The organism is Herbidospora sp. RD11066, from assembly GCF_054661255.1.
Genome location: NZ_BAAGDO010000005.1, coordinates 345,949 through 552,616, shown reverse-complemented (window position 1 = coordinate 552,616; position 206,668 = coordinate 345,949). Strand labels below are relative to the sequence as shown.

Genomic DNA, 206,668 nt, shown 5'->3' with positions numbered 1-206,668 from the left:
TCCGTCATCAAATGACGGGGTTGTGCATCATGCACTGGCTTTTAGCACACTGTTGAGTTCTCAAGAAACGGACTTGCAGTTTTCGTTCTTTTAAGCTTTTGTCTTGCTGTTGTGCCTTTATCTTTTCAGCGGTTCCGGTTAGTGTCAAATCCAGCGACTTGACTTCCGGGCCCGAACTGAAGAGAAATTCGGCTGCTCCTGTTTCAGAGCAACCCCTCGAGCTTACCAGCGATCCGTGTTGATGGCGAACCAGCCGCACGAACCGGGAGTTCAAGGGGATGACGCAACCCATGCCGGATCCGCCGTGAGGCGAGTGGATGGGGTTTGCCGGACCAGGCCGACACGAGAAGACTAACAGTTCCCCCGACCACTCACGTCACAAACGGCTGCCGTGGCCTGACAACCAACCTGGTCACTCGCGCATCTAAGTAGCACCGGTTCGAGAGCGGCCGCATGACCTCGGTGAAGGCAAGCCGATGTCAAGCCGACCGCAATCCCGCCGGGATACGAATGAGATGCGGTGGTCACCGGCGCCAACCCGGCGCCTGGACCCCCGCCGTGGAGGTGGCCATCATGACGCAGCGGTCGGAGTTCGATGACATCCGCGCCCACATCACGGCCGAGGCCGGGCATGCCGGCGATCTTCTCCGGATCGCCAGGGAGTTGCTCGACGACCTGGAGCAGGCACGCATGCGAGAGGCGTCCCTGCGCAACTACTACCTCGCCCTTCTGACGGCGAGTCGCGCCACGGTGGCAGCCGCCGCCGCGGGCGACGCCGAACCGCTCACCTTCCTCGAGCACGAGCTGGCCAAGAACGGCCAGCTGCCCGTGGGCGAGGAGGCCGCCCGGGTCCTGGCCGACGCCAAGACCGCCCAGGCGCTGGTGGCCGCGCTCGACCAGCCGGTCCGCGAGCCCCGCCGCATGGGTCCGGCGAGCAGCAGACTGCGCCGATGTGTGAGCGTGCACCGCAGCCTGCCGCACTGACCACAGCCGTAGAAGCTCGAAGCCACCGCGGCGATACGCGGAGGGCGACCGCACCGGGGGCTGCCACCCCCGCGGCCGCCCTCCGCCGATGGCCCGCACCCCACCCACACCCGGGGTACGGCCGGCCCGGTTCCGATCCCCATCGGAGCCGGGCCACCAAAGCACCACCGAGGGGGAACGCGGGGCCCGATTCCGGGGGGTCGGAGTCGGGCCCCGATCCATTCGAGGCTCGACCCCCATGGGCGGAACCCGGCATCGTCACCGCCGAGACACCAGCCCATGTCTGTGGACGAGATCTCGACGCTCCCCCGGCACAGAGCGACCGCGCGCCCACGCTCACAGCGCGCCGCCCCTCCGGGATGAGACGCGCGACAACGCTGACAGCCGATCGGCCGTCTTGCGGCGCGACGACCACTTATCACCGACGGGATCATCCACAATCCCGAAGCCGCAGGTTCGAGTGGTCTCGCTGCCGATGAGCGTCAACGCATTCCGTGGTAAGCGGCCCCGCTCTACCTGCGCCTGCGCGGAACGGCGGCGGGCGGCGAGGTCCGCCGCCCTCGACGAGACCCTGTCGGGCCAGGCCGATCTGGAGATGTTCAGCCGCCTGCCCCACCTGCGCGCCGCCAAGGCCCGCGCGGTAGAGCGCCCCGGCCCATGCGCGACAACCCCGCATCTGAACGAGGCGGAGCCCTACGCGAACCGCGGCCTTCCAGGTAGAAATTCGGTCGTGTCCCCCGAGTTCGCCCTGGCAGAGAGGCGCCAGCCCGGCAGCACGAGCGAGTTGTGCAGAGGACGCTTCTTCAGATCAGTTGCGGCGGCCGAGATCTTCCACGCAGTGGACAGGACGCTCATCTCAGAAAGCCAAGCCCGATCTGCAGAAAACCGTAATTTCCCGATTTGATCAGCTAGGGCAAATTCGGCGTAGATCCCATACCGGAAATTCCGCGGCAGGACACCGTGGTCACGTACAGGAGAAAACAAAGTGGCCCGGTTCCTGATCAGGAACCGGGCCACTTTCTTTGTAGCGGGGGCAGGATTTGAACCTACGACCTCTGGGTTATGAGCCCAGCGAGCTACCGAGCTGCTCCACCCCGCGTCGGTATGCAGGAACACTATCCATGAATGCCGAGTGACGCAAATCAAAAAGCCGGAGACGGATTTCACCTGCCCGCATGACCACCAAAAAACGAAGAGGCCCGGTTCCAGAATCTGGAACCGGGCCTCTTCACTTCAGTAGCGGGGACAGGATTTGAACCTGCGACCTCTGGGTTATGAGCCCAGCGAGCTACCGAGCTGCTCCACCCCGCGTCGGTGTGTCTAAAGACTATCCGGTGCGGGGTGGCACAGCAAATCGGAGCTCAGATCAGGGCGTTTGCGGTGGTGTCGACGGGGTCGGCGTCGGTGTGGGCGGCGCCGATCCGGTCGGGCTCGGACTCGGGGACGGGCTAGGTGACGCGGACGCCGCCGTGGCCACCCCCTGAGCCTTGGCCAGGTCGTCGAGCGCGGCCTTCAGGGCTGCCTGGGCGGTGCCGTAGGCGTTCCAGTCGGGCGGGCTGGCCGACAGGGCCGCCTGGGCGTCTTCGTAGGCCTTCTGCGCCTTGTCGAGGGCCGTGTTGACCGAGGCCTGCTGGGCCGGGGTCTCCGGCTGCGCCGGTTGCTCCGGTTGGGCGGGCTGTTCGGGCTGAGTCGGTTGCGTCGGAGACGCCTCGCCGAAGACCTGTTTCAGGGCGTCGTCGAGAGTGTTGCCGAAGCCGACCTTCTGGCCGTACAACACCAGGACCTTCTGGAGTGTCGGGAAGCGGCCGGAGGTCTCTTCCCTCGGCTGCACGTAGACGGGCTCGACGTAGAGCAGGCCGCCGCCGAACGGGAGGGTCAGGAGGTTGCCGTAGAGGACCTCCGTCGCGCCGCCGGTGCCGCGCAGGAGGTTGAGCTCCTGGGAGACCGTCGGGTTCGTCAGGAACGTGTTCTGTGCCTGTGGCGGGCCCTGGATCGTCGTGGTGCTGGGTAGCTGGAGGATCTGGAGCGTCGCGTTCTTGGAGTCGGCCGTCGCGTCGACCGCCATGAACGCGGCCATGTTCTGCCGGCCGTTCGGGACGAACGTGGTCGTCAGCGAGAACTTCTCCTCGGTGGCGCCCGGCATCTTCATGGTCACGTAGTAGGGCGGCTGCTTGCTCTTCTTCGTGGCCGGGTCTTCGGGGACCTTCCAGAAGTCCTGGCCGCCGAAGAAGGCGTCGGCGTCGGTGACGTGGTATTCGGTGAGGATCTCGCGCTGGGCCTTGAACAGGTCGGCCGGGTAGCGCAGGTGGTTGCGCAGGTCCTCGGAGATCTCGGAGGCGGGCTTGATGATGCCGCCGAAGGCCTTCTCCCAGGTCTTGAGCACGGGGTCGGTGTCGTCCCACGCGTAGAGGGTGACCGTGCCGTCGTAGGCGTCGACCGTGGCCTTCACCGAGTTGCGGATGTAGTTGATGTTGTCGCGCGGCACCTGCGGCACCCCGGGCTGGAGCGAGGAGGTCACGTCGGTCGTGAGCTCTTCGAGGCTGCGCGGCTCGGAGTAGGGGTAGGCGTCGGACGTGGTGTACGCGTCGACGATCCACTTGATCCGGCCGTCGACGATGGCCGGATAGGGGTCGCGGTCGAGCGTGAGGAACGGCGCCACGGCCTGGATGCGCTCGATCGGCTTGCGGATGTACATGATCCGCGATTCCTCGTTGATGCTGGAGTTCAGCAGCAGGTTGGTCTCGCCGTATTTGAGGGCGTAGAGGAACCGGGTGAACAGGCCGCCGATCGGCACGCCGCCTGTGCCGTTGTAGGTGTTGTTCTTCTGGCCGTTGGTGCCCTGCTCGGGGTAGTCGAGCTCGTCGGCGCGGGCGCCTTCGGGGGCTCCGACGATCGAGTATTCGGGCGAGTTCTCGCCGAAGTAGACCCGGGGCTCGTATTTGCCCAGCGTCTGGGTCGGCGGGATGTCCTTCTCGTTGAAGTTGGGCACGCCGCTGCCGTCGACCGCGTTACCCGGGGCGGCGACGAAGCCGAACCCGTGGGTGTAGACGAGGTGGTCGTTGATCCAGTTGCGCTGGTTGAGCGGCAGGCCCATCTCGCGGACCGCGACGACCGTGTCCTGGATCTTGCCCGTGGTCGGGTTCTTGTAGCGGTCGATGTCGAGCTGCTCGGGGAACTGGTAGTAGCCCCGGATCTGCTGCCGCTGCTGGTAGGTCGGGCTGAGCACGCTCGGGTCGAGCAGCCGCAGCGCCGGGATCTGGGACGACTCGGCCTGCAGCACCTCGGGCTTGGCCTCGGTCGCGGCGCCGTATTGGGAGACCTTCGCGGTGTCGACCCCGTAGGCGGCTCTGGTCGCCTTGATGTTGCGATCGATGTAGTCGCGCTCCTTGGCCTGCTGGTTCGGCCTGACCTGGAACTGCTCGACGAGCGCCGGGTAGACGCCGCCGATCAGGACCGCCGACAGGACGAGCAGGCCGAGGGCCACACCGGGCAGCATGCCGCCGGGACGGAACACACCGGCGAAGAACAGCCCGGCGCAGATCAGGGCGACGAACGCCAGGATCGTCTTGGCCGGGAGGACGGCGTTGACGTCGGTGAACGACGCGCCGAAGACCTTGCCCCGATCGGAGAAGACCAGCCCGTAGGTGTCGAGCCAGTAGGCCAGCGCCTTCAGCAGCACGAACACGCCCAGCAGCACCGACAGGTGGATCCGCGCGCCGCGTGCGGCGTGGACCCCGCCGGGGGTCTGGATGCGGAAGCCGCCGTAGAGGTAGTGGACGAGCGCCGCCGCGATCACCGACAGGACGACCGCGATGAAGAGGAAGTTCAGCACCATCCGCAGGAACGGATAGGTGAAGACGAAGAACGAGAGGTCGATGCCGAACTCGGCGTCGACCCTGCCGAACGGCGTGGCGTTCTGGAACTGCAGCCACGTCTTCCACTGGCCCGAGGTGGACGACCCCGCGAACAGCGCGAGGATCGCCATGCCGATGAGGAAGATGACCTTGCGGTGCGGGTCGACGGCCAGGCGGTAGCGGTCGGCGCCCTGGGCGTTGCCGAACATGCCGGGGCCGAACATCGGTCTCACGCGGAAAGCCAGCGCCATGTTGCCGCCGACGATGCCGACCATCAATGCGGCGCCGACGACGAACAGCAGGATCTGGGTGATCAGCATGGTCGAGAAGACCGAGCTGAAGGCGACCGAGTCATACCAGAGATAGTCGGTATAGAACCCGGCGAAGATGTAAAGGACGATCACGATCGCGACGACCGCGATTCCCACGGGAATGAGCAGGCGGGGCCGACGGGGCACGCGCATCGCCCGACCGGCTCCGGGGCTCCGGAAGCTCAACGCCAAACCCCTTTGGTCAAAAGCACAAACGGTCTGTGCCTGGCAACCTACACCGCGTTCGGCAGTGCTGCGCTTCCGGAAACCCCTCGGAAAAGTGTTCAGGAAGTGCAGGCGGGGACGAATCCGGACCCGGTGCGAATCGCGTCGATCGCCTTGATGGCGCCGTTGAGCGTGTCCACCTTGACCAGGCGCAATCCCTCGGGCACGGCCGCGACGGCGGCGGAGCAGTTCGCCGAGGGCGTCAGGAAGATGGTCGCCCCGGCCTCACGCGCGCCGACCATCTTCTGCTCGATGCCGCCGATGGGGCCGACGTTGCCCTCGCCGTCCATCGTGCCGGTGCCGGCGATGGCCTTGCCGCCGGTGAGCGGGCCGGGGGTGAGCTTGTCGTAGATGCCCAGGGAGAACATCAGGCCCGCGCTCGGGCCGCCGACGTCGCCGACGCTGATGTTGACGGTGAAGGGGAACTTGTACGACATCCCCATGCGCACCCCGACGATCGCCTTGCCGTCGGTGCCCTTGACGGTCTTGATCGTGACGTCCTGCTTGGTGCCCTTGCGGTCGACGCCGAACGTGACGTCGTCGCCGGGGGCGTGCTTGCGGACCGAGGCGGCGACCGTCTCCATGTCGGTGGCGGGGGTGCCGTCGACGGCGGTGATCACGTCTCCGGCCAGGAGCTTGCCCTCGGCGGGGGTGCCCTTGTCGGTGCTCGCCACCTCGACCACGTTCTGATAGGCGATCTTGAGTTCCCGCAGGGCGGCGGCGGTGGAGGTCTCCTGGGAGGTCGCCATCTCGGCGGTGTTCTCCTCTTCGACCTCTTCGACGGTCTGTTCCTTCGGGAAGATCGTCTCTTCGGGGACGACGGCGATCGTGCTGTCGACCCAGCCGCGCAGCGCGGTCAGCAGGCCGATGCGGTTGCCGGGGCCGCCCTGGTAGGCGACGGTGACCATGCTGAGCATGCCGCTCGTCGGGAAGGTCTCGTGGCCGGCGACGGTGATCACCGGCTTGCCCTTCACGTCGCCGATCGTGTTCTCGGTCGGGCCCGGGGACAGCACGACGTAGGGGACGGGGAGCATCGCGCCGCCCACAGCCAGCACGAGTGTGAGGAAACCCGCCACGAGCAGGGTGAGGGCACGTCGGGACATGCCAGAACTCTAAAGGCTCCGCGATAAGGCGCGGCTAACAGGCGCCGACCCACTCGGCCGAGCCGTCGGCGAAACGCTGGTTCTTCCAGATGGGGACCTCGTGCTTGAGGTCGTCGATCAGCCGCCGGGACGCCTCGAACGCCTCGGCGCGGTGGGGACAGGCCACCGCGACGATCACCGCGATGTCGCCGAGCTCCAGGTCGCCGACCCGGTGGACGGCCGCCAGGGCGGTCACCGGGAAGTCGGCGGCCACCTTCTCGGCCACCCGCCGCAGTTCGTCGAGCGCGGAGGGGTGGGCCGAGTAGGACAGCCCGCTGACGTCTCTGCCGCCGTCGAGGTCACGGACGGTGCCGACGAACAGCGTCGTGCCCCCCGCCGCGTGGTCGCCGACGGCCGTGAAGACCTCGTCGACCGAGAGCGGGGTGTCGCGAATGGCCAGAAGGCGGATGACGTCCACCACGGCAGTCTAAATCTTCTTCTTCCGGCGGGCCGCTCGGACGATCGCCGCCGTGCCGATGACGGCGACGGTCGCGCCGGCGGCGGTGATGGTGGCGTCTTTGCTGCTCAGGCGGCGGCCGACGACGGCGTGTTTGCCCTCGCGGTAGGTCATCAGCTCGCGGAGGGCCGCCTCGTTCGTCCACACCGGTTTCCAGCCCGCCGACCGCAAGGTCGTGCAGTCGACGACCCAGGGGTAGACGACGTAGTGGAGGTCGGTGGCCGGGGCCGGGGTGATGCCGAGGCGGTGGAGGCGCTGGGCGGTGGAGAAGGTCAGGCCCGCGGGGAGTTCGAAGCGGCGGACGCCGGAGACCTCCTCGACCTGCTCCATTTCGAGCCAGCCCTCGGAGCCGACCGCGACCACGCCGTTGACGTGGCCGAGCGCGGCCATCTCGAGGGCGGAGACGAGGTCGTCGATGTGGCAGAACTGCCAGCGGGGCAGGCAGCCCTTGACGACCAGCAGGCGCGGCGCCTCGAAGTGGCGGGTGACCACGGTGTCGACCTCGGGGCCGACCAGGGCGGCCGGGCGGAGCACGACGACCTCGAGACCGGGGTGGGCCCGCAGCGAGCGGCGGACCAGCGACTCGATCTCGAGGTGGTCGCCGACCACGCCGGTGTCGGATTCGGCCGCCACGGGGGCGTCTTCGGGGAGCGGGACGGGGTTGTCGGCGTCGGCGCCGTACACCATCGCGCTGGTCACCAGGACGACGCGGCGCACGCGCGCGGCGGCCGAGGCGGTGAGGACGGTCTGGGCGGCCCGCAGGTTGTAGGCCCGGCGTTCGGTCGGGTCGGCGTCGAGGCGGAAGTCACCGGCCAGGTGGACGAGCACGTCGACGTCGGAGATCCGGTTCGCCAAGAGCGGATCGCGGATGTCGAGCACCCGCCAGGTCACGTCGGTGACGTCGCCGCGTTGCTCGTCGATCGCCACCACACGGCGGAAATCCGCAGACGAGGCGACCTTCGACAGGAACGCCCTGCCTACTCCCGAGGCCGCGCCGGTGACGGCGACGACGGGCGGACGATGGCGTTTCGAGACTGGCACGCGGTCCTCACTTTGCGCTGACACGCCCCACGACGGATAACGTGGCGGATGTGGACTCCTCCATCCTGCACGAGGTGGCGCGGTGACTGACCTGCCAGGTCGCGAAAACGATCCTAACGAGAACCCGTTCGCCATGTTCGGCAACCCCGAGCAGATGGCACAGGCGATGCGCCAGTTCGCCGACATGCTCTCGGCTCCACAGGGCTCCGGCCCGGTGAACTGGGAGATGGCGAAGAACATCGCCCGCCATGCCGTGGTCGCCGACGGCGGTGACCCCAGTGTGATGGAGGGGGAGAAACGCCAGATCGTCGACGCGCTGAACCTGGCCGACCTGTGGCTCAACGAAGCCACGTCGTTGCCGAGCGGCGTGTCGAACCCGCAGGCGTGGAGCCGGTCGGAGTGGATCGAGAAGACCGCCCCGATCTGGGGTCAGCTGTGCGATCCGGTGGCCGCCAAGATGGTCGAGACGATGGGCGGCAGCCTCGGCGCCGCCGGTCTCCCCGCCGAGGCCCAGGCCATGGCGGGCCCGCTGATGGGGATGCTGAAGCAGATGGGCGGCATGATGGTCGGCCAGCAGATCGGCCAGGCCCTCGGCACCCTCGCCCGTGAGGTGATCGGCACCAGCGACATCGGCCTGCCGCTCTCCGACACCGCCGCGCTGTTGCCCGGCGGGGTCGCGGCGTTCAGCCAGGGGCTCGAACTGCCCGCCGAGGAGATCCGGCTCTACCTGGCCCTCCGTGAGGCGGCCCACCACCGGCTGTTCCAGCACGTGCCGTGGCTGAAGTCACACCTGCTCGGAGCGATCGAGGAATACGCGCGCGGCATCACGGTCGACGTGTCGGCGCTCCAGGAGAAGCTCCAGGGGCTCGACATCAACGACCCGTCGCGGCTCCAGGAGATCCTTTCGGGCGGCGACCTGCTCAAGCCCGCCGAGACCGAGCGTCAGAAGGTCGCGCTGAACCGGCTGGAGACCACGCTCGCGCTGGTCGAGGGCTGGGTCGCCACGGTGGTCGACGCCGCCGCGGCGGGCAAGCTGCCCTCGGCCGGGGCGCTGGGCGAGACGGTCCGCCGCCGCCGTGCCTCCGGCGGTCCCGCCGAGCTCACGTTCTCCACGCTGGTCGGTCTCGAACTGCGGCCCCGGCGGCTGCGCGAGGCGGCTGCGCTGTGGAAGTCGGTCGGCGACGCGCGCGGCATCGACGAGCGCGACGCGCTGTGGGGCCACCCCGACCTCATGCCGACCCCGGCCGACCTCGACAACCCCGAGGGGTTCGTCACCGGCGGCGAAGACTTCGACCTCGGCCTGATCAAGTTCCTCGAAGAAGAAAACAACGACGAAGACAAGTGACCCTCCGCGACGAAGCCGCGGCGCTGCTCGCGGCCTGGACCGGCCCGACCCCGCGCGAAGAGGAGCTCCGCCACGAGTTCCTGCGTCATCTGGCCGAACACGAGAACGGGATGTGGCGGGCCTGCGTACCGGCGCATCTGACCGCCACGACGGCGGTGCTGTCGCACGACGGCGCGAAGGTGCTGCTCACGCACCATCCGAAGGCGAAGATGTGGCTCCCGATGGGAGGCCACTGCGAGCCCGGCGACCAGACCCTGCCCGACGCCGCGCTGCGTGAGGCCTTCGAGGAGTCGGGGATCGACGGCCTGACCCTGCTTCCGGGGCCGCTGGCGCTCGACCGGCACGAGGTGTGGTGTCATCCGCCGCAGTGCTGGCACCTCGACGTCGAGTTCGGCGCGGTCGCGCCGCCCGGGGCCGAGTTCGTGATCAGCGACGAGTCGCTCGCGCTCGACTGGTTCCCGGTCGACGACATCCCCGAGCCGACCGACATGGCCACCCGCCGGCTCGCTCGCCGGGCGCGCACCATGCTTGCGCACAACCTTCACAATTGACTTACACGTCCTCGGCGAACCGCTGGCTAGGGTTTTCGGCGTGGACACACAGGTGGGGGTCGAGGTCGGCGGGGAGATCCGTTCTCCGGAGCGGTCGCGCGGGCGCAAGCGGCGGGTCTTCGCGTGGCTGCTGGCCTCGGCGAGCGTCGTCTGGGCCCTGTTCCGGCTGACCGGGACCGAGATCACCGGGCCCGGGACCCTCCTTTCCACGGGCACGCCCTACGCGCTGCTCGGCACGGTCGTCGCGGTGCTCGTCGCCGTGTTGTGCCGGGCCCGGTGGGCCGCCGTCGCGGCGCTGGTCTCGGTGGTCGCGCTGTCCTCCGTCGTGCTGCCGAGGGCGCTGCCCTCGGCGCAGCCCGCCGCCGACGGGCCGTCGCTGCGGGTGCTGTCGATCAACATGCGCTTCGGGCACGCCGACATCGCTTCTGTGATGGCTCTCGTACGGTCTGCGCGCCCTGATGTGATCTCGGTGCAGGAGCTCAGCCCCGAGGCGGTCGAGGGACTGGCGGGGGCGGGGCTGGGCGCGCTGATGCCGTACACCCATCTGGAACCCCACTTCAGCGCGGCGGGGTCGGGGATCTACTCACGGTTTCCGGTGACCCCTCTGCCGCCGTTCGCGCCCGGCGACGGGCACCGGATGCCCTACGTGAAGATCGCGGTTCCCGGTGGCCCGCCGGTCGAGCTGGTCGACGTGCACACGGTGGCGCCGCTCAGGCGGGACATCACCCTGTGGCGCGACGGGATGCGGTCACTCCCCCTGCCCTCGGAGGGAACGATCCGGATCCTGGCCGGCGACTACAACGCGACCTTCGACCACGCCGAGTTCCGGGCGCTGGTCGGGCACGGGTGGGTCGACGTGGCCGACGCCACCGGGAAGGGCCTGATCACGACCTGGCCCGCCGGGCGCAGGCTGCCGCCGATCATCACCATCGACCACGTGCTGGTCGACCCCAGGGTGGCGGTCGACCACGCGAGCATTCACGACGTGACGAACACCGACCACCGGGCGCTCTTCACCGTGCTGCGGCTGCCTTCTAGCCTTTGAGCGGCTGGTTGAAGCGCAGCATGTTGCCCGAAGGGTCGCGGAAGGCGCAGTCGCGCACGCCGTAGAACTGGTCGAGCGGCTCCTGGAGGACTTCGGCGCCCGCCGAGGCGATCTTCTCGAAGGTGGCGTCGACGTCGTCGGTGCCGAAGATCAGGCCGCGCAGCAGGCCCTTGGCCAGGAGCTCCGACATGGTCTCCTTGTCTTCGGCCGAGGCGTTGGGGTCGGCCAGCGGCGGCTCCAGGACGATCTCCACCTCGGGCTGCGACGGCGGGCTGACGGTCACCCAGCGCATGCCCTCGTAGGCGACGTCGTTGCGGACCTCCAGACCGAGCACGTCGCGGTAGAAGGCGAGCGCGGTGTCGTGGTCGTCGACGGCGATGAAGCACTGCTGCAGTTTGATGTCCATGCATCTCACGCTACGGGGCGGCCGGAGGGGTTGGCTTCTCCGTTCCTGACCGGTCTGGTGTGGATCTTCGCGATGCACGAGGGAATGGCCGCGGCGTCGTCGTGGGAGCGGGCGCGGTAGGCGCTGGGGCTCTCTCCGACCAGTTCGGTGAAGCGGGTGCTGAAGGAGCCGAGCGACGTACACCCGACCGCGAAGCAGACGTCGGTCACGCTCATCTCCCCGACGCGCAGCAGCGCCTTGGCGCGCTCGATCCGGCGGGTCATCAGATAGCTGTACGGGGTCTCGCCGTAGGCCGCCCGGAAGCTGCGGGAGAAGTGGCCGGGCGACATGAGCGCGGCCTTGGCCAGCGCGGGGACGTCGAGGGGGCTGGCGTAGTCGCGGTCCATCATGTCGCGGACCTTGCGCAGCCGGACGAGGTCGTCGCGGTTCACGCCATCACCAGGGCCCGGGTGGAATCCCAGCCTTCCAGCCCCGGATCGAGGCGGCCGAGGTCGTCGGGGGTCCGCAGCCGGTGCCAGCCGGGCCCGGTGGCGACCTTGCGGGGGCCGGGCGCCTGGGCGCGCAGGGCCTTGACGACCTCGGGGTGGTCGACGTCGAGGGTCGCCCACGCGGGGAACGGCAGGTGCGCGGCCACCGCGACCGCTCCCCCGTTGGCCGAGGGGCAGACGGCGATGTCGGCGCGGCCGAGCTCGCGGAACAGCTTGCCGATCAGCAGCGGCGGCAGGTCGGGGGCGTCGGCGCAGACCACCACGGCCTGATCGGCCTTCGGCAGCGCCGCGAACGCCTGGCCGGCGGAGTCGACGGAGATCACCGGCGTGCCCGGCCAGGCGATCTCGTCCAAGTCTGGGACTCCAACCGATATGATCACTGGGGTCACCAGGTCGAGCCCGGCGACCATCTCGTACGTGTCCTCGGCCACCGCACGCAGGAATTCGGCACGATCGACCCCCGGCGGCGCGGCGTCGCCGGTCGACGGGGTCACCAGAACGGCCACCAGCCGGTCGGTCAACACTCCTCCGGGGTGCCGCTGGCGGCCATGGAGAAACCCTCCAGGAAACCGCGGGCGCGCTCGGCCTTGGGGTAACGTTCGACCAGCGCCCAGAACCGGGGGCCGTGACTCGGCACCAGCAGGTGCACCAGCTCATGCATGATCACGTAGTCTACGACCCACGCGGGCATCCCCCGCAGTCTCACCGACAGCCGGATCGTGCCATGATCTGGAGTGCACGACCCCCATCGGTGGAGCTGGTTCTCGACCCAGCGGACACTCGATGGCGTGGCCCTGCCGTCGAGATATCGGGCCGACAGTTCCCGTGCGCGATCGAGCAGATCGTCGTCACTGGGTCTTTTACGCTGCTCCTTCGCCGCCAGGCGTTCGAGCATGCGGCGTACCCACTGCTCCTCGTCGGTCGTGCTCAGACCGGCAGGCAGCAGCACGATGGTTTTGTCTCCATCGCGGTACGCGGAAACGGTTCGCCGCCGACGTGCGCTCCGACGAACCTCGACTGTCTCGGGGGGCACATATGCACGGTACTCGACACGCGCGGAATTCCACAGGGGGTCAACCCACGTTCCCGCTGGTCAATCAACGTTTCCCGCACGTTAAACCGGCCCACTGACCTCAGTGGTCATCCACAGGATCGCTGGTGAGGGCGTCCGGGAAGGCCGATAGGCGGCAGGATTCCGGGTTGTCCGGCAACGAATGGATATGGGCGGACACGCAAAAGTAAAACCTGAGCGGTCGGCGTGTCGGAACGGGGCGGGTCGGCGCGGACGGGTGGGGTGGGCGCGCAGATCGCCGGGTTCAGCAGTGGCTGCCGGGGGCGTCCGGATCTTCGAGTCGGCGTTCGCATGCAGGTGAGGCGTCTTCAGGCTCTGAGGCCAGATGCCGTTGCGTCTGGCGGGATGGCCATCTGCTCTCGCCCTGACACCCCAATAGGCCCACCGGCCCTCACGCGGGCACGCTCACCAAGGCACTGGGGCGATCACGGAGACGAGACCGGCAACGGCTGAAATTACACCCATACATCACAGGCGCTCGACCCTTGCCAGGACCAAGCTCGCAGACGGCAGAAGCCAAGCTGCCGGTCGCCCTGGCGCGTCGCCACGTCACAGATGCGTCGATGGATCGCGCCGCCCAGGCACCCACCGCCAGAAGTCGTCGTGAGAGCTCCGGCTCGCACCAGCACTCCGATTCGTGCCCACTGTCCGGCTCGCACCAGCAGTTCCGACTCGTGCCAGAGATCGACATGTGATGGAGCTCCGGCTCGGGCGAATTCCGGTGGTTATCCACAGCCCTGCGGATGAAGATCTGCGGGCGGGCTGTGACGTGCGGATTCGTCCGTCCACGGTTCGGGGAGCGGGTGGTTCGGCTTGGCAGGGCACGGAGGTTATCCACAGGCGGGCGGAAAGTGTCTCGGGGGCGGGGCCGGGTGTGGCAGTTTCCCGGCCATGACACAACTGCTGGGTATGGCCAGCCGGCCGCGAGTGAAGCCCGCCGTCGGGGTGGCGACGCGTGATGAGGAGACGCTCCAGTTCGGGCTGCATCCCGTGCGGGCGGTGCTGCTGACCGGGCTCGACGAGCGGGGGCGGCGCTTCGTGGCGTTCCTCGACGGCACGAGGACTCTGGCGCAGGCCATCGACGAGTCCGGGATCGACGAGGCGATCGCCACGCGGATCATCGACCTGCTCGCCGGGCGCGGGCTGCTCGACGACGTCTCCGGCCCGGCGCCGCTGACCTCGCTCAGCCGGGAGGAGCGCGACCGGTTCAGGCCCGACCTGGAGGCGCTGTCGCTTCCTCCCACTGTGTACGAACTCACCGAGACCGCCTCCGGTCAGAAGTCCCCTCCTCCGGCCCTGGACGGCGGCCTGAAGGCCTTTACAGGCAGACAAAGGTCTTATGTCCGGATTTACGGTGCCGGGCGGATAGGCGCCCGTGTGGCCGCGCTGCTGGCCGCGGCCGGAGTCGGGCGGATCTGCGTGCTCGATCCCGAGTGCGCGCGACCGGAGGACGTCGTCCCGGGCGGGCTCGGCTGGGAACACGTGGGCAAACCGCGTGAAGACGGCGCGGTGGCGGTGGCCAAGGCGGTCGCGCCGAGTGTCACGGCGTGGGAGGGCCGCACCGCCGCCGGGCTCATGGACGGCGCCGCCGCCCCCGACATGGTCGTGCTGGCGCCCATAGGGGCGGCCGATCCGATGCTGGCCCACGACCTCACCGCGCTGGGAATCCCCCACCTGCTCGCGACCTGCGCCGAGGGATGCGGTTCGGTGGGGCCGCTGGTGGTGCCGGGGCAGTCGCCGTGCCTGGGGTGCATCGAACTGACCCGACGGGACCGTGATCCGGGCTGGCCGTCGGTGCGGGCCGCCATCCGGGGGCAGTCGGGATGCGACACCATCACGTCGGGTCTGGTCGCCGGTCAGGCGGCCGGGCAGGTGCTCGCTTTCCTCGACGGGCGCGGCGTAGACGCGATCGGAACGGCGGAAATCCTGCCGGATTTACAGTGGCGGCGGCGGGTGTGGCCGCGTCATCCCCGATGCCGTTGTAGTCGAAACGACCAGGCTGGGCTAACAATGGTCGCGTGAGTGACCTTCCGCGCAACGCCGTGACGCGCTCGGCGAAGCTGGCGGCCCTGCCCCTGGGGTTCGCCGGGCGCACTGCTCTCGGCCTGGGGAAACGGATCGGCGGGAAGTCCGCGGAAATCGTCGCCCAGGAGATCCAGGAGCGTACTGCGGCGCAGATTTTCAAGATTCTCGGTGAGCTCAAGGGCGGGGCGATGAAGCTCGGCCAGGCGCTGTCGATCTTCGAGGCGGCCCTGCCGAGCGAGATCGCCGGGCCTTACCGGGCCACTTTGACCAAACTCCAGGACGCCGCGCCACCGCTGCCCGCCTCGACCGTGCACCGCGTGCTGGCCGAGGAACTGGGCGCCGACTGGCGGGAGAACTTCCTGTCCTTCGACGACCGTCCCGCGGCGGCCGCCTCGATCGGTCAGGTCCACCGCGCGGTCTGGCACGACGGCCGCGAGGTCGCCGTGAAGATCCAATACCCGGGTGCGGGCAAGGCGCTGATCTCCGACTTCAACCAGCTCGCCCGGCTGGGGAAGATGTTCGGAGCGCTGCTGCCGGGGCTCGACATCAAGGCGGTGCTGGCCGAGCTGAAAGACCGGATCGTCGAGGAGCTCGACTACTTTTTGGAGGCCGAAGCGCAACACGCGTTCGCGGTCGCCTTCAAAGACGACCCCGACTTCCGCGTCCCCGATGTGATCGCGGCCAACGAACACGTCCTGGTGACCGAGTGGATCGACGGGACCCCCCTGTCCAAGGTGATCACCGACGGCGAAACCGCGGAACGCGATCGGGCCGGCCTGCTGCTGACCCGTTTCCTGTTCAGCTCCCCCGCCCGGGTGGGCATGCTGCACGCCGACCCGCACCCCGGCAACTTCCGGATGCTGCCCGACGGCCGGCTCGGCGTGCTCGACTTCGGCGCGGTCAACCGCCTGCCCGAGGGCTACCCGCCGGTGTTCGGCCGGCTGGTCCGGCTGTTCAACCAGGGCGACATGGAGACCGTCGTCGAGGGCCTGCGCGAAGAGGGCTTCATCCGCCCGCACATCGAGGTCGACATCGAGGCGCTCCGGTCCTTCCTGGCGCCTTACGTGGAACCGACCCAGGTCGAAGAGTTCACCTTCAGCCGAGAATGGCTCCAGGCCCAGGCCGCCAGCGCGACCGACCTCCGCTCGACCAACGTGGTCCGGCAGCTCAACCTGCCCGCGACCTACGTGCTGATCCACCGGGTCCACGCTGCGGGCGTGGGCGTCCTGTGCCAGCTGGGCACCACGGCCCGCTTCCGCGACGAGGTCCTCGACTGGGTCCCCGGCTTCGCCAACGAGAACGGAGAGCCCGCTCCCACCGCCTGAAAACACCCCAGCCCCAATCGACCGGCGAAGGCGCACAGCTACGACTTCGGCCAATAGGCGATGCCGCCACTCAGCCGAGCGCCGATACGAACCATGTTCCTGGCACTGCAGCCCAACGGGGCGGCCCTGCACCCGGCGCATGCTCGGCTCAACCTGGAATCCGCTGGGCCGACCATGGTCATGTCACCTGTGGCCCGACGCGGCGAACCGCACCCGACACTCCTGCGTTGATCAGCAAAGAAATTCGCCAGCGCTGAGACCTGACACGCGACACACATTCCGCAGGCACGCGCGGCCCAATGGGGAACCCGCCAAGGGCCCAAGCCAAATGGCGTGATGCCCACCCATGGCCCAGTCGAGAACGTGTCGCGGGCCGAACCCAACCGGGCGACGATCGCCTCGGCCCGCACACGTGGCCCACCGGAACCTGCAGACCTAGCGCGGGGCCGACGCAGCACACCTCCGCCGCGCGTGCATGACCCCGCCGAGAACCCGTCAGGGCTTGCAAACCAGTTCAGCAACACCCCACCGCACACGCCCGGATCAGCTCAACGTGCCAACCCAGGCCATGGTCATGTCGGTCGTGCCCCAGTGAGGCGGCGCCCCTGTCGACGAGTACAGCGACACTCGAAGATCACCCCGGCCGGTCCGTTTGTGATCATCTTCCGCTCGCCCCGGCCTGGCCACCGGCAGCGCCGAAGATGAGGCGCCCTGCGGATCGTTCGGATCTTTAGGCTCCGCGGGTCAGGTCGCAGGTTCTTGGGGTGTGCGGCGGGCGAGGAGATATGCCTGGGGAAAACCTCGTTTCAGGTCCTCGACCGGGGCGATGACCAGTCTCGCGATCTCGGTGAGGCCCGCATCCAGGAGCAGGGCAGCGATACGGTCCGGTGAATACCGGTAAGCCGGAGTGACCGAGTGGTCGAAGAGTTCGGCCAGCTCTGTGGAGTCGTAGGCCTGGAAGCCGAGCAGTACATGTCCCCCGGGCTCCAGTACCCGGTGGAACTCGGCAAAGGTTTCGGGGAGGCGTTCCGGGCGGGTGTGGATGATCGAGTAGTTCGCCACCACGCCGGACAACGTCCCGTCCGGAACCGGGAGGGCGTTCATGGTGCCGGTCTCGAAGTGCAGGGCCGGGTGTAAGGCCTGGGCCAGGGCGATCATCTCGGGAGACAGGTCGAGGCCGAAAGCGTCCACCCCCAACATCTGCAGGTGGGCGGTCACGTGGCCGGGGCCGCAGCCCACGTCCGCTACTCGGCCGCCACTCGGGATCAACTCGGCGAAGAGCGGGATCATCGCGTGGCTGAGCGGGGTCGAGTGGTAGCGATCGGGGATGTCTCTCGCGTAATTCGAAGCGGCGGCGTTGTAGGCCGTGCGGGTGGTGAGGTCGTCCGGCTCGTTCATGGCCGGTCATGTTATGCAGAAAGGCCCGGGTGTGTAGTGGTACACCCGGGCCTTTTTCTACAAGTGGCTGTTAGAGCCTCGCCAGGGCCGCCTGGAGGGCGGCGGTGGCGCGAGCGGCGCGTTCGCGGGCCTTGTTCGCGCTGGCCACGCGGCTGGCGAGGCGGTGCTCCGCGGCTTCCCGCTGGAGCCCTCGTATTCGCTCATCTACCAGTTCCTGGAAAAGATGTGGCGCGGAGGTCGTGTGGAAGGTCATCGGACTTCTCTTTTCTTTGGATATGAGTCGGGTTGTTGTCGTCAGAGCGGGAGCGGAGTCTTCCGCGGCCGGCCACGGGGCCGCTTCCGCGGGACGACAGTGCCTCGCAGGATCAGCTCGCCGCCCCAGACACCCCAGGGCTCCTCACGCTCGAGGGCCCGGGCCAGGCAGGTCTCCCTGATGGGGCAGCCGCCGCAGAGCGCCTTCGCGAACTCGACGTCTTCGGGAGACTCGGCGAACCAGAGGTCGGGGTCGGTACGACAGGGGATCTCGGCTTCGATCAGGTCCATGACCGGGGCCGCCATCTGCGTCACCTCTTTGTGAATCGGGTTGGTCGTTTTGTCCTTTGCAGTGGGGATTCGGGGCCGGAGAAACAAGAAGGCCGCGGATCCTGTGTGGGGATCCGCGGCCTGGAGGCTGATTGACCGGTCAGGTTGTGACTGGTCGACTCCAGGCAGGACGCGGACGCCCCACTCCACCGTTGCGGGCGGTGTGGACGGTCTGCTCATTGCGCATGTGCCGGACTAGCTGGCTCGGCGCGGAAGCGCGCTTGGCGTGCTTGACGCCATCGGTGCCGTCGACGCGGAGTTTGGCCTGCGGGCCATACGAGGCGGCTTCGGCGGCAGGGCGTGCGGCGGCGAGCCACGGCGTGGCGATCGCGAATGTGATGTTCAGCACTGGGCTCACCTCCTGGGTGGTTCTCTTCGTCGTTCTCATCTGGGGGTCGGACAGTACTGTCCGACTCGCATGTGCATGACCCTAAACGGCGAGGCGCCGAGTGGGCAACATATTTTCCACCTGCGATGACAGAGAAATTTTCCGGGTTCAGCCAACCCGGATGAGGCACTCCTGGACGACCGACACGGCCAGTTCTCCGGAGGCGGTGAACATCTGCCCCTGGGCGAGGCCGCGGGCGCCGCCGGACCACGGGGATTCCTGGGCGTACAGGATCCAGTCGTCGGCGCGGAACCTGCGGTGGAACCACATGGCGTGGTCGAGGGAGGCGCCGGAGATGTTCGACGGGCCCCAGGCCAGACCGTGGGCGAGCAGGACCGTGTCGACCAGGGTGTAGTCGCTGGCGTAGGCCGCGAGCACGACGTGGAGCAGGGGGTCGTCCGGCAGGTCGGCGTCGTACCGGAACCAGACCTGGTTCTCCGGGCCGATCAGGCTCGGGTCGCGGTTGGCCTCCCACGTGAGCGGGGTGATGTAACGCGCGTCGAGCGGGCGGGGGCGCGACAGCCAGGCCGACCAGGCGGGGTCGTCGCCGATGAGGTTGCGCAGCCGGTTCTGCAGCGGGGCCAGGGTCTCGGGGGCGGGGACCTCCGGCATGACGGCGGCCTGGTGGTGGACGCCGTCCTCTTCGATGTGGAAGGAGGCCGACATGGTGAAGATGACCTTGCCGTGCTGGACGGCCACGACCCGGCGGGTGCTGAACGAGCGGCCGTCGCGGACCCGGTCGACCGTGTAGACGATCGGGATCGCCGGGTCACCCGGGCGGATGAAGTAGGCGTGCAGCGAGTGGACCTGGCGGTCGGAGCCGACCGTGCGGGCCGCGGCCATGAGGGCCTGGGCGGCGACCTGGCCGCCGAAGACCCGCTGGATGCGCTCCTCGGGACTGCGGCCGCGGAAGATGTCGAGTTCGATCTGCTCCAGGTCGAGCAGGTCGAGCAACTCCTTGAGGGCGGAGTTCACGATGCCTCCATGCGGCGTCGGACGAGGGAGAGTACGGCATGACCGTATCGCTCCAGTTTGACGCGGCCGATCCCGGCTATCGCGAGCAGGGCCTCCTCGGTGACGGGAGCGCGTTCGGCGATGGCCTGAAGGGTGACGTCGGTGAAGACGACGTAGCTGGGGACCTTGGCCTCTTTGGCCGCCTCGGCCCGCCACGCCTTCAGTTCCTCCAGCAGCGCCTCGTTGTATTCGGCGGGGCAGGTCGCGCAGCGGCCGAGTTTCTGCTCGGGGCCGGTGGCCAGCCTGCGGGCGCAGACCCGGCAGGTGGCGGGGGCGGCGACGGCCCGGCGGACGGGCTGCGGTGAGAACGGCGGCGGCGCGGCCGACGGGGTGCCGGCGAGGGCCTCCACGAAACGCGACGGACGGCGCGACCTGCGGCCCCCGGGCGAGCGGGCCAGCGCCCACGACAGGTTGAGGTGGACGCGCGCGCGCGTGATCCCCACATAGAGAAGGCGGCGCTCCTCCTCGATCTGGTCGGGAGTCTCGGCGTACACGATCGGGAGCATGCCCTCGGTGAGGCCGATCAGGAAGACGGCGTCCCATTCGAGGCCCTTGGCGGCGTGGAGCGAGGCCAGGGTGACGCCCTCGACCGGCGGGGCGTGCTGTTCGGCGGCGCGGCGTTCCAGGTCGGCGACGAAGGCGGGCAGGTCGCCGCCCCGGGCGGCCAGGTCTTCGGCGAGTTCGGCGATGGCGTTGAGGGACTCCCACTTCGCGCGGGCGGTGCCGCCGCCGGGGCGCTCGGGGGTCAGGCCGATGCCGGCCAGGATCGTGTGGACGGCCGGCGCCAGCGGCTCCTCGTCGTTGGCCGAACGCGCGGCGCCACGGAGAAGGACGACGGCCTGGCGGACCTCGGGGCGCTCGAAGAAGCGTTCGGCGCCGCGCAGCAGATAGGGGACGCCCGCCTGGGTGAAGGCCTGTTCGTAGGCCTCCGACTGGGCGTTCACCCGGAACAGGACGGCGATCTCCCTGGTCGGGACGCCGTCGGCCATCAGCTTCTTGACGCGCAGCGCCACGCCGAGCGCCTCGGCGGCCTCGTCGTCGTATTCGGTGAAGGCCGGTTCGGGGCCCTGGTCGCGCTGGGCGACCAGTTCGAGGCGGTGGGCGCTGCGGGCCATCACCCGGTTGGCCAGCGTGACCACTTCAGGGGTCGAGCGGTAGTCGCGGACGAGCTTGATGACCGCCGCGCCCGGATGTTCGACGCCGAAGCTCGTGAGGAAGTGGGGGCTGGCGCCGGTGAAGCTGTAGATCGTCTGGTTGGGGTCGCCGACCACGCAGACGTCGTCGCGGCCACCGAGCCAGGTGTCGAGCAGGAGCTTCTGGAGCGGGTTGACGTCCTGGTATTCGTCGACCACGAAGTAGCGGTATTGGGAGCGGATCTGGTTGGCGACCTCGCGGTGCTCGGTCATCACCGCAGCGGTGAGTTCGAGGATGGTCTCGAAGTCGACCAGGTGGCGGGCGCGGCGGAGCTTCTCGTACTGGTCGAAGACGCGGGCGAGCTCCTCGGCCGGGATCGGCGGGGTGCGGCGGGCCTTGAGGGCGGCGGCCGGATAGTCGTCGGGGCCGTGCTGGGTGACCTTGGCCCACTCGATCTCGCTGGCGACGTCGCGGAGCTCGGCACGTTCGGGGTTGCGGCGCAGCATGCGGGCCGCCTCGATCAGCAGCGGCAGCTTCGACTCGATCACCTGGGGCGGGTCGCCGCCGATGACGCGCGGCCAGAAGTAGGTGAGCTGGCGCAGCGCGGCGGCATGGAAGGTGCGCGCCTGGACGCCGGGCGCGCCGAGCTCGCGCAGCCGGTGGCGGAGCTCTCCGGCGGCGCGGGTGGTGAACGTCACGGCGAGCACGCTGCCCGCTTCGGCGATACCGGTTTGCACCGCATGGGCGATTCTGTGGGTGATGGCCCGGGTCTTGCCGGTACCTGCTCCGGCCAGCACGCACACCGGGCCGCGGAGCGTTTCGGCCACCGCGCGCTGCTCGGGATCGAGGCCCGAAAGGACGTCCAAATGAGGCTCCCAACGTGCGCGGCGGGGTGATCTGCTGGCATCATCCTTGCAGCACCCGACCAAGAACATCTCAACAGCCGGGCTGCCCATGGCAAAGAGGGAGCGTTCCCGGCGGACACGACGGGGCGCGCGCGGGGAGGTTTCAGACCGTTGAAGAAAGCGGCCGTCGCCGGTGCGCTCGCAGTCGCCGCCGTCGTCCTCAGCTCTCCGGTGCACGCCCACGCGAAGACCGGCAGCCCGCAGCCGTCCGCCACGGTCTCACCGACCCCCGAGCCGACGCCGACCGTCTCGTCCACGCCGCCGCCGGTGCGGGAGCGCAAGACGACGGTCCGCTACGGCAGGCACGTCAAGCAGCGCATGGACGTCTACTGGCGCGCCAACGACCAGCTCGTGCGGCCGGTGGTGTTCATGATCCACGGTGGCTGGTGGTCGGGTGGCGACAAGGCCTACATGAAGGCCATCACCCGCAGCTATTTCGAGCTCGGCTACGTCGTGGTCAACGTCAACTACCGGCTGTCCGGCGACGCGCGGTGGCCGGCCCAGCGCGACGATGCCCTTGAGGCGATCGCCACCACCCGCCGCATGGCCGGTGAGTTCGGCCTCGACGCCAACCGCTACGCCGTGATCGGCTTCTCGGCCGGTGGCCACATCGCCGCCGCCGTCGGCACCTACGGCGACGGCCAGCCCGGGTTACGCGCGGTCGTCGGCGTCTCTCCGGTGATCTCCCCGCTGACCGCCTTCTCCGACGGCGGCGCCGACGCCACCCACGAGCAGCGCAAGCTGCGTCAGGCGGCCGTCGCACTGGCCGGGGGCTGTGGCCCCAACAAGTGTCCCCGGATCTGGTCGAGCATGGAGATCCCGTTCCACGCCTCTCCCGGCGACGCGCCGATGCTCAGCGTCCACTCGGCCAGGGAGTTCGTGCCGCCCTACCAGAGCGAGCTGCTGCGCGAGTCGCTGGCGACCTACGGCGTGAACATGACGGTCCGCAGCTACCCCGGGACCTACCACAGCTCGCCTCTCTTCCGGGAGCCGGGCGTGGCCGAGACCATCCAGTCGTGGGTCATCGGACATCTGGCGTACTGAGTGGGAAGATGAGCACCATCCGTCGTGTTGGCAATGACTGCCGACAGAAAGGGACGAAAATGGCGCTCACGGTATACACCACCACGTGGTGTGGCCCATGCAAGCGGCTCAAGAGCCAGCTCACCCGCGAGGGGATCGCCTACCAGGAGGTCGACGTCGAGGCCGACCCGCAGGCGGCGTCGTTCGTGGAGAGCGTCAACAAGGGCAACCGCGTCGTCCCGACGGTCGTGTTCCCCGACGGCAGCGCGGCGACCAACCCTTCGGTGATCGAGGTCAAGCGTCGCCTGGAGACGATGGGCCAGTCGATATAATCGCTGGTGAGCGGTGGTGGGGCCCACCGCCCGCCCGATCTTCGGGCGGAGAACCGCAGACCCGCTGCCAACGGTCCCTACCCGCAGATGAACGCTGCCGGTAGGAGGCCCAGATGCATGAGCCGGTCGACCCCGACGTCGATCTCCACGTGCCCGCTCAGCGCGGCGAGGTGTCCTGGTCGACGATCGGGGTGATCTCGGCCGGTGGGGTCGCGGGGTCTCTGGTCCGGTACGGGCTGGGGGTGCTCTTCCCGAGCGCCCCCGGTTTCCCGTGGACGACCCTCGCGATCAACGTCACCGGATGTCTGCTCATCGGTGTGCTCATGGTGGTGATCACCGAGATCTGGGCGGCACCTCCGTTGGTACGTCCCCTTCTGGGGGTGGGCGTTCTGGGGGGATTCACCACGTTCTCCACGTACATCGTGGACATCGGCCTACTGGTGGCGGGCGATGCACCCCGCGCGGCCCTGGTCTACCTGGTGGCCACGCCGCTGCTGGCGCTGGCCGCCGTGTGGGCGGGCGCGGCGGCGACCCGACGGCTGGGGAGGCGGACATGACACCCGCGTTGCGGCTGACCATCTTCGTCGGCGAGACCGACACCAGTCATCACAAGCCGCTCTACCACGAGATCGTGCACCGGGCGCATGCCGCCGGGCTGGCCGGGGCGAGCGTGTTCCGGGGCATCGAGGGCTACGGCGCGTCCAACCACATCCACACGACGCGCATCCTGTCGCTGTCGGAGGACCTGCCGGTGTCGATCGTGATCGTCGACGACGCCGAGCGGATCCGGGCGTTCCTGCCACAGCTCGACGGGCTGATCGGCGAGGGTCTGGTCATGGTGGACGAGGTCGAGGTCCACCGCTACGGGGGAAAGCCGCTGTGACCGGTCTCCTGCCCGCCCTGCTCGTGGCGGTGGGGGCGGCGGTCGGCGCCCCACTGCGCTACCTGACCGACCGCCTGATCCAGTCACACCACGACAGCGTCTTCCCGTGGGGGACGTTCGGGGTCAACCTGTCCGGCTCGGCGCTGCTGGGCTTCCTGGTCGCCCTGCCCGCCGACCGTGCGGTGATGGCCCTGGCGGGGGTGGGCTTCTGCGGCGCCCTCACGACCTATTCGACCTTCAGCTACGAGACGCTGCGACTCGTCCAGGACGGGGCCCGGCTCGCGGCGGTGGCCAACGTGGTGGCGAGCATCGCGGGCGGCCTGGGCGCGGGGGTGTGCGGCATGCTCCTGGCCCGCGCCATCGCAGGCTGAGCCCATATACCGAAATTTCGGGCGGCGACTGCCGCCCGACCTTCGCCACGCACATGGGGTGCCACGGGCCGCTTGGAGGTACCACGAAATTTCGGGGGATGCTGCCCAGCAGGGTGAACTTGCGTGCTCGACCGACGGCGTCGTCACAGGCCCGTCGGCCCAGGAGATGCTCCTTGCCCGCGCCATTAAGCCGGGGAGCCATAGGCCGAAATTTCGGGCGGCGGCAGCCGCCCGAACGACGACGTGAGCGCAGGTGCCGATGACCGGTTGGAGGTATCCCGAAATTTCGGGTGGCTGGTGCCCGGCGGCGTCGTCCGGGTCAGCGGCCCCAGGAGCCCTCGTCGTCGATGGCTGAGCCGTACCAGGTTTCGATCAAGCGGCGGGCGATGGAGACCGGGGGTGGCAACCGGAGGTCGCCGGTGGCGATGGCCAGGCGCATTTCCTCTCGGCTGTACCAGCGGGCCTCGGCGATCTCCTTCGGGTCCAGGGTCAGTTTGCTGTCCAGGGCGCGGGCGAAGAAGCCCAGCATGAGGCTGCGAGGGAAGGGCCAGGGCTGGCTGCCCAGGTAGCGGGGGTCCGCAACACGTACACCCACCTCTTCGAAGACCTCTCGGGCCAGAGCTGCCTCCAGGGATTCGCCTGGCTCGACGAAGCCTGCCAATACCGACATGCGGCCCTCGGGCCACTGGGGGCCTCGGGCCAGGAGGATGCGGTCGTCCGGGTCGCGGATGAGCATGATGACGGCGGGGTCGACGCGGGGGAAGTGCTGGCTGCCGTCATTCGGGCAGATGCGCACGTGGCCGCCCTGGGTCACCGTCGTCTCGGTGCCGCACTGGGGGCAGAAGCGGTGGGTGGAGTGCCAGGACTCCAGGGCGACGGCGTAGACGAACAGGCCCGCGTCGCGGTCGCCGAGGAGGGAGCCCGCCTCGCGGAGGCCGGCCGAGTCGGCGTCGTCGGGCAGTTTCGCGGTGACGGAGAAGTAGGCCACGCCGTCGGCGACGCCCAGCAGGTGGCGCTGGCCCTCGGGGGACTCGTCGGGAGAGAACAGGACGAGTTCGGCCTCGTCGCCGCTGCGCTTGATCAGCGTCTGGCCCTCGTTGATCACCATGACCCGGGTGGACGGATCACCCCATGTCCGGTCGAGCCAGCCGGGGTCGTTGCGGAGCTGGGCGGATCGGTCGATGGTGCCACGGCTGAGCAGCAGGGGACCCAGGAGTCCCTCGGTGATGTCCACAGGGATATCCTTGCGTATTGCCGCACGCAGACGGCTGTTCCCCACTACAGTTCTAGAGGTTAGGTAAGCCTTACCTCAGGGGATGCACTTGCGGCTGTACCTCACTTCGCTCAACCCCACCGACTCGGTCACGCGGGGCTTCCTGCCCGCCGCGAAGGCCCTCGGGTGGGAGATCACCGTCCTGACCGACCATCCAGAGTCGTATGCCGGGTACGAGACGATCCACGCCGACGTACGCGACCCGAAGACCGTCATCGACGTGATCGCGCGCCACCACGCGCCGGATGTGATCTTCTCCAACTCCGACCACCTCCAGGTCGAGACCGCCCTGGCCGCCGACTACTTCGGCCTGCCGGGCAAGGACTGGCGGGCCTGCCTGACCGCCAAGAACAAGGCGCTGACCCGGCGCGCGCTCGGCGATGTGCGCTCGGCCCGGCTGGTGCCGGGCGAACCGCTGCCCGAGGTGACCTTTCCCGTCGTGGTCAAACCGCGTGAGGGGGTGGCGAGTGAGGACGTCGTGCTGGTCAGGGAGGATCTCCGCGCGGCCGCCGACGACATCTGGAGCCGCCGCCCGGGGGCGGTGCTGGTGGCCGAGGAGTATCTCGACGGGCCGCTGATGACCCTCGAAACGCTGGGCGACGGCACCTCGACCACGATCCTCGGCGGGTTCCGCACCACGCTGGGGCCGCTGCCCCACTTCGTGGAGGAACGCCTCGACTGGGCACCCGACCTTCCCGGCGCCGACCTCGTGAAAGCGCAACTCGACGCCCTGGGCATCGGATTCGGCGCCTGTCACACCGAATACGTCCTCACCGAGGAGGGGCCGCGGATCGTCGAGGTCAACTACCGGGTCATCGGCGACAACTGCGACCTGCTGATGGCCGACCATCTCGACGTGCCGCTGTTCGAGTGGATCCTGCGGGTGCACGCCGGTGAGCGCGTGCCGCGGGTGCCGCACGCCTCGGGGCACGCCGCCACGATCAGCGTGCTGGCCACCCGGTCGGGCACGATCATGAAGGCGCCCACGGAGCTGACCGGCTCCTACGAGGACGTGCGGCTCTGGCATCTGCCGCTCAAGGAGGCCGGGCAGCCGGTCGCGGTGACCCACACCAACCGCGACTACCTGGCCCTGCTGCGGGCGATCGGGCCCGACCGCGACGCCGTCGACACGGCCGCGAAGGCCTTCCTCGACGCCCACCCGTGGGTGGTCGCGTGACGAACGCCACGGCGGTGCGGGTGAGCCGGGATACCTACCTGGCGACGCGGGTGCTCAACGCCCTGATCAGGGAGGACGTCGGCGGGCTCGCCGGGCGGCTGAGCTGGGACAAGGCGGGGGCCTACGTTCCGCTGTCGAGGTCGCGGCGGGTGCGGCTGGCGCCGGGGTTCCCCTCGGGCGGCCTCGAAGGGCTGTTCCAGGACTTCACGGTGGCGCCGGGCGAGACGCTGCGGCTGCGCGAGGTGCTGGCGACGCTGGCCAAGATCGCCGATCCGGCCGACGCCGATGGGGTGGCGGCCTTCCGCGAGGAGTGCCGTCAGACGCTCACCGGTCTGGAGCTGCTCGACCGGCACCGCGCCTCGGTGGAGGACAGGCTGCCCGAACTGGGGCCGATCGGCTACGAGGTGCTGGCCGCGTTCACCGACCATCCGGTCTATCCGACCGCGCGCTGCCGCCACGGGCTGACCGAGGAGGAACTGCTCGCCTACGCGCCCGAGTTCGCGCCGCGTTTCACGCTGCGCTGGGCGGCGGTGCCGGGCGCCGGTCCGGTGCCCGAGTTCTTCCCGTCGTTCGCGGCCGTCGGGCTGCCGCCCGGCCTGGCCGCGACCCACCGCCTGTTCCCGGTGCATCCTCTGTCGTTGCCGCAGGTCAGCGCCGTGGTCGCGCCGCTCGATTTCCTTCCGGTACGACCCACGCTGTCGATGCGCACGGTCGAGGTGTCGCCGCGTACCCACCTGAAGATGCCTCTCGCCACGGCGACGCTCGGGGCGCGGAACCGGCGGTCGATCAAGCCGGGTGTCCTCGACGACGGCGCCCGCGCCGAGCGGCTGCTGGCCGAGGTGCTCGACCGGCATCCGGGCATGCGGGTCTGCCTGGCCGGGGAGCAGGAGTTCGCCCATTCGGGCAACGAGTTCCTGGCCTGGATGGCCCGGCGGCTGCCCGAGGGCGAGATCGTCTCGGTGGCCGCGCTCACCGTCCCCGGCGTGCTCGGCGCGCTGGCCGACCGGCACTACCGGGGCGACGTCGAGGCCCTCCTCGCCGACTACCTCCGGGCGCTGATGACCTGGAACGTCACGCTCTTCGTCCGCTACGGCATCGCGCTCGAAGCGCACCAGCAGAACCTCGCGCTGGTCTTCGGCGACGGGCCGATGCGCATTCTGATCAAGGACAACGACGGGCTGCTGGCCTCCCCCGACCACCTGGCCGCCGCCGGGGTCGGGATCCCCTCCTTCGCCGACGAGCGCATGCTCACCGGCGACCCCCACGCGCTGGCCGACGTCTTCGTGACGATCACCCTGCACCTGGCCGCCGCCGCCGTGACGCTCCGGCCAGGCCTGGTCAGGGCCGCCCTCGCCGAGGCCCTCGACGGGCACGGCGACCATCCGATGGCCCGGCTGCTGCGCAACCGCACGCTGGAGGCGGCCCGGCTCGTTGGCAAGAGCATGGTCACCGCCGGGAGCCTGGTCTCCAAGGCCCGGTCGGGGGCGAAGGACATCAACAAGTTCTATGGGACCAGCGGGCCCAACTATCTGCGAAAGGGGTCCTCTGGCCCATGTACATAGACGTCGCGGAGCGCGCCACCGTCGCGGCCCTTCTCCGGTGCTGCATCCGCGAGTTGCCCGGCCAGGCGTTTCCGGCGGGGCCGTACACGATGGTGCGGGTCGGTGGGGTGTGGCTGCGGGCGCTGACCAGTGGCGGTGCCGCCGTCCGGGTCGAGCGGCCGCAGCGGCTGACCGGGTCGGTCTGGGAGGAGCTCAGGTCGGACGACCTGGTCGGGCTGGTCGCGCGGGAGTTCCCCGGGGTCAACGGCGAGTTCGCGGCGCAGGTGACGGGCAGCCGGGAGGTCATCGAGCGGCTGCTGACGGCGCGCGCGCACGCGAAGCCGCCCACCGACGACTGGATGGCCTCGGAGCAGGAGCTCGTGTTCGGCCATCCGTTCCATCCGGCGCCCAAGGCCCGTGAGGCGGCCAAGGGCGACTGGATCGACTACGCGCCCGAGGCGCACGCCCGGTTCCCTTTGCGGTTACTGGCCGTGCGCGAGGATCTGGTCGTCGAGGAAGGCGACGTGAGCGCCCTCGACGCGATCCCGGCCGAGGTGCCGGCGGGCTACCGGCTGCTGCCGGTGCATCCGTGGCAGTTCGAACTGGTCCAGCCGCCGCTGGGCGACGGGAGGCTGCTCGACCTGGGGTGGGCGGAGCACGACGTGCTGCCGACGTCGTCGGTGCGGACCGTCTACGACCCGCTGCTCGACAAGTGCCTGAAGTTCTCCCTGGACGTGCGGATCACGAACTGCGTGCGGAAGAACGCCTGGTACGAGCTGTCCGGGGCGGTCGAACTGTCGAAGCGGCTGGCGCCGGTGTTCGCCGCCCTCCGCGAGCGTTTTCCCGGCACCCGCTGGCTGCCCGAGCCCGGCTACCGCACGGTCGACCTGGGGAAAGAGCTGCTCGAAGGGCTCGGGGTGCTGGTGCGGTGCAGCCCGCACGGGCGCTGCGGGCCCGGTGTCACGCCGGTGCTGGCGGGGGCGCTGGCGCTGCGCGACATCGGGGGCGACGATCCCGTGTCGTGGTGGCGGGCCTATGTCGAGGTCGTCGCGCTGCCGGTACTGGAGGCGTACCTGCGGCACGGGGTGGTCTTGGAGCCGCATCTGCAGAACGTGCTCGTCGGGCTCGACGCCGATGACCGGCCGGTGCAGGCGGTGTTCCGGGACCTCGAAGGGACCAAGCTGGTCGGGCACGACCTGGCCGGGGTTCCCGAAGAGGTGGCGGCGGCGATGACGTACACGGCGGAAAAAGGGTGGGATCGGGTGGTCTACTGCCTGGTCGTGAACCATCTGGCCGAGATCGCGGCCTCCCTGAATGCGCCGCTCGACACGCTGTGGGGCGTGGCCGCCGAGGAGATCTCCGCCTACGGCGACTCGATCGGGTGGCCGGAGCCCCTCAGGCGGTTGATGTCGGGGGTGCCGCTGCCGGCGAAGGCCAATCTGACCGTGCGGTGGGCGCGGCGGGCCGACCGGGCGGCGACCTACGTTCCGGTGGCGAACCCGCTGGTGACCGCGTGATCGCGGAGATCGCCGGGCGGCTGGGCGACGTTCCCGCCTATGTGTACGACCTCGCCGCGCTCGACGCCCACGCCGCCCGCGTCAGGGCGGCCATGCGCGAGATCGAGGTCTACTACGCCGTCAAGGCCAACCCCGATCCGGCGATCCTGCGGACCCTGGAGCCCTACGTCGACGGGTTCGAGGTGTCGTCGGGGGGCGAGTTCGACCACGTGTCGGCGCTGTTCCCGGGGAAGCGGCTGGCGTTCGGCGGCCCGGGGAAGACCGTTTCCGACCTGGCGAGGAAGCCCTACCGGTTCCACGTCGAGAGCCCTCGGGAGCTCGACCTGCTGGAAGGCGACGTGCTGCTCCGGCTGAACCTTCAGGCCGAGGTCGAGGGCGCGGCGCTGGCGATGAGCGGGCCGTTCGGGATGGACCCGGCGATGGTGGCGGAGTGCCGGAACAGGTCCGGAAATTTCCGGATCAGGGGTGTTCACGCCCACCTCGCCAGCGGCCTCCACGCCCCCGCCCTCGTCGACCTGGCCCGCACGATCCTCGACCACGCCCATGACGGCGAAGAGGTGTGCGTCGGCGGCGGGATGGCGGTCGACTACACCGATCCCGCGAACGTCTTCGATTGGACGACCTACGGCGAAGGTCTACGCGGCCTCGGCCACAACGTTGTGAGGATCGAGCCCGGCCGGGCCATGACCGCCTACTGCGGCTGGTATCTGACGAAGGTCCTCGACGTGAAACGCGTCCACGGCGAGCTGTTCGCCATCCTGACCGGCGGCACCCACCATCTCCGCACGCCGGTCACCAAGGGCCACGACCAGCCCTTCGTCGTGTTCGGCGAGGGTGGCGACGAGGAGGAGATCACCCTCGTCGGCCAGCTCTGCACCCCGAAGGACGTCTTCGCCCGCCGGGTCAGAGCCGCGCTGAAGCCGGGTGACGTCGTCGCCTTCGCGATGGCGGGAGCGTACGCGTACAACATCTCCCACCACGACTTCCTGATGCACCCGAAGCCCGAGTTCCACTACGTCTCGGGGATGCCGTAGATCAGCGCCGTCAGGTCGTCGAGCTCCATGAGGTCGACCGGCCGGACGGTGCGGTTCTCGAGCACGTAGTGGAAGGCCGCGCCGACCCGGGTCAGCGGCACCTCGGCCAGCTTCGACCAGGCCAGCCGGTAGGCGGCGAGCTGGATGGCCTGGATCCGGGCGGCGGCCGAGTTGCGGGGCCGGGTGCCGGTCTTCCAGTCGACGACCACGTAGCCGCCGTCGTCGCGGGGGAAGACGGCGTCCATCCGCCCCCGCACGAGCCGGTCGGCGATGACGGTCTCGAACGGGACCTCCAGGTCGACGGGGGTGCGGTCGGCCCATTCGCTCTCCTCGAACCGCTCCTGGAGTTCGCGGAGCTGGTTGTCGGCCTCGTTGACCTCGTCGGCGGCGCCGGGGAGGTCGAGTTCGTCGATGAGCCGCTGCTGACCCCACCGGGTTTCCAGCCAGCGGTGGAACGAGGTGCCCCGCCGGGCCAGCGGCGCGGGTTTGTGCGGCAGCGGGCGGCGGATCTCGCGGGCGTAGGCCGCCGGGTCCTTGGCCAGCGAGACCAGGGAGGACACCGACAGGCGCAGCGGCAGTTCGACGAGGTTGCCCTCGCGCCGCCGGTCGCGTTCGCGCAGCAGCAGGGTGGTGTCGCGGGCCCACGACTGCATGCGGTCCTGCTCCCACTGGCGCACCTCGCCGACGCCCTCGTCGTCGAGCCCCTCCATGACCTCCCGGATGAACCGCGCGCCCTCGGCGACCCCGTCGCGGACGACCGGGCTCGGCCACTTCGCCTCGGCGGGCTCGGCCAGCAGGGGGTTCTCCACGGCGTCGTCGTCGGTCCAGACGGCGACGGTGGTCGCGTGGTCGCGTACCTCCAGCAGGAACCGTGAGGGCTCCAGCGGCCGGGAGGCGGTCCCCCACCGGTAGCCCGAGGCGATCAGCAGGTAGTGGGCCCTGGTCACCGCGACGTAGGCGAGACGGCGTTCCTCGCGCAGGTCGCGGGCCCGGCAGGCCTCGTCGAAGTCGGCCAGTTCCTCTTTGCCGAGCCCTTCGAGGGCGGGCAGGTCGCGGGCGTCGCCGCGCAGCGCGTAGGGGAGCTTGCGTGGGTTGTCGGTCCAGCGGGAGTTGGTGACCGGGGTGGCCGGGAAGATGCTCCCCCGCGCCAACCCTCCGGCCGCCGTGGTCACCTCGGAGAGGCCCGGCACGATCACGATCGGCCATTCGAGGCCCTTGGAGGCGTGCACGGTCATCAGCTTGACGCTGTTGGTCTCGCCGACCCGGCCGCCTTCGAGGCCGAACTCCTCGGTCTCGGCGGCCTTCAGGTAGGCGAGGAACGCCCCGAGCGTCGGGTCTTCGGCGTCTCCGGCGAACCGAGAGGCGGCGTCGAGGAAGGCGTCGAGGTCGGCGCGGGCGGCCAGCGGGCTGCCGCCCCGGGCGGCCACCTCGACGTCGAGACCGGTGCGGCGCTCGACCTCGGAGATCAGGTCGGGCAGCGGCAGCCCGGCGTGGGCGCGCAGCAGCCGCAGCTCCTCGGCCAGCCTGGGCAGGCGTTCGCGGGCGAGCGGGGAGAACGGGTCGAGCCATTCGGGCCGGTCGGGCAGTTCGTCGAGGGCGTCGATGATGCTGCCGCGCTCCGACTCCAGGTCGGCGACCACCTGGTCGAGCGGGTCGCTGGGCCGGCCGCCGCGCTGGTCGCGCTCGCGGTTGAGCTCCCGCGACAGGTCGCCGAGCTGTTTCAGGTCGGCGGGGCCGATGCGCCAGCGGGGCCCGGCCAGCAGTCTGATCAGGGCGTCGCCGGCGGTGGGGTCGTACATGACCCGGAGAGTGCAGACGATGTCGGCCACCTCGGGCACGGTGAGGAGCCCGCCGAGCCCGACCACCTCGACCGGGATGCCGCGCGCCTCCAGCGCCCGGCGGAGCGTGGGGAACTGCGAGCGCTTCCTGGCCAGGATCGCGATGTCGCCGGGCTGCACGGCGGGCCCCTGTTTGGGCTTGCCGCGCTCGCCCTCGCCCCACGGAAGCCCGTCGGGCGCGAATTCAACCCCGAGATTCTTCTGTACGCCTTCCGCGATCCACTCGGCCTCGTCCTCGGCGGTCGCGTGGTAGGCCGCCACCACCCGGCCCCGGTCGGCCCGGTTCTCCCCCGCCGTCAGCACGGGCACCTCGGCGGTCTCCCGCCGCAGGTCGGTCTGGACCCGGGCGGCGACGTCGAGCACCCGTTCGCCGTTGCGGAAGCTGATCGACAGCTGCCGGACCGGCGCCGGTTCGCCCTGGGCGGTCGGGAAGTCGTGCGGGAAGCGGGACAGGTTGCCCGCCGAGGCGCCGCGCCAGCCGTAGATCGACTGGCACGGGTCGCCGACGGCGGTGACGGGATGCCCGCCCCGGAACAGCGACCGCAGCAGGACGAGCTGGGCGTGGCTGGTGTCCTGGTATTCGTCGAGCAGCACGACCGTGAACCGGGCCCGCTCGACCTCGCCGACTTCTTCGTGCCGGGAGGCGATGCGGGCGGCCAGCGCCATCTGGTCGCCGTAGTCGATCACCTCACGGGCCCTTTTCAGGCGTTGGTACGCCTCCACGAGCGGCAGCAGCTGCTCGCGCATGCCCTGGATGTGCACCGGCTTGCGCTGCGCCTGGGTGACCCGGCCCGGCAGCATCGCCAGCCGCTCGGACCAGCGTTTGCCGTAGTCGCGGACCTCCTGGGCGGTGGCCAGGTGTTCGGCCATCTCCCCCGCGAGGTCGAGCACGGCGGCGGTGACGCTCGGGGGGCCGAGGTCGACCTGGTCCATCGGGCCGTCGTACTGGCCGACGACGCGGGCCGCCATCTGCCAGGCGACGGCCGGGGTGACCAGGCGCATCGTCGGTTCCATCGCCTCGCGCAGCGCGTTGTCGGTGACCAGGCGCGCGGCGTAGGCATGGTAGGTCGAAATGGTCGGCTCTATGGTGAGATCTACCGCGATCTCGGTCTTCTCGGCCAGCGTGGTGAGCCGCTTGTGCACGCGCTCGGCCAGTTCGGCCGCCGCCTTGCGGGTGAAGGTGAGGCCGAGGATCTGCTCGGGTTTGGCGAAGCCGTTGGCGACCAGCCAGACGACCCGCCCGGCCATGGTCTCGGACTTGCCCGACCCGGCCCCGGCGATGACGACCATCGGCTCGCGGTCGGCGGAGATCACGGTGGCCTGCTCGTGAGTGGGCGGTGGCACCCCCAGCGTCGCCGCCAGGTCGAACGGGGTCAGCACACCTGGCCCCCGCCGTCGTTCACCGGGCAGGACAGCCGGGCCGCGCACGTGCGGCAGCCGTCGTTGACCTTGGCCACGAACAGGTTGGCCGACATCCCGGCCGCGACCGTGGTGACCAGGTCCTGCGCCCATTCGGGGTGCGGGTCGTCGGCGAGCGGGATCTGCGACTGCTCCCTGGCCAGCGGGCCGGTCCCGGCCGCCTTGCCGACCTGGAGCAGCGCGGCGCCGCCGGGCTCGGTCATGCCGTGGCGCTCGAACGCGCCCAGCACGGTCGCGAGCTGGTAGACGCCGAGCTGCGGGTGGCGGTCGAGCTCGTCGTCGCGCGGTTTGGCGGTGCCGGTCTTGATGTCGATGATGACCGCGCGGCCCTCGCCGTCGCGCTCGACCCGGTCGACCCGGCCCTTGATGACGACCCCGTCGGAGACCACCTGGGTGAACGACTCTTCGAAGCCGACCAGCTCGCGCGGGTTCTCGCGGTGCCAGGTGAGGAAGCGGTCGACCATCTTCTCGGCGACGTGACGCTGCTTGCGGTTGAACCAGACGCCGCCGAAGTCGAGGTCGTCCCACACGTCGTCGAGCCGTTTGGCCAGTTCGTCGGTGGAGTGCTCCTCGGCGGCCAGGACGGCGATGGCGTGGATGACGTTGCCGAAGACCTGGGGGACGCTCTCGCCCCCCGTACCGACGGCCGTTTCGAGGATCCACCGCAGGCCGCACTTGGTGAACTTCTCCACCGCCGACGGCGAGATCTGCACGACCCCGTCGGGCCAGCCGAGGGGGCGGTCGTCGGAGATCTCGGTGAGGGCGTACCAGGTCTTGGGGTCGGCGCCGGGCACGCCCTCGTCGGCGAGCCGGGCGAGGTGGCGGGCGGCGGCGCGGCGCATCGGCTCGGGCCGGTTGACGTCGCAGACGGCGGCGCGCAGGTCGGCCACGAGGGCGGGCATGCTCAGCCAGCGGGCGCGGTCGTCGACGGTGGCGTTCTCCAGGCCGCCGGGAACCAGCTCGTTGAGGAACCGCGACGGGCGTTCGTCGGCGTCCTCGCCGCCGACGGCCGTCACGACGAGCCTGCTGCGGGGGCGGGTGGAGGCGACGTAGAACAGGCGGCGCTCCTCGGCCAGCATCTTCGAGCCGAGGGCGTACCTCTCGGCGTCGGTGCCGCCGACCTCGACCCCGTCGGCGAGTTCGACCAGCGATTCGACGCCGAGCAGCGAGCCGCGCACGCGCAGGTCGGGCCAGACGCCCTCCTGCACCCCGGCGGCGACCACGACGTCCCATTCGAGGCCCTTGGAGCGGTGGGCGGTGAGGATCCTGACCGTCTCGCCCTCGGGCGCCTGGGCGGCCAGCGAGTCGGCCGGGATCTCCTGGGCCATCAGGTCGTCGACGAACACCTCGACCCCGGCCTGCGGCAGCCGGTCGACGAACTTGGCGACGTAGTCGAACAGGTTCACCACGGCGTCGAGGTCGCGGTCGGCCTGGCCGCCCCGGGCGCCTCCGTTGAGGCTGGCCTGGGTCCAGCGGTCGGACAGGCGGCTGGCCTTCCAGACCTCCCACAGGGCGTCTTCCGCCGTCATCTTCTTCGCCACGCACTCGCGGGCGGTGGCGAGCAGGTCGGCCAGGCGCTGCGCGGGCGCGGCGACGTGGGGTTCGAGCAGGGTCAGCTCCTCGGCCGCCTGCACGGCCGCGACCAGCAGGTCGTCGCTCGACCGGGGCGGGACGACCCCGGCCTCGTGCTCGGAGATGCGCAGCCCGCGCCGCAGCCGCCGGACGCCGATCATGTCGGTGCCGCCGAGCGGGCTGATCAGCAGCTCCTCGGCGGTGGCGACGTCGAGTGAGCCGGGCTGGGCGGCGGCCTTCAGCAGCAGGATGAACGGCCGGACCCCGGGTTCGGTGATCAGCGGGCCCGCGTCACCGGTGACGACCACGGGCACGCCCGCCGTGTGGAGGGCCCGGCGCAGCATCGGGACCTGCCGGGTCGCGCTGCGCACCAGCACCGCCATGCGCTGCCACGGCACGCCGTCGAGCAGGTGGGCCCGGCGCAGCGTGTCGGCGACCACGGCGGCCTCCTGGGCGACGCTGTCGGCGATCACGACGCGCACCTCGCCCGCCTCGATGCCGTCGATCGCGTGGATGTCGCGGTGCCGGGCCTCGCGCTGGCTGGGCGGCAGCTTGGCGGCGACCCGGCGGGAGGCGGCCAGCAGTTCCTCGCCCATGCGGCGGCAGGTGCGCAGGGCGACGACCGGCGCGGGGCGGTCGTCCGTGGTCCGGAAGCGTTCGGGGAAGTCGAGGATGTTCTTCACCTCGGCGCCCCGGAAGCCGTAGATGGCCTGGTCGGGGTCGCCGACCACGATCAGGTCGCGGCCGTCTCCGGCCAGGCCGCGCAGCAGCGCCTCCTGGGCCGGGTCGGTGTCCTGGTATTCGTCGACGAACACGACGTCGTAGGCGGATCGCTCGCGATCTCTGACCGGGCCGTCGGCCAGCAGCGCGGCGGCCTCGCGGATCAGTTCGGCGTAGTCGAGCGTCCAGACCGGGTCGAGGTCGAAGCGTTCCTGGTAGCGGTCGGCGAAGCGGCCCACGGCGACCCAGTCGGACCGGCCGTGGGCGTGGCCGAGCTCGACGAGATCGGGGCCGCTGATGCCGCGTTCGCGGGCGCGGGCCAGGAAGTCGCGGACCTCCTCGGCGAAGCCGCGGGTCTTGAGCCACTCGCGCATCGCCTCGGGCCAGCGCTGGGCGCCGTCTTCGAGCTCGCCGTGCAGCAGGCGGCGCACTTCGAGGAGCTGCTCGGGGCCGGTGAGCAGCCGGGGCGGCTGCTGCCCGGCGTCGAGGGCCTCACGGCGCAGCAGGGCGAAGGCGTAGCTGTGGAAGGTCAGCGCGAGCGGGGTGCGGGTGGTGCGGCGCAGCCGGGCGGTCACCCGGTCGCGCAGGTCTCCGGCGGCCCGGCGGCTGAACGTCAGCACGAGGATGCGCTCGGGATCGACCCCGCGCGTCTCGACCCGGTCGACGACGCTCTCGACGATCGTGGTCGTCTTCCCGGCGCCCGGCCCGGCCAGCACGAGCATCGGCCCGCTCTCGTGCGCCACGACAGCCCGCTGATGCTCGTCGAGCACGGGACCGGGCCCGCGCCCCACACCCCCACGCCGCACCAGCCGATAGTTCATAACCCGTCATTTCATCACGTCACGGCCACGTGATGCGCGTCGAACGGTGGTAGTCGACCCCCCATCGGTCCCAGACGGTCGCGATCGGGGCCAGGCGGGCCGCGAACGCCTCGAACGAGCGCTCACTCTGCGGGGTCCACGCGACCTCGGCGATGGCCGGGAGGCGGGGGAAGGTGAGGTGCTCGACGTCGTCCATGGTGACGACGGTCTCGGTCCACAGGGCCATCTCGACGCCCTCGACCCTGTCCTCGCCGACGCCCTCGATCAAGGTGGCCGGGTCCCAGTCGTAGGCGTCGTCGATCTCGGTGGTGCCGGCCCAGGTCTGGCCGATCCGCGTCGAGTCGTCGTATTTCATGTCGAGGTAGACCTTGCTGGCCGGGGACATGATGACCTTCGCGCCCTGGGCGACGGCGCGTTCGACGTCTTCCGGGCCGCCGTTGGTCTGCCAGTACTGCACCAGCGAACCCGGCGGCAGCGCGGTCTTCCCGGCCTCCTGCCAGGCGACGACCTTCCGCCCGTTGGCGGTCACCGCATGGGCGGCCTGCTCGACGATCTGGGCGTATTCGGCGTCGCTGAGCTTCTCGACCTCGTCGCCGCCGATGTGCACGTAGGAGCCCGTGGTGCGCGTGGCCACCTCGGTGAGGACCTTGGTCAGGAACCGCTCCGTCTCGGGCTTCCCCGGGCACAGGGCCGAGAACCCGACCTTGATCCCCGTGTACGGTTCGGGCGCCACCCCGTCGCAGTTGAGCTCCGGGGCGGAGGCCAGGGCGGCGTTGGTGTGGCCGGGCACGTCGATCTCGGGCACGACCGTGACGAACTTCGCCCGCGCGTGGTCGACGATCTCCAGGAACTGCTCGACCGTGTAGAACCCGCCGGGCCCGCCGCCCACCTCGGTCGAGGCGCCGATCCCGGTCAGCTCGGGGCGGCCGGGGATCGCGATGCGCCAGCCCTGGTCGTCGGTGAGGTGCAGGTGCAGCACGTTGAGCTTGTAGGCGGCCATCAGGTCGACGAAGCGCTTGACGTCCTCGACCGGCCGGAAGTGCCGGGCCACGTCCAGCATCGCGCCGCGCCAGGGGAAGCGGGGACGGTCGGAGATCCGCACCCCCGGGACGGTCCGGTCGCGGGCGAGCTGGCGGAAGGTCTGCACGCCCCGGAACAGCCCCTCGGCGGTCGCGGCGCTGATGCGGGCGCCGTTCTCGTCGGTGGTCAGCTCGTAGCCCTCGGTCCCGGCCTGGGGCGCGTCGAGGGCGAGCCTGATCCTGCCGTTCGCGCCGAGCCCGAGTTCCAGCCCGGTGTCGGCCAGGATCCCGCTCACGACGAAGCCGCCGATCGTGGCGTCCGGCGCGGTCACGACGTCGCCCGCCGCGAGGGTGAAGCCCTCGGCCAGCCGGGTCACCGAGGCGGGATAGGGCACCAGGGAGAGCTGCGGTTCCGCCGGGGTCTCCGAGCTACACGACGTCACCAGCATCACCAGTCCCAACAGAAGCCGCCGCCACACGGTCCTCATTGGACCACGCGACGGCGGCAACTGGAAAGTTTCTTTAACGTTATCCGGTGAAGACGTGGTCGACCAGGCGGGCCGCGGCCTTTCCGGAGTCGTGCGGGGCGTACGTACGGGCGAAGGCCTGGTAGCGGTCGGCGAGCCGGACCGACACCGAGTCGATCGTGCGCAGCACCTCGACCACCTCGGCCGAGCTGGCCAGGCGCGGTCCGGGCCGCTGGGCCTCCAGGTCGAGGTAGAGCCCCCGGCTGTTCCGGTACTTGTCGAGGTCGGGCGTGAACAGCACGACCGGCTTGCCGGTGGCGACGAAGTCGAAGGCGCACGACGAGTAGTCGGTCACCAGGACGTCGGCCACGACCAGCAGGTCGGCCATGTCGGGATAGGTGGTCACGTCGATCGCGAAGCCGTCGAGCGACTGGACGTGCGGGAACGCCTGCATCATGTGCCCGCGGACCAGCACGACGTGGTCGTCGCCCAGCGCCCGCTGCGCGTCGGCCAGGTCGAGCTTGACGGCCGCGTTGCGCCGGTCCCAGTCACGGAAGGTCGGGGCGTACAGGACGACCCGCTTGCCCTCCGGGATGCCCAGCCTGCGGCGGATGGCCGGGGCCAGCGCGTCGCGGTGGAACAGCACGTCGTTGCGCGGGTTGCCGCATTCGAGGATCTCGCCCTCGTAGCCGAACGCCTTGCGCATGACGCCCGACGCCCACGGCGACTGCGAGATCAGCAGGTCCCACTGCCGGACCTCGGTGGTCTGGCGGGCGTAGACCGGCGGACGCGGCTCGCGCCGCATGTGGGGCAGGTCGCGGCCGACGTGCTTGACCGGGGTGCCGTGCCAGGTCTGGACGTAGACCTGGTCGTCGCGGGCCCGGAACCACTGCGGCAGGAACTGGTTGGCCACGATGTAGCGGGCGCGGGCCAGGGCCTCGTAGTGCTCCCGGCTGCCCTCCCGCACGACCGTCGGCACGATGCCGTCGCCCAGGCCCAGCTCGGCGGAGCCGGGCGGCACGAAGGCGCCGTCGCGGACCACCCAGATGTGCTCGCCCTCGTCGCCCCGGCGCAGCCGCTCCTCGTAGATGGCGCGCGGGTTGTCGGAGTAGGAGCGGCCGTCGAAGGAGGCGTAGACCGTGGCCTCGCGGATCGGCTTGGCCTTCTCGGCGGGGTAGAGCGTGCGGCTGAGCGACCAGACACCGGCCGCGCTGCGCTCGTCGCCGGGCCGCTCCTCGGCCGCCACCAGGACGGGCACGTCGTAGCGGGTGGCCACGAACCGGTAGACCCGGCCGCCGACCGTGCGCTGCTCCTCGTCGATGGTGTCGAGGGCGGCGTGGTCGACCCGCACGGGGACCATCGCGGGGCCGTACTTGCCGGGAGGGGCGACCGACATCGTCCACGTGCCCTCGGACAGCGGGGTCGTGTCGGCGAAGCGGGGCATCGCGCCGGGCGCGAACGCGACCTCGAAGGCGGTGCCCTCGCGGCGCAGCGGCACCCGGTAGGTCAGCCCACCCCGGTGCCGCAGCACCAGGTCGCGCTCACCGGCCTCGGCCGGGTAGTCGCCCTTGAACGTCAGGGCGCCGTCGTGCCAGGCCATGCTCTTGATGATCGGCAGCACCTTGTGGCCGGAGACGACCACCCGGTCACGCCTGTCACCCTGGACGGTGATCTCGCGGTCGCCCAGCAGCAGCCGGGTCTCCGGAGTGCCCTCCAGCATGACCGAGGCCGCCGGGTCGCCCTTCGGCTCGACCCACAGCCGCCGCGCGTCGGCGGTCAGCAGGGTCTGCACGCCCAGCGAGAGCGAGAAGACGCTGCCGCCCTCAGCCGGGGTGAACTCGGCCGGCATGCGGTGGCCGCCGACGCGGGCCTTGCCCTTGTTGACGGGACGCCCCGGCAGGAAGCCGGTCAGCTCGATCTCGTCGCCCTTGAGCGTGACGCCGGTCAGCTCGGCCCTGGTGGGCTGGAGCACGACCTGGAGCGCCTTGTCGGACGTCCAGACCGGCCGCACCCACCAGCGCTCGCGGGTCCTGCGACCGGCGGGCCGCTCGACCCGGCCGATCGACGGGCCGCGCAGCACGCCCTTGGCGCGGGCGGCACGCGACCAGATCACGATCTCGGCCCGCCAGGTGGTGGTGTCCTGGACGGTGTGGCGGCGCTTGATCATCCGCTTGGCGCCGCGGACCATGGCCCGCACCCCGGCCCGCCAGCGCAGCGAGAAGGGGTTGAGCTCGGCCTGGAAACCGGCCCAGTCGTAGTTGCAGCCCGGCTCGCGGGCGTCGTGGGTGGCCTCGGGACGGTAGACCCGAGTCGTCTTGAGGGTGACCGGCGGCAGCCAGCGCGGCCCCCGGAGCACCACGGTCGCGCGGTTGAACCGCCGGGACCGGACCGACAGGCCGGCGAGGTAGGCGTGGCCGCTGATGCGCAGCTTGCCGCCCTCCCAGGTGATGTCGTCGATCTGGGTGACCGGCACCATGTCGGCCGGACGCAGGCGCAGCAGCGACTGGTCGTCGACCTCGACGGGGAGGTCGGCGTACCAGCGCAGGCCCTTGCGGACGCGGCGGGACGGTTCGGCCGCGGCGGCGGCCAGCTTGGCCAGCGCGTCGCCGTCGGCGAGGGTCTTGGCGTCGGCGTTCTCGACCAGGTGGAAGGCCACCCGGCGGCCGACCGGCAGCTCACGCTTGACCTTCGGGTCGATCGTGGCCAGGTAGGGGCGCAGCACCTCGATGGCCTGGGCCCGGCGGGCGGGGCCGCGCTTGGCGGCGGCGTCGAGCCGGGCGCCGAGGCATCCGGCCAGCACCTCGGCGTCGAGCCGGGCACGCTCTGCGCTGCTCAGACCCTCCGCGCGGACGAGCTCCACCAGGGCGTCGAGTGGCTCGCCCCGGTCATAGAGCTCCTGGACAGCCCGCAGTCGATCGGCGACGGAATCGCCCTGGCGAGCGGGTGTCATAAGGGGGCACCACCCTTCGGATGACCGGTGTTTCAGAAATGGTAATGCCGGTTAAAGGGGGATTCCGTCCCATCGTGCCTCACGCATCAATGCGCGTTCCCCTTTCACCGGTGTTCCTTCCACACGCCACCTGCGGAGACATTCGGCCTCCAGACCCGGTGGCGGGCTCCCATCCGTGCGGATCACGCGCCACCATGAGACGGCTCCGCCCCATGTGGCCATCACCCGCCCCACCTGCCGGGGCCCGCCTTCACCGAGATACTCGGCCACGTCGCCGTACGACATGACCCTCCCGGGCGGGATCCGGTCGACCAGGTCGAGGACCCGGTCGGCGAAAGGTGGCGGGTGCTCGTTCACTGACTCCAGCTCGCCGGACCGGCGTAGAGGAGGTCCTCCACTTTGCCGAATTCGACGTCGCCCTGTTCCAGAATTCCGTCGCGGACGCCGTAGACCTCGCCGTCCTCACCGACCAGTCGCGCGCCCAGCAGCTCGGCGACGCGCGCCAGGTGCGCGAGGTGCCAGTCGGACTCGGGCGAGCCGTACAGCCGGCCCGACCAGACCGCGACCTGGTGACCTTCGTCGCCGTGCCGCGCGACGACCTCTCCCGCCTCGGCCGATCCCCGCACCTCGACGTCGGAGTGGCCCGACAGCGCGCGGACGAGTTCGGCGTAGGCGAGCGGTGATTCACGCTCGACGCGCAGCTCGTAACCCATGGTGCGCGACGATAGCGAACCTTTGCCCCTTGTTGTTATGAGAAAGGGCAAGTTTCCCCCTAAGTCGTCATCTCCTTCTGCGGGCCAGCAGCGCCGCGAGAAGACCGAAGGCGGCCAGGCTCAGCACGGCGCCCGCGCCGTACACCCAGAGCCTCAGGGGGTCGGGGCCGGGCGGCTGCGGACCGGCCGACTTCGGCCCGCCGCCGAAGTAGACGTCGTCGCCGACCGGGGTCGCCTGCTGATATTTGGCCAGCTCACCGGCCCGGGTGAGGGCTCCGGCGGCGTTCACCACGCCGAAGCCGACCTTGTCGTCGTAGCCGTTCTTCGGGTGGGGACCGGCCGAGTCGGACATCGACCGGGCGACCAGTTCAGCGGGCAGCCGGGGGTATTTGGACCGGATCAACGCGGCCACCCCGCCCACCAGGGCGCTCGCCGCCTGGGTGCCGTCGACCGCCGTGGCGTCGGAGCCGGGGGCCGAGACCAGCACGGAGAGGTTGTCGGAACTCGCGGGGGAACGCGCCCCCACGGCATCGACGGAGGCCACCCCGATCACGCCGGGGAACCCGGCGGGGAACTGCCAGTAGGAGGTCCCGGCGGCCGTGGACGAGGGCCACCGGCCGACGTCGCCCGCGCCGGAGACGATCACGACGTCGCGCTGGAGGGCGTAGGCGACGGCGTCGCGCTCGACCCGGCCGACGCCGAAGATCCCCATCGGCACCACGATGACCTGGGCGCCGTGGTTGACGGCGTAGCGCACCCCCCGGGCGATCGGGCTGTCGATCGGCGAGCCGGGGGCGGCCTCGGGCTCGATCAGGTCGCCGCCGAGGGGCGGCGAGGTGATCGGCACCGACAGCAGTCTCGCCTCGGGCGCGGTGCCCTGGCGGCCACCGCCGGTGCCGTCGCCCGCGACCAGCCCGGCCAGGACCGTCGAGGAGGCGTTGGTCGGAATCTCGTCGCCCTCGAAGAACCGGCCCGTCATGTCGGGCGCCTGAACGACCCGGCCCTTGAGCTCGGCCGGTTCGCCCACGCGGTCGTGGAGCAGCGCGACGGTGACGCCGGAACCCCTGGTCTGGGCCCACGCGGCGTCGATGTTCAGGTCGTCGAGCGGTGCCGGTGCGGCGGCGACGGCCAGAAGTGCGGCCACCGCGAGAGCCGTGGGCCTCAGCACTCGGTCCCCTGGGTGCAGCGCGGGACTTCGGGCTCCTCGCCCAGCGACCGGGCGACCCGGCCGCCGAGGGCCTGCGCGGTCGGCCACAGCTCGCTGTGCAACAGCTCCTCCTGCGGGATCGCGTCACGGGTTCGCCCGTCGGTGTACCCGGCGGTGTAGAAGACGATGTACGGCCCCACCCCGACCCAGCCCGACCGCTGCCGCTGCGCCGCCCCGAACAGATCGGTGACGGTGCCCGGGAAGGCCACGGGGCGCACCCCGACCCGGTCGTCGACCGGCAGCTTGGCGGCGGCGGAGGTGCGGGCGGCCTCGTCGGCCATCACCGCCACGCCGACGGTGATCGCGAAGGCGCCCGACTGGTCGACGTAGGTGGCCCGGAGCAGCGATTGGCACGACACCTCGCGGAAGACCGAGGCGACCGACCGGTCGACCCCCGCCCAGCACGGGATCTCGGGCGCGATGCCCACCCGGCGGGCGAACAGCTGCGAGCGGGCCAGGCCGACGTATTCGAGCTCGTCGGGGAAGACCATGGACGCCGGCCAGTCGTGCCAGCGGCGGGCGACGTCCTCTTTCACGTAGTCGGCGCGCTCCTGGCCGGTCAGCGGGCGGGAGCGGGTCTCCTGGACCACGCCGATGCCGCCGACGACCGCGTTGATGGCCGCCACGAGCACGGCGGCCGTCAGCAGGCTGGTGACGATCCCCCGGCGGCGGACGCCCTTCTCGAGCTCCCGCCGCTCCTTGGCGGCGTTGACCGCCGCCGCACGCCCGCGCGTGGCCGGCCATGAGCGCACCCGGGTCCGCTGGGCCCGCGGCTGCTGTGGCGACATTCCTCAATGTTACGCCGAAGACTCCATACGCCAACGATTCGGTAGAGGTCTCCTACGTGGCGATTTCTGGTGAAGCCTCCCGGCGGCGCGCCCTGCGGGCCACCACGACGATCACGGCCACCGCGCCACCTGCCCCGATGAGCCCGGCGACCCCGGCGCCGCCGTAGAGGGCGATCATCCGGCGGTCGCGCTTGACCATCGCGATCGGCTGGGGGGAGGCGGCGGAGAAGGGGCGGTCGGGGTCGTGGGCCTTCTTCCCCGAGGCGGTCGGCCTATACCCGGCGAGCCGGGCGGCGGCGGTCAGGGCGCGGCCGGCGTTCACGACGCCGAAGCCGGTGCCGGTGTTGTAGCCGGTGCCCTTGGGGGCGACGGCGGAGCCGGAGAGTGCCTGGGCCACCAGAGCGGGGGACAGTTTCGGATATTTCGCTTTTATCAAAGCGGCCACACCCGACACCAGAGCCGTCGCCTGGGAGGTGCCCCGGCCGACCCAGTATTCGTCGCCCGGACCGGCCCCGAGGATGTCGACGCCGGGCGCGGCCAGCATCACCGAGGCGTTGCGGGTGGAGAAGAAGGCCCGCCGCATCGTGCCGGTCACCGCCGCGACCGAGATCACCCCGGGCAGCGAGGCCGGGTAGGAGTAGTGGCCGCCGGTGTCCTCGGCGCCGTCGTTCCCGGCCGCCGCGACCAGGACCACGTTATTGGCGATCGCGTACGCCACCGCGGCCCGGTCGGCCTCCGTCGCGGCGCCCTTCGAGATCGACAGGTTGATCACGTCGGCGCCCTCTTCGACGGCGTGGCGGATGCCCTGGGCCATCACGCTCTCGTAGCGCTCGTCGGTGTTGAACCTCTTGAAGCCCGGCTCGTCGTCCTCCAGGATCACCCGGACCGAGAGGATCTTCGCCTCGGGCGCGACGCCGATCACGCCGTCCTTCCCGCCGGGGCCGTGGCCGTGCCCGGCGATCAGGGAGGCCATGTAGGTGCCGTGGAGTCGCTGGGGTTCCACCCCCGAGGGGTTGGCGCCCTGGGTGAAGTCGCGGCCCACCCGGACCGCCCCTTCGAGGTCGCGGTGGCCGGGGTCGACCCCCGAGTCGAGCACGGCCACCAGGACGCCCGCGCCCTTGGTGACCCGCCAGGCCTGGTTGATGCCGATCGTGCCGAGCGTGCCGGTCTGACCGACCCGGACGTCGTCGGCGGCGGCCGTGCCGAGAAAGGGACCGGCCAGCAGCGCCACCACGAGGAGGGCCCGTCTCAGCACAGGAAACCCTCCGATTCGCAGCTCGTGCGCCGGGGGGCGACCAGGGAACGGGCGATCTGCTCCGACAGTTCGTCGGTGAAGGTGAACATCGAGGTCATCGGGCGGCCCAGGGCCTTGGCGGGGCGGCCGTCGACCTGCCCGGCGGTGACCATCACGAGGTAGGGCCCGGCCCGGTGGTAGGTGCCGTACTGACGGCCGGCGGCGGTGAAGCGCTCGGTGGCCGTCTTGGGGAAGGTCAGCGGGCGCAGCCCCGGCGAGGGGCGGTGTTCGGGGGGTAGCGCGGTGGTGGCGGCCATCACGGCGGTGGCGTCCCGGAACGCGCCAACGCCGATGGTGACCACGACGCCCTGGACGGCGTCGAGGTAGGTGGCCCTGATGATCCCCCGGCATCCGGCCGCCTGGACCGAGGCCCGGAGCGCCTCGTCGACGGCGGTGGCGCAGTCGGTGCCCGAGCCGATGCCGACCCGCCCGGCGACCTCACGGCCGCCCTGCTCGGAGGTGTAGCCGAGCCGCTCGGGGAAGATCTTCCCGGCCGGCCAGGTGCGCCAGCGGCGGGCGAGCTCCTCGGCCGCCGCGGCGCGGTGTTCCTGCTTGCTGGGGCCCCGGGTCAGCTCGGTCATGGCCGAACTGACCCCCACCCCCGCGACGACGGCGCAGCTCACCGTGAGCGCCGACGCCGCGACGAGCACCGGCCAACTGCGTCTTTCCGTCACGGACCGACTTTAACCGGCGCACACCGGCGCCAAGGGCGCGTATCAGTAAGTCGGCTGAGACGGGTCTACCGTCTTGACCCAGCTCAGAACACCGCCACCGACGTGGACGGCGTCGGCGAACCCGGCGTTCTTCAGCACCGCGAGCACCTCGGCCGAGCGCGCGCCCGACTTGCAGTGAAGAACGATCTTCTTGTCCTGGGGCATGCGCTCCAGGGCCGACCCGTTGAGGAACTCGCCCTTCGGGATCAGCGTGGCGCCGGGGATGCTGACGATGTCGTACTCGTTGGGCTCGCGCACGTCGACGACGAAGATGTTCTCGCCGTCGTCCTGCCACTTCTTGAGCTCGACGGCGGTGATCGTCGACCCCTGGGCGGCCTGCTGGGCCTCGTCGGAGACGGCGCCGCAGAACGCCTCGTAGTCTTCGAGCAGCGCGGTGACCGTGGGGTTCTTGCCGCACAGCACGCACTCGGGGTCCTTGCGGACCTTGACGTCGCGGTATTTCATCTCGAGGGCGTCGTAGATCATCAGACGGCCCACGAGCGGGTCGCCGATGCCGGTCAGCAGCTTGATGGCCTCGTTGACCTGGATCGAGCCGATCGAGGCGCAGAGCACACCGAGCACGCCACCCTCGGCGCACGACGGAACCATGCCGGGGGGCGGGGGCTCCGGGTAGAGGCAGCGGTAGCAGGGGCCGTGCTCGGCCCAGAAGACGCTGGCCTGGCCGTCGAAGCGGTAGATCGAGCCCCACACGTAGGGCTTGCCGAGCAGCACCGCCGCGTCGTTGACCATGTAGCGGGTGGCGAAGTTGTCGGTGCCGTCGACGATGAGGTCGTAGCCCGAGAAGATGTCCATCACGTTGTCGGTGGTGAGGGCCACGTTGTGGATCACCACGTTGACGAGGGGGTTGATCTCCCGCACCGTCGCGGCGGCCGACTCGGCCTTCAGCCGGCCGACGTCGCTCTGGCCGTGGATGATCTGACGCTGCAGGTTCGACTCGTCGACGACGTCGAAGTCGATCACGCCGAGCGTGCCCACACCGGCGGCGGCAAGGTACATCAGGGCCGGGGAACCGAGGCCGCCGGCGCCCACACACAGGACCTTGGCGTTCTTCAGCCGCTTCTGGCCGGTCATCCCCACGTCGGGGATGATCAGGTGGCGCGAGTAGCGGCGCACCTCGTCGACGGTGAGCTCGGGGGCCGGCTCGACCAGCGGTGGCAACGACACAGTTCCACTCCCGTTTCAGGGCAAAAGGGGTCTGGCTCGTGCCCCCGGAGGGGCACGCTCCACATCACAACCTAACCGGCGCCTCCGCGCATTCCCGAATCAGCGTCCGCGCCTCGCGGGCGACGATCGCGGGCGACTCCATCTGGGCCACGTGCCCCGCCCAGGGCAGCGTCACGATGCGGACGTTGCGGAAGGCGCGCGAGGCGCGCCGGGCCATGCGCGCGTCGACGATGCGGTCGCGGCGCCCGTGGATGACCAGGGTGGGGGCCTCGACCCGGGCCGCCTCACGCCAGAGGTCGGGCCGGAAGTACTCGCGCACGATGCCCCGGGCCGAGCCGATCATGGCCGACGCCGAGTAGGGGAGGTCGTCGCGGCGGCGCAGCTCCTCGACGGCGGCGGCCAGCCGGTCGGGGTGGACGCAGTCGGACTCGCCGTAACACATCGCCATGGTCGCCTGGATGCGCTTCTCGGGCGGCACGGCCGCCGACATCCGCCCGACCACGAACTCGGCCAGGCCCGGCACCGCCGACAGCGCCACCCGGGCCGGGCCCACGCGGGGCAGCAGGTCGGGCATCGCCGGGGAGACGAGGGTCAGCGACTTCACCAGGTCGGGCCGCGAGGCGGCCACGCGCACGGACACGGCCCCGCCCAGCGAGTTGCCGAACAGGTGCACCGGGCCGCCGACCCACTCGATGAAGCGGATCATCGAGCGCGCGTGCGCGGAGACCGAGTAGTCGCGATCTGAGGGTTCGGGCGACCACCCCGCTCCCGGTAGATCGGGCGCGTAGGTGCGGACCTCGTCTTTCAGCAGGTCGGACAGGTCGGTCCAGTTGGTGCTCGACCCGGCGAGCCCGTGGATCATCACGGCCTTCTCGGACGGCCCCGAGGGCGTGGGCCGGTAGTTGAGCCGCAGATCTCCGAGATCGGCTCGATGGCTGGGCCAGTCAGGTACAGGGCCCGAAAACCCCGCAGAAATCGGGTTTGTCACGTCTCGTCCTCCCGCCGTTTACGGACAATCCACCCCATCGTACTCCATGACTACGCTAAGTGACCGTAAAAGCGCGATACTGCCCGTTTTGTCACGCAGAGTGAGGACATAACACGATCAGGCACCAGCCAATCACAAGGAGTAATTGATGCAGCTCAAGAAGCTCGCCAGCACCCTGGCTACCGCCGCCCTCGTCGGTGGCGGCGCCGTCATCGCCCTCGCGGCTCCCGCCGCCGCCAGTGACGGGTGGGGCTACGGAGGCGGCTACGGCGGCTACGAGTGGGCCGGCGACGACGTGCGCGGCCACCACGGCCACCGTCACCACCACCACAACCACACCTGCGTCTTCAAGGTGCGGCACGGCAGCCACCACGCGGACCCCAAGCTCCACCACGGCGTCTTCCCGGCGGGCCGCTTCCGTCACTACGTCAAGGTCCACCACCACCCGTCGCACCGCAGCCGCATCGTCGGTTACCTGCACGCCGGCGGCTACACCATCGGTAAGTGCCACCCGGTTCGCCACGGCCACCACGGCTGGGGCGGCGGCGACTGGGGCGGCGAAGGCGGCGACTGGGGCGGCGAGGGCGGCTGGGGCCACGGCGGTGGCCACCACTTCCACAAGGTCAAGTCGCACTTCAAGCGTCACCGCTGGAGCCCGCGTACCGGCTTCACCGAGGGCTGGCACCTCCAGCGTCAGTGGCGCTGGCACCGCAACTAGTTCGACCTGATCACAGAATGACCTGAGTGGTCTTCTGAGATCTCTGTAACGATCGTGCCGCGATGACCCAAGGTCATCGCGGCACGTTTCGTTTGGTCACACAGGGTTATCACCCAGTGCATCACGATGATTACTAGGAGTGATGATGATAACCCGTCTGACCGGTATCGCCGTTGCGGCCGCCCTCGCCTCCGGCACCCTCGTGACCGCCGCCGCGGCGCCCGCGGACGCGTCGGTCTGTTCCTACCAGCTCATCCGGGGCGCGAAGGACATGTTCAACGCCGCCGCCCCCGTGCACCAGCTCCCGAACCTCAAGAGCAAGATCGTTGACGACCTCTACAACCTCGGCGACTTCATCAGCGGAGGCTGCGAGATCTACGGCGACGGCAAGTGGCGCCGGGTCGTGGGGGTGGGCAACGGCCGGGTGGGCTACACCCCGTCGATGTACCTGAAGAGGGGCAACAAGTTCCGCCTCGACCTCTACAGCGACGGATACTAAGCCGTCTTACGGGTCTTCTTCTTGGGCTCCGCCTTCTTCTTCTGGGCGCCCTCGCGTTCGCGCTTGGCGGCGTCGACGCTGGCCCGCAGGGCGGCCATGAGGTCGACGGCGGGGCCCGCCTCGGGCTGCCCCTCGACCTGGACGACCTCGCGGCCGGCCACCTTGGCGTCGATGACCTCCTGGAGCGCCTCGCGGTAGGCGTCCTTGTACTCGCCCGGGTCGAAGTCGCCCACCATCGTCTCGATCAGCGACTCGGCCATCTTGAGCTCCTGCGGGCGCAGGTCGATGTCCTCGTCGAGGAAGGCGAAGTCGGCGGTACGCACCTCGTCGGGCCACAGCATCGTCTCCAGGACGAAGATCCCGTCGCGGACCCGGAGCGTGGCCAGGGACTCGCGCTGGCGCAGCGCGACCTTCACGATCGCGACCTGGCCCGACTTCTCGAGCGCGTCGCGCAGCAGCACGTAGGGTTTCGCGCCCTGGGCGTCGGGCTCCAGGAAGTAGGACTTGGCGAAGTAGATGGGGTCGATCTGCTCCACGGGGGTGAACTGGAGCACGTCGATGCGGCGCGAGCTCGACAGCGGCAGGTCGGCGAAGTCGTCGTCGGTCAGCACGACCATGTCGCCGGTGGGCAGTTCGTAGCCCTTGGCGATGTCGGCGTAGGCGACCTCTTCGCCGTCGATCGTGCACACGCGCTTGTAGCGGATGCGCCCGCCGTCTTCACGGTGCACCTGGTGGAAGGAGACGTCCTTCTGCTCGGTCGCCGAGTAGAGCTTGACCGGGATCGTCACCAGCCCGAACGAGATGGCGCCCTTCCAGATGCTGCGCATAGCCACATTCTCGTCTCTGTGTTCGAATCACGCCAAGCCGGGATTCAAGGGACTTACCTAAGGGGGACATACCCTCTGTGGCACTGCCATATCCGGTCGAACCCATGCTCGCCGTCCCCGGCGCACTGCCGTCGGACGGCTCCCGGTACATGCTCGAAGTCAAGTGGGACGGCATCCGGGTCGTCGCCCACCTGGAGGGCGAGCCGCGGCTGTTCGGCCGCAAGGGCGTCGAGGTGACCCGGCGCTATCCCGAGGCCGTGCTGAAGGTGCCGCGCGACGTCGTGCTCGACGGCGAGGTCGTCGCGTTCGACCACGAGGGGAAGCCGTCGTTCGAGCTGATCCAGCGCCGCATGAACGTCGGCGACCCGGGCGCCCACGGGCTGCTGGGGGTGGTGCCGGTGACGTACATGCCCTTCGATCTTCTCGCCCTGGACGGCGCCGCGCTGCTCGACCGGCCCTACCACGAGCGGCGCGAGTTGCTCGAATCGCTGGGGATCTCGCTGGGGATCACGGTGGCGCCCACCTTCCCGTGCCATCCCGACGTGCTGGCCGCGACCCGCGAGCAGGGGCTCGAAGGCGTGGTGGCCAAGCACGTCGACTCGCGCTACCGGCCCGGCACCCGCTCGCCCTGGTGGATCAAGGTGAAGAACCTGGTCGAGCGGGAGGTCGTGATCGGCGGGTGGCGTCCGGGCAAGGGCCGGCGCTCCGGCGGCGTCGGGTCGCTGCTCATGGGCGCCTTCGGCCCTGGCGGGTTCGTCTTCCTCGGTCATGTCGGTACGGGGTTCAGCGACGCCGCCCTGGACGAACTGCTGGCCCTGCTCGTGCCGCTGGAGGTCCCGCGCAGCGCGTACACGAGGGAACTGCCCAGGGAGATCGCCAGAGACGCGCGCTGGGTGCGCCCGGAGCTCGTCGGCGAGGTCACCTACGCCAACCAGACCACCGAGGGCCGCCTGCGCGCGCCCGCCTGGCGCGGCCTGCGCCCGGACAAGATCCCGGCGGAGGTACGGCTGTGACGAAGGTCCCCGTGCGGGTCGAAGGCCGTGACCTGGTGCTGAGCAACCTCGACAAGGTCCTGTTCCCCGAGGCCGGCTTCACCAAGGCCGAGGTGATCGACTACTACACCCGGGTCGCGCCCTACCTGCTCCCCCATCTCAAGGGCCGCCCGCTGACCGTGAAGCGCTACCCCAACGGCGTCGGCGGCGCCTTCTTCTTCGAGAAGAACGCGCCGCGCCACACCCCTTCGTGGATCCGCCGGGTACGCCTGCCCGTCCCCGGCAGCACGAAGGACCGCGAGACCATCGACTTCGCGATCGTCGACGACCTGCCGACGCTGATCTACTACGCCAACCTGGCGGCGCTGGAACTCCACGTGCCCATGTGGCGGGTCTCGCCCGGCGGCGACCCGCTGCCGCCCGACCTGCTCGTCTTCGACCTCGATCCCGGCGCCCCGGCCACGATCGTCGAGTGCTGCGAGGTGGCCCTGCTGCTGCGCGAGGCGCTCGCCGGGGAGGGACTGGAGTGCTTCGCGAAGACCAGCGGCAACAAGGGCATGCAACTCCACGTGCCGTGGACCTCCTCCGAGAGCACGTCGGCGTTCGCGAAGGAGATCGCCGAACGGCTCGCCCGGAAACACGATTTCGTCACCGCCGTGATGGCTAGAAGGGAGCGCCCCGGGAAGGTGTTCATCGACTGGAGCCAGAACAATCCGGCCAAGACCACCGTCGCCGTCTACTCGGTGCGGGCCAACGCGGAGCCGACCGTCTCGACTCCCCTGACCTGGACCGAGGTGGCCGCCTGCGACGACCCCGGCCGGCTGCGATTCACCACGTCAGAGGTACTGGCGCGGGTCGGGGCACACGGGGACCTGTTCCCGTAGTGTGGGCCGGAGGAGGGACGCCGATGTCCGAGAACGAAGCGAGCGAGGCCCCTGAGGCCGACGTCGCCGAGCAGAACCGGGCCGTCGCCGAGGAACCCGAAGAAGACGCCTGGCCGGAGGATCTGCCGCTGGAGGCCGACCCGGCGGATGCCGCCGACCAGAAACGGACATATGACGACGACGAGGACGACTATCGCTGACCTGGTGACCCAGCCGTAGGATGGGGGCCGCCGAAACCCGCGCGCAAGGAGTGGCTGTGACCGCAACCCCGGATGCCAAACCCCGGGGCACCCGGCTGCCCCGGCTCGCCCGCCGCCGCCAGTTGCTGAGCGCCGCGCAGGAGGTCTTCGTCGAGAACGGCTACCACGCGGCCGCGATGGACGAGATCGCCGAGCGGGCCGGAGTCAGCAAGCCGGTGCTCTACCAGCACTTCCCGGGCAAGCTCGAGCTCTATCTCGCGCTGCTCGACGTCCACGTCGACGACATGGTGGCGCGCTGCAACGAGGCCCTGGCCTCCACGAGCGACAACAAGCAGCGGGTGCAGGCCGCCATCGGCGCCTTCTTCGACTTCGTCTCCAGCCAGGGCGAGGCCTTCCGTCTGGTCTTCGAGAGCGACCTGCGCAACGTCGCGGCCGTGCGCGAGCGCATGGAACGATCGCTGCGCCAGAGCGCCGACGCGATCGCCGAGGTGATCCAGGAGGACACCGGCTGCTCCAGCGAAGACGCCCACCTGCTCGGCGTCGGGCTCGTCGGCATGGCCGAGGTGAGCGCCCGCTACTGGCTGACCAGCGGCGGCGCGATCCCCAAGGACGCCGCGGCCGGGCTCATCGCCCGTCTCGCCTGGCGCGGCATCGGCGGTTTCCCCCGCACGACGTGATCACCTGCCGGTTACGCCGGTCGCGATCAGGCTCTGCCGGGCCGATTTCCGGGGTCACGATGGAGACCTCTCGAAAGGGGCCCAGATGGAAATCAAGATCGGCGTGCAGTCGGTGCACCGTGAACTCGTCGTCGAGACCGACCTCACCGTCGAGGAGATCGAAGAGGAAGTCCGCAACGCGCTGGCCGCCGACCGTGGCGTCTTCTCGATCAGCGACGTCAAGGGGAACCGGGTGATCGTGCCCGTCGCGGCGCTCGGCTTCATCGAGATCGGCGAGGGAGCGAGCCGCTCCGTCGGCTTCGGTGGCACCCTCTGAAAGGCCTTCGGGCGCCGCTGTGAAAGGCGGCGCCCACTGGCTTCTCTTTACTGCGGACCGAGCGTGCACCCGGGCGGACGTCTGCGTGGGACATGTGCGTCGTCCCTGCGTCTGCTGATGGTCGGGCATCCTGAGCTCGCCCTGCGCATCACTGCGCGGGAGGCCCATCGATTCGGTCCACATCTTGTCAAGGAACTGCCGTAGCGGCGCGAGGCCCTCATAACTCGCACGGTACAACCCCTTGGCGCCTTCACGCCTCTCGATCATCACTCTGGGGTGCCCGATTCAGCCTCCGGGAGTCAGCCCCAGCGCCGACATGCGCTTGCCGTGCTCCTCTGTGAGCTGGGCGAACATCCGCCCGATGGCGGCCAGGTCGTCGCCGTCGACCAGCAGCTCGGCCAGTTCCGGCCGGGCCGTCGCCACCCGATGGGCCTGGCTCAGCGCCTCGCCGACCAGCCGCCGCGCCCACAGGGCCAGCCGGCCGCCCAGGCGCGGGTCCTCCTCCATGGCCTTCCTGACCCGCTCGACGACCAGCTCGGAGCGGGCCTCGTCGACCAGCGCCTGGTCGACGAGTTTCTGGGTCTCCTCGTCGACCCGCCGCGCGGCCACCCGGTAGAAGTCGCCCGCCAGGCCGGTGCCGACGTAGGCCTTGACCAGCGCCTCGTACCAGTCGCCCGGCTGGGTCTGCTCGTGCCAGGCGTCGAGGGCGTCGACGAAGGGGGCCATCGCCACTTCCGGGTCGGTGCCCAGCTCGCCGATCCGGTCGCGGACCAGACGGAAATGGCCGTATTCGGTGGCCGCCACATCGCCCAGCGCGGCCCTGTCGGTCAGCGAGGGGGCCAGCAGGGAGGCGTCCTGCGCCATCCGGAGGAACGCGGTGAGCTCGGCGTAGGCGAGCACACCGAGAAGGTCGACGACACCGGGGCGGGTAATGGTCATAGGCAGCAGCGTAGAGGCCGTGTCTCATGAAGAAACATGTGAAACACGCCGCAAATCGGTTAGCAGCTGTGGTATCGAGTAGACTGCTCTGTGAGAAGTGCGACCGCACTGTGTTGATCCGGGGTATTGATCCCCCGGTAACCCCCAGAGAGCTTGGCTGCGAGCGGTCGCGTACGACGTCGAAGGCGCCTTTCGTAAGGACCCGGCACGCGAGCCCGTTTGGTCACGAAGCCGCCTTCGCCACACGACTGAGGCAGGCGACGATTACGACGTTCCGAGACCTGGGTGTCATCCCAGAGATCGCCGATGCCCTGGAGACCGAGGGCATCGTCTCACCCTTCCCTATTCAGGAGATGGCTCTCCCCCTCGCGCTGTCCGGCCAAGATGTCATCGGCCAGGCCCGCACCGGAACCGGAAAGACCTACGCCTTCGGCGTTGCGATGCTCCAGTCCGTCGGGAAGCCACGCAAGAACCGCAAGAAGCCCCGGGGGCTCGTCATCGTCCCCACCCGTGAGCTGGCCCTCCAGGTGACCGAGGACCTCGTCCTCGCCGCCGGGAAGCTCGGCTCCCGCATCCTGACCGTCTACGGCGGGCGCGCCTACGAGCCCCAGGTCGAGGCGCTCAAGAGTGGGGTCGACGTCATCGTCGGCACCCCCGGCCGGATGCTCGACCTGATCAAGCAGAAGCACCTCGACCTCAGCCAGATCACCATGATGGTGCTCGACGAGGCCGACCGCATGCTCGATCTGGGCTTCCTGCCCGACATCGAACGCATCATCAAGCTGGTTCCGCAGGAGCGGCAGACCATGCTGTTCTCGGCGACCATGCCGGGCGAGATCGTGGCGCTCTCGCGGCGCTACCTGACCCGCCCGATCCATGTACGCGCCGAGACCACCGAGGCGGAGAACGAAGCCCCCTCGAACACCACGCAGTTCGTCTACCGCACCCACCGGATGGACAAGATCGAGATCGTGGCCCGCCTGCTCCAGGCCGAGGGCCGCGGCCTCACGATGGTCTTCTGCGAGACCAAGCGGGCCTGCGACATGGTCCACGAGCAGCTCAAGGATCGCGGCTTCGCCGCCGCGGCCGTCCACGGCGACCTCGGTCAGGGCCAGCGCGAGCAGGCGTTGCGGGCCTTCCGCAACGGCAAGATCGACGTCCTGGTCGCCACCGACGTGGCCGCCCGCGGCATCGACATCGACGACGTCACCCACGTCGTCAACTACGACCTGCCGCAGGACGAGAAGACCTACGTCCACCGCATCGGCCGCACCGGCCGGGCCGGTCGCACCGGCGTCGCGGTGACGTTCGTCGAATGGACCGAGATGACCCGCTGGAAGGTCATCAACAACGCCCTGGGCCTCGGGAACCCCGAGCCGGCCGAGTCCTACTCCAGCTCGCCCCACGTGTTCGAGGAACTGCACATCCCCGCGGGCACCAAGGGCGTGCTGCCGCGCGCCAACCGCTCGCGGGTCGGCCTCGACGCCGAGGAGATCGAAGACCTCGGCGAGACCGGCCGCACGCGCAGCCGTCGCGACAAAGACCGCGACAAAGACCGGGACAGGGGCCCCGACCGGGACCGCGACAGGGAGAGGGAGGAGCGCAAGGAGCGCCCCGCCCGCAACCGCCGCCGCACCCGCGCGGGCCGCACGTCCGACGAACCCACCGAGGTCGCCGAGACGACGTTCGACGCAGCAGTGTCCGACTCACTGTCCGACGCACTGCCCGAACCCGTCCAGGCCGTCATTGAGGAGCCCATCGTGCCGTTCGAGGGAGACATCCTCGACCCGATCCACGATGAGATCCACACAGCTGAGGAGGAGGTGGAGATCTCTCCCATGGAGACCACCCGAACAGCCGAACCCGAGAAGATCATCCCGGCCAGCCCGTTCGCGATCATCTTCCGCTCGCCCGACCTGGCCACCGACGACGACGTGCCCGCGCCCTCGGCCGCGACCGAGCGCAAGGCCCAGCGTCGTGGCGGCCCGCACACCGGCTCCGGCGGCAACCGCCCGCGCCCGCGCCGCAACTAGCGCCGATACCGCAGGGCTCCGCTCATCTGCGGCGCCCTGCGGGTTTCAGTATCGTGGCTTCACGTGAGTACGCCGAGATTCCTGGATCTGCCGCCCGGGGTGAGCCCCAAGCGGATCGAAACCCCTGAAGGGGTGTTCGCCGTTCTGGAGGCGCTGCCCGGCAGCGGCCTGCCCGACAGGTGGCCGGCGGTGCTGGTGCCCGGCTACACGGGGAGCAAGGAAGACTTCCTCTCGGTCCTGCAGACCCTGGCCCAGGCCGGGCGGCGCGTCATCGCCGTCGACCTGCGGGGGCAGTACGAGACTCCGGGTCCCGACGACCCCGCCGCCTACACGTGCGCCGCTCTGGGCCGTGACGTCGACGCCCTGGTCAACGTGGTGGGGGGCGGCGAGCCCGTCCACCTGCTCGGCCACTCGTTCGGTGGCCTGGTCACCCGTGAGACCGTGCTCGACGGCACGGCCAAGCTGGCGTCCTACACGCTCATGAGCACCGGCCCGGCCGGCATGGTGGGCCCGCGCGAGGTGTCCGGCCGCCGCATGCTGGCGAAGATGCCGGAGCTCGGCCTTGAGGCGATGTGGTCGGAGAAGATGGAGCCCGACGCCGTGCGCGCCGGGGTTCCCGAGGAGATCGTGGCGTTCCTGCGCCGCCGCCTGTTCGCCAACTCGCTGGTCGGCCTGGAGTGCATGGGCCGGGCGGTCCTCGACGCCGCCGACCGCGTCGACGAACTGGCCGAGACGGGCCTGTCGACGTTGGTCCTCTACGGCGAACACGACGACGGCTGGCCGCCGCACCTCCAGTCGGAGATGGCCGACCGGCTCGACTGCGAGTGCGTGGTGGTTCCCGGGGCCGTCCACTCACCGGCGGTCGAAGCCCCGGAGACGACGGCGGCGGCGCTGACCCGCTTCTGGAACACCGCCGAGAGCACGATGCTGGCGCGTTAGATGGCCGCCAGGCCGTCCCACGGGTCTTTGTCGGGGGCGGCCGCCTGGCCTTCGGGGCAGTGGCGGCGGAAGTCGCACCAGGAGCACAGGACGCCCGGAGACGGCGCGAAGGTCTCGTCTTTCGCCTCACCCGCGCGGTAGGCCTCGTCGGCCTCCTGGGCCTCGGCCGCGATCTGGTCGGCCCTCGACAGGTGGCGGCCCAGTGACTCGTCGGTGTGCTCCCACTCGACGACCTCGCCGGTCGGTAAATGGTGGAGCTCGACCTTGTGGCAGGGGCGCCGCAGCACCCGGCTCGCCGCCACGGCGTAGATCGCCAAAGCCAGGGAGCCGCGCGCGTCGTCGCTGGTCAGCGGGCGGCGGCCGGTCTTGTAGTCGACCACGACGAGTTCGTCGCCGCGCCGGTCGAGCCGGTCGATGCGCCCCGACACCGCCATGACGGACGTGCGGGTCGCGACGGTGCGTTCGACGCCCACGGGCTCGTCGGAGGGGTCGAGGGTGGCGACGTAGCCGGAGACCATCTCGCGGGCCCGGTCACGCCACTTCAGCGACTGTTCGGCGTCGCGGAAGCCCTCGGTGATCCATCCGTTGGAGACCAGGATCGCGGCCGACAACGGCGTGCGCCGCTGGTAGGGCTCGCGCCACCACGCCGCCAGGGCGTTGTGGACGGACGCTCCGACGCTGTTGTGGCCCCAGGGCGGCCCCTTCTGGGGCGCGGGGCGGTCGAGGTAGGTGAACCGGTAGCGGCGGCGGCAGTCGAGCCAGGAGTTGAGCCGCGACGGCGTGCAGGAAAAGAGCCGTCGCGGCATGCCTTCCAGGGGGAGCTGCTCCACCGCGCTCAGTCGTCGTCGACGTTGAGGCGGATGCCCGACGCGCGGGTGCCGTCGGTCAGCGGGCCTTCCTGCGGCTGGTCTTCGGGGTCGGCGGTCAGCGAACCGGAGAGCCACCGGTCGAACAGGGGCTCGAGGTCGCCGATCGTGGACTCCTCGCCGTGGGCGGGCAGCACCCGGGTCTCGGCGGGGAGGGTGAAGAGCCGCTCGCCGATCGAGGTGAGCTGGTCGGCCAGGGCCGGGTAGTCGCCACCGAGCTTGCCCGGGCCGTCGGCCAGCAGGGTCTTGCCGGTGAACACCACGCCCAGCGACTCGGCCAGCAGCGACACGCCGCCGGTGGTCACACCCGGGGTGGTCATGACCTCGAGCTCGGTGTCGGCGACGGCGAACAGGCCCTCGTCTTCCATCTCGATGTCGGGCCAGGTGTCTTCCCAGGTCTGGCGCCACAGGCGCTTGTCCTTGGGGCTCAGGGCGATCACGGCCTCGTCGCGGGCGGCCACCTCGATGGCACCGCCGACGTGGTCGGGCAGACCGTGGGTGCAGATGACGGCGAGGACCTGCCGCTCGCCCACCTTCTCCAGGATCTTCTCCGCGTCGCGCGCGGGGTCGATGACGATGACCTCGTCGTCGTCACCCACGATCCAGGTGTTGTTCTCAACCTTGTGCTCGACGTCGTCGATCTCGACGACCCCCGAGGTCACCACTCGCTCGATACGCGCTGTCACGGACAACACCCTAGCCCGTCTCCGCCGCGCCTTCCCCCGTCAGACGGGGAGAGAACGCCCCGAAGGGCACGTCCCATTCGAGATCGCGAAGATCCGCCAGGGCGAGTTGCATCAGCGTGATCAGATTCCCGGCCTCCGCAGGCCACGCGATGGCCCACAACCAGCGGCCGGCCGCCTCGCCGACGTACACCGCCCGATCCGCCGGTACGTCCGCCCGCACCACCCACAGGGGGATCGAATGGCCGTTGGCGTCGATCTTGGTGATGGGCGTCCGGGCGACGATGTCACCGGGGTCGGGCCCCGGGAGACCGGCGTAGGCCGACCCCAGCCCCACTCCCGGCTCCTCGCAGACGATCAGCAGATCGGCGGGCCCCGAGCTGAGCGAGGGCCCGGAGACCGCGACGACGCTCGCCCGGTCACCCGCCTCGGCGAACCCGGTGACGAGCCACCCGGCGGGAAGCGGCCACGGCAGCCAGACGGGCACGGTCGAGCCCCTGATGAGTTCGACCCCCGCCGGACCCGGCTGATGAGAGCGGTGCGGCGGCACCTCGCCGTGGACGACGCACCACCAGGCGGTGGGCACGGCACCGGGTTCGGTCAGCTTGCCGAAGCACCGAGGGCAGGTGGGCACGGCTGTCACAGTTACTCACCGTGCTCCGCCGACCGGGACCCGTCAAGGTCTCCCGGGGCTTTTAGCCGTAATCTTGGCGTTATGCGATGTGTTGGGGCCATCATCCACGACACCGAAGGTCGCCTCCTGCTCATCCAGCGTGGCCATCCGCCGTCGGAGGGCCTGTGGTCCCTGCCCGGCGGCCGCGTCGAGGAGGGCGAGACCGACGACGCCGCCCTCCGCCGCGAGATCCGCGAGGAGACCGGCCTGGAGATCGAGGTCGGCGCCCTGGCCGGCACGGTGGTGATCGGCCTCTACGAGATCTTCGACTACCACTCCCACGTGACCGGAGGCGAGCTCGTCCCGGGAGACGATGCCGCCGCGGCCCTGTGGGCCACTACTGATGATCTTGTACGCCTCCCGCTGACGAAAGGCCTCCTCGACTTCCTGAACGGCCTTCCCTGACACCTACGCGTCCCCCGACGACAGCGTGCTGCGCCAGATGGTGATGTTGTCGGTCGAGCTCGTCGTCGAGCGGCCCACCGCGATCACCCGCTGACCCGAGATCGTCACCGCCTCCAGCCACTGGGCGCCCGGCCCGCCGAGCCCGTCTTCGACCAGCCCGTGGCGGACCCAGACCAGCCCGTCGTCGGACGCCCACACCGAGCTGTCGACCTCGCTGCCGGTTCCGTGGGCGCCCACCGCGACGATGCCGAGCTCGCTCGCCGTCAGGTCGAGCACCACGGCCGGCGCCTCGGCGGGCAGCCAGGCGAACTCCCAGCTGTCGCCGCCGTCGCCGCTCACGGCCGAGAACGGGCGGGTCCCGTCGTCGGTCAGCGCGGTCCCGGTCGCGATCAGCTTGCCGTCGCGGGCCACGAGGTGCCGCAGACCGGCCGACTGGGCGTCGTCGGGCAGGACCCGGTTCTTGGCCTCCCACTTGAGGCCGTCGCCGGAGACCCAGACGACCCCGTTCTCCCGCTCGGCCCGTCCGGACCCGCCGATGGCCACGAAGCCGTCGTCGGTGGCGGCCACGTCGTGGATGCGCACCTCGGCCGCCCCGGCGGGCAGTTCGCCGACGCGCGAGAACTTCTTCAGGTCGTCGGTGAACCACAGAGCGGGGCCGATGCCGGTGCCGGTCTGGTCTTCACCGGCCAGCACGTAGCCCTTCGCCCCGGCCGCGACCGTCTGCGGCGCCAGCGAGAAGTGGCCCTCGGGGACCGACATCTCGGGCCCCTGCCGCCAGCCCTTGCCGTCGGAGGACACCACGAGCAGCGGCTTGGTCACCAGGAGGTCGGCCATCGTGCTGCCCACGGCGAGCCAGCCCTTGGGGCCGTAGGCGACGTCGGAGAGCGCCTGCCGCCCCGACCCGCCGAGCCACTGGGAGTTGATCGCCCGCCAGTTGGCGCCGTTGTTGCCGCTGGTCCAGATGCCGGCGTCGCCGTTGGCCGAGCCGACCGCGACGAACGCGCCCCCGGCCGCCAGCACCCCGGAGGTGTTGCGCGCCAGCCGGTTGAGCCCCGGCACGCTCTCCAGCGGCACCGCCCGGGCGGCCTTGCCCTTCTCTGCCGTCATCAGCACGGGGAGGTTCTCGACGTCACCGGCGCCGCGTTTGTCGCCACCGGCGACCAGGCGTCCGCTGTCGGTGATGGTCAGCCCGCGCAGCGTGCCGGGGATGGCGCCGAGGTCGGCCCGCTTACGCCAGTCGCGGCCGTCGTCGCTGGTGAAGAGGGCGTACTCCTCCCAGGCCGACTCCACCACTGCGGCCAGGCCGGCGCCCGAGGCGGCCAGGCCGCGCACGCCGCTTCCGGCGGGGCTGAGCGGGCCGATGGTGCCGCAGGCCGTCCAGTTCTGGCCTTCGGGCGAGCAGTGCACCTGCACGCCCGGACCGGGGAACCGCTGGCCGGTCGGCACCAGCACGAAGCCGTCGGCCGAGGCCGCCAGGGCGCCCGTCTCCGGCCTGATGTCGGGCAGGGCCGTGGCGGTGCGCAGCCAGGTCTTGCCGCCGTCGTCCGACCGCAGGATCACGGTGGCCGTACCGGAGCCGGGTTCGGCCAGGGCCACGACCTTGTCGCCCTTGGCCACGACCGCCTTGACCGTACGGATCATGTCGGGGGTGCCGATCCTGGGCGTCTCCACACGGGCCCACGCCTGGCCGTCGGCGGAGGTCCAGGCGACCGCGCCCGCGGTGCCGTCGGCCTGCATGGTGCTGCCGACGGCGACGAAGCCGGTGGCGGTGCGGGCCAGGTCGGTCACCCGGTCGGACTCCAGGAACATCCCGAGCCGGGCCGGGTCGACCGCGGCCCACGACCGGCCGTCGGCGGAGGTCCACATGCCCCGGCCCTCGGGCCCTGCGGGGTCGGTGCTGACCGCCAGCCACTTGCCGCCGCTGCCGACCACCCGTCCGGGTGAACCGGGCGCGGCCTCGTATCCGGGAGGTCCGTTGACCTCGCCGAGCGTCCAGTCCTTGCCGTCGTTGGCCGAGACGACGAACAGGGGGCGGGCGATGGCGCTGGTGGTGTCGGTGCCGACCGCCACGATCGTCGATCCCGACGACGCGACCGAGGTCAGCACCTGCCGTGATCCGTTGCCGGGCCGGCCGGGCGCCTGGAAGGCCGAGTCGCCCGACTGCCCGTCGCCGACGGCGAGCCGGATGCCGGAGGTGGCGGGGGCGGTCGCCCATCGCACCACGAACAGCCCGAACGCCGCCGCCGTGATGACGGCCACGATCACCAGCAGCGGTAACCCGATCTTCGGCCGCCGCCGCTGGGTGCGCACCCCGCGCCGCCCGTGCCTGCCGCCGCGCGGCGGCCCCAGCGTGGCCAGCACGTCGGGCCGCAGCGGCCGGCCGCCGGGCGGCTTCCCGATCCGCTCGGGCGGCGCCTTCCGCACCACGGGCCTCGCCTGGACGTCACCCTCCCGCCGCCCCGGCCCGAACTCGGGCTCCGAGACGAACTCGGGCTCGGCCGGTATGGCGGGCCGCACCCTGATCCCGTGGTCACGCGCCGGTCCGGAGGCGACCAGCCGGTCGTCGGGATGGGATCGCCGCGTCTCCCGCTCGTCGTCACCGGGCGGCTGCGGCGTGGAGTAGGGCCGATGGTGCCGAGGCGGAAAGTCGGACGGCCGCCCCTGCCGGAGCCCCGGATCGGGCGGGTAGATCCCCTCGGGCGTCGCCTCGTCGCCCCGGATCGCCGGGTCGAGCGGGTAGACCGGCTCGACCCCGGGCGGCAACCCGCCCTCGCGCGCGACCCCGACCCCGCCGAGCCCCGCCAGCCCGCTCAACCGGCCGGTATCGGCTCCCCGCGAACCGCCGCGGTCACCCAGGGGGTCGGCCGGGTCGATCTCGTCGTCGTCCCGCGACCGCTCGGCACCCGCGGCCGCACCCGTGGCCCACGAACCACCCCGGGCACCCAGCGGATCGGACCACTCGGCGTCGTCTGACGTGGTCTCCGGGGGCACGGGTAACGGGGAGCTCGCCAGGGGCCAGACGACCTGGTCGTCCGGCTCTCCCGGCCTCGGGCCGATCGGGGCGTGGCGGCGCTCGCCCAGGGCCTCGAACGGTAACGACCCGATCGCCCGCCTGGGCAGGGTGGCGTCGAGGTTGCCGGCGTCGGGCTCGGGCCCGTCGGGGCCGGACGCGCCGTCGTAGGGTCGCCGGCCTCGTACCGGAGGATCTTCTGCGGTCGGAGCGGCGAAGGGGGGCAGAGCCCAGGGCGAGGTGCGGGGTGAGGTGCGCGGGCGGGGACTCTCCTCGGGGGTCGTGGCAGGGCCCGGTGGCGAGTGATGGAGCTTCGGCGGGACTTCCGGCTGCTCCTCGTCTTCGGGGGGCACGGCCACTTACCTCCTCCTATCGACCGTTCCACAAGTGTCTGGGAGGGACGCAATCCCTCTGATACCCCTCCCCCAACCCACGATCACCTCCTCTCTAGTGAGATTTATCCGACCTCCGCTGAAATTCCCGACTTACGAGTCAAAACCACGACACCAACCCCAAAAACGCCAAATTGCACGATCGTTCCCACAAGGGTCTGCCAGGGCAGGGAACCCTGCTCCAGCGCCGCGCCGAGCCCCCCGGCCACCGCCGCGATCCCGAACGCCCCCACGTTGTTCACCGCGTGGAGAGCGATGGCCGCCTCAAGGCCGCCGGTGCGGACCGACACCCACCCCATGAGGACGCCGAACCCGAACGTATAGGCGATTCCCCAGTCGGTGTAGCCGTGGAAGGCTGCGAACACGGCCGACGAGATGATGATCCCCCACCACGGATTACGCAAATATGCACCGAAGGCCTGAACCACCCAGCCCCGGAACGCGTACTCCTCTGCAGCCGCTTGTATGGGCACGAGGAGAAGGATCACCAGCAACGGCACGAGCAGATTCGACCAGCCCGCCCAGCCGTAACCAGGAGATTCCCCCGTAGCCACGAAGGTCAGGCTCTGGGCGGCCTCCCCCAGCACCACCGCGAGGACCGCCAATGGAACGCATCGGAAGAGCCACCGCCAGCGCAGCCGTCCCGCGACCGACGACAGGGTTCCGGGCGGGCGCCGCTGCGTCAGCCAGGCCGCCCCCATCACGATGGGGATCAGGATCGCGATCGCCACGAGCTGGAAGCCGAGGTCGAGCACGGGATCGGCGAACAGCACCCGGCCGGCCGAAGGCGCCGTCTGCAGGCCCGCGACCACGGCCACCATCATCCCGACCAGACCCAGCACCGCCGACAACGCGACGTAGACGGCCACGATCAGCAGGGTGCCGAGCAGGGGCCGCCACCACCGGTGCACGGAAGTGTGCGCGAGCCGGTCGTACCGCGAACCCGGAGGCGGCGGGACGATCCACGACGAGAGCGATGGCTGCTGGATCACGCCCCCATTCTTAGCCCAGACGAGTGCGCATTAGTCCACAGACAAACGCGGCCCGCCGCGTTTCACTCTGGGGCAGGAAACAATCCCAGGAGATACGGAACATGAGCCGGCTAGGACCCATATACACATTGGCCGTCGGGGCGGTGATGACCGCCGGACTGACGGTGGCCAGCGCGACGGCCTCCCCCGCCATCGAGACGACCGCCGCCATCCCCGCGGCCGCCCCGCAGCCCGGCGTCGAGGAGCCCCCCGCCGCCACCGACGAAGCCACCCCCGACGCCACTCAGGAACCCGAAGAGGTGGCCGCCCCCGAAGACCAGGACACCACCCCGAAGAAGATCGACTACGCCGGTGTCGTCGACCAGAACGGCGGCCTGATCGCCATCTCGATCCGCAACGGCAAGGTGGTCGGCTACTTCTGCGACGGCCAGATCGAGGCCTGGCTCAAGGGCACCGCCGAAGACAACACCGTCACCCTCGAAGGCAAGGACACCCTGGTCACCGCGGCGCTGCGCGGCGGCAAGGCGCAGGGCCGGATCGAGTTCAAGGACAAGTCGTGGCGCTTCTCGGCCAACACCGTGAAGAAGCCCTCGGGCCTCTACCGGGCCACCGCCCAGGTGCGCGGCGCCCGCGTCGTCGGCGGCTGGATCAAGCTCCCCAACGGCCAGTCGGTCGGCCGTCTCATGATCGGTGAAGGCGCCGGTGAGGCCGCCCCGGCCTTCGACGGCGGCCCCCAGACCTGGTACGGCATTCCGCTCACCCCCGAAGACCCCGACACCTTCATCGACAAGTTCCTCTCCTGACGAACGTCCGCCCCAGCCTGACCTTCTTGAGAGCTTGAGAGCCTGAGATGTCCCACACCCAAGTCGCTCCACAGAGCCGCGGCGCCGTCGCCGCCCTCGTCATCCCCGTCCTCGCCGGTGGCCTCGTCGCCGCCGCCCTCGGGGTGTACGGAGAACTTCACCCCCCGACAGGTTTCGCCGTCGGCATCGCCGGGTTCTCCGGCCCGCTGGCGATGAAGGTCTGGCTGACCACGGTCGCCGCCGTGCTGGCGATCGTCCAGGTGTTCACGGCGTTCGCCATCTGGGGCAAGATCCCCGTGCAGGGTTCGTGGCCCGGCCCGGTGCACCGATGGTCGGGGCGCCTTGCCTTCCTGGCCACCGTCCCGGTCGCCTTCCACTGCCTCTACTCCGTGGGCGCGCGCTACGACGACCCGCGCGTCATGTTCCACTCGATCTTCGGCTGCATCTTCTACGGCGTGTTCGTCACCAAGATGCTCTCGCTGCCCAAGCGCGGCCTGCCCGGCTGGAGCCTGCCGATCCTCGGCGGCCTCCTCTTCACCCTGCTCATCGGCCTCTGGCTGACCTCGTCGTTCTGGTTCTTCACGACCATCGGCATCCAGTTCTAGGAAGCGCCGTCCTCAGGGCCGCTCGAACCGTTTCGTCCGGGCGAGCCCTGCGGCCCGGCCCTTGGCCGAGATCACCAGGGCCATCTTCCTGGACGCCTCGTCGATCATCTCGTCGCCGAGCATGACCGCGCCGCGCCGCTCGACCGTCGTGTAGTAGTCGTACGCGTCGAGGATGAGCTCGGCGTGGTCGTAGTCGTCCTGCGCCGGGGAGAACACCTCGTTCCCGGCGTCGACCTGCCCCGGGTGCAGCACCCACTTCCCGTCGAAGCCCAGCGCCGCCGCGCGCGCCGCGACCCGGCGGAAGCCCTCGACGTCCTTGATCTGCAGGTACGGCCCGTCGATGGCCTGGAGCCCGTGGGCCCTGGCCGCCATGAGGATGCGCATCAGGATGTAGTGGTAGGCGTCGCCCTCGGCGTAGCCGGGCGGCTGCTCCCCCACCACGAGCGTGCGCATCCCGATCGACGCCATGAAGTCGGCCGGCCCGAACACCAGCGTCTCGACACGCGGTGAGGCCCCGGCGATCTCGTCGACGTTCACCAGCCCCCGGGCGCTCTCGATCTGCGCCTCAATGCCGATGGCCCCGACCGGCAGCCCCGCGGCCTTCTCGACCTGGGTCAGCAGCAGATCGAGCCACCGCACGTGGGAGGCGTCTTCGACCTTGGGCAGCATCAGGCAGTGCAGCCGGTCACCGGCCCCCTCGACCACCTCGATGACGTCGCGATACGTCCACGCCGTCGAAAGGTCGTTGACCCGCACGACGACCGTCTTGGCACCCCATTCCCCATCGCGAAGAGCCGCGACGATGTTCCCCCGGGCCCCCTCTTTGGCCAGCGGGGCCACCGAGTCTTCCAGGTCGAGGAACACCTCGTCGGCGGGCAGCCCCTGGGCCTTCTCCAGAAAACGCGGGTTGCTCCCGGGTACCGCCAGACACGTACGTCGCGCGCGCATGGGCCCAACCCTACAAAGCCGGGCGGGAGACGTTGTATCCGGTCTCATAAGGAAGTTACGGGTGATCTATGCGACTAATAGGGAGGTAATTCCGCTTCCTCCCATAGGAGCCACAAGATGTCCCGAGCCGTCGCCGCGAACCGCCCCGCGGTCCTCTCCGACCTCATCCCCGGCACGATCGTTCGTGACGTCGTCCTCGTCATCGCCGCCGCCGCGCTCACCGGCGCCGCCGCCCAGGTGGCGTTCCCGGTGCCCGGCAGCCCCGTGCCGGTGACCCTCCAGACCTTCGCCGTGCTGCTGTCGGGCGCCACGCTCGGCCTGTGGCGGGCCGCCGCCGGCATGGCCCTCTACCTGCTCGCGGGCCTGGCGGGCGTGCCGTGGTTCACCGCCGCCGGTGACGCCACGCTCGGCTACGTCGTCGGCTTCTTCCTGGCCGCCGCCGTCGTGGGCGCGCTGGCCGGGCGGGGCGGGGACCGAACGGTCGGCAGAGCCGTCGTCACGATGCTCGTCGGCACCGTCCTGATCTACCTCGTCGGCGTGCCGTGGCTGGCCGTGGCCGCCGACATGAGCCTGGCGACCGCGATCGAGAAGGGCGTCGTGCCGTTCCTGATCGGCGACGGGATCAAGGTCCTGCTGGCCGCCGGACTCCTTCCCGCGGCGTGGAAAATCGCCTCCTGACAGGAAGTTTGACCTGTGTGAAACTGGCCGTCATGAGCCCCGCGTTGATCGAAGACGCCGCGAAGCGGTCGAGCGTGCTCTGGGTGGTGCTGCCCCAAGGCACCCGCCTGGCCTGGCACGTCTGGCATGACGACGCCATCTACCTCGTGGTCGGGGGCGGGGAGCAGCAGCTCCCCGGCCTCACCGCCCAACACGAGATCGAGGTCGTTCTCCGCAGCAAGGACAACGGCGCCCAGCTCGTCCGCTTCCCCGCGGCGGTCGAGGTCGTCGACCAGAGGGAGAGCCCCGACATCGTGGCCGCCCTCGCCAAAGAACGGCTGAACGCCACCGACGCGGCCGGCCTCCCGGCCCGCTGGGCCAAGAGGTCGGCGGTGGTCAGGCTCAGGCCGACGGGTTGAGCACCGGCTCGCGCACGGCGGGCGCCTCCTCCGGGGCCCGCCGCGCCGTGGCCGTCTGGGCCAGCAGCGCCCCGAGCAGCACGACCGCACCACCGATGATCTGGAAGGCGCCCAGCGCCTCACCCAGCAGCACCCACGCGATCAGCGCGCCGGTGATGACCTCCAGCGAGGCCACCGTCGCCCCCACCGCCGCCGACAACCGCCGCACCGCGGTCACTCCCGCGATGTACGCCACCACCGTCGCCACCAGGATCAGCCACCCGGCCGCCCCCGCGACGGGGAGCGTGTTGCCCGCCACGGTCGCCATGTCGCCGAAGACCGTCCAGTCGATCGACCACGGCTGCGCGAACGGCACCAGCACGACCGCCGCCCCGAGCATCCCCCAGGCCACCAGGCCGAGCGGGTCGACGTTCAGGTTGTCGCTCATCAGGAAATATCCGGCGCAGCACGCCGCCGCCGCCAGCGCCAGCACCAGGCCGATGGCGTCGAGCCGCAGCCCGTCCCAGACCTCGACCACGACCGCCAGCCCGGCCACCGCGATCACCGCGCCGATGTAGGCCGCGCGCGGCAGCCTGATCCGGCGGACGAACCGCACCCACAGCACCACCAGGACCGGCGAGGTGTACTCGATCAGCAGCGTCACGCCGACGGGCAGCCGCTGGATGGCCAGGAAGTACAGCGCCTGCACCCCGGCGACGGCGACCAGGGCGTACACCCCGAAGAAGAGCCACTGCGAGCGGGGGATGCGCAGCGCGGCGGGCCGCAGCAGCGCGAGCGCGGCCAGGAGCAGCAGCCCGGCGCCCGCCATCCGCACCCACACCGACTCCAGAGGCGCGAGACCCGCCGCGTTCAGATATTTCGCCATCGGCCCGGAGAATCCGAAGCAGACGGCGGACACGGCCGCGATTCCAAGGCTGACTGACCGGATCATGACTCTTCCCTGTAACTACCGTTGACCTACTTTGATCCTGTCATATCCGAATAGTGCGGGTCATCCCCATAACCTGCGAGCGTGGAGCGGATCTTCGTGGCCCGGCTGGCCGGGCTCGCGGTGTTCGATCCCGCCGGTGACAAGATCGGCCGGATCAGGGACGTGGTCGTCGCGCTGCGCGGCCCGCTCCCTCCGCGTGTCCACGGATACGTCGTGGAGGTCCAGCCCCGCCGCCGGGTGTTCCTCCCGGTCACCCGGGTGATCTCGGTGGAGGCCGGGGCCGTCATCTTCACCGGCCGCCTCAACCTGCGCCGCTTCGAGCAGCGCGAGTCCGAGACCCTGGCCATCGGCGAGCTGCTCGACCTGGAGATCACCGTCGACGGTGAGCCCGGCACCGTCCTCGACCTGGCCATGGAGCAGCCCAACCCGCCCGACTGGCTGATCACCAAGGTCGCCTTCCGGCGCGGTACCCGCCGCAGGGGCGAGACCACCGTCGTCGACTGGGGTCAGGTCAGCGGCTTCGAGGTCGCGCAGAAGGACCAGGGCGCCCTCAGCCTGCTGGCCGCCTTCGACGCCATGCGCCCCGCCGACCTCGCGGGAGTTCTCCAGGAACTCCCCGGCAAACGCATGGCCGAGGTCGCGGCGGCCCTCGACGACGACCGCCTGGCCGACGTGCTGGAGGAGCTCCCCGAACGCGACCAGGTCGAGATCCTGGGCGACCTCGACGCCGAACGCGCCGCCGACGTGCTGGAGCACATGGGCCCCGACGACGCCGCCGACCTGCTCCAGGAGCTCCCGCCCGACCAGGCCGAGGCGCTGCTGGCCCTGATGATCCCCGAAGAGGCCGACCCGGTCCGCCGCCTGCTCGGCTACGCCGAGGACACCGCCGGCGGCATGATGACCACCGAGCCCGTCATCCTGCCCCCCAACTCCACCGTCGCCGAGGCGCTCGCCCGGCTGCGCAACCGCGAGCAGCCGCCCTCGATCGCCGCCCAGGTCTTCGTGGCCCGCCCGCCCACCGAGACCCCCACCGGCCGCTTCCTGGGCCTGGCGCACATCCAGCGGCTGCTCCGCGAACCCAGCTTCGCCCTGCTCGGCTCACTCGTCGACGCCAGCGTCGACCCGATCAGGCCCGAGTTCTCCCTCCCCGAGGTGGCCTCCTACCTGGCCACCTACAACCTGGTGGCGGCCCCGGTGATCGACGAGGACGGCCGCCTGATCGGCGCGGTGACCGTCGACGACGTGCTCGACCACCTGCTGCCCGAAGACTGGCGGGAGCGACATGACTGAAGGCCGTCTCGATCAGCCACGCGAACTGCGCCGGCAACTGCCCATCAGGTACGACGCCGAGGCGTTCGGCAAGTGGTCGGAGAAGTTCGCCCGGTTCCTGGGCACCGCGAGCTTCCTGGTCTACATGACCGCGTTCGTGATCCTCTGGATCGGCTGGAACACGCTGACCCCGATGAAATTCGACCCCTATCCGTTCATCTTCCTCACCCTGATGCTGTCGCTCCAGGCGTCGTACGCCGCCCCCCTGATCCTGCTCGCGCAGAACCGGCAGGACGACCGCGACCGGGTTCAGGGCGAGCAGGACCGACACGCGGCGGAGCAGAACCGGGCCGAACTCGAATATCTGACCCGGGAGATCGCCTCGCTGCGCATCGCCCTGGGTGAGGTCGCCACGCGCGACTTCATCAAGGCCGAGGCCGAATGGCTAGTCGACCAGCTTGACGGCAAGAGCGGCACACTGCCCTAGCTCGTCGGACGACAGCCGCTCGACGAACTCGGCCCGCACCCCCCGCAGGTAGGTCGGGGTGGCCTCCTCCAGCAGGGCCTCGCCCTTGTCGGTCAGCACCGCGTAGAGGCCGCGCGCGTCGCTCGGGCAGGCCTGCCGTTCGACCAGCCCGTCGCGTTGCAGCCGGTCGATCAGCCGGGTCAGCCCGCTGCGCGACAGCAGCACCCGGTCGGCGAGATCGTTCATCCGCAGCCGCCGGTAGGGCGCCTCGGACAGTTGGAGCAGCACGTCGTAGGAGGCCATCGCCAGATCGTGGGATTCCAGGAGGTCGGATTCGATGCTCCGGGTGATCCGCATCTGGGCGCGCTGCATCGTGCGCCAGACCTCGATTTGTTCCGCCGACAGGACAGGCGGACTTGTCGGACTCACGCGCGTCATCCTAGAGGTCCGGCCTCGATTCGTAGGAGTGGTCGCCAGTTCGTAGCATGACTACATGGCACCGACCCCAGAAGTGGTGACGGCGGCCCTGGCGACGGTCAACGACCCTGAGATCCGCCGGCCGATCACCGAGCTCGACATGGTCAAGAGCATCGACATCGCCCCCGACGGGCTGGTGCGCGTAGGCGTCTTCCTGACGGTTTCCGGCTGTCCGATGAAAGACACGATCACCCGCGACATCACGGCGGCCGTCTCCAAGATCGAGGGCGTCACGCGCGTCTCCGTCGAGATGGACGTCATGAGCGCCGAGCAGCGTAAAACCCTGCAGACCAAGCTGCGGGGCAACCGCGGCCCCGAGAAGGAGATCCCGTTCGCCCAGCCCGGCTCGCTGACCCGCGTCTTCGCGGTCGCCAGCGGCAAGGGCGGCGTCGGCAAGTCGTCGGTGACGGTCAACTTGGCCGCCTCGATGGCCGCCAGCGGCCTCAAGGTCGGCGTGGTCGACGCCGACATCTACGGCCACAGCGTGCCGCGCATGCTCGGCGTGTCCGAGCGGCCGACCAAGGTCGAAGACATGATCATGCCGCCGGTGGCCCATGACATCAAGGTCATCTCGGTCGGCATGTTCAAGCCCGAGGGCAACAGCGCCGTGGTGTGGCGCGGCCCGATGCTCGACCGCGCGCTCCACCAGTTCCTCGCCGACGTCTTCTGGGGCGACCTCGACGTCCTGCTGATGGACCTGCCGCCGGGCACCGGCGACATCGCGATCTCGGTCGCCCAGCGCATGCCGTCGGCCGAGATCCTCGTGGTGACCACCCCGCAGCAGGCCGCCGCCGAGGTGGCCGAGCGCGCCGGGTCGATCGCCGTCCAGACCCACCAGCAGATCGCCGGCGTGATCGAGAACATGTCGTGGCTGCCCTGCCCCCACTGCGACGAGCGCATCTCGGTGTTCGGCGAGGGCGGCGGCCAGACCGTCGCCGACGCCCTCACCCGCACTCTGGGCTCCCGCGTCCCGCTGCTCGGCCAGATCCCGATCGACACCCGCCTCCGCGAGGGCGGCGACGAGGGCAAGCCCCTCGTCCTCACCGACCCCGACGCCCCGGCCGCGGCCGAACTGCGCCGCATCGCGGCGGGCCTGAGCAAGAAGAAGGGCGGCCTCAGGGGCATGAAGCTCGACATCAGCCCGGCCGCCCGCTAGAAGAACTTCTTCTTCCGTTACGGCTCCGCCTACCACGGCACCGCCCGCCGCCCCCGGCCCGCGCCGCACCCTGACGCCGACCGGCCGCGCCCGCCTCGCATCCAACGGCCAAAGCAAAGGGCCCGCTCAGAAGAGCGGGCCCTTTGTCATGGCTCACGTGTCGTGGCTCAGGTGGCCTCGTTGTCGTAGGGCGGGATCTCGCCCGCCGACAGCTCCACCGTCATCGGCGGGGGCGGCGGCTCGGCCGCCGTGGCCGTCTCCTCCGGAGTGGAGTTCCAGTCCTTCTCGACGTCGTCGAGCAGGTGCTTGCGCACGAAGTTCTTGGGGTTTAGATCGGTCGGGTCGAAGTTCTTGAACTCCGGCCCGAGGTTGGTCTCAAGGTCGGCGCGCGCGTTGTTGGCCATCTGCCGGAGCTGCCGCAGCGTCCGGCCCGCCTGTGAGGCGACACCGGGCAGCTTCTCCGGTCCGAAGACCAGCAGCGCGATCACTACCAGCGCCAGGATCTCCGCCCAGCCGAGTCCGAACACCGTAGATCTCCCTTGCCCTGCCCGAACCGTCGTGAATCAGACGTTGGCCATCACACTACTGCCCGGACAGGCGTGCTACGAGGGTTGGGCCGAGGGAGCCGGTGCCGCCCCGATCACGACATCGACCGTGCGCTCGGCGCCCGCCCGCGTGTAAGTGAACGGAACACGATCACCCGGTGTCTTGCTGCGGATCGTGACGATCAGCTCGCGGCTGTCGCTGATCGGCTGCCCGTCGACCTCGAGGATCACGTCTCCGGCCCGGAGCCCGGCCTTGTCGGCGGGCCCCTGCGGGGTGATCGGCGGAACCCCCCGGTCGGGCGCGTCGGCGATGCGGACACCCTGACCCTGGTAGTTCTGGTCGATCGTGATCCCGATGCGGGAGGTGCGCGCCGAGCCGGTGGAGATGAGCTCTTCGGCGATCCGGCGGACCTGGTTGACCGGGATGGCGAAGCCGAGGCCGATGCTGCCCGACTGCTGCCCGCCGAGCTGCTGCCCGGCCCCTATGGTGGCGATCGCGGAGTTGACCCCGATCACCTCGCCCTTCCCGTTGACCAGCGGGCCGCCCGAGTTGCCGGGGTTGATGGCCGCGTCGGTCTGGATGGCGTTGATCAGCGCCGAGTCGCGCCCGCTCTCGCCCCCGGCCTCGACGGGCCGGTTGAGCGAGCTGACGATGCCGGTCGTGACCGTGCCCGACAGGCCCAGCGGCGAGCCGATCGCGATGACCGGGTCGCCGACCACCATCGAGTCGGAGTTGCCCAGCGTCGCCTCGGGCGAGCCGAACGTCTCGTCGGGCTTCACCACGGCGATGTCGGAGTTGGGGTCGCGCCCCACGATCTGCGCGGTGGTCGACTCGCGGTTGGCGAACCGGATGCGGATCGCCCCGCCGCCTCGCGCCGCCGCGGCCACGACGTGGTTGTTGGTGACGATGTAACCGCCCCGGATGAGGAACCCGGAGCCGGTGCCCGCCTGCCCGCTGCCCTGCACCTCGAGCGAGACCACGCTCGGCAGCACCTTGGCGGCCACCCCGGCGATCGACTCGGGCGCCCGCCCGGTCGGCGCGGCGGCCGGGGTCGGGATGGCGTAGCCAGGGTCGAGCCCCGCGCTCGGGCGGGTCAGCAGATAGGTGCCGCACGACGCCGCGCCACCGGCCACCAGCGCGATGACCAGGCCGAGCGCGGCGAGAGTGCCGGTGCGGGGACCGGTGCGCCGCTCCCGCCGGGGCAGGAACTCGGTCGGCCCCATGGGCGGCGGCGCCCACCCCTCGCCCATGCCGAAGGCGGCGGGCGGCGGGGGTGGCGGCGGCGGGAAATAGGTCTGGGTGGGTTCACCACCGGGAAGTGGGGGCGGCGGGTGGGCCGCGCCCGGCTGCTGAGGCCGGCGGGGGGCGAACTCCTCATCGCCCCACTCGCCCGCCGGATAGAACTCAGGCCGCCCGTACGCGTCGTCGTCACGCGTGTCGTCGGTCATCGGTGCAGTCACTCCCAGCGGTTGTGGCGGGGCCGCCACCCAGTCTCATGAGAAAGGCACACGACCCGTGTCAAGCCAGATCGTATGCCGTCTCACTGCCCAGACGTGGGTCCGGTTAGTCGCGTCAAGGAACAAGCTTGGGCGAGGGACCCGGTGCGGGGGAGCCCGGCAGCCTGCTGTGAGGTGACGCGGTGACCTGCGGGGGGAACATCATCTCGGGCGCGGGGGCGGGGCGAGGCTCGCCGTTGACCAGGAAGAGCGAGCCGAGGGCGACCGCCGCCGAAGCCACTCCGACCGCGACGTAACCGGCCGCGCGGCGCCGGGGGCTACGGCCGGGGCCGGTCGCACCAAAAGGACGGCGGGCCGGACGGGTGTCGGCGGGGGCGATGCTGAAGGGGCCCGGTAGCTCGCGGGGCAGCTGGCGCGGTAGCGGGCGGGCCGGGGGGCCCATCTCCCCCATTCGCAGCAGCGACATCGTCAGGTCGGCCGGCATCGCGGGCGGGTCGAGGGAACGAAGGCGGCTTTTCAGCGCGCGCATCCCGTCGACCTCGTCGCGGCAGTCGGCGCAGAACGTCAGATGGGCGAGGGCTCGCTCGCGCTCGTTGTGCGCGAGCTCGCCGTCGATCAGCGCGGAAACGCGCTCACCAAGATGCGTCATGCTCCCTCCCGGGTGAAAGATGAAGGGGGAAGCTGGTCACCGCGCGGCGCACGGTGATCGAGCGCGTCGCGCAGTTGCGCGCGGGCCCGGTGGATGCGGCTGCGGACGGTGCCGAGCTTGACGCCCAGCGTCGCCGCGATCTCCTCATAGGAGAGGCCCTCGATGTCGCAGAGCACCACGGCGGCCCGGAACTCCGGGGCCAGCGCGTCGAGCGCGGCCTGGATGTCGGCGTCGAGGTGGTTGTCGTCGTAGGCCCGCTCGGGGGACGGCTCCCGGCCGTGCATGCGCTCGGCGGCGTCGTCGGCCAGCCCCTCGAACCGGATGCGCTGCTTGCGGCGCGCACCGTCGAGGAAGAGGTTGGTCGTGATGCGGTGCAACCAGCCCTCGAACGTGCCCGGCTGGTAGCTGGACAGCGACCGGAACACCCGGACGAAGACCTCTTGAGTCAGGTCTTCGGCGTCGTGGATGTTACCGGTGAGCCGGTAGGCGAGCCGGTAGACCCGTGCCGAGTGGTTTCTGACGACCTCCTCCCAGGTGGGAGGTGTCCAGGGGGACGCCTCAGCACCCGCCTGGTGGTCGTTGTCGTCCACCGGCAATCCTCTCTCCAGCACCGTTGCTACAGCCATAGTGCCTGGTTTCGCCCCTTCCTGCGTACCAGCGGCGAACGGCTAGAACAAAGACCGTTCAAAGCTGCAACGTCCCCGTTGCGGCGTGAGTTCCCGATCGGGGCGTACTCCCCTACGCTTGCCAACCATGAACACGGCGAGCCTGGCCCATGCGGAGGACTTCGTCCCGGAGGACGACGTCCTGCGCACCGCGCGGCAGCGTGGCGAGGAGGTGGGCGCCACGCCCATCCTGTCCGGCGGGGGCGCCGCGCTGTGTTTCCTGGCCACCGCGGTCAACGCGCGGTCGGTCGTCGAGATCGGCACCGGTTGTGGTGTCTCGGGCCTGTGGCTGCTGCGGGGAATGCGCTCTGACGGCACTCTGACCAGCGTCGACGTCGAGCCGGAGCACCAGCGGCTGGCCCGGCAGGCGTTCGCCGAGGCGGGTTACGCCAGCGGGCGCACCCGGCTGATCGTGGGGCGGGCGCTCGATGTGCTGCCGCGCCTCGCCGACGGCGGCTACGACCTCGTCTTCTGCGACGCCGCCAAGCAGGAATACGGCGACTACCTGTCCGAGGCGCTGCGGCTGCTGCGTCCCGGCGGGATCGTGGCCTTCGACAACGCCCTGTGGCACGACCGGGTGGCCGACCCCACGCAGCGCGACCCCGAGTCGGTCGCGGTCCGCGAAGTCGGCCGTCTCGTCAAGGGCGACGAGCGGCTGCGCCCGCTGATGCTCCCGCTGGGCGACGGCCTGCTCGCCGCCGTCAAGCTGACGAACTGAGCCAGTCGAGCAGCAGCCTGACCCCGAAGCCGGTGCCGCCCTTCTCGTTGCGGGCCGGTCCGGCGATGTCGAGATGGGCCCAGCGGCGCTCGCCGCTGAACTCCCGCAGGAACAGGGCCGCCTGCACCGAACCCGCCCCACCTCCGCCCTTGGCGTCGACGTTGGCGAGGTCGGCCACGTCGGAGTCGAGCGCCGCGCGCGAGTCGGCCAGCAGCGGCATGCGCCAGAGCCGCTCGCCGGTGCGGGCCGAGGACGCCAGCAGGCTCGCGGCCAGGGCGTCGTCGGTGGCGAACAGGGCGCCGAACCCGCTGCCCAGCGCGACCTTGGCGGCGCCGGTCAGCGTGGCGATGTCGATCATCACGTCGGGGTCGAGGTGGCGGTCGGCGTAGGCCATCGCGTCGGCCATCACCAGGCGGCCCTCGGCGTCGGTGTTCAGCACCTCGACGGTCCGGCCGCCGTATTGGGTGATGACGTCGCTGGGGCGCTGGGCGTTGCCGCCGAAGGAGTTCTCGGCGCAGGCGATCAGGCCGGTGACCCTGACCGGCACCTCGAAGGCCTTCAGCGCCGAGATGACGGCGATCACGGCGGCACCGCCGGCCATGTCGGTCTTCATGTCCTTCATCGACGCCGACGGCTTCAGCGACAGGCCGCCGCTGTCGAACGTGATGCCCTTGCCGACCAGCACGACGTGGCGGGTGGCGCCCTCGGGGGCGTAGGTCATCGTGATCAGGCAGGGCGGGTTGACCGAACCCTGGCCGACGGCGCGGATGCCGCCGAAGCCGATCAGCTCGGTGTCGACGGTGACCTCGACGCCCTCACCGGCCAGCGCGACCGCCCGCTCGGCCAGCCAGGCCGGTGACTTGATCGACGCGGGGGTGTTGGTCAGGTCGCGGGCGTCGCTGGTCGCCTTCGCCAGGGCCTCGCCCCGGGAGACCGCCGCGGAGTCGGCGCCGGAGACGACGATCTCGTGGACCGGGGTGGTTTTCGGTTCGCCCAGTTTGTAGCTGTAGGTGCCCAGGAGTGCTCCTGCGACCAGCTCGGCCACGTCGCCCTCGGGCGGGGCGACGATGGTCAGGCGGTCTCGGCCCTGGACGCGGCCGGCCAGCGCGGCGCCCGCTTTGCGGAGGTCGGCCGGAGACGGGCCGGTGCCGTACAGAAGGACCCGGCGGACGCCCTCGGCGGCGGCGACGGGTATTTCGACGATCTCGCCGGGCTCGCCCTTGGCCTCGTAGTGCGCGAGCAGGGCCGGGGCGGAAACCGGCAGCTCGACATCGGGGGCCAGGTCAGGGCCGAACGGGACGGCGAGGAACTCGGCGTCGCCGTCCACATCGGCCACGGTGGTCACGGTGGTCACTATGGGCACGGTCTCTCCACGTCGGGGTATGGGCTCGCGTTGGGTGTCTGCCCCAAAAGATTCGGCCCCGGCGCGGAAGTCCGCGGCGGGGCCGACGTCGCTCGATATCCGGCTGTAGTCAGCCGACCACGTTCTTCAGCGCGTCACCGAGGGCGCTGGCCTCATCCGCCGATAGCTCGACGACAAGCCGGCCGCCACCTTCGAGCGGGACTCGCATGACTATGCCCCGGCCTTCCTTGGTGACTTCCAGCGGACCGTCACCAGTCCGCGGCTTCATCGCCGCCATGCGTGTATCCCTTCCCGCGTTGTCGGCCGTCCAATGAAGGGTGGCCGGCGCATTCACGTCTTCTGTGATGTCCTATTATCCCGCCTCCGGGTTCAAAAAGGTAACGGGAGAGGACTCGGTTGAGGATCAAAGCGGTTCGCCTATGGATTGTCGGAGATGGTTCCTGACTCCACACTGGGTGGGGTGAACGCCCGAGCCGCGCTTTTCGACCTCTACGGGGACCATCTGCGCAGCCGCGGGGGGCGGGCGTCGGTGGCCGCCCTGGTGCGGCTGCTGGCGCCTCTGGAGATCGCCCCGCCCGCGGTCAGGACCGCGATCTCGCGGATGGTCAGGCAGGGCTGGCTCGACCCGGTCAGGCTGCCGCAGGGCGCCGGTTACGCCGCCACCCCGAAATGCGTGCGGCGTCTCGACGAGGCGGCCGCCAGAGTCTACCGGGGCGGCACCATCACCTGGCCGGGCCGCTGGCACCTGCTGGTGATCGAACCCGTCCGCGACCGCACCCGGCGCGAGCGCCTGCGGGCCCACCTGTCCTTCCTCGGGTACGCCCCTCTCTCGGAGACCACCTGGATCGGGCCCCGGGCCTCGGCCGAACTCGACCAGCTCGACCTGAAGGCCGACCGCTTCGAGGCCGTTCTGGACGGGGATCCGGCCGACCTGCTGGCCAGGGCCTGGGATCTCGACGCCATCGGGCGGGCCTACGACGAGTGGCTCGCGGGGGCCCGGCCGCTGATCGACGGGTTGTCCGGCGACGCCCCCGACGACCGGGTCTTCGCGGTGAGGTCGCGGTTCGTGCACACGTGGCGCAACTTCCTGTTCCGCGATCCGGGGCTCCCTGCGGCGCTGCTGCCCCCGGGCTGGCCGGGCGACAAGGCGCGGGCCTATTTCGAGCAGGAGGCGTCGCGGCTGATGCCGAGGGCGGCGGCCTTCGTGGAGCGCACCCTCACGACGTCCTAGCCACGCAACCTTCGATGTGGTCGTCGACCAGGCCGATCGCCTGCATGAGGGCGTAGGCGGTGGTGGGGCCGACGAACCGGAAGCCCTTCTTCTTGAGCTCCTTGGCCAGCGCCTTCGAGGCGTCGGTCGAGCTCGGGATCTCGGCCATCGACTGACGGACGGGCGCGCCGGGCTCGGCGTACTTCCAGACCAGGGCGTCGAGCCCTTCGGGGAGCTCCAGGGCGGCGCGGGCGTTGGCCATCGCGGCGTCGATCTTGGCGCGGTTGCGGACGATCCCGGCGTCGGCCATCAGGCGCTCGGCGTCCTTCTCGGTGTAGGCCGCCACCTTCTCGATCACGAAGCCGTCGAAGGCCTTCCGGAAGTTCTCCCGCTTGCGCAGGATCGTGATCCACGACAGGCCCGACTGGAAGGCCTCAAGGGTGACGCGCTCAAAGATCTTGTCGTCGCCGTGGACCGGGCGGCCCCACTCGTGGTCGTGGTAGTCGAGGTAGAGCGGGTCGCTGGTGGCCCAGGCGCAGCGGATGATCTCTACCATGCTTCTTCCGAGTCGAGCGACTTGGCCTGGAGGCGGCCCGCCATCAGCTCGGCCACCTTCTGTTCGAGGACCGCGATGCGGGTGTCGCGGTCGCGGATCGCGGTCGCGGCCCGCTGGAGGGTCTCGTCGACGGAACCGGTGTGGTAGCCGACCAGGCCGACCGGGAACTGCACGGTCACCAGATCGACGGCGGTCACCTGGGCGGCGTCGGGGAGTTCCAGGGGCGGCACGTCGGGCGGGAACTCCGCCATCGCCCCGCCCTGGCCCATGGAGACCCAGACCACGCAGCCCACGACCGCGAGAGCGGCGAGAACGAGTACGACCAGCACATACGAATCGTGCCACATGTCGCAGGCGTGAGAGCATCGATGGTATGCCAGTAGAGATCATCCGGCTTCCCGCCGACCTCGACGAGGCCATCGCCGTGGCCGCCGTGCTGACCTGGCGTGGGGTGTCCGGCTTCGAACCCGCCGACCCGGCGCAGGCCGAGGCGATCGCCCAGGCGGTCGCGATGACCGAGGCGATCGCCGGGCGCAGGCCACCGGCCCTGGCCCGGCGGGGGCTCGCCTAAGCCTCGTCGGTCCCGGGGGTGATCCGGGGAGTCGGCTGTTCCAGCAGGTCGAAGGCTTCTTCGACGGTCGTGGCCCACGCGATGCCGTCGAAGACGTCGGGGCGGGTGAAGCCCTGGTCGTACATGGTGGAGACCAGGTCTTTCAGGGGGGCGTAGAGGCCCCACGGGTCGAGCAGGACCAGAGGTCTCCGGTGGATGCCGAGGACGCGGGCGGTCCAGATCTCGAAGAGTTCCTCCATCGTGCCGATGCCGCCGGGCAGGACCAGGAAGGCGTCGGAGCGGGCGTCCATGACGCTCTTGCGCTCGCGCATGCCGGTCGTGACGATCAGCTCGGTCGAGTCGGTGTCGGCGATCTCGATGTCCACCAGGACCTGGGGGATCACCCCGATCGTCTGGGCACCGCCGGCGCGAGCGGCGCGGGCGACCTCGCCCATGCACGACACGATGGCGCCGCCGCTGACCAGGTGGTGACCCCGTCTCGCGAGCTCGGTGCCGGCGTCGGCGGCGAGCCGGAAGTACTTCGGGTCGATCTTCTGGGAGGAGGCGCAGAAAACGCAGACGTACATTATTGGGCGTCTCCCACGAGGCTCGACTCCTCCTCGCGGCGGCGGTCGGCCTCCACGATGATCTGCACGGCCTCGTCGACGTCGTCGGTGAGGCGGATCAGGTCGACGTCCTGGGGCGAGATCTTGCCCTCGCCGAGCAGCGAGGTCTTGATCCAGTCAATCATGGGGCTCCAGAACGAGGTGCCCATGAGGATCACCGGGAACGAGGTGACCTTCCGGGTCTGCACGAGCGTCAGCGCCTCGAACAGCTCGTCGAGGGTGCCGAAGCCGCCCGGGAGGGTGACGAAGCCGCAGGAGTACTTGACGAACATCGTCTTGCGGACGAAGAAGTAGCGGAACTCCACGCCCAGGTTGACGTATTCGTTCATCGACTGTTCGTGCGGCAGCTCGATGCCGAGGCCCACGGAGATGCCCCCGGCCTCCACCGCGCCCTTGTTGGCGGCCTCCATGCAACCGGGGCCGCCACCGGTGATGACGCCGTAACCGGCGTCGGCGAGCGCGCCCCCGAGGCGGACGCCGAGCTCGTAGTCGGGCGAGTCGGGCTTGGTGCGGGCCGAGCCGAAGACGGTGACCGACGGCGGCAGCTCTGCCAGGGAGCCGAAGCCCTCGACGAACTCGGCCTGGATGCGCAGCACCCGCCACGGGTCCATGTGGAGCCAGTCGGCGGGTCCGCGCCGGTCGAGCAGGCGCTGGTCGTGGGTGGAGTCGGGGACCATCTCGCCCCGGAGCAGCTGCGGCCCCTGGCGACGTTCGCGGCGAATCGTGTTCATGGGACGCCACGCTAGCCCCTCAGGATGGCCGCCGAAAAAATCTTGAGAATCCACACGGAACCGTGGAACCGGATTTCGCTCGGCGCCCGTCTAACAGTCGAGGGTGCTGCTCGGGACGGAAAGTGGCTTTCCCCGCCAAATGGCCGGCGAGGAAAGCCACTTTCTTCTTTCTCCAGGCAGAACGCCTAGGTCAACCACGTGGTCATGACCCGCTCCGCCTCGACGATCTTGTCGAGTTCGACGTATTCATCGACTTTGTGAGCCATCGCGGGATCGCCCGGCCCATAGTTCACCGCCGGAACTCCGAGTGCCGAGAAACGCGCCACATCGGTCCATGCCACCTTCGCCCGGGGCTCTCCGCCGACCGCTCGCGCGAAGGCCGCCGCCACCGGGTTCTCCAGACCCGGCCGGGCTCCCGGAGCCGAGTCCTTGATCGTCACCTCGAAGCCGTCGAAGACCTCGCGGATGTGGTTCTGGGCCTGCTCCTCGGTGAGGTCGGGGGCGAAGCGGTAGTTCACCGTCACCACGCACTCGTCGGGGATCACGTTGCCCGCGTGGCCGCCGCGGATCAGCACCGCGTTGAGGCCCTCGTGGTATTCGAGGCCGTCGACCACGGGCCGCCGGGGCTCATAGTCGGCCAGGCGCTGCATGATCGTGGCGGCGCCGTGGATGGCGTTGACGCCGAGCCAGCTTCTGGCGCTGTGGGCGCGGACGCCCGTCGAGAGGATCTCGGCGCGGATGGTGCCCTGGCAGCCGCCCTCGATCTCGCCGTCGGTGGGCTCCATCAGGACCGCGAAGTCGCCGCGCACCCAGTCGGGGTGTTCGCGCACCAGCACGCCGAGGCCGTTGCGGGCGGCCTCGACCTCTTCCAGGTCGTAGAAGACCAGGGTCAGGTCGCGGTTGGGCGTGTCGAGCAGGGCCAGTTTGAGCTGGACGGCCACGCCGGCCTTCATGTCGGTCCCGCCGCAGCCGATGAGGCGGTTGCCCTCGACCCGGCTCGGCACGTTGCCCGCGATCGGCACGGTGTCGAGGTGACCGGCCACCACGACCCGCTCGGCGCGGCCGAGGAAGGTGCGCGCCACGATGTTGTTGCCGTGGCGGTCGACGGTCAGATGGGGCAGCCGCCGCAGCGCCTCCTCGATCTCGTCGGCCAGAGCCTTCTCTTCGCCGCTTTCCGATGCGATGTCCACCAGCTCGGCGGTCAGCGCCTTCACGTCCTGATCAAGTCGCATGTCGGCCGAGCCTATTGCAGGCCTGCGAGAAGGTAGGTTCTTGGGCTGTGAGCCGGCGCCCCTCCAGAACAGCACTGACCATCGTGGCCATCGTGGTCGTGCTGGCGGGGGCGATATTCTTCGCCGGTTACCAGATCATGAAGGCGGCCGAGCCGTTCGCGCTGGGCGAGGGGTGCACGATCACCGTCCCGTCGGGCACGCTCGACCTCGATCTGGAGCAGTCGCAGATCGCCTCGACCATCGCCGCCGTCGCGGCCCGGCGCAAGCTGCCCAAGCAGGCGCTGGAGATCGCCTACATCACGGCGATCCAGGAATCGAAGATGACCAACATCTCCTTCGGCGACCGCGACTCGGTCGGCATCTTCCAGCAGCGGCCCTCGCAGGGCTGGGGCACCGTCAAGCAGATCATGGATCCGGTGTACGCCACCCGCCGCTTCTTCGCCGCCCTGGAGAAGGTCGACGGCTACCTCGACATGAGCCTCCACGACGCCGCCCAGGCGGTGCAGCGCTCGGCCGACGGCGGCGCCTACGCCGACCACCGGCACAACGCCGAGATCCTGGCCACCGCCTTCCGCGGCGACCAGCCCCGCGCGGTGCACTGCTGGTATCCGCCGAAGGAGTCGCCGCCCCCGCCGCAGCAGGCCGCCGCGACCAAGGAGTTCACCCGGGCCAGGGGCGCGTCCAAGGAAGACTGGCTGAAGGCGACCTGGTACGTCACCCACGCCCCGGTCTACGGCCTGCGCGAGGTCGTCCAGGAGGGCTACCGGTGGACGGCCGCCGACGGCCACGACGGCTGGAAGCCGGTCGCGGAGGGCTAGGCCTTGCGGTCGACCTCGATCGAGCCGGGTGTGAGCGGCGAGGCGTAGGAGGCGACCCACTGGCCGCCCTGCACCCGCTGGAACGCCAGCAGGCGGCCGTCGTTGGCGCGGTAGTCGGCGAAATCGAGCAGGCCGCGCTCGGGCAGGCCGGTCATGCCCTCGGCCCGGTAGGCGACCGTGCCGCGTTCGCCGGGGAAGAACTCGACGCCTTCCATGATCAGCATGCTCTTGGCCGGGACCATGCCCTGGGCCCTGACCGGCGTCCACAGCATGACCTCAAGGCCCTCGGGCCGCTCCTGGACCGAGAGCCAGTGGACCCGGCGGCTGCCGTCGTCGAGCAGGTGCTCGGTCCACTCATCGCCCTGCCGCATCAGATGGAGGGCGCCGATGGCCTTGAACCGGGTGCCCTCGACGGTGGCGGTGTCACCCACCTGGAGGGTCCGCGGGTCGAAGAACTCAGGCTCCAGGAATTCGTCGAAGAACTCGGAATCGACGTCGGCGCGGCCCCGGCCACGCCGATCCCGGCGCGCGGCGACCAGCACGACGACCACCGCTGCGAGGCACAGACCGAGCACCACCGCTGTCGTCATGGCGCGCGATCCTATCAACACAAACGCGGCATATCAGCCCGTATGAGGCTGGCTCACCTATGCGTTTGTGAGGCGTGCGACCGCTGCGGCGATTCGTTCGTCTGTGGCGGTGACGGCTACACGGATGTGGCTCTCACCGGAGGTGCCGTAGAAGCTGCCGGGGGCCACGAGGACGCCCAGCTTGGCCAGCCGGGCGACCTGGTCCCAGCAGCCGGTGCCGTCGGTGGCCCACAGGTAGAGGCCGGCCTCCGAGTGCTCGACGCGCCAGCCCGCCGACTCCAGCGCGGCCCGCAGGGCGGTGCGCCGGGCGGAGTAGCGGGCGCGCTGCTCGTCGGCGTGGGCGTCGTCGCCGAGGGCGGCCGTCATCGCGGCCTGCACCGGCTCGGGCACGATCATGCCGGCGTGCTTGCGCACCTCGAGCAGGCGCTTCACCAGCGCCGGGTCGCCCGCGACGAACGCGGCGCGGTAACCGGCCAGGTTGGAGCGCTTGGAGAGGGAGTGGACGGCCAGCAGGCCCTCGTGGGAGCCGCCGCTGACGTCGGGGTGGAGGATCGAGACCGGCCGCTTCTCCCAGCCGAGCTCGATGTAGCACTCGTCGGAGGCGACGATCGCGCCGCGTTCCCGCGCCCAGGCGACGACCTTGGCGAGGTGTTCGGCGGGCAGCACCCGGCCGGTGGGGTTGCTCGGCGAGTTGACCCAGACGAGCGGAACCCGCTCCGGGCCGAGCGAGAGCAGCCCGTCGGTCGGGAAGGGCTGCGCCCCGGCCAGCCGCGCGCCGACGTCGTAGGTCGGGTAGGCGAGCTCGGGGAAGATCACCTTGTCGCCGGGGCCCACGCCGAGCAGGGTCGGCAGCCAGGCGACCAGTTCCTTGGAGCCGATCGTCGGCAGCACCGCGGCGGGGTCGACCGTCACGCCGTGGCGGCGGGCCAGCCAGCCCGCCGCGGCCTCACGCAACCGGGCCGTGCCGTAGGTCAGGGGATATCCCGGACTGTCGGCGGCGCCGATGAGCGCCCTGCGCACGACTTCGGGGACCGGGTCGACGGGGGTGCCGACCGACAGGTCGGCGATCCCGTCGGGATGCGCCTCGGCGGTGCTCTTGTAAGAGGCCAGGCTGTCCCACGGGAAGTCGGGCAGGGCGATCACGAGAAAGGGCTCCAGTGGTGAGCGTTGTTTAGTGGTCTTCGGCCTGAGGAGGCAGTGCGGCCACTACGGGGTGGTCTGCGTTGATCTTCCCAACCTTCGAGGCGCCGCCGGGCGACCCCAGGTCCTGGAAGAAGTCAACATTGGCCTTGTAGAAGTCCTTCCACTGCTCGGGCAGGTCGTCTTCGTAGAAGATCGCCTCCACCGGGCAGACCGGCTCGCACGCCCCACAGTCGACGCACTCGTCGGGGTGGATGTAGAGCATGCGCTCGCCCTCGTAGATGCAGTCGACAGGGCACTCTTCGATGCACGCCTTGTCCAGGACATCCACGCAAGGCTGCGCGATGACGTAGGTCACCTCTAGCTCCTTCTTTCCGGCACGACATGGGCCGCAGGTTGCTCCGTCCTAGTATTGCGGTGACTGTCAGGTGGCCGGAACAGGGAGGGGCCAATGTCATGGCCTTCCAGCTCAAGGTGACCATCACCCCGGCCGACGTCGGGCGCCGGGTCTCCGTCAGGCGGGCGCTCCCCGAGGGGTTCCGCGACGTCGTCGGGGTCCTTGAGACGTGGGAGAACGGCATGCTCTCGGTACGGAAGAGGGACGGCACCGTGGTCGAGTTCCCCGAAAAGGTCATGGCCGCGGCAAAGGTCGTCCCCGGCTGAGGCGCGCCGTCTCGACGCGGCGGGACATGGCGCCAAGCATTCGAATCGTGACCAGACTCGTGACCACTCCCGCGCTGGCGGCCCTCCTGGCCCTGGCGGCCTGTTCGTCCCAGGGCGGCGAGACCAAGGCCCTGCCGCCGGTCAACGTGAAGGGCGCCAGCCTCCAGGCGGGCTTCGGCACCATGGACCGGCTGGTCGAGGCGGCCCAGAAGGAAGGGAAGCTCACGGTCGTCGGGCTGCCCCGCGAATGGGTCAACCACGGCGAGCTGATGGACGTCTTCGCCGACAAGTACGGCATCGCGATCGAGTCGCTCAACCCGGCGGCCAACAGCCAGCAGCAGATCGACGCCGTCGCCTCGGCCCAGAAGCCCGACGTCTTCGACCTCAGCGTCGACGTGGCGCTGGCCAACGCCGCCACGTTCGCCCCCTACCAGGTGACCGGCTGGACCGACGTCCCCGACGAGGTCAAGGCGACCAACGGTGCCTGGTACGCCGGATACGGCGGCTACATGTCGATCGGCTACGACCCGCGCAAGATGAAGGCGCCGGTTTCGTACACGGAACTGCTCAAGCCCGAGGGCCGCGCGGCCGGCACCACGGTCGCGCTCGCGGGCGACCCGCTGAAGAACGCGAACGCCTTCAACGGCGTGATGGCGGCCTCCATGAAGGGCGACCAGTTCGACGCCCGCAGGGGCGTGAAGGCCTTCGCCGACCTGAAGAAGGCCGGGGCGGTCGCGGCCGCGCCCGAGCAGGCGGCGGCGGTGCTCGACTGGGACTACCTGAACACGGCCCGCTCGGCCGCCAACGCGGCGAACTGGCAGGTGACCATCCCGGCGGGCTCGATCCTCGCCTCGCCCACCGTGCAGGCGATCAGCGCGAGCGCGCCCCACCCGGCGGCGGCCCGGCTGTGGACCGAGTTCCTGTTCTCGGACGAGGGCCAGAACATCCTGCTCAGGGGCTACGCGCGCCCCTCGCGGATGGAGGCCATGCAGATGAAGAGCACCCTCGACAACGAGGCGGCCGGGAAGCTGCCCAAGGTCGACGGGACGCCGGTCTTCCTGAACATCCCGCAGCAGGACGCCGCGAAGCTGTATCTCAAGCAACACTGGTCTCAGCAAATGAGCTGAAAAACACTGATTCCACGGCTGGCGTACAGTATGCGGACAACCGTGGAAGTGAGCCATCTTGCGATACGACACACCGACGCTCATGAGGTGGAACGCTCGCGCCTACGACAGCTCATTCGGCTATGTCTCGGCGAAGGGCGCTCCCCTCGTGGAGCTGCTCGACCCGCAACCGGGCGAGCGCGTGCTCGACCTCGGCTGCGGCACCGGCGTGCTCAGCGGTGAGATCGCGGTGCGCGGGGCGTACGTGCTGGGGATCGACGGGTCGCACGCGATGATCGAGGCGGCCATCGCGCAGTTCCCCCGGCTCGACTTCGCCGTCGGCGACGGCCACGACTTCAGCGTGTCCCAGCCGTTCGACGCGGTGTTCTCCAACGCGGCCCTCCACTGGATGCACCGCGACCCCGACGCGGTCATCGACAACGTCCGCTCGGCCCTGCGGCCCGGCGGGCGGTTCGTGGCCGAGCTCGGCGGCGCCGGCAACTGCGCCGCGCTGACCTCCGCCATGCTGACGGCGTGGCGTGAACACGGTCTGCGCGAGCCCGAACTGCCCTGGTACTTCCCCAGTCCGGCCGAGTACGCCGTCCGATTGGAACGCGCCGGTTTCACCCTGCGCATCCTGGAGCACTTCGACCGGCCGACCCCGCTCGACGAGTGCCCCAACGGCGCCGCCGACTGGGTGCGGATGTTCGCCGGGTCGCTGCTCGACGGCCTGTCCCCGGCCACGGTCGAGTCGCTGCTGCGCAGGGTGAACGAGCTCGCCGCGCCCGCTCTGCGGCACGACTCGGGCTGGATGGCCGACTACGTGAGACTCCGTTTCGCCGCCGTGCGCCGCTGAAGGGTGACACCATCGTTTGTGGCTGTTCGTCACGGATGAAACTCCCGCCACGGCAGGGGATTTGCCAGACTATGGTCTGGTCTTACGGAAGTGATGGGGATAGCGATGAACTTCTGCCTGAGTGACCTCGTGCCACCACTGCGCTGGAGTGACGCTGCCGCCATCCTGGCCGGTCGGGCGGGTCTGCCCGACGCCTGGTGGCGGTCCCTGCCGATGAGCCGGGTGCTGGCCGCGTTAGGGCCCGAACCCCTCGCCGAACTCCTCACCGACCTGACGCTCGACCAGTGGCCCGCGGCGTCGGTGGGCGACGTCCTTCCGGCCCTCCACGTGCTCGACGCCGACGACGCCGACGACCCCCAGGTGGGGATCGCGCTCGACCGGGCCGGGTCGTGGGCCGGGCTGCTCGCGCTGACCGGACGCGAGCTGACCGAGCAGCCCTTCGTGAAGGCCCGGCCGCTGATCACCGCGCTCTATTCGGCGGTGCTGACGAAGCTGGCGGGCGAGACCCCCAGACCGCCCTCCAAGGCCGCCGAGCCCGAGGAGCCCTACGAGACCAAGGCCGCGCTCAAGGCTCCCATCAACGGCAAGGCCGCGCCGAAGCCGAAGCCGCCGCCGTGGGCACCGTTCGAGACCAAGGCCGCCGTCGCCGAGGAGCCTCCCGCCGAGGACCCCGCGCCGGCTCCCGCGCCGGCTCCCGTCGTGCCGCAGCCGCGCCTGAACGCGGAGGACGGCGAGATCGACTTCCCCGAGGTGATCGACCGGGTCTTCGCCTCGCTCGACGACCAGAGCTGGATGGTCGCGCAGAACCGGGTCTTCACCGACTCCCCCACCTCGCCCGAGTCGCTCTCGAAGCTGCTCGGCGTGTCCGCGAGCCTCATCGAGGTGCGGGAGAACGCGCTGCGCTCCCGGCTCAAGGAGTGGGTGGCCTCACCGGCCGCCGCCCGCTACCGCGCCTACCTGCTCGACCTGACCGACCTCCTGGGTGTCGCCGCGCCGAAGTCGCGGCTGGTCAACGCCGCCGAGTGGCACACCAGGGAACTGCCCTCGCTCGACGTGCTGGCCTGGCAGTTCGTGCTGGCCACGCTGCCGGGTTACCAGATCTCCGGCGACTGGATCGTCCAGGGCGACCTGGCCGAACTGCACGACCGCACCCGCGGCCTGATCGTGAACGCCGAACGTCCGCCCACCGTCTCGCGGGCCCTCGAACTCGTCTCCACGCTCGGCATCCACCCCGAGGTCGCCAAGGAGTGGCTGGAGAACGTACCCCAGTTGCGCATACAGAGCCCCAACGGCGGTCCACCACCCGTACAGTTGCCCCTGTCGCCGGTCTCGCCTCCGGCGGGGCCCTCGCCCCTGCCGGTCGACGTGGCCCAGACGCAGCGCTGCTTCCGTCAGCCCGACGGACGCTGGTGGCTGCGGATCGACGTCGACCCCGGCCACCTGGCCGGGACCGCCGTCGCGCTGCCCGAGGGATTCGCCCTGTATCTGGGGTTGTCTCCGGGTGGTGAAAGGACGGTGCGCAGCGCCGCCGGAGACGTCACGATGACCTGGCGGGAGTCCCCCGCCATCGACTCGCTCGGCCGTATCCTCACCGAGGTCGCGGCCAAGGAGGGCAGCCACATCTTTCTCACCCTCTCGGACGAGGGCATGCTCAGAGTCCGCCATCTCCCCGCCGCACCCGCCGGCGGCGACACCATCGCCCGGGCGCTGCGCCTGGTCGGTTACACGGCCCCCGGTGGATCAGCCGACCAGGCCGATCGTGTGATCGCGACCCGGATCGGCCTCACCGGGCCGACCACGCCCGACGAGTTGCGGGCCCGCCTCCGAGAACGTGGGGACAGAGACCTGCTGTCCCTGCTGGGATAGGCCCCCCATGCCCCGCCTCGCCGTCTCCCTGGACTTCACGCAGGATCTCGCCGCACTGGCCCGGCCGGTGCGCCGGGACGCCGTGGTGTCCGTCAGGCGGTTCCTGCACAACTCGCCCGCCGGGCCGGTGCCCGAACGCGTCCGCAACGCGCGCGACCCACGGGTGACGACGTTACGACTGGCCGACCGGCACCGGGCGGTGGCCGTGCGCCAGCGTGACGTCTACTGGCTCGTCACCGTTCTCCCCGACGCCGAGGCCTACACCTACGCGCAGCGGCACCGCTTCACCGTGAACTCCGCGATCGGCGTGATCGAGGTCTGGGACGCCGAGTCGCTGGCCCGCGTCGAGCCCGCCCTCCGCCGGTCGTCGGCGGGGTCGGAGAAGCGCCTCTACGGCCACATCTGCGAGACCGACCTCATCGACATCGGCATCGACCAGGAACTCCTGCTGCCGATGGTCCGGATGATGGCCACCGACGCCCACCTCGCCGCCGTCGAACCGCTGCTGCCGGAGAGCCAGTACGCCCCCCTCGCAGCGCTGGCCCGGGGCGGATCGCTGACCGACGCCTGGCGCGAACTCGACGGCTGCCGGGTGACCACGGTCGAGAACGTCGACGTCGACGACCTGGAGGGCGCGCTGCTGCGCTCCCCCGGCAAGGCCGCCTTCGCCGCCGACCGGGTGGAGCTCGACCGGGTGCTGACCAAGCCCCACTGGTGCACCTTCCTCTATCCGCCGCAGCACACCTACGCCAACTGGCCGGTCTACGACCGCCCCGTGCTGGTCACCGGAGGCGCGGGCACCGGCAAGACGGTGATCTCGCTGCACCGGGCCGCCTATCTGGCCAAGGAGAACACCGGGCCGATCCTGCTGGCCACCTTCTCGCAGGTGCTGGCCAACGAGCTGTCGGCCAAGCTCGACCTGATCATCGACGACGAGATCGTGCGCAAGCGCGTCGAGGTGACCAACGTCGACCGGCTGGCCCACCGGATCGTCTCGGCGGCGGAGGGCAAGGCCCCCACGCTGGTCGGCGACGTGACCAAGCTGTGGGAGGAGGCGGCGGGCAGCCGCTTCGGCGCGGCGTTCCTGCTGCGCGAGTGGGAGCAGGTGATCCTCTCCCAGAACCTGCGCACCTTGGACGAGTACCTCATGGCCGAACGCCCCGGGCGCGGAGCACAGCTCTCCCGGGACATCCGCACCAACGTCTGGCGGGCGGTCGAGCACGTCGAGGGCCGTCTCCGGGAGCAGGGCCGCCGGACCCTCCTCCAGCTGGCCTCCGAGGGCGCCGAGTTACTGGGGCGCACGACCGACGTGCTCGAGAGCGACGCGCCGAGGCGGGAGCCGTACAAACACGTGGTGATCGACGAGGCGCAGGACCTGCACCCGGCGCAGTGGCGCCTGCTGAGGGCGGCGGTGCCGCCCGGACCGAACGACATGTTCATCGTGGGCGACCCGCACCAGCGGATGTTCGACACCCGCGCGGCCCTCGCGGGCATGGGCATCCCGGTCCGCCGGTTCCACCTCAAGATCTCCTACCGCCTGCCCCACGAGATCCTCTCCTTCGGTGTACGGCTGCGCGGCGGCGGCCCGGTCGACGGTCTGGTCGAGGGCGCGGCCGAGATGTACGGCTACCGCTCCACCGTCCACGGCCCGCGCCCCCTCGTGCGCGAGTACGTCTCCCAGGACGCCGAGATCGGTGGTCTGGTGGCCCACGTGAGCGACTGGCTGGCCGACGGCGTGGCCCCCGAGGAGATCGCGGTCTCCGCCCGGACGGTCGAGATCGTGCGCGCGGCCAGAGCCGCCCTGCGTGACGCGGGCATTGAAGTGAAAGTCACGATGCTGCACGGTATGAAGGGGCTGGAGTTCCGGCGGGTGGCCGTGATAGGTGTCGCAGAGGGGATCATCCCGGCGCCCGACGCGCTCACTCCCGCCACCGAAGATCCGACGGCGCGAGCGCACGACCTGCAGCGAGAACGGGGGTTGCTCTATGTCGCGTGCACGCGGGCGAACGAACTGCTCTACGTGTCCTACTCAGGTCGGGCCAGTCCCTTCCTTCCCGCCTGATCCCCTAATCTGAACTGCGGATAACTTCCCCTTGCCGGTTGGACCTGCATGAATTTGAGCCTGAGCGACATCGTGCCCCCCCTGCGCTGGACCGCGCCCAGCCAGGTGGAGCCGATCGCCAGCGATCCCGGCCTCCCGAACTCGTGGTGGCAGGCGCTCCCGATCGACCGCGCCTGCGCCACGGTCGGGCCGGCCCAGATCGCGGCCAAACTGGCCGATCTCACGTCCGCCTGCTGGGGGCATCTGATCCTCGGCGACATCATGCCGCTGCTGCGCTTCACCGCACCGGCCGAGAGCCAGCGCACTCCGGGCAGCCGCGACAGCGTCCGGCTGCTGTTCGCCGGGGTGCTCGACCGGCTCATGGACACCGAGCCGCTCAACCCGCTGGCGAGTGTGCCGCCCGCCGTCCCCGAGCGGCCGCTGCCCGAGATCATCGACGAACTGTTCCAGCGGCTCGACGACCGCCAGCGCGCGATCGCCCGCGACCGGCTCTACGCCGAACACCGCGCCACCCTCGACGAACTGGCCCAGCGCTTCTCGGTCACCCGCGAGCGCATCCGGCAGATCGAGCGCGACCTGCGCGACCACGTCGACAACTGGCTGCGCGGCCAGGAGGCCACCCCGCTGACCGCCCACCTGACCTGGCTGCGCACCCGCCTGGGCTCGGCCGTCCCGGCCGACGACCTGGCGGCGGCGGTGCCGTGGCACCGCACCGAGCTGGGCACGCTGGGCATCCCGGCCTGGCGGTTCGTCCGCACGTTACTGACCGGCTACGACCAGGTCGACGGCTGGCTGGTGGCGGGTGGCGCCGACGAACTGCGGGAGAAGACGCGGCAGCTGTTCACCGACGGGCCGGTGCCGCTGGCCGAGGCGGTCGGCATGGTGGCGCAGCTCGGAGTGCGGGAGGACGTCGGCGAGCGGTGGCTCGGGGCGGTGCCGCAGCTGCGGCTGCTCGAAGGTCACGTCGTGCCGTGGCCGCGCAGCGTGAACGACAAGGCCGAGGCCGTGCTGGCGGTGGCGGGTACCCCGCTCACCCCCGAGGAGATCCAGAGCCGCATCGGCGAGGACTACAGCCTGGTCGGCATCCGCAACCAGCTCACCGCCGACGAGCGCTTCCTCCGGCTCGACCGCAACAAATACGGCCTGGCCCGCTGGGGCGGCGAGGAATACCTCGGCATCCGCGAGATGATCGCCCGCGAGATCGTGAAGGCCGGTGGCGAGGCGTCGGTCAACACGATCGTGGCTTCTCTTACTTCCCGCTACGAGGTGAGCGAGAGCTCGGTGCGCGCCTACGCCGGCGGCCCGGGGTTCGAGCGCACCCAGCGGGGCTGGATCAGGGTGGCGGGCGCCGAGCCGGCCGACTACCAGCCGCGCCGCGACGTGTCGAACACCCGCCGCTGCTTCCGCAGCCGCGACGGCCGCTGGTGGCACCGGGTCGACGTCAACGCCGAGCACCTGCGCGGCTCGGGCTCCCCGCTGCCGACCGGTTTCGCGGCCCACCTCGGCATGGCGCCCGGCGGCCAGCTCACCGCGTCGACCCCGCAGGGCGAGGTGGTGATCTCGTGGCACAACCAGCCGACGATGGGCTCGATCCGCCCGATCCTGGCCGAGTACAACGCCGGTGAGGGCGACCACGTCTTCCTCACCGTCTCCGACGGCGGCGAGCTGCTGACCCGGTTCCTGCCGCAGGGCGCGGCCGGGCTGCCGCCGCTCAACAAGGCGCTCCACCTGATCGGCTACACCGCGCCGGTCGCCTCCGAGGCCGAGGGCCTGCGGCTGATCGGCGCCCGCATCGGGCTGCCCGACGGCGCCGGTAAGGACGATGTGCTCGGAAGGCTGAGAGAACGCGGAGATCGCGACATACTTCTCTATCTGTAAAGAAGGTTTGTGGGACGATTCTCTCTCCGCACGGGGAAGGATCATCCATGTACGCCGCTTTGTTACTGGTCGCCGCCACGACCATAACCGGAGCCGACGTCAGCAACTGGACCGGCGACGTCGACTGGACCGATGTGAAGGGCAAGGGCGCGGAGTTCGTATTCGTGCACGCCACCGAAGGTCCGAACTACAAGAGCCCCCGCTTCGGCACCCAGTTCTCCGGTGCCCAGACCGAGGGGTTATACCGGGGGGCCTACCACTTCGCCCAGCCGCACGAATCGGGCGGCAAGGAGCAGGCCGACTTCTTCGTCCGCAACGGCGGCAACTGGACCGCCGACGGGCGCACCCTGCCCGGAGTGTTGGACGTCGAGGACAACCCGTACAACAACCGCAACGGATTGAACAGCTGCTACGGCCTCGACCAGGCCGAGATGGTCACGTGGATCGGCGACTGGCTGAACCGCTACAAGGCGTGGACCAAACGCGACGCCATCATTTACACCACCACCTCCTGGTGGAAGACCTGCACCGGCGACACGAAGAAGTTCGCCAAGAACCCGCTCTGGATCGCCCGCTGGGGCAGCGACCCGGGCGAACTGCCGGCGGCGTGGAAGAAGTGGACGTTCTGGCAGAAGGCCGAGACGGCCAACCACGCCGGAGGCTCCGACGCGTTCAACGGCACGCTGTCGCAGCTCCACGCGCTGGCCGACCCGCCGGTCAGGATCCTGATCTCGGGGGGTGCCAAGAGCCGGTCGCAGTACGTATTGAAGATCACCAACACCGGCGCCAAGCCGGCCACGAAGATCAACATTTCGGGTAAGACCTTCGGCAACAACGCCTTCACCTATGCGCCGAAGTCGTGCCAGCGGACCAAGACCACGGTCAAGTGCGCGATCAACAGCCTGGCCCCCGGCAAGAGCGCCACGCTGAAGTTCTCCACGAAGCCGAAGGGCAACAAGCCCGTCGGCATCAACTTCCTGGTCGGTTCGATCAAGGTGACGCTCAAGTAACCTCGGAAGCATGTTGCGGCTCTATGACACCCGTCACCGGCTCGTGGAGCCGCTTCTTCCGTCCGGTTCGCGCTCGCTCCGCATGTACACCCGCGGCCCCGACCTGCGCACCCACCTGCTCACCGACCTGATCCGGCGCGTGCTGGAACGGTCGAGTGTGCGGGTGGCGGCCCAGCAGAGCCCGGCCGACGACGAGTCGTCGCTCCGCGCCGACACCCTGGCCCTCAACATGAGGCCGGTCGACCACCAGCCCCTTCCGGCCAGGCCAATCGACCTGCTGGTCGGGTCGTCGTCCGACGAGGTCGAGGCGACCCACCGGGCCGACTGCGGCCGGTTCGCCTTCGACGGGAAGCTCGGAGACGTGGTCTCCGCGGGCCTCGACCCGTTGTCGGTCCGCCTGGCGCTCATGGAGCACCACTACCGCACCGACCTGACCCTGACCTGGGACGCCCTACGCGCCGCCGACCAGACGATCCGCCACTGGCGCGGCCAGGTGGCCGAGTGGGCCGAATCCCTCAGCGCCCCCATCGCCAAGACCTACCAAGACGCGCTGACCGAGGCCTTCGAAGACGACCTCGACACCCCCCGCGCCCTGAAACTCTTCCGCGACCTGGCGGAAGACCCCGGCGTCTCACCAGGTGCCAGGTTCGAGACCGCCATGCACGCCGACCACATCCTCGCCCTCGACCTCGCGATCGACATCGGCAAGCCCCGCTAGCGGGCGCGGTGACGGCGGCGCCACCATGGGGGGATGCGGGGGTAGCCGCCGTCGTCGAGGTTGGCCATGCGTTCGAAGAGGTTGTAGGTGCCGACGTTGCCGCAGACCAGGACCGAGATCAGGACCGACAGCACGTAGATCGGCAGCATCGGCAGGCCGATCAGGGCGGCGTACTGGCTGGCGTGGCGGCTTTCGTGCAGGAGCAGGGGGCCCTGGAGGAAGCCGTCGGGATACTTGGTCACCACGACGTTGCCCACGGTGAACGCCCGCGCTATCGGGAAGTTGTAGCGGTAGCCGTGGGCGTAGACGAGGCCGAATTCGCCTCTGCGGGTGGTCGCGCCGCCTATTCGGGCGATCAGGAGGCCCAGCGGGGTCGACAGGTTGATCCAGTTGATGACGCGCCGGAAGCGGAAGTAGGGCCGCATCAGCACATCATGCGCTCACTGGGCCAGAAACGCGTAGTGACCCTGGTGGTAGATCAGGGGCGTGGCGTCTCTCGGGGTGGCGACCGTCTCGACTCCGCCGACGACGATCGAGTGGTCGCCCGCGTCGTGGACGGCCACCGTGCGCAGCTCCAGGGTGGCGATGGCGCGGTCGAGGAGGGCGACGCCCAGGGCGCCCCGATGGTGGGGGAAGCCGGTGAGCTGGCCGTCGAGGGGGCGGCCGCGTTTGGCCAGGTAGCGGGAGACCTCTTCGTCGTCGTCGCCCAGAACCGAGACGCCCCACACCCCGGCCGTCACGACGGCGTCGTGGAAGCGGGCGATCTTCTCGGCGCAGAACAGGGCCAGGAGCGGGTCGAGGGACACCGACGCGAAGGAGTTGACCGTCATCGCGTGGTCGGCGCCGGTCGGGTCGACGGTCGTCACGATGACGATCCCGGTCGCGAAACGCCCGGCCACCTTCCGGTAGAGATCCCTGTCAGCCAGCACGCTCGCTACCGTATACGGACGTTCTCCCTGAGCAGCCAGGACCCTCCCGAAGACGGGACGAGCGCGACGGCGAGGGCGACGGCCACCAGACCGCCGTAGAGATAGATGTATCCGCCCAGGGTCGCCGCGATGGCCAGATCGCCCTCGGGACGGGGACCGGCCAGGATCATCGACGGGATCACCCAGCCGACGGCCACCAGCCCGGCCGCCAGGCGCGTGAGCATCAGGCGGCCCATGGAATAGGGCACCGCGAAGACGACCAGGACGGCCAGGACTCCCCCGATGGGGAGGCTCTCGAACAGGTACCACTCGTGTTCGAAGGCGCCGACCACGCCCAGGACCAGGCCCAACATGAAAAGGACGCCGTAGGCGGCGCCGGTGACGGCCGACTCGGCGCCACCGGGACCCTGGTCGGGCTCGGCGGTCTCGGGAGCGGCGTTCACCATCATGGGGCGAGGCTAGCCGATGCCCGCGAACAGGTCGTCTTCATGGCCCGGCGCGGTGGGTCCCGCCTTGAGCACGAAGTGTTCCACTCCCCTGGCCTCCTGGCCGACGCCGTTCGACAGGGCGAAGCGGGGGGCGTCGACGGTGACCTGGGTGGCGTGGGCGCGCAGCGCGGTCAGCTTCGCGTCGAGATAGGGCCGTGCGTCGATCGAGGTGGTCACCGACTCGCGGCCGTAGCCGAGGGCGTCGACGTCCTCGGGCTGGAAGATCTCCATGCGGGCGGCGGCTTCGAGCATCTCGGAGCGGAGCTGGGCGGTCTGGTAGAACTTCGCGACGCCATCGGCCTGCTCGAAGGCCCGCCACGCCACGCGGTGGGCCTGGATGTGGTCGGGATGACCGTAGAGGCCGTTGTCGTCGTAGGTGACGATGACCTGGGGGCGTACCGAATCAATGATCTTCAGCAGCCGCTCGGCGGCCTCCTCGACGGAGGCCCGCCAGAAGCTGCGGGGGTCCTGGTTCGAGGGGGCGCCCATCATGCCGCTGTCGCGGTAGCCCAGGAAGCGGTGGTCGTCGACGCCGAGCGCCCGGCAGGCCGCCGCCAGCTCCCTTTCCCTGTACGCGCCCAGCTCCTCGGGGCCGAGGTGGGCGAGCGTGGAGGGGATGATCTCGCCCTCCTCACCGCGGGTGCAGGTCACCAGAGTCACTTGGACGCCCTCGGCGGCGTAGCGGGCCATCGTGGCGCCGGTGCCGATCGTCTCGTCGTCGGGATGGGCGTGCACGAGGAGGAGGCGTCGGTCGGGCATGCTGGCACTATAAGGGGCTATGACTGAGAGCTTCCCTCGCCTGCATGCCCGGACCCGCCGGTTCACGCTCGGCGTGCCGCGCGGCTTCACCCTCACCCCATCGGGCGAGACGGTGATCTTCCAGCGCACCAAGTCCGGCACCGACCCCGTGACCTGCCTGTGGGAACTCGACGTCGCCTCGGGCGAGGAGCGGCTGCTCGTCGACCCGTTGATCCTGGGCGCGGCCGAGGAGGAGCTCCCGCCGGAGGAGCGGGCCCGGCGTGAGCGTGCCCGTGAGTCGGCCGGTGGCGTGGTCGCCTACTCCTACGCCGGTGGCCGCATCGTCTTCAACCTCTCCGGTTCCCTGTACGTGTGGGAGTCCGGCGAGATCCGCTGGCTGAAGACCCCCGGTGGGGTGATCGACCCGCGCCTGTCCCCCGACGGCGGCAAGGTCGCCTACGTGAGCGGCGGGCGGCTGCGGGTGCAGGACCTGGAGACCGGTTCCGACTTCGAGGTGGCCGGGGAAGACGGCGCGACCTGGGGCCTGGCCGAGTTCATCGCGTCCGAGGAGCTCGACCGGATGCGCGGCTACTGGTGGTCGCCCGACGCCTCCGCGCTGCTGGTCGCCCGGGTCGACGAGTCGCCGGTGCAGATCTGGCACATCGCCGACCCGGCCAACCCCGGCAGCGACCCGGTGTCGATCTCCTATCCGGCGGCCGGCACCCCCAACGCGCGGGTCAACCTCTACATCGTGGGCCTCGACGGCATCCGCACCGAGGTGCCGTTCGAGCACGAATACCTGGTCACCGCGTCGTGGGGCGCCTTCGGGCCGGTCATCGTGACGCTCGCGCGCGACCAGAGGTCGCTGCGGCTGCTCGCGGTCGACGCCTCCACGGGCGGCACCACGCTGGTCCGCGAGGAGACCGACGAGAAGTGGGTGGAGGCGGCGCAGGGCGTCCCGGCGCACCTCGCCGACGGCTCGGTCGTCTGGGTCGCCGACGCCGAGGGCGGGCGCCGCCTGTTCGTGGGCGCCGACCCGGTGACGCCGCCGTCGTTGCAGGTGCGCAGCGTCGTCGACGTCGACGAGAACGTGGTGCTGTTCACCGCCAGCGGGGGCGACCCGGCGCAGGTGCAGTTGTGGGCGTACGGCCAGGGGACCCTCAGCCCCCTCTCGACCGACGCGGGCGTGTTCACCGGGCGGCGCAGCGGCGGCGTGACCGTCGTGGTGGCGCAGTCGCTCGCCCACGAGGGCGTGTCGGCACGGGTGATCAGGCTCGACGGCAGTTCGGTGCCGATCGCGAGCGTGGCCGAGCGGCCCGGTCTCGACCTGCGCGTCTCCCTGTCGCGGTCGGGCCCCCGTGAGCTCTCCACGGCGGTTCTGCTGCCGTCGTGGCACGTCGAGGGGTCGGGCAGGCTGCCGGTCCTCATGGACCCCTACGGCGGCCCGCACGCCCAGCGGGTGCTCCACTCGCACCGGATGTTCCTGGAGTCGCAGTGGTGGGCCGAGCAGGGCTTCGCCGTGATCGTCTCCGACGGGCGCGGCACGCCCGGACGCGGCCCGGCCTTCGAGCGCGAGGTCTACCACGACTTCACGATCACGCTCGACGACCAGGTCGACGTGCTCCAGTCGATGCCCCACCCCGACCTCGACCTGACCAGGGTCGCGATCCGGGGCTGGTCGTTCGGCGGCTACCTGGCGGCCCTGGCCGTGCTCCGGCGGCCCGACGTGTTCCACGCCGCCATCGCGGGCGCGCCGGTCACCGACTGGCGGCTCTACGACACGGCGTACACCGAGCGGTATCTGGGCCACCCGTCGGAGGGCCACTACGAGCACTCCTCGCTCCTGGCCGACGCCGAGAAGCTGACCCGCCCGCTCATGCTGATCCACGGCCTGGCCGACGACAACGTGGTGGCAGCCCACACGCTGCGGTTGTCGTCGGCGCTGCTGGCCGCCGGGCGGCCGCACACCGTGCTGCCGCTGTCGGGCGTCACCCACATGACCCCGCAGGAGGTCGTGGCCGAGAACCTCCTGCTGCTCCAGGTCGAGTTCCTGAAGAACGCCCTCGGCTAACGCCGCCAGCTCTCCCACAGGGCGGCGTAGGGGCCACCGGCCTCGACCAGTTCCTCGTGGGAGCCGAGTTCGCTGATCCGGCCGTCTTCGACGACGGCCACCCGGTCGGCGTCGTGGGCCGTGTAGAGACGGTGCGCGATGGCGATCACGGTGCGCCCGTCGAGGACGGCCGCCAGCGACCGCTCCAGGTGACGGGCCTGGCGGGGGTCGATCAGCGAGGTGGCCTCGTCGAGCACCAGCGTATGAGGGTCGGCCAGGACCAGCCGGGCCAGCGCGAGCTGCTGCGCCTGCGCGGGCGAGACGGTCACGCCGCCCGAGCCCACTTCGGCGTCCAGGCCCAGCCGTTCGGCCCACTCCCAGGCGTCGACCGCCTCCAGGGCCTGCCGCACGGCGTCGTCATCGGCCTCGGGACGGCCGATGAGGACGTTGTCGCGCAGCGTCCCCTTGAACACGTGGTGCTCCTGGGTGACCAGGGCGACCTGGCCGCGCAGCTCGCCGAGCGGCAGCTCGACCAGCGGCGCCCCGCCCACGGTGACCTCGCCGGTTCGCGGGCCGTGGATGCCCGCGAGCAGCCGCCCGAGCGTCGACTTGCCGGCTCCCGACGGCCCGACCATGGCCAGGCGTTCGCCCGGCCGGACGTCCAGGTCGATGCCGTGCAGAACGTCGTGCCCTTCTCTGTACGCGTAGCGCACGTCGTCGGCCTTCAGTTCGTCACCGGACGGCGTCACCCCCGATGGGCTGCGGTCGTCGGGCACGTTGGCGACGCCCAGCAGGCGGGCCATCGAGGCGCTGCCGACCTGGAGTTCGTCGATCCACGACAGCAGCCGGTCGAGCGGGTCGACGAGCTGCTGGATGTAGAGCGTGCCCGTGGTGACCTGGGCGATCGTCACCCAGTCTTGAAGGTAGAACAGGCCGCCGATGAACAGCGTGGCGACGACCGGGATGACGTAGCCCATCTCGACCGACGGGAACCAGACCGTGCGCAGGCTCAGCGAGTAGCGCTCGGCGGCGTAGGACCCCCGGATGTCCTCATCGGTGCGGTCGCGCCGCCGGTCGGCCAGGCCCAGCGCCTCGACCGTGCGGGCGCCCTCGACGGTCTGCGACAGTCCCTCGGTGAGGGTGGCGTAGGCGGCGCCCTCGCGCAGGTAGGCGGGGCCCGACCGCTTCAGGTACCACCGGGTGGAGATGAGGATCAGCGGCGCCGCCAGCAGCGACGGCAGCGCCATGATCGGGCCCACCACGACCAGCGCGCCGATCACGAACGCGCAGCTGACCAGCGCGATCAGGATCTCCGGCACGGCCTGCCGGACGGTCCGCGACAGCGCGTCGACGTCGCGGGAGGTCCGGGTGATCAGATCGCCCGAACCGGCCCGCTCGACCGTGGACAGCGGCAGCCCGAGCACCCGGTCGACGAAGTCTTCGCGCAGTTCCGCGAGCACCTTCTCGCCCAGCCGCGACGACGCGAAGACCGCGAACCGGGTGAGGACCGCCTGGGCGACCACGAAGGCGCCGATGGTCAGCGCGATCACCTCGACGTTGACGTCTTTGACGCCGTCGGCGACATCCTGCACCAGGCCGCCCAGCAGGGCGGGGCCGGCGAGGCCGGTGAGCGCGGCCAGGGCGTGCAGGCCCAGCGCGATCGACAGTTCCTTCGGATATCTGATCATCAGGCGCCGCGCGTAGGCGCGGACCTGCGCCTTGTCGGCGACGGGCAGAATCTGGCGGCTCATTTGTCCTCCCCCCTGGTGACGGTGGAACGGTAGGCGGTGCTGGTGGTGACCAGTTCGCGGTGGGTGCCCTCGGCGGCGGTCGTGCCGTTTTCGACGTAGAAGACGTGGTCGGCCCGGTCGAGCACGAGCGGGCTCGTGGTGACGACCAGGGTGGCCCGCCCGGCGCGGGCCTTGGCGAGGCGTTCGGCGATGCGGGCCTCGGTGTGGGCGTCGACCGCGCTGGTCGGCTCGACCAGGATGAGGATCTCCGGGTCGGCGGTCAGCGCGCGGGCCAGCCGCAGGCGCTGCTGCTGGCCGCCGGAGAACTCGCGCCCGGCCTCGGCCACGTGGGTGTCCAGGCCCTCGGGCAGCGCCTCGACGATGTCCTCGGCGCAGGCGGCGTACACCGCGGCGTCGACGTCGCCGTGGCCCTTGACGTCGAGTTCGGCGCGGAGCGTCCCGGCGAAGAGGGCGGCGGCGTTGTCGGCGACCAGGATGTGGCCCCTGACCGCCTCCAGCGGCAGGTCGAGCAGCGGGGTGGCGCCGAGGGTCACCCGGCCGCCGGAGTAGCCGCCCAGGCGGTCGGCGATCGTGATCGCCTCCTCGGGGGTGCCCGCCGCCAGCGCGGTGACCACGCCTTCGCGGACGACCACGCCCGACTCCTCGTCGCGCAGGTCGCCGTGGCGCAGCTGGGTCGTGCCGCCGGTGATCTCGGGCTCCAGCGACAGGATGCGGACGACCCGCTTGGACGCCACGACGCCCTTGGTCAGCTTGTCGGCCGCCTCGGTCAGCGTGCGCAGCGGGGCGATGAGGAAGACGGCGTATCCGTAGAAGGAGAGCAGTTCGCCCGCGGACAGCTCGCCCGCGAGGGCGAACCGGGCGCCGAGCCAGGTCACCGCCGCGATGAGCAGGCCGGGCAGCAGGGTCTGGGCGCCTTCGAGCAGCGACTCGACCCCCGCGACGCGGACGCCGGCCGCGCGGGTGCGCTGCGACTCCTCGCGGTAGCGGTCGGCGAAGACCTGCTCGCCGCCGATGCCGCGCAGCACCCGCAGGCCCGAGACGATGTCGCCGGCGCGGGTGGCCAGGTCGCCCTGGAGGTCGCGCTGGGCGTGCTGGCGGTGGTGCAGCGGCTTGAGCAGCGGAGTGATCGCCAGCGCCATCAGCGGCACCCCGACCAGCACGAGCAGGCCGAGCGGCACCGAGGTCGACAGCATGATGACGGTCACCACGACGATGGCGACGACCGCGCCGACGCCGCGCAGGATGATGTCCATCGCGTTGCCGATGTGGGCGATGTCGGAGTTGCCGACGCTCACCACCTCACCGGTCGACAGGCGCTTGGGCAGAGTCGCGCCGAGGCGGGTGGCCTGACGGCTGGTGAGCTGGACGGTCCGGTAGGCGGCCGAGAGCCAGGTGTAGACGGCGCAGCGGTGCCGCAGCACACCGGCCACGGCCTGCACGACGCCCAAGGCGAACAGCACCGCCGACCACCGGGCGAGGTCGCCGGTGTCGCGGGCGATCGCCGCGTTGAGGCCGTGGCCGAGGGCGGCCGGGATGAGGGCCTGGGCCACCCACCAGGCGAGGGCGTAGGTGATGCCGAGCCAGAGGGGCAGGCCCTGTTCGCGAGCCATCCACCAGAGGTATCTGCCGGGCCCGCGCGTGTCTGCTTCGCCGGGATCGCCGGCCGGGAGAGCGCGCATCCTCCCAGCCTGGCTGGCCAACTGAACGGCCGTCCAGCCATTTACGTCAACAAAGGTTGACACCTCGGGCGCGTCAACCTACATTGACATCATGAACGAGACAGCGCAGCTCGCCTCGGATGCGAGCAGCCGTGATCCCTCGGTGGGTCTGCGCGCCGTGAGGGCGCTGCGGATCCTCGTCGACCGCCTGGAGGCCCTCCAGGTGGAGAACGCGCGTGACCAGGGCTGGTCGTGGCAGGACATCGCGGTCCACCTCGACGTCACCAGACAGGCCGTCCACAAGAAGTACGCGGGCGGGCGCGGCCTGCTCAGACGGGGAGACTGACGATGTTCGAACGCTTCACCGACGACGCCCGCCGGGTCGTGGCCGCCGCCCAGGCGGAGGCCCGACGCCTCAACCATCCCCGCATCGGCACCGAGCACCTGCTGCTCGGCATGCTCCAGGACCCGGCGTCCCTGGCCGCCCGGGTGCTCACAGGTCTCGACCACGGAGGCGCCGAGACCCGCCTGCGCGACATCCTCAACCAGCCCGGCGGCCGGGCACCCGACCTCGACGCCGACCTCCTCAGCACCATCGGCATCGACCTCGACGCCATCAGGGAGAAGGTCGAGGAGGCGTTCGGTCCCGGCGCCCTCGACCGCGAACCGGTCCGCGACCACCGGGGCCACCTGCGCAGCGGGCGGCACATCCCGTTCGGGCCGCGCGCGAAGAAGACGCTGGAGCTGTCGCTGCGGGAGGCGATCGCGCTCAAGCACAAGTCCATCTCGGACGGGCACATCCTGCTCGGCGTGATCCGCGACGGCGGCGGCCTGGCCATGCAGATCATGACCGAGGCCGGTCTCCCGATGACGCGGGTCCGTGAGGATCTCGTACGGGAACTGGGCACCCCGGCCAACGGCCGCCGCTGACATGACGATGCCCTGCCTGGGCCGGCCATTTGGCCCAGGCAGGGCATCGAACCCTACTGTCCCTACCCAGACTTGCGGGAGGCTCTCAGGTAGTCCGCGTTCATCCGGGCGATCGTGTCGAGCGGGATGCCCTTCGGGCAGACCGCCGTGCACTCGCCCGTGTTGGTGCAGCCGCCGAAGCCCTCCTCGTCCATCTGCTCGACCATCGCGCGGGCGCGGGAGCCGCGCTCGGGCTGGCCCTGCGGGAGCAGGCCCAGGTGGGTGATCTTGGCGGCGGTGAACAGCGACGCCGAGCCGTTGGGGCAGGCCGCCACGCAGGCGCCGCAGCCGATGCAGGTCGCGGCGTCGAACGCGTCGTCGGCGTCGGCCTTCGGGACCGGGGTCGCGTGGGCGTCGGGCGCCGAACCGGCCGGGACGGAGATGAAGCCGCCCGCCTGGATGATGCGGTCGAACGCCGAACGGTCGACGACCAGGTCCTTCACGACCGGGAACGGGCGGGCCCGCCACGGCTCGATGACGATGGTGTCGCCGTCGTTGTAGTGGCGCATGTGCAGCTGGCACGTGGTCGTGTTCTTCTGCGGGCCGTGCGCGACGCCGTCGATCATCATCGAGCACATGCCGCAGATGCCCTCGCGGCAGTCGTGGTCGAACGCGACCGGGTCGTCGCCCGCCAGGATGAGCCGCTCGTTGAGCACGTCGAGCATCTCCAGGAACGACATGTCCGGGGAGACGTCCTCGATCGCGTAGCGGACCAATTTGCCCTCGTCGTCGGGGCCGCTCTGCCGCCAGACCTTCAGGGTGAGGTTCACTTGTAGCTCCGCTGGGTCATCTTCACGTACTCGTATGCGAGGTCCTCCATGTGGAGGACCGGGCCGTCGGGCGTCGACTCCCAGGCCGCCACGTAGGCGAACTTCTCGTCGTCGCGCAGGGCCTCGCCGTCGGCGTCCTGCGACTCGGCGCGGAAGTGGCCGCCGCACGACTCGGTGCGGTGCAGGGCGTCGAGGCACATGAGCTCGGCCAGGTCGAAGAAGTCGGCCACCCGGCCGGCCCGTTCGAGAGCCTGGTTGAGCTCCTCGTTGACGCCGCTGACCTTCACGTCGCGCCAGAACTCGGCGCGCAGTTCGGGGATCCGCTCCAGCGCCTTGCGCAGGCCCTCTTCCGTACGCTCCATGCCGCAGTAGTCCCACATGAGCTTGCCGAGCTCGCGGTGGAAGGAGTCGGCGGTACGGGTGCCGTTCACCGACAGCAGCTTCTCGATGCGGTTCTTCACCGCGGTCTCCGCGTCCGCGACGGCCTGCGAGTCGGGGGCGTCGAACGTGTGCGCGTCGGCCAGGTAGTCGCCGATGGTCGTCGGCAGCACGAAGTAGCCGTCGGCCAGGCCCTGCATCAGCGCACTCGCACCAAGGCGGTTCGCGCCGTGGTCGGAGAAGTTGGCCTCGCCGATCACGAACAGGCCGGGGATGGACGACTGGAGGTCGTAGTCGACCCACAGCCCGCCCATCGTGTAGTGGACGGCCGGGTAGATGCGCATCGGCTGGGTGTACGGGTCCTCACCGGTGATGCGCTCGTACATCTCGAAGAGGTTGCCGTACTTCTTCTCCACCGCGTCGCGGCCGAGGCGGCCGATCGCGTCGGCGAAGTCGAGGTAGACGCCCAGGCCGCCGGGGCCGACGCCGCGGCCCTCGTCGCAGACGTTCTTGGCGGCGCGGGAGGCGATGTCACGCGGCACCAGGTTGCCGAACGCCGGGTAGATGCGCTCCAGGTAGTAGTCGCGCTCGTCCTCGGGGATCTCCGCCACGGGACGCTGGTCGCCCTTGTTCAGAGGCACCCACACGCGGCCGTCGTTGCGCAGCGACTCGGACATCAGGGTCAGCTTCGACTGGTAGTCGCCGGAGACCGGGATGCAGGTCGGGTGGATCTGGGTGTAGCACGGGTTGGCGAACATGGCCCCCTTCTGGTGGGCCCGCCAGATCGCCGTGGTGTTGCAGCCCTTGGCGTTGGTCGACAGGAAGAACACGTTGCCGTAGCCGCCGGTGGCCAGCACGACCGCGTCGGCCAGGTGGGTCTCGACCTCGCCGGTGACCATGTCGCGCACCACGACGCCGCGCGCCCGGCCGTCGGAGATGATCAGTTCGAGCATCTCGTGGCGGGTGTGCATCTCGACCGTCCCGGCCGCGATCTGGCGCTCCAGCGCCGAGTAGGCGCCGAGGAGGAGCTGCTGGCCCGTCTGGCCGCGCGCGTAGAAGGTGCGCGAGACCTGGGCGCCGCCGAAGGAGCGGGTGTCGAGCAGGCCGCCGTACTCGCGGGCGAAGGGCACGCCCTGGGCCACCGCCTGGTCGATGATGTTCACCGAGACCTGGGCGAGGCGGTAGACGTTCGACTCGCGGGCGCGGAAGTCGCCGCCCTTCACGGTGTCGTAGAACAGCCGGTAGATCGAGTCGCCGTCGCCCCGGTAGTTCTTGGCCGCGTTGATGCCGCCCTGCGCGGCGATCGAGTGGGCCCGGCGGGGCGAGTCCTGGTAGCAGAACGACTTGACCTTGTAGCCGAGCTCGCCGAGGGTCGCGGCGGCCGAGCCGCCCGCGAGGCCGGTGCCGACCACGATGACGTTGATCTTGCGCTTGTTGGCCGGGTTGACCAGCCGCGCCGAGAACTTGCGCTTCTCCCAGCGCTCCTCGATGGGGCCCTCGGGCGCCTTGGTGTCCTTGATCGGGTCACCGAGCGTGTAGTCCATCACTTCACCACTCCGAACGTGATCGCCAGCGGGACGACCAGGAAGCCGAGCGTCAGCAGCGCGCTGAGCAGGGCGGCCGAGGCCCTCAGCACCGGGTAGCGCCGGGCCACGCCGAGGGTCTGCAGCGCGCTCCACAGGCCGTGCCGCAGGTGCAGGCCCACCATGACCACCGAGATCACGTAGAACACCGTGATGTACCAGCGGGCCGGCTCGAACCCGGCGACCATCCGCGCGAACGGGGTGGCGTCGTGGCCCTCGGGGTTGGTCACGCCGAAGGTCATGTCGAGCAGGTGGTAGATCACGAAGAAGAAGATGATCACGCCGCCCCAACGCATGGTCCGGGTGGCGTAGCCGTTGGCGCGCGACTTGACGCGGGCGGCGTACTTGACCGGACGGGCGTTGGCGGCGCGGCGGGCCAGCACGATCGCCGAGTACATGTGGGCCGCGATCGCGATGACCAGGCCCACTTCGAGCAGGGTCAGCACGCCCCGGTGCGGCAGCAGCGGATAGCCGACCTCGCGCAGCCAGGCGGCGTAGCCGTTGAACGACTCGGCGCCAGCGAAGATCTTCAGGTTCCCCGCCATGTGGGCGACCAGGAAGAACACCAGCACCGCGCCCGACACGGCCATGACGGCCTTGAGGGAGTTCGAGGAGACCCGGCGGCGTCGCCGGGGAGGAACCGGGGTGACCGGTTCGGTGGCCCTGCCCCGGTCGATAATCGCAGTCACGTTTCAAAACGCTAGGTACCGGCACTTTCGTCGTCCAAGTCATCGGGGTTCTGGTTTCGATAGCCGGTGGCTATGTGCTCTGGCCTGGCGCGCGACCCCTTCCGGCCAGGGTGATCGCGTGCGACGAAAGTCACAGCCGTAAGGTGATGAACTGTGCAGTTGCAGCAGCTCGCCTACTTCGTGGCGGTGGCGGAGTCACGTCACTTCACCCACGCGGCCGAGCGGATGCGGGTGGCCCAGCCGTCGCTGAGCAAGCAGATCAAGACCCTGGAGACCGACCTCGGCGCGCCCCTGTTCAGCCGGGCGCGCGGCAACGTCACGCTCACCCCCGCGGGAGAGGCGCTGCTGCCGCTGGCCCGGCGCATGCTGGCCGACGCCGAGACCGCCCGGCGCGAGGTCGCCGAACTCGCGGGGCTGCGGCGCGGCCGGGTGAGGCTCGGCGCCACGCCGTCGCTGTGCGCGGGGCTGCTGGCCGACGCGCTGGCCCGCTTCCACCACGACTATCCGGGCGTGGAGATCCAGGTCGAGGAGGGCGGCTCGCGTGACCTCGTGCGGGCGCTGGCCCGGGGGCAGCTCGACCTGTCGCTGATCATCCTGCCGCTGCAGAGCGACGACCCTTCGCTGGTCACCGAGGAGATCCTGCGCGAGCACCTGGTCGTGGCCGCGCCCGCCCACCTGACCTCCGGCCGCCGCCCCCACATGCGCATCGACGAACTGCGGCGCCGTCCGCTGGTGATGTTCCGGCGCGGGTACGACCTGCGCGAGGCCACCCTGAACGCGTGCCGCCAGGCCGGGTTCGAGCCCAGGTTCGCCGTCGAGGGCGGCGAGATGGACGCGGTGCTGCGGTTCGTCGAGGCCGGGCTCGGGGTCGCCGTGGTGCCCTCGATGGTGCTCGACGGACGGCCCGGCCTGGTGGGGGCGCCCCTGCTGCCCGGCCTGCGCAGAACCGTCGCGCTGGCCCACCGGAAAGACGTCGAGCCGACCCGTGCGGCCCAGGCGTTCCGGGCCGTACTGCTCGGTTTTCTCGACGACGCGACCCGCGAGGGCACGCTCCCAGAAGGCGTCGAAGCGCTCCCCCAGCACTAGGTGCCTGTCGCTACTATTTGGGGTGCCCTCCTCTGGAAAGAGGCCTTCGTGCCCGCTCTCTCACATGGTCTGCCCGACCTCGTCACGCTCCTCCTGATCGAGGACGACGCCGAGGACGCCTTCCTTGTCGAGGAGTTCCTGGCCGACTCGCAGAAGCCGCCGAAGATCATCTGGGCCCGCACCCTCGCCGAGGGCCGCGACCGCTTCACCGCCGAGGTGACCTGCGTCCTGGTCGACCTGTCGCTGCCCGACGCGATGGGCCTCGACGCCGTGCGGCAGGTGACCGCCATGGCCCCCGACACGGCCGTGATCGTGCTGACCGGCCTCAACGACGTGCAGATCGCCGTCGACGCGGTCGCCGCCGGCGCCGAAGACTACCTGGTCAAGCAGCAGGTCGACGGCGACATGCTGGCGCGGGCGATCCGCTACGCCATCGAGCGCAAGCGCGGCGACATCGCCGAACGCGAACTGGTCGAGCAGCGCCTGCTCCGCAAGGAGGCCGCCCGGCTCGAACACGGGCTGCTGCCGACCCCGGTCCTCCACACCGACGCGCTGCTCCACCAGTCGACCTACCTGCCCGGCCGCCAGGAGGGCCTGCTGGCCGGCGACTTCTGGGACACCCTCCAGACCGCCGACGGCGCGGTCCACGTGCTGGTCGGCGACGTCTGCGGGCACGGCCCCGACGAGGCCGCGCTCGGCGCCGCGCTGCGCATCGCCTGGCGGACCCTCACCCTGGCCGGGCTCGACGGCAACAGCGTCCTGCGGACGATGGACTCGGTGCTCCGGCTGGAGCGCGCCTCCCCCGAGATCTTCACCACGCTCGTCACCGCGACGATCGCCCCCGGCCTCGACTCGGCCCGGCTCTACGTGGTCGGGCATCCGCCACCCCTGGTTATCCTCGGTGACGACGTCGACGTGGTCACGGAGATCCCGTCGGGGCCGCCGATCGGGATCTTCCCCGAGATGGAGTGGACCCCCGTCGACATCACGCTCGACGGGCCCTGGACGCTTCTCCTCTTCACCGACGGGCTGATCGAGGCCACCGTGGGCGACGGCCGCGACCTGCTGGGCACCGAAGGGCTCATCCGCCTGGTGCGCGAGCAGGGCGGCGTCCACCTCGACCAGTTGATCGAGCAGGTCAAGACCATGCACGCCGACGCGCTGACCGACGATCTCGCCGCGGTCGCGCTCTCCCGGAGGTGATATGAGCAGGACCATCCGTCCGCTCGCCCCGCCCAACCCGCCACGCGGACTGGGCCGCCTCCCGGCGGGCCGCTGGTTCCTGCTGGTCGGCGCGATTCTGACGCTGCTGTTCGCGGGGTCGATCGCGTACACGCTGAAGACCATGAACGACACCCGCGAGGCCAGGGCCACCCTGGTCGAGGTGATCGACCCGCTGGTCCTCCACACGCTGGAGCTGTCGACCTCGGTCTCCAACGAGGAGGCGGCGATCCGCGGCTACGGCCGCACCAACCAGCAGACCTTCCTGACGACCTACGAGAGCGCGGTTCGCGACTCGGCGACCGCTCAGAGCAAGCTCGTGGCCCTGCTGCCCCGGGTGCCGGAGATGCGGGCCGACTCCGACAGCCTGTTCACGGCGGTCCAGAGCTGGCGCACGGCCTACGCCGACGAGACGCTCCGGCTGATCCCCTCGCGCGGCAAGGACACCGCCGCCTCCCTGGCCGAGGTCAACAACAACGCGTTCGGCGCGGTGCGCACCGCGGTGGCCGTCCAGCAGGCGCACCTGACCCTCCTCCACGGCGACGCCACCACCCGCCTCGACCGGGGCTGGGACACCTTCTACGGCGCGCTGGGCACCCTCGCCATCGTGCTGCTGATCTCCGCGATCGCCTTCACCCTCCTGGTCAGGTACGTCGTGCTCCGGCCCGTCGCCGCCCTCCAGGCCCAGGTCCGCCAGGTCGCGGCGGGCAACTTCGACGCCGAACTCCAGGTGACCCGCCCGGCCGAGATGGCCGAGCTGTCCGCCCACGTCGACACCATGCGCCGCCGGGTGGTCAGCGAGTGGCGGGCCACCCAGCAGGCCGAGCAGGCGCTCGCCGACCAGGCCGCCGAGCTGAAGCGCTCGAACAGCGAGCTCGAACAGTTCGCGTACGTCGCCAGCCACGACCTCCAGGAACCCCTGCGCAAGGTCGCCAGCTTCACCCAGATGCTGGAGCAGCGCTACGGCGACCAGCTCGACGACCGGGCCAAGCAGTACATCAAGTTCGCCGTCGACGGCGCCAAGCGCATGCAGCTGCTGATCAACGACCTGCTCGACTTCAGCCGGGTCGGCCGGGTCACCGGCGACCGCGAGCCGACGTCCACCGGCGACGCCCTGCGGGCCGCGCTCGACAACCTGGGCGCCCGCATCGAGGACACCGGCGCGACGGTCACCTACGCCGACCTGCCGGTGGTCAACGGCAACAAGCTGCAGCTCACCCAGCTCTTCCAGAACCTGATCGGCAACGCGATCAAGTTCCGGTCGGACGACGCCCCCGAGATCTCCATCACCGCCGAACGCAAAGACGGCATGTGGGAGTTCGCCTGCTCCGATAACGGCATCGGCGTCGACGCGAAGTACGCCGACCGCATCTTCCTGATTTTCCAGCGCCTGCACCCCCGGGACGTCTATCCCGGCACCGGCATCGGGCTGGCGCTGTGCCGCAAGATCGTCGAATATCACGGTGGCCGTATCTGGCTCGAGGACAACCCCGACCACAAGGGCACCACGTTCCGATGGACCCTGGAGGCCACCGATGAATGAACTGCGCTGGATCGACGTGCTGCTGGTCGAAGACGACCCGGGTGACGTGCTGCTCACGCAGGAGGCCTTCGAGCTGAACAAGGTCCGCAACAAGCTGCACATCGTCAACGACGGTGAGCAGGCGCTGCGGTTCCTGCGCCGTGAGGGCGACTACGGCGGCTCCCCCCGCCCCGACCTGATCCTGCTCGACCTCAACCTGCCGCGTAAGGACGGCCGCGAGGTGCTGGAGGAGATCAAGGCCGACCCCGAACTGCGCTCGATCCCGGTCGTGGTGCTCACCACCTCGGAGGCCGAGGAGGACATCGTGCGGAGCTACAAGCTGCACGCGAACGCGTACGTCTCCAAGCCCGTGGATTTCGACCAGTTCATTCGGGTAGTGAGGCAGATCGATGATTTCTTCGTGACTGTCGTGAAGCTCCCTGGAAATTCCCACCGGGGGTCATGATCAGGAGACGTGACAGGAATCACAGGCGAGAAGTCAGTGACCCTCCTCACACGTATCTATGACATGGTCGTAACGTAGCCCCCACCAATACGGCGTGGCGTCGCGGCGGTTCGGCGCGAGCCGCCCAACACGGCGTCACGCGGTCAGTTCCGGTGGAAGGTCTCCGATGACCCAGCAGACGGCCGAGAGCCCGGCCAGAAAACAACGCGCTCAGCTCAAGGTGCGTACTCTCCGCACCGACCGATGGTGGCTCGCCCCGGCGCTCACGTTCGCCGGGTTGACGTTCTTTCTCGTGTACGGCTTCTGGGCGATCTTCGATGGAAGCTACTTCGTCGATCCCTATATCGCGCCCTTCTCGTCGCCCTGTCTGGCGACCTCCTGTCCCGAAGGCGCGCGCCTGTTCGGCTTCGCCCCGTTCGGCGACTGGTACGGCCTGCCGCCGGGCCTGCTTATTCTGGGACTGCCGGCCGGTTTCCGGCTGACCTGCTACTACTACAGGAAGTCCTACTACCGGTCGTTCTGGCTGAGCCCGCCCGCGTGCGCCGTGGCCGAGCCCCACAAGAAGTACACCGGTGAGACCCGGCTCCCGCTGATCATCCAGAACGTGCACCGCTACTTCTTCTACGGTGCGATCGTGATCGGCGCCGTCCTGACCTACGACGCCGTCCTGGCTCTGATCCACAAGCCGGCGGGCCTGGGCACCTGGATCCTGTTGATCAACGCGGCGCTGATCGTCGCCTACACGCTCTCGTGCCACTCGTGCCGCCACATCACCGCGGGCCGCCTGAACCACTTCAGCAAGCACCCCGTGCGCTACCGGGCGTGGACGTTCGTCTCCAAGCTCAACGCCAAGCACCAGCCGCTGGCCTGGGCCTCGATGTTCTCGGTGATGATCGCCGACTTCTACGTCCGCCTGGTGGCCAAGGGCGTCATCACCTTCCCGTTCGCGTAAGGACTGTTCACCGTGGAACGTCACGAATACGACGTCGTCGTCATCGGAGCCGGCGGAGCCGGGCTCCGGGCGGCGATCGAGGCACGTCAGCAGGGCAAGCGCACCGCGATCATCTGCAAGTCGCTGTTCGGCAAGGCCCACACGGTCATGGCCGAGGGCGGCGCGGCGGCGGCGATGGGCAACGTCAACTCCGACGACAACTGGATGGTCCACTTCCGCGACACCATGCGCGGCGGCAAGTTCCTGAACAACTGGCGGATGGCCGAGCTGCACGCGAAGGAGGCTCCCGACCGGGTCTGGGAGCTGGAGGCGTGGGGTGCGCTGTTCGACCGTACAAAAGATGGAAAGATCAGCCAGCGCAACTTCGGCGGGCACGAATACCCGCGCCTGGCGCACGTCGGCGACCGCACCGGCCTGGAGATGATCCGCACCCTCCAGCAGCGCGTGGTGGCCCTCCAGCAGGAGGACTTCGAGGTCCACGGCGACTACGAGGCCTACATCAAGGTCTTCGCCGAGTGCACCGTGACGCGCCTGCTCAAGGACGGCGACGCGATCTCCGGCGCCTTCGCCTACTGGCGTGAGACCGGCAAGTTCATGGTCTTCGACGCCCCGGCCGTGGTGCTGGCCACCGGCGGCATCGGCAAGTCGTTCGTGGTCACGTCGAACTCGTGGGAGTACACCGGCGACGGCCACGCGCTGGCGCTGCTCGCGGGCGCGAAGCTGATCAACATGGAGTTCATCCAGTTCCACCCGACGGGCATGGTCTGGCCGCCGTCGGTGCGGGGCATCCTGGTGACCGAGTCGGTGCGAGGCGACGGTGGCGTGCTCACCAACTCCGAGGGCCGCCGGTTCATGTTCGACTACATCCCGGACGTCTTCAAGGACAAATACGCCACCACCGAGGAGGAGGGCGACCGCTGGTACACCGACCAGGCCAACAACCGCCGCCCTCCGGAGCTGCTGCCGCGTGACGAGGTCGCCCGCGCGATCAACGCCGAGGTGAAGGCCGGGCGTGGCTCACCCCAGGGCGGTGTCTTCCTGGACGTCTCCAGCCGCCTGCCCGCCGCCGAGATCGTCAAGCGGCTGCCGTCGATGCACCACCAGTTCAAGGAACTGGCCGACGTCGACATCACCGCCGAGCCGATGCAGGTCGGCCCCACGTGCCACTACGTCATGGGCGGCGTCGAGGTCGACGCCGACTCGGGCGCGGCCTCGGTGCCGGGCCTGTTCGCGGCCGGCGAGGTGTCGGGCGGCATGCACGGCTCCAACCGCCTGGGCGGCAACTCCCTGTCCGACCTGCTGGTCTTCGGCCGCCGGGCGGGCGCGGGCGCGGCGGCCTACGTCGACTCGCTCGGGGCGAAGCGTCCGCAGGTCAGCGGCGTCGAGGAGGCCTTGGCCGAGGCCGAGGCCCCGCTGAAGCGCCAGGGCGGCGAGAACCCCTACGAGGTCCACCACGAGCTCCAGCGCACGATGAACGAGCTGGTCGGCATCATCCGCAAGGAGAACGAGGTCGCCGAGGCCCTGGAGGCCGTCGAGAAGCTCAAGGAGCGGGCGACCAACACGACCGCCCCCGGCGGCAAGATCTACAACCCGGGCTGGCACCTCGCCATCGACCTGCGCAACATGCTGCTGGTCAGCGAGTGCGTCGCCAAGGCCGCGCTGCTGCGGCAGGAGAGCCGGGGCGGCCACACCCGCGACGACTACCCGGTGATGGACCCCGGCTGGCGCCGCAAGCTGCTGGTCTGCTCGGCCAAGCCCGACGGCTCCGAGGTCGAGGTCGTCGAGCAGGCCCAGATCTCCATGCGCGGCGACCTGATCACCCTGTTCGACCGGGGCGAGCTCTCGAAATACCTCACCGAGGAAGAACTCGCGGAGTACGACGCCGCGGCCAAGGAGTTGTCATGAGTTACAAGGGCAAGTTCCGCGTCTGGCGCGGAGAGGGCGGAGAAGGCCGCCTGGAGGACTTCCAGGTCGAGGTCAACGAGGGTGAGGTCGTCCTCGACGTCATCCACCGGCTCCAGGCCACCCAGGCACCCGACCTGGCCGTCCGCTGGAACTGCAAGGCCGGCAAGTGCGGCTCGTGCTCCATGGAGATCAACGGCAAGCCGCGCCTGGGCTGCATGACCCGCATGTCGACCTTCACCGAGGACGAGACCATCACGGTCACCCCGATGCGCACCTTCCCGGTCATCAAAGACCTGGTCACGGACGTGTCGTTCAACTACCAGAAGGCCCGCGAGATCCCGTCGTTCACGCCTCCGGCGGACGTGAAGCCGGGCGAATACCGCATGCAGCAGATCGATGTGGAGCGCTCGCAGGAGTTCCGCAAGTGCATCGAGTGCTTCATGTGCAACAACGTGTGCCACGTGATCCGCGACCACGAGGAGAACAAGACCCACTTCGCGGGTCCGCGTTTCCTCATGCGGATCGCCGAGCTCGACATGCACCCCTACGACGTGGAGGACCGCAAGGACTCCGCGCAGGAGGAGCACGGCCTGGGCTACTGCAACATCACCAAGTGTTGTACGGAGGTGTGCCCCGAGCACATCAAGATCACCGACAACGCGCTGATCCCGATGAAGGAGCGCGTGGTCGACCGCAAGTACGACCCGCTGGTCTGGCTGGGCAACAAGATCTTCCGCCGTTAAGCCCGTACGTGAGGAGAGCCGGTCTGGCCCTACAGACCGGCTCTTCGGCGTATACGGGACCTGTAGCGGCATGACCGAACCTCTTCCTCATGAGCACCTCCAAGAAGTTGTTGTCCGTCCTGACGTTCACGGCGACCCTTCTCACCTGCCTCGTCACCGTCTCGCCCCCCGCGCGCGCCTCGACGGTCGGTGGCCCGATCACCCGGAGCGAGGTACTGCAGCGCGCGCAGAACTGGGTGGACCGCGGGATCAAGTACAACCTGACCCGGTCGGCCGCCAGCCTGACCACCGACCCCGACGGCAGCCACAAGTACGGCCCCGACTGCTCCGGGTACGTCTCGATGGTCTGGCACCTCAGCCCCGGCCAGTACGGAGGGCTCAACACCTCCGGCTTCGCCGCCTGGAGCGGCAAGACCTATCTGAGCGGCCTCAGCCAGCTCCGCCCCGGCGACGCCCTGCTGAAGGACGGCCACATCGAGCTCTTCGTCCGCTGGAAGAACAGCGCCGACCGCACCCAGGGCGCCTACGTCTACTCGCTGAACGGCACCGGCAACCAGGACGCCAACGGCTGGGAGAACGACTGGGCCAAGGGCCCGACCGTCAACTCGCACGGCCAGACGGGCTTCAACAGCTGGAGTGAGATGCAGGGCTACGACCCCATCCGCTACGACAACATCGTCGAGGACGGCGCCGGGGGCGGCGGCAGCACCGGCAGCGTCACCGGCGACAACCTGGCCGACCTGCTCGGCCAGAACGCCGCGGGCGAACTCCTCCTGTACGCCAACGAGGGCGTGGTCAACGGCGGGCAGTCCTTCAAGTACCCGCCCACCAAGATCGGTCACGGCTGGAACAACCACGCCCGCGTCATGATCGGCAAGGTCAACGCCGACAACCATCCCGACCTGATCGGCGTGAACCCGGCCGGAGACATGTACCTCTACACCCACAAGGGCACCCTCAACGGCGAGAACACCTACAACGGCCCCGTCCAGATCGGCCACGGCTGGAGCGGGATGACCGAGATCCTGCTGGGCGACGTCACCGGTGACGGCAGGGCCGACCTGCTCGGCCAGAACTCCGCAGGCGAGATGCTCCTGTACGCCAACGAGGGCATCGTCGACGGCGTGCAGTCCTTCGCCCACCCGCCCACGGACATCGGCCACGGCTGGAACAACATGGACCGCGTCCTGCTCGGCGACGTCACCGGTGACGGCAAGGCCGACCTGCTCGGGGAGAACCCCGCCGGCGAACTCCTCCTGTACAGCAACCGGGGCATGGTCGACGACGTCCTGTCCTTCACCTACCCGCCGACCAAGATCGGCCATGGCTGGAACAACCACGCCCGGGTCATGATCGGCAGGGTCAACGCCGACGCCCACCCCGACCTGGTCGGCGTGAACCCGGCCGGGGACATGTACCTCTACACCCACAAGGGCACCGTGAACGGCGAGAGCACCTTCAACGGTCCCGTCCAGATCGGGCACGGCTGGAGCGGCATGAGCAAGATCCTGCTCGGATAGCCCGTACCGAAGAAAAGGCCGGCCTGGAGAACCAGGCCGGCCGTTTTCATGGATCTACCAGGGGGAGGGTGCCGGAGGCGCCACGACCGGCGGGCGGTCGTCGCAGGTGATGGTGTTGGGGAGCTGCCACGAGCCGGCCCACGGGCCGGTGGTGCCGCCGCCGTCGTTGCCGCCGAGGTCGGTCACCGAGAACTCCGAGCCCGTGGGCGGGAAGCCGAACGAGCCGCAGTTGTTGATGCCGACCGCGCCGACGTTGCGGGCGTCGACGTTCTCGAACGAGGCGCCGCCCTTGACGCGGGCGCTCAGGACCGAGGTGCCGGTGCCGTCGATGCGGACGTTCTTGAACTTCACGCCGGTGATCGAGTAGAGGTCCTTCACGCCCCACTCGCTCACCATCATGATCGCGTTGTAGGTGCTGTCGAGGTAGTGGTCGCCGGTGACCTGGATGTCGTTCTCGATCGAGCGGTCGAGGGCGTACAGCCAGATCGCGCCGAGGCCGATGCGCCAGTTCAGGTCGAACGTGCCGGCCCGGACGGTGGTGTTGTTGGTGAACTTCAGCGTGCCGGTGAAGGGCTCGGCGCCGAAGCGGGAACCGGCGTGCAGGCCGGAGCCCTCGCGCAGCGGGTCGGCCACCAGGTTGTTGGAGACCACGTTGTCCTTGCCGCCGTAGATCGCGATGCCGTTGGCCAGCGTCGGGGTCTGGACGGTGTTGCGGTCGAACACGTTGTTGACGTTGGCGTTCTTCTCCGACCACATGGCCAGGCCGTCGTCACCCGTGTTGCGGATGAAGTTGTTGGCCACCACCGAGTTGGTCACGCCGCCGTGGAAGTTCAGGGCGTCGGCGATCTGGTCGACGATGATGTTGTCGGTCACCTTGATGTTGTTCATCGGGCCGTCGAACCACAGGCCGACCTTGGTGTGGCGGATGTACAGGCCCTTGATCGTCGAGTCGCTCATCGCGCCGCCGATGCCGTTGACCTGGTCGAGGTCGATGCGCTCGCGCACGTCACCCTCGATCGTGAACCCCGACAGGTGGACGTTGCGGCTGCCGCCGTCCTGGGCGTACTTGCCGTAGAAGCCGACGCCGGTGTGCACCGAGCCGTCGGGGAGGGGGGCCGGGAGGGCGACCTCCTTGCCCTTGATGATCGTGTACCAGGATCCGGCGCCCTCGATCGTCACGTCGTCGACGATGATGTGCTTGTTGACCTGGTAGGTGCCCGGCGGGATGTAGACCTTCAGGTTGCTCCGCTTGGCGAAGGCGATGGCCTTCTCGATGGCCGGGGCCGAGTCCTTGCGACCGGTCGGGTCGGCGCCGAACAGCAGCACGTTGGCGGCCACCAGGCGCACGTAGGGCGCGCCGACGACCTCGGAGTCGAGCAGGTCGACGACCGTCCAGGCGGCGTTGGTGTTCGCGGGCGCGGTCAGCCGGACCTTGTCACCGGCCTTGTACGTCTTGCCGAGCAGGAGCCGCTGCTCGTCGTAGAAGTGCATCGGCCGGAACGGCTTGGTGATCTCCGGCGCGGGGGTCGTCGCGGCCGGGACGCACTGGCACTCGGTGATCCACCAGTCGTCGTGGAGCAGCCCGGCGTTCGGGTCGTTGGTGAACGGATACTGGTTGTACAGCCACGCGAACTGGCTGGTCAGCGTGATGGTCTTCTTGTTGCCCCCGTTGACGGTCAGGTTCAGCGGAGCGGTGATGCCGCCGCCGTTCGGGGCGTCGGGGATGCTGTAGCGCACGGTGACGGCGTTGGCGGCCTTCGGCAGGGTGAACTCCACCCACTGCCCGGGGGTCAGCTTGACCGCCTTGCGGCCCGAGGCCTCCGACGGCAGCGTGTACGGATTGCGGTCGGGGCCGATCACGACGCCGTTGGTGGCCGCGTTCTCCGCCTCCTGCTCGACGAACGGGACGTTGGCGCCGCGGCCCGCCACTAACGCGGGGTCGAGTGCCGCCCGCGTCACCGCTGTCGGAGTCGCCGTCTGATGCGCGGCGGCCGGGCCGGCCACCACCAGGCTCAAGCCCACGGCCGTGGCTGTAACCACCGCCAACGCCACTCTTCGTGACATCTCGTGCTCGTTTCTGTCGGGGGGTGAACACCTGAGGGTGAGGTGACAGTAGGTCGCCCGTGCCCCGTTCCACAAGAGGCCTGCGAAATAGTTTCGTAACGCTCTCGCTTTCTTGCGCGCTTTGCCACCGCGTGTTGCAGCCCGACGTCTGGTGCACACAAAAAAACAGCCCTCCCGGTCAGGAGGGCTGTTGCGAGTTTCGGTCAGCGCTTCTCGTCGTCGTCCGGCGGGTGGTTGGAGCTCTCCAGGACGTAACCCTTGGCGTACGTCGGCGACGGGGGCGCGGGCTGCGGCGGCGCCTGGGGCGGCGGCTGCTGGTAGACGTAGGGCTGCGTGTAGTCCTGCGGCGGCGCGGCCGGGGTCGGGAACGGCATCGGATAGGGCACCGGCACGTAGTTGACGACCTGCTGCGGAGGCTGCTGCGGCGGGTAGGGCTGCGCGTACGGCTGGCCGGGGTAGGGCTGCCCCGGGTAGGGCTGACCGGGATACGGCTGACCGGGGAACGGCTGGCCCGGATAGGGCTGGGCGTACTGCTGGCCGTAGGGCTGCATCGGGTAACCCGGGTAGGGCATCATCGCCATGTTCGGCGGCGGCATCTGCGGGCCTGCCTTACGGACGGCCGCGGCGTGCGCCAGGCGGCGCAGACGGCCCTCGAAGATCAGCCAGGCGAGCAGCGCCAGCAGCACCAGCACGGCGGCCGGAACGGCCAGCTTGCGGCTGAGCGTGACCTCGTCGAAGTAGGGGGTCGCGTTGCGGATCTCCACCTGGGCCGTCTCGGGCACCGGCTGGTTCATGCCCGTGGAGGGCTGGGTGCCGGTGGTCGGCTCGGCCGGGGCCAGGCTGACGCCCGGGTCTTCGGCCGGGGGTGTCTCGACCGTCTGGGCGGGCGGGTTCACCGGCTGCTCGGCCGGCGGGTTCACGGGAGGCGGCTCGACGTCGTTGGTGGGCACCACGGCGTCCTGCGTCGGAGCCGGGGCCTCCTGCGTGGGCTGCTTGGTCGGCTTGGCCGTCGGCGTCGGGGTGACCGTCTGGGTGACGGTGACCACCGCCTCGGACGGGGTCGGCGACGGCGTGATGGTCGTCGTCGTGGTCACCGTGTCACAGACCTGGCCCTGGTCACAGGGGTCGACCGGGTTGGCGGCGCTCGCGGCGGCCGCCACCATCACGGCCACGCCGAGCGAACCCACCACCGCGGCGATCACCGCCGCGGCTCTCCTTGGTGCTCGACCGACCACCGGGTTCCTCCGCCGCTTTTGCCTGACTAGGTACGTCAAGCAAATACTAGTCCGGCAAAGTAACGGCAAACCTCACTTTGGTTGCGGGTCGGAAACGACCTTGCGGCGGCCGAAGCGCATCTGCAGCGCCAGCACGGCGATCAGTGCCGCGATCGCGGCCACCACGCCGGGCCACCCCTTGACGAGCTCCAGACCCGAGTCCTCCTGCGCGATCGCCTGCGTGTTGTTCAGCGACCGGGTCAGCGGCGGGCCGCTCGGCGTGGGCGCCGCCATCGGCATCAGCAGCTCCGGCGGCGTCCCGCCCTCGACCATTCCGGGCGGCAGCGGCTGGCCCGGCGGAAGCTGCGGCAGCGGCGGAAGATTCGACAACGCTCCTGACAACTGCTCCGGCGCCAGCTCCACCTGCGCGGGCGCGGGCGCCACGTTCGGTGCCGGCCGAGGAACCTCCGCCGGTACGCCCTGGGCCATCGGCATCGGACCGACTCCCGGGCCACCGGCGTCCCCGATCGCCATCTGACCAGGGGGAACCTGGGGCCCCTGGTCGGGCTGAGGCGCCAGGGGAAGCGGCTGCTGCCCGCCGGGCCCACCGTCGACGAGCGGCCCCTGACCCGGGTTGACCAGCATGTTTGCCGACACCTCCGGCATCCCCTGCGGTCCCTGCATCGGTCCCTGCATCGGTCCGTTCATCGGTCCGTTCATCGGTCCGTTCATCGGCCCCTGCATCCCCTGCACCGGGAACTCAGGCATGGCCTGCGGGCCGGTCATGGGCTCGACCCGCTCGTACCCACGGGACCGGCCCCGCCCCTCGGCCTCTCGGGTGCGCGGGCGAGCGGGCGGCGCGGCCTCGTGGCCCCGCGCCTCGACCGGGCCTTCGACGAACCGGACCGGCGCCTGGGCGTGCTGCTCGACCTCGCGAACCGGACGCACCTTCTTGGGCGGCCGAACACGGCTCTCGGTCGCCCGCGTCGGCGCCAGGGCCTGGCCCACGATCTCCTGGACCGGGAACTGCGCCTGGCTCTCCACCGCGTACATCGGCTCCAGGGCCTGGCCCACCATCTCCTGGACGCCGTCGGCGATGGGCAGCCCGGGTTCCGTGTCGGTCACCCCGGCGCTCTCCTCGGCGAACCGGCCGGCCAGGGCGCGGGCCTCCGCCTCGGCGACCGAGGCCGTCTCGGCCGACTGGGTCACGCCGTCGGTGAGTTCGCCCGTCGCGCTCAGGCGGGCGCAGACGACGGCCACGCGGCGGGCCAGTTCGGCCATGTCGAGGTTGAGGCGCATCGACGCCGGAGGCTCCACGAACAGCCCGGGACCGACCAGTGTCTGCTCCGCCTGGGCGACGCCCGTCTGCACGGGGCAGCGCCAGCCCTGGGCGTACACCCCCTCGGGAACCGAGCACGCAGCGTGACCGCAGGTCTCCGCCAGGCGGAACCGCCAGACGTCGCCCGTGCGCATCCAGCGGCCGGGATCCTCGACGGCCCAGGCCGGTGTGGCCGACAGCGCCAGGATTCCGGCCCCGACCAGAGATACCACTCGTCCAGTGACCACCAGAATCCTCCCGTGATTACGCTCAGTAAGCGTTATCTCACGAAGAGGGGGGACTCAACCCTCCTTGAGCAGATCTTGGACCTCCCGGACGATGGGGAGATCGGCCGGCAGCCACGGCACCGACTCGAACTCGAACGGCTCCAGCCACCGCAGCGCGAGGTGCTCCCGCGCCTCCGGCGTGCGGCCGCAGGTGATCGTCGACAGCCAGATCCGGAGCACGTATCCGTTGCTGAGCGGCCAGTCACCGCCCACCTTCGTGCCCGGGACGACCGTGACCCCGAGCTCCTCATCGCACTCGCGCACCAGCGCGTCGAGGTCACTTTCTCCCGGGTCGACCTTTCCGCCGGGAAACTCCCATCCGCCCCGCAGTTCCGGCGGTTCCGCCCGCTGCGCGCTCAGCAGACGGCCGTCCGCGATGATCGCGGCCCCTACGACGACCTGTGTCATGCCTGTCTACGTTAGGGCCAGACGCTTCAGCTGCTCCAGCACATCGGGATTCTGCAACGGCCGGGTGAAGCCGACGATGGCCCCCCGGTCGCGGTAGGTGGTGACCTTGATGGGGCCGCAGAGGGTGCAGCGCGCCTCGACCATCTTGCCCGGCGACACGATCATCCCCACGTGGCCGGGGTTGTCCGCCGAGGTCCCGGGCCCGGAGTTGAAGAACACCAGATCCCCGGCCTGCTCCTCGCCCGCGTCGATGCGCACCCCGAAAGGCCACTGGCCGAAGGTGGTGCGGGGGATGTTCAGACCCGCGTTCCGGTACGCCATGTAGATGATTCCGGAGCAGTCATAACCCGCCGGCCCGGTGCCGCCCCAGATGTACGGCTTGCCGCGCTGCGCGAGGGCGTAGGAAAGGATCTTGTCGACCACCGCGTTCGGCGCGTCGTAGGCCACGTCGCAGGCCGGGTCGGCCTCCGGCGGCACCTCGACGTCGCCCGATTCGGCGTACTTCCTGGCGATCTCCAGCACCTGGTCGACGTACCAGGTGGCCCGGTTGTAGACGAACAGCGCCTTGCGCAGGTCGTCGGGGGCGCCGTTGCGCTTGAGCATCTTGGCGGCGCCGAGGATCGCGTCGGCCGGGTTGTAGACGTCGGCCACGCCGTCGTCGTCTCCGTCGGAGGCGTAGCCGTTGAACTCCGACGGGATCGGGATCTGCGCCTTGCCGCCCCACGTGCTGATGAGGAACTGCATCGGCCCGGCGGCGCCCGCGTAGTTGGTGCCGCTCTGCACGCCGGGCAGTTGCGACCGGCCGTGGTCGGTCTCGCGCTTGCCGACGGCGGCGAGCACGTTCCACTGCACGCCGATCGCCTCGCCGTGCTTCTTGTAGAGCTCCAGCATCTCCGGCGGGATGTCTTCTTGCGCGGTCTCGGACAGGTCGGAGGTGTCGACGGCGGCCTCACAGGCGGCCGCGGCGCCCCCCGTCATGATGTTGGGCAGCGGCGTCATCAGCACCACCGCCCCGAACATGACCAGGGGCACCAGCACGGCCAGCAGCCCGGCCAGCCATTTCCAGTTCGCGAGCCGGGTCGTGGTCACGGCGTGACGTCACCGTCCTGACCGCTCCCGGCCAGTTGCAGGTCGTAGACGCGCCAGTCGGCGCCGACCTGGACGACGGTGACGGCGTAGTCCTCGACGAGGTCCCTGGCCCCGCTGAGCGCGGTCACCTGCTGGGTGCCCTCGACGACCACGACGACCGACTCGGCCGAGATGTCGCGGATCGACTTCAGCCGCGCCCCTCCCTTGGACACGACCTGGTCGGCCGTGTCGTGCTCGACGGCGGCCGGAGAGGTGACCGTACGGGTGAGGTCCTCCCCGAACTCGGTCGTCGTGTACGCCTTCAGCCGGTCGGCCCGGCCCACCGCGTCGTCGTGGGTGTAGGTGCCGTATTCGACGGTGAACCGGCGCGCCAGATCGGCCGCCGCGCCCAGTTGCTCACGCGACAGCGGCAGGTAGGAGTAGACGTCGAAGTCGGCCGACGGCGTCGTCGCCACCTGACTCGGCACGGCCACCGGCGGAGCGGTGACCGTGCGCGTGCCCGCCGACCCGGTCGGGGCGGCCGTCCCGACCTCGCCGCTGCCGTCGCCCAGGGTCGTTAAATAGATCCCGAGCGCGGCCAGTACGACGACGGCGGCGATGAACAGGCCCTTCCTGCGGCCGTCGTTCATGATCAGTCCTTGTCACGCGGCCGCAGCCAGAACGGCGCACCGCCGTCTCCACCGCCGCCATTGCCACCACCGCCGCCACCCCGGCCGCTGTCCGACCGGCCCGGCAGCCAGAGCGGCGGCGCGTCGGACCGGGAGGAGCGCTCGGCCGGACGGGGCGCTTCGGCCCGGGGCGCCCGCGTCGGCTCGGGACGGGGCCGCGGCTGCGGCGCCGACCGTCGCGACGACGAACCACCCGACGACCGTCCGCCGCCTCCGAAGAACCCGCCACCGAGGATGCCGCCACCGCCTCCGGAGGAGCTCCCCCGGGACGCCGAGGGCCGCGAGGCCCAGCCACCGGAGCGACCGCTGAACCAGCCGCCTCCGCCCCCGCCTCCCGACGAGGATCGCGCGGCCACGGGGGCCGGCGCGCTCGGCCGGGTCGTGGCGGGCGGACGGCTCAGGTTGAGCGGCGGCGCGGCGCCCGTACGGGGCGCCGGGACACCGGTCTTGCGGCGTGCGGCCTGCTCGGGGTTCTCCAGCGGAGCGGGTTGCCCGTTCGCCCGGACCCCCACGCGTTCCTCTCCGCGGACCTTGCCCTGCGCGACCCCGGCGGCCGTGGTCGCCGCCGCGCCCGCCCCACCGGTCGACCCGGCGACGGCTGCGTTGAGCAGCGGCTCGGCCTTGCGCAGCCCCCAGCGGCCCACCCGGGCCGCGGCGACCGGCGGCAGCGCCCCGGCGGCCCGCTGCAGCGTCGGCGCCGTGGTGGCGTCGCCGAGCATGCGGGTGGCCAGGGTGGAACCGCTCATCGAGGAGAACAGATGCTGGAACGGCCTGCGGTAGAAGAACACCGCCAGCGTGAGCAGCGCCATGAACATGATCTGCATCCCCCACGGGAGGGGCGTCGAGATGATGAGGGCGTAGCCGTACACCAGGACACCGAGAACCAATGCCAGCACGGCCTGCCGCAAGAGCGTGCCGACGAGCATCTCCACCCAGCGCATCGCGATGATCCGCCCGGTGCCCGGATGGACGCCGATCAACAGGAAGATCGGCCCCATGATCAGCAACAAGAGGAAGCCGACCTTCAGCACCAGCAGCGACACCGCCACCAGGAAGATCAGCAATCCGGCGACCATGGCGGCGATGAACGCCCCGATGGCCACGCCGAGGCGGCTGGTCCAGTCTTTGCCCTGGAGCAGGTAGAACGCCGGGCTGGTGCGCAGCGGGTTGGCGATCTCCTCTTCGTAGCGACGCTGGTGGGCGTCGGTGCCGGCCGACTGCTGGGCCTGCTGCTCGGCGGCGTCGAGCGCCTGGACGTCAAGCAGCTTGGCGCCGTAGGCCGCCACGATCGGCGAGGCCGGGTCGGCGGTGCCGAAGTTGCCCATCAGCCAGGGCTTGCAGACGAGGGTCGACCAGAGCGCGTCGGCGTTCTGCGTCACGCCCGGCGTGCCCGGCTGGCCGTAACCGCCGCCGGTGACCGGAGGCGTGGCGCCCGGGGTCGTCCCTCTGGCTCCCGTCGCGGCACCCGCCGCGGCGCCCAGCGAACTGGCCGGTGGCGGCAGGCAGGACGCGCCGCCGGCACCGGGCAGGCCGGAGAACGCCGAGTTGACGATCTCGGTGGTCTTGTCGGTGACGACCTTGCCGACGCCGGTCAGATCCTGGGGACGGCTGAAGAACCAGGTCGCGACCGTGACCGCGAGGACCATCCAGACGACCGCCTCGGTGGTCGTGGTCGCGCGTTTGCGCAGCAGGCCGTACCAGGCCAGCCAGATGGCCGCGATGATCACGATCGGCCGTAGGAACGGCCAGTACATCGCGTCGGCCAGGTTGGTCACGATGTCGTCGACGACGTTCTTGATGGGCAGCAGCGGACCCTCGGTCGCGGCCGCCTCATAGGTCGTGATGGTGAGCCGGTCGACCGCCTTGGCCCACGAGAAGATCGCGTTGGCCCAGGCGTTGCCGATGACGGCGGCGACGTCGGAGCAGCCGAGCTCGTAGGTGTGAAAGAACTGGCCCGACATGCCGTAGTTCTCATAGTTGGTCTTCAGCGCCTGGGCGGGCGCCTCGACCTCCGCGCCGAGACCGATCCCGACGCCGGTTCCGCCACGAGTGACGCCTTCGTCGGGTGGTGGGGGTTTGACGAGTCCGTCGACGCCTGAGCCCACCACCTCCGGCGACAGCGTCGAGGACATGTCACAGATTCCGTCGGCGTTGGCCACCGACGACCCGACGATGACCGGCGACGCCAAGAAAAACGTGACGAACACCAGCAGAAGCAGGGCGACCCTGCGTTTCACGAGCGCACCTCCCGCACGACCCCCGAACGGCCCGAACCCACCTTGTCCTGCTCGACCTCATCCGGCTTGGCGTGCGTCGGATTGGTATCGAGCCAGCGCAGCAGCTCCTCGGAGATCAGGTCGACGCCGATCCGGCCCGCCCGTCCGTCGAGGTCGCGGAAGACGCACTCGCCGTTGCGCAGCGAGCGCAGCACGCCCTTGTGTTCCTCGTTCGGATCGACTCCCAGGAGCTCCAGTACGTGCTCCACCTCGACCCTCTCGGTCGAGCGGAAGGCGAACACCGAGGAAAGGCAGTTGGTGACCTGCTCGTTCAGCAGGTCACCCGCGTTCTGGGACACCAGCACGAGTGCGGTGTTACGCGAACGTCCCATGCGGGACACCTCGGGCACCAGCTTGGCGCCCTCGGGCGTGGACGTGATGGCCCACGCCTCGTCGAGGAAGATCGCTTTGGGGGTGCGTCTGTCGAGCCCGTTCATCAGTCTCCGGGCGAACTGGGAGACCAGGTAGAGCAGGGCGACGGAGAGCCGCTGCTCGTACGAGTAGTCGTCGCGCCCCGTCGCCACATCGGGCAGCGTGAGGCCGCCGAGGGTGAACACGGTGGTCCATCCCTCGGTGTCGATCTGGTCGCCGCCGGAGGCGTCGAAACAGAGCCGGGCAAGGTGCATTTCGGACATCGACCGCAGCACGGCGCCCAGGTTCTTCGACGCGGCGTCCTCCGACTGGTCGAGATGGTCGATGACCTTCCCGAGCGAGGGGTCGGGTTCGTTGGCGACGGCCGCGACGGCCTGCACCATGGCCGACTCGCGCTCCTCCGACATGCGCGGCAGCAGCAGCCGCAGCGTCTCGGTGGCCATCGTCTTCTTCGCGGCCAGGTCGTCGCCGAACGAGAACGGGTCGAGCAGCCCGGGAGCGGCCGACCCGAGCGGGATCGTCCGCGCCTGGCGGCCGCGCCGCCGCAGCAGCTGCACCATCGACTCGGCGTCGCCCTTGGGGTCGATGACCGCGATGGTGACCCCGCGCAGCGCCATCTGGTAGATCAGCAGCAGCGCCAGCGTGGTCTTGCCGCCGCCGGGCTCGCCGGTGATCGCGATGGCCGTCGGCCGGTTCTTGGTCGCCGCCACCAGCGGGTCGAAGTGGACGATCGAGCGGGCCCGCCCGAGCGTCTCGCCGATGTACGGCCCCAGCCACCCCGCCTCGTCGGAACGATCCCCCAGGTCGACCGTGGCGGTCGCCATGCCACCCGCGATCGTGCGGAGGGGCTGCCGCTGGGCGTAGGCGTTGACGCGGACCTTCTCGCCCGGCAGCGCCTCGCAGAACAGCGAGAACTGGTCGCCGGTGGAGTTGACGACGTCGATGCCCATGTCGCGGTAGTGCTCGATGACCGCCTCGACCCGCTGGACGCACATCTCCTCGGTCGGCGCGCTCACGCTCATGCGGTGCCAGCCGTAGACGAACGGCAGGCGTTCCTTGGTGATGCCGTGTTCGAGCATCCGGGCGGCGTCGATCTGCTCGGCCAGCGCCAGCGGCGCCTCGGCCCCGGCCTCGCGGATGTGGATGTCCATGTCGCGTGCGTGGGCCAGTTTGCGTGCGACGTCGCGAGAGGCGCGTACGGGAGAGATGAGCCGCATCCGGGAGGAGATCTCGACCGGGAACGGGAGCTGGTCGCTGAAGTGCATCCACGGCTCGCCGTCGGGGAAGGCCATCAGGTCGGGGAACCGGGCGAACGACAGATGGGCGACATACGAGTCGCCCGCCGGCTGCTCGATCCGCAGCAGCGACCGCCCGTTGTGGATCTGGCCTTCGACCAGGGCCTCGATCTCGCCCCGCCCCCACTTGCGCCGCTTGGACGCCGACGGCGGCGGGTCGCCCAGCGAGCCGGTCGCCGAGTGCTGGAACAGCCAGGCGATCTCGGTGCTGGTGGCGTGGCGGGCGTACAGCGACCCGGAGGCCAGCGCCCGGCCGAGCCGCTCGGCGGCCTCGGTCCAGCGGGTGACCTCTTTCTCCGGTACGTGGTCGTCGTCGAGCCCCAGGTTCTTCTCGGTCTTCTGGTAGAAGCCGAAGAGCTGCGCGAGCACCCCCTCGCCGAGCTGGGCGCCGCGCGGCCCGAGGCGCACCCCGAGGTAGACCTCCTTCGACCAGAAGTCCTTCGCCCAGACGTGCCGGTACATCTCCTCGAGGTAGTCGCGCCAGCCGGGACCCTCGTCGGAGGTGGCGTTGAGGGCCATCGCCCACTCGGCCGCCGGGTAGGTGCGGTGGGCCACCCGCAGGTGCACCTCGGCGTCGCTCATCCGGATCGCGGCCAGCGCGATCGTGATGTTGTTGGCGAGCGACTCGCGCTCTTCGGGGGTGAGGAACTCGTAGCTGACCGTCGGCAGGCGGAAGTAGGCCCAGGCTGCGGAGTCGGTGAGGAGAATGCGGTCGTCGAAGTATCGGACCGCCAGGCGACTGCGCGCCCGCGACGCCCTAGCCAACGAAGCTCTCCCCTCTCGCCGTGGTCAATCCGCTCGCGACAACCCCGGCAAGGGCAACGTACGCCCTGCGGCCGCCGCTGCGAAGGTCATTGAGGTCGACTTGTCCGGGTTCGGCCAGCTCGTCTTCCCACGGGACCCTCACGATCGCCCTGCATCTTCCGCGCGCGACCGTCTCGGCCCGTTCGACATCGGCCATGCTCCTTCTCGACACACCGTTGATGACGACGACGGCCCGGCGCCGCAGATCGGCGCAGCCGTGGCCGTCGAGCCAGTCGTAGGTCATGGCGACCGAGTCGGGTGCGTCGGCGCTGGCCGGCGCGACCAGCACGAGCTGGTCGGCGTAGGACAGCAGCCGCGCGGCGAGCGCCGCGGCCGGGTCCATGAGAATGATCCGGTACTGCTGGTCAAGCAGCCGCATGGCCCGTGCGATGCGCTGGTCGGAGAACCATCCGCGATCGCCGATCCGCTGCTCGGCGCCCGGGTCGACGTCGGCGGCGAGCACGTCGAGCCCCGAGTCGGTCTTGGTCGTGTAGGCGCGCACCCGGGTGCCGACGCTGTCGACGGCCGTCAGGAACGAACTGAGCGTCTCGGTGGTCTCGGGGCTGATCCGCCCGGTGAGCCCGTCGCCCCCGGAGTTGGCGTCGACGGCGACGACGCCGTCTTCCCGCAGCCGCGCGAGCGAGTGGCCCAGCAGCAGCGTGGTCGTCGTCTGCCCCGCCCCGCCCGTGCAACCGAGCACGACGATGCGGCGGCTGCCGTTGATGGCCGTGCGGGCCCGGTCTTCGTCGTTGTCCCCGTCGGACCCCGCGACGACCTGCGACACCCGCCGCCACGTGGCCTCGGAGCCGCGCTCGGTGGGAATGAACGGCGCCGGCGGCTGCCCCTTCCGCAACCGCTCCTTCTGCCAGTCACCCGAGGGCGCCGGAGCCTCGGGCTCGACAGCCGAATCGGCCGAGGCCGCCAGTCTCCGCAGCCTCCGCAGTGCGTCGGGCCGTATCGGCGGCGACGACACCTCCTCGGCGGCGGGCGGTTCCTGAGCCGGAGCGGGCACCTGCGGCTCGGCCGCGACCTCACTCACCGCCTCGACGGGAGCGGCCTCGGCGACCGGCTCCACCCGCGCGGGCGGCACCGCGGGCTTCCCGGGAGCGGCATGCCTACCCCCACGAGCCTCGGATTTGGCCTCCCCGGCCACCCCGGCGGAGTGCCGAGCCGGCCGCCCCGACTCCACGGGGTTCTCCTCCTGTACGAACTGAGCAGCGACCTGCTCGCCCGCGCCCTGCCCCACGGCTTCGACCGGCTGCACCGGCCCCCCGGAAGGCTCCTCCGCGCGCGCGGCCTCGACGGGCCGCTGCCCGTTCTCCCGCACAGGGCGCGACGGCACATCGGCGGCTTCGGCATGCGACCTGTGCTCGGCAGCCGGACGCACCGGCACATCGGGTGTCCGCGTCACCGGGTGAGCAGGGATGCCGGGAGCCTCGGGCCGCGGTGCGTTCTCCGGCGCCGGGCGGCCGAACTCGGCGGGAACCTGGGGAACGGGACGTGCGGGCGTCTCGGAGGCCCGGCGCCCGCGCGCGGCCTCCGCCGCCGCGCGCGAAGAGACACTCGGCCCCCGGAACTGCGTCACGCTCTCGGCCGCCGGACGCGCCGGAACCTCGGGCGTCCGGGGCTCCGGTCTGCTCTCCATGGTCGAGCGCGCGGGCTCTTCGGGAGTCGGGCTTTCCGCGTCCGGCCGGGCCTTCGGCTTGTCCGAGGGGTGGGCGAGGAAGGCGGGACGCAGCGGGTTGGCCGCGAACGGGCGCGACGGGTCCTTCGCCGGGGCGGCGGGGTCGGCCACCGGGCGGACCAGCCGGGGCGGCTGGCCGAACGACGCCGGGCGGCGGCGCGGGTCGGGGGCGTCGCCGGGGAAGGTGGTCTGCTTGTCGTCCGGGTGGCCGATCAGGCGGCGCGCGGGTTCCTGGGACGCCTGGGCGGTGGCCGTGGCGGTCTGCGGGGGCTTCACCCGTACGGGGATCTCTTCGACCAGCGGCGTGGCGGCGGCAGCGGCGGCGGCCACCGCGGGGCGGACCGTGGCGCGCTGGGGTTCGGGGGCGAGCTTGGGCTTCTTGACGCGGGCGGTGACGGTGCTCGCCCGCCAGACCTTGGCCTGGAAGTCGATCACGTCGGGCTCGCCCGAGGGCGCGAGGCGGCACCAGGTCTTGGGCTCGGAGAGGTAGCGGGCCTGCGACTGCATGAGCTCGGTCAGCCGCTTGTTCTCGATGACCGGACGCGTCGACAGCCACGTCACGATTCCGGGAGGAACCAGATAGATCACGTGCCAGGGCGCGTCGAAGGGCAGACCGACCATTTGGAGGAGGACCCACCAGAAGGCGGAGACGCCGACGAAGACACCGATCCAGACGATGGGCAGCGGCATGGGCAGCCGCAGGTCGTAGAGCTTGTAAAGCCGCTTCTCAATTCGCCAGATATTGGTGTATGTAGGCAGGTCCACCCGAATCCTCCTCTCCGCAACGTGCCAAAGGTCACTGGATGCCGAGTGCCCCCGCGATGGCCTTCGCCGTCACCTCGATGATGTTCGGCACATAGAAGATCACACCGATCGCGATCGCCAGGATGATGAACTGGACGAACCGCGTGATCTCTCTGGTGAAGAGGAAGAACAGCGCCACGACCGACACGATCACCAGGAACAGCGGCGCGAAGAACCGCCGCAGGAACTCGGCCAGTCCTTCGGTGTTGAGCCCCGTGCCCGTCCCCGGTGCGGGGGACGGGGCCAGTGCGGTCACGGTCTCGACAATCGTTTGGAGAATCAATTCTCGCCCTCCCGGGGGTGTGGATCAGCGACGTCGTGGTCGTTCATGCGCTACCCCACGGACCGGCTCGCGCCCTGGACCTGCCGGACGAGCCACTTGTCGCCCTGCTTCTCCATGCTGAGCTGGTAGGCCTGCTCCAGCAGCGCGGGCTGCGCGGCGGGATCGGCCGGGTCGGCCGTCGGCACCGCTGCGGCGTCGCCCGCCGTGATGGACCAGGTGACCGTCACGGTGATCTCGCGCCCGGTCTCGCCGCCGAGCGGTGCCACCACCGTGTTGAGCTGGGCCAGCGTGAACTGCCCGCCGAGACCCGGGATCGTCGCGCCGTCGGCCGCGTAGAGCTTCAGCTCGGCGGCGTTGCCGGAGGCGTAGGCCCGGAAGAACCCTTCGAGCGTCTGACGCAGCTGGTCTTCGAGACCCGCGTCGCGGTCGGGGGCGGCGATGGCCGGCAGCCCGGCGGCACCCCCGGACGGCAGCAGCGCGGGCAGCCCGGACACGACGAACCGGCCGTCGGCCTGGTAGATCGGCACCGACAGCAGCCAGCGGCGCGCGCCCGACTGGAAACTGACCGTCACCCGCGCGTTGTTGGCGTCGGCGACCTCGATGGACTGGAATTGAATGGCACCGGCCGCGAACCGGCCGAACCCATTCCAGCCGAATCGCTTTTCCACCCCTTCGGCGAGGAATTCGGTGAGCCGGATGTCACGCTGGTCGGGATTTGTTCCGTCGAAATTCAGATAAACGGCGGCGAACTGATTCGCGAACGCCGTTCCCTGTTGCACCGGGAATCCGGAATCGGCCGGTGCGGAGGGTGTGCCGACCGCGCCCTGATTCGACGTGAAACGCTCGAACGGCGCGCGTACCCCGTTGACGACGATCACCACGATGAGTGCCCAAAGGACGGCCCGGCCGGTCCAGACGAGCCAGCGGCCCCCGCCGCCACTCCAGCCCCTGCGCCGCATCGGCTCCCGTTCAGGCAACGGCGGATCCGTAGGAGGGTATGACTCTGGGTCGCCAGCGATCCGAGGATCCTGCTGGACGGTTGACCTGCGAGCCATCACGCCTCCGCTCGCGCCGATCCCCCCGGCTGGCGCGGTGTCGTCTTACTCTCGATCCGGTTATCCATGTTGAAGTAATCACCTTAGCGGCCCCGCCAATTGTTCCAGGAAAGCCACGCCCATGCTGCGGGCATCGCCCTAACCGGCCAAACCGAGTGTGCATGACACCGAGAGTGTCCGTACCGGCATGGATGACTACATAACGACGTTTTCGCAGGCCACCACAGCAAAATGTAACCCGCGAGCCATCAGGAGGTAACCAAACGGCTCTGACACTCAGTCCGGCGTCCCGCACTTGTAGTAGAACCCGACCATGCCTGTGATCATCTTAGTGGTCGCCCTCACGCTCGGGGCGGGGTTCGGCACGGCGACATCCCTGGCCAACGCCCTGTCGGGCGAGTTCGCCGACCTGGAGAGCGCGGAGTTCACCACCAGCGGCTGGTCGCTCCCCGAGATCGTGGCCGTCGCGCTCGACTCGGGCTGGGCCTGGGCGGGCCTCGCCATCGCCGCCGGCTGGCTTCTGACCCGCGACACCACGCGCCGCTCATGGCCGCAGGCCCGCGCCGCCGTGGTCCGGGGCGCCGTCGTGGGGCCGGTCGCCCTGCTCGCCGCCACCGTGGCCTACGCACTCGTCGACACCGTCCGCAGCGGCGCGCCGCTGTCCGAGTGGATCTACGCCGAGTCGTTCGTCTGGTACCTCGCCTCCGTGGTCTTCGGGGCGCCACTGGGGGTCGTGGGCGCCTGCGCCCACCTGACGGGCATCGTCGGCCTGCTGGCGAAGCTCACCCTGCCGGTCGGCGCGGCTTTGCAGATGGTGGTGCTGCCGCCGGGACGCAACGAGGTGGTCAGGGAGATCGGCCAGGTCACCGTATGGACGGCTGCCGCCCTGTTCACCCTGTTCGTCGCGGTCCGGGCAGGAGGCGCCAGGCGGCGTACAGGAGGATGAGGGCGAGGACCACCTCGATGCCGAGCCCGGTCCCCACGCCGACGGCGTCGCGTAGCGAGAAGTGGCCGAAGTGCCGGACGTGGAAGAGGAAGTGCGTGGCCGCGTACATGAGATAGCCGGTGAGCGCCGACAGGACGACCCCGCGCTCCATCACCCGCGCCGCGAAGAACAGCATGGCGGTCAGCGCCAGGCCGAGCCCGCCGACGTCGGAGAGCAGATGCTCGTTGTAGGGCGGATCGAGGCTCACCGTCGGGAAGTCGTCGTAGAACGACCGGGGCGAGACGTACTGCCAGACCGAGACGACCATCTGGAGCGTGGCCAGCACGAGCAGCCCGGCACGCAGCCATTTCCTGGAGGATTTCACGCACAGAGGGACCTCCCGACCACGGCCGTCCGTGACACGGGCCGATGTGATCCTCATCACGGGGAGCCCATGTCACGAAATCCCCCGCCGCCCTGTCTCCCTCTCGAACCGGGAGATGAGGAGACGTCATGAGAATCGCGGTAGCCGGTGGCACCGGCGCGGTCGGACGCCACGTCGTGGACGCTCTGCGGAACCGGGGCCACGACCCCGTGGTCCTGGCGCGCGGGCAGGGCGTCGACCTGGCCACAGGTGCGGGGCTGGACGCGGCCCTGACCGGGGCCGAGGTGGTCGTCGACGTCGCCAACGTCACCGCGACCAGTAAGTCGGCGGCGGTCGGCTTCTTCGACCGCACGGGCCGCAACCTCACCGAGGCGGCGCGGCGGGCCGGAGTGCGTCACCTGGTGACGCTGTCGATCGTCGGGGTCGACCGGGTGAAGCTCGGCTACTACGCGGGCAAGCTGCGCCAGGAGGAGATCGTCAGGGCGGGGGCGGTGCCGTGGACCATCCTGCGGGCGACCCAGTTCCACGAGTTCGTGGGTCAGTTCCTGAGCACCATTCCCGGTCCGGTCGCCGTGGTCCCGTCGGGGCGGGGGCGTCCGGTCGCCGCGTGGGAGGTCGGCGAGCACCTCGCCGACCTCGCTCTCGGATCACCACAGCAGATGGCCCCCGAGCTGGCCGGGCCGCAGGAGGAGACGTTCCCCGACCTGGCCCGCCGTCTCATCGCGGCGGGCGGCGCGAGAAGGCGGCCGGTGCTGCCCGTCTACCTTCCCGGCGGGATGAGCGCCGGGCGTCTGCTGCCGACCGGCCCGGGGCCACGCGGCACCCAGACCTTCGCCGACTGGCTGAAGCAGCGGTGACTTCTGCTCCGGATTGCGGTCTGCCACTCCGAAGGCGTAACGGAGAAAACGGAATTTCCCCCACGAAGAAACCCGCGCCGATGAGCGGAACCTCAACCGGATGATTCAGACGTTGAACCGGAATTCCACCACGTCGCCGTCGCGCATGACGTATTCCTTGCCCTCGATGCGGGCCTTGCCGACCGAACGCGCAGCGGCGACCGAGCCGACCTCCATCAGGTCGTCGAACGAGATGACCTCGGCCTTGATGAAACCGCGCTGGAAGTCGGTGTGGATGACTCCGGCCGCCTCGGGTGCGGTGGCGCCCTTCTTGATCGTCCAGGCCCGGGTCTCCTTCGGGCCGGCCGTCAGGTAGGTCTGCAGGCCGAGGGTCTCGAAGCCGACCCTGGCGAGCTGGGCGAGGCCCGACTCGGCCTGGCCGACCGACTGGAGCAGCTCCAGCGCCTCTTCGTCGGACAGCTCGACGAGCTCCGACTCGATCTTCGCGTCGAGGAAGACCGCCTCCGCCGGGGCCACGATGGCCGACAGGCGGGCGCGCAGGTCGTCGTCGACGAGTTCGTCGGCGTCGAGGTTGAAGACGTAGAGGAACGGCTTGGCCGTCAGTAGGTGGAGCTCGCGCAGGTCGGTCAGGTCGACGCCGGCCGCGTAGAGCGTGGTGCCCTGGTCGAGGATCTTCATGGCGGCCTCGGCGGCCTCCAGGGTGGCCTTGCGGTCCTTGTTGGTGCGCGACTCCTTCTGGAGGCGTGGGATCGCCTTCTCGATGGTCTGCATGTCGGCGAGGATCAGCTCGGTGTTGATCGTCTCGATGTCGCGGCCGGGCTCGACGCCGCCGTCGACGTGGGTCACGTCGGGGTCGTTGAAGACCCGGATGACCTGGCAGATCGCGTCGGTCTCGCGGATGTTGGCGAGGAACTGGTTGCCCCGGCCCTGGCCCTCGGAGGCGCCCTTGACCAGGCCGGCGATGTCGACGAACTCGACCTTGGCTGGGAGGATCTTGGCCGAGTCGTAGATCTTCGCGAGCTTCGCGAGCCGGTTGTCGGGGACGCCCACGATGCCCACGTTGGGCTCGATCGTGGCGAACGGATAGTTGGCCGCGAGGGCGTTGGCGCTCTTGGTCAGCGCGTTGAAGAGGGTGCTCTTGCCGACGTTGGGGAGGCCGACGATCCCGATGCTCAGGCTCACGGAATTCGAGTCTATTGGAATCCGTCACACCGCTCGTCAAACCCGCTCCCAGGCAAACTCTGGGTCGTGGCGGGGTATGCGGCAGGCGAGCCTCCCTCTCCCGCAGGGAAAAGCCTGGGATCATCCAGGACGTGGATGTCCTGGCTCTCGCTCTCCAATTGCTGGTGGGCCTGGCGGCCGGGCTCGCCATCGGGTTCGTCATCGGGCGCGCCCGTGCGGCGGGCGCGAACGCCGAGGCCGCCGTCCGGCTCGCCGACGCCGAGGCGCGCGCCCGGGCGGCCGAAGACAAGGTGGTGTACGTCGAGGAGCAACTCGCCGAACGCTTCCAGGCCCTGTCGGCCCGCGCCCTCGACGTCAACAACCTGCGGTTCCTCGAACTCGCCGAGAACCGCCTGAACACCACCCGCGCCGAGGCGGCAGGCGACCTCGACCTGCGGCGCGAGGCCGTGGAGAACCTCGTCGGCCCGCTGCGCGAAACGCTGGCCAAGGTCGAAGACCAGCTCCGCGAGAGCGAGACCGGCGCCCGGGTGGCCCGCGCCGAGCTCACGCAGCAGATGGAGTTCGTCCGGCACAGCTCCGAGCAGCTCAAGAGCCAGACGAGCGCGCTGGTCCGGGCGCTGCGACGCCCCGAGGCCCGGGGCCGGTGGGGTGAGCTCCAGCTGCGGCGGGTCGCCGAGATCGCCGGCATGGCCCGCTTCTGCGACTTCGACGAACAGGTCACCGCGATGACCGCCGACGGCCCGGTGCGGCCCGACATGGTCGTGCGGCTGAGCGGCGGCAAGAACATCATCGTCGACTCGAAAGTGTCGCTGGCGGCCTACCTGGAGGCCTCCGAGGCCGGCGACCCCGACCTGATCGGCGCCCGGCTCGACGCCCACGCGCGACACCTGCGCGACCACGTCGACCGGCTGGCGGCCAAGACCTACTGGCAGGCGTTCAGCCCCGCGCCCGAGTTCATGGTGCTGTTCATCCCCGGCGAGGCGTTCCTGGCGCCCGCACTGGAGCGCGACCCGGCGCTGCTCGAATACGCGATGAACCGGCGCGTCCACATCGCCACCCCCACCACGCTGATCACCATGTTGCGCACCGCGAGCTACGCCTGGCAGCAGGCCGCGCTCAGCGACAACGCCAAGGCCGTGTTCGACCTCGGCAAGGAGTTGTACGACCGGCTCGGCATTCTCGGACGACAGGTCGACATCCTGGGAAGATCATTGACGCGGGCCGTGACGGCGTACAACAGGACGGTCGGCTCTCTCGAGAGCCGTGTCCTGGTGAGTGCCCGGAAGATGTCCGACCTCGGTCTGGCCGACACGCCGCTGCCCGCTCCACAGCCGGTGGAGGAGTCGCCACGCCCGTTGTCGATGCCCGAACTCATCGGGGACGACCCCGGATATGACGGTAGTTTGAGCCACCAAGGAGGGGGGCCGGAGAGATGAAGGTGACCGCGCGCGGCGCCATCACGCTGCTGTTCCTCGTCTGCCTGCTCGGCCAGTTCATCCTTGCCGGGCCGTTCTTCGTCGTGGGGGTGCTCGCGGCGATCTGGCTGGTGAACCCCCGCGACCTGCTGACGCTGGTCGTCGCCCCGCCCCTGGTCTTCTTCGTGGCGGCCTTCGTCGTGGAGGTCCTGAGCGCCCTGGGCGCCTCGGGCTCGGCCCTGCAGTCACTGGGCCTGGGCATGTTCACGACACTGTCGGCGGCGGCGCCCTGGCTGTTCGCCGGAAGCGCCCTGGCCCTGGGCCTGGCCTGGTACCGCGGCCTGCCGCAGAGCGTGAAGGCGACACGGGAGGACATGCGCAGCCGGGTCCCCGAGCCGCGCAAGAGCAAGGAGTTCGACGCCGAACCCGAGGGCTACTTCGAACCCAAGGTCTACGGCACCGCGAAGGAAGACCGCCCCCAGACCTGACCGGCACCGCTTAAAAGCCCTTTTTCTGTACGGCTCCCGCCAACCGTTCGACGCCACGACGAACGGTCCCCCTCAGGCAGAAAGCCCACCCGCCCCGTCGGGCAGGTGGGCTTCATGTTCGCGAGGGTCAGGCCTTCGGGCGGAGGTCCTTGCGGAGTTCGTGGGGCAGGGCGAAGCGCATGCTCTCCTTGACCGACTCGATCTCCTCGACGTCGCCGAACCCGGCCTCGGCGAGCTTGGCCAGCACGCCCTTGACCAGGATCTCGGGCACCGACGCGCCGCTCGTCACACCCACGGTGGTGACGCCGTCGAGCCAGGCCGGATCCATGAACGAGGCGTCGTCGACCAGATAGGAGGCGTCGGCGCCGTAGTCGAGGGCGACCTCGACGAGGCGCTTGGAGTTGGACGAGTTCTCCGACCCCACCACGATCACGAGCTGGGCCTGGGCGGCGATCTCCTTGACCGCCGTCTGGCGGTTGGACGTCGCGTAGCAGATGTCGTCGCTCGGCGGGTCGATCAGGCCGGGGAAGCGGTTCTTGAGACGGGTGACCGTCTCGGTGGTCTCGTCGACCGACAGGGTGGTCTGGGAGAGCCACACGACCTTCGACGGGTCGCGCACCTCGACCTTGTCGACGCCTTCGAGGCCGTCGACCAGGCGAACGTGGTCGGGGGCCTCACCGGCGGTGCCCTCGACCTCTTCGTGGCCCTCGTGGCCGATCAGGAGGATGTCGTAGTCCTGCGCGGCGAAGCGTTTGGCCTCGTTGTGGACCTTGGTGACGAGGGGGCAGGTGGCGTCGACGGTCTTGAGGTTGCGCTGCGCCGCTTCCTGGTGGACCGCAGGCGAGACGCCGTGGGCCGAGAAGACGACGATGGCGCCCTCGGGAACCTCTTCGGTCTGGTCGACGAAGATGGCGCCCTGCTCTTCGAGGGTCTTGACGACGAACGTGTTGTGGACGATCTGCTTGCGCACGTAGATCGGCGCGCCGTACTGCGCCAGTGCCCGCTCCACCGCCTCCACGGCCCGGTCGACGCCGGCGCAATAACCGCGCGGCTTCGCCACCAGGACACGACGGCGATCTGTAATGGTCGCGGGGGTCTGTGACGTCATGGTCTCATGCTACGTGGATGGTCTGCAGTGGCTTGACCTCCGCCCACGACAGTCTTGCCAGACTGCGACATCAACGGAATATCTCCTGGGAGCTGCCCATGTCCCTCTTGCGAACGATCACCAGACCCATTCGCGAGGCGTATAACAACCGAGACGAAATAGCACAGAAGGTGAAAGACCTCCCCATGCTGGCGCTCCAAGGTGCGCTCAGCGGTGTGGGTCAGGCGCTCCTTCTGGGCGACCGCGTCCGCACCACCCTGAAGCGGGGCGGCGGCGCCTCCACCGGCGAGACGGCCGAAGATTCGTCCCGGCCGGGTGTGAAATCCGTCTCAGACATCGTCGTCGAGGGCGAAGACCGCCCCCGCCGCGAGCCGGTCATCTTCGCCCCGCGCCCTGCGGCGGCCGACAAGCCCGAACCGGTCATCTTCCAGCCCGGAGCCTCCGGCCCGAAGGGCGACCGCCTGGTCGCCTCGAACCCGAAGGCCGACTCCCCCGAGGACACCACCACCGAGGAAACCCCCAAGGCCGACCCGGTGACCACCGAGCCGACCACCCCGAAGGCCGAGGCCCCCGAAGTCACCGCGCCCAAGGCCACCGACCCCGTCGAAGCCGCCCCCGCGCAGCCCGCCGCCGACGACAGCGCCTCGTCGGACTCGGGCGCTGCCGCCGAGCCCCAGGCCACCCCGTCCGCCAAGGCCACCGAGTCCACCGAGTCCACCGAGTCCACCGAGTCCACCGAGTCCACCGAGGACGAGGTCGCCGCGACCGCGACCCACCCCGCCACCGACCCGACCGCCACCCCCGAGGCCGCCGAAAGCGCCAAGGCCGAGCAGGAGGCAGAGCCCGCCCCCAGCGTCGCGGAGGCCGAGAAGTCCGCCGAACCGCAGGGTGAGAAGACCACCGAGCCCTCCTCCGACCCCGCTCTGGCCGCCGGCCACACGCCCACCGCCAAGCCGGAACCGGCGGCCGAACCCGCGCACGTCTCCGAGGCCGCGCCCGTTTCCGAGCCTGTGCTGGCCGCCGAGCCCGCCGTCCCGTCGAAGATTCCTCCCACGCCCAAGCCCGCCAAGAAGACCCCCGGGACCCCTGTCGCCGACGAGGCCGTTCCGGAGATTCCCGCAGGTCACGTCGAGGAGGCTCCCGCCAAGGTGCTGCCTCCGGAGCCCATCCCCGGTTACGCCGATCTGACGTTCGCCTCCCTCCGGGCGCGGATGCGCGGGCGGTCCAAGGAGGAGATCCAGAGCTGGATCGACTACGAGAAGGCGAGCACGGCACGCGCCGAAGTCATCAGAATGTTCGAGAACCGGCTGGCCAAGCTGGAAAGCTGAGCGGGTGAGCGCGAAGACCTCCCCCGAAGCACCCCTGCCCGTCAGGTCGGTGCTGCAGATGGTCGCCCAGTGGATCGGGAAGCTCGGCACGGTCTGGGTTGAAGGCCAGATCACCGAGCTGACCGCCCGGGGCGGCACGGTGTTCATGACGCTGCGCGATCCGGTGGCCAACGTGTCGGCCCGGGTGACGTGCGCCAGGAACGTCTACGAGTCGAGCCTCCCGCGCCCGGTCGACGGCGCGCGGGTGGTGGTGCACGTCAAGGCCGACTTCTGGGTCAACCGGGGATCGTTCGCGTTCACCGCCCTGGAGATCCGGCCCGTCGGGGTCGGTGAGCTGCTGGCCCGGCTGGAGCGGCTGCGGCAGGTGCTGGCGGCCGAGGGCGTGTTCAACAACGACCGCAAGCGCCGGTTGCCGTTCCTGCCGGGAACGGTCGGGCTGATCTGCGGGCGCGACTCGGCGGCCGAACGCGACGTGCTGGAGAACGCCCGCAGGCGCTGGCCCGCGGTGCGGTTCAAGGTCGAGCAGGTCGCGGTGCAGGGTGGGCTGGCGGTCGCCGAGGTGACCGACGCGCTGCACCGGCTCGACGCCGACCGCGAGGTCGACGTGATCATCGTGGCGCGCGGCGGCGGGTCTCTGGAGGACCTGCTGCCGTTCTCCGACGAGTCGCTGGTCCGGGCGGTCGCGGCGTGCCGCACGCCGGTGGTGAGCGCGATCGGCCACGAGCAGGACTCGCCGCTGCTCGACCTGGTGGCGGACCTCCGGGCGTCCACCCCGACCGACGCCGCCAAGAAGGTGGTGCCGGATGTGGGCGAGCAGCTCGCGCTGGTCCACCAGCTCAGGGACCGGGGGCGGCGGGTCGTCGGGGGGTGGCTGGACCGGGAGCTCGCCTGGGTGAACTCGGTGCGGTCGCGGCCGTCGCTGGCGGATCCCGTACGGGAGATCGAACGGCGCGCCGAGCAGGTCGAGGGCCTGCGCGACCGCGCCCGCAGAGTGCTCGACCACTCACTGCACCGCAGTTCCGACGGCCTGGAGCACCTGCGGGCCCGGCTCGTGGCGCTGTCCCCTGCGGCCACGCTGGAGCGCGGCTACGCGATCGTGCAGAAACCCTCGGGCGAGGTGGTCAGACGGGCCGCCGAGCTCAAGACCGGTGAGCCCCTCACCATGCGGTTCCCCGACGAACGGGTCGGGGTCGAGGTCACCGAGCTTTAGGGTGGGCAGCGTGGCTGACGAGAAGACGCCGTCCTACGAGAAGGCGCGCGAGGAGCTGACCGAGGTGGTGCGCCGCCTGGAAGCGGGCGGCCTGACCCTGGAACAGTCGATCGAACTGTGGGAACGCGGCGAGAAACTGGCCGCGATCTGCGAGAACTGGCTCCAAGGCGCGAGGGTCAAACTGGCCGCCGCGATGGCGGAGCGCCGCCCGGAGCCGGCCTCTGACGAGGCGCCCTTCTGAGACGTCGCGGCCGGAGCGGGCGCGGCCGGTCGGCGCCGGCCACGGCCGCGCGCCGGAGACGGCGGGGCGGTGCCGGCCAGGCGGAGCCGTAACGGAAGAAAAGGCTTTTCAGACGTTCCGCTCGACCAGGCTGGCCGCGAGGGCGCTGAGCTCCGGCCAGTCGGCCGAGCCGGTGACGACGACGGTGTGGCCGTCGAGGACTCGTACGAGAGATCTCTGGTTCTTGTCCTCCCGGAAGCGCTTCTCCCAGGTCGTGCCGTTGATCACTTCGGTGCCGAGGGCGGTCTCGGTGTTGGTCATGCGGTTGGCGAAGCCCGCCAGGGGCTGTTCGTTGCTCTGGGCCAGCATGGCGTGCATGCGCTCGCCGGTCGCGAAGCCGAGCCGCCAGGTCACCACGCCCTTGGTGGTGGTGAGGTTGGAGCTGGTCGGCACCCAGTTGGGCTGCACCGGCTCGGGCACCTCGATGGGGAACTCGGCCGCGCGGGCGGCGTTGTTGGCGTCGTAGGAGAACTCGACGCGCGGGATGTGCTCGGTCCGGCTCTGCGGCGTGATCAGCAGGAACAGCCCCACGCCGGCGAAGCAGACGAGCAGCGCGAAGACATAGCCGTAGAGACCCTGGGTGAACTTGCGCACGGTCAACGAGACTACCGGCTCAGGTCAGGGGTTCCTGATCCGGCCGATGATGTCGAGGGCCTGATCGGCCATCAGCCGGGCCGCGTCGAGGTCGGCCGACAGGGTCAGTTCCTGGACGACCGCCGCCAGCGCCCCCGTGATCACGACCACCAGCGCGTCTTCGTGCTCGAAGAGTGAGGCGTTCCGGCGGGCCCAGGTGCGCAGCCGTTCGCGGATGACGACCTCGAACCCGGGCGGCCCGTCGCCGCGCAGGAACAGCGCCGCCAGGTCGCGTTCCTGGACGCATCCGTCGAGGTAGGCCCGCGCCCCGGCCAGGAACAGCTTCATCGGCTCGGTCTCCCCCTGGGAGCGGGCCTCCTGGACGGCCGTCTTGGTGCGCTGGCCCTGCCGGTCCTGGAACTCCTCGAACAGCGCCCGGTAGAGGTCGGCCTTGCCGGAGAAGTGGTGGTAGAGGCTGCCGACGCTGGCCCCGGCCCGCTGGACCACCTCGGTGACCCCCGCCTCGGCGAACCCCTGGATGATGAAGACGTCGCGGGCGGCGTCGAGGAGGGCCACCCGGGTCGCCGCGCCACGTTCCGAGGTGCCCCGGACGGTCTCCTTCGTACTGTCGCCGCTCATGCAGGCGAGATTATCGATGCGACCGGGCGGTGTGGCACGACTCACGCAGAATCAACCGGCGATACCGGGTAAGGCTGTGTCATGAACTCAGACCAGTCTGTGCCCCCACCTCTTGCGACCGAGCACCGCGCCCCCGACCGCAACCTGGCCCTTGAGCTGGTCCGGGTGACCGAGGCGGCGGCGATGGCCAGCGCCCGGTGGGTGGGCCGGGGCGACAAGAACGGCGCCGACGGCGCCGCCGTCAGTGCCATGCGCCAGTTGATCAACACGGTGTCGATGAACGGCGTGGTGGTGATCGGCGAGGGCGAGAAGGACAAGGCCCCGATGCTGTTCAACGGCGAGGAGGTCGGCGACGGCACCGGCCCGCAGTGCGACGTCGCGGTCGACCCGATCGACGGCACCCGCCTGTGCGCGCTCGGCATGAACAACGCCATCTCGGTGATCGCGGTGAGCCCCCGGGGGTCGATGTACGACTCCAGCGCCGTCTTCTACATGGAGAAGCTCGTCACGGGCGCCGAGGCGGCCGGCGTGGTCGACATCGAGGCGCCGGTGGCCCACAACGTGGCGGCGGTGGCCAAGGCGAAGGGCGGCAAGGCCTCCGACGTGACCGTGGTCATCCTCGACCGCACCCGCCACGAGAAGATCGTCCAGGAGATCCGGGAGACCGGCGCCCGGATCAAGTTCATCACCGACGGCGACGTCGCCGGCGCGATCATGGCGGCCCAGCCGGGCACCGGCGTCGACCTCATGCTGGGCATCGGCGGCACCCCCGAGGGCACCGTCGCGGCCTGCGCGATGAAGTGCCTGGGCGGCACCATCCAGGGCAAGCTGTGGCCCCAGGACGACGCCGAACGCCGCCGCGCTCTCGACGCCGGCCTCGACCTCGACCGGGTGCTCACCACCAACGACCTGGTCAGCTCCGACGACGTCTTCTTCGCCGCGACCGGCGTGACCGACGGCGAGCTCATGAACGGTGTCCGCTACCAGGGCGGCCGCCACACCCGGGGCGGCGTGGCGCACACCCACTCCCTGGTCATGCGCGGCCGCTCGGGCACCATCCGGCGCATCGAGAGCGAACACCAGCTCTGGAAGCTGGGCGCCTACAGCGCCATCAACTTCGACACCGCGCTCTGAGACACCGCCCTCTAGCGCCGCCAGCCCTTCTTGGGCGGCTTGGGCGACTTGGCGATCACTCGCCCGGCCCAGACGTATCCGGCCAGTTCGATGACCGGGCAGTCGGGGTCGGCGGGTGGTCGCGTGTTGTCCCTGAACTGGCCGATCTTGGCGCCGGGGGCGATGACGATGCGGACGCCCTCGGGCACGGTCATGTTGACCGTCCCGGCCACCACGGCGAGCTGCACGACGATCCGGCGCGACTGGAGCAGCGCGTCGCGCAGGTCGAGGTCGACCTTGCCGCCGATCGAGCTGACCGGCACCGTCGACGGCACGACCCACCGCCCGCCCCGCGACTCGTTGCGGAACACGGCCGCGACCGGCCTGGTGTGCAGGGCGATCGGCTGCTGGTCGGGCGGCAGCAGGTCGCGGGTGAGCCCGATCAGCTCGCCGAGGGTCCGGGCGCGGTAGGCGGCCTCGACGCGCTCCTCGTGTTCGAGGTGGGACAGCCGTCCGTCGGCGGCGGCGTCGGTGAGCACGGCGATGACCCGCTCACGATCGGCGTCGGAGGCGCGCAGCTCCTCGGGCCGGGGCCCGGAGGAGCCCTCCCTGGGGGCGACCAGAGCGGCGATCCATTCGCGGAAGTCGTTACTCACCCCTTGAGATTACGGCTTTGACGCCGGATCCCCACCAGGGCCGGACCCCGATGTGCAACAGGTCCGCCCCCGGCATGCTCTAGGGGACATGCGGGATGACGATCAGTTCGAGAAGTTCGTCGACGGGCGCGCCGACGCGTTGCTGCGCTTCGGCTACGTCCTGTCGGGCGACCCGCACGACGCCGCCGACCTCGTCCAGGAGGCGCTGGCCCGGTTACGCGCCTCCTGGCACCGCGTCCAGCGCAAAGACGACCCCGAACGCTACGTGCGGACCACCATGACGCGCCTCCACATCCGCGAGTGGCGGCTGCGCAGCCGGGAACGCCCGACCGCCGACCCGCCGGAACGCCTCGCCGACCCGGTCTACGACGAGACCTCCGACCTCAGCGACGCGCTGGCCCTGCTCCCCCGCCGCCAGCGCGCGGTGATCGTGCTGCGCTACTACGTGGGCCTGACCGACGAGGAGATCTCCGCGACCCTCGGCGTCACCCGCGGCACCGTGCGCAGCCAGGCGTTCCGCGCGCTGGCGCGGCTGCGCGAGCGACTGACCGCCCGCGGGCTCCGGAGGCTCTGATGCGCGACGACGTCGAACGAGACCTGTTCGAACGAGACCTGGAATCCGGTCTCCGGCTCCTGGCCGAGCGCGCCCCGGCCGCCCCGCCCGACCTGATGGCGCGGGTCCGGGCCCGCCGCTCCCGGCGCTGGTGGCGGGCGCTGGCCGCGATCCTGGCGACGGGCGCGATCGCGGGCACGGGCGCGGTCGTCACCTCGGCCGGCCGCGAGCCGATCGACCGGCCGGAGCCGATCCCCTCCATCGAGAAGGCCCATCCGCGGGCGGTCCACTCGGCTCCGCTGCTGCTGCCGGACGGCCGCCCCTACGACGTCGTGGCGATGATCGACCGGAGCCACGCCCTGATCCGCACCACCCGCGACGGCCACGCCGACCACGCCGACGGCCTGTGGTCCCTCGACCTCCCCACCGGCGGAGCGACCCTGCTGGTCGGATTGACGGCGCCCAAGGGCACCGTGATCAGCTCCTGGAGTGTCGCGGTCGGTGCAGGCAAGATCGCCTGGTGGACGGGCCGCAAGGAGCGGGGAGAGTTCGTCACCACCTTCTTCACCGCGCCCGTCACCGGCGGGCGGCAGCGCGTGCTGACCGAGGTCCCCGGTTCGCCGCTCGACTTCGCGATCGCCGGCGGCAAGGTCGTCTGGACCCGGGACGAGACCGGCGGCGCCTACGAGGTCCCGCTCGAAGGCGGAAGACCGCGACCGATCGGCGGCGCCGAGGGCCTGCACCTGCTCCAGTGGCCGTGGGTCGGCGACCCGATCACCGGATATCGCGAGATCCTCAACGTCCGCACCGGCGAACGCCGCACCGCCCGGGGCTGGGACGCCCCCGCCAAGTGCTCGGTGACGTGGTGCGCCACGCCCGACCGGGTCGGACGGCGCGACGGCACCTCGGTCCGTCACATGAAGGACGTGCACTTCAGGGATGGCCTGCCCGCCCTCGACCGGTTCCTGATGCCGTACATCTGGAGCTCGAACCGGTTCCTGCTGTACGACCTGGTCACGGGCCGGAGCTTCGACCTCGCCTCCGACGACAACCCGGTGCTCGACCACCGCATGACGGTGCTGGCGTACGAGAAGGGAGGCCGGCGGATGATCCTCGATCTGGCGGCGATCCCCTGATCCCTCGGGGTCATCCCCCATCCCTGTCTCGGGGGCCTCCGACGCGGGGAGGAGGTGCAGGTTCCGCTTTCCGGGCGATTCGGGCGGCACATCCGGAGAACACGCTGAACCCATGAATCCGCGCATCGCCTTCATCGGCGCGCCTCTTCTCACCTTCGCCTACGGAGCGATCCGGCTCCTCAGCGACAGCGGGCCCGGCCTCGGCTGGACGTCGGGTCACCTGGCCTACCTGATCGCCCTCGGCCTCTACGCCGTCGTCCTCGTGAGGCTGAACCGGCTGACCTTCCCCGCCCTCACCTTGGTGGGCCTGCTCGGGCTGGCCGCGTCAGCGGCGCAGTTCGCCATCGATCTCGTCGTGGGGTTCATCTCGGCCGACCGGGCCGCGATGAACGTCCACTTCGACGAGGTCCAGAGCGTTCCGGGGGTGGAACCGGTCGTCTACCAGTTCGGGCCGCCGCTGTTCTACCTCGCCCTGGTCGCCGTCATGGCCCACCTCGCGGTCCAGCGCCTGGTTCCCTACTGGATTCCGGCGTCCGTGCTGGTGGCGAGCCTGCTTCCGGTGATCAATTTGGATCTGCTGCCGATCGCGGCGGGGATCATCCTGGTTGCCTTCTCGATGACCGTACGGGAGATTGTTGACCTGGAACCGGCCCGCCCCTAGCCTGAGCGCAAATCTGAACTTCGCTCATGTTCTGGAGGCTTTCGTGCCTCGTGACCGGCAGGCCCGGCTCGCCACGTTCGCGGTGTTCTTCGTGCAGGGCCTCACGTTCTCGACCCTGCTCACCCAGGTCGCGGCGCTGCAGCACAAGCACGGCCTGACCGAGGGCGAACTGACCCTCCTCCTGCTGGTCGTGCCGGTCATCGCCGGCGTGGGCAGCGTCCTGGCGGGCCAGGTGGCGGCCCGATGGGGCAGCCGGTTCATGATCCTGTACGTCCAGCCGCTCGCCTGCGCCGCCGTCGCGCTCACCGGGTGGGCGGGGAGCGTGCCGTTCCTCGTGGCGGCCCTGGTGCTGTTCGGGCTGGGCCTGGGCGGGGTCGACGCCGGGATGAACATGCAGGGCACCGCCGTCGAGCGGCGCTACGCGCGGCCGGTGATGACGGGCTTCCACGCCCTCTGGAGCCTGGCGGCGGTGATCGGCGCCGCCTGGGCCTCCAACGCGGCCAATATCGGGCTGGATCTCGGCCCGGCGTTCACGATCGCGATGATCCCGGCCGCGGTGATCTCGCTGGCCGCCAACCGGTGGCTGTGCGCCCCGGCCGAGGAGCACGTCGAGTCGGTCGCCGAGACCTCGACGGTGAAGATCCCGTGGGGGCCGATCCTGCCGCTCTGCCTCGCGATGGCGTTCCTCTACGTCGGCGACGCGTCGGTCTCCAACTTCGGGTCGGTCTACTTCGACCAGGCGCTCAGTGCGGAGGCGTGGCTGGCGCCGTGGGCGCTGGGGGCCTACCAGGCGGCGACGTTCATCGTCCGGGTCGGCGGCGACGCGGCGGTCAGCCGGTTCGGGCCCGCCACGATCGTGCGGGTCGGCGGGGTGGTCGCGGCGCTGGGGTTCCTGCTGATCGTGGTGGCGCCGGGTGAGGCGACGGCGATCGCCGGGTTCGCGCTGACCGGGGTCGGCCTGTCGGTGGTCGCGCCCCAGTCGTTCTCCGCGGCCGGGCGGCTCGACCCGGCCGGGACCGGCGTGGCCATCGCGCGGGTCAACATGTTCAACTACGTCGGCTTCATCGTGGGCGCCGCGCTGGTCGGCGGCATCGGCGACGCCGCCGGGTTCCAGGCCGCGTTCGCCGCGCCGCTCATCCTGGCCGCCGGGATCGTGGTGCTGGCCCGGGGGTTCGCATCTCCCGTACGGCTGCCGCGAGCCGATGACCCGGCCATCGGGCGAACCCCATGACCACGGCGGGCCCGTCGACCGGTTCTGCGGCCAGCCCGGCCGCGACGGCCTGAGCGGCGAAGTCGCGCGCGTCCCACTCGGGCGGCAGGTCGGCGAACAGGTGCAGCCCGGCCGAGATGCCGCGGATCCTCATCTCGGGGAACCGTTCGGCCAGCGCGCCCACCAGGGCGTCGCGGCGGGCCCGGTATTCACGGCGCATCCGCCGCAGGTGCCGGTCGTAGGCGCCGGTGGCGATGAAATGGGCCAGCGTGTACTGGTCGAGCACCGGTGACCCCAGGTCGAACTCGCTGCGGACCTTGCGCAGTTCCGAGGCGAGCGCGGCGGGCGCGACCAGCCAGCCGAGCCGCAGCCCCGGCGCCAGCGCCTTGCTGACGCTCCCCGCCAGCACCACCCTGGCGGGAGCGAGCCCCTGGAGGCAGCCGACCGGTTCGCGGTCGAAGCGGAACTCGGCGTCGTAGTCGTCTTCGAGGACGGTCGCCCCGGTCTTGGTGGCCCAGGAGATCAGCTCGGCCCGGCGGCGCGGCGACAGCACCACCCCGGTCGGATAGTGGTGGGCGGGGGTCAGCAGCACCGCGCGGGCCCCGCTGCGGGCCAGTTCGGCGACGTCGATCCCCTCGTCGTCGACCGGCACCCCGACCAGCTCGGCCCCGGCCCGCCGCAGCAGCGGCGTCTGCCGCTCGCTCGTCGGCAGCTCGGTGGCCAGCCGCAGAGGCCCCAGCGCCTGGACGACCAGCGACAACCCCTGCGCGACCCCGGTCACCACGACGACGTTCTCTGGCTCGGCCCGCGCCGCCCGCACCCGCTTCAGATAGGCGGCCAGCTCGATGCGCAGCTCGGGCACCCCGCCGGGATCGCCGTAGTCGAGCGCGTCGTGCGGCAGCGTGGCCAGCACGTGGCGGTAGGAGGCGCTCCACGCCTGCCGGGGGAAGGCCCCCAGGTCGGGTGAGGTCGGCCGCCCGCCGAACTCCCCCGAGGCGTCGGCCGGAGAGGCGGGTTCCTCGATCGTGACGGCCGCCACGGTCGTCCCGGCCCCGATGCGCGATTCGAGGAAGCCCTCGGCGACGAGCTGCTCGTACGCCTCCACGACCACCCCCCGCGAGACCGCGAGATCACGGGCGAGGTCGCGGCTGGCCGGAAGCCGGGTGCCCGCGGGCAACCGGCCGGTACGCACCGCCTCGCGGAGCTCACCGGCCACCTGGCGGGCGAGACCACCGGCCTGGCGGTCGAGGGAGAGATGCAGGTCGGCCAACGATTGGTCCTCGTTTTACCGGAGAAATTGGACTAATTACGTGAACCATTACATTCATAGCATCCACGTCATGAACAAGAGCACGACGGTGGCAGCGGCGGCGGGGGCGATGTTCCTCGTGGGCACTCTCGCCGCGGTGAGTGGCCTGATCAAGGACTATCCCCTCTACGGCGGGCAAACGGTGCGTTACACCGTCGCCGCACTGATCATGTTCGCGATCGTGAAGGCCCGGCCCCGACCGAAGGTCCACCTCACGGTAAAGGATTACGGGCTCCTGGTCGCACTCGCGGCGACCGGCCTGGTGCTGTTCAACGTGTGCGTGATCGAGTCGACCCGGGGCGCCGGACCGGCGCTCGTGGGGACGTTCCTGGCCACGGTCCCCCTGGTCATGGCGGTGGTGACCTCACGCAGGCCGAGGCCGAGACTGGTGGTCGCCGCCGCGATCGTCGTGGCGGGCGCGCTGATGGCGGTCGGGTTCGGCGGGGGCGGGATCGACTCGCTGCTCTGGGCGATGGGCGCGGTGGCGTGCGAGGTCTGCTTCTCGCTGCTGGCGCTGCCTCTGCTGCCGAAGCTGGGGGCGGTGGGGGTGACGGCCTGGTCGGCGGCGATCGCCGTACCGCTGCTGGCCGTGACGGGCCTGGTGATCGACGGCGCCGGATTCCTGCGCGTGCCGACGGCGCCCGAGGCCCTCGGGCTCGCCTATCTCGCCACGGCGGTGACGTGCGGGGCGTTCTTCCTCTGGTACAGCGCCCTGCCCCGGCTGGGCCCCGGCCGCGCGGGGCTGTTCGCCGGCGTGATCCCGGTCGGCGCGATCGTGACCGGGACCGTCATCGGGCTGGGCCTGCCGTCGGGCGCCGAGCTGGCCGGTGCCGCGATCGTGATCTGCGGCATCGTCGTCGGGCTCCTACCCGACCGGCCAGTGCGGGTGGGTGTCGTCCATGTCCTTGCGGACGGTCTTGATCAGCATGAAGAGCAGGGCCCCCACGATGACGACGACGCCGATGCAACCGATCGCGATAAAGGCCATGATTCCTCCCGCGTTGGTGTCTAATGTCTAGTTTGTCACTATTTCCACCTTCGGGCGGGGCCCCTGGGCGGTTGCCGTAAAGTCTTTGAAGACTCACACCGGCGTGATCAACGGAGGCTCGACCCCATGCCCGAGTTCAGCTACACCGACCTCCTTCCCCTGGGGGCGGATTCGACGGAATACCGGCTGATCACCTCCGAAGGGGTCCGGGTCGTCGAAGCGGCCGGGCGGAAATTCCTCGAGGTCGAGCCCGAGGTGCTGCGGCTGCTGACCGAGACCGCCATTCACGACATCTCCCACTATCTGCGCGGCTCCCACCTGGCCCAGCTCCGGAAGATCATCGACGACCCCGAGTCGAGCGGGAACGACCGGTTCGTGGCGCTCGACCTGCTGAAGAACGCCTCGATCTCGGCCGGTGGCGTGCTGCCGATGTGCCAGGACACCGGCACCGCGATCGTGATGGGCAAGCGCGGGCGCCACGTCCTGACCGACGGCCAGGACGCCGAGCACATCTCCAGGGGCGTGTACGACGCGTACACGAAACTGAACCTCCGCTACTCCCAGATGGCCCCCATCACCATGTGGGAGGAGAAGAACACCGGCTCCAACCTGCCCGCGCAGATCGAGCTCTACGCCGAGGGCGACGACGCCTACAAGCTGCTGTTCATGGCCAAGGGCGGCGGTTCGGCCAACAAGTCGTTCCTCTACCAGGAGACCAAGGCGGTCCTCAACGAGAAGCGCATGCTGGCCTTCCTCGAAGAGAAGATCCGTTCTCTCGGTACGGCCGCCTGCCCGCCCTACCACCTCGCCGTCGTCGTGGGGGGCACCTCCGCCGAGTTCGCCCTGAAGACCGCGAAGTACGCCAGCGCCCGCTACCTCGACGCGCTGCCGACCGAGGGCTCCCTCGAAGGCCACGGCTTCCGCGACCTCGAGATGGAGAAGAAGGTCTTCGAGCTCACCCAGAAGCTCGGCATCGGCGCCCAGTTCGGCGGAAAATACTTCTGCCACGACGTCCGCGTGATCCGGCTGCCGCGCCACGGCGCCTCCTGCCCGGTCGCCATCGCCGTGTCGTGCTCGGCCGACCGCCAGGCGCTGGCGAAGATCACCGCCGAGGGCGTGTTCCTGGAGCAGCTGGAGACCGACCCGGCCCGCTTCCTGCCCGAGACCACCGACGAGCACCTCGGCGGCGACGTCGTCAGCATCGACCTCAACCGCCCGATGCCCGAGGTCCTGGCCGAGCTGTCGAAATATCCGGTGAAGACCCGCCTGTCGCTGACCGGCCCCCTCGTGGTGGCCCGCGACATCGCCCACGCCAAGATCGGCGAGCTCCTCGACGCCGGCGGCGAGATGCCCGCCTATTTGAAAGATCACGCGGTCTACTACGCCGGGCCCGCGAAGACCCCCGAAGGTTACGCCTCCGGCTCGTTCGGCCCCACGACCGCGGGCCGGATGGACTCCTACGTCGAGCGCTTCCAGGCGGCCGGCGGTTCGATGGTCATGCTGGCCAAGGGAAACAGGTCCAAGCAGGTCACCGACGCCTGCAAGACGTACGGCGGGTTCTACCTCGGCTCGATCGGCGGCCCGGCCGCGCGGCTCGCGCAAGACTGCATCAAGAAGGTCGAAGTCCTGGAATATCCGGAACTCGGCATGGAAGCGGTCTGGAAGATCGACGTGGTCGATTTCCCGGCGTTCATCGTGGTGGACGACAAGGGCAACGACTTCTTCACCGACACAACCGGGCCGATTCTGTCCATCGGACGCCGAACCTGACGGAGTTTGACAAAAGTTCTCGACAATGAATCGGCCCGGTCTCTACAGGCACGAGGGCACAAATCGGTAAGCTGCCACCCATGCGTGCGCCGTCCGGATACCAGTTAGCCGCGCGCTACCGGCTCCTCCAGCCGGTAGGCCGCGGCGGCATGGGCACGGTGTGGCGTGCGCGTGATGAGCTTCTCGACCGAGATGTGGCGGTCAAAGAGGTGCGGTTGCCCCTCGTCCTCGACGAGGAACTGCGCGCCGAACTGTGCGCCCGCACCGAACGCGAAGGCCGGGCCACCGCGATGGTCGCCCACCCCTCGGTGATCACCGTCTACGACGTCGTCACCGAAGACGACCGGCCGTGGATCGTCATGGAGCTCCTCAAGGCCCAGTCGCTCGAAGAACTGGTCAAGTCGCAGGGCCCGCAGCACCCCGTGCGGGTCGCCGAGATCGGGCGTCAGGTGCTCGGCGCGCTGCGCGCCGTCCACGCGAAGGGCATCCTCCACCGCGACGTGAAGCCCAGCAACGTGCTCGTCACCGACGACCGGGCGGTCCTCACCGACTTCGGTCTGGCCGCACTGGAAGGTGACGTTTCCATTACCCAGGCGGGCATCGTCCTGGGCTCGGCGGGTTACATCGCGCCCGAGCGCGTCCTGGGCGACAAGGCCTCCCCCGCCGCCGATCTGTGGTCGCTCGGGGCCACTCTCTACACCGCCGTCGAGGGCCGGGGCCTCCATGGCCGCCGTACGGCCGCCGCCGCCCTGGCCGCGCTGACGAGCGGCGCCCCCATACCGATGGACAACGCGGGCCCGCTGGCACCCGTGCTCCGCGGCCTGCTCCAGATCGACCCGGCCGTCCGGCTCGACGGGGTCAGGGCCGCGCTGATGCTGGCCAGGATCGCCGCCGGTGGGACGGCGGAAGAGCCGATCGTGGTGCACCGGCCGCCGGTCCGCCCGCCCGGCTTCACGCCGCCGCCCGCCCGCAAGCCGCAGCACCGGGGCCAGCACCGGGCCGAGAACCGCCCGCCGGTTCCTCGCCCCTATGACCAGCCGGTCTTCCCCCACGAGCCCCACCCGACCCGCGCCGAGACGGCGGTGCCCATCCCGGCACAACGACGACGGCCGGCCGAGGGGTCGCACCGGAAGCCGGCCGCCTACGAAGTGCCCATCGGTCCGTTGACCCGAACCTTCTGGAATCTCGTCCGGGTCGTCCTGCCGCGCCGGTTCTGGCCGAAGAAATTTCGCAAGTGAACCTAAAGCGTTCCTCAAGGCCTAGGACGCTATCTTTCTAGTCATGCAGAGCAGGCTGCTCGCGGAGCGCTACGAACTGATCTCCCCCCTCGGGCGCGGCACGATGGGCACGGTCTGGCGTGCCGTCGACCGCACGCTCGGGCGCGACGTGGCGGTCAAAGAGATCCGCCAGGACCCCGGTCTGACTCAGGAGCAGCGCACCGAACTCCGCGAGAGAATGATCCGCGAAGGACGCGCCGCGGCCCGGGTGCACCATCCCTCTGTGGCGACCATCTTCGACGCGATCGAAGTCGGCGGCGTGCCGTGGATCATCATGGAACTCGTCGAGGGCCGATCCCTGGAGCAGGTCGTCGAAGACGACGGCCCCCTGCCGCCCCGGCTGGTCGCCGAGATCGGCGCCGACCTGCTGGGCGCCCTGCGCACCGCCCACGCGTCCGACATCCTGCACCGCGACGTGAAACCCAGCAACGTGCTGATCACCCACTCGGGCCGGGTGGTCCTGACCGACTTCGGCATCGCCAAGTCCCGCGGCGACTCGGCCCTGACCCAGACGGGCATGGTCATCGGCTCCCCCGGCTACACCGCCCCCGAACGCGCGCGCGGCGACTACACGGGCCCCGAATCCGACCTCTGGTCCCTGGGCGCGACCCTCTACTTCGCGGTAGAAGCGCGCCCCGCCTATGAACGCCGCTCGATCGCCGAAACGCTGGCGGCGCTGATGACCGAGGTCTGCGACCCGCCCCGCAACGCGGGCCCGCTGCGCCCGGTCCTCGAGGCGATGCTGGAGAAGGACCACACGAAGCGCATCACGGCCGACCGAGCCTCCGTCCTGCTCCGCGCCGTCGCCGACACCCCGACGATGACCCAGTTCCCGAAGGGCCCCGGCACCGGCCGCCCCACAGGCGGCGCCTTCGCCCCCGACGCGATCTCCCCCTACCGCGACCCGGGCCCCGACCCCAGCGTCGACCGCCCCTTCGGCGCCCCCCGCCCGGTCCTGGGCAGCACCCACAACGAACAGGACCCGAACCGCACGACGACCCCGGTGCCTTCACCAGGAGCAAACCCCGAAATTTCGGGACGTGGCAGCACAGCAGGAGCAGGCCGTAGTGGCGCACCGGGAGCGGAGCATGGCAGCGCGACGGTCGCAGGACCTGGCCGCGCACCGGAATCGGGACATGGTGGTCCCGGGGCGAGGCCGGATGCGGGTGCGGTTGGCTCAGATGGCGAAATTTCCGGACGTGGCGCTGGTGGACCTCGGCCGGGAGCCGGTGGTCGCGGCGCAGGCAACGTCTACCCCAAGGCATCTGGAGCGGAGGGTATCGGCGCGGCAGCAGGCACCGGAGGCGACTCGGGTCACGAAATTTCGGGACAAGAGGCTGGTGGAGCGCGGCCGGGGGCTGGTGTCGGCGGTGCGAATGCCGATATTTCGGGATCTGGTGCCGGGTCAAGAGCCTCGGGAGCAGGCGGGGCGCGTGGAGGCGTCGGCGATCTGCCCGGCGATGTTCATCCCACCTGGGCGGGTCCCGATATTTCGGGATCCGGCTTTGTGAGCTCCCGGCCCGACACCGGGAGTCCCGCAAGCGGAGCAGGCTTGGCAGGTGGACCAGGCTCGGCTAGTGGACCGGGTTCGGCAGGTGGACCGGGCTTGGCTGGTGGACCGGGCTCGGCTGGTCGAGAAGGTTCGGCGTTCCGGTCGGGCTCGGCAGAGGCTCGTCCAGAAGCATCGGCTGAGGCTCGTCCAGGAGCAGATGCCGAAATTTCCGGACCTGGAACAGGTCCGGATGCCCATGGCCGTGGACCCGGTGGCACCTCGGGCTCGGAGGGCTTCGAGGATCCCGATGCCACGCGCTTCGGGCGGCCCTCGGTTCCCGGGGATCAGACCGTCGTGGTCGTGAGGCCTGACGCCGGCAACCCCGGCGTGCCGGCCGATGATGTCACCGTGGTGCAGGGCCAGCTGCCCGGTAGGCGGGTCTATCCGCCCGACCCCGGCGCCCGGCGCAACGAGATCGACTCCGATGCCACTCCTGCCTCGGCTCTCCCCCTGCCGCCGCACCCCCAGCACCCGCCGCAGCAGCAATGGGCACCTCCGCCTGCAGGTCCACCCCAAGGTCAGGGCGGCTATCCGCCGCACCCCCCCGCCCCCAACCAGCCCGGCTTCCCCCCTCAGGGCTACCCGATGCAGGGCTACCAGGGCGATCCGAACGCCACCCAAGCCGTCCCGCGAGGGCTCGGGACCGACATCTTCTCCATGCAAAGCGCCGCTCCCCCGCCCGCCGGCAAGCCGCGCGGTAAGGGCCGGCTGGTCCTGCTGCTCGCGCTGGCGTTCATCGCGACCGTGGCGCTCGCCCTCGTGGCCGTCTCGGCGTTCGGGGCCAACAGTGCCCCGAAGACGCCGACCGCCGGGCGTATCATCCCGCCCAGCCCCACCTCCGCCACCTATCCCCCGGAGGCACCGGCTCCCGCCCCGGCCAAGGGCCTGAAGCGCCAGCAGGGCGAGGGTTTCTCGATCGACGTTCCGGCGGGCTTTACTCGTACGGAGAAAGGAACCCAGGTCACTTTCTCGGCCAAGGGCAAGGCCAGTGTCCGGGTGGCCAAGGTCGAGCTCACGGGCGATCTGCTGAAGTCGATCGAGGCGGCCGAGGCCAAGCAGCCCTACGAGGGGTACGCGCTCATCAGGATCGCCCCCCTGGAGGTCTCGCCCTACACGGGGGCCGACACCGCCGAGTGGGAGTACGCCTACGAGGGCAAGGACGGCCTGGTCCACGTCCTCGCGCGGTGGGTCGACGTTCCCAACGGCGGGGCGTTCGCGATCTACTACTCGGTGCCCGAGGCCGACTGGGTGAAGGCCAAGAAGCAGAAGGACGCCGTTTTCGCGTCGGTCCGCTTCCAGCGCGACCCCAGCTGAATCATCCGCCCGTCTGGGGACAGACTGGGGTGTATGACGCGCATCGAGCATGACTCCATGGGCGAGGTCGAGGTCCCCGACCTGGCCAAGTGGCGGGCGCAGACGCAGCGCGCGGTGGAGAACTTCCCGGTTTCGGGACGGGGACTGGAACCGGCGCACATCTCCGCACTGGGCACGGTCAAGGCCGCGGCCGCCGTGGTGAACGCCTCCTACGGCCTGCTGGAGGCCGACATGGCGGCGGTGATCGCCGAGGCCGCCGGAGAAGTGGCGGCGAACAAGTGGGATCCGCACTTCCCCGTGGACGTCTTCCAGACCGGGTCCGGCACGTCGTCGAACATGAACGCCAACGAGGTGATCGCGACCCTCGCCGAAGAGCGGCTGGGGCGGCCGGTCCATCCGAACGACCATGTCAACGCCGCCCAGTCGTCCAACGACGTGTTCCCCTCGTCGATCCACGTCGCCGCCGTGGTGCAGATCTGCCACGAGCTGACCCCGGCGCTGGAGCACCTGGAGACCGCCCTTCAGACGAAGGCCACCGAGTTCGCGCTGGTCGTGAAGTCGGGGCGCACACATCTCATGGACGCCACCCCGGTCACCCTCGGCCAGGAGTTCGGCGGGTACGCCGCGGCGATCGAGCTGGGCATCGAGCGGGTGCAGTCGGCGCTGCCCCGGGTCGCCGAACTCCCGCTGGGCGGGACGGCGGTCGGCACCGGCATCAACACCCCCGACCGCGAATGGGCGGGGAAGGTGATCGCGGAGATCTCGCGCGCCACCGGACTGCCGTTCACCGAGGCCAGGAACCACTTCGAGGCCCAGGGCGCGCGGGACGCCCTCGTCGAGCTGTCCGGCGTGCTCAAGACCATCGCCGTCTCGCTCAACAAGATCGCCAATGACCTGCGGTGGATGGGGTCGGGGCCGCGCACCGGCCTCGGGGAGATCAACCTGCCCGACCTCCAGCCGGGGTCGTCGATCATGCCGGGGAAGGTCAATCCGGTCGTCCCGGAGGCGGTCACGATGGTCGCGTCCCAGGTCGTCGGCAACGACGCGGCGATCACGATGGCGGGGGCGTCGGGGTCGTTCGAGCTGAACGTGCAGATGCCGGTGATCGCGCGGAACCTGCTGGAGTCGATCAGGCTGCTCGGGAGCGTCTCCCGGCTGCTCGCCGACCGCTGCGTCGACGGCATCACCGCCAACAAGGAACGGATGCGGGAGTACGCCGAGTCATCGCCCTCCATCGTCACCCCGCTGAACAGGTACGTCGGCTACGAGGAAGCCGCCCGCATCGCCAAGCAGGCGCTCAAGGAGCGGAGGACCATCCGGGACGTCGCGCTGGAGAGAAGCGGTCTCACCGGGGAGCAGCTCGACGAACTCCTCGACGTGCTCCCCATGACCGGGCACATACCCGAAAAGGCCGCTATGTCGGAGCCCCACATGGGCGACAAAGAACCAAACGCGTAGATTCGGGCCCCATGACGGAAGACCTCGCCGGGCGGACCGCTCTGGTGACCGGCGCGGGCGGCGGCATCGGCCGCGCCTGCGCGATCAGGCTGGCGGCGGCGGGGGCCCGGGTGGTCGTGGCCGACCTGCGGGAACGTGCGGCGGCCGACACCGCGGCCATGATCGGAGGCGTCGCGGTGACGGCCGACCTCGCCGACCCGGCCGCCTTCGACGGGGGGCCGCTCGTCGAGTACGCCGCCCAGGCCGACATCATCGTGAACAACGCCGGGTTCCAGCACGTCGCCCCCATCGAGGAGTTCCCGCCGGAGATCTTCTCCCGGCTTCTGTCGGTGCAGGTCGAAGCGCCCTTCCGGTTGGTCCGCGCGGCGTTGCCGTACATGAAGAGCAACAAGTTCGGCCGGGTGGTGAACATCTCCTCGGTGCACGGGCTGCGGGCCTCGCCCTTCAAGGTCGCCTACGTGACGGCCAAGCACGCGCTCGAAGGGATGTCGAAGGTGATCGCCCTCGAAGGCGCCCCCTACGGCGTGACCTCCACGTGTGTCTGCCCGGCCTATGTGCGCACCCCGCTCGTGGAGGACCAGATCGCCGCCCAGGCGGAGGCGCACCGGATCTCGCCCGAGGACGTCGTCGAGCGCATCATGTTGCAACCGGCCGCCATCAAGCGGCTGGTCGAACCCGAAGAGGTGGCCGAGATGGTCGCCTATCTGTGCGGCCCTGCGGGATCGTTCATCACGGGGGTGTCCATTCCACTCGACGGAGGCTGGAGCGCTCGTTGATGAACGTCTTCCTGGAACTGCTGGCCAGGGAGGCCTCGGCCGTGGAGTTCGAGGGGCCGGTGCTCCAAGCGCGGGCGGCGGGGGCCGACGCGGCCACGCTGGAGGCACTGGAACGCGAGAAGGTCGCCGCGCTGCGGATCAGGGCCGTGATGCGCCGCCGGGCCCGCCGGGAGGCGGAGCTGTCGGCGCTGTTCGACACCGCCAGAGACCTCGCGGGCCTGCGCGACCTCGACGCCGTGCTGGCCGCCATCGTGCGCCGGGCGCGCGGGCTGCTCGGCACCGACGTGGCCTACCTGACTTTGAACGACGCCGAGCGCGGCGACACCTACATGCGGGTCACCGACGGCGTGATCACACCCCGCTTCCGCGCTGTACGACTTCCTCCCGGCACCGGCCTCGGCGGCCTGGTGGCCCAGACGGGTGAGGGCTACGCGACCTCCGACTACTTCGCCGACGAGCGGTTCAGGCGCGCGATCAGCATCGACGACGCGGTCACCGAAGAGGGCCTGGTCGCGATACTGGGCGTGCCGCTGCGCCTGGGCACCCAGGTCATCGGCGTGCTGTTCGCGGCCGACCGGGGGGCCAGGCCGTTCGCGCGCGAGGAGATCGCGCTTTTGTCGTCGCTGGCCGCGCACGCCTCGGTCGCCATCGACACCGCCCGGCGGCTGGAGGAGACCCGGGCCGCGCTGACCGAGCTGAGCGAGGCCAACCGGCTGATCCGCAACCACTCGACCGCGATCGAGCGGGCCGCCGACGCGCACGACCGGATGACCGGCCTCGTGCTGCGCGGCGGCGGGGTGGAGGACGTCGCCGCCGTCGTCACCGAGGTCATCGGCGGCCGGCTGACCGTGCTCGACGGCTCGGGCGAGCCCCTGGTGGGCGACCCGGCCGACGTCGACCCGAGCGTCCCCGACGCCGCGCGGGCCTCCCGCGCGCTGGGCCGGTCGGTGGAGCGGGGCCGGAACCTGATCGCGTCGGTCGACGTGGGCGGCTCGGAGAGTTCCCCGCTGTGCACGCTGGTGCTGCGCACGGCCGGTCCGGTGGCCGACACCGACCGGCGGATCCTGGAGCGGGCCGCCCTGGTGACCGCGCTGCTGCTGCTGTTCCGCCGCAGCGTGGCCGACGCCGAGGGGCGGGTGCGCGGCGAGCTCCTCGACGACCTGATCACCCGGCCGGATCTCGCCGGGCTGCCCGAGCGGGCCCGCCGTCTAGGGCTCGACCTGGCCGAACCCCACGTGCTGGTGGCCGTCACCCACCACGGGCAGCGTGAACGGGCCGCGTTCTGGGCGTCGTCGGAGGCGGCGCTGGCGGGCGGCCTGTCGACCGCGCGCGGCGACGAGGTGGTGCTGCTGCTCCCGGGCGACAAACCGGGCGTGACGGCCAAGCGGGTGGCGGCCGAGCTGTCGGCGGGCCTGGGCCGTCCGGCCACCGCCGGGGCGGCGCGGGCCGAGACCGATGTGGCCGCCGCCTATGAGGAGGCCCGCCGGTGCGCGTCGGCGCTGCTGGCGCTGGGCCGGGCGGGCGACGGCGCGGGCGCGGCCGAACTGGGCTTCGTCGGGCTGGTGATCGGCGAAGGGCGGGACGTGGCCGGGTTCGTGCGGGGCGCGATCGGGCCGGTGAGCGACTACGACGAGAAGAAGGGCACCCAGCTCGTCCAGACGCTGGCCTCCTATTTCGCCTGCGGCGGGCAGCTGACCCGGACGGCCGAGGCGCTGCACATCCACGTCAACACGGTCACCCAGCGGCTGGAGCGGATCAGGCGGCTGCTGGGCGACGACTGGCAGGAGCCGGAGCGGGCGCTGGAGATCCAGCTCGCGCTGCGGCTGGGTAGTGCCTTCCGCCATCCGCTGACCCGGTGATGTGTGCCGTACGCCCATGGCTAGTGACGGGCGTCACTCCTTAGGTTGTGACTATGAACATGGAACGAATCGGCACCGCGAGGTTGACGCAGAACGTCCGGTCGGTGCCCGGCGCCGAGGGCGAAGCGGTGCTGTTCGTGCACGGCAACGTGTCCTCCGGCGCCTTCTGGGAGGACACCCTCGAAGCCCTGGCCGACACCTGCCGCCCGCTCGCGGTGGACCTGCGCGGCTTCGGCGACACCGACCCCGAGCCGGTCGACGCCTCGCGCGGGGTGCGCGACTACAGCGACGACGTGCTGGCGCTGCTCGACGCCCTGGAGATCGACCGGGTGCACCTGGTCGGCTGGAGCCTGGGCGGCGGCGTGGTGCTCCAGGCGCTCATGGACCGCCCGTCGGCGATCGCGAGCGTCACGCTGGTCAACCCGGTCTCGCCGTACGGCTTCGGCGGCACCCACGACGCCGCCGGGACGGTCACCCACGCCGACCACGCGGGCAGCGGCGCCGGAGGCGCCAACCCCGACTTCGTGGCGGCCCTGGCCGGCGGCGACCTCGGCAACGGGCCGCTCTCGCCCCGGCGGGTGTTCCTGACGACGTACATCAAGAACCCCGTCCCGGACGAGGACCGCTGGTTGGCCGCGATGCTGACCACCCGCATCGGCGAGGACCACTATCCGGGCGACATGGCCGTCTCGGACAACTGGCCCGGCGTCGCGCCCGGCACCCGGGGCGTGCTGAACACGCTGTCGCCCGCGCACTTCCGCATCGACCTGAGCGGCGTCGACCCCAAGCCGCCGATCCTGTGGCTGCGCGGCGCCGACGACGTGATCGTCTCGGACACCTCGCTGTTCGACCTCGCCCACCTGGGCGCGATCGGCGCGATCCCCGGCTCCCCCGGCACCCCGGCCCAGCCGATGATCGCCCAGACCAGGGCCTTCCTGGACGAGTACGGCGACTACACCGAGGTCGTCATCGACGACGCCGGGCACAGCCCGCACATCGAGAAGCCGTCGGAGTTCCAGGCCGCGCTGCGCAAGCACCTGGGGGCCTAGACCATCCCGTACCGCCGCCTGATCGAGGCGACGAACCGCTTCCAGCGGGTGGGCGGGCGCGGGGTCTCCCGCGTCCGCACGACCGCCTTCCCGCGCTGGGTCTCCACGACGAAGCGGAGGTCGACGAGGCTGCCGTCCATGCGCAGTTTGGGCCGCCACAGGCCCCGGGTGAGGCCGCCGCGTCCGGCGGGGAGCTTGGCGATGAGCTGACCGGCGAAGCGGCCCGGCTCGCCGGGCTCGATGAGGGCGGGCGCCACGACGGTCTTCCCGCCCGCCCGGCGCAGCAGCAGCTCGGCCGACGGGCCGCCGTTGGGCGGCACGTAGGGCACCGGGACCGACACGAACACGGCGCCCTCGTGCGCCGACACGGTGGCCGCCTGGGAGACCAGCGCGATCGACTCGGCGAACGACCGGGGTTCGACGCAGACGCTCAGCTCGCCCTTGTCCGACCAGCAGGGCACCACGAGCCGCCGGGGGTACTCGGCCATCATCCCGGCCGAGGTGATGGCGTGGTCCGGGCGGTGCACGCGGGTGCGGGCCGGGTTCACGCCGCGCATCCGCACGTGCACCTCCCACACGCCCGGGTCGAGAGGGCGCCCGAAGGCGGCGGTGCCGACGTCGAAGCGGGCGTCGCCCGAGGCGCGCAGCCGCACGCCGCCCTCGGCGGGCAGCCGTTCGACCTCACCGGTGACCGGCAGGAAGTGCATCTCACCGGTCTGGGTGTGCCGGACGTACACCTCCATCCGCACCTCGTGGGCCGCCTCGGTGATCTCGCGCAGGGCCGGGTCGAGCCGGTCGACCTTCGACGGCGGCACCCACCAGACCCGCTCGCCGTCGGCCTCGAACAGCATGGGCGACCCGTCGGCCGACAGCAGTTCGGACGTCAGGGCGATCGACAGCACCGGCCCCTCCCAGCGCAGGTCGACGAGCTCGGCCCCCAGCCGGGTGCCGCGCGCCGCCCTGGCCAGGTCGGCGACCCCCTTCGCGTCCCCGGTACGCAGCAGCGCGGCCCTGGCCCTCAGGTGGACGGGCAGATGGGAGTCGAGGGTCCCGGGGAACCGCTGGGCGGTGATGGCCTTGAGATGGCCGTACAGGAGCTCCTGGCGCTCGGCCGGAAGGCCGAGGAACGCGGGGCCGAGGCGGTGCAGCGCGATGCTGCGGAAGAAGTGGGCGGCGATGCGGTCGCGCTGGACGCCCGGCTCGGTCTGCGCCTCGACGATGTCCATGATCGCGCTCAGCCCGGCGACGAGGTCCCAGTCGCCCGGCTCCGGCTCGTCGGACGGCGCGACGTGGCAGACCACGTGCCCGGCCGCCACCGCGATCACCTTGGCCGACAGGTAGGCCCGCAGCACGAACGCCTGCTCCGACAGCGCCCGGTCGGCGAAGCGGAGCTGGATGGTCTCGATGAACTCGCGCCGGAACAGCTTGTGCGCGGTCACCGCGCTGAGCAGCTTGTCGCGCAGCAGGTCGGCCCGGTCGCGGTCACGGGTGAACGCCGCGGCGGGCGGGCCGTCGCCGGTCAGCCGCCCGACCAGGACGTCGGCCTCGGTCTCCTTGGCCCGGTCGAACAGGCGGCCCAGCGCGCCCGGCTCCAGCCGGTCGTGGGCGTTCATCAGGAAGACGTACTCGCCCAGCGCCACCGACAGCGCGGCGTTGCGGCCGTGGGCCGGGTCGCCGGTGCGGTCGAGGTGGAGCACCCGCACGTTGGGCCGGGTGGCCGCGAGGGCGTCGAGGCGCTTGCGGGTGCCGTCGGTCGAGCCGTCGTCGGCGAAGATCACTTCGTAGTCGTCCGGCGGGAGCTCCAGAAGTGAGCGCACGCACGCGTCGAACGAGTCGTCGGCTGGCCCGGCATTTCCGACAGGGACCGCGACGGAGACTTTCAGCCCTTGGCGCATTCCCTCAGCGTGCGGGGAATGCGCCAAAGGGCGGCTCAGCCTTGCCGAAGGCTGACCATTCCTTACCTAGTACCAACCCACTCGCTGGCTGTGCCCCCAGGCGCCACAAGGTGAGCCGTAACGGCCCTTGATGTAGCCAAGACCCCACTTGATCTGGGTGGCCGGATTGATCTGCCAGTCGGAACCGGCGGTGGCCATCTTGCTGCCGGGCAGCGACTGCGGGATGCCGTAGGCGCCGGAGGAGCGGTTCATCGCCCGCTCGTTCCAGTGGCTCTCCTTGTCCCAGAGCTTCTCCAGGCAGCCCCACTCGCTCTCCCAGCCCATGGCGGCGTTCATCTGCTTGCCGAGGGCCTTGTTGGAGCCGGGGTCGGGGTTGGTGCCCGCGGGGAAGTCGGCCGGCAGGAAGCCACCGCCACCGGGGGCCTCCTTCGGGATCTCGACGCTGTCGTCGGGGCCGAACGCCTTGCGTCCGGCGCGACCGCCTTCGAGGTTCTTCTCCTGCATGGCCGAGGCGGCGTTGGCCTTCAGGGCGTCCATGCGCGGGTCGTTGCCGATGATGTCGGGGTCGAACCCGAGGACGTCGAGAGGCGTCGCCACCACCTTGGAGTTCTCGATGGCGGTGTTGACGAGGAAGGTGGTGAACCCCGCGATCAGGGCCACCGTGACGCCGGTGATGATCAGCCGCTTGGGCGTGAACAAAGGCCCCTTGGGCCGCTTGGGTGGCGGCGGGGGCTCCTCCGACGAGCTCGGCCGGGACGGCGGCGGGGGTGGGGGCGACGACGCAGGCCCACGGGCGCGACGGGCCCCGGGGCGGCGTTCCCTGACAGGCTGACCAGAACTCACGACCTATGAGCTTGCCGTGTAGGGGTGGGTGGTCCGCAACCGATTCACGAAACCCGCTTGACCACTTCTTTAGACAAAGGCCCTTAACTAGGACTTTCTTCGCCGTTGTGATTTTCGTCACACAAGATTTCGTCGGCTTATGCCAGCTTCTTCCGGTCTGGGCAGGCCGCATAATGACCGGATGGCTGGCATCCTCCTCGTTGAAGACGATCCCTCGGTCCGCACCGGACTCGAGCTCGCACTCGCCCGCCAGGGTCACTCGATCACCGCGTTCGGCACCGGCGAGGAGGCCCTGGAGCACATCAGGGCGCGGCGGCCGGAGATCGTCATCCTCGACGTGATGCTGCCCGGCATCGACGGCGTCGAGGTGTGCCGCCGGATCCGCAAGCTCGACTCGCTGCCGATCATCCTGCTGACCGCCCTCGGCGACGACCTCGACGTCGTGGTCGGCCTGGAGGCCGGCGCCGACGACTACGTGATCAAGCCGGTCGAGCCCCGCGTGCTCGACGCCCGCATCCGGGCGATCCTGCGCCGCATGGAGTCGGCCTCCACCGACCGGGTCACCTTCGGCGACCTGATGATCGACCGGGGCGCGCTGAAGGTCACCCTGGAGGGCCGCGAGGTCCACCTCACCCCGACCGAGCTGCGGCTGCTGCTCGAACTCGTGCGCCACCCCGGCCAGGTGCTCAACCGGCGCTACCTGCTGCGCTCGGTGTGGGACCACACCCACGTCGCCGACTCGCGGCTTGTGGACGCGTGCGTGCAGCGCATCCGCGCCAAGATCGAACCGACACCGGGCGACCCCGTCTACATCCACACGGTCCGCGGGTTCGGTTACCGCTTCAGCGGTCCGTGAGCCTTCAAAAATGAGCAGCCTGCGCAAGCGGCTCGTCGTCACCTTCACGGTCGTGGCGGTGACGGCCTCGTTCATGGTCGCCGGGATCGGCTACCAGATCGTCCGGGGAGAGCTGCTGCGGCGGGCCGAGTCGAGCGCGGTCGAGGACGTCCGCGACACCATGGGCCGGCTGACCCTGCCCATCGGCACCAGCGACCTGCTGTGGCCCAACGACGCCTCGGTCACCGACGCCGACCTGCGCAACCTCGTCACCAGCCTCAGCGGCCCCGACCGCCAAGTGATCGTCGAATACGGCCAGGAGCCCCCCAGGTTCTCCGAGGGCGCCCAGGTCACCCCGCTCGACATCCCCGACGACGTCAGGGCCGCCGCCCGCACCCGCGTCGCCTACCGGACCATGGAGGTCCGCACCCAGCCGACCCTGGTGGTCGGCACCGACGTGAAACGCCAGACCGGCAGCGGCGCGGTCCGCTCGACCGGCATGTCGGTCTTCGTGTTCGTCTCCATGACCGACGTCGACCGCGTGCTCGTCAACCTCCGCGCCGCCCTGCTCCAGGCCGGGTCGCTCACCATCGTGCTCGCGCTCACCGTCGCGCTGCTGTCGGCCCGCCAGGTCCTTCTTCCGGTACGCCGCCTCGGTGAGGCCGCCCGCGCCCTGGGCGCCGGGAGGCTCGACACCCGCCTGCCGGTCCACGGCCGCGACGAACTGGCCGAGCTCACCGCCACGTTCAACGAGACGGCCGAGGCGCTGGAGAAGACCGTCCAGGAGCTGTCGTCGCTGGAGGCGATGTCGCGGCGGTTCGTGGCCGACGTCTCCCACGAGCTGCGCACCCCGCTGACCACCATGACCGCCGTCACCGACATGCTCTCCGACGAGGCCGAACGCCTGCCCCCGGACGCCGGGCAGGCGGTCCACCTCGTGGTCGCCGAGATCGAGCGGCTGCGCTCCCTGGTCGACGACCTGATCGAGGTCAGCCGCTTCGACTCGGGCGCGGCCGTGCTCCGCCGCGAGACCGTCGACGTCGGCGACGAACTGACCGAGTGCCTGGAGATACGCGGCTGGACCGACCAGGTGACCCTCCGGGTGCCCGACGGCCTCACCTACCAGGTCGACCCGCGCCGCTTCGACGTGATCGTCGCCAACCTGGTCGGCAACGCGCTCAAGCACGGCGAACGCCCGGTGACCGTGTCGGCCAAGGTCCTGCCCAGCGGCCTGGAGGTACGGGTGCGCGACCACGGCCCCGGCATCCCCCGCGAGGACCTGCCCCACGTCTTCGACCGCTTCTTCAAGACCGGCGCCAACCGGGCCCGCTCGGGCGGCAGCGGCCTGGGCCTGTCGATCGCCAAGGCCAACGCCGAACTCCACCGGGGCACGATCACGGTGAAGCTCGCCGACCCCGGAACCCAGTTCACGTTGTGGATACCGAGACCATGAAGCGGATGCTCTTGGCGGTTCTTCTCGTGGCCGCCTGCGGAGTGACCCCGACGGGGGTCCAGGACGGCGGCCCGCCGCCGGTGATAAGCCCCAAGGCGGCCGTCGCGACGGTCTACCTGCTGCGCGCGGGAAAGCTGGAACCCAGCTCGGTCGCGGTGGCCTCCCACTCGATGGACAACGTGATGGCCGCCCTCTTCGAGGCGGGCACCCGCTCCACCTTCGGCCTGACCAGCGAACTCAACGGCCTGACCTGGCAGACCAGCCAGCTCACCCGGTTCGGGTCGGTGCGCAACGACCCCGACAACGCCGACGGCTTCCGGCTCGCCCTGTTCGTGAACGGCGGACGGCCCATCACCACCACGGCGCAGGCCCAGATGACCTGTACCGCCATGCGGCAGCGGCAGGACATCTGGGCCGTGACGATCACCAGGACGGACACCGCCACCGGCCCGGTGTCCTATGGCGAACACACCTGCCGCGAGTTCTGGCACCTCGCGGCTCCGGGCCGGCAGCTGCCCCGCTAGTTACGGGGTGATGTCTTCGAGCATCTCGGTCACCAGGGCGGCGATCGGGGAGCGTTCCGAACGCGTCAGGGTGACGTGGGCGAACAGCGGGTGGCCCTTGAGCTTCTCCACCACCGCGACCACACCGTCGTGACGGCCGACCCTCAGGTTGTCGCGCTGCGCGATGTCGTGGGTGAGCACCACCCGCGAGTTGGCGCCGATGCGCGACAGCACCGTCAGGAGCACGCCCCGTTCGAGTGACTGCGCCTCGTCGACGATCACGAACGCGTCGTGGAGCGACCGGCCGCGGATGTGGGTCAGCGGCAGCACTTCGAGCATGCCCCGGTCGAGGACCTCCTCGATCACCTCGGGCGTGGTCACCGCGCCCAGGGTGTCGTAGACGGCCTGCGCCCACGGCCCCATCTTCTCGTTCTCGGTGCCGGGCAGGTAGCCGAGATCCTGGCCGCCGACGGCGTAGAGAGGACGGAAGACGATGACCTTGCGGTGCTGACGGCGTTCGAGCACGGCCTCCAGGCCGGCGCAGAGCGCCAGCGCCGACTTGCCGGTGCCCGCCCGGCCGCCCAGCGAGACGATCCCGATCTCCGGGTCCATCAGCAGGTCGAGGGCGATGCGCTGCTCGGCGCTGCGGCCGTGGAGGCCGAACACCTCGCGGTCGCCGCGCACCAGGCGCACCGACTTGTCCGGTTGCACCCTGCCCAGAGCCGACCCCTTGCTGGTCAGCAGCCGCAGACCCGTGTGGGTCGGCAGGTCGCGCGCCTCTTCGAGGTCGGTGACGCCATGTTCGAACAGCGTCTCCACGTGTTCCGTGGTGACCTGGAGCTCGGACATGCCGGTCCAGCTCTCGTCGGACTCGGCGACCAGTTCCGCCCGGTATTCCTCGGCCGCGAGGCCGATCGAGGCGGCCTTGATCCGCATCGGCAGGTCTTTGGAGACCAGCACGACGTCGATGCCCTCTGAGGCCAGGTTCTGCGCGACGGTCAGGATGCGCGTGTCGTTGTCGCCCAGCCGGAATCCGGCCGGCAGGCCGGATGGGTCGCTGTGGTTGAGCTCGACCCTGATAGTTCCCTCGCCTATCGGGATCGGCTCGTCGAGGCGGCCGTGCTGGACACGCAGGTCGTCCAGGAATCGCAAGGCTTTGCGGGCGAAGTATCCCAGTTCGGGATGGTGCCGCTTACCTTCCAGCTCTGTGATCACGACAACGGGGAGCACCACTTCGTGCTCGTCGAACCGGCTCAGTGCGGCCGGGTCGGCGAGCAGGACACTGGTGTCCAGGATGTACGTGCGCCGGGAGGTGCCAGACGAGTGACCGGACATGGACGGGTTGGACAATGCCACGCGTTCTCCCCCGGGCGCCTGGGGTCGGCGCCCTGCCTTGACTGGTGGTGAACGGACCGGGCCCGGACGCCTCGAAGGCGGAGCCGGGAACCGGCCCCTCCTGCGAAGTCATCAAGACGCAAGAACGGGCCCTCTCCCGAGGTGAGCGTGGTTGCTCACTCCTTACGGTACGTCCTGAATCCCCCCGCGCCAACGCTCCAATCCTTGCGGAAAGGGGGTGTTCACATGCCGTTTCAGAATCCGTACCGTCGGTTACGCGCGGCGTAGGCACGCAGCGCCCGCAGAAAGTCCACCCTGCGGAAATCAGGCCAGTAGGCCTCGCAGAAGTAGAACTCGGAGTGGGCGCTCTGCCAGAGCAGGAATCCGGAGAGACGCTGCTCTCCCGAGGTCCGGATGACGAGATCCGGGTCGGGCAGGCCACGCGTGTAGAGATGCTCGGCGATGTGCTCCACATCGAGGACCTCCACGAGGTCTTCGATGCTCGCCCCCTTGCTGGCGTGCTCCTGCAGGAGGGAGCGCACCGCATCAGCGATCTCACGCCTACCCCCATACCCAACGGCAACGTTCACAATCAGCCCAGGTCGGTGTGATGTTGCTTCTTTAGCATTTTTCAGGACATGGGCGGTGTGGTCGGGCAGCAGGTCGAGGGACCCCATCGGCTTGACGTGCCACCCCTGTTCGACCAGGTCACCGACCAGATTCTCGATCACCTGGAGGAGCGGTTCGAGCTCCTTCTTGTCCCGGGAGAGGTTGTCGGTGGAGAGCAGCCACAGGGTCACGTATTCGACGCCGGCCTCCTTGCACCACACGAGGAGCTCGGAGATCTTGTCCGCGCCCTTCTGGTGGCCGTGGCGGACGTCGTCGTGGCCGTTCGAGCGGGCCCAGCGGCGGTTGCCGTCAACGATCACACCGACGTGGCGGGGGGCCTGGATCGAGGTGAGCTTTCGTTCGAGCCTGCGTTCGTACACCTTGTAAACAAGATCGCGCAGGTCCATGACGTCCCCCGGTGATTCGCTTGAGCCCGCTGTCACATGACAGACATGGTCAAACAATTATCGGGGGCGCGATGCGGTCCCCGCTCCCGAAATGAGGGAGCTGTTACGTTCCATCCCATATTGGGTTCCAAGCCGGACTTCTGCCTCTGTCACCACGGAACTCAGAAACATCAGGAGTTCTCCGGAGGTGACCATCGCCCGCAACCCGACGCCGGAGGCGCCCCACGCCTCGACGTAGGCCCGCCTGATCAGCAGCCACTTCCCCTTGACACCCTTGTCCGGCATCCAGATGGGGATGAGCCTGAGCCGGCAGCGGAGCTCCCCGCCGCCCACGATCTCGGTACGGCTCCGGTAGCGGAACCCGAACAGCTCGCCCTCGTCGCCGTCGCCGGGGAACCGGTCGTCGGGATCGTCCCAGGCCAGCTGGGTCTGCCGGGCCTCGGCCACCGACCGGGCCAGCCGGGCCAGGAACCAGCCGCAGCGCTCCCCGACCGAGCCGAGCGCCACGCCGTCACGGAACAGCTCCAGCGTGACCTCGTAGGGCACCCCGGCGCTGTCGCGGCATGCCACGGGATCAACCGTCAGGTATGACCCATCAACGCACCGTAGTCCACCCACGCCACAGAGGGTATCCCGGGCACACCCCGGCAAACCGGCCCTACCGGGATTGATCCCTCTTTGGGGTGAGCCGCCACCAGTGCCGCTTTTGTCCTTCGGACGGCTCCGGCTCCTCGGGCAGCAGCCCTTTCTCCCGCACCCACTCGGCGAACGCCGCCGCGTCGGCCCGCGAACCACCCTGGGGTTTCGGCCGGCCGGAAGCGTACCCGTGAAATTCCCGGACGAAGGATTCTCCGAGTGTTCGGACGACATCTGGCCGGAGTACAGCGACGAGCCCACGCCGTTTGGCGATCAGGCTGCTCGCCTGAATGCGCAACCGTTCGGCATCGAACCCCTCGGGCGGCGCGGCTCCGGCCACGAGGGCGGCCAGCAATGCCCGCTGCTGATCGGCGAGCAGAGCGCGCGGGTCGGACACGATCACCACCGCCCGCGAGCCGGTCGGCGGACGTGAATGCCGCCGGTCTGCCCGGCGCTCGCGTCAGACACGGTTCATCGCCGCTCTGATCCGGTCGAGTTCCTCCGACAGGACCGCATCGCTCGGGTAATCGGCGTCCCATTCCAGGAGTGCCCCCGGAGGGCGGTGCCGGGCGCACAGTTCGGACAGCAGGTCGAGGACCTCTTCCGGTGGGGAGGCCGTGTGGGTGTCGTGCCACACGTCGCCGTGGCCGTGGCCCCCGGCGACGTGGACGTAGGCCACATGCTCCAGTGGCAGCGCGTCGAGGGCCTTGACCGCGTCGAGGCCCAGGTTGACCTGGTTGGTGTAGAGGTTGGCCACGTCGATCAGCAGCTTCACGCCGGTCCGTTCGACCAGTTCGCCGAGGAACTGGGCCTCGGTCAGCTCGTCTCCCGGCCAGCCGAACAGGGCCGCGACGTTCTCCAGGGCCAGTGGCACCGGCAGGCAGTCGAGGGCGATGCGCACGTTCTCCACGATCACGCTGAGCGCGTCGCGGGTGCGGGGCACCGGCAGCAGGTGCCCGGCTTCGAGGTCTCCCGACCTGACGTACGCGAGATGTTCGCTGACCAGCGGAGACCCGAGCGCCTGCGCGGCCGCCGCCAGATGGTCGAGCCGGGCCCGGTCGGGCCGTTCGGCGCCGCCGAGGCCGAGGGCGACGCCGTGGGGGATCACCGGGATCCCCCGCTCGCGCATCAGCCTCAGCGACTCGGGCACCCGGCCCGGGACGACCGACTCGGCGATGACCTCGGTGAACTCGACCCCGGGCAGGTGCTCGACGGTCAGGTCGATCTCCGACCTCCAGCCGATCCCGACGCCCAGCCGGTCAGCTGCCACCGCAGCCACCGCCACAGCCGCCACCGCCACAGCTCGACCCGCCACCGGAGTCGCCGCCGCCACCGCCCGAGTCACCGCCGCCACCGCCGAAGTCGCCGCCACCGAAGTCGGAGCCGGAGCCCCACCCGGAGTCGGCGCCCACCGCGCCACCGCAGGCCCCGCCGCCGCAGCCCCCGGCGCCGTGGTGCGAGATCTCGGCGTGGCCGGGACCGGTGTAGATGGCCAGGCCGTAGAGGGCCAGAGTGCTGTCGTTGCCGCCGGTGTGGGCGTAGGCGAGCTCGCGGGTGCGCGGGTAGCGCAGCTTGGCCGCCTTGAGGACCTCGTGGCCGGCCTGGGTGAGCACGCTGTGGTTCTCCCTGGCGTTGGAGCTCGCCACCGCCATCGCGATGATCCAGGTCAGCAGCGAAAGGACCAGGGTCAGCACGTTCCAGACCACGAAGTCGAACCAGCCCAGCGCCAGCGTCACGATGCTGACCGGCACGAGCAGCGCCGGGATCGCGATCAGCCAGCGCAGCTTGGTGTTGGCCCGCCGGGCCGAGTTCAGCGCCGAGTCGGCCACCACGAGGCCCTGGCCGCGCAGCCCGTAGTCGATGCCGGTGAGGGCGGGGCCCACGGCGACGGTCCGCCGGATGTCGGCCAGCGAGCGGCCGTTGGCCCCGGCGGCCAGGTCGAGGACCTCCTGCTCGACCCGCTCGGCGGGGGCGCCGGACATGCCCCGGACCGCCGTCACGGTGCCGTCGCGGGAGATGCGCACCCGGCTCTGGGAGACGAGCACGGCGATCGCGGTGTTCACGACCCGGCGCGGGCCGCCCGCCAGGAAGGCCAGCGAGTAGGAATCGGGCGGGTTCTGGGGATGGTGGTTGCCCGCCTTGACCCGGCGCTGTTCCTTCTTCACCCGCCTGGCCTGCCGGGTGACCAGCGTCGTCGCGAGGATCGCCGAGATGAAGAGCAATAGGGAGCCCATGCCGCCTCCAGGGGATGACTCCAGGGAGAGTTTCGTCCGATTAGACGATCCCACGCGGGTTGTGGTTCGCGCATCAGCCTAAATACGGGGCCGTTCCCTCCCCCTGGAGAAGGAGGACCGAAAGCACGGAACGGCCCGCGCCGTCTGGAGCGCGGGCCGTCCGTGAAAGGGGGAATCCCGACGTCGTTGGCGGGACTCCTGCTCGTGGGGTCAGCCCAATCGGGCGACCAGGGAGCGGTACTCCTCCCAGAGTCCTTCGGGAAGGTGGTCACCGAAGGTCTCGAAGTGGCCGGGGATCAGGGCGGCCTCCTCGCGCCAGACCTCGCGGTCGACGCTGAGCAGCAGTTCCAGGTCCTCTTCCGCGATGTCCAGGCCCTCGGCGTCGATCTTGACGGGCAGCCGTCCGATCGGGGTGTCGACCGCTTCGGCCTGGCCGTTGAGGCGTTCGACGATCCACTTCAGGACGCGGCTGTTCTCACCGAAGCCGGGCCAGACGAACCGGCCCTCGGCGTCCTTCCTGAACCAGTTGACGTAGTAGATCCGGGGCAGCTTCGCGCCCTTGGTCTCGCCGATCGCGAGCCAGTGGGCGAAGTAGTCGCCCATGTTGTAACCGCAGAACGGCAGCATCGCGAACGGGTCGCGGCGCAGCTCGCCGACCTTGCCCTCGGCGGCGGCGGTCTTCTCCGAGGCGACGTTGGCCCCCATGAACACGCCGTGCTGCCACGAGCGGGCCTCGGTGACCAGCGGCACCGCCGTGGCCCGGCGGCCGCCGAAGAGGATCGCCGAGATCGGCACGCCCTTCGGGTCCTGCCACTCGCGGGCGATCGTCGGGCACTGGTGGGCCGGCGTGGTGAACCGGGCGTTCGGGTGGGCGGCCGGTTCGCCCGAGTCGGGCGTCCAGGAGTTTCCGCGCCAGTCGGTCAGGTGGGCCGGGGGCTCGTCGGTCAGGCCCTCCCACCAGACGTCGCCGTCGTCGGTCAGCGCGACGTTGGTGAAGATGCTGTTGCCCCACAGCGTCTTGATCGCGTTGGCGTTGGTGGTCTGGCCGGTGCCGGGCGCCACCCCGAAGAAGCCCGCCTCCGGGTTGATCGCGTAGAGGCGGCCGTCGTCGCCGAAGCGCATCCAGGCGATGTCGTCGCCGATCGTCTCGACCTTCCAGCCCGGGATGGTCGGCTGGAGCATGGCGAGGTTGGTCTTGCCACATGCCGACGGGAAGGCCGCCGCGATGTAGCGGGTCTCCCCGCTGGGCGGGGTGAGCTTGAGGATCAGCATGTGCTCGGCCAGCCAGCCCTCGTCGCGGGCCATCGTGCTGGCGATCCGCAGGGCGTAGCACTTCTTGCCGAGCAGGGCGTTGCCGCCGTAGCCGGAGCCGTACGACCAGATCTCGCGGGTCTCCGGGAAGTGGCTGATGTATTTGGTGTCGCTGCACGGCCAGGCGACGTCCTTCTGACCGTTTTCCAGAGGCGCCCCGACCGAGTGGACGCACTTCACGTAGTCGCCGCGCTCCTCGATGAGCCGCAGGGCCTCATCGCCCATGCGGGTCATCACCTTCATCGAGACGGCCACGTAGGCCGAGTCGGTGATCTCCACGCCCACCTGGGAGATCGGGCCGCCGAGGGGGCCCATGCAGAACGGGACGACGTACATCGTCCGGCCGCGCATCGAACCCTTGAAGAGCTTCCCGAACGTCCGCCGCATCTCGCCGGGAGCGATCCAGTTGTTGGTGGGCCCGGCGTCCTTCTCGTGTTCCGAGCAGATGTAGGTCCGGTCTTCCACGCGGGCGACGTCCGACGGGTCGGAGGCGGCGTGGAAGCTGTTGGGCCGGGCTTTCAGGCGGGTCAGGGTGCCCTGTTTGACGAGCATGTTGGTGAGCCGGGTCCATTCGGCCTCGGACCCGTCGCACCATTCGATCCGGTCGGGCTCGGTGAGTTCCGCGATCTCGCTGACCCAGGCGGCCAGCTCCGAGTGAGTGGTCGGATGCGAAAGCTGTAGTGACACGGACACGAGGGCGGCTCCTTAATTCACGTCGGGGCCAATTCATCATCCGCGACGAATACCCGGTAAATCCAATTGGCGTAGACCAATAGGTATTCGTCACCACAACTGCAGGTCAGCGTGCCGGGTGATGGAAGGAGCGTACCCCTGACGAAACCATTTCAAATTTCTCTAACCGGGACCTCCAGGACTAAACATTGGTATAGGCCAAAGTGAATGGTCCAGACCATTCATCGAATTGGTTCAGTCCACTCGGCCGGGGCCCGCGGCGCGCACGCGGTCGACGGCCTGGAGGGCATCGCGCAGGTCAGCGAGCCAGGTGTCGGTGTGGGCGCCGACCAGCCGGACGCACCAGGCGAGGGCGTCGGAACGGCTGCGGGCGACTCCGGCGGCGACGAGTGTGTCGAGCACCTGCCGTTCGCCCTGCCGCAGCCGGGTCATGACCGGAACGGAAAGTGTGGTGAACATCACGGTGTCGTCGCCGATCTTCACACCCCAGGCCACCTTGCGGCGGAACCGGTGCTCGGCCTGCCGGGCGATCTCGATGCGGCGCTCGCGGGTCTCCTCGCGGAACCGCTCGACGTAGCCCTCTTCGGCGGCGGCCCGCTCGACGTCGGGCAGGCCCTCGGTGACGGTGAGCGGCGGCAGCGTGCCGACGACGGTGATCTCCTCGCGGTCGACGACGACCTCGGGGCGCTCGGTGAACCAGTTCTCGGGGAGGCGGTGGGCGAACCACTCGGCTTCTGCACTCATGTAATCAACATTACATCGTTGCCCGAGAATCGTGCGGAGAAGTTTTTGACAGTTACTACTTTTTGAAAGTTACTATCAATTCATGGTGACTTCCAGATGGTGGGCCCTCTCGGCCCTCGTTCTCTCCGTTCTCGTGATCGGGCTCGACGCGACCGTGCTCAACGTCGCGCTGCCCACCCTCGCCGTCGACCTCGGCGCCTCCACCGGCGATCTCCAGTGGATCGTCGACGCCTATCTCGTGGTGTTCGCCGCCCTGCTGCTGCCCGCCGGGGTCTTCGGCGACCGGTTCGGGCGTAAGAAGCTGCTGGTCGCGGGGCTGGTCGCGTTCGGGGTCGCCTCGGCGGTCGCGATGCTGGCCGACTCGACCGGCTGGCTGATCGCCGCGCGGGCGCTCATGGGCGCGGGGGCGGCGCTGATCATGCCGCTGTCCACGTCGATCCTGCCGACGATCTTCCCGCCCGCCGAGCGGGCCAGGGCCATCGCCGTCTGGACCGGCGGCATGGCCGTGGGCCTGCCGCTCGGCCCGATCGTCGGCGGCTACCTGCTCGACCACTTCTGGTGGGGCTCGATCTTCCTGATCAACCTGCCCGCCGTGGTGATCGCCCTGGTCGCGGTGGTGTTCCTGGTGCCCGAGTCGCGCGACGCCGCCGCCCGCAGGGCCGATGTGCCCGGCACCCTTCTCTCGGTCGCCGGTCTCGCCACGCTCGTCTACGGCGTGATCGAGGCCCCGGCGCGGGGCTGGGGCTCGCCTGTGGTCCTCGGCTCGATCGCCGCCGGGCTCCTTCTTCTCTTCCTCTTCGTACGAGTAGAGGCCCGCACCCCCGCCCCCATGATGGACCTGGGGCTGTTCCGCGACCGCACCTTCGTCTGGGGCGCCTTCGGCGCGACCGTGGTCTCGCTCGGCATGATGGGCGTGCTGTTCGTCGCGCCCCTCTACCTCCAGGCGGTGCAGGGCTTCGACGCCCTGGGCACCGGCCTGCGCATCGTCCCCATGGTCGCCGGGCTGATGGTCGGCGGCCTGGTCGGCGAACGCCTGATCAAGCGCCTGACCCTGCGCACGATCATGACCGCCGGACTCCTCCTGCTCGCCCTCGGCCTGATGCTGGGAGCGGTGCTGCCGGGCGCCTATTCGTACACGGCGATCTGGCTCGTCGTCACCGGGGCGGGCGTGGGCCTGACGATGGTCCCGGCCATGGACGGCCTGCTCGCCCTCCTCCCGCCCGAGCGCACCGGCATGGGCAGCGGCGTGCTCCAGGCCCTCCGCCAGACGGGCGGCGCCTTCGGCGTGGCCGGGCTGGGCAGCCTTCTCTCCTCCGTGTACGCCCATGCGCTCCCGGCGGCCGCCCCCGCGCCGGTGCGCGACTCGGTGGCGACCGCGGTCCAGGTCCCGGAGTGGGCGCAGGCCGGGCGCGCGGCCTTCGGCGACGCGATGGACGCGGTCCTGTGGACCTGCGGCGGCGTGATGGCCCTCGCCGCCCTGCTGATCGTGACCTTCATGCGTGGCACCACTCCCGAACCGGCGGGAGAATCGACCCATGAACTCGCCGGGACTCCGTGAACGCAAGAAGGAGAAGACTCGGCGGACGATCCAGGAACACGCCCTGCGGTTGTTCGCCGAGCAGGGCTACGACGCGACCACGATCGAGCAGATCGCCGACGCCGCCGAGATCTCGCCCAGCACCCTGTTCCGCTACTTCCCCACCAAGGAAGACATCGTCGTCCAAGACGACTACGACCCCCTGCTGCTCGACCGCCTGGCCGCGCAGCCGCCGGAGGTGCCGCCCGTCAGGGCCCTGCGCAACGCCTTCGGCGAGGCCATGCGGGGGATCCCCGACACCGACCTGGCCGAGATCAGGGCCCGCTCCCGCCTCCAGATGAGCATCCCGGCCATCCGCGCCCGCATCTTCCAGAACATGCTCGACACGATGGACCTGCTCGCCGAGGGCATCGGCCGCCGCACCGGCGCCGACCCCGCCTCGTTCCAGGTGCGCATCCTGGTCGGCGCCGTCATGGGCACGATCATCCCGGTCCTGCAGAACTGGGCGACGTCGGAGGAGGACATCGGCTTCGCCGAGATGATCGACGAGGCGTTCGCGCTGCTGGAGGCCGGGCTGCCTATCGAACCTGAGAGGCGACCTGAGGGCTGACCCTGACCACCCCGGCGAGGTTGCGCATGTTGATGGGCGCGATCTTCACGACGTCGCCGGTGCGGGGCGAGTGGAGCATCTGCCCGTCGCCCCAATAGATGGCCACGTGGGAGATGTAGCCCGGGTTGGTCGGGTCGCTGCGCCAGAACAGCAGGTCGCCCGGCTGGGCCTGGGCGAGCGAGACCTGCGGCCCGGTCGCCCACTGCTGGTTGGTCACCCGGGGCATCTTGATGCCCGCCTGGGCGAAGGCCCACTGCACCAGCCCGGAGCAGTCGAACGTGTCGGGGCCCTCGGCGCCCCACACATAGGGACTGCCGAGCTTCGAGGCGGCCGCCTTCAGGGCGGTCTGGGTCTGCGGGCTGGTCATGAACGCCGACGCCGGCCACTGGATGACCTGCTGCGGCCGGGTGATCGTGCGCTGCTGCGGCGGGGCGACCACGACCGGGTTGATCGTGGCGATCTGGCTGCCCGGCAGCACCTTCAGCAGCGCCTTGCGCAGCTTGGCCGAGTCGACGCTGGGCGCGCTCACCACCATGGCGTTGCCGTGGGGCAGCCCGAGCCGGCCGGCGGTGTCGTGGGAGACCACGGCGTGGATCGACCCCATGCCGACCGTGGCGTAGGCGCCCACCCGCAGTTCGGCGCCGGGACTGCGGACGTCTTCGCCGAGCTTGAGCCCGCCCTCTTGGCCGAGCTCGTAGGAGACCGCGACGTCGCCGTTGGCGATGTTGGACCAGAGTTCGTCGGAGGAGGCGGTCTTCTTCGGGGTGAAGCGCCGGAACGTCGAGGGGTCGACGCCCATCGTCGGCACCCGCCAGCCACCGAGGTTGACGTCGGCGGCGTCGGCGATCTCGACGGTCTTCACGCCCTTCTGGCCGCGGACCTTGTCGACCTGCTCGGAGGTGAGCGTCTGGGAGGCGACGACGAAGAGGTGGGGGCGGGAGAGCTTGCCCAAGGGGGCGACCGCGTTGGTGGGGAGCTGGCCGCTGGCGGCGACGTAGTCACCGGCGACGGGGGCCCGGCGGACGTCGAGCGCGGCGCGTTCCTCCACCGGATCGAGCCCGGCCAGGACGAGTAAATCGGTGATCAGAACCACCGCGAGGACGACCCCGATGACCGGGACCGCCCTCCTGGCGAGATGGGGCCGGCGGAGGCGGGGCCGGAAGGCGAGATCCTGGCGGGCCTCCCTGAGGAGGTGTCCGACCCTCGGTCGCCTGTCGGGCACGCCACCACTCCCTCCGAAGACTCATCGGGCTGTCCCGTTCCACGAGATTGCCCAATGGGATCCGAGAAGTCAAAATCCGCCGGAGCGTGATTCTCCGGCGGATCCAGATATCCGTGGGACTGCCTAGCTCCCGACGTAGGGAACGGCCTCGAGCACCTCGACGGTGATCGAGCGGCCGTTGGGCATCGAGTAGCTGGCCTTCTCGCCGATCTTCTTGCCGTTGATCGCTGCCCCCAGCGGCGACTTCGGCGAGTAGACGTCGATCGGCGAACCACTTTCCTCACGGGAGGCGAGCAGGAAGGTGACCTCTTCGTCGTCACCCTCGAACCGGATCGTCACAGTCATACCGGGGCCGACCACACCCTCGGTACGCGGCGCCTCCCCCACTCTCGCGGAGTCGAGGATCTGGCGGAGGTGGAAGATCCGGGCCTCCATCTTGCCCTGTTCGTCCTTGGCGGCGTGGTAGCCGCCGTTCTCCTTAAGATCGCCCTCTTCCCGGGCGGCCTCGATCTTCTTCGCGATCTCAACCCGACCCGGGCCGGAAAGGCGGTCGTGCTCCTCTTTGAGGCGGTCGTACGCCTCCTGCGTCAGCCAGGTGACGTTTTCGTTCTGGGAGACGGCCACGCGGGTTCTCCTTGCTTCCCTAGGTGAGTCGAAGGGCTAACAAGTTAACGCCTTCGAACGCTTCCCCAAAGATTCCAGTCTATACGAGGGAGCAGCCCTGAACGTCTACGCTTGTGGCTTGCGCGCTGATCCTCACCTGTTCGGTGAGGGCGACGTCACCACCGCCCGGAGGAATGGTGATCTCCCGGGTCCCGACCTCGACGTGATGGACGTCGACGGCCCTCAGACGGCACGTCGCCGCGCGGTCGTCCGGCTTGTTCACCGTGAAGGTGACCTCGGCGGAGTCGGGGCGGCTGGTGTCGAAGGTTATGACGGTGGCCCGCACGTCGGGGTTACCCCTGGCCGACAGGATCACGTAACCCCAGCCGCCGGCGACGACGGCCACGACGACGGCCATGATCACGTACACGACGAACCGGCTTCGCCCCAGGGGCGGCCGTGGCGGATACTCGTCGGGGGTGCCCAGGATGGGCCGCGGCGCCGGCGGTGGTGCTGGTGACGACATGAGCGGAATCTCCCTGCGCTTCCCCGGCGTTGTCCGAGACAATTCCCGTTAACGCTATTGGATTGAAGCGACAAGGAGAGCCGTGACGAACGCGCTCAGGCTGATGGCCGTGCACGCCCACCCCGACGACGAGTCGAGCAAGGGTGCCGCGACGATGGCCCGCTACGCCGCCGAGGGCGTCGACGTCCTCGTCGTGACCTGCACGGGTGGCGAACGCGGTTCGATCCTGAACCCGAAGATGGACCGCCCGGACATCCTGGAGAACATGGGCGAGGTCCGCCGCCTGGAGATGGAGCGCGCGCGGGAGATCCTCGGCGTCGACCAGCGGTTCCTCGGCTTCGTCGACTCGGGCCTGCCGGAAGACGAGAACGAGCCCCTCCCCGAGGGCTGCTTCGCCCTTCAGGAGATCGAGGTCGCCTCGGCGCCGCTCGTGGCGGCCGTGCGCGAGTTCCGCCCCCACGTGATCCTCACGTACGACGACGACGGCGGCTACCCGCACCCCGACCACATCAAGACCAACCGCGTGTCGGTGGAGGCCTTCGAGGCGGCCGGCGACCCCGACCGCTACCCGGGCACCGGCGAGCCCTGGCAGCCGCTCAAGATGTACTTCCACGGCGGCTTCACCAAGGCGCGCTTCGAGGCGCTCCACGAGGCCATGAACGCCCGCGGCCTCGGCTCCCCTTACGCCGACTGGATCGCCCGCTGGGAAGACCGGCCGCAGAAGTGGGAGACGACCACCCGCATCCCCTGCGCCGACTGGTTCGAGACCCGCGACCGCGCCCTGATGGCCCACGCCACCCAGGTCGACCCCGACGGCTTCTGGTTCGCCTGCCCGCGCGAGATCCAGCAGGAGGTCTGGCCGACGGAGGACTACCACCTGGCCCGTTCGCTGGTCGACGTGACCCTGCCGGAAGACGACCTGTTCGCGGGCATCCAGGTCCCCGCCGGAACCGGCGCCACCCCCTGCTCGTAGACTGCATACCGTGATTTCGACCGCCACACCCGCCACCGACCCGACGGCGATCGGCCCCGGCCTTCTCGGGTTCCTGGTCGTCGCCGCCATCGGCGTGGCCCTGTTCTTCCTGATCAAGTCGATGAACCGGCAGATCGCGAAGATCGAGGTGCCCCACGAGGGGAATCCGAAAAGTGACTGACGTCGCCGACAACGCCGAGGCCGGGCGCTTCGAGCTCAGTGTCGAGGGCACCGTCGCGGGCTTCGTGAAATACCGCCTGCCTAAGCCCGGCCGGATCGTGTTCGTGCACACCGAGATCGATCCGGCCTTCGAGGGCAAGGGCCTCGGCTCGAAGCTCGCCCGCGCGGTGCTCGACTCGGCCCGCGAGCGCGGCCTGGAGGTGGTGCCGATGTGCCCGTTCATCAAGGGCTACATCGAGCGCCACCCCGAATATGCCGATCTAGTCGCCTGACCAGGCTCTTTCCAGCGCCTTGGGCAGCCCCCACCAGCCGAGCGGGGTGAGCACCTCGGCCTTGTCGACGATCCCGAGATGGGCCCACAGCGGGGTGACCGAGGTGAAGAGCATCTCGGTCGCCTCCAGTTCCTCGGGGTCGTCGGGCTCGCTCACCAGGTCTTCCGAGTCGGCGATGAACCGGGCGATGCGCTCGGGCGAGGCCAGCACCCCGGGGCCATAGCGGGTCAGCGCGACGATCGCGGCCAGCCAGTCTGCGTGGTGGATCGCGCACAGCGACGCCAGCACCGAGTCTTCGTGGCTGAGCTCGCCGTCGAGGTCGAAGAACCGGGCGGCGTCGACCTCGTCGGGCAGGTCGGAGATGGGCGCCGCGATCCCGGCCGCGACCTGGAGCCAGAGGTCTTCGTCGGCGTCGGGCAGCAGGTCTTCGTCGAGCCCGGCGCAGGCCCGCAGCACGTTGCCGGGGAAGCCGGGCGACACCAGCGAGCGCCGCAGGCGTTCGGTGGCCACCCTCAGGTCTTCCTTCGGGAACGGCGGCTCGGGCAGGTCGTCGAGGGCCCTCCTGAGCTCCTGGAGGGCGTAGGCCTCCTCTTCGTCCCAGGCGGCGTAGAGCTCGGCGTCCTGCTCCTCGCTCACCGACACGCCCGGGACCCGCCCATCGGGCAGTCCCGCGGTCAGCCAGCGTTCCTGCAGTTCCTCGTACGCCTGCCGCGAGGTCACATCCCCCTGCGCGAGCGCGTCGGGGTCGATGACACCCGCTTCGACGAGCTCCTCCAGATGGGCCACGAGGCGGTCGTACATCTCGGTGGCCACCGGGCCGCGCTCGCTCTCGTCGGGCCAGACGAAGTAGCTGCGGGTCAGCAGGATCGGCTCGGTGCCGGTCGACTCCAGCCAGCGCTGGACGTCGCCGACGGTGGCCACGCCCGACTCGATGCGGGTCAGAGTCGTCTTGGCCGACTCCCAGAACACCACCGTCAGCGGGTTTCCGGCCGCCATGAGGTCGCGGCGCAGGTCGGGCAGCGACACCAGGGCCTGCCCCGACTGCACGGCCAGCAGGGCGCGCGCCACGTCGCGGCGGGTCAGGGCTCCGGCGGGCCTACCCGCGTGGCGAGCAGCGAAGTCCAGGTCGACGCTCACGCGGTCTCCTCCGTCGGCAGGTGCGTCCGACTTCTGTGCCTGACGGCTCGATCGCTCACGTGTCGTGAGCCTACGCCCGCCGGTGTGACGCGGCTAGCGGGGTGACTGGGCAAGGGTCATACGCAATCTGATGCGGGATCGGCCGACCATCTGGGAGATGCTGAACTCGTCGCACAGCTGGCCCATCAGCCACAGGCCGAACCCCCGTGGCGTGGTCGCCGAGGGGCGGCTGCGGTGGATGTCCTGTGGCTGGAGGGTGCCCGCCGAGTCGGTGACCTCGACGGTCAGGCCCTCGGCGTCGTACCACATCTCGACGACGCCCTCGCCCCCGCCGTGTTCCAGCACGTTGATCACGGCCTCGTTGACCGCGGTGACCAGATCGTTGAGACGGTGGCCCCGCAGCCCCGCGTCGGAGCCCATGGCCGCGACCCTGCCGCGCAACTCGATCAGGTCGGTGGTGATCGCCCACCGGAGATGCTGGTCGGTGTTCACTCCGTCCCCCTGTGATAGCTCGTCGCACGCTAACTACCCGGCACTCGCCGGTCAATTCGCAACCCGCATGATTGCCATCTTTCCGGGCAATATCGCTCCACGCGTGGAGCTGACCCACCCGGGTAAAGTTGGCTGATCCTCGTGTGAAAGGGCCGGTGATGGACTCCGTAACGCATGCCCCCTCGACAGAGGTGCTGCGGGCGATCGTGGAAGCCGCTCCCGACGGCGTCGTGCTGTGCGACGCCGACGGAGCGATCGTGCTGGTCAACAGTGCCGCGATGGAGATGATGGTGCCGGGCGACCTGGCCGGTCTCCTCGACCGGAGCAGAGAACCAGGGGAGACCTACCAGAAGGCGGTCGGCGACCGGCTGCTGCGCGTGCGCCGGGAGATCTTCGGCATCGTCCACCAGGCCTGGTATCTCCGCGACGTCACCGACGAGGAGACCCGCGCCCAGGCGCTGCGGGCCGAGCGGGAGCGCACCCGGTTCCTCGTCGAGGCCGGGCGGCGGCTGTCCGCCTCCCTCAACACGCGCCGGTGCGCGCGGGCCACCACCGAGCTCGCGTCCGGCCTGCTCGCCGACTCGGCGATGGTCGTGCTGCCGCCGGGCGGCCTGCGCCGCACCTCGTGGCTGCGGTTCTCCGAAGCCGGGCTGGAAGAGGGCGAGATCCCGGTCGCCTGGGCCGACCAGGTGCCGGGTCTGGGCGAGGCGCTGGCCGGGTTCCCGCCGGTGCCCAGCCGCTGGCTCGACCCCGCCCAGGCCCCCGACTGGCTGCTGCCCGCCGACTTCGGCCCGGTCGGCCACCTGCTGGTGACCCCGCTGCCCGGCAACGGCGTGCCCGCCGGGGCGCTGGTCCTGGCCCGCCGCGAGGGCGGCGCGAGCTACGACGACGAGACCGAGACGCTGGTGCGGGTGTTCGCCGCCCGCGCGGGCGCCGCCATCTCGGCCGCCGTGCTCTACCAGGAGCAGAGCACCACCAACGCGATCCTCGCGGGCGACCTGCTGCCGCCCGCCCTGCCCGTGGTCGACGGCCTGGAGCTGGCCGGTTCGCTGCGCTCCGCCCAGCAGACCGCCCTGATCGGCGGCGACTTCTACGACGTGCTGCCCAGCCCCGACGGCCCGCTGGTGACCCTCGGCGACGTGTGCGGCAAGGGCCCGCGCGCCGCCGTACTGGCCGGGCAGGTCCGCCACAGCCTGCGCGCCCTGCTGCTGCTCGAACGCGACCCCGAGAAGCTCATGCGCCTGATCAACAAGGCGCTGCTGGGCTCCCCGACGCCGCGTTCCCACGTCACGCTGGTGCTGGCCGCGATCAGGGGCGGCGTGATCGACCTCGCCGTGGCCGGCCACCCGGCCCCGCTGCTGCTGCGGGCCGACGGCGTCGTCGAAGAGGTCGACGCCCGGGGCACCCTCCTCGGCGCCCTCAAGTCGGGCCTGCTCACCCTGCGCACCGCCACGATCGACCTGGCCCCCGGCGACCTGCTGCTCCTCTACAGCGACGGCATCACCGAGGCCTTCGGCGGCCCCACCGGCCGCGCGATGTACGGCGCCGCCCGCCTCAAGGCCGCCCTGGCCACCTGCGCCGGTCTCCCGGCGACGGCGGTGGTCGAACGCCTGGAGCAGCTCAACAGCGACTGGCTGGCGGGAGGGGTCTTCGACGACCGGGCCCTGCTGGCCATCCGGCGGTCGCGATGAACGCGGTCGACCACTACCTCGAACGCCTCGGCTCGGCCGACGAGTTCGGCGCCATCGACCTGGTGCTGGCCATGCTGAGCGAGGGCACCCCGGCGGAGCGGGTCCTCCTCGACGTGATCGCCCCCGCGCAGCGCCGGGTCGGCGAACTGTGGGCGGCCGGCGACTGGTCGGTCGCCCGCGAACACGGCGCCACCGCGATCAGCGAACGCGCCGTGGCCGCCATCGCCACCACCGTGCGCCCCCGCCCGACCAGAAGCCGCATCACCGTGGCCTGCACCGACGGCGAATACCACGCCCTGCCGACCCGCCTGCTGGCCGAGGTCCTGCGGCTGCGCGGCTGGCAGGTCGACTTCCTCGGCGCCAACGTCCCGGGCCCCCACCTGATCACCCACCTGCACCAGACCGGCCCCGACGCCGTCGCGATCGGCTGCGCCCTGGCCACCCGCCTCCCGCGCGCCCACGCGACCCTGACCGCCTGCCAGGCCGTCGGCATCCCGGTGCTGGCCGGCGGCGCGGGCTTCGGCGCCGACGGCCGCTTCGCCGTCAAACTCGGCGCCGACGGCTGGGCCCCCACGGCCGACGCCGCCGCCGACCTGCTCGACCAGGGCAGGCTCCCGTCGTTCCCCACCCCCGGCGAGTCGCTCGCCCACCTGGCCGACGAGGAGTACACCCTGTTCGTCAAGCGCCGGGGCGAGATCCTCGCCCGCGTGATGGCCGAACTCCCCCGCCGCTATCCGCCGATGGTGAACTACACCCAGGCCCAGGCCGACCACACCGCCGACGACCTCGGCCACATCGCCGACTTCCTCGCCGCCGCCCTCTACATCGACGACACGAGACTGTTCACCGACTTCGTCCAGTGGACCTGCGACCTCCTGCGCGCCCGCGGCGTGCCCGCGAGGTCGGTGGCGCTGGCCCTGCGCCTCCTCCACGACGAACTGCACGATTTCCCGCGCGCCCGCCACCTGCTGGCCCAGGGCACGCTCGCCGCAGATGGAGCCTGATGGACACCGCGCCTTTCCTCGTTGAGACCGAACATCCGGAGCCCGGGACCACCCGGCTCATCCTGTCGGGCGACTTCGACTACACGACGTCGGGCGACCTGGCGGCTCTGACTCCCGGGTTGATGAACGGCGGGCTGAAGGTCATCGAGCTCGACCTGACGGGGGTGACGTTCATCGATTCGTCGGGGCTGGCGACGTTGATTCACCTTTATCACGCGGCGGAGGAACATCCGGCGGAGATGCGGTTCGTGGGGATGACGCCGTACATCGCGCACCTTTTCGAGGTGACGGCGCTCGACCTCGTCTTCAACCTGCCGACATCGGCTACGTAGCATCACTGAATGCTGGAAATCCGGCCGATAGGGCCGACCATGGCGGCCGACCTGGCCACCGTCTATCAGGAGAACCGCGACTTCCTGCGCCCCTACGAGCCGGTCCGCACCGACGACTTCTTCACCGTCGCCGGTCAGCGCGACAACATCCGCGCGATGGTCACCGCTATGCGGGCCGGTGACCGCTGGCCCGCCATGATCTACCTCGACGACCGCCCCTGCGGTTTCATCACGCTCAACACCATTCTCCGGGGCGCGCTCCAGTCGGCCCGGGTGGGCTACTGGGTGGCCGAGAAGGACGGCAGCCGGGGCGTGGCGACGGCGGCGCTGGGTGCCGTCCTGGACATCGCGTTCTGCGAACTGGCCTTACATCGGATCGAGGCGTCGGTGCGGGTCGACAATCCCCGGTCGAAGCGCGTGCTGGAGAAGAACGGTTTCTCGACGATCGGGATCGCCCGGCGCCATGTCTTCCTCGACGGCGCCTGGCGGGACGAATATCTGATGGAGCGTCATGCGCCCCCAATCAGCAATTATGGTCAGTAAAGAAATAAGCGTGAACGTATTCGTGGTTAACTACGATTGTCGTAGCGAATGCCAGGCTGGTCCGGGAGTGTCCCAGCGTGAGCACCGAGGCAGAATGGCCGGCCACGCTCGACGTCCGAGCGCTCCTCGCCGGCGGGTGGCGACCCGAACCGTTCCGGCAGTTCATCCTGAAAGTACACAGCAGATGCAATCTCGCGTGTACGTACTGCTATGTGTACACGCTCGCCGACCAGAGCTGGCAGGGTCAGCCCCGGGTGATGTCGCCCGAGGTCGTCGCCACGGCGGCGGCGCGGATCGCCGAGCACGCGCGGGCCCACGCCCTCCCGTCGGTCGAGGTGATCCTGCACGGCGGGGAGCCCCTGCTCGCCGGGCTCGACCGGCTGACCGCCCTGGTCTCCTCCGTACGTGACGCGTGCGCCCCCGACGTCGCGGTGTCGTTCAGCGTCCAGACCAACGGGCTCCTGCTGACCGAGCCCTTCCTGCGGACCTTCCTCGGCCTGGGGATCCGCGTCGGGGTCAGTCTCGACGGAGGCGAGGAGGCCAACGACCGGCACCGCCTGACCCCCGGCGGGGGCGGCTCCTACGCGGCGGTGGCCCGTGCCCTGGAACTGCTCGGCCGGGACGAGTTCGCGCCGATCTACGGCGGCATCCTGTGCACCATCGACCTGACCAACGACCCCGTGGAGACCTATGAGGCGCTGGCCAAGTTCCGGCCGCCCCGCATCGACATGCTGCTCCCCCACGGCACCTGGGCCGAGCCGCCGCCGGGCATCGGGGCCTACGCCGACTGGCTGATCACCCTCTTCGACCACTGGTACCGGCCGGGCAGGCCGGCGACCTGGATCCGGATCTTCCAGGAGATCCTCGGGCTGCTGCTGGGCGGGAGGTCGGGCTTCGAGAGCGTCGGCCTGACCCCCTCGACCCTGGTCGTCGTCGAGACCGACGGGACCATCGAACAGTCGGACTTCCTCAAGGTCGTCGCGCCCGGGGCGGCGACGACGGGCCTGCGGATCGCCGACCACCCCTTCGACCGCGTGCTGCACCACCCGGGCGTGGCCGCCCGGCAACTCGGCCTCGCCGGGCTGTCGGACGACTGCCGCGCCTGCCGCTTCGCCACCACGTGTGGCGGCGGCCTCTACGCCCATCGATACCGGCCGGGGACCGGTCATCTCAACCCGTCGGTGTACTGCACCGACCTCTACCGGCTCATCGGCCACGTTCGGACACGACTAGTGCGCGACATCTCCTGAGGGGGCCAGGACGTTGACCCGCCGATACACCCTTCCCGGTGACGTCTTCACGGAACTCGCCACCGGCGCGGGCGGCCAGCGAGCCATGCGCTTCCTCGCCGACACCCAGCACAGCAAGAACCTGCTGCTCATCCGCATGGTCGTGACCGCCGCCGAGCGAACGGGCCACGAGCGGGCCGGGGAACTCGCCGAGGCGTGGGACCTGCTGGCCGGGCTCCAGCACGACCATCCCGAGGCGGTCGAGACGGTGCTGCGCTGGCCCTCGGTCGGCACGTGGGCGATGCGGATGCTGTCGAAGGTGCTGCCGAACAAGTCCGGAGGGCCGGTGGCGTTCGCCTACCTGCCGGGGATGGCGGTGGCGGCGGCGGTCCGGGCGGGCGTGACGGCGGAGGTCGGCGTGTCCGTGCCCGGCGGTCGCATGGTGCTGCCCTCACTCGGGGTGGCGCGGTTGTTCGGCGCCACCCGGCACACGGTCGAAAGCGTTCCGGTACGCATCCACGCCGACGGCGCCGAACTGCGGCTGGGCGGGATGACCACGTACGTGCCGAGACGGCCGGAGCGGTTCGCGGAGGGCTGGCTGCCGCTCCGGCGGCTGTCGACCGTCTACCAGGACACCCGTTTCGAGGTCTGGATCGACGACGTCGACCCGTTCCGGCTGCCGGAGGACTGGCCGGCCGGCCGTCAGCGCCCGGCCTCGATCCGGCAGTGGCAGCGGGCCTTCGACGACGCCTGGATCCTGCTCAAAGACCACCATCCCTGGTACGCCGACGAGGTCGTCAGCGGCATCACGACGTTCGTCCCGATGGCCCGTCCCTACGGACGTCCCACCAGCGCGACCAGCCGCAACTCCTTCGGCGCCTTCGCCGTCTCGCTGCCGCCCGACGGCCGGATGCTCGCCTCGCTGATGTCCCACGAGATCCAGCACGCGAAGCTGTGGGCCCTGCTCGACCTGGTCCAGCTCACCAAGCCGGTCGAGGCCGGCGACCGCCCTCTCTGGTACGCACCGTGGCGCGAGGACCCGCGCCCGCTGGTGGCGCTCCTCCAGGGCGCCTACGCCCACCTGGCCGTGGCGGCCTTCTGGCGGGTGCAGCGGTTCCTCGACCAGGGCCAGGACGCGCTCCGCGCGCACGCCGAATACGCCCGGTGGCGCCAGCTGACTGACCAGGTGATCGACACGCTGCGGACGTGCGGGATGCTGACCGAAGCCGGGGACGCGTTCGTCGAGGGCATGGCGAGCACGCTGGCGGGGTGGCGTGACGACGAGGTGCCGTACACGGCGGCGAAACGTGCCCGCGAAGCGGCCCACGACCACAAGAAGCGGTTCGACCGGGGCTAGACGACCGGTGGCTCGAAGTCGAAGTCGATCCGGCGGCCTTCCTCCATCGCCTGCACGTCGTGGTAGTCGAGACCGAGGGTGAGGCCGAACCGTTCGACGACGTCGGCGCGCAGGGCCTCGCCCTTGGCGGCGTCGCCCGAGGCGATCATGTCTGCGCCGAGGTTGGCCGCGCAGGCCAGCGTGTGGGGATGGTTGGGGCCGAGCCGGTCGCGGAAGCGTTCGAGGATCTCCTCACCGATCTGACGCGCCGCCTTGTGCTCGTCGAGTTCGGACAGCACGCTGGCGAGGTTGGTCAGGCAGGTCAGGGTGTAGTGGTGGTTCTCGCCGAGAGACGCGGTGAGCCCCTTCTGCGCCGTTTCGAGGAGCGCTCTGGCCTGGCGCGGTTCTCCCATCAGGCGCAGGGCGATCGCGGTGTTCAGGGCACAGCCGTGCGTGAAGGGGTAGTCCTCACCTCGGCTGATCTTGTAGAGCCGGGCGGTCTCCTCGGAGAACGAGGCCGACTGGGCGTACTGGCCGACCAGCCGCAGCGCGTTGGACAGCGTGACGGCCGCGGCCAGGGTGCCCGGGTTCTCCCGGCCGTAGGTGTCGCGGTGGCGGTGGAACACGTCGCGGGCCAGGTCGATGGCCGCGGTGAACGCACCCGCCTTGCGGCGGGCCACCGACAGCTCACGCGCCTGGAGGAGGACCTCGGTGTGGTTCGGGATGAGCCGCTTCTGCTGGACCACGAGGTCCTGGTAGGCGAGGTAGGTGCGTTCGCCGTCCAGCCGGGCCTGGTGGTAGAGGCCGAGCAGGCGCTGGTCGCGGGCGATGGCGTTACGGGTGAACAGCACCTGCGGGTGCGTGTCGCTGCCGTAGTAGTTCAGCCGGTCTTCGTAGGTGGCGTTGTCGGTGCGCAGCGCCTCTTCGTATTTGGCGACCAGGGCGTGGTCGATCGCCAGGTTGTTGCGGGCCCGGAAGGTGTTGGGGTGCTCGTTGCTGAAGACCCGCTGGTGGCGGGGCACCGAGTCCTGGTCTGACTCCAGCGCCCTGCGGAACTTGCCCTGGGCGCGGAGGATGCCGCCGAACACGTTGAGCATCAGCAGGGTCTCGTCGTGGTCTTCGCCGTGCTCGGCCCGGAGCTTGGCCAGGGTCTCCTCGCCGAGCTCATAGGCCTCGGTGAGCTGGCCGACGCTGAGCAGGTAGTTGGCGAGAAGCCGCCGCATGACCAGCAGGTAGAGGTCGTTGGCGGGGAACTTCTCGGTCCACTCGGCGACGCCCCGCTTCAGCCACTCTTCGGCGGTCCGCAGGTCGCCCTTCAGGAGAAGGAAGCGGCCCATGTTGGTCACCAGCCGCCGTACGTCGCGCTCTTCGCACTCGATGATCGAGGAAGGGCCGATGTGGGCCAGCAGGTCGTCGTAGACGGGCCACACTTCGATGTCGTCGGGCCGGTCGGGGTCGGCGGCGGCCAGCAGGAGGTGGACGTCGTGCCGGGCGGCGTTCTTCTCCTCGTCGCCGAGGTCCTCCCGGATCAGCGTCTGGATGATGCGGTGCATCTGGAGGGTGCGGCGCAGGTTGTCAAGGCGGGCCAGGGCGTAGCGGCCGATCTCGCGGACGACGTCGGACATCTTGTAGGGGTCGCGGATCGTGTCGCGCAGGTTCGACGGGCCGAGCACGTGGCGGCCGGCGTTGATCAGGTCGAGCGAGATGGGCTCGGGCCCGAAGTAGGCGATGCGATGCAACAGGGACATCGCCGAGGGCATCTGACGGCGCACCCGCTCGAGGGAGATGCTCCACGCGGCGGCCATCGGGACGGGATAGTCGAGCACGGTGCCCTGGGCGAGCACCTTGCTCGCCTCTTCCTTCAGGCGGTCGAGATAGATGTCGACGGTCATCGCCGTCTCGAACATCAGGGCGCCCGCCTGCTCCAGCGCCAGCGGCAGGTGGCCGAGCTCACCGGCCAGCATGTCGGCCTCGGTGGCCGTGAGGCCCGGCACCCGGCGGCGGAGGAACTCCAGGCTCTCCTCGGGAAGGAAGACGTCGACCTCGAGCGCCTTGGCGTACTGCACCCAGCGGTTGTTGCGCGAGGTGACCAGGACGTGGCCGCTGCCGTGGGGGATGACCTCGCGGAGGTCCTCCGGCTGGTCGGCGTTGTCGAACACGAGGAGCCAGCGGTCGTAGGGACGGCCCCTGCGCAGGGCGTCGCGGACCGCGTTGATCGCGTCGTCGAGCTTGTCGGGGGGCAGGCCGGTGATCTCCAGGCGCGGCGCCAGGGCGGCCAGCGCGCTTCGCATCAGCGGCTGCTGCTCACACGGCACCCACCAGATCACCTGGTAGTCGCGCGCGTGGCGGTAGATGTACTCGATCGCGAGCTGCGTCTTGCCCACACCACCCGTGCCCTGAAGGGCGTGCAGCACGACCGCGTCGTTCTGTTCGGTGAGGTGCTTGCGGAGTTGGTCGAGCAACTCGGTGCGACCCGTGAAGTTGGCCAGCCGCTGAGGGACGTTTCCCCAGACCTCCGGAGCGGCGAAAGTCTCCGCGCCATTGGCCGGTGCACCGGAATCGACCACAAACGCCTCCGGGTGATTAGGCGATACCCTTGTGATGCTAACGCACCAGGAGTGAGGTGGCGGGGCGCCGATTTGATTCGGCCGACCGATATCCGAATTCTCTCGGGGCCGACAGTAGAGTATGGACTCCGGGCCCTTTCTCATCTATTAAAGAGGAAGACGATCCGGGGAGGACTGCGCATGGGCGCCGACCGCGAGGCAAAGCTCCTGGATATCGGGGACAAGACGCTGGCCGATATCGCGAACATGGACCACCACATTCTGGCCGAGGTAGCCGGCCAGATCCTGCGCGAGGCGTGGGAGATCGACACCCCGCTGGCCCGGTTCCAGGCCAGCATCTAGCCCGGATCTCCTGGGCAGAACGGGGTTTGCGGGGTTAGATTTCTCCACCGGGGACCGGTGATCCGGAACGGTGGGGAAAGCAATGAGGGAAAGCGACTGGGTCCGTCTCATCCACGGCCTCGAGTCAGGCGACTGCATACCGTTCCTCGGCGCGGGAGTGTGTTCAGGCACGCTCCCGACCGGCAGCCAGCTGAGCCTCCGGTGGGCGGAGATGATCGGCTATCCGTTCACCAACAAAGAATCGCTGCTCGATGTCATGGATTTCGCGGTGACGATGGACGGCGACCCGGTCTACGTCAAACAGAAGGTCATCCGGGATCTGCTCCTCGACGACGACGGCGAGGAGAAGCTGCCCGATTTCTCGTCGCAGTTCGAGCCCCACCGGGTGCTGGCCCGCTTTCCCCTGCCGGTCTTCTTCACGACCAACTACGACGACTTCATGGTGCGCGCCCTCACCGACGCCGGCAAGAAACCGGCCCAGCTCACCTGCCCCTGGCACACGATCTCGCAGGGCCCGGCGCCCGCGTCGCGCACCCGGCCGACCTCGAACCGGCCCGCGGTCTTCCACCTCCACGGCTCGGCGGCCGACCCCGCCTCGCTCGTGCTCAGCCGCAGCGACTACATCCAGTTCCTGATCACGCTGACCAAAGACCACGCGAGCTCCGACCACGCGCTCATTCCCCGGCCGTTGCTCGTGCCACTGACCGAGCGGCCGTTGCTGTTCATCGGATACAGCCTTCAAGACTGGACCTTCGCCGTCTTGTTCCAGGGATTGCTGGAGACCGTCTCATCGTTGCAGCGCAGACGGCACATCAGTATTCAACTCGCCCCTCCCAGCGTTCAGCCGGGTAAGGAGGCAATCGCCGAAGAATATCTGAACGAGTTCTTCAAGCGATGGAACATCACCGTATACTGGGGTAAAGTCGATGACTTCTGCCGTGAATTGGGCGCCCGTATGGGGTGGAGCGCATGACACCGGTAAGGGACAACCCATACGTCGGGCTCCGCGCATTCGAGAACCGTGATCGCGATCTTTTCTTCGGCCGGTCCCAGGAGTCTCGCGACCTCACCGACCTGTGGCGGAGCAATCGCCTGGTGGTGCTTTACGGGCCGTCCGGCATCGGGAAATCGTCCTTACTCCATGCCGGTGCGGTGCCGTTGCTCTATGACGAGAAACTCGACGTGCTGCCGGTGGGCCGGGCCTCGGCGGGCGGGCCTTTCCCCACGCCGTCCGACCACAATCCCTACACCTTCTGCCTGCTGTCGTCGTGGTCGCCGGCCGACTCGCCGGCCCGGCTGGCCGATCTGACGGTCGCCCAGTTCCTGCACAATAGGCCGAAACGGACCGACCGTTTCGGAGACGACGTCCCCATTTTCGCGGCGATCGATCAGTTTGAAGAGGTGCTCAACTCACCGCCCCCGTGGCGCATTCATCGCGAGGCGTTTCTGCGGCAACTCGGCGACGCGACCAAGGAGATCCCGCACCTGCGGCTCCTGGTCTCGATCCGCGAAGACGCCATCGCGGAGTTACTGCCCCGGGAGCCCGACATCGCCGGTCACTCCCGGGCCCGGGTACGGCTGTCCCCGCTGAGTGCCGACGACGCGCTGCACGCGGTGCGAGATCCGGTCGACGCGACCGAACGCCGCTTCGCCCCCCACGTCGCCGAGACCCTGGTCCGCGAACTGCGGACCGTCGAGGTGACCGACAAGCTCCACCAGCGCCGGTTGATCGTGCTCGACGACGTCGAGCCGTGGCAGATCCAGGTGGTCTGCACCCAGCTCTGGGACCGGCTGCCGCCGGACGCCGACGAGATCACCCTCGACCACCTCCGCGATTTCGGCGACGTCCAGGAGGCCCTCACCACGTTCTGCCTGCGGATGATCACTTCGGTCGCCGACGACTTCGGGGTTCCCGAAGACGTCCTGCGCAAGTGGGTCTACGAGAAGTTCGTCACCGAACACGGCACCCGCGGCATGGCCTACGAGGGCACCAACGAGACCGCGGGCATGCCCAACGACATCCCCCGCGCCCTGGAGCACCGCCGCATCCTGCGTGGTGAGGACCGCCATGGCTCCCGCTGGTACGAACTCCAGCACGACCGCCTGATCGACCCGATCCGCCGCCTCTTCGACTCCTCCCCGCACCTCGACGCCGAGGAGACCGAGGAACCCCGCCGCCCGGCGGCCCCCACGGCGGCCGACTACCTCGCCGCCGCCGAGACCGCCCTGGCCACCGGCGAGTTCGTACCGGCCGAGCGGCACGCCAACGACGCGCTCAGGGCCACCAGCGAGAACCCCGACGGCAACGCCCTGCGGGTGCGGGCCGAGGCCCTGTCCCTGCTCGGCAACCTGGCGCTGTACCAAGACGACAGCGAGACCGCGCTGTCCCGGTTCCGCCAGGCGGCCATGGTCTTCGAACGCCTCCAGGTGCCCACGGCGGTGGCCCGGCTGCTGTCGGCGGTGGCCCGCATCCTCATCAAGGCCCGCGACTTCGGCTCCGCGATCACCGAGTTGCAGTCGGCCATGGCCCGCCACCCCAGCCAGCCCTCCCTCAAGCGGGATCTCGCCGAGGCATTCTGGGCCGACGGTCAGCTCAATTCGGCCATCGCCCTCTTCACGTCGGTCATCGCGGTCAGCCCCGGAGACGCGGCGGCGCTGGCCGGGCGAGGTCAGCTCCGAGCCGAGAAAAGGGATTATCGGTCAGCACTTGACGACCTTGATCGCGCGACCGAAATCCGCCCTCTCCTGCTGGAGAATCCGGCCATCCGAGCGGCGAGAGCGGTCGCCTTCGCCGGTCTCGAGCGCTTCGCGGATGCCAGGAAAGAAGCCGAGATCGCCGTCGCGACCGGCCCGAACAATGGGCCGGCCCTCCTCGCCGCGGCCGAAGTCGCGAGACTGATGGGCGATGAGACACAAATGTCCGAACGCGCCCGGCAAGCGATAGACGCAACCGATCCGCAGTTGTTCCCCCACGCCTTTATGCGAGCCCGGGATATGCTCTACAGCCTCTGATCACTCCCGCCTTGCGGTAGGACAAAACGGGCAGGGTTCGCTTCCTCAAGTGTTGGACACGATTGGGCAAGGGACGTCTTCCCTACGAGACCCTCGGGCATCTGACTCCGTAGATCGAAAAACGGAGGAAGACGGTGCGCGCCGCCTGGTACATGGGAGTCCCTCGCCGAAGCCGGCGCCCACGAGTCCCCGTGAGCGGCCGAAACCTCCCGCGATCACGGTGACGGGCGAGAAGCCGCGGGCCCTCCCCCAGGTCTTCACCTACACATGGCTCGGCTCCGCGTCCGCGACCTTCGGCATCCAGATGGTCGGCGTGGCGTACCCCCTCCTGGCGCTCCAGATGGGACATTCGCCGGTTTCGGTGGCTTGGGTGAGCTTCGCGTGGTTGCTACCCAATCTTCTGTTCCATTTGCCCGCGGGCGCGATTGTCGACCGATGGGACCACCGCCGCATCATGGTGATAAGCGAGGCGCTGAGATTTGCCCTCATCACCGTGACATTCATAGCGCTCGGCCTTGATGCCCTTGAATTTCATCATCTAGTGCTGGTTGCTGCAATCGAAGGCACTCTGTCCGTTTTTTATGCGGTATCGGAAACCACCCGAATACCACAACTGGTGCACGGCGAGGCCGCGCTCACCAAAGCGGTGGCCCGCAGCGAAGGCGCCGCGCACCTCGCCGTGATGGTCGGCCGGCCGATGGCCGGAGCGCTCTTCGGCGCCACGATCATCGGCCCGTTCATCGTCAACTTCCTGCTCTGCTTCGTCTCGCTCGTCGCGGTCGGCCTGGCCAGGAAGAGGGTGATCACGCGCTGGCCAAAGCCGCCACGCCGGAGCATCTTCGCCGAGACCAGAGAAGGCGTCAGGGAGCTGCGGCGGCTGCGCTACCTGGTCGCCGCGACGCTGCTGACCACGGTGACCAACATCGTCTGCAGCGCGGTTCTGATCATCTTCCTGGCCAACTCCGACAGGAACGACTCGGCCTTCATCGTCGGCGTGATCATGGCGGCCACCGGGGTGGGCGGTCTCCTCGGCTCCGCCGCCACCGAGCCCTCTCGCCGCCTGGCCCGTCATCTCGACGCGAACCGTGAGCAGCCCCGGAAGATCTCGATGCTGCTGGTGCATCTGTGGATGTGGGTCGCGGCGATGGTCGTGCTGGCCCTCAACCAGCAGCCGTGGGCGTTCCTGGTCGCGCTGCTGATCATGGGTCTGGCGGGCGGGCGGAGCAACGTCACCATCCGCGAGTTCAGCGGCCTCTACGTCGCGCCCGAGAAGCTGGGCCGGGTCGTCGGGGTCACCCGGCTGTTCGGCTTCGGCGCCGTCGCCATCGGACCCCTGGTCGGCGGGGTGCTGGCCCAGTCGGTCGGGCAGCGCACCTCGATCAACCTCATGCTGGTCGTCCTGATCGCCATGGGGCTCTTCTTCACGTTCGTCCCCCGGGCGCGGGCGCGTTTCTTCAAAGACGGCAACCTCGCGCAGGCCACCCCGTCTGCGGAGATCGCCCATGTCGCGCCGGTGAGCTGGCGGCGGCCGAAGTCCACGCTCGACCGGGCCGAGCGGGCCCTGCTGACCCGGGCTCCCCTCAACGGCCTACGGCGGGCGGAGCTGTCGGAGTTGCTCACCTAGGCTTGGCCGTATGAACCGGCTGGCCGGGGCCACGAGTCCCTACCTGTTGCAGCATGCCGACAATCCCGTCGACTGGTTCGAGTGGGGTGACGACGCCTTCGCCGAGGCGCGGCGGCGTGACGTCCCCCTCCTGATCTCCGTCGGCTACTCCGCCTGCCACTGGTGTCACGTCATGGCCCACGAGTCCTTCGAGGACAAGGGCACCGCCGCGATCATGAACGCCCGTTTCGTCAACATCAAGGTCGATCGCGAGGAACGGCCCGACGTCGACGCCGTCTACATGGCCGCCACGCAGGCCATGACCGGGCAGGGCGGCTGGCCGATGACCGTCTTCGCCACCCCCGACGGCCACCCCTTCTACGCGGGCACCTACTTCCCCCGCCAGGGGTTCCAGCGCCTGCTCATGGGCGTCCATGAGGCCTGGACCACCGATCGCGCGGCTGTGCTCGACCAGGGGTCCAAGGTCGTCGAGGCGCTCAACGAGCGCGCCGCGCTCCCCTCCGGTCCCCTGCCGACGAAGGAGACGCTGGAGGCGGCGGTCGCCAGCCTCCAGGAGACGTTCGACGAGGAGCGGGGCGGGTTCGGGTCCGCGCCGAAGTTCCCGCCGTCGATGGTGCTCGAGTTCCTCCTGCGTGTACGCACTCCGCACGCCCGCACCATGGCGGACAAGACCCTGGAGTCGATGGCCAGAGGCGGCCTCTACGACCAGCTCGCGGGCGGGTTCGCCCGCTACAGCGTCGACGACTCCTGGATCGTCCCCCACTTCGAGAAGATGCTCTACGACAACGCGCTGCTGCTGCGCGTCTACGCCCACTGGTGGCGCGACACCGGCTCCCCATTGGCCAAGCGCATCGCCCTCGAAACCGCCGAGTGGATGATCGCCGAGCTCCGCACCCCCGAGGGCGGTTTCGCCTCGGCACTCGACGCCGACAGCGAGGGTGAGGAAGGGCGCTTCTACGTCTGGACGCCCGACCAGCTCCAGGAGGTCCTCGGCCAGGCCGACGCCGCCTGGGCGGCGGAGCTGTTCGAGGTCACCGGCACGTTCGAACACGGCACCTCGGTCCTCCAGCTCCTCGACGACCCCGACGACCGGGACCGCTACGAGTCGGTCCGTTCTCGCCTTCGGACGGCGAGAGAACTGCGGGTCCGGCCCGGCCGCGACGACAAGGTGGTCGCGGCGTGGAACGGGCTGGCCATCGCCGCCCTCGCCGAGACCGGCGCCCTGCTCGACCGCCCGGCGCTGGTCGACGCGGCGACCAAGGCGGCGGAGCTCCTCGACGCGGTCCACATCACCGACGGCCGCCTGGTCAGGACCTCCCGCGACGGCCACGCGGGGGCCAACGCCGGAGTGCTCGAAGACTACGCCGACGTCGCCGAGGGGTTCCTCACCCTCTACGGCATCACCGGCGACCAGCACTGGTACACCCGCGCCGGAGCCCTGCTCGACACCCTGCTCGACCGGTTCCCCGACGGCGAGGGCGGCTTCTTCGACACCGCCGACGACGGCGAACGCCTCTTCCAGCGGCCCCAGGACCCGACCGACAACGCCACCCCGTCAGGCCAGTTCGCGGCGGCCGGAGCCCTGCTGTCCTACGCCGCCCTCTCGGGTTCGGCCCGCCACCGCGAGGCGGCCGAAGGCGCGCTGGGCCCGGTCTCCACCCTGGCCGACCGTTACGCCCGCTTCGCCGGCTGGGGCCTGGCCGTCGCGACGGCGGCACTGGCCGGGCCGATCGAGGTCGCCATCACCGGCGCCCCCTCCGACGACCGCACCAAGGCGCTCCACCGCGCCGCCCTCATGTCCGGCGCCCCGGGCATGGTCATCGCCCTGGGCGAGGGCGACGTCCCGCTCATGGCGGAACGCGGCCTCGTCAACGGCGAACCGGCGGCGTACGTCTGCCGCAATTTCGCCTGCCGCCTCCCGGTCACCACCCCGGCCGACCTGCGGGCCGAACTGGCCGGATAGCGGGATCCCGACCTCTTCGGAGGGATCACGGTGAGCCCACACCGACCGTTGTTGATGGGTCGAAGTGGGCTTCACCAGGGCGGATGCCGATCCCGGCGAACCTGGTCGGCGAAGCCCGCAGCCCCGACCGGCCGGTTAGCGAGTTCCTACCGGGATGTCCGGCGGCCCGCCGGTGTCGCTGGGACTGTCCGGCGGTTGTTCGTTGGGCTGTTCGGTCACCGGGGGCTCGTCGTTCGGGCCGCCTCCGTCGGACGGGGGCGGGGTCGTCTCGGGCTGGCTGCCGTCGTCGCCCGGCGGTGGGGTGTTGCCCTCTTCGCCGCCCGGTGGGGTCTGGGCCGGGTCGGGGCTGGGCTGTTCGGAGTCGAAGGTGCGTTCTTCGTCGTCGGTGGGGCGGTAGTAGTCGTTGTCCCAGCGGTAGTAGGTCACCGGGTCGGGGAACTCCTTGACCGGCTTGCCCTCCATTGCGGTCGTCATGAAGGCCTTCCAGATCTGGGCCGGGAGCGTTCCTCCGTAGAGCTCGCCGTAGCCGGGGATGGTCACCGGCAGGTTGTCGTCGCGGAACATGTCGACGGCCACCGACAGCTGCGGGGTGAAGCCGTTGAACCAGACGGCGGCCGAGGCGTCGGTCGTGCCGGTCTTGCCGGCCACCGGGCGGTCGTAGAGGCGGGCGCCGGTGCCGGTGCCGGCCGTGACGACCTGCTCCATGGCGTAGGTGGCGTCGGCGGCGGTGTCTTCGGTGAAGACGCGGCGGCCGGTGGTGTCGGTCTTGCGGGTCTTGCCGGACGCGTCGGTCACCGACCTGATCACGTGGGGGGCGTGGTGCACGCCGCCGGACGCGAACGTGGCGTAGGCCCCGGCCTGCTGCACGGCGCTGACCGACGCCACGCCCAGCGGGAAGGTGGCGGCCTTCTTGTGCGGGGCGAGCTGGACCGAGGGGATCCCGGCCGCCTCGGCGGCTGCGGCGATCTTGTCGAGGCCGATCTTCTGGCCGAGGTCGACGAACGCGGTGTTGACCGAATACTGCGTGGCCTGCACCAGGTTGACCGACCCGTAGGACGAGCCTCCCGAGTTGGGGATGCTGGCGCCGTTCACGTACAGAGGCGAGTTGCCGTAGAAGCGGTCGGTCAGCGGCAGGCCGTCTTGCAGGGCGGCGGCCAAGGCGTAGGCCTTGAAGGTCGAGCCGGCCTGGACCTTCGCGTCGAAGGCGCTGTTCCACTCGCTCTCCGACCAGTTGCGGCCGCCGTAGAAGGCGACCACCTCGCCGTTGCCGGGGTCGACGGCGGCCAGGCCCGCGCGGACCTTCTTCGGGGTGCCCTCGGGGAGCACCTCGGTCACCGCGTCGGAGGCGGCGGTCATCAGCTTCTTGTCGAAGGTGGTGGTGACCTTGAGGCCGCCCTGGGAGATGTCTTCGTCGGTGTAGCCCAGGCGGTTGAGCTCGTGGGACACCTGGGCGACCATGTAGCCGTTCTGGCCGGACAGCGACAGCGGCTTCTTCTGCTTCTCCAGCTTGGGGAAGGTCATCTGGGCGGCCTGCCCGGCGGTGACGGCGTTGGTCTTGACCATGCCGTCGACGACCGACTTCCAGCGGGTCTGGGCGGCGGTGAGCATCGCGCCGGTCGGGTTGGCGAAGTTGGACGGCTGCTGGATCACCGCGGCCAGGTAGGCGCCCTGCGCGGGGGTGAGCTTGCCGACGTCGACCCGGAAGTAGGCCTGGGCGGCGGCCTGGATGCCGTGGGCACCCCGGCCGAAGTAGATCGTGTTGAGGTACTGCTCCAGCACCCAGTCTTTCGACTTGGAGCGATCCACTTTCAGGGAGATCATGATCTCCCTGAGTTTCCGGCCGATGGACCGTTCCTGGCTCAGGCCGCTGTAGTAGTTGCGCACCAACTGCTGGGTGATCGTCGAGCCGCCCTGGATCTGGTTGCCCGTGAGCGTCGACCACATCGCTCTGGCCGTACCGGAAAGAGAGATGCCCTGGTCTTGGTAGAAGGTGCGGTTCTCCGCGGCGATGACGGCCTCTCTGACCGCTTTCGGCACCGCCGACAGCGGCACGGCCTTGCGGTCGACGCCCTGGCTGGCCAGCACCGTCTTGCCGTCGCGGTAGTAGTAGACCGAGCCCTGGGCGGTGGCGCCCTCTTGCGTCGTGTCGGGGATGGGGGTGAGCACCCAGATCACCGCGAATCCACCGATCATGGCCACGGCGGCGACGCCGAAGCCGATCAGGGCGATGCGCAGGAACCTCCGTCGGGGCCACAACCCCGCGATTCTCCTGCCGATCCCCACGCGCACCCCCCGGCCGACGATGAACCATCACCGTAAACGATACGTCGTGATGCTCCGTGCACTTAGCGCTGTGCCGCCCTGACCAGCGGAAGTGTGCGGTAAGGGACGGGTGTGTCCAGAGCGATCACCGATTCGGTGCGCATGACCCCGTGGAGGTCGACGATCAGGTCGATGACCCGCTGGAGGTCGGCGTTGCTCCGGGCGACGATACGGCACAGCATGTCGCCGCTGCCGGTGATCGTGTGCACTTCCAGCACCTCGGGGATCCGGCCGAGCCGGTCGGCCAGCGGTTCGTGGCCGGACATCTGCCGGATCTGGAGGGTGACGAAGGCGGTCACGTCGTAGCCGAGGGCGGCCGGGTCGATCTCGGGGCCGAACCCGATGATCACACCCCGCGCGACCAGCCGGTCGAGCCGGGCCTGGACGGTGCCGCGCGCGACGTTGAGGCGGCGGCTGCACTCGAGTACCCCGATTCTGGGCTCCTCATTCAGCAATGCCACAAGCCGGATATCAAGCTGGTCAACGCTCACAACTTTTCTCTTCCCGGTACGTCTTCCGCTAGACACATTGTCCACTGTTTTCGGACACGGTTGCACAGACTGGACACCGAGCAACAGAGTGGCCCCATGAGCGATGACGTGTTCCCTGTCCACGGCATGGACGCGGTCGTGTTCGCGGTAGGCAACGCGAAGCAGGCCGCCCACTATTACTCGACGGCTTACGGGATGACCCTGATCGCGTACAAGGGTCCTGAAACCGGGAGCCGCGACGAGGTCGCCTATGTGCTCAAGTCGGGCGGTGCCCGGTTCGAGTTGCGTGGCGCGATCAGGCCCGACTCCGATCTGGCCCGCCATGTGGCCGCGCACAGCGACGGCGTGATCGACCTGGCCATCGAGGTGCCCGACGTCGAGGCGGCCTACCGGCACGCGCTGGCCCAGGGCGCCACCGGCATCGCGGAGCCGTACGTGATGGAGGACGACCACGGCAAGGTGGTGCTCGCGGCCATCGCCACCTACGGCGAGACCCGCCACACCCTGGTCGACCGGTCGAACTACAACGGCGTCTACCTGCCCGGATACGTCGAGGCCAAGCCCATCGTGGAACCCGGCAAGCGGATGTTCCAGGCGGTCGACCACTGCGTCGGCAACGTCGAGCGCATGGAGGAATGGGTCGAGTTCTACGAGCGGGTCATGGGCTTCACCCGGATGGCCGAGTTCATCGGCGACGACATCGCGACCGAGTATTCGGCGCTGATGTCCAAGGTCGTGGCCGACGGCACCCGCAAGGTCAAGTTCCCGCTGAACGAGCCCGCGGCCGGCAAGAAGAAGTCGCAGATCGACGAGTACCTGGAGTTCTACGGCGGCCCCGGCGTGCAGCACATCGCGCTGGCCACCAACGACATCCTCGACACCGTCGACCGCATGCGCGCCGCCGGGGTGGAGTTCCTGGCCACGCCCGACTCCTACTACGACGACCCCGAACTGCGTGAGCGCATCGGCAACGTGCGCGTCCCGGTCGAGGAGCTGAAGAAGCGCCGCATCCTGGTCGACCGCGACGAAGACGGCTATCTGCTGCAGATCTTCACCAAGACCGTGCAGGACCGTCCGACGGTGTTCTTCGAGCTCATCGAGCGGCACGGCTCGCTCGGCTTCGGCAAGGGCAACTTCAAGGCCCTGTTCGAGGCGATCGAGCGCGAGCAGGAGCTCCGCGGCAACCTGTAGATCCCTTCCTTTACTTTGCGGCGGATTTGTCCTGGTCCGCGGCGGGTGATCACTCCCGGTATGGCTTCTCCGACTCCGCCGCCGGGTGATCTCCCGGGCCAGGACCCGTCCCAGCCCTGGACACCGCCGCCCGCGCCGGGCGGGCGCCCCCCTTACGGGACGCCCGGCCCCGGCGCGCCGCCACCGGCCGGCCAACCCCTCGCGGGCCGGTGGCGGCGACTCTTCGCCGGCATCGTGGACGCGATCATCGTCGGCATCCTCTCGACCCCGTTCACGTACGACACGTGGGCGGAGGTGTACGACGAGCGCACCGGCGTGTGGCACACCGAGCAGGTCACCCACTGGTTCTGGGGCTTCCTCATCGGGTTCCTCTACTACTGGCTCTTCCACGCCTACTGGAACGGCCAGACGCCCGGCAAGAAGATCTTCCACATGCACGTCGTCCGCGAGAACGGCGCGCGCATCGGCGTCGGCCAGGCCGCGGTCAGAGCGATCGTGTACGTCGTTCTCACCGCCACCTGCTGCCTCGGCTTCATCGACCTCGTCTGGATTTTGTTCGACCGCAGAAAGCAGGCACTGCACGACAAAGCGGCATCAACCCTGGTCGTCGATGCCTGAGGGTGTCCGCGAGCTCGCATAAGGTGTCCCGGCAGGGTCGGTTCGGGGAGGGGCACCCATGCGGCTTTTGGCCAGAGCGCTCTCAGGCGCGCTCGTCGTGATCACACTGGCGGGTTGTTCGCCGTCGGGGGCGTCCGACCAGGGAACGGTGCGTTCCGGCACCGCCGGGGCGGCCGGGATCGGTGACCCCGACTTCCCCGCCGACGGCAACGGCGGCTACGACGTCGGCCACTACACCCTGGCGCTCGGCTACGACCCGCAGTCCCGCAACCTGGCCGGAACCGCGACGATCGACGCCACCGCGACCCAGCACCTGTCGAGCTTCAACCTCGACCTCCACGCCTTCACGGTGAGCTCGGTGACCGTGGGCGGCCGTCCGGCGGCGTTCACCCGCTCGGGCGACGAACTGACCGTCACCGCGAACCTGCCGAACGGCACCCCGTTCCGCACGGTGGTGACCTACCAGGGCGAACCCAAGCCGGTGCGCGACTCGTCCAACCTGGGCACCTACGGCTTCATCCCGACCAAAGACGGCTCGTTCGTCACGTCGGAGCCCAACGGCGCGAAGACCTGGTTCCCGGCCAACGACCACCCGGCCGACAAGGCGACCTACGACTTCCACCTGACCGTCCCCGAGGGCGTGACCGCCATCGCCAACGGCGAGCTGGCCGGTGAGCCGACCTCGGGGGGCGGGAAGACCACGTTCGTCTGGCGCGAGACCCACCCGATGGTCAGCTACCTGGCGACCATGACCACGGGCGACTTCCTCGTGAAGACGGGCAACTCCGAGGGCGGCATCCCCGTCTACGCCGCCGTCGATCCCCGCTACCGGTCACAGCTGGAGCGGCTCTACGACATCTCGGCCCGGATCACCGACTATTGGGTGTCGGTCTTCGGGCCCTACCCCTTCAAGTCGACCGGCGGCATCATCGACGACTTCGCCTCCGGCTACGCCCTGGAGAACCAGACCAAGCCGATCTACGGCGGCTTCGAGCCCGACGAGGGGATCATCTCCCACGAGCTGGCCCACCAGTGGTTCGGCGACAGCGTGAGCATCTCCCGCTGGAAGGACCTCTGGCTCAACGAGGGCTTCGCGACCTACGCCGAGTGGCTGTGGAGCGAGCACCAGGGCCAGAGCACCGTCCAGCAGATCTTCGACCGCCACTACCTCAACAGCAGCGACCCGATGTGGAACTACCCGCCGGGCATCGCCCAGAAGAACGACTTGTTCAACAACTCGGTCTACACCCGGGGCGCGATGGCCCTCCACGCCCTGCGCGCCCGCCTGGGCAACGACGTGTTCTTCAAGGTGATCCGCCAGTGGGCCACCGACCACCTCCACGGCAACGCCACGACCGACCAGTTCATCGCCCTGGCCGAGAAGACCTCGGGCCAGAAGCTGGGCGACCTGTTCGACGCCTGGCTCTTCACCAAGGGCCGCCCGCAGACACTGAGCTAAGAGGTCCTACAAAATGACCCCGACAATAGGGCTGCTCTCCGTTGTCTTGCGCCGACCATGCAGGTGACGCACCTCGCCGCACCGGCGCTGAGACCGGTTGATCTAAGAGCTCCTAACAAAATGGCTCCGGTGCCCGACAACTCGCCGTTGCCAAGCACCGCCTCTGCAGGTGATGCATCTCGCCGCACCGGCACCGGGTTCAGATGGCTTCATTTTGTTAGGAGCTCTAGCGCCCTTCTCGCCACGCGGCATGGTGGCGCTCGCAGACGCGGGGTTGGGAGCCTGTCGCAGCACCCGGGCCAGGACGGCTCCGCCGCCGTTCAGGAGAAGATCAGTTTGTAGCCGTCGCGCCGCAGGGCGGCCAGCAGGTCGTCGCAGTGGTCGGGGCCGCGGGTCTCTAGCTGGAGCAGCACCTCGGCCTCGTCGAGGTGGAGGCGGGCGCCGACGCGTTCGTGGACGACGTCGAGGATGTTGGCCCGCAGTTCCGCCAGGCGGCGGAGCAGCGCGGCCAGCGCGCCAGGCCGGTCGGGCAGGCGGATGCGGAAGGCCAGGTAGCGGCCGGCGGCGGCGAGGCCGTGGCGGAGGACGCGGGCCAGCAGCAGCGGGTCGATGTTGCCGCCCGACAGCACCGCCACGACCGGGGGTTCGAAGGCGTGGGGCTTGTCGAGCAGGGCCGCCACCCCGGCGACGCCCGCCGGTTCGACGACCATCTTGCCGCGTTCGAGGCAGAGCAGCAGGGCGCGCGACAGCGACTCCTCCGAGACGGTCACCACCTGGTCGACCAGGTAGTGGATCATCTCGAACGGCAGGTCACCGGGGCGGCCGACGGCGATCCCGTCGGCCATCGTGAACTGGGGTTCGACCATCACCGGGTGGCCCGCCGCGAGCGACTCGGGATAGGCGGCGGCGCGTTCGGCCTGGACGCCGACCACACGTACACCCGGACGGAGATGCTTGGCCGCCAGGGCCACACCCGCCGCGAGGCCCCCGCCGCCGATGGCGACCACGATGGTGCCCGTCTCGGGGAGCTGTTCGATGATCTCCAGCCCGATCGTGGCCTGACCGGCGATGACGTCGGGGTGGTCGAAGGGGTGGATGAAGACCGCGCCGGTCTCCTCGGCGTGGTGCTTGGCGGCGTGGAGCGCGTGGTCGACGGTGTGACCGGCGAAGATGACCTCGGCGCCGTAACCCCGGGTGGCCTCGATCTTGGGCAGCGGCGCGCCCTCGGGCATGAAGACGGTCGACTTGGCGCCCAGCAGCCCCGACCCGAAGGCGACCCCCTGCGCGTGGTTGCCCGCGCTGGCCGCGACGACCCCTCGGGCCCGCTCCTCCTCGGTCAGCCGCGCGATCCGCACGTAGGCGCCGCGCACCTTGAACGACCCGGCCCGCTGGAGGTTCTCGGCCTTCAGGTAGACGGGCCCGCCGATCGTCTCGGACAGCACCCGCGAGTGCACCATCGGCGTATGGGCGATCACGCCTTTGAGCAGTTCCCGGGCGGCGAGCACGTCGTCGTACGTCACCTGCGCTACAGCCATGCGCGCCATCCTTCCACTACGGCGTCGCGAGCACGGCCTTGGACCGGTCGGCGGCCAGATGCACCGCGAAGGCCCCCAGAACGGTCCCGGTCACATAGCGCTGGATCTTGACGGCGGTCGGCCGGGTCGAGAGGTAGGCGGCCAGCCCGCCCGCGCCCATGATGATCACCGCGTTGACGAGGATGCTGATGCTGATCTGTACGCTCCCCAGCGCGAAACTCTGCAGGATCACATGGCCGTGCGAGGGGTCGATGAACTGCGGCAGCAGCGACATGTAGAGGATCGCGACCTTCGGATTGAGCAGGTTCGTGACCATGCCCATGACGAACAGGCGGCCGTTGGAGTCCTGCGGCAGCTCTTTGGTCGCGAAGACGGCCTGGCCACCGGGCTTGACGATCTTCCAGGCGAGCCAGAGCAGATACGCCGCACCGGCGAGCTTGATCGCGGTGTAGGCCGCCGGGACCAGCGCGAAGATCGCGGTCAGCCCGAGACAGGTGGCGATCAGGTAGACGACGAACCCGACGAACGTCCCCATGAGCGAGACCAGCCCGGCCTTACGACCTTGGGAGATCGCCCGCGAGGCCAGATAGATCATGTTCGGCCCGGGAGTCAACACCATCCCGAGCGAAAGCACAGCAATCCCGACGAGCGCACCCCACTCCATGAACAGGTGCAGCTCAGGGCCAATCGGGAATATTCCCGGCCCGACGTGTGGGCTTTCCCACAGCAGAGCAGCGAAGCAGGCGCAGAGCCGCCCCCACCTCCACATCCGGCGCTCCGCGCCAGAAATTTCGGCATATGCACTCTGCGGATGACGCTCCGCGGAAGCATCGGCTCGCGGCGGCTCAGGTACCCGTTTCCGGTTCTCGCAGACCGGTCATGCAGACCGCACCCAGGCTCGCGTGAACCGCACCCCGCTCACGTGA

At 70.1% G+C, this 206,668-nt stretch carries 195 protein-coding genes and 2 tRNA genes; 97 read left to right on the top strand and 100 right to left on the bottom strand.

Translation table 11 applies throughout. The features are described 5' to 3' along the window. The first annotated feature begins 573 nt into the window (after positions 1-573). On the top strand, positions 574-984 hold the full coding sequence (locus ACYQ78_RS22850) for a hypothetical protein (protein ID WP_459802907.1): 411 nt from the start codon (positions 574-576) through the stop codon (positions 982-984). Between the two features lie 1,025 nt (positions 985-2,009). Here ACYQ78_RS22850 and ACYQ78_RS22845 read toward each other — a convergent pair. The 6 genes from ACYQ78_RS22845 to ACYQ78_RS22820 form a co-directional block, all read right to left on the bottom strand. Next, a tRNA-Met gene (locus tag ACYQ78_RS22845) sits at positions 2,010-2,083 on the bottom strand. A 138-nt stretch (positions 2,084-2,221) separates the two neighbouring features. Beyond that, a tRNA-Met gene (locus ACYQ78_RS22840) sits at positions 2,222-2,295 on the bottom strand. 55 nt (positions 2,296-2,350) lie between these two features. Further along, the gene (locus tag ACYQ78_RS22835) at positions 2,351-5,302 is read right to left on the bottom strand and encodes a UPF0182 family membrane protein (RefSeq protein WP_459802906.1); all 2,952 of its coding nucleotides are present in this window, start codon (positions 5,300-5,302) and stop codon (positions 2,351-2,353) included. A gap of 131 nt (positions 5,303-5,433) precedes the next feature. Next, entirely contained in the window at positions 5,434-6,477 is a 1,044-nt protein-coding gene (locus tag ACYQ78_RS22830; protein ID WP_459802905.1) for a YlbL family protein, read from the bottom strand. Positions 6,478-6,511: 34 nt separating this feature from the next. Further along, complete coding sequence (locus ACYQ78_RS22825) at positions 6,512-6,934, bottom strand: molybdenum cofactor biosynthesis protein MoaE (protein ID WP_459802904.1); 423 nt, start codon at positions 6,932-6,934, stop codon at positions 6,512-6,514. Between the two features lie 9 nt (positions 6,935-6,943). Further along, a complete protein-coding gene (locus tag ACYQ78_RS22820) occupies positions 6,944-8,014 on the bottom strand; it encodes an NAD-dependent epimerase/dehydratase family protein (RefSeq protein ID WP_459802903.1) in 1,071 nt (356 codons plus the stop codon). A 133-nt stretch (positions 8,015-8,147) separates the two neighbouring features. Here ACYQ78_RS22820 and ACYQ78_RS22815 point away from each other — a divergent pair, with 133 nt between their 5' ends. From ACYQ78_RS22815 to ACYQ78_RS22805, 3 genes are read left to right on the top strand one after another with little or no spacing between them, the layout of a single operon-like run. Beyond that, the gene (locus tag ACYQ78_RS22815) at positions 8,148-9,359 is read left to right on the top strand and encodes a zinc-dependent metalloprotease (protein WP_459802902.1); all 1,212 of its coding nucleotides are present in this window, start codon (positions 8,148-8,150) and stop codon (positions 9,357-9,359) included. Then, positions 9,356-9,910 (top strand): NUDIX hydrolase, encoded by a 555-nt coding sequence (locus ACYQ78_RS22810; protein ID WP_459802901.1) that lies wholly within the window; start codon positions 9,356-9,358, stop codon positions 9,908-9,910. Before ACYQ78_RS22815 ends, ACYQ78_RS22810 begins: the two co-directional genes overlap by 4 nt. 40 nt (positions 9,911-9,950) lie before the next feature. Beyond that, entirely contained in the window at positions 9,951-10,955 is a 1,005-nt protein-coding gene (locus ACYQ78_RS22805; protein WP_459802900.1) for an endonuclease/exonuclease/phosphatase family protein, read from the top strand. On the opposite strand, the gene ACYQ78_RS22800 is transcribed toward ACYQ78_RS22805, so the two are convergent. The 4 genes from ACYQ78_RS22800 to ACYQ78_RS22785 are packed head-to-tail and all read right to left on the bottom strand — an operon-like array spanning position 10,945 to position 12,798. Then, positions 10,945-11,361 (bottom strand): VOC family protein, encoded by a 417-nt coding sequence (locus ACYQ78_RS22800; RefSeq protein ID WP_459802899.1) that lies wholly within the window; start codon positions 11,359-11,361, stop codon positions 10,945-10,947. The genes ACYQ78_RS22805 and ACYQ78_RS22800 overlap by 11 nt on opposite strands. Positions 11,362-11,366: 5 nt before the next feature. Further along, complete coding sequence (locus ACYQ78_RS22795) at positions 11,367-11,747, bottom strand: helix-turn-helix transcriptional regulator (protein ID WP_459802926.1); 381 nt, start codon at positions 11,745-11,747, stop codon at positions 11,367-11,369. 41 nt (positions 11,748-11,788) lie between these two features. Beyond that, a complete protein-coding gene (locus ACYQ78_RS22790) occupies positions 11,789-12,373 on the bottom strand; it encodes a DUF2064 domain-containing protein (RefSeq protein WP_459802898.1) in 585 nt (194 codons plus the stop codon). Next, the gene (locus tag ACYQ78_RS22785; protein ID WP_459802897.1) at positions 12,367-12,798 is read right to left on the bottom strand and encodes a M48 metallopeptidase family protein; all 432 of its coding nucleotides are present in this window, start codon (positions 12,796-12,798) and stop codon (positions 12,367-12,369) included. The genes ACYQ78_RS22790 and ACYQ78_RS22785 overlap by 7 nt, the downstream gene beginning before the upstream one ends. 1,014 nt (positions 12,799-13,812) lie before the next feature. Between ACYQ78_RS22785 and ACYQ78_RS22780 the strand changes: the two genes are divergently transcribed. Beyond that, positions 13,813-14,943 carry a ThiF family adenylyltransferase gene (locus ACYQ78_RS22780; RefSeq protein ID WP_459802896.1) on the top strand — a complete coding sequence of 377 codons (1,131 nt, stop codon included), beginning with the start codon at positions 13,813-13,815 and terminating at the stop codon, positions 14,941-14,943. Then, on the top strand, positions 14,940-16,271 hold the full coding sequence (locus ACYQ78_RS22775; RefSeq protein WP_459802895.1) for an ABC1 kinase family protein: 1,332 nt from the start codon (positions 14,940-14,942) through the stop codon (positions 16,269-16,271). Before ACYQ78_RS22780 ends, ACYQ78_RS22775 begins: the two co-directional genes overlap by 4 nt. Before the next feature lie 744 nt (positions 16,272-17,015). On the opposite strand, the gene ACYQ78_RS22770 is transcribed toward ACYQ78_RS22775, so the two are convergent. The 6 genes from ACYQ78_RS22770 to ACYQ78_RS22745 form a co-directional block, all read right to left on the bottom strand. Next, entirely contained in the window at positions 17,016-17,669 is a 654-nt protein-coding gene (locus tag ACYQ78_RS22770; RefSeq protein ID WP_459802894.1) for a class I SAM-dependent methyltransferase, read from the bottom strand. Between the two features lie 70 nt (positions 17,670-17,739). Further along, a complete protein-coding gene (locus ACYQ78_RS22765; protein ID WP_459802893.1) occupies positions 17,740-17,922 on the bottom strand; it encodes a hypothetical protein in 183 nt (60 codons plus the stop codon). A gap of 41 nt (positions 17,923-17,963) precedes the next feature. Further along, the gene (locus ACYQ78_RS22760) at positions 17,964-18,227 is read right to left on the bottom strand and encodes a WhiB family transcriptional regulator (RefSeq protein ID WP_030451771.1); all 264 of its coding nucleotides are present in this window, start codon (positions 18,225-18,227) and stop codon (positions 17,964-17,966) included. A 124-nt stretch (positions 18,228-18,351) separates the two neighbouring features. Beyond that, positions 18,352-18,600 carry a hypothetical protein gene (locus ACYQ78_RS22755; protein WP_459802892.1) on the bottom strand — a complete coding sequence of 83 codons (249 nt, stop codon included), beginning with the start codon at positions 18,598-18,600 and terminating at the stop codon, positions 18,352-18,354. A 147-nt stretch (positions 18,601-18,747) separates the two neighbouring features. Next, positions 18,748-19,614: an acyl-CoA thioesterase gene (locus tag ACYQ78_RS22750; protein WP_459802891.1), complete on the bottom strand. Its 867-nt coding sequence runs from the start codon at positions 19,612-19,614 to the stop codon at positions 18,748-18,750. Continuing rightward, positions 19,611-21,653 carry an ATP-dependent DNA helicase UvrD2 gene (locus ACYQ78_RS22745; RefSeq protein ID WP_459802890.1) on the bottom strand — a complete coding sequence of 681 codons (2,043 nt, stop codon included), beginning with the start codon at positions 21,651-21,653 and terminating at the stop codon, positions 19,611-19,613. The genes ACYQ78_RS22750 and ACYQ78_RS22745 overlap by 4 nt, the downstream gene beginning before the upstream one ends. 150 nt (positions 21,654-21,803) lie before the next feature. On the opposite strand from ACYQ78_RS22745, the gene ACYQ78_RS22740 reads away from it, so the two are divergent. From ACYQ78_RS22740 to crcB, 5 genes are all read left to right on the top strand, one after another. Beyond that, positions 21,804-22,736 carry an alpha/beta hydrolase gene (locus ACYQ78_RS22740; RefSeq protein WP_459802889.1) on the top strand — a complete coding sequence of 311 codons (933 nt, stop codon included), beginning with the start codon at positions 21,804-21,806 and terminating at the stop codon, positions 22,734-22,736. A 59-nt stretch (positions 22,737-22,795) separates the two neighbouring features. Further along, positions 22,796-23,047, top strand: a complete 252-nt coding sequence (locus tag ACYQ78_RS22735; RefSeq protein ID WP_459802888.1) for a mycoredoxin — start codon at positions 22,796-22,798, stop codon at positions 23,045-23,047. Between the two features lie 113 nt (positions 23,048-23,160). Beyond that, complete coding sequence (locus ACYQ78_RS22730; RefSeq protein ID WP_459802887.1) at positions 23,161-23,604, top strand: fluoride efflux transporter FluC; 444 nt, start codon at positions 23,161-23,163, stop codon at positions 23,602-23,604. After that, positions 23,601-23,930: a DUF190 domain-containing protein gene (locus tag ACYQ78_RS22725; protein WP_459802886.1), complete on the top strand. Its 330-nt coding sequence runs from the start codon at positions 23,601-23,603 to the stop codon at positions 23,928-23,930. The genes ACYQ78_RS22730 and ACYQ78_RS22725 overlap by 4 nt, the downstream gene beginning before the upstream one ends. A gap of 8 nt (positions 23,931-23,938) precedes the next feature. Beyond that, entirely contained in the window at positions 23,939-24,301 is a 363-nt protein-coding gene (crcB, locus tag ACYQ78_RS22720; RefSeq protein ID WP_459802925.1) for a fluoride efflux transporter CrcB, read from the top strand. 319 nt (positions 24,302-24,620) lie between these two features. Here the strand turns inward: crcB and nudC are convergent, their stop codons facing one another. Further along, on the bottom strand, positions 24,621-25,541 hold the full coding sequence (gene nudC, locus ACYQ78_RS22715) for an NAD(+) diphosphatase (protein ID WP_459802924.1): 921 nt from the start codon (positions 25,539-25,541) through the stop codon (positions 24,621-24,623). Positions 25,542-25,617: 76 nt separating this feature from the next. Here nudC and ACYQ78_RS22710 point away from each other — a divergent pair, with 76 nt between their 5' ends. Genes ACYQ78_RS22710 through ACYQ78_RS22695 form a run of 4 tightly spaced genes read left to right on the top strand, consistent with a single transcriptional unit; the run spans position 25,618 to position 30,843 of the window. Beyond that, entirely contained in the window at positions 25,618-26,751 is a 1,134-nt protein-coding gene (locus ACYQ78_RS22710) for an ATP-grasp domain-containing protein (protein WP_459802885.1), read from the top strand. After that, on the top strand, positions 26,748-28,313 hold the full coding sequence (locus tag ACYQ78_RS22705; RefSeq protein WP_459802884.1) for an IucA/IucC family protein: 1,566 nt from the start codon (positions 26,748-26,750) through the stop codon (positions 28,311-28,313). Before ACYQ78_RS22710 ends, ACYQ78_RS22705 begins: the two co-directional genes overlap by 4 nt. Further along, positions 28,304-29,809 (top strand): IucA/IucC family protein, encoded by a 1,506-nt coding sequence (locus ACYQ78_RS22700; RefSeq protein ID WP_459802883.1) that lies wholly within the window; start codon positions 28,304-28,306, stop codon positions 29,807-29,809. Before ACYQ78_RS22705 ends, ACYQ78_RS22700 begins: the two co-directional genes overlap by 10 nt. Then, complete coding sequence (locus ACYQ78_RS22695; RefSeq protein ID WP_459802882.1) at positions 29,806-30,843, top strand: type III PLP-dependent enzyme domain-containing protein; 1,038 nt, start codon at positions 29,806-29,808, stop codon at positions 30,841-30,843. The genes ACYQ78_RS22700 and ACYQ78_RS22695 overlap by 4 nt, the downstream gene beginning before the upstream one ends. Here the strand turns inward: ACYQ78_RS22695 and ACYQ78_RS22690 are convergent. The 12 genes from ACYQ78_RS22690 to ACYQ78_RS22635 all read right to left on the bottom strand — a co-directional run bounded on the left by ACYQ78_RS22690 (position 30,822) and on the right by ACYQ78_RS22635 (position 48,411). After that, positions 30,822-34,061 (bottom strand): ATP-dependent helicase, encoded by a 3,240-nt coding sequence (locus ACYQ78_RS22690; protein WP_459802881.1) that lies wholly within the window; start codon positions 34,059-34,061, stop codon positions 30,822-30,824. The genes ACYQ78_RS22695 and ACYQ78_RS22690 overlap by 22 nt on opposite strands. Continuing rightward, positions 34,055-37,213: an ATP-dependent helicase gene (locus ACYQ78_RS22685; protein ID WP_459802880.1), complete on the bottom strand. Its 3,159-nt coding sequence runs from the start codon at positions 37,211-37,213 to the stop codon at positions 34,055-34,057. Before ACYQ78_RS22685 ends, ACYQ78_RS22690 begins: the two co-directional genes overlap by 7 nt. Positions 37,214-37,232: 19 nt before the next feature. After that, positions 37,233-38,711, bottom strand: a complete 1,479-nt coding sequence (locus tag ACYQ78_RS22680; protein WP_459802879.1) for a beta-N-acetylhexosaminidase — start codon at positions 38,709-38,711, stop codon at positions 37,233-37,235. Between the two features lie 49 nt (positions 38,712-38,760). Next, the gene (locus ACYQ78_RS22675; protein WP_459802878.1) at positions 38,761-41,649 is read right to left on the bottom strand and encodes a CDP-glycerol glycerophosphotransferase family protein; all 2,889 of its coding nucleotides are present in this window, start codon (positions 41,647-41,649) and stop codon (positions 38,761-38,763) included. 51 nt (positions 41,650-41,700) lie between these two features. After that, the gene (locus ACYQ78_RS22670) at positions 41,701-42,015 is read right to left on the bottom strand and encodes an MGMT family protein (protein WP_459802923.1); all 315 of its coding nucleotides are present in this window, start codon (positions 42,013-42,015) and stop codon (positions 41,701-41,703) included. Next, entirely contained in the window at positions 42,003-42,362 is a 360-nt protein-coding gene (locus ACYQ78_RS22665; RefSeq protein ID WP_459802877.1) for a hypothetical protein, read from the bottom strand. Before ACYQ78_RS22665 ends, ACYQ78_RS22670 begins: the two co-directional genes overlap by 13 nt. 67 nt (positions 42,363-42,429) lie before the next feature. After that, positions 42,430-43,530, bottom strand: coding sequence for a S8 family serine peptidase (locus ACYQ78_RS22660; protein WP_459802876.1), 1,101 nt, complete (start codon positions 43,528-43,530; stop codon positions 42,430-42,432). Then, the gene (locus tag ACYQ78_RS22655; protein WP_459802875.1) at positions 43,524-44,357 is read right to left on the bottom strand and encodes a hypothetical protein; all 834 of its coding nucleotides are present in this window, start codon (positions 44,355-44,357) and stop codon (positions 43,524-43,526) included. Before ACYQ78_RS22655 ends, ACYQ78_RS22660 begins: the two co-directional genes overlap by 7 nt. A 52-nt stretch (positions 44,358-44,409) precedes the next feature. Then, complete coding sequence (locus tag ACYQ78_RS22650; protein ID WP_459802874.1) at positions 44,410-45,612, bottom strand: S8 family serine peptidase; 1,203 nt, start codon at positions 45,610-45,612, stop codon at positions 44,410-44,412. After that, a complete protein-coding gene (locus ACYQ78_RS22645; protein ID WP_459802873.1) occupies positions 45,606-46,325 on the bottom strand; it encodes a hypothetical protein in 720 nt (239 codons plus the stop codon). Before ACYQ78_RS22645 ends, ACYQ78_RS22650 begins: the two co-directional genes overlap by 7 nt. A gap of 42 nt (positions 46,326-46,367) precedes the next feature. After that, a complete protein-coding gene (gene moeZ, locus ACYQ78_RS22640) occupies positions 46,368-47,549 on the bottom strand; it encodes an adenylyltransferase/sulfurtransferase MoeZ (protein ID WP_459802872.1) in 1,182 nt (393 codons plus the stop codon). Positions 47,550-47,613: 64 nt separating this feature from the next. After that, a complete protein-coding gene (locus tag ACYQ78_RS22635) occupies positions 47,614-48,411 on the bottom strand; it encodes an alpha/beta fold hydrolase (RefSeq protein ID WP_459802871.1) in 798 nt (265 codons plus the stop codon). 274 nt (positions 48,412-48,685) lie between these two features. On the opposite strand from ACYQ78_RS22635, the gene ACYQ78_RS22630 reads away from it, so the two are divergent. Together ACYQ78_RS22630 and ACYQ78_RS22625 are read left to right on the top strand one after the other, a co-directional pair. Continuing rightward, positions 48,686-49,255 (top strand): hypothetical protein, encoded by a 570-nt coding sequence (locus ACYQ78_RS22630; RefSeq protein WP_459802870.1) that lies wholly within the window; start codon positions 48,686-48,688, stop codon positions 49,253-49,255. A 142-nt stretch (positions 49,256-49,397) separates the two neighbouring features. Further along, positions 49,398-49,754, top strand: coding sequence for a hypothetical protein (locus ACYQ78_RS22625; protein WP_459802869.1), 357 nt, complete (start codon positions 49,398-49,400; stop codon positions 49,752-49,754). On the opposite strand, the gene ku is transcribed toward ACYQ78_RS22625, so the two are convergent. Continuing rightward, positions 49,751-50,581: a non-homologous end joining protein Ku gene (gene ku, locus ACYQ78_RS22620; RefSeq protein WP_459802868.1), complete on the bottom strand. Its 831-nt coding sequence runs from the start codon at positions 50,579-50,581 to the stop codon at positions 49,751-49,753. The genes ACYQ78_RS22625 and ku overlap by 4 nt on opposite strands. Before the next feature lie 77 nt (positions 50,582-50,658). On the opposite strand from ku, the gene ligD (ACYQ78_RS22615) reads away from it, so the two are divergent. From ligD (ACYQ78_RS22615) to ACYQ78_RS22595, 5 genes are all read left to right on the top strand, one after another. Then, the gene (gene ligD / locus ACYQ78_RS22615; RefSeq protein WP_459802867.1) at positions 50,659-51,594 is read left to right on the top strand and encodes a non-homologous end-joining DNA ligase; all 936 of its coding nucleotides are present in this window, start codon (positions 50,659-50,661) and stop codon (positions 51,592-51,594) included. Continuing rightward, a complete protein-coding gene (gene ligD, locus ACYQ78_RS22610) occupies positions 51,591-52,457 on the top strand; it encodes a non-homologous end-joining DNA ligase (RefSeq protein WP_459802866.1) in 867 nt (288 codons plus the stop codon). The genes ligD (ACYQ78_RS22615) and ligD (ACYQ78_RS22610) overlap by 4 nt, the downstream gene beginning before the upstream one ends. Positions 52,458-52,480: 23 nt before the next feature. Continuing rightward, positions 52,481-52,657, top strand: a complete 177-nt coding sequence (locus ACYQ78_RS22605) for a hypothetical protein (RefSeq protein WP_459802865.1) — start codon at positions 52,481-52,483, stop codon at positions 52,655-52,657. Between the two features lie 56 nt (positions 52,658-52,713). Further along, positions 52,714-53,334, top strand: coding sequence for a TetR/AcrR family transcriptional regulator (locus tag ACYQ78_RS22600; protein WP_082801973.1), 621 nt, complete (start codon positions 52,714-52,716; stop codon positions 53,332-53,334). Positions 53,335-53,419: 85 nt separating this feature from the next. Continuing rightward, positions 53,420-53,650: a DUF3107 domain-containing protein gene (locus ACYQ78_RS22595; protein ID WP_459802864.1), complete on the top strand. Its 231-nt coding sequence runs from the start codon at positions 53,420-53,422 to the stop codon at positions 53,648-53,650. Between the two features lie 285 nt (positions 53,651-53,935). Here the strand turns inward: ACYQ78_RS22595 and ACYQ78_RS22590 are convergent, their stop codons facing one another. Further along, on the bottom strand, positions 53,936-54,589 hold the full coding sequence (locus ACYQ78_RS22590; protein ID WP_459802863.1) for a ferritin-like fold-containing protein: 654 nt from the start codon (positions 54,587-54,589) through the stop codon (positions 53,936-53,938). Positions 54,590-54,942: 353 nt separating this feature from the next. Here ACYQ78_RS22590 and ACYQ78_RS22585 point away from each other — a divergent pair, with 353 nt between their 5' ends. Both ACYQ78_RS22585 and ACYQ78_RS22580 read left to right on the top strand, forming a co-directional pair. Next, on the top strand, positions 54,943-56,622 hold the full coding sequence (locus ACYQ78_RS22585; protein WP_459802862.1) for a DEAD/DEAH box helicase: 1,680 nt from the start codon (positions 54,943-54,945) through the stop codon (positions 56,620-56,622). A 63-nt stretch (positions 56,623-56,685) separates the two neighbouring features. Beyond that, complete coding sequence (locus ACYQ78_RS22580) at positions 56,686-57,561, top strand: alpha/beta fold hydrolase (protein WP_459802861.1); 876 nt, start codon at positions 56,686-56,688, stop codon at positions 57,559-57,561. On the opposite strand, the gene ACYQ78_RS22575 is transcribed toward ACYQ78_RS22580, so the two are convergent. Genes ACYQ78_RS22575 through ACYQ78_RS22565 form a run of 3 tightly spaced genes read right to left on the bottom strand, consistent with a single transcriptional unit; the run spans position 57,558 to position 59,753 of the window. Continuing rightward, entirely contained in the window at positions 57,558-58,367 is an 810-nt protein-coding gene (locus ACYQ78_RS22575) for a RecB family exonuclease (RefSeq protein ID WP_459802860.1), read from the bottom strand. The genes ACYQ78_RS22580 and ACYQ78_RS22575 overlap by 4 nt on opposite strands. A 29-nt stretch (positions 58,368-58,396) precedes the next feature. After that, positions 58,397-59,113 (bottom strand): MBL fold metallo-hydrolase, encoded by a 717-nt coding sequence (locus tag ACYQ78_RS22570; RefSeq protein WP_459802859.1) that lies wholly within the window; start codon positions 59,111-59,113, stop codon positions 58,397-58,399. 10 nt (positions 59,114-59,123) lie between these two features. Beyond that, a complete protein-coding gene (locus ACYQ78_RS22565; protein ID WP_459802858.1) occupies positions 59,124-59,753 on the bottom strand; it encodes a DUF6758 family protein in 630 nt (209 codons plus the stop codon). A gap of 72 nt (positions 59,754-59,825) precedes the next feature. On the opposite strand from ACYQ78_RS22565, the gene ACYQ78_RS22560 reads away from it, so the two are divergent. Beyond that, positions 59,826-60,188 carry an NUDIX hydrolase gene (locus ACYQ78_RS22560; protein WP_459802857.1) on the top strand — a complete coding sequence of 121 codons (363 nt, stop codon included), beginning with the start codon at positions 59,826-59,828 and terminating at the stop codon, positions 60,186-60,188. Positions 60,189-60,191: 3 nt separating this feature from the next. Here ACYQ78_RS22560 and ACYQ78_RS22555 read toward each other — a convergent pair whose 3' ends face one another. Then, complete coding sequence (locus tag ACYQ78_RS22555) at positions 60,192-63,557, bottom strand: beta propeller repeat protein (RefSeq protein ID WP_459802856.1); 3,366 nt, start codon at positions 63,555-63,557, stop codon at positions 60,192-60,194. A 98-nt stretch (positions 63,558-63,655) separates the two neighbouring features. Beyond that, complete coding sequence (locus ACYQ78_RS22550; RefSeq protein ID WP_459802855.1) at positions 63,656-64,582, bottom strand: CPBP family intramembrane glutamic endopeptidase; 927 nt, start codon at positions 64,580-64,582, stop codon at positions 63,656-63,658. Between the two features lie 146 nt (positions 64,583-64,728). Here ACYQ78_RS22550 and ACYQ78_RS22545 point away from each other — a divergent pair, with 146 nt between their 5' ends. Together ACYQ78_RS22545 and ACYQ78_RS22540 are read left to right on the top strand one after the other, a co-directional pair. Continuing rightward, positions 64,729-65,385, top strand: coding sequence for a hypothetical protein (locus ACYQ78_RS22545; protein ID WP_459802854.1), 657 nt, complete (start codon positions 64,729-64,731; stop codon positions 65,383-65,385). A 47-nt stretch (positions 65,386-65,432) separates the two neighbouring features. Then, a complete protein-coding gene (locus tag ACYQ78_RS22540) occupies positions 65,433-65,990 on the top strand; it encodes a DUF6529 family protein (RefSeq protein WP_459802853.1) in 558 nt (185 codons plus the stop codon). Positions 65,991-66,002: 12 nt separating this feature from the next. Here the strand turns inward: ACYQ78_RS22540 and ACYQ78_RS22535 are convergent, their stop codons facing one another. Beyond that, positions 66,003-66,938 (bottom strand): HpcH/HpaI aldolase/citrate lyase family protein, encoded by a 936-nt coding sequence (locus tag ACYQ78_RS22535; protein WP_459802852.1) that lies wholly within the window; start codon positions 66,936-66,938, stop codon positions 66,003-66,005. 117 nt (positions 66,939-67,055) lie between these two features. Here ACYQ78_RS22535 and ACYQ78_RS22530 point away from each other — a divergent pair, with 117 nt between their 5' ends. After that, positions 67,056-67,616, top strand: coding sequence for a biotin transporter BioY (locus ACYQ78_RS22530; RefSeq protein ID WP_459802851.1), 561 nt, complete (start codon positions 67,056-67,058; stop codon positions 67,614-67,616). 32 nt (positions 67,617-67,648) lie between these two features. Next, on the top strand, positions 67,649-68,014 hold the full coding sequence (locus tag ACYQ78_RS22525) for a hypothetical protein (protein WP_459802850.1): 366 nt from the start codon (positions 67,649-67,651) through the stop codon (positions 68,012-68,014). On the opposite strand, the gene ACYQ78_RS22520 is transcribed toward ACYQ78_RS22525, so the two are convergent. Continuing rightward, positions 67,998-68,945, bottom strand: a complete 948-nt coding sequence (locus ACYQ78_RS22520; protein ID WP_459802849.1) for an EamA family transporter — start codon at positions 68,943-68,945, stop codon at positions 67,998-68,000. The two genes, ACYQ78_RS22525 and ACYQ78_RS22520, sit on opposite strands and share 17 nt — an antisense overlap. An 81-nt stretch (positions 68,946-69,026) precedes the next feature. Between ACYQ78_RS22520 and ACYQ78_RS22515 the strand changes: the two genes are divergently transcribed. Both ACYQ78_RS22515 and ACYQ78_RS22510 read left to right on the top strand, forming a co-directional pair. Then, entirely contained in the window at positions 69,027-70,235 is a 1,209-nt protein-coding gene (locus tag ACYQ78_RS22515) for a magnesium transporter MgtE N-terminal domain-containing protein (protein ID WP_459802848.1), read from the top strand. Next, complete coding sequence (locus tag ACYQ78_RS22510) at positions 70,228-70,701, top strand: DUF1003 domain-containing protein (RefSeq protein ID WP_459802847.1); 474 nt, start codon at positions 70,228-70,230, stop codon at positions 70,699-70,701. Before ACYQ78_RS22515 ends, ACYQ78_RS22510 begins: the two co-directional genes overlap by 8 nt. On the opposite strand, the gene ACYQ78_RS22505 is transcribed toward ACYQ78_RS22510, so the two are convergent. After that, positions 70,660-71,109: a MarR family winged helix-turn-helix transcriptional regulator gene (locus tag ACYQ78_RS22505; protein WP_459802846.1), complete on the bottom strand. Its 450-nt coding sequence runs from the start codon at positions 71,107-71,109 to the stop codon at positions 70,660-70,662. The two genes, ACYQ78_RS22510 and ACYQ78_RS22505, sit on opposite strands and share 42 nt — an antisense overlap. 64 nt (positions 71,110-71,173) lie before the next feature. On the opposite strand from ACYQ78_RS22505, the gene ACYQ78_RS22500 reads away from it, so the two are divergent. Then, positions 71,174-72,313, top strand: coding sequence for an Mrp/NBP35 family ATP-binding protein (locus tag ACYQ78_RS22500; protein ID WP_459802845.1), 1,140 nt, complete (start codon positions 71,174-71,176; stop codon positions 72,311-72,313). Between the two features lie 167 nt (positions 72,314-72,480). Here ACYQ78_RS22500 and ACYQ78_RS22495 read toward each other — a convergent pair whose 3' ends face one another. The 4 genes from ACYQ78_RS22495 to sigE all read right to left on the bottom strand — a co-directional run bounded on the left by ACYQ78_RS22495 (position 72,481) and on the right by sigE (position 75,591). Then, a complete protein-coding gene (locus ACYQ78_RS22495; RefSeq protein ID WP_459802844.1) occupies positions 72,481-72,840 on the bottom strand; it encodes a sec-independent translocase in 360 nt (119 codons plus the stop codon). 75 nt (positions 72,841-72,915) lie between these two features. Further along, a complete protein-coding gene (locus tag ACYQ78_RS22490; RefSeq protein WP_459802843.1) occupies positions 72,916-74,307 on the bottom strand; it encodes a S1C family serine protease in 1,392 nt (463 codons plus the stop codon). Positions 74,308-74,431: 124 nt separating this feature from the next. After that, positions 74,432-74,965 carry an anti-sigma factor family protein gene (locus ACYQ78_RS22485; protein WP_459802842.1) on the bottom strand — a complete coding sequence of 178 codons (534 nt, stop codon included), beginning with the start codon at positions 74,963-74,965 and terminating at the stop codon, positions 74,432-74,434. Then, entirely contained in the window at positions 74,962-75,591 is a 630-nt protein-coding gene (sigE, locus tag ACYQ78_RS22480) for an RNA polymerase sigma factor SigE (RefSeq protein WP_459802841.1), read from the bottom strand. Before sigE ends, ACYQ78_RS22485 begins: the two co-directional genes overlap by 4 nt. A 127-nt stretch (positions 75,592-75,718) precedes the next feature. On the opposite strand from sigE, the gene ACYQ78_RS22475 reads away from it, so the two are divergent. After that, a complete protein-coding gene (locus ACYQ78_RS22475) occupies positions 75,719-76,348 on the top strand; it encodes an O-methyltransferase (protein WP_459802840.1) in 630 nt (209 codons plus the stop codon). On the opposite strand, the gene ACYQ78_RS22470 is transcribed toward ACYQ78_RS22475, so the two are convergent. Continuing rightward, complete coding sequence (locus ACYQ78_RS22470; RefSeq protein ID WP_459802839.1) at positions 76,332-77,711, bottom strand: leucyl aminopeptidase family protein; 1,380 nt, start codon at positions 77,709-77,711, stop codon at positions 76,332-76,334. The genes ACYQ78_RS22475 and ACYQ78_RS22470 overlap by 17 nt on opposite strands. A gap of 109 nt (positions 77,712-77,820) precedes the next feature. Continuing rightward, complete coding sequence (locus ACYQ78_RS22465) at positions 77,821-77,988, bottom strand: DUF3117 domain-containing protein (RefSeq protein WP_083502187.1); 168 nt, start codon at positions 77,986-77,988, stop codon at positions 77,821-77,823. Between the two features lie 183 nt (positions 77,989-78,171). On the opposite strand from ACYQ78_RS22465, the gene ACYQ78_RS22460 reads away from it, so the two are divergent. Continuing rightward, positions 78,172-78,942: a PaaX family transcriptional regulator gene (locus tag ACYQ78_RS22460; protein WP_459802838.1), complete on the top strand. Its 771-nt coding sequence runs from the start codon at positions 78,172-78,174 to the stop codon at positions 78,940-78,942. Here ACYQ78_RS22460 and ACYQ78_RS22455 read toward each other — a convergent pair. Together ACYQ78_RS22455 and ACYQ78_RS22450 are read right to left on the bottom strand one after the other, a co-directional pair. After that, positions 78,929-79,477: a DNA-3-methyladenine glycosylase I gene (locus ACYQ78_RS22455; RefSeq protein WP_459802837.1), complete on the bottom strand. Its 549-nt coding sequence runs from the start codon at positions 79,475-79,477 to the stop codon at positions 78,929-78,931. The two genes, ACYQ78_RS22460 and ACYQ78_RS22455, sit on opposite strands and share 14 nt — an antisense overlap. Beyond that, positions 79,471-79,806, bottom strand: coding sequence for a hypothetical protein (locus ACYQ78_RS22450; protein WP_459802836.1), 336 nt, complete (start codon positions 79,804-79,806; stop codon positions 79,471-79,473). The genes ACYQ78_RS22455 and ACYQ78_RS22450 overlap by 7 nt, the downstream gene beginning before the upstream one ends. Positions 79,807-79,850: 44 nt before the next feature. On the opposite strand from ACYQ78_RS22450, the gene ACYQ78_RS22445 reads away from it, so the two are divergent. Beyond that, positions 79,851-80,048 carry a hypothetical protein gene (locus ACYQ78_RS22445; protein WP_459802835.1) on the top strand — a complete coding sequence of 66 codons (198 nt, stop codon included), beginning with the start codon at positions 79,851-79,853 and terminating at the stop codon, positions 80,046-80,048. Here the strand turns inward: ACYQ78_RS22445 and ACYQ78_RS22440 are convergent. The 3 genes from ACYQ78_RS22440 to dapE all read right to left on the bottom strand — a co-directional run bounded on the left by ACYQ78_RS22440 (position 80,045) and on the right by dapE (position 82,616). Next, entirely contained in the window at positions 80,045-80,614 is a 570-nt protein-coding gene (locus ACYQ78_RS22440; RefSeq protein WP_459802834.1) for an LOG family protein, read from the bottom strand. The genes ACYQ78_RS22445 and ACYQ78_RS22440 overlap by 4 nt on opposite strands. Continuing rightward, positions 80,614-81,384 carry an LOG family protein gene (locus ACYQ78_RS22435; protein WP_459802833.1) on the bottom strand — a complete coding sequence of 257 codons (771 nt, stop codon included), beginning with the start codon at positions 81,382-81,384 and terminating at the stop codon, positions 80,614-80,616. The genes ACYQ78_RS22440 and ACYQ78_RS22435 overlap by 1 nt, the downstream gene beginning before the upstream one ends. A gap of 185 nt (positions 81,385-81,569) precedes the next feature. Continuing rightward, positions 81,570-82,616, bottom strand: a complete 1,047-nt coding sequence (dapE, locus tag ACYQ78_RS22430) for a succinyl-diaminopimelate desuccinylase (protein ID WP_459802832.1) — start codon at positions 82,614-82,616, stop codon at positions 81,570-81,572. A 47-nt stretch (positions 82,617-82,663) separates the two neighbouring features. Between dapE and ACYQ78_RS22425 the strand changes: the two genes are divergently transcribed. Next, positions 82,664-83,434 (top strand): hypothetical protein, encoded by a 771-nt coding sequence (locus ACYQ78_RS22425; protein ID WP_459802831.1) that lies wholly within the window; start codon positions 82,664-82,666, stop codon positions 83,432-83,434. Here ACYQ78_RS22425 and ACYQ78_RS22420 read toward each other — a convergent pair. From ACYQ78_RS22420 to fdxA, 3 genes are read right to left on the bottom strand one after another with little or no spacing between them, the layout of a single operon-like run. Next, a complete protein-coding gene (locus ACYQ78_RS22420; RefSeq protein ID WP_459802830.1) occupies positions 83,431-84,024 on the bottom strand; it encodes a DUF4178 domain-containing protein in 594 nt (197 codons plus the stop codon). The two genes, ACYQ78_RS22425 and ACYQ78_RS22420, sit on opposite strands and share 4 nt — an antisense overlap. Before the next feature lie 57 nt (positions 84,025-84,081). Further along, complete coding sequence (dapC, locus tag ACYQ78_RS22415) at positions 84,082-85,167, bottom strand: succinyldiaminopimelate transaminase (RefSeq protein ID WP_459802829.1); 1,086 nt, start codon at positions 85,165-85,167, stop codon at positions 84,082-84,084. Positions 85,168-85,195: 28 nt separating this feature from the next. After that, entirely contained in the window at positions 85,196-85,522 is a 327-nt protein-coding gene (fdxA, locus tag ACYQ78_RS22410) for a ferredoxin (protein WP_061299825.1), read from the bottom strand. Positions 85,523-85,620: 98 nt separating this feature from the next. Between fdxA and ACYQ78_RS22405 the strand changes: the two genes are divergently transcribed. The 8 genes from ACYQ78_RS22405 to ACYQ78_RS22370 all read left to right on the top strand — a co-directional run bounded on the left by ACYQ78_RS22405 (position 85,621) and on the right by ACYQ78_RS22370 (position 95,323). Further along, the gene (locus ACYQ78_RS22405) at positions 85,621-85,827 is read left to right on the top strand and encodes a putative acetyltransferase (protein ID WP_459802828.1); all 207 of its coding nucleotides are present in this window, start codon (positions 85,621-85,623) and stop codon (positions 85,825-85,827) included. A gap of 47 nt (positions 85,828-85,874) precedes the next feature. Next, positions 85,875-86,954, top strand: coding sequence for an ABC transporter substrate-binding protein (locus ACYQ78_RS22400; protein WP_459802827.1), 1,080 nt, complete (start codon positions 85,875-85,877; stop codon positions 86,952-86,954). An 82-nt stretch (positions 86,955-87,036) separates the two neighbouring features. Continuing rightward, positions 87,037-87,789, top strand: a complete 753-nt coding sequence (locus ACYQ78_RS22395; RefSeq protein WP_459802826.1) for a class I SAM-dependent methyltransferase — start codon at positions 87,037-87,039, stop codon at positions 87,787-87,789. A gap of 105 nt (positions 87,790-87,894) precedes the next feature. Then, entirely contained in the window at positions 87,895-89,655 is a 1,761-nt protein-coding gene (locus tag ACYQ78_RS22390; protein ID WP_459802825.1) for a hypothetical protein, read from the top strand. A 7-nt stretch (positions 89,656-89,662) separates the two neighbouring features. Beyond that, complete coding sequence (locus tag ACYQ78_RS22385; protein WP_459802824.1) at positions 89,663-91,717, top strand: UvrD-helicase domain-containing protein; 2,055 nt, start codon at positions 89,663-89,665, stop codon at positions 91,715-91,717. A gap of 48 nt (positions 91,718-91,765) precedes the next feature. After that, positions 91,766-93,595, top strand: a complete 1,830-nt coding sequence (locus ACYQ78_RS22380) for a sigma factor-like helix-turn-helix DNA-binding protein (protein WP_459802823.1) — start codon at positions 91,766-91,768, stop codon at positions 93,593-93,595. Positions 93,596-93,642: 47 nt separating this feature from the next. Further along, positions 93,643-94,605, top strand: a complete 963-nt coding sequence (locus tag ACYQ78_RS22375; protein WP_459802822.1) for a GH25 family lysozyme — start codon at positions 93,643-93,645, stop codon at positions 94,603-94,605. A gap of 10 nt (positions 94,606-94,615) precedes the next feature. After that, positions 94,616-95,323, top strand: coding sequence for a nucleotidyl transferase family protein (locus tag ACYQ78_RS22370; RefSeq protein ID WP_459802821.1), 708 nt, complete (start codon positions 94,616-94,618; stop codon positions 95,321-95,323). Here the strand turns inward: ACYQ78_RS22370 and ACYQ78_RS22365 are convergent. Genes ACYQ78_RS22365 through mshB form a run of 4 tightly spaced genes read right to left on the bottom strand, consistent with a single transcriptional unit; the run spans position 95,320 to position 97,499 of the window. Then, complete coding sequence (locus ACYQ78_RS22365) at positions 95,320-95,748, bottom strand: hypothetical protein (RefSeq protein ID WP_459802820.1); 429 nt, start codon at positions 95,746-95,748, stop codon at positions 95,320-95,322. The two genes, ACYQ78_RS22370 and ACYQ78_RS22365, sit on opposite strands and share 4 nt — an antisense overlap. A gap of 15 nt (positions 95,749-95,763) precedes the next feature. Next, a complete protein-coding gene (locus ACYQ78_RS22360) occupies positions 95,764-96,252 on the bottom strand; it encodes a flavin reductase family protein (protein WP_459802819.1) in 489 nt (162 codons plus the stop codon). A 5-nt stretch (positions 96,253-96,257) separates the two neighbouring features. After that, a complete protein-coding gene (locus ACYQ78_RS22355) occupies positions 96,258-96,701 on the bottom strand; it encodes a DUF6113 family protein (RefSeq protein WP_459802818.1) in 444 nt (147 codons plus the stop codon). Between the two features lie 9 nt (positions 96,702-96,710). Continuing rightward, complete coding sequence (mshB, locus tag ACYQ78_RS22350; RefSeq protein ID WP_459802817.1) at positions 96,711-97,499, bottom strand: N-acetyl-1-D-myo-inositol-2-amino-2-deoxy-alpha-D-glucopyranoside deacetylase; 789 nt, start codon at positions 97,497-97,499, stop codon at positions 96,711-96,713. A gap of 19 nt (positions 97,500-97,518) precedes the next feature. Between mshB and ACYQ78_RS22345 the strand changes: the two genes are divergently transcribed. Beyond that, positions 97,519-99,549 carry a S9 family peptidase gene (locus tag ACYQ78_RS22345; RefSeq protein WP_459802816.1) on the top strand — a complete coding sequence of 677 codons (2,031 nt, stop codon included), beginning with the start codon at positions 97,519-97,521 and terminating at the stop codon, positions 99,547-99,549. Here the strand turns inward: ACYQ78_RS22345 and ACYQ78_RS22340 are convergent. Both ACYQ78_RS22340 and ACYQ78_RS22335 read right to left on the bottom strand, forming a co-directional pair. Beyond that, positions 99,546-101,279, bottom strand: coding sequence for an ABC transporter ATP-binding protein (locus ACYQ78_RS22340; RefSeq protein ID WP_459802815.1), 1,734 nt, complete (start codon positions 101,277-101,279; stop codon positions 99,546-99,548). The two genes, ACYQ78_RS22345 and ACYQ78_RS22340, sit on opposite strands and share 4 nt — an antisense overlap. Next, a complete protein-coding gene (locus tag ACYQ78_RS22335; RefSeq protein WP_459802814.1) occupies positions 101,276-102,889 on the bottom strand; it encodes an ABC transporter ATP-binding protein in 1,614 nt (537 codons plus the stop codon). Before ACYQ78_RS22335 ends, ACYQ78_RS22340 begins: the two co-directional genes overlap by 4 nt. Before the next feature lie 160 nt (positions 102,890-103,049). On the opposite strand from ACYQ78_RS22335, the gene ACYQ78_RS22330 reads away from it, so the two are divergent. Beyond that, entirely contained in the window at positions 103,050-103,283 is a 234-nt protein-coding gene (locus ACYQ78_RS22330) for an RNA polymerase subunit sigma-70 (RefSeq protein ID WP_459802813.1), read from the top strand. A 2-nt stretch (positions 103,284-103,285) separates the two neighbouring features. After that, positions 103,286-103,867 (top strand): Clp protease N-terminal domain-containing protein, encoded by a 582-nt coding sequence (locus ACYQ78_RS22325; RefSeq protein ID WP_459802812.1) that lies wholly within the window; start codon positions 103,286-103,288, stop codon positions 103,865-103,867. Between the two features lie 62 nt (positions 103,868-103,929). On the opposite strand, the gene ACYQ78_RS22320 is transcribed toward ACYQ78_RS22325, so the two are convergent. The 3 genes from ACYQ78_RS22320 to ACYQ78_RS22310 are packed head-to-tail and all read right to left on the bottom strand — an operon-like array spanning position 103,930 to position 107,326. Beyond that, positions 103,930-104,676 (bottom strand): succinate dehydrogenase/fumarate reductase iron-sulfur subunit, encoded by a 747-nt coding sequence (locus ACYQ78_RS22320; protein WP_459802811.1) that lies wholly within the window; start codon positions 104,674-104,676, stop codon positions 103,930-103,932. Next, on the bottom strand, positions 104,673-106,598 hold the full coding sequence (locus ACYQ78_RS22315) for a fumarate reductase/succinate dehydrogenase flavoprotein subunit (RefSeq protein ID WP_459802810.1): 1,926 nt from the start codon (positions 106,596-106,598) through the stop codon (positions 104,673-104,675). The genes ACYQ78_RS22320 and ACYQ78_RS22315 overlap by 4 nt, the downstream gene beginning before the upstream one ends. Beyond that, entirely contained in the window at positions 106,598-107,326 is a 729-nt protein-coding gene (locus tag ACYQ78_RS22310; RefSeq protein ID WP_459802809.1) for a succinate dehydrogenase cytochrome b subunit, read from the bottom strand. The genes ACYQ78_RS22315 and ACYQ78_RS22310 overlap by 1 nt, the downstream gene beginning before the upstream one ends. 153 nt (positions 107,327-107,479) lie before the next feature. Here ACYQ78_RS22310 and ACYQ78_RS22305 point away from each other — a divergent pair, with 153 nt between their 5' ends. The 8 genes from ACYQ78_RS22305 (at position 107,480) to ACYQ78_RS22270 (ending at position 116,741) form a co-directional block, all read left to right on the top strand. Continuing rightward, on the top strand, positions 107,480-108,412 hold the full coding sequence (locus ACYQ78_RS22305; protein ID WP_459802808.1) for a LysR family transcriptional regulator: 933 nt from the start codon (positions 107,480-107,482) through the stop codon (positions 108,410-108,412). Between the two features lie 48 nt (positions 108,413-108,460). After that, a complete protein-coding gene (locus ACYQ78_RS22300) occupies positions 108,461-109,615 on the top strand; it encodes a PP2C family protein-serine/threonine phosphatase (protein ID WP_459802807.1) in 1,155 nt (384 codons plus the stop codon). A 1-nt stretch (position 109,616) separates the two neighbouring features. Continuing rightward, positions 109,617-111,176: a sensor histidine kinase gene (locus tag ACYQ78_RS22295; protein ID WP_459802806.1), complete on the top strand. Its 1,560-nt coding sequence runs from the start codon at positions 109,617-109,619 to the stop codon at positions 111,174-111,176. Continuing rightward, positions 111,169-111,621, top strand: coding sequence for a response regulator (locus ACYQ78_RS22290; RefSeq protein WP_459802805.1), 453 nt, complete (start codon positions 111,169-111,171; stop codon positions 111,619-111,621). Before ACYQ78_RS22295 ends, ACYQ78_RS22290 begins: the two co-directional genes overlap by 8 nt. A gap of 166 nt (positions 111,622-111,787) precedes the next feature. Next, positions 111,788-112,573, top strand: coding sequence for a hypothetical protein (locus ACYQ78_RS22285; protein ID WP_459802804.1), 786 nt, complete (start codon positions 111,788-111,790; stop codon positions 112,571-112,573). Between the two features lie 3 nt (positions 112,574-112,576). Continuing rightward, complete coding sequence (locus tag ACYQ78_RS22280; protein WP_459802922.1) at positions 112,577-114,478, top strand: fumarate reductase/succinate dehydrogenase flavoprotein subunit; 1,902 nt, start codon at positions 112,577-112,579, stop codon at positions 114,476-114,478. Further along, positions 114,475-115,221 carry a succinate dehydrogenase/fumarate reductase iron-sulfur subunit gene (locus tag ACYQ78_RS22275; RefSeq protein ID WP_459802803.1) on the top strand — a complete coding sequence of 249 codons (747 nt, stop codon included), beginning with the start codon at positions 114,475-114,477 and terminating at the stop codon, positions 115,219-115,221. Before ACYQ78_RS22280 ends, ACYQ78_RS22275 begins: the two co-directional genes overlap by 4 nt. 89 nt (positions 115,222-115,310) lie before the next feature. Beyond that, a complete protein-coding gene (locus ACYQ78_RS22270) occupies positions 115,311-116,741 on the top strand; it encodes an FG-GAP repeat domain-containing protein (protein ID WP_459802802.1) in 1,431 nt (476 codons plus the stop codon). A gap of 54 nt (positions 116,742-116,795) precedes the next feature. Here the strand turns inward: ACYQ78_RS22270 and ACYQ78_RS22265 are convergent, their stop codons facing one another. The 11 genes from ACYQ78_RS22265 to ACYQ78_RS22215 form a co-directional block, all read right to left on the bottom strand. After that, entirely contained in the window at positions 116,796-118,763 is a 1,968-nt protein-coding gene (locus tag ACYQ78_RS22265; protein WP_459802801.1) for a glycosyl hydrolase family 28-related protein, read from the bottom strand. Positions 118,764-119,008: 245 nt separating this feature from the next. Continuing rightward, the gene (locus ACYQ78_RS22260) at positions 119,009-120,007 is read right to left on the bottom strand and encodes a hypothetical protein (RefSeq protein ID WP_459802800.1); all 999 of its coding nucleotides are present in this window, start codon (positions 120,005-120,007) and stop codon (positions 119,009-119,011) included. A gap of 105 nt (positions 120,008-120,112) precedes the next feature. After that, positions 120,113-121,585 (bottom strand): hypothetical protein, encoded by a 1,473-nt coding sequence (locus ACYQ78_RS22255; RefSeq protein ID WP_459802799.1) that lies wholly within the window; start codon positions 121,583-121,585, stop codon positions 120,113-120,115. A 54-nt stretch (positions 121,586-121,639) separates the two neighbouring features. Continuing rightward, entirely contained in the window at positions 121,640-122,032 is a 393-nt protein-coding gene (locus tag ACYQ78_RS22250) for a (deoxy)nucleoside triphosphate pyrophosphohydrolase (protein ID WP_459802798.1), read from the bottom strand. 6 nt (positions 122,033-122,038) lie between these two features. Next, positions 122,039-123,121, bottom strand: coding sequence for a C40 family peptidase (locus tag ACYQ78_RS22245; RefSeq protein ID WP_459802797.1), 1,083 nt, complete (start codon positions 123,119-123,121; stop codon positions 122,039-122,041). Then, positions 123,118-123,750, bottom strand: coding sequence for a hypothetical protein (locus tag ACYQ78_RS22240; protein ID WP_459802796.1), 633 nt, complete (start codon positions 123,748-123,750; stop codon positions 123,118-123,120). The genes ACYQ78_RS22245 and ACYQ78_RS22240 overlap by 4 nt, the downstream gene beginning before the upstream one ends. A 2-nt stretch (positions 123,751-123,752) precedes the next feature. Then, positions 123,753-126,026 (bottom strand): type IV secretion system protein, encoded by a 2,274-nt coding sequence (locus tag ACYQ78_RS22235; protein ID WP_459802795.1) that lies wholly within the window; start codon positions 126,024-126,026, stop codon positions 123,753-123,755. Then, positions 126,023-128,497 (bottom strand): ATP-binding protein, encoded by a 2,475-nt coding sequence (locus ACYQ78_RS22230; protein ID WP_459802794.1) that lies wholly within the window; start codon positions 128,495-128,497, stop codon positions 126,023-126,025. Before ACYQ78_RS22230 ends, ACYQ78_RS22235 begins: the two co-directional genes overlap by 4 nt. Further along, on the bottom strand, positions 128,490-130,985 hold the full coding sequence (locus tag ACYQ78_RS22225) for a TcpE family conjugal transfer membrane protein (RefSeq protein WP_459802793.1): 2,496 nt from the start codon (positions 130,983-130,985) through the stop codon (positions 128,490-128,492). Before ACYQ78_RS22225 ends, ACYQ78_RS22230 begins: the two co-directional genes overlap by 8 nt. Positions 130,986-131,016: 31 nt before the next feature. After that, the gene (locus ACYQ78_RS22220) at positions 131,017-131,280 is read right to left on the bottom strand and encodes a hypothetical protein (RefSeq protein WP_232320587.1); all 264 of its coding nucleotides are present in this window, start codon (positions 131,278-131,280) and stop codon (positions 131,017-131,019) included. A gap of 77 nt (positions 131,281-131,357) precedes the next feature. After that, complete coding sequence (locus ACYQ78_RS22215; protein ID WP_459802792.1) at positions 131,358-132,284, bottom strand: conjugal transfer protein; 927 nt, start codon at positions 132,282-132,284, stop codon at positions 131,358-131,360. 391 nt (positions 132,285-132,675) lie between these two features. Between ACYQ78_RS22215 and ACYQ78_RS22210 the strand changes: the two genes are divergently transcribed. Further along, positions 132,676-133,308 (top strand): hypothetical protein, encoded by a 633-nt coding sequence (locus ACYQ78_RS22210; protein ID WP_459802791.1) that lies wholly within the window; start codon positions 132,676-132,678, stop codon positions 133,306-133,308. On the opposite strand, the gene ACYQ78_RS22205 is transcribed toward ACYQ78_RS22210, so the two are convergent. Further along, complete coding sequence (locus ACYQ78_RS22205) at positions 133,253-133,672, bottom strand: hypothetical protein (RefSeq protein WP_459802790.1); 420 nt, start codon at positions 133,670-133,672, stop codon at positions 133,253-133,255. The two genes, ACYQ78_RS22210 and ACYQ78_RS22205, sit on opposite strands and share 56 nt — an antisense overlap. Before the next feature lie 128 nt (positions 133,673-133,800). Between ACYQ78_RS22205 and ACYQ78_RS22200 the strand changes: the two genes are divergently transcribed. After that, positions 133,801-134,529: an SDR family oxidoreductase gene (locus ACYQ78_RS22200; RefSeq protein WP_459802789.1), complete on the top strand. Its 729-nt coding sequence runs from the start codon at positions 133,801-133,803 to the stop codon at positions 134,527-134,529. Positions 134,530-134,634: 105 nt separating this feature from the next. Here ACYQ78_RS22200 and ychF read toward each other — a convergent pair whose 3' ends face one another. Beyond that, a complete protein-coding gene (ychF, locus tag ACYQ78_RS22195; protein WP_459802788.1) occupies positions 134,635-135,711 on the bottom strand; it encodes a redox-regulated ATPase YchF in 1,077 nt (358 codons plus the stop codon). 131 nt (positions 135,712-135,842) lie between these two features. Between ychF and ACYQ78_RS22190 the strand changes: the two genes are divergently transcribed. After that, complete coding sequence (locus ACYQ78_RS22190) at positions 135,843-137,147, top strand: DNA recombination protein RmuC (protein WP_459802787.1); 1,305 nt, start codon at positions 135,843-135,845, stop codon at positions 137,145-137,147. Then, complete coding sequence (locus ACYQ78_RS22185; protein ID WP_459802786.1) at positions 137,144-137,614, top strand: DUF6542 domain-containing protein; 471 nt, start codon at positions 137,144-137,146, stop codon at positions 137,612-137,614. Before ACYQ78_RS22190 ends, ACYQ78_RS22185 begins: the two co-directional genes overlap by 4 nt. 127 nt (positions 137,615-137,741) lie before the next feature. On the opposite strand, the gene ACYQ78_RS22180 is transcribed toward ACYQ78_RS22185, so the two are convergent. Next, a complete protein-coding gene (locus ACYQ78_RS22180) occupies positions 137,742-138,722 on the bottom strand; it encodes a 4-hydroxy-3-methylbut-2-enyl diphosphate reductase (protein ID WP_459802785.1) in 981 nt (326 codons plus the stop codon). Between the two features lie 185 nt (positions 138,723-138,907). Between ACYQ78_RS22180 and ACYQ78_RS22175 the strand changes: the two genes are divergently transcribed. From ACYQ78_RS22175 to ACYQ78_RS22165, 3 genes are read left to right on the top strand one after another with little or no spacing between them, the layout of a single operon-like run. Then, positions 138,908-140,050, top strand: coding sequence for a hypothetical protein (locus ACYQ78_RS22175; protein WP_459802784.1), 1,143 nt, complete (start codon positions 138,908-138,910; stop codon positions 140,048-140,050). A 4-nt stretch (positions 140,051-140,054) separates the two neighbouring features. After that, positions 140,055-141,260, top strand: coding sequence for an exodeoxyribonuclease VII large subunit (xseA, locus tag ACYQ78_RS22170; RefSeq protein ID WP_459802783.1), 1,206 nt, complete (start codon positions 140,055-140,057; stop codon positions 141,258-141,260). A 10-nt stretch (positions 141,261-141,270) separates the two neighbouring features. After that, a complete protein-coding gene (locus ACYQ78_RS22165) occupies positions 141,271-141,501 on the top strand; it encodes an exodeoxyribonuclease VII small subunit (RefSeq protein ID WP_030451886.1) in 231 nt (76 codons plus the stop codon). A gap of 108 nt (positions 141,502-141,609) precedes the next feature. On the opposite strand, the gene ACYQ78_RS22160 is transcribed toward ACYQ78_RS22165, so the two are convergent. Both ACYQ78_RS22160 and ACYQ78_RS22155 read right to left on the bottom strand, forming a co-directional pair. Beyond that, complete coding sequence (locus ACYQ78_RS22160; protein WP_459802782.1) at positions 141,610-142,134, bottom strand: DUF4245 domain-containing protein; 525 nt, start codon at positions 142,132-142,134, stop codon at positions 141,610-141,612. 24 nt (positions 142,135-142,158) lie between these two features. Further along, positions 142,159-142,752 carry a TetR/AcrR family transcriptional regulator gene (locus ACYQ78_RS22155; protein ID WP_459802781.1) on the bottom strand — a complete coding sequence of 198 codons (594 nt, stop codon included), beginning with the start codon at positions 142,750-142,752 and terminating at the stop codon, positions 142,159-142,161. 81 nt (positions 142,753-142,833) lie between these two features. On the opposite strand from ACYQ78_RS22155, the gene glpX reads away from it, so the two are divergent. Continuing rightward, on the top strand, positions 142,834-143,886 hold the full coding sequence (gene glpX, locus ACYQ78_RS22150; protein WP_459802780.1) for a class II fructose-bisphosphatase: 1,053 nt from the start codon (positions 142,834-142,836) through the stop codon (positions 143,884-143,886). An 11-nt stretch (positions 143,887-143,897) separates the two neighbouring features. On the opposite strand, the gene ACYQ78_RS22145 is transcribed toward glpX, so the two are convergent. Next, positions 143,898-144,521, bottom strand: coding sequence for a DUF1707 SHOCT-like domain-containing protein (locus ACYQ78_RS22145; RefSeq protein WP_459802779.1), 624 nt, complete (start codon positions 144,519-144,521; stop codon positions 143,898-143,900). 88 nt (positions 144,522-144,609) lie between these two features. Between ACYQ78_RS22145 and ACYQ78_RS22140 the strand changes: the two genes are divergently transcribed. From ACYQ78_RS22140 to ACYQ78_RS22125, 4 genes are all read left to right on the top strand, one after another. Next, positions 144,610-145,095 (top strand): SigE family RNA polymerase sigma factor, encoded by a 486-nt coding sequence (locus tag ACYQ78_RS22140; RefSeq protein ID WP_459802778.1) that lies wholly within the window; start codon positions 144,610-144,612, stop codon positions 145,093-145,095. Continuing rightward, positions 145,095-146,210: a hypothetical protein gene (locus tag ACYQ78_RS22135; RefSeq protein WP_459802777.1), complete on the top strand. Its 1,116-nt coding sequence runs from the start codon at positions 145,095-145,097 to the stop codon at positions 146,208-146,210. Before ACYQ78_RS22140 ends, ACYQ78_RS22135 begins: the two co-directional genes overlap by 1 nt. Before the next feature lie 112 nt (positions 146,211-146,322). Beyond that, the gene (locus ACYQ78_RS22130; RefSeq protein WP_459802776.1) at positions 146,323-146,871 is read left to right on the top strand and encodes a hypothetical protein; all 549 of its coding nucleotides are present in this window, start codon (positions 146,323-146,325) and stop codon (positions 146,869-146,871) included. Between the two features lie 43 nt (positions 146,872-146,914). After that, positions 146,915-148,102 (top strand): MFS transporter, encoded by a 1,188-nt coding sequence (locus tag ACYQ78_RS22125; protein WP_459802775.1) that lies wholly within the window; start codon positions 146,915-146,917, stop codon positions 148,100-148,102. Here the strand turns inward: ACYQ78_RS22125 and pdxR are convergent. Further along, positions 148,005-149,351 (bottom strand): MocR-like pyridoxine biosynthesis transcription factor PdxR, encoded by a 1,347-nt coding sequence (gene pdxR / locus ACYQ78_RS22120; protein ID WP_459802774.1) that lies wholly within the window; start codon positions 149,349-149,351, stop codon positions 148,005-148,007. The genes ACYQ78_RS22125 and pdxR overlap by 98 nt on opposite strands. A 70-nt stretch (positions 149,352-149,421) precedes the next feature. On the opposite strand from pdxR, the gene ACYQ78_RS22115 reads away from it, so the two are divergent. The 8 genes from ACYQ78_RS22115 to ACYQ78_RS22080 all read left to right on the top strand — a co-directional run bounded on the left by ACYQ78_RS22115 (position 149,422) and on the right by ACYQ78_RS22080 (position 161,433). Continuing rightward, positions 149,422-150,402, top strand: coding sequence for a DMT family transporter (locus tag ACYQ78_RS22115; protein ID WP_459802773.1), 981 nt, complete (start codon positions 149,422-149,424; stop codon positions 150,400-150,402). Positions 150,403-150,504: 102 nt separating this feature from the next. Continuing rightward, entirely contained in the window at positions 150,505-152,148 is a 1,644-nt protein-coding gene (locus ACYQ78_RS22110) for a fumarate hydratase (RefSeq protein WP_459802772.1), read from the top strand. Positions 152,149-152,228: 80 nt separating this feature from the next. After that, positions 152,229-153,386: a serine/threonine-protein kinase gene (locus tag ACYQ78_RS22105; RefSeq protein WP_459802771.1), complete on the top strand. Its 1,158-nt coding sequence runs from the start codon at positions 152,229-152,231 to the stop codon at positions 153,384-153,386. Positions 153,387-153,429: 43 nt separating this feature from the next. Continuing rightward, positions 153,430-156,291 (top strand): serine/threonine-protein kinase, encoded by a 2,862-nt coding sequence (locus ACYQ78_RS22100; protein WP_459802770.1) that lies wholly within the window; start codon positions 153,430-153,432, stop codon positions 156,289-156,291. A 33-nt stretch (positions 156,292-156,324) separates the two neighbouring features. Next, the gene (locus ACYQ78_RS22095; protein WP_459802769.1) at positions 156,325-157,749 is read left to right on the top strand and encodes a class II fumarate hydratase; all 1,425 of its coding nucleotides are present in this window, start codon (positions 156,325-156,327) and stop codon (positions 157,747-157,749) included. An 11-nt stretch (positions 157,750-157,760) separates the two neighbouring features. Next, complete coding sequence (locus ACYQ78_RS22090) at positions 157,761-158,525, top strand: 3-hydroxybutyrate dehydrogenase (protein ID WP_459802768.1); 765 nt, start codon at positions 157,761-157,763, stop codon at positions 158,523-158,525. Further along, on the top strand, positions 158,525-160,384 hold the full coding sequence (locus ACYQ78_RS22085) for a helix-turn-helix domain-containing protein (protein WP_459802767.1): 1,860 nt from the start codon (positions 158,525-158,527) through the stop codon (positions 160,382-160,384). The genes ACYQ78_RS22090 and ACYQ78_RS22085 overlap by 1 nt, the downstream gene beginning before the upstream one ends. A gap of 53 nt (positions 160,385-160,437) precedes the next feature. Further along, positions 160,438-161,433 carry an alpha/beta fold hydrolase gene (locus ACYQ78_RS22080; protein ID WP_459802766.1) on the top strand — a complete coding sequence of 332 codons (996 nt, stop codon included), beginning with the start codon at positions 160,438-160,440 and terminating at the stop codon, positions 161,431-161,433. On the opposite strand, the gene ACYQ78_RS22075 is transcribed toward ACYQ78_RS22080, so the two are convergent. Next, the gene (locus tag ACYQ78_RS22075; protein ID WP_459802765.1) at positions 161,430-163,328 is read right to left on the bottom strand and encodes a glycosyltransferase; all 1,899 of its coding nucleotides are present in this window, start codon (positions 163,326-163,328) and stop codon (positions 161,430-161,432) included. The genes ACYQ78_RS22080 and ACYQ78_RS22075 overlap by 4 nt on opposite strands. A 66-nt stretch (positions 163,329-163,394) precedes the next feature. Then, complete coding sequence (locus ACYQ78_RS22070; RefSeq protein ID WP_459802764.1) at positions 163,395-164,027, bottom strand: aggregation-promoting factor C-terminal-like domain-containing protein; 633 nt, start codon at positions 164,025-164,027, stop codon at positions 163,395-163,397. 325 nt (positions 164,028-164,352) lie between these two features. Between ACYQ78_RS22070 and ACYQ78_RS22065 the strand changes: the two genes are divergently transcribed. The 3 genes from ACYQ78_RS22065 to ACYQ78_RS22055 are packed head-to-tail and all read left to right on the top strand — an operon-like array spanning position 164,353 to position 166,983. Beyond that, the gene (locus tag ACYQ78_RS22065; RefSeq protein WP_459802763.1) at positions 164,353-165,027 is read left to right on the top strand and encodes a response regulator; all 675 of its coding nucleotides are present in this window, start codon (positions 164,353-164,355) and stop codon (positions 165,025-165,027) included. 10 nt (positions 165,028-165,037) lie between these two features. Then, positions 165,038-166,459, top strand: a complete 1,422-nt coding sequence (locus ACYQ78_RS22060) for an ATP-binding protein (RefSeq protein ID WP_459802762.1) — start codon at positions 165,038-165,040, stop codon at positions 166,457-166,459. Continuing rightward, on the top strand, positions 166,456-166,983 hold the full coding sequence (locus ACYQ78_RS22055) for a hypothetical protein (RefSeq protein ID WP_459802761.1): 528 nt from the start codon (positions 166,456-166,458) through the stop codon (positions 166,981-166,983). Before ACYQ78_RS22060 ends, ACYQ78_RS22055 begins: the two co-directional genes overlap by 4 nt. On the opposite strand, the gene ACYQ78_RS22050 is transcribed toward ACYQ78_RS22055, so the two are convergent. From ACYQ78_RS22050 to ACYQ78_RS22015, 8 genes are all read right to left on the bottom strand, one after another. Further along, positions 166,984-168,297, bottom strand: coding sequence for a PhoH family protein (locus tag ACYQ78_RS22050; RefSeq protein ID WP_459802921.1), 1,314 nt, complete (start codon positions 168,295-168,297; stop codon positions 166,984-166,986). A gap of 254 nt (positions 168,298-168,551) precedes the next feature. Continuing rightward, on the bottom strand, positions 168,552-169,313 hold the full coding sequence (locus tag ACYQ78_RS22045) for an isoprenyl transferase (protein WP_459802760.1): 762 nt from the start codon (positions 169,311-169,313) through the stop codon (positions 168,552-168,554). Positions 169,314-169,370: 57 nt separating this feature from the next. Continuing rightward, positions 169,371-169,883 carry a hypothetical protein gene (locus ACYQ78_RS22040; RefSeq protein WP_459802759.1) on the bottom strand — a complete coding sequence of 171 codons (513 nt, stop codon included), beginning with the start codon at positions 169,881-169,883 and terminating at the stop codon, positions 169,371-169,373. An 88-nt stretch (positions 169,884-169,971) separates the two neighbouring features. After that, positions 169,972-170,346 carry a hypothetical protein gene (locus ACYQ78_RS22035; protein ID WP_459802758.1) on the bottom strand — a complete coding sequence of 125 codons (375 nt, stop codon included), beginning with the start codon at positions 170,344-170,346 and terminating at the stop codon, positions 169,972-169,974. Between the two features lie 63 nt (positions 170,347-170,409). Continuing rightward, entirely contained in the window at positions 170,410-171,219 is an 810-nt protein-coding gene (locus tag ACYQ78_RS22030) for an MbnB/TglH/ChrH family RiPP precursor modification enzyme (RefSeq protein WP_459802757.1), read from the bottom strand. Next, the gene (locus ACYQ78_RS22025) at positions 171,209-172,183 is read right to left on the bottom strand and encodes a TIGR04222 domain-containing membrane protein (RefSeq protein ID WP_459802756.1); all 975 of its coding nucleotides are present in this window, start codon (positions 172,181-172,183) and stop codon (positions 171,209-171,211) included. Before ACYQ78_RS22025 ends, ACYQ78_RS22030 begins: the two co-directional genes overlap by 11 nt. A gap of 210 nt (positions 172,184-172,393) precedes the next feature. Further along, the gene (locus tag ACYQ78_RS22020) at positions 172,394-174,187 is read right to left on the bottom strand and encodes a phosphoenolpyruvate carboxykinase (GTP) (RefSeq protein ID WP_459802755.1); all 1,794 of its coding nucleotides are present in this window, start codon (positions 174,185-174,187) and stop codon (positions 172,394-172,396) included. Between the two features lie 234 nt (positions 174,188-174,421). After that, positions 174,422-174,931, bottom strand: coding sequence for a hypothetical protein (locus tag ACYQ78_RS22015; RefSeq protein ID WP_459802754.1), 510 nt, complete (start codon positions 174,929-174,931; stop codon positions 174,422-174,424). 82 nt (positions 174,932-175,013) lie between these two features. Between ACYQ78_RS22015 and ACYQ78_RS22010 the strand changes: the two genes are divergently transcribed. Together ACYQ78_RS22010 and ACYQ78_RS22005 are read left to right on the top strand one after the other, a co-directional pair. Further along, positions 175,014-176,489, top strand: coding sequence for an MFS transporter (locus tag ACYQ78_RS22010; RefSeq protein WP_459802753.1), 1,476 nt, complete (start codon positions 175,014-175,016; stop codon positions 176,487-176,489). After that, positions 176,467-177,078: a TetR/AcrR family transcriptional regulator gene (locus ACYQ78_RS22005; protein ID WP_459802752.1), complete on the top strand. Its 612-nt coding sequence runs from the start codon at positions 176,467-176,469 to the stop codon at positions 177,076-177,078. The genes ACYQ78_RS22010 and ACYQ78_RS22005 overlap by 23 nt, the downstream gene beginning before the upstream one ends. Here the strand turns inward: ACYQ78_RS22005 and ACYQ78_RS22000 are convergent. The 3 genes from ACYQ78_RS22000 to ACYQ78_RS21990 form a co-directional block, all read right to left on the bottom strand. Continuing rightward, on the bottom strand, positions 177,047-178,300 hold the full coding sequence (locus ACYQ78_RS22000) for a C40 family peptidase (RefSeq protein WP_459802751.1): 1,254 nt from the start codon (positions 178,298-178,300) through the stop codon (positions 177,047-177,049). The two genes, ACYQ78_RS22005 and ACYQ78_RS22000, sit on opposite strands and share 32 nt — an antisense overlap. A 123-nt stretch (positions 178,301-178,423) precedes the next feature. Next, the gene (gene greA / locus ACYQ78_RS21995; RefSeq protein WP_459802750.1) at positions 178,424-178,924 is read right to left on the bottom strand and encodes a transcription elongation factor GreA; all 501 of its coding nucleotides are present in this window, start codon (positions 178,922-178,924) and stop codon (positions 178,424-178,426) included. Positions 178,925-179,003: 79 nt separating this feature from the next. Beyond that, positions 179,004-179,429: a DUF4307 domain-containing protein gene (locus ACYQ78_RS21990; RefSeq protein WP_459802749.1), complete on the bottom strand. Its 426-nt coding sequence runs from the start codon at positions 179,427-179,429 to the stop codon at positions 179,004-179,006. Positions 179,430-179,511: 82 nt separating this feature from the next. Here ACYQ78_RS21990 and mca point away from each other — a divergent pair, with 82 nt between their 5' ends. The 3 genes from mca to ACYQ78_RS21975 are packed head-to-tail and all read left to right on the top strand — an operon-like array spanning position 179,512 to position 180,854. Next, positions 179,512-180,402, top strand: coding sequence for a mycothiol conjugate amidase Mca (mca, locus tag ACYQ78_RS21985; protein ID WP_459802748.1), 891 nt, complete (start codon positions 179,512-179,514; stop codon positions 180,400-180,402). A gap of 10 nt (positions 180,403-180,412) precedes the next feature. Next, positions 180,413-180,583 carry a hypothetical protein gene (locus tag ACYQ78_RS21980; protein ID WP_459802747.1) on the top strand — a complete coding sequence of 57 codons (171 nt, stop codon included), beginning with the start codon at positions 180,413-180,415 and terminating at the stop codon, positions 180,581-180,583. Next, entirely contained in the window at positions 180,576-180,854 is a 279-nt protein-coding gene (locus ACYQ78_RS21975) for a GNAT family N-acetyltransferase (protein ID WP_459802746.1), read from the top strand. The genes ACYQ78_RS21980 and ACYQ78_RS21975 overlap by 8 nt, the downstream gene beginning before the upstream one ends. On the opposite strand, the gene ACYQ78_RS21970 is transcribed toward ACYQ78_RS21975, so the two are convergent. Further along, entirely contained in the window at positions 180,843-181,991 is a 1,149-nt protein-coding gene (locus ACYQ78_RS21970; protein ID WP_459802745.1) for a hypothetical protein, read from the bottom strand. The two genes, ACYQ78_RS21975 and ACYQ78_RS21970, sit on opposite strands and share 12 nt — an antisense overlap. A 93-nt stretch (positions 181,992-182,084) precedes the next feature. Continuing rightward, positions 182,085-182,483 carry an ATP-binding protein gene (locus ACYQ78_RS21965; protein ID WP_459802744.1) on the bottom strand — a complete coding sequence of 133 codons (399 nt, stop codon included), beginning with the start codon at positions 182,481-182,483 and terminating at the stop codon, positions 182,085-182,087. 158 nt (positions 182,484-182,641) lie between these two features. On the opposite strand from ACYQ78_RS21965, the gene ACYQ78_RS21960 reads away from it, so the two are divergent. The 6 genes from ACYQ78_RS21960 (at position 182,642) to ACYQ78_RS21935 (ending at position 188,639) form a co-directional block, all read left to right on the top strand. Continuing rightward, positions 182,642-184,174: a SpoIIE family protein phosphatase gene (locus ACYQ78_RS21960; protein WP_459802743.1), complete on the top strand. Its 1,533-nt coding sequence runs from the start codon at positions 182,642-182,644 to the stop codon at positions 184,172-184,174. Beyond that, positions 184,171-185,178: a cobalamin B12-binding domain-containing protein gene (locus ACYQ78_RS21955; RefSeq protein ID WP_459802742.1), complete on the top strand. Its 1,008-nt coding sequence runs from the start codon at positions 184,171-184,173 to the stop codon at positions 185,176-185,178. The genes ACYQ78_RS21960 and ACYQ78_RS21955 overlap by 4 nt, the downstream gene beginning before the upstream one ends. After that, the gene (locus tag ACYQ78_RS21950; protein ID WP_459802741.1) at positions 185,178-185,510 is read left to right on the top strand and encodes an STAS domain-containing protein; all 333 of its coding nucleotides are present in this window, start codon (positions 185,178-185,180) and stop codon (positions 185,508-185,510) included. The genes ACYQ78_RS21955 and ACYQ78_RS21950 overlap by 1 nt, the downstream gene beginning before the upstream one ends. A 9-nt stretch (positions 185,511-185,519) precedes the next feature. Further along, entirely contained in the window at positions 185,520-186,053 is a 534-nt protein-coding gene (locus ACYQ78_RS21945) for a GNAT family N-acetyltransferase (protein WP_459802740.1), read from the top strand. 77 nt (positions 186,054-186,130) lie between these two features. Next, on the top strand, positions 186,131-187,303 hold the full coding sequence (locus tag ACYQ78_RS21940) for an FxsB family cyclophane-forming radical SAM/SPASM peptide maturase (RefSeq protein ID WP_459802739.1): 1,173 nt from the start codon (positions 186,131-186,133) through the stop codon (positions 187,301-187,303). 13 nt (positions 187,304-187,316) lie between these two features. After that, a complete protein-coding gene (locus ACYQ78_RS21935) occupies positions 187,317-188,639 on the top strand; it encodes an HEXXH motif domain-containing protein (protein ID WP_459802738.1) in 1,323 nt (440 codons plus the stop codon). On the opposite strand, the gene fxsT is transcribed toward ACYQ78_RS21935, so the two are convergent. Continuing rightward, positions 188,636-191,185, bottom strand: a complete 2,550-nt coding sequence (gene fxsT, locus ACYQ78_RS21930) for an FxSxx-COOH system tetratricopeptide repeat protein (RefSeq protein WP_459802737.1) — start codon at positions 191,183-191,185, stop codon at positions 188,636-188,638. The two genes, ACYQ78_RS21935 and fxsT, sit on opposite strands and share 4 nt — an antisense overlap. 180 nt (positions 191,186-191,365) lie before the next feature. On the opposite strand from fxsT, the gene ACYQ78_RS21925 reads away from it, so the two are divergent. The 5 genes from ACYQ78_RS21925 (at position 191,366) to ACYQ78_RS21905 (ending at position 198,126) form a co-directional block, all read left to right on the top strand. Next, entirely contained in the window at positions 191,366-191,527 is a 162-nt protein-coding gene (locus ACYQ78_RS21925; RefSeq protein WP_157518850.1) for a hypothetical protein, read from the top strand. 82 nt (positions 191,528-191,609) lie between these two features. Continuing rightward, the gene (locus ACYQ78_RS21920; RefSeq protein WP_459802736.1) at positions 191,610-192,500 is read left to right on the top strand and encodes an SIR2 family NAD-dependent protein deacylase; all 891 of its coding nucleotides are present in this window, start codon (positions 191,610-191,612) and stop codon (positions 192,498-192,500) included. Then, positions 192,497-194,539 (top strand): tetratricopeptide repeat protein, encoded by a 2,043-nt coding sequence (locus tag ACYQ78_RS21915; RefSeq protein ID WP_459802735.1) that lies wholly within the window; start codon positions 192,497-192,499, stop codon positions 194,537-194,539. The genes ACYQ78_RS21920 and ACYQ78_RS21915 overlap by 4 nt, the downstream gene beginning before the upstream one ends. Positions 194,540-194,843: 304 nt before the next feature. Then, positions 194,844-196,163 (top strand): MFS transporter, encoded by a 1,320-nt coding sequence (locus ACYQ78_RS21910; RefSeq protein ID WP_459802920.1) that lies wholly within the window; start codon positions 194,844-194,846, stop codon positions 196,161-196,163. Between the two features lie 10 nt (positions 196,164-196,173). After that, positions 196,174-198,126: a thioredoxin domain-containing protein gene (locus tag ACYQ78_RS21905; protein ID WP_459802734.1), complete on the top strand. Its 1,953-nt coding sequence runs from the start codon at positions 196,174-196,176 to the stop codon at positions 198,124-198,126. Positions 198,127-198,261: 135 nt separating this feature from the next. Here ACYQ78_RS21905 and ACYQ78_RS21900 read toward each other — a convergent pair whose 3' ends face one another. Next, positions 198,262-200,382, bottom strand: a complete 2,121-nt coding sequence (locus tag ACYQ78_RS21900; RefSeq protein ID WP_459802733.1) for a transglycosylase domain-containing protein — start codon at positions 200,380-200,382, stop codon at positions 198,262-198,264. 89 nt (positions 200,383-200,471) lie between these two features. Beyond that, positions 200,472-200,939, bottom strand: coding sequence for an Lrp/AsnC family transcriptional regulator (locus tag ACYQ78_RS21895; RefSeq protein WP_061298508.1), 468 nt, complete (start codon positions 200,937-200,939; stop codon positions 200,472-200,474). A 96-nt stretch (positions 200,940-201,035) separates the two neighbouring features. Between ACYQ78_RS21895 and hppD the strand changes: the two genes are divergently transcribed. From hppD to ACYQ78_RS21880, 3 genes are read left to right on the top strand one after another with little or no spacing between them, the layout of a single operon-like run. Continuing rightward, entirely contained in the window at positions 201,036-202,130 is a 1,095-nt protein-coding gene (hppD, locus tag ACYQ78_RS21890) for a 4-hydroxyphenylpyruvate dioxygenase (protein WP_459802732.1), read from the top strand. Between the two features lie 60 nt (positions 202,131-202,190). Next, positions 202,191-202,748, top strand: a complete 558-nt coding sequence (locus ACYQ78_RS21885; RefSeq protein ID WP_459802731.1) for an RDD family protein — start codon at positions 202,191-202,193, stop codon at positions 202,746-202,748. Positions 202,749-202,806: 58 nt separating this feature from the next. Further along, positions 202,807-204,207, top strand: a complete 1,401-nt coding sequence (locus tag ACYQ78_RS21880; protein WP_459802730.1) for a M1 family metallopeptidase — start codon at positions 202,807-202,809, stop codon at positions 204,205-204,207. Positions 204,208-204,527: 320 nt separating this feature from the next. On the opposite strand, the gene ilvA is transcribed toward ACYQ78_RS21880, so the two are convergent. Then, complete coding sequence (ilvA, locus tag ACYQ78_RS21875) at positions 204,528-205,742, bottom strand: threonine ammonia-lyase (protein ID WP_459802729.1); 1,215 nt, start codon at positions 205,740-205,742, stop codon at positions 204,528-204,530. A 16-nt stretch (positions 205,743-205,758) separates the two neighbouring features. Then, a complete protein-coding gene (locus ACYQ78_RS21870; RefSeq protein WP_459802728.1) occupies positions 205,759-206,361 on the bottom strand; it encodes a LysE family translocator in 603 nt (200 codons plus the stop codon). Positions 206,362-206,668: the final 307 nt, after the last annotated feature.

What these genes read in the sequence shown, in the direction of transcription:
- ACYQ78_RS22850 (WP_459802907.1), top strand. Translation starts at nt 574, where the DNA reads ATGACGCAGCGGTCGGAGTTCGATGACATCCGCGCCCACATCACGGCC.
- ACYQ78_RS22835 (WP_459802906.1), bottom strand. Translation starts at nt 5,302, where the DNA reads ATGCGCGTGCCCCGTCGGCCCCGCCTGCTCATTCCCGTGGGAATCGCG.
- ACYQ78_RS22830 (WP_459802905.1), bottom strand. Translation starts at nt 6,477, where the DNA reads ATGTCCCGACGTGCCCTCACCCTGCTCGTGGCGGGTTTCCTCACACTC.
- ACYQ78_RS22815 (WP_459802902.1), top strand. Translation starts at nt 8,148, where the DNA reads ATGTTCGGCAACCCCGAGCAGATGGCACAGGCGATGCGCCAGTTCGCC.
- ACYQ78_RS22800 (WP_459802899.1), bottom strand. Translation starts at nt 11,361, where the DNA reads ATGGACATCAAACTGCAGCAGTGCTTCATCGCCGTCGACGACCACGAC.
- ACYQ78_RS22795 (WP_459802926.1), bottom strand. Translation starts at nt 11,747, where the DNA reads ATGGACCGCGACTACGCCAGCCCCCTCGACGTCCCCGCGCTGGCCAAG.
- ACYQ78_RS22780 (WP_459802896.1), top strand. Translation starts at nt 13,813, where the DNA reads ATGACACAACTGCTGGGTATGGCCAGCCGGCCGCGAGTGAAGCCCGCC.
- ACYQ78_RS22770 (WP_459802894.1), bottom strand. Translation starts at nt 17,669, where the DNA reads ATGAACGAGCCGGACGACCTCACCACCCGCACGGCCTACAACGCCGCC.
- ACYQ78_RS22765 (WP_459802893.1), bottom strand. Translation starts at nt 17,922, where the DNA reads ATGACCTTCCACACGACCTCCGCGCCACATCTTTTCCAGGAACTGGTA.
- ACYQ78_RS22760 (WP_030451771.1), bottom strand. Translation starts at nt 18,227, where the DNA reads ATGGCGGCCCCGGTCATGGACCTGATCGAAGCCGAGATCCCCTGTCGT.
- ACYQ78_RS22735 (WP_459802888.1), top strand. Translation starts at nt 22,796, where the DNA reads ATGGCGCTCACGGTATACACCACCACGTGGTGTGGCCCATGCAAGCGG.
- ACYQ78_RS22730 (WP_459802887.1), top strand. Translation starts at nt 23,161, where the DNA reads ATGCATGAGCCGGTCGACCCCGACGTCGATCTCCACGTGCCCGCTCAG.
- ACYQ78_RS22725 (WP_459802886.1), top strand. Translation starts at nt 23,601, where the DNA reads ATGACACCCGCGTTGCGGCTGACCATCTTCGTCGGCGAGACCGACACC.
- ACYQ78_RS22710 (WP_459802885.1), top strand. Translation starts at nt 25,618, where the DNA reads ATGCACTTGCGGCTGTACCTCACTTCGCTCAACCCCACCGACTCGGTC.
- ACYQ78_RS22700 (WP_459802883.1), top strand. Translation starts at nt 28,304, where the DNA reads ATGTACATAGACGTCGCGGAGCGCGCCACCGTCGCGGCCCTTCTCCGG.
- ACYQ78_RS22685 (WP_459802880.1), bottom strand. Translation starts at nt 37,213, where the DNA reads ATGAACTATCGGCTGGTGCGGCGTGGGGGTGTGGGGCGCGGGCCCGGT.
- ACYQ78_RS22675 (WP_459802878.1), bottom strand. Translation starts at nt 41,649, where the DNA reads ATGACACCCGCTCGCCAGGGCGATTCCGTCGCCGATCGACTGCGGGCT.
- ACYQ78_RS22665 (WP_459802877.1), bottom strand. Translation starts at nt 42,362, where the DNA reads ATGGGTTACGAGCTGCGCGTCGAGCGTGAATCACCGCTCGCCTACGCC.
- ACYQ78_RS22655 (WP_459802875.1), bottom strand. Translation starts at nt 44,357, where the DNA reads ATGTCGCCACAGCAGCCGCGGGCCCAGCGGACCCGGGTGCGCTCATGG.
- ACYQ78_RS22635 (WP_459802871.1), bottom strand. Translation starts at nt 48,411, where the DNA reads ATGATCCACGGGCTCGCCGGGTCGAGCACCAACTGGACCGACCTGTCC.
- ACYQ78_RS22630 (WP_459802870.1), top strand. Translation starts at nt 48,686, where the DNA reads ATGCAGCTCAAGAAGCTCGCCAGCACCCTGGCTACCGCCGCCCTCGTC.
- ACYQ78_RS22625 (WP_459802869.1), top strand. Translation starts at nt 49,398, where the DNA reads ATGATGATAACCCGTCTGACCGGTATCGCCGTTGCGGCCGCCCTCGCC.
- ku (WP_459802868.1), bottom strand. Translation starts at nt 50,581, where the DNA reads ATGCGCAGCATCTGGAAGGGCGCCATCTCGTTCGGGCTGGTGACGATC.
- ACYQ78_RS22605 (WP_459802865.1), top strand. Translation starts at nt 52,481, where the DNA reads ATGTCCGAGAACGAAGCGAGCGAGGCCCCTGAGGCCGACGTCGCCGAG.
- ACYQ78_RS22595 (WP_459802864.1), top strand. Translation starts at nt 53,420, where the DNA reads ATGGAAATCAAGATCGGCGTGCAGTCGGTGCACCGTGAACTCGTCGTC.
- ACYQ78_RS22590 (WP_459802863.1), bottom strand. Translation starts at nt 54,589, where the DNA reads ATGACCATTACCCGCCCCGGTGTCGTCGACCTTCTCGGTGTGCTCGCC.
- ACYQ78_RS22585 (WP_459802862.1), top strand. Translation starts at nt 54,943, where the DNA reads ATGGCTCTCCCCCTCGCGCTGTCCGGCCAAGATGTCATCGGCCAGGCC.
- ACYQ78_RS22575 (WP_459802860.1), bottom strand. Translation starts at nt 58,367, where the DNA reads ATGCCGCGACGGCTCTTTTCCTGCACGCCGTCGCGGCTCAACTCCTGG.
- ACYQ78_RS22560 (WP_459802857.1), top strand. Translation starts at nt 59,826, where the DNA reads ATGCGATGTGTTGGGGCCATCATCCACGACACCGAAGGTCGCCTCCTG.
- ACYQ78_RS22545 (WP_459802854.1), top strand. Translation starts at nt 64,729, where the DNA reads ATGACCGCCGGACTGACGGTGGCCAGCGCGACGGCCTCCCCCGCCATC.
- ACYQ78_RS22540 (WP_459802853.1), top strand. Translation starts at nt 65,433, where the DNA reads ATGTCCCACACCCAAGTCGCTCCACAGAGCCGCGGCGCCGTCGCCGCC.
- ACYQ78_RS22535 (WP_459802852.1), bottom strand. Translation starts at nt 66,938, where the DNA reads ATGCGCGCGCGACGTACGTGTCTGGCGGTACCCGGGAGCAACCCGCGT.
- ACYQ78_RS22530 (WP_459802851.1), top strand. Translation starts at nt 67,056, where the DNA reads ATGTCCCGAGCCGTCGCCGCGAACCGCCCCGCGGTCCTCTCCGACCTC.
- ACYQ78_RS22525 (WP_459802850.1), top strand. Translation starts at nt 67,649, where the DNA reads ATGAGCCCCGCGTTGATCGAAGACGCCGCGAAGCGGTCGAGCGTGCTC.
- ACYQ78_RS22520 (WP_459802849.1), bottom strand. Translation starts at nt 68,945, where the DNA reads ATGATCCGGTCAGTCAGCCTTGGAATCGCGGCCGTGTCCGCCGTCTGC.
- ACYQ78_RS22510 (WP_459802847.1), top strand. Translation starts at nt 70,228, where the DNA reads ATGACTGAAGGCCGTCTCGATCAGCCACGCGAACTGCGCCGGCAACTG.
- ACYQ78_RS22500 (WP_459802845.1), top strand. Translation starts at nt 71,174, where the DNA reads ATGGCACCGACCCCAGAAGTGGTGACGGCGGCCCTGGCGACGGTCAAC.
- ACYQ78_RS22490 (WP_459802843.1), bottom strand. Translation starts at nt 74,307, where the DNA reads ATGACCGACGACACGCGTGACGACGACGCGTACGGGCGGCCTGAGTTC.
- ACYQ78_RS22485 (WP_459802842.1), bottom strand. Translation starts at nt 74,965, where the DNA reads ATGACGCATCTTGGTGAGCGCGTTTCCGCGCTGATCGACGGCGAGCTC.
- sigE (WP_459802841.1), bottom strand. Translation starts at nt 75,591, where the DNA reads ATGGCTGTAGCAACGGTGCTGGAGAGAGGATTGCCGGTGGACGACAAC.
- ACYQ78_RS22475 (WP_459802840.1), top strand. Translation starts at nt 75,719, where the DNA reads ATGAACACGGCGAGCCTGGCCCATGCGGAGGACTTCGTCCCGGAGGAC.
- ACYQ78_RS22465 (WP_083502187.1), bottom strand. Translation starts at nt 77,988, where the DNA reads ATGGCGGCGATGAAGCCGCGGACTGGTGACGGTCCGCTGGAAGTCACC.
- ACYQ78_RS22455 (WP_459802837.1), bottom strand. Translation starts at nt 79,477, where the DNA reads ATGGTAGAGATCATCCGCTGCGCCTGGGCCACCAGCGACCCGCTCTAC.
- ACYQ78_RS22445 (WP_459802835.1), top strand. Translation starts at nt 79,851, where the DNA reads ATGCCAGTAGAGATCATCCGGCTTCCCGCCGACCTCGACGAGGCCATC.
- ACYQ78_RS22440 (WP_459802834.1), bottom strand. Translation starts at nt 80,614, where the DNA reads ATGTACGTCTGCGTTTTCTGCGCCTCCTCCCAGAAGATCGACCCGAAG.
- ACYQ78_RS22435 (WP_459802833.1), bottom strand. Translation starts at nt 81,384, where the DNA reads ATGAACACGATTCGCCGCGAACGTCGCCAGGGGCCGCAGCTGCTCCGG.
- dapE (WP_459802832.1), bottom strand. Translation starts at nt 82,616, where the DNA reads ATGCGACTTGATCAGGACGTGAAGGCGCTGACCGCCGAGCTGGTGGAC.
- ACYQ78_RS22420 (WP_459802830.1), bottom strand. Translation starts at nt 84,024, where the DNA reads ATGACGACAGCGGTGGTGCTCGGTCTGTGCCTCGCAGCGGTGGTCGTC.
- ACYQ78_RS22405 (WP_459802828.1), top strand. Translation starts at nt 85,621, where the DNA reads ATGGCCTTCCAGCTCAAGGTGACCATCACCCCGGCCGACGTCGGGCGC.
- ACYQ78_RS22395 (WP_459802826.1), top strand. Translation starts at nt 87,037, where the DNA reads ATGAGGTGGAACGCTCGCGCCTACGACAGCTCATTCGGCTATGTCTCG.
- ACYQ78_RS22390 (WP_459802825.1), top strand. Translation starts at nt 87,895, where the DNA reads ATGAACTTCTGCCTGAGTGACCTCGTGCCACCACTGCGCTGGAGTGAC.
- ACYQ78_RS22385 (WP_459802824.1), top strand. Translation starts at nt 89,663, where the DNA reads ATGCCCCGCCTCGCCGTCTCCCTGGACTTCACGCAGGATCTCGCCGCA.
- ACYQ78_RS22380 (WP_459802823.1), top strand. Translation starts at nt 91,766, where the DNA reads ATGAATTTGAGCCTGAGCGACATCGTGCCCCCCCTGCGCTGGACCGCG.
- ACYQ78_RS22375 (WP_459802822.1), top strand. Translation starts at nt 93,643, where the DNA reads ATGTACGCCGCTTTGTTACTGGTCGCCGCCACGACCATAACCGGAGCC.
- ACYQ78_RS22370 (WP_459802821.1), top strand. Translation starts at nt 94,616, where the DNA reads ATGTTGCGGCTCTATGACACCCGTCACCGGCTCGTGGAGCCGCTTCTT.
- ACYQ78_RS22365 (WP_459802820.1), bottom strand. Translation starts at nt 95,748, where the DNA reads ATGCGGCCCTACTTCCGCTTCCGGCGCGTCATCAACTGGATCAACCTG.
- ACYQ78_RS22355 (WP_459802818.1), bottom strand. Translation starts at nt 96,701, where the DNA reads ATGATGGTGAACGCCGCTCCCGAGACCGCCGAGCCCGACCAGGGTCCC.
- mshB (WP_459802817.1), bottom strand. Translation starts at nt 97,499, where the DNA reads ATGCCCGACCGACGCCTCCTCCTCGTGCACGCCCATCCCGACGACGAG.
- ACYQ78_RS22345 (WP_459802816.1), top strand. Translation starts at nt 97,519, where the DNA reads ATGACTGAGAGCTTCCCTCGCCTGCATGCCCGGACCCGCCGGTTCACG.
- ACYQ78_RS22340 (WP_459802815.1), bottom strand. Translation starts at nt 101,279, where the DNA reads ATGAGCCGCCAGATTCTGCCCGTCGCCGACAAGGCGCAGGTCCGCGCC.
- ACYQ78_RS22335 (WP_459802814.1), bottom strand. Translation starts at nt 102,889, where the DNA reads ATGGCTCGCGAACAGGGCCTGCCCCTCTGGCTCGGCATCACCTACGCC.
- ACYQ78_RS22330 (WP_459802813.1), top strand. Translation starts at nt 103,050, where the DNA reads ATGAACGAGACAGCGCAGCTCGCCTCGGATGCGAGCAGCCGTGATCCC.
- ACYQ78_RS22325 (WP_459802812.1), top strand. Translation starts at nt 103,286, where the DNA reads ATGTTCGAACGCTTCACCGACGACGCCCGCCGGGTCGTGGCCGCCGCC.
- ACYQ78_RS22315 (WP_459802810.1), bottom strand. Translation starts at nt 106,598, where the DNA reads ATGGACTACACGCTCGGTGACCCGATCAAGGACACCAAGGCGCCCGAG.
- ACYQ78_RS22295 (WP_459802806.1), top strand. Translation starts at nt 109,617, where the DNA reads ATGAGCAGGACCATCCGTCCGCTCGCCCCGCCCAACCCGCCACGCGGA.
- ACYQ78_RS22290 (WP_459802805.1), top strand. Translation starts at nt 111,169, where the DNA reads ATGAATGAACTGCGCTGGATCGACGTGCTGCTGGTCGAAGACGACCCG.
- ACYQ78_RS22285 (WP_459802804.1), top strand. Translation starts at nt 111,788, where the DNA reads ATGACCCAGCAGACGGCCGAGAGCCCGGCCAGAAAACAACGCGCTCAG.
- ACYQ78_RS22275 (WP_459802803.1), top strand. Translation starts at nt 114,475, where the DNA reads ATGAGTTACAAGGGCAAGTTCCGCGTCTGGCGCGGAGAGGGCGGAGAA.
- ACYQ78_RS22270 (WP_459802802.1), top strand. Translation starts at nt 115,311, where the DNA reads ATGAGCACCTCCAAGAAGTTGTTGTCCGTCCTGACGTTCACGGCGACC.
- ACYQ78_RS22250 (WP_459802798.1), bottom strand. Translation starts at nt 122,032, where the DNA reads ATGACACAGGTCGTCGTAGGGGCCGCGATCATCGCGGACGGCCGTCTG.
- ACYQ78_RS22240 (WP_459802796.1), bottom strand. Translation starts at nt 123,750, where the DNA reads ATGAACGACGGCCGCAGGAAGGGCCTGTTCATCGCCGCCGTCGTCGTA.
- ACYQ78_RS22210 (WP_459802791.1), top strand. Translation starts at nt 132,676, where the DNA reads ATGCCTGTGATCATCTTAGTGGTCGCCCTCACGCTCGGGGCGGGGTTC.
- ACYQ78_RS22200 (WP_459802789.1), top strand. Translation starts at nt 133,801, where the DNA reads ATGAGAATCGCGGTAGCCGGTGGCACCGGCGCGGTCGGACGCCACGTC.
- ACYQ78_RS22185 (WP_459802786.1), top strand. Translation starts at nt 137,144, where the DNA reads ATGAAGGTGACCGCGCGCGGCGCCATCACGCTGCTGTTCCTCGTCTGC.
- ACYQ78_RS22180 (WP_459802785.1), bottom strand. Translation starts at nt 138,722, where the DNA reads ATGACGTCACAGACCCCCGCGACCATTACAGATCGCCGTCGTGTCCTG.
- ACYQ78_RS22175 (WP_459802784.1), top strand. Translation starts at nt 138,908, where the DNA reads ATGCTGGCGCTCCAAGGTGCGCTCAGCGGTGTGGGTCAGGCGCTCCTT.
- ACYQ78_RS22155 (WP_459802781.1), bottom strand. Translation starts at nt 142,752, where the DNA reads ATGAGCGGCGACAGTACGAAGGAGACCGTCCGGGGCACCTCGGAACGT.
- glpX (WP_459802780.1), top strand. Translation starts at nt 142,834, where the DNA reads ATGAACTCAGACCAGTCTGTGCCCCCACCTCTTGCGACCGAGCACCGC.
- ACYQ78_RS22140 (WP_459802778.1), top strand. Translation starts at nt 144,610, where the DNA reads ATGCGGGATGACGATCAGTTCGAGAAGTTCGTCGACGGGCGCGCCGAC.
- ACYQ78_RS22135 (WP_459802777.1), top strand. Translation starts at nt 145,095, where the DNA reads ATGCGCGACGACGTCGAACGAGACCTGTTCGAACGAGACCTGGAATCC.
- ACYQ78_RS22130 (WP_459802776.1), top strand. Translation starts at nt 146,323, where the DNA reads ATGAATCCGCGCATCGCCTTCATCGGCGCGCCTCTTCTCACCTTCGCC.
- ACYQ78_RS22115 (WP_459802773.1), top strand. Translation starts at nt 149,422, where the DNA reads ATGAACAAGAGCACGACGGTGGCAGCGGCGGCGGGGGCGATGTTCCTC.
- ACYQ78_RS22110 (WP_459802772.1), top strand. Translation starts at nt 150,505, where the DNA reads ATGCCCGAGTTCAGCTACACCGACCTCCTTCCCCTGGGGGCGGATTCG.
- ACYQ78_RS22105 (WP_459802771.1), top strand. Translation starts at nt 152,229, where the DNA reads ATGCGTGCGCCGTCCGGATACCAGTTAGCCGCGCGCTACCGGCTCCTC.
- ACYQ78_RS22100 (WP_459802770.1), top strand. Translation starts at nt 153,430, where the DNA reads ATGCAGAGCAGGCTGCTCGCGGAGCGCTACGAACTGATCTCCCCCCTC.
- ACYQ78_RS22095 (WP_459802769.1), top strand. Translation starts at nt 156,325, where the DNA reads ATGACGCGCATCGAGCATGACTCCATGGGCGAGGTCGAGGTCCCCGAC.
- ACYQ78_RS22090 (WP_459802768.1), top strand. Translation starts at nt 157,761, where the DNA reads ATGACGGAAGACCTCGCCGGGCGGACCGCTCTGGTGACCGGCGCGGGC.
- ACYQ78_RS22085 (WP_459802767.1), top strand. Translation starts at nt 158,525, where the DNA reads ATGAACGTCTTCCTGGAACTGCTGGCCAGGGAGGCCTCGGCCGTGGAG.
- ACYQ78_RS22080 (WP_459802766.1), top strand. Translation starts at nt 160,438, where the DNA reads ATGAACATGGAACGAATCGGCACCGCGAGGTTGACGCAGAACGTCCGG.
- ACYQ78_RS22075 (WP_459802765.1), bottom strand. Translation starts at nt 163,328, where the DNA reads ATGCGCCAAGGGCTGAAAGTCTCCGTCGCGGTCCCTGTCGGAAATGCC.
- ACYQ78_RS22065 (WP_459802763.1), top strand. Translation starts at nt 164,353, where the DNA reads ATGGCTGGCATCCTCCTCGTTGAAGACGATCCCTCGGTCCGCACCGGA.
- ACYQ78_RS22060 (WP_459802762.1), top strand. Translation starts at nt 165,038, where the DNA reads ATGAGCAGCCTGCGCAAGCGGCTCGTCGTCACCTTCACGGTCGTGGCG.
- ACYQ78_RS22055 (WP_459802761.1), top strand. Translation starts at nt 166,456, where the DNA reads ATGAAGCGGATGCTCTTGGCGGTTCTTCTCGTGGCCGCCTGCGGAGTG.
- ACYQ78_RS22050 (WP_459802921.1), bottom strand. Translation starts at nt 168,297, where the DNA reads ATGTCCGGTCACTCGTCTGGCACCTCCCGGCGCACGTACATCCTGGAC.
- ACYQ78_RS22045 (WP_459802760.1), bottom strand. Translation starts at nt 169,313, where the DNA reads ATGGACCTGCGCGATCTTGTTTACAAGGTGTACGAACGCAGGCTCGAA.
- ACYQ78_RS22025 (WP_459802756.1), bottom strand. Translation starts at nt 172,183, where the DNA reads ATGGGCTCCCTATTGCTCTTCATCTCGGCGATCCTCGCGACGACGCTG.
- ACYQ78_RS22015 (WP_459802754.1), bottom strand. Translation starts at nt 174,931, where the DNA reads ATGAGTGCAGAAGCCGAGTGGTTCGCCCACCGCCTCCCCGAGAACTGG.
- ACYQ78_RS22010 (WP_459802753.1), top strand. Translation starts at nt 175,014, where the DNA reads ATGGTGACTTCCAGATGGTGGGCCCTCTCGGCCCTCGTTCTCTCCGTT.
- ACYQ78_RS22005 (WP_459802752.1), top strand. Translation starts at nt 176,467, where the DNA reads ATGAACTCGCCGGGACTCCGTGAACGCAAGAAGGAGAAGACTCGGCGG.
- ACYQ78_RS21990 (WP_459802749.1), bottom strand. Translation starts at nt 179,429, where the DNA reads ATGTCGTCACCAGCACCACCGCCGGCGCCGCGGCCCATCCTGGGCACC.
- ACYQ78_RS21960 (WP_459802743.1), top strand. Translation starts at nt 182,642, where the DNA reads ATGGACTCCGTAACGCATGCCCCCTCGACAGAGGTGCTGCGGGCGATC.
- ACYQ78_RS21955 (WP_459802742.1), top strand. Translation starts at nt 184,171, where the DNA reads ATGAACGCGGTCGACCACTACCTCGAACGCCTCGGCTCGGCCGACGAG.
- ACYQ78_RS21950 (WP_459802741.1), top strand. Translation starts at nt 185,178, where the DNA reads ATGGACACCGCGCCTTTCCTCGTTGAGACCGAACATCCGGAGCCCGGG.
- ACYQ78_RS21945 (WP_459802740.1), top strand. Translation starts at nt 185,520, where the DNA reads ATGCTGGAAATCCGGCCGATAGGGCCGACCATGGCGGCCGACCTGGCC.
- ACYQ78_RS21925 (WP_157518850.1), top strand. Translation starts at nt 191,366, where the DNA reads ATGGGCGCCGACCGCGAGGCAAAGCTCCTGGATATCGGGGACAAGACG.
- ACYQ78_RS21920 (WP_459802736.1), top strand. Translation starts at nt 191,610, where the DNA reads ATGAGGGAAAGCGACTGGGTCCGTCTCATCCACGGCCTCGAGTCAGGC.
- ACYQ78_RS21915 (WP_459802735.1), top strand. Translation starts at nt 192,497, where the DNA reads ATGACACCGGTAAGGGACAACCCATACGTCGGGCTCCGCGCATTCGAG.
- ACYQ78_RS21910 (WP_459802920.1), top strand. Translation starts at nt 194,844, where the DNA reads ATGGTCGGCGTGGCGTACCCCCTCCTGGCGCTCCAGATGGGACATTCG.
- ACYQ78_RS21905 (WP_459802734.1), top strand. Translation starts at nt 196,174, where the DNA reads ATGAACCGGCTGGCCGGGGCCACGAGTCCCTACCTGTTGCAGCATGCC.
- hppD (WP_459802732.1), top strand. Translation starts at nt 201,036, where the DNA reads ATGAGCGATGACGTGTTCCCTGTCCACGGCATGGACGCGGTCGTGTTC.
- ACYQ78_RS21885 (WP_459802731.1), top strand. Translation starts at nt 202,191, where the DNA reads ATGGCTTCTCCGACTCCGCCGCCGGGTGATCTCCCGGGCCAGGACCCG.
- ACYQ78_RS21880 (WP_459802730.1), top strand. Translation starts at nt 202,807, where the DNA reads ATGCGGCTTTTGGCCAGAGCGCTCTCAGGCGCGCTCGTCGTGATCACA.
- ilvA (WP_459802729.1), bottom strand. Translation starts at nt 205,742, where the DNA reads ATGGCTGTAGCGCAGGTGACGTACGACGACGTGCTCGCCGCCCGGGAA.
- ACYQ78_RS21870 (WP_459802728.1), bottom strand. Translation starts at nt 206,361, where the DNA reads ATGGTGTTGACTCCCGGGCCGAACATGATCTATCTGGCCTCGCGGGCG.